Source organism: Pontibacter roseus DSM 17521, assembly GCF_000373265.1.
GTDB lineage: Bacteria > Bacteroidota > Bacteroidia > Cytophagales > Hymenobacteraceae > Pontibacter > Pontibacter roseus.
Map to the genome: position 1 here is coordinate 115,344 of NZ_KB890765.1, position 230,686 is coordinate 346,029.

Here is a 230,686-nt window from a genome sequence, read left to right on the forward strand (position 1 = left end):
TCCGATTGTACTGGAAAACGTTTTAGTAAACCAATTCATCTGTAATTGTTAGAAGGTTAAATAATGAATGCTTTTTAATGCTCAAAGGTACAAGCGGAGCCTGTATAAAACAATTAAATAGCATATTTTGAATCAATCTAAATTGCAATGCGTAGGACTGAAAACCATATATTGTTAACCCACTTTTCTTGCTTTTGTTGATAATAAAAAGGTAAAATATCAGTTTTCATTTTACCTTTGTTCAGCGCCAAATCTAACCCTACGCTTATGCCAAATAGTTTACGCTTGAGGTATTGCTTGCCTGGCTGCTTCGTGTTGTGGGTGTTGATATTGCTGTTGGGAAGTACGAACGAGGCACAGGCCACCCACATCAGGGCGGGTGATATCACCGCCCGACGCGATACGGGACCTAACGCAGACCCCCGGAAGTTCTTCTTCACCATGGTCATCTACACCAAAACCAGCTCTCCGGCTGAAGACCCCTTTGTGCTCATATCCATGGGGGATGGTAACACAGTGCGCGTGGACCGTGGGTCTGTGACGCCGGTGAAGCCGGATGTGGACCGGGAGGTGTTCCAATGGGAGTATACCTACGCCAATGCCGGCACCTACCGCGTAACATGGGTTGGCGAGAACCGCAACAACGGCATCCTAAACATGGCTGCCCCCACCGACCAGCTTTCCTTCTCCATCACGACCACCATCACCATCAATCCCCTTCGGGGCCTCAACAGCACACCTGTTCTGACAGTACCCCCTATTGACGAGGCTACGGCCGGTGAGCGCTGGGTACACAACCCCGGTGCCATTGATGATGACCGAGACAGCCTTTCCTATAAGCTGATACAGCCTCAGTACCGCAACCCGGCGGGTGTCATCACCAACGTGCCGGGTTATCGCGACCCCAACAACGTAGACAATTGCCGTAACTCGACCAACACCGGCGCCGCCACCTTCAACCTAGACCCCATCACGGGTCAGCTGACCTGGGATGCACCCTGCCGCCTGGGGGAATACAACGTGGCCTTTGTGGTAGAGGAGTGGCGTACTTCGGCAGGTGGAGGCGCTGTGCTGCTGAGCACCGTGGTGCGCGACATGCAGATTCTGGTGGTGGATGCCAAGAACAGGCCGCCGGTGCTCGTGCCCCGCGACACCTGTATTGTGGCAGGTACTACGCTGAGCACCACCATTACCGCTACGGACCCTGATGGGCACTTGATTAACCTGACGGTGCCAGGAACAGGAGGCATCATTCCACCCGCTACTTTCAATGTGACTACCAACGTGCCTGGCAGAGCAGCCGGTCGTCTGGTTTGGAACACGTCATGCACGGATGTGGCAGCACGGCCATACCAACTGATTTTCCGGGCTGAGGACAATCCGCCCGCGCCAAGCCGTCCGTTGGTTGACTTGCAGCCTTACCGCATCACCGTAGTAGGCCCGCCGCCCCAGAACCTGGTGGCAAGCGCCGAGGACCGGAACGTACGCCTGACCTGGGATTCTTACATCTGCCAAAACGCTTCGACTATACGCATTTACCGGCGCGAGGGGCCGTCTGGATTTGTGCCTGGGCCATGCGAGACAGGTGTGCCGTCTAGTTCGGGGTATGTGCTTATAGGAGAGGTAGGCAAAGAGAAGACTGAGTTCCTGGATGACAACGGAGGGCAGGGACTGGTCGCCGGCGCTGAGTACTGCTACATCATCTACGCGGAGTTCCCGCTGCCGGCAGGCGGCAAGAGCATCGCGTCGGTGGAGGCCTGCGTGGTGCTGGAGCGCGATATCCCTTACATCACCAACGTAACCGTGGACCGGACAGATGTGGCCAACGGGCAGATTACCGTGCGGTGGACTCAGCCCGGCTCCGGCGTAGAACGCCTGAACCCGCCATTTGAATATCGCCTGTACCGCAAAGATGGGCAGGGACCAGGAGGCACTTACCAGCGCGTGTTCACTTCCCGCAGACTGACCGACACCGTCTTTGTCAACTCCGGGCTGAATACAGAGGAACTGGCATACCGGTATAAGCTGGAATTCTATAGCACGCGCACCAGAGGAGGTGCAACGCCGGATGTGCTGCGCGACAGCGCCTCCGCCTCAAGTGTGCGCCTGGAGGCTATACCTACCAGCACCCAAAACGAGCTGGGCGTGACCCTGAACTGGACTTACAATGTGCCTTGGCGCAATGAGGTGCTGGAGCACCAGGTATACCGCGTGGAGGGAAACAACCTAGTGGAGATTGGGACTGTTACCGCAACTGCTACCGGCGGCACCTTCACCGACCAGGGAAGCGCTACGGCTCCGTTGGAGCGCGGGCAGACTTATTGTTATGTAGTCCGGACGCAGGGCTCTTACCAGATTGAGGGATTGCCGGAGCCGCTGCAGAACTTCAGCCAACGGGTATGCGTGGAGCTGCCGCGGATTGTATGCGCGCCAGAGCTCAGCATTGATCCACTCGACTGCGACGCCTTCGCCAGTAACCCGACGCAGCCGCCTTACCAGAATGTACTGACCTGGGTGCCGCAAATCACAGGGGACTGTACCGACGAGATAGACTTCTATACCGTGTACTTCAGAGGTCCGGGCGACACAGAGTACAGGGAGATTGCCAAAACGAAGGAGACCACCTATACCCACGGCGGACTGCAATCCTACGCGGGATGCTACCAGGTGACTGCCACCAGTCTGTCTGGCGAGGAGAGCCCGCGCAGCAACGAGGTATGCAAAGACAACTGCATCTTCTTTATGCTGCCAAACATCATTACACCGAACGGCGATGGCCTGAACGACGTATTCAGACCTGACAAGCGGACGGCTTTCATCAAATCGATGAAGTTCTCCGTATTCAACCGCTGGGGCGTGAAGGTATACGAGAGCAACAGCAGCGCAGGCGGAGACGCCCTGTACATCAACTGGCCCGGCGTAGACAAGGATGGCAACCGCCTGACGGACGGCATCTACTACTACGAGGCGGAAGTAGAGTTTTTCACCATAGACCCAAGCAAAGAGCGAGCGAAGTACAAAGGCTGGGTAGAGATAGTACGCTAATGACACAAGAGGAACTGGAACGGCTGCAGGGTTTGCCCATCGTATTCTATGATGGCACCTGCGGCTTTTGCCAAGCCAGTATACAAATAGCCCTGAAGCACAACAAGCAGCAGAACCTGCACTTCGCCGCGCTCCAGTCTGGCTTGGTGGAACAGTTGGTGCCGCAGGAGCAGCTGCCGCATCCGCTGCCTGATTCCATTCTTTTCTATGAAAACGGCCGGCTACACACGGAGTCCGAGGCCGCACTCCGCATCGCCCGTCACCTCAACTTTCCGTGGTCGGTGCTTTACTATTTCAGGTTTATTCCCTTATCTTTCCGCGATTTTGTGTACCGCTTCGTTGCGCGTCACCGCTACCGCATCGCTGGCCGCACCGAGGCCTGCATGCTGCCCAGCCCAGAGGAACGGGCGAGGTTTGTGGCGTATTAAATCAAAATGTTTGATTGTTAATTTTTTGAACCGGAAGGTTTGCCGGCTGATGGCGCTGTATACGTGCTAGGCCCTTTACTTTCTAGGTCTGGCAACCTCCAGGTATAGGTATGGCTTCGAATGACACATGCCCATGCGAATAGTGTTCAATTTGTGAACAGGAAGCAACAATCTAACAGTTAGACAATCGAAAATCAACAACACACATAGAGCATGAAGAAGGCATACGTTTTCCCGGGACAGGGGTCGCAGTTTGTAGGAATGGGCAAGGACCTGTATGAGCAGCACGAGGAGGCGAGACAGCTGTTTGACAAGGCGAACGAGATTCTGGGCTTCCACATCACCGAGATTATGTTCAACGGAACTGATGAGGAGCTAAAGCAGACTAAAGTAACGCAACCGGCTATTTTCTTGCATTCCGTGGCGCAGGCGGCCGTGGCAAAGGATTTCCAACCGGACATGGTGGCGGGTCACTCGCTGGGAGAGTTCTCAGCGCTGGTAGCCAGCAAGGTGCTGAGCTTTGAGGATGGGCTGCGCCTGGTGTCCAAACGGGCACTGGCCATGCAGGCCGCCTGTGAGGCTAATCCTTCCACGATGGCGGCCATATTGGGCCTCGACGATGCGAAGGTGGAAGAGGTATGCGCCTCCATTGAAGGTGAAGTGGTGGTGGCAGCCAATTACAATTGCCCAGGCCAGCTGGTAATTTCTGGCTCCAACCGAGGTATAGAGATTGCCTGTGAAAAGATGAAGGAGGCTGGTGCCAAGCGTGCGCTGCCGCTTCCGGTAGGGGGTGCTTTCCACTCGCCGCTGATGAAGCCAGCCGAAGAGGAACTGGCCAATGCCATACAGGAAACGAACTTCAGCCAAGGCATCTGCCCTATCTACCAGAACGTGGATGCTTTGCCACATACCAAGCCGGAGGAAATCAAAGATAACCTGATTAGCCAACTGACGGCCCCGGTGCGCTGGACGCAATCGGTGCAGCAAATGGTGGCCGACGGCGCGACACATTTTGTGGAATGCGGACCAGGTAAAGTGCTGCAGGGGCTGGTGAAGAAAATCGAGCGCACCGCCGAAGTGAGCTCCGTGGAGTAAGCAGTTACTGAAAATAATTTAAAAAGCAGCCCTTCTCAGGTATAGCACCTGAGGAGGGCTGCTTCGTTTTGGCAGGTATAGGTTTGGGTTATGCTCCCTGGCCCATGAGCTGCGACAGGCCGCCATCCATAAAATAGCTGGAACCGGTCACGTAATCGGAGTCGGAGGAGGCCAGGAAGACGGCCAGGCGGGCAATCTCCTCGGGCTTGCCGGCGCGTTTCATTGGGATGTTCTCCTCCTTCTCCTTTCGTACCTTATGGTCATCCACCGCCTCCTGGTTCATAGGCGTCAGGATCATACCCGGGCAGATGTTGTTGACGTTGATGCCATCCTCGGCCAGTTCCAGGGCCAGGGTGCGGGTGAGGTTGCGTATGGCCGCCTTGGAGGCACAGTACTCCGCCGTGCCCGCCGACACGATTTCTTCGTGCACGGAAGACACGTTGATGATTTTGCCCTTGCCGCCCTGCTGTTTCCGGTGCTGGATGAAGCGGCGGGAGCAGAAGAAGGTGCCGTAGAGGTTGGTGCGGATGGCCCGGTCAAACACCTCGGTTTCCATGTCGGCCACACGGGCGCCTGAGCCGTTGACGGCGGCGTTGTTCACCAGAATGTCCAGTGTACCGAACTCTTTCAGCGCCTTGTCGAAGAGTTGTGCCACCGCCTGCTCATCGCTCACATCCACCTGCAGTACCATGCCTTTGCGCTGGTGCTGCTCTACCTGGCGCAGCGTTTCCTCGGCTCCTTCTTTGTCTGTGTGGTAGGTGATGACCACATCCGCGCCCTCCTGGGCGAAGGCGATGGCCGTGGCCTGCCCTATACCTGAGTCAGAGCCCGTAATCAATGCTGTTTTTCCGTTCAGTTTCGACATACCTTTTGCTTTAAGTCATTAATGCTTTCCGAGACACTGCTATACTTGCGCATGTGGGTACAACAGCGTCCTATAGCATACTTGCGGCACGGTCTGTTTGTTCAGAGAATAGGTATAACTGGAGGGAACATGTCTGGTCAGGGGCAGGCAACTCTGGCGGCTGTTGTGGAGAAAGGAGCCGCGTCTTTGTCTTGGAGAACCCAGATGCCGTCCCGTTCCACCAGTTCTCCTGCCTTCATCTGGATGGCATCAGGCGTCAGTCTGAAAATCCTTTCTTCACGGGCTCGTGTCCCTTTAGCGGTGTAGGTATAGACGGCGATGATAGTACTGTCCTGCATCGTGCCGTCTAGGGTCCCGGTCATCCGGTCTTTCTCTGCCGGGAGCCAGTCCAACTCGCCTGTCACGTGGGAGCCGTTGATGGTGAGGTGGATGCGGAGCGAATCGATTACGCCCGGCAGGGTGTCAGGGCCGGAGAAGGTTGGTTTGCCTTTCGTGACCTGCAGGAAACACAGTTGCTGCACCGCATCAGTCGCTGACACTGTATGCTCACTCGTTCCTGAACCGCAGGCAGTCAGGAATCCGAACAGGAGCAAGGTATAGCCGGAAGGTACACGTAGGGACATAGGCGCAGGAAGTGGAGGTATACCTTATACTGCATTCATAATCAGGCGTTGCGGCAAACCAGTTCTAGCACCGGCTCAAATGGAACTCATCAGGTCGTTTATGTTTATCTCGAGTGGCTTGGCGCCCAGGCTCTTCAAATCATCGGAGAGTTTCATCAGCTCGTTCCGTAACAGTTCCTGGTCCTGCAGCTGCTCCTCGGTCAGGTATAGGAACCGGGACAGGTATAGGTTTTCCTGAAGCTTCAGCTCCTCCATCAGCCGGTCCGCCATGGTGGCATCGTGGCGGAAGTCAATCATAGGAGTCACGTCTACTCGTAAGTTTTGGCTCTTCGGGTTGTGGATCTCTACTTTGAAGTAGTAGTTGCCCATCTTGCCAATCAGGTAGGTGGAGATTTCCTTGATAATGGAGTTGATGCCTTCGAGGCCGCCGTAGAAGTCAAGCGCAGCAAAGGCCGGCATGTCGAAAAGGCGCTTTTTGTGGAGGAGCCGTTCGTAGTTGTTCAGGAGCGCCAATAGTATGAAGGCCGCAGCCACCAAAGCCGAATAGAGGAGAGAGTTGGGCAGCCGCTGCTGCACTACGTAGGCCGAGAAGCCCTCCCGAATGACGGCGGGCAAAAGCGTGAACGGAAGCACCAGCAGAAAAGCTACGAAAAAACCGCGCACGAGGCTTTTCCGCTCGGCGAGCATGAGGTTTAGCAATTCTTTCATGTGGTTCAGCGGGTGGCCAGCAGGCAAAGACACACCTTATCGTGTGCTCCGTGCGGAATTGGATGCTTCTTCTATATCAGGAATTTAAGTTAACATTAATTCTCTTTTTCTAATATATCCTGGTAAAATATTTCTCAGAAGCCTTCTGAAATGCTTTAATGAAAGACTCGTCGCCATTAATTAATTATTGCTGATTTTCAATATGGTGGCTATACCTACCCGGAAGCCCAGTTCCTGGAACTCACGGTCGTTGAAAGAGGCGGCGGCCTCGAGGCGCAGCACCCGAAACACGTTGTCAAGGGAGTAGCCCACCTCGTAGAAGTGCGGCGAATGCTGGGTCTTGAGGTAGTTGAAGAACACGTTCTCTTTCAGGCCGGTGAAGCGCACCTCGGGTATCTGGGTGAGCAGGAACTTGCGGAACTGGTAATGCGTGTGCCCCGAGAAATAACTGCCCTTGGTGCTGTACTGGTAGTAGTCGAGCAGGCGGAAGGAGCCGGCCGGCTTGAGGCTGCTCAGGATGGTGCGGTTGCCGTCGAAGTGGTGGTAGTCCATGAAGTACATTTGGCTGCTGTTGAGGAAGGTGCCGCCGCGCAGCTCAAACTCCAGCCTGCCGCGCACCCCGAAGGAGAAGCCATGGTTGATGCCCACCTGCACCTGGTCGAAGTCCACGTCGCTGCCCAGCACACCCGCTATACCTTTACGGTACAGCAGCAGGAGCTCCGGCGATTTCTCTGTCAGCGGGATTTTGCGGCCGTTGTAGAGGCGGTAGCGCTGCACGGGCCGGTAAATCACGTTCGCCTCCAGCACGAGCGCCTCATGCTCCGGAAAACCCGTGTCCTCGAGCTCGTGGTTGTTTGGAATGCTCGGCGTGAACACCCTGTCTTTGTCGGAGTAGAAGAAGCTGTAGCCGGTGGTGTTGAAGAGCTGCCTGCGCTGCGCCCACTCCAGGTTGCCGCTCGCCTTTAGCCAGACCGAGGGCTTGTACTCATACCCCACGTTCGCAAAGGTCTTCTCATAGATTTTCATGTAGTTGCGGCGGAAGAGCAGCGTGCTGAGCGTGTTGATGTGCGGGTGAATCGGGTTGTCGCTGTTGAACTGCTCCACGAAGTTGCCGCCCTCCAGGTATAGCAGGTTCGATTTTCCGGCTTTCTTCACGCTGTGCGACAGACGGCCTTTGGCATAGAAGTCCTCGCTCGAGAAACCATACCTGAGAGTGGGGGCGAACTCGAAGCTGCGGCGCAGGCTGTCGTACTGGTGGCGCAGCTTGCCGCTCAGGTTCACGTTCCAGCCTTCCACGGTGTTGAAATACACGTTGGCGAAGGTCGGGTCTATGCTCAGGCGTGTGCGGGGGGAAAGGCGGTAGCCGCCTCCGGTCACCACATCCAGCGGGTTGAATTTCTTCTTCTTGATGACGCCAGTAGAGTCCTTACCGGTCAGCTCGGCCGACTTCACCTGCGCCAGGGAGTCATCGCGTTGGTAGCCTCTGAGCTCCTTGTCGCTGAGCGGCACCGGGCGCACGGTATCCCAGTAGGCGGAGTCGCGCTTGGTGGCCAGCTTGTCCACAGTATACCTGCGCTCTGACACCACCTCCGGCTCTTTCCGCTCCTTCAGCGCCTCCTTTTCCTGCTCCAGAATCAGCTGCCGGAACTGCTTGCGCGTGAGTTTGTCCTGACTGGCCAGTGCTTCAAGTGTTTCATTTTTATTGTTGTGCTTGATGGTCGCAATGGCCTCTGGCACTTCCTCCACCTTCTCATCGATGATTTCCTTGGGCGCGACCAGCTTCTTGTTGAGCACCACTTGGTAATCGGAGCAGGAGGCCAGGTATTTGAACTCGCCGGCGAAGCCCATCACCTTGCCGGAGAAATTGTACTGGTGGGTGGTCGGCATCCAGACAGCGGGCGCCACCTGGGCATACGTCTGCTTCACTTTGATGGGGAAGCCCATCATGCTGGTTTTGAGGTCGAGGCTGTGGATAGCCCAATAGCCCTCAATGATGTAGATGTAGCCCTCAAACACGTTGTCGCCACGGGAGCGGGGTGTCACCTTGATTTTGTTCACGTCGATGTCGCCTTCCCGAAAGCTGCCCTCATACTGGAACTTGTAGTAGCCGAAAGCCGACTTCGAGAGCGGCGAGACCATCTCCACCACCTTGTCCTTGTAGAAGCTCTCGTTCACGAAACTCATGGGAGAGATGGAGCCTTTGTTGTCGCCGGAGGTGCGGATGGAAATCACCTTCTCCTCCAGCTTGTTGGGCTGGCTGAACTTTATCTCGCTCACCGACTCCAGGGTATAGGCCTCGTTCAGCTTCACACCTTCCTCCTTCAGCTTCTTTTTGAGGAAGAAGGGCGCGTTAGTCAGTTCCCCGGTGCCCTTCACGTATACCTTCATCTGGTAGCTGTCGTACTGCAGCAGGTGGTATTTCTTTTTGGCGATGGCCTTGCGCATGATGGTGTAGGCCGGGTCCTCGCCTCTGCCTTTCACCTGCACCTCCTTCAGGGCGAAAGACTGCTCGCCCAGGCTGAAGTCGCGCTGTACCCAGCTGTCTGTCACTTCCACCCGCACCTGCTGCGCCTCATACCCGATGTACTTCACCAGCACGGTGTGCGTACCCGCCGGCAGCTTGATTTCGTATTCGCCGTTGGCGTTGCTCGAGGAGCCGTTGTTGAGGTTGGTGATGTAGACCGAAGCAAAGGGCAAGGGCTCGCCGCTGCGGCTCTTGATGGTGCCTTTGATGCCCTGCGCCAGCAGCGGAAGCTGCAGCAGGAGGAATGCGAAAAGCAGAAGGAGCCTGAGCGGGGAAAGCTGCATGCGAACAAAGGTGAAAGGGATGGGATTGTGTGGGGTAGGGGATAGGGTTGCTTTACAAGGATGCAAAGGCGATTCTCGTGGCCTGTAGTCTGTTTCCATGGATAATTTAAACGCGCGTCAGAACAAATATAAGTATATCGCTTAAAACGTATATATCTAGGATGCACATTTCTAGGGAAAGGTTGCATGGCCCCAGCGAAAGTATGCAGGTATTGTTATGAAAGGACTGGTGAATTGCTAGAAAGCTATACCTAAACCGACGTAGGCCGTCTCCGGGAAGCCGGCGCCTACCCGGAAAAGAAAATGTCCTCCTGGTTTCTGGTAACGATAGCCAAGCGAACCGACTGCCCGGATGTCGGTGAACTCGGATTTGGCTGGTTTGGGGTCTGCGTAGTAGTCGCGCAGGTCCTTTTCGTCATCGTAGGCGCTCCTGTCGAACATACGGGCTGCTCCTGCATGGAACTCTACATGGCTGCTCTTCCTGCCGGTCAGCACGCCCACGGTAACCGACTGGTAAGGGCCACCGGATGTCCAGCTTGCCCAGCCACCGGCTCCCGCCCGAGCCCAAATGCCTTGTAGCACACCTTTGTCGAATTCAATTACATTCCTGTCGTAGCTGAAGGTATAGGCGCCCATGAGCCCAATGGTGCCTAGGGTGGCATGGACGGCATTTTTCTTGAGACCTGGTGCTTCGCTGGTGGCGTTGGTGTCCTGCCCGAAGGCCTGGCAGCAGTTGAGCACCAACAGGTAGAGCAGTGCGTATCGGTTGAACATCAGAGATGGGTTGATTAGGTATAGGTCGATTTACTTTGTCAACACAAAGCTTTTTACGTCTTCCGTGAATCGTTCAGGTTCTTCTATGTCAGGGAAGTGGGCGCTGTTCTCGTACAGCCGAATGGCGCTGTTCGGCAGCACCTGTTTCAGGGAAAGGCCGGTATGCAGGCCCCCGTTCTTGTCATGAGCACCGCTGATGAGGAGGGTCGGGGTTGGCAGCCCGGTTGCTTTTTGTATCAAATCCCCTTTGTTGTGCTGCAGGTATACCTTCGCCATCAGGCCGGTGTTTGTCAGCTTGCTCTCTTGCCACAGCGCTCTGTTCTTCCGGGCATGGTCGGGGTTGAGGAACAGGAACCGGTCTACCAAGTCAGAAGAGGCCAGGTTCCAAACGTGGTTGTATTTGTCGGCCAGAGCTGTTGTGTCACGGAGTATACCTTCAATTTTCGCCTTCGTGCTGCTGTCGCCGATGGCGTGGAAGCCCTGAATCTGGACGAGCATGTTGGAGTTGGACAGTTCGGCTGGGGAGGACAGAATCAGTTTCTCCACCCGGTTGGGGTGCTGCAGCGCATACCTGAGCGAAAGCTCCGCCCCGAAGGAATAGCCAAGTAGGTGCATTTTCTCCAGGCCAAGTGAGTCGCGCAGCACGTCCAAATCGCTGAGCAGGGTAGGTAGTTGATAGTCGGACTTGTTCAAGGGAGCCTCGCTTCTGCCGCTGCCTCTCTGCTCGTAGTAAATGACCGTCGAGAATTCCTCCAGCCTGGGGCCAGCCGTTCTTTCAAAGGTATAGTTATTCCCGCCAGGCCCCCCGTGCACCACCACAATGGGCGTGGTGCCGTGCTGGCTGCCTTTGATTTTGACCCAATGCCGCAAGCCGTTGACGGTATAGAACCGCTCCCCATCCTGAAGCCGGTCTGTGGTAACGGACTGCTGACTGCTTGCCGGCGGCCTGCCGCACGAGGCGACAAGCGCTAAAATCAAAACAATGTAGAGCGCTTTCATTATCGGGTATAACTTGTGTGCTATGGTGAAAATGTAGTCTACAGAATAACAGGTGGTTGAGGTATAGGAAGTTGAGAATGACTTGAAATCTAAGCGACTCTTCCCTGATTCACCGTATGGCTTCTTAGGGTCGCAAGTTTTCCTGCCAGATAGGCCATCGGGAAATAGGCCCCTACCAAATCGACGACGGTATACCAGGTCGGGGAAGGAAGCATGAAGATACTGGCGATTCCTCCTGCCAGGAAAAACATACCTATACCTAATGCGAATTTCATTTTATGGCTTGCGGCAACCAGCGCGGCCAGGTATGCACCAGCGAAGGTGCCAAGGGCATGCGCCAGAAACGGAAAGATGAAATGCTTGGGTTGGAACAGGTGCATAGAGGCCTGTAGGCCTTCGGTGGTGGTGACGTCTGCGCCATCTGGCGGAGGAATGATGGAGCCGCTGACCGTGATGATGCCCATGTTCACCACACTGCCGACGACGACGCCCGCTACGATGGCCAAAATGTTTCGAATGATTGGATTCATCTTCTTCTGTTTTTATTTAGGTCTATTCTGTCGTTTACTGTTTTTTCTAAGTGTCGCTTAACGGTGGAGCGGCTACTGCTTGGGTGCTGTCGCCTTTAGCAACGTCTCGAGGGTATAACTCAATATCTCGTCTTCCTCATCCAGCAAATGGTCCCTCACGGCATGGTCTGGTTTTACGCCTGACAGGGTTTCATCCCCGTTGGGCCGGACGATGTAGCCTTTGGGTACCTTCACCAGAATGCCCGTTTTGGGCAGCGGGAAAGAGAACTGTGACGCATACAAGGTAGGCACATCGCCTGTTTCTTCACCTACGATTTGGGCAAAGCCATAGTCCTGAATCAACGCTGCGCTAACGGCTGCCATGGAGTAGGTCTGTCGGTTTACCAACACGTAGACCTTACCTTTGAAGCGCTTCGACTCCGGTGCCGGGTGCTGGATGGGCTGGTCGTAGGCGAACACTTCTCCGTTTCGGTGGCTTAAAATAGCCTTTGTATAGTCATCTTCCTGCGGATTATTGCGCCTGGTCTGCTCTTTCAGCACTTCGCTAGTCTTGAGACGGAAACTTGAATACCACCTGAACGGCTTATCGGCAAAGTAAGAAATAAGATGGTCGCTGTAGGCGTTGTGGCCACCGGAATTGTTTCTCAGGTCAACCACCAGCGCTTTGCTTTTTCTGGTCTGGATGTCCGCGAAAACAGAGTCGATGTACGCCTTGAACCGCTCTTCTCCATTTGCTTCAGAAGAGCTGAAGGGGCCAGGGTTAAGATAGGCTATCGTTCCGAAATACTTAAAAGAAGGCGCAGTGCTCAGTATCTCACCGCCTCGCTTGGTTTCGTAGTCCATTACCGGAATGGCCTCCAGGCGGCGTGTTTCAGTTTTGCCGCTGGTCTTTTTCAGCTTTACTTCAAAGGACTTCTTTTCTCCGCACACGGACCAATACAGCCTGGGGAATGACCAGAATTCCAGTTTCGCGTCTTTGAAATAGAGGCGTTCAGCCGAAAGATAGGGGTGTATGGCTTCCTGGATGCTTTTGATAGATTTGCCATCGATGCTCAGCAATTGGTCTCCAACACCGATGGTTGAGTTGCCAGAGTGATTTTTGCGGACGTAGGCCGCTCCGTCTTCGAAGGCAAGCTCCAGGGGGAAAACGGAGCCTCCTTTCTGCGCAAAAGAGATGTAGGGCTGCACGGGGAAATCTACTTCGCTGTGGCCGACATTGCCGGTGGCCGCGAGCTTCTGAAAGAGCTTCGTCGTTTCCAACAGGCTGAGCGAGTCTGTTGAAATCGATTTGTTCAGGGCTTGGTATACCTTATCGTGCTCCCGATTGCTGACATAGGCATACAAGTTGTAATGCGCGCTCTCCAGTGTCTTGTACAGGTAGGCCAAATCCGCTTTCACATCAGCGGCTGAGAACTTCACTGTCTGTTCCTGGGCTAGTGTGCCTTTCGTTACAGCAAGCAGCAAAAGGAGTGTCAGCCAGTGGATTGCCTTCATAGTTTTTTGGTTTCAACCTAGCGAGTTGGTATAGCAGGGGTGCAGCGTCAGCAAGCCTTACTGCTATACATTGTTGTGGTATCGTTATTTTATTTTAGAAATTCTGTTTCACCTTTTAGCTCAGTGACATCCCAACGAATTGGCTTAGAAAGATTATCCGCTTCTAATTTATAAAGTTCGACTTCTTCTATCTTGTCGAACTTCATTCTAACCTTGAAAACCGCATTTGGAAAATAGTGATGGTTCGCCACGAAAGTTGCCTTATCCAACACCAAGTTCCGTACTTCTTCTGACGCCATTTCCACTTCAAACATTCTTGTGTCGGCTGGCGATGGTCTGAAGATTACTTTATAATTATCATTCTTTACCTGATAAAACTCTGCAAACACATTCTTTTCATATGTTTTGTCAGCATAACTTAACAATCCCACTATAGGTATCACTAGAGCAATTGTCAGACTTACTGCGGAATACTTTTTTTTCTCATTAGGGCTCCTGAGAAACAGGAACCTTACAGTTAAGTAGGATAATAGAATGCAAAAGGCTAGCGGCAGAAATATAACACCCCATAAAGCTGTGTTATTTGGTTCAAATGTTATAAACCACCCAAATCCTTCAGCTAACTGTAATATCCATAATAGTGAAGCGATGTAGATTATTACTACTCCTGTTTTCTTAGTGAAGAAGCTAATAATGAACCCAACAAGCGTCAACATAAATAAAGGCAGGAAAAGTAGTTCTTTTGTTGAGGTTGCCCAAGCAAGTGCTGTGGACGCAAGAGAAAATGCCACAGCTAAGAGTATACCTGTTAATACCTTTATCGCCTTTCTCATCTTTAATTTTAATGCACCACAACTACTGGATAAACGTGACGTTCATCCGCCTAATATGAGGAGGAGATGTATATTGTAGATACTTTATACAACCTTGCATATGGCTACCATTATCCCAACTGCTGGCTATTTGTATTTATGATACAATATATATAAAAACTAGATATAGCAAATGAAGACGTCGCTGAAGCAGAAAGATTTGCGGCTTATCTAGGTATGAGTAAGACTTAAGAAGCGTCAAAGGAGCCAGCCCCAAACTCCCGTACCTCTAGTTCATCGGGGCAATCTACTAACAAGGTGCTGATGCTCTTGCCTAATACCGGGTGCACCAGCTCAGGCGCGAGCTCGGCCAGGGGCAGCAGGGTGAAACGGCGCAGGTGCAGCTGGGGGTGGGGAATGGTCAGGCGCTGGGTCTGCAGCACCAGGTCGTCATAAAACAGGATGTCGATGTCAATCACGCGGGCTCCCCAATGCTCCAGTCGCACGCGGCCAAGCTCCTGCTCCAGCATGTTTATATCTTGCAGCACCTGCTCTGGCGAAAGCTCCGTCTGCACCTCCAGCACCTGGTTGAGGAAAGCAGGCTGTTCCGTGTTGCCCCAAGCGGCCGTCTCGTAGAGGCTGGAGCTCCGTTCAAGTATACCTATGCGTTTGGCTATACCTGCGCGGGCCTGTTGCAGGTATAGCACGCGGTCGCCCAGGTTGCCGCCCAGCAGCAGGTATAGCCTAGGCATTCTTCTTGAAAAACTCGATGCTCAGGTCGGCGGCGGCGCGGGCAGCTTCTGGAAGCTCGTCCTGCTCGTAAGGATGCTTGCCGCCGAAGGAATGGTCGGCACCCGGTAGCAGGTGCATCTCGGCGTCAGGCTTCCAGCTGTGCAGGTCGTGGGCCATTTTGACAGGCAGCGTCTCGTCCGCCTCGCCGTGCAGAATCAGGAGGGGCTGCCGCATTTTCTGGATGACCTTCGGTATGTCCAGCCGCTCCAGGTTGGCCAGGAAGTCTTCCACAATCTGATAGTAGAGGGGCATGCGAATGCCGGTGCGGGCGTTGGTCACCCACTGCACGCCTTCCTTCTCCCATTGCTGGCGCTCCAGCTCGTCCCAACGCTGGTCAAAGTTGTTCACGGCGGCCCAGGTGGCCACGCCTTTCACGCGGGTGTCTTCGGCGGCTTTGAGAATCACGGAGCCGCCCCCGCGGCTGTGGCCAATGAGGTAGATGCGGTCCAGGTCCAGTTCGTTCTGTGGCAGCGGCCCTTCCTCATCGTGCACCAAATCCAGGAGCGCTCTTAGGTCTTCGAGCTCAATGCTGAAGTTGTTGCGACCGAAGGCCTCCATGTCGTGCAGGTCGGTGTAGTTGTCCACGCTGGTGCCGTTGTGGGAGAAGTTGAACTTGATGAACACGAAGCCCCGCTCCCCGAAGTACTGGGCCAGCAGGTTGAAGTGCCCCCAGTCCTTGAAGCCCTTGAAACCATGGGTATAGAGGACGATTGGTTTTCGGTTGCCGTCCGGGGTATAGGTGGCGTCGGCGGTGAAGGGCCGCTCGTGCTCGGGGTATACTACAAAATCTACTTTCAGTGTGTCTGCCATAGCCCTGTGCGGTGTTTTGAGAAGGCAATATAAGGAATTTAGGCAATCGCCGAACCCAATGCGGGGGCTTCTGTTGTCTCCCTACCTGGGTGTATTTCGGAATTCATGTATTTAAACGCCTAATTGGTAGGCCGCGTTTGGAAACGACTGCGGCAGAACGTAATATTGCGGAATATCACATGAGCATCAGCCTAAAAGAAATACAAGCGCCCATAGCGCAGGAAATGGAGCTGTTCGAGAAAAAGTTCAGGACTTCGATGAAGTCCAAGGTGCTGCTTCTCGACAAAATCATGAGCTACATTGTGAAGCGCAAGGGCAAGCAGATGCGGCCGATGTTCGTGTTCTTCATGGCCAAGCTCTTCCGCGGTGACGCCATCGGTGACGCCACCTACCGCGGCGCCGCCCTCATTGAGCTGCTGCACACGGCCACCCTCGTACACGACGACGTGGTGGACGACGCCAACTACCGCCGCGGCTTCTTCTCCGTGAACGCCCTCTGGAAAAACAAGATTGCCGTGCTCGTAGGCGACTACCTGCTCTCCAAAGGCCTGCTGCTCTCGCTTCAGAACGATGACTACGAACTGCTCAAAATCGTGTCGAATGCCGTGAAGGAGATGAGCGAAGGGGAGCTGCTGCAGATAGAGAAAGCCCGCCGCCTCGATATTGACGAGGTCGTATATTTCGACATCATCCGCCAGAAAACCGCTTCTCTCATTGCGTCTTGCTGCGCCGTGGGTGCTGCTTCGGCAGGCGCCTCCGTGGAGGACATCGAGAAGGCCCGCCTGTTCGGGGAGAAGGTAGGTATAGCCTTCCAGATAAAAGACGATTTGTTTGATTACGGCACTGCCGAAATCGGCAAGCCGGTAGGGATAGACATCAAGGAGAAGAAGATGACCCTGCCGTTGATACACGCTCTCCGCGAAGCGGATTGGATGACGCGCCGCCGTGTGATTTACAACGTGAAGAACAACAACGGTGACAACAAGCGCGTGCAGCAGGTGATTGATTACGTGAAGTCCTCGGGAGGCATCCAGTATACGGTTGAGGCCATGAACAGCTACCATGCCGAAGCGCTGGCAATTCTCCATACCTTCCCGGCCTCTCCATCGCGCACCTCCCTGGAGCAACTCATCGCCTATACCATCGAGCGGGAGAAGTAGAATCGTTGATTATTTGATTGTCAGGCTGTTGGGGAATGCAGGCTCCAGCCTCAAATATTCCCATCTATGTCATTTCGACCGTAGGGAGAAATCTTATGCCACCAGTTACCACTGCGCTTAAACTAGCGGTATAGCCAAGGTATAGCCAGGTGCAGAAATATCTGTAACTCTCTTTCTTAAATCTGTAAAGCGAAGGCCGGAGAGCCGGATAATTTTGAGGCACGAAATAACCTATGAAAAATGAGCCTCAACACCAACACCTGGAACCGGCTGCGCTATACCTTATACCTGCCGGTTTACGACCTCATAGCCGACCGCGTATTCAGGAAGCACCGCAAGCGCTCGGTTGAGCTGCTGCAAGCCAATCCCTCTGATGCCATTCTCTTATTAGGAGCCGGCACTGGTCTGGACCTTCCTTACCTGCAAGGCTATACCCGCCTCACCGCCATCGACATTACCCCCGGCATGATAACCAAGCTGCAGCAACGAGCCGAAAGACTAGGTATACCGGTGGATGCGCGTGTGATGAACGGTCAGCAGCTAATTTTTACCGATAACAGTTTCGATGCGGTCATCCTGCACCTGATTATCGCCGTTATACCTGACCCGGTGGCCTGCATCCGTGAGGTGGAGCGGGTGCTCAGACCTGGCGGCACTGTGATGGTTTTTGATAAGTTCCTGCCCGATGGGCAGCGCCCCTCGCAGCTGCGTCGCCTCTTCAACCAGGTAGCCAGCACGCTCTTCTCCGACATCAACCGCAGCATCGGCGACATCGTCAGCCACACTACACTGCAGGTGGAACTGAATGAGCCGGCCGCTTTGGGCGGCACCTTCCGGATTGTGCGGTTGCGGAAGCCACTGTAAAAAAGCAAAGGCCGCTACTGCACCAGTAGCGGCCTTTGCTATACCTGCCGATTCCATAACCAGCCAAAAATAATCGTTTACTTCTCCGCTAGCAGCTCGTCCATCGTCTTGTTGAAATCCGCTACCCAGTCTTCGTAGTACTTGCCGGTGCCGGGGCCCGAGAAGCCGGTGTGTATTTTGCGCACTTTGCCCTGGCGGTCGATGAAGACGGTGGTGGGGAAGGAGAGGACGTGGTTGAGGGCAGGCAGCGCCTTCGCGGCGGCTTCTTTGTCAGCGGGGCCGGCGTAAAGTAGGTCATACCCAATGTCGAAGCGCTCCTGCATCTTCTTCAGGCGAGGCACGGCCTTCTCGTAGCCATCGGTTCGCTCAAAACCCAGTCCGATAATCTCCAGGCCGCGGTCTTTGTTCTTTGCGTAGTAAGGCGCCAGAAACTGTGTCTCGTCCATGCAGTTGGGACACCAGGAGCCCAGCAGTTGCACCAGTACCACCTTGCCTTTGTACTTCACATCTGACAGCGATACCTGTTTGCCGTTCACATCCGGGAACGTGAATTCCAGCGACTCGTAGCCGGGCTTGAGGAAAGTCAGTTCATTGGCATTGGCCAGTTGGGCGTTCTCGTTGCGGGTGGCGGTCCAGGTTTCATAGTCGTACAGACCTGCGAAGTACTCGCCTTTCAGCTTGCCTTCTCCGGCGGGTGTGGCCGTGAACAGGTAGTCGTGGTTGCCATCGAAGGTGGACAGCTTCAGCTGCTCGCCCTCCACTTGCCCCTCCAGGTAGCGGTAGTCGCCGGTCTCGGTGATGAAGGTGCCGGTCACGTAGTTATCCTTCTGCTCAAACACGCCAATGGCTGGGTAGGTTTTGCCGTCTTTCTTGGTGAACACCACTTCCCACTTGCCGGTATAGTCCTGCGTGGCCGGGGCCGGGTTCTCCGCAAAGCGGTTCGTCTTGCCATGCTCTGCCGTAAAAGGTACCGAGTAGCGCTTGGAGAGGTCGTTGCGTGTGAAGCGTCCGGCCATCTTGTCGTCGTCTACTTTGGCTATCAAATCGGCATCGAAGATGTGCAGCCGGATTTTGAGCGAGTCGCCCTCGGTCTGGATGTCATCCACCAGGATGCGCTCCTCAGCGTTAATCAGGTATAGCACGGTGCTGTCGTTCCGCTGCACAGCCTCCATCAGGAAGGGAATTTCCTGCCCCTGGGCCTGCAGCACGACGCGCCATGGGCCGGGCTTCAGTGTGTTGTCTGTCGATGTCATAGAATTACAAGAGGTTAGGAGCTGTGTCAGGGAGAGGGCCAACAACAAAATCAGCCGGATTGGGGTATTAAAATAGGTGTGTCTCATGCGGCAAAATTACAACAAGGATTTCTGAAAAGCGAAATACGCAGGCATAAGCTCTAAATGCCGCAGATTCGTTATATTCATGGAGGCTAATGTTGTGCAAAAACCTGCATATTTCGTACATTTGTAAACTTCACAAGGAAGCATTAAAATTCTAACAATAGCAAAACTATGGCATTTGATTTAGGAATGATCAAGGCAGTTTATGCCGGAATGGCCGAGCGCGTGAACGCTGCCCGTAACGCAGTGGGAAGACCGCTCACCCTGACAGAAAAAATCCTGTACGCTCACCTTTACGATGGAAACGCGACGCAGTCATTTGAGCGTGGCAAGACCTACGTGGATTTTGCGCCGGACAGGGTAGCCATGCAGGACGCTACGGCACAGATGGCCTTGCTTCAGTTCATGCAGGCTGGCAAGCCGCAGGTAGCCGTGCCTTCTACTGTGCATTGCGACCACTTGATTCAGGCCCGTGTGGGTGCTGATCAGGACTTGCAGGACGCCTACAGCGAAAACAAAGAGGTATACGATTTCCTGGCCTCTGTGTCGAACAAATATGGCATCGGCTTCTGGAAGCCAGGTGCAGGTATTATCCACCAGGTGGTACTGGAGAACTACGCCTTCCCAGGCGGTATGATGATTGGCACCGACTCCCACACGCCAAACGCGGGTGGTCTGGGTATGGTGGCCATTGGTGTTGGTGGCGCTGACGCCGTGGACGTAATGGCCGGCATGGCCTGGGAGCTTAAGTTCCCGAAAGTGATTGGTGTGAAATTGACCGGCAAAATGAACGGCTGGACATCACCAAAAGACGTTATCCTGAAAGTGGCCGGCATCCTGACCGTAAAAGGTGGAACAGGCGCTATCGTGGAGTACTTTGGCGACGGTGCTGAGTCCATGTCCTGTACGGGCAAAGGCACCATCTGTAACATGGGTGCTGAGATTGGCGCGACTACCTCCGTGTTCGCTTATGATGACAGCATGCGCGCTTACCTACGCGCCACTAACCGCGACGAAGTGGTGCAGATGGCCGATGACGTAGCGCAGTACCTGCGTGCCGATGACGAGGTATACGCTGACCCGGCTGCGTTCTACGACCAACTGATTGAGATTGATTTGTCTACACTGGAGCCACACGTGAACGGACCGTTCACACCGGACGCTGCCTGGCCTATCTCGCAGTTCGCCGCTGTTGTGAAAGAGCACAACTGGCCGTCTAGACTGGAAGTCGGTCTGATTGGTTCTTGCACCAACTCCTCTTACGAAGACCTTACGCGCGCCGCTTCTATTGCAGAGCAGGCAGTAAGCAAAAAACTGGTAGCCCAGGCGGAGTTCACTATCACTCCGGGTTCTGAAATGGTGCGCTATACCACGGCCCGCGACGGCTTGTTAGATACTTTCGCGCAGATGGGTGGTGTGGTGCTGGCAAATGCCTGCGGTCCTTGCATCGGACAATGGGCCCGTCATACGGACGACCCTTCCCGCAAGAACTCTATCATCACCTCCTTCAACCGTAACTTCGCCAAGCGTAACGACGGCAACCCGAACACACACGCGTTCGTGGCTTCGCCTGAAATCGTGACGGCGTTCGCCATTGCCGGTGACTTGACGTTTAACCCCCTGACTGACACCCTGACCAACGAAGACGGACAGCAGGTGATGCTGGACGAGCCAAGAGGCATTGAACTTCCTCCACAAGGCTTTGCCGTGGAAGACGCGGGTTACGTGGCCCCTGCCGAGGACGGAAGCACCGTGGAAGTGGTGGTAGACCCTAAGTCTGACCGTCTGCAACTGCTGGAAGGCTTCAAGCCATGGGAAGGCACTGACCTGAAAGGTCTGAAACTGCTCATCAAGGCGCAAGGCAAGTGCACGACCGACCACATCTCGATGGCTGGTCCGTGGTTGAAGTACCGTGGTCACCTGGACAACATCTCCAACAACATGCTGATTGGCGCGATTAACGCCTACAACGGTGAAGCCAACAAGGTATACAACGACATGACACGTGGTTACGACACCGTGCCTGCCACTGCCCGTACCTACAAAGCGGCCGGAATCGGCACAGTAGTAGTCGGTGACGAGAACTACGGTGAAGGCTCTTCCCGTGAGCACGCTGCCATGGAGCCGCGTTTCCTGGGAGTTCGGGCTGTTATCGTGAAGTCATTCGCGCGTATCCACGAAACCAACCTGAAGAAGCAAGGTATGCTGGCGCTTACTTTCGTCAACAAAGCCGACTACGACCTGGTAGAGGAAAGAGACACTATCGACATTTTGGGTCTGGAGAACTTCACGCCGGGTCAGCCACTGAAAGTGGTACTGACGCACAAAGACGGTTCTCAGGATGCCTTCATGGTAAACCATACCTACAACGAAGGACAGATTGAGTGGTTCAAGGCGGGCTCAGCCCTTAACTTGATTCGCTTGAACCAGAAGCAGTCTACCAAGGCTTAGTACTGACTGAATCCCATAAAAAGAATCCCCCTGCTCAGCTCCGAGCAGGGGGATTCTTTTTATATAAGAAATTCTATAACCAGGTATAGGCTAAGCTTCTCCAGACACTACTGCCTCATGACAATCACCCGGAGCGTGAGCGTAGTGTCTTTGTAAGTGACCTGCGTCAGGTATACGCCCTCTGCCATACCTGCCAGGTTGTAGACAGCTTCTTTGTCATTGGAGGAGCGGAGCGGCGGGTATACCACTTTGCCCACGATGTCGGTCATGCGTAGCTCCGGAAGCAGGTTGGGCTGAGGCAGTGCCACGCGCAGTTCTCCCCGGGTCGGGTTGGGGTATAGCTTGAGCGGTTGTTGCGCCACTACCTCTGGCTCTTTGACTTCCAGTACAGTAACCTTTTGTATCATGGAATCTGTGGAGCAGCCATACATGTCCTCCACCGTCAGCTTCACGTCATAGGTGCCCGGTAGCGAATAGATGTAGTCCGGGTCTTTGACAGTGGAAGTTTCACCGTTGCCGAAATCCCAAATCCAATTTCTGCCGTGCATGCTCTCATTCCGAAAACGAATGACGTTTCCTGCCAGCAGTTGCTCCGCTGTCTGCGCAATGCTGAACTTAGCCTGGGGAGCGACTGGCACCGTCAGGCGCATGGGCACCAGCGGGCTTTCAAAAAGAGAATCGGCGTTGCTCACATAAACTACGGTGCTTTGGCTAAGTAAGGGTATCTCTAGGTTGGCACCAGAGGAGAGCAGCGATACCCTGGCTTCATCTGCGTAGAAGTTGAACCGGCTTCCACCAGTGGGGTTGAGGGTAAGGGCAGTGCCGGCACAGAGGGTATCTTGATAAGCTAACGGAGCAGGCCCTGACTTCATGCGCTGGTACCGCTGCTGCGCAGCTTCGGCATGCTTTTTCAAATCCTCCAGGTCATCACCGGCTACTACCGCGAAAGCCACTATGCGCGTGGCACCCGGTGCCAGCTTCTGATGCGAAGTTCCTACTACATGGGATACGTCGTTGCCACTTCCCGCACCCTTTGCCCGCTTGCGCGCTACACCACCCGACAAAGCCCTATGTTTTTCCTGCGCGCTGAAGCCATCGGCAATAGAGAAAGTAGAAGAGCCGCCGGCCAAGTTGTCAATGGCATAATAAGCCGGGTCGGTGTGATTGAGTAGCTTAATACCGGCATAAGGCAGGGTATAGCTCAGGTTGTACACATAGCCCAGCCTGCTTTCCTCGTCCCAGTCTGCCACGTTGGTATAGGCGTCGCCGATGTTCCAATCGGAGAAGAGGCCGGTGTAGACGGATGCCAGCGTGTCTTCGGTGATGTTCTCTACCGTATATTCCAGGATGACATAGTCGGCGTCAGCTTCATTTGCCCACGCCATACCCCTATACCTGACCTGCACCCCCGCCTGGTCCGAATTAGGATATTTGTCCCGCATGACGCCTTTGATTTCCTGGTCGGCTAGTGCGGTGTTGTAGTGCATCCGGGTGGATTTTACGATGTCAAAGTCTTTGTCCGTTTGCCAACTGGCATTGCGCACATTATCCGACACACGGGTAGGAGACGTCGCTACTAATAACCCCCCTTCAAAAATCAAAGAGTTGCTTCCTTTGTAGCGCACCCCCATACCTTGGTTGAAGTTGAAGGCATTGTAGCCAATGTTACCTTGGCTGTTGAGCGTGATGTGCAGGTTGTTTGCGTTGAGTGTGATGTGGTCAGGGTTGACATGAAGGTTAAAATATTGGAAATCTTTAAAGTCCCCATCTTCAAAACCAAGCCTGAAGGCCACCAACTCATTGAGGGGAGCATCTGCCGAGACAACAAATTTAAATGGTTTGCTGGCGTTGCCGGTGGAGGCGAGCGTGGCCATACTCCCTACCGCGAAATCATCCTCCAGTATGCGGACATAGGGAGAATTACTGGTCAGCTTCAGCTGCAGGTCGCTGGTAGGGTCCAGGTAATTTGTGAGGCTGATGTATACGAGCATCGTGTCGCCCACCTGCGCCACTCTGCCATCTGCCAAGGTAAAAGAGGTGCAGCGAACGGCTTTCACATGGGTTTCTTTGATGGCACGCTTTACGTTCAGCCGGCCTTTTCCCAGCATTTCCAGATACGGTTCGTTGCCAGGCAGGTGGTAAATGTCATCGGCGGTGGAGCGTAGGCGCTCCATCACCTGCTGCGCATTCAGGTAAGGGTGCTTGGAACGAACTAAGGCAGCGGCCCCGGCTACCATAGGCGAGGCATAGGAGGTGCCGTAGCCTCCACCATAAGCAGCGTCATTATTCATAGTGGTCGTACGCACGTTTGAACTTGGTGCGCTGATGTCTATTTTGTAGCTCCAAGTCTGGCCACTGGTTTTTACATCTCTATTTATACCTCCGACGGATAGGACGTTATAATAAGCGGCAGGATAAATGTCAACGTTCGCATTTGTATTTCCACCGGCGGCCACAATCACTGCGTCTTTCTCAAGAACGGCATAGTTGATGATGTCCTGCTCATACTGCGAAGAGCCCTCCCCGCCCCACGACAGGTTGATGATGCTACAACCTTTATCGGCGGCGTGCACAATGGCCTCATAGCCCCCGAAACCGCCCGTCTGAGTGGAGGGGAAGACCTTAAGCAGAAGCATCTTAGAATTAAAACCAACACTGGCTATACCTATACCATTGTCTGAATCGCCTCCTGCAAGACCTGCTACTCCTACCCCATGACCCTTGTATGGAGAATCATCATCTGGGTTGTTGTCCTTGTCTGCAAAGTCCCAACCCTGAAAGTTGTCTATCAGTCCATCGCCGTCGTTGTCTATGCCATCTACGGGGTCATCGTAGTTATACTTGATTTGGTTTTTGATATCTTCGTGGGTCAGCCTGAAGCCGGTGTCCAACACGCCTATCACAATGTTGGTGTCTCCCTTTTCCTCGGCCCAGGCGCCGTAGGCCTGAATCAGTTTCAGGTAGCCCTGCGTGGTTTTGGTGGAGTCGGAGGCGGGGTCGTTGGGTTGGTAGAGCGGGACCCGCTGGTACAGCGGCTCCACGTAAGCCACCATACCGGTCGCCAAAAGAGAGCGCTGCACCTCTACAAAGCTTTGACCCGGCTTGTAAGTCATTTCGTAAATGAGGGAGAGGTCCACGCCGCTTTTGCGCGCATTTGGAGCCGGGGTTTTGTCAGGGAATTTCTGTTGCACGGCAGTAGCGCCCACTTGCTGCAGCGCGGACTGCAGCAGCGCCTGGTTGCCATGGGCAAGGCGCAACTGGCTGCTTTGGGGTGCCTTCAACTTATAGATTACCGTATGGGGCTTGGTGGTGGCACCCGACGCGTTGCTAGTCGGTTGGCCCTGTGCCGAGAAAGCGGGTACCGTGAGAAGGAGAATCAGAAAGCTTGTAATACAGTGTATGAGCACTGGCCAACGGGTAGTCATTGTATCATATTCAAAAATCGGTAAATGGGGAGACTCCTGTGGTGCGGCAGGAAGCCTAGGTATAGCACATAGAGTGTGGGGAATTTTCAAAGCCTTCCGCGCTTATCAAAAAAATACGTAACTTTCCAACAAATGATTCTAATATATGTGTTTAATTATATAAAAATAAATACTATGATATCAGATTTGAAAAATAAACACCTTTCCACCATAGAAACAGCCGTGAAGGCGCTGCACACGCGCGGTTTTTTCGCCCAGTACCCGGAGAACCCCATGCCCGACATCTACGGCGAAAATGCTGACAAAGAAGGGCGTGACAAGTATAAAGCCATGCTCAACAAAAACTTTGAGGAGTTGCAGCAGGAGAACCCGGAGGCTTGGGTAGGGCAGGAGGAAACGCCCTATGAGCAGCAGCCGCTGGGGGTTAAATATCCCTATTTCAGCGTGGAGACGCTGGTGTCACGTGCCGATGAGGCCTTCCACCAGTGGCGCAAAGTGAAGCCGGCGGAGCGTGCCGCCCTGCTGGTGGAGTCGCTGGAGCGCATGAAGGAACGCTTTTTTGAGATTGCCTACGCTACCATGCACACCACCGGGCAGGCGTACATGATGTCATTCCAGGCATCTGGTCCGCATGCCGCTGACCGTGCCTTGGAGGCCATCGCGGCTGGCTACGAAGAGCAGACCCGCTTTCCGGAGCACATGGAGTGGGAGAAGCCTATGGGCAAGTATACCCTCAAACTGAACAAGACCTGGCGTGCTGTTCCCAAAGGTATCGGTATCGTGATTGGCTGCTCCACTTTCCCAACTTGGAACACGGTGCCGGGTATGTATGCAAGCCTTGTTACGGGCAACCCGGTTATCATCAAACCACACCCGAAAGCAGTGCTGCCGATTGCCCTTGTGGTGGCGGAAGTACAGAAGGTGCTGGTGGAGAGCGGCCTGAGCCCCTACATCTGCCAACTGGCCGTGGACGCCGATGACCACCTGATTACGAAGGAGCTGGCCGAGCATCCGAAGGTGAAACTAATCGACTATACCGGTGGCAATGAGTTTGGTAACTACGTGGAGAGCCTGCCTGGTAAAATTACCTTCACTGAGAAAACCGGTGTGAACTCCATCATCATCGACTCAGTGCAGGACCTGGACAAGGTGGCGCAGAACCTGGCTTTCTCCCTGAGCCTGTACTCCGGGCAGATGTGTACGGCTCCGCAGAACATTTACGTGCCGGAAGGCGGCGTGAAGGTGGGCGACGAAGTGGTGCCTTTCGAGGAAGTGGCCAGGAAACTGGCTGATGCCGTGACTGGTCTGGTGAACAACCCGAAGGCGGGTCCACACATACTGGGTGCCATCCAGAACCCTGCCACGGCGGAACGCGTGAAAGAAGCGGCTTCCGTGAAAGGAAAGGAGTTACTGACAACCTGCGACTTCAGCAACCCGATGTTCGCCAACGCCCGCACCTGTACGCCTGTGCTATATGAGGTAGACGCAACGGAGAAGGAGAGCTTCAGCCGTGAACTGTTCGGCCCAATCGCACTCGTCATCAAGACAAAAAACACGGACCAGTCCATCGCAATAGCGAAGGAGATGGCCATGAACTATGGAGCGATTTCGTGCGGCGCTTATACCACTGACGAGGAAACGAAGGAGAAGATAATGGATGAGATGGGGCTGGCAGGTACGCCGGTGAGCTTCAACCTGACGGGCGGTATCTATGTGAACCAGAACGCGGCTTTCTCTGACTTCCACGTGACGGGCGGCAACCCGGCGGGCAATGCTTCCTTCACCAATCCGGAATTTGTCATCAAGCGCTTTACCTGGGTGGGCTTCCGCGAGCCGGTTGCCAGCTAAGGCAGGTATAGCGATAGCACAAAAAGCCCCGGCACCTGAAGGTGCCGGGGCTTTTTCTATTTGAACAGGTTCTCCATGTCGTTTTTGAGGTTGTCCAGGCCGTCTTTAAGGCCCTGCCATTTGCTTTGGCTGTCTTCCTGGTCACCGAACTTCTGGGCAATCAGTTCGCGCTTGGCCTCCAGTGCCGCGATGTGCTCGTGGTAGGTATGGTTGGAGTCCGAGGCGGTGGCGTTCACGCGCCCCTTCAGTATCTTGATTTTGCTGTCCAGTTCATCCAAGCTCTGCTGTATCTCCTCACGCGACAGATGCTTCGGGGCTCGCATGTTTTCAGGTTTCAGATTATATGTATCCATATCTTCTTGTTTTTAGCTGTGTCATCCTGTGTTGCCAGGTATGGCAATCTCCTCTAAATACTCCCAAACAGACAAAAAGGATGTACAGAGGCTGCTCTAGCGGACTTTTAAAACAGTTATTGGAACTATTTAGAAAAAATCTAAATAGTTGTTTGGCCTTATCGGTCTGGTCACTACTTTTGCAGCATAATTAGAATTAATCTAAATAAAAAATATATGCACCGCTTACTCACCATTTTCAGTGTACTCATGCTGCTGGCACACAGTACACTCGCTCAGGACATGGGCCGCATTGAAGGCCGCATTGTCTCGGAGCGCAACGAGCCCCTTTTAGGTATAAGTGTGGCCTTGGAGGGCACCAGCCTCGGAACTACCACCGACGAGGAAGGAAAATACGTCATCCGGACGGTGACGCCAGGAAGCTATACCTTGGTCGCTAACAGCCTGGGCTATGCCACCGTCAAGAAGGACGTGGAGGTGAAGCCGGGCTCTACGGCGACGGTATACCTGCTGCTGCCCTCTATAGCTACTGACCTGAATGAGGTTGTCATCAACGCCAGCCACAGCGGCGAGTTCGTGCAGCCCATCGGCTCCACCGCCACCAAGATGGAGGCGCCACTCAAGTCGGTGCCGCAGTCGGTGCAGATTATCTCGCGCCGCGCCCTGGACCAGATGCAGGTGATTCGCCTGGACGATGCCATGCGTAATGTAAGCGGCGTGACCATGGAGACGGGCTTTGGTGGCCGCACGGACATCTTCCAGATTCGTGGCTTCCGCACCAGCACTGAGAGCATTTTCAAAAACGGCTTCCGCAACAGCGTGCGCACTTTCCGGGAGACGGCCAACATCCAGCAGATTGAGGTGATGAAAGGCCCAGCCTCCGTGCTGTACGGCGTGAGCGACCCAGGCGGTATGGTGAATATCACTACCAAAAAACCAACCGCCTATACCTTCCAGGACATCCAGTTCACCGCCAACAGCTTCGGGCAAATTCGCCCGGCCATCGACCTGGGTGGCTCCTTCAACGAGAGCAAGACCTTCAAGTATAGGCTGAACGCGGTGTATGAAAAAGGCGATACTTACCGCGACTTTGTGAGCACGGAGCGTTTCTTCATCGCGCCAGCCCTGACCTACGATTTCTCTGACAGATCCTCCCTAACTGTCGAGGCGGAGTATCTGAATCATGACCAGGCATCAGACAGAGGTATAGTGGCCTTTAATGGCGTGATTGCCGATGTGCCGACAGACCGTTCTATCGGGGAGCCGGACAACAAGGGGAAACACCAGAACCGGCTGGTGCAGTACAACCTGCAGCACCGCTTCAACGATATCTTCAGCGTACGCCACGCTTCCAGCTTCACTTACTCTTCGGAGGCCCGCAAAGTGGTGGAGGCCGCCAGCCTGCTGCGCAACGACCCGACCAACTCCAAGGTAATCCGCCGCCTGCAGGACCAGTACAACTTTGAGCGCAACTTTGCTACGCAGAACGAGCTGTACGCCACCTTCAACACAGGTGCCAAGTTCGAGCACAAGACGGTGGTGGGTGTGGAACTGGCCAGGTCCATGTTCGACATCTGGTTCAACCGTGCCAGCTACGACACCCTCAATATTTTCAATCCCCAGTACAGCCGTCTGCCGAAGCCTACCGCCTTGAATTTTGGTGACAGCTACCGCGACAACACGAATCTGTATGGCGTATATGTGCAGGATTTCCTGTCCATCAACCAGCGCCTGAAGGTGCTGCTGGGTGCCCGCTACGACTTCTGGGACCTGGAGAAAGTGAGCGACAAGAAGAACAAGGACAACACCTTCTCTACCGTGACGACTACCCAGCGCCTCAAGTCCTTCAACCCAAGAGTAGGGGTGCTGTACGAGGTATATGGGCCGGTGTCAGTGTACGGCAACTGGTCCAAGGGCTTCCAGCCGGAGTTGGGCCTTGTGGCCGTGACCGATGGCAGCAACGGCGCGCCTATCGAAAGCGAGTCGCTGAAGCCGGTGACGTCTGATTTGCTGGAGGGTGGTTTCAAAGTGGGACTGCTAAACGATAAAATCAATGTGAAGGCTGCCTACTTCAACATCACGCGCAGCAATGTGCCGCTTCCTGACCGCCGAGGTGTGGCCGACCCAAGGTTCAGCGAGTTTTCAGAACAGGTGGGCGAGGTGCGCAGCGAAGGCATTGAGACTGACGTGACCGGTGAGTTGTTCCCGGGCCTGAACGTAATCGCCACCTACAGCTACACCGATGCCCGCATCACCGAAGACATCGACGAGAAAAAAGTAGGAATCGCCTTTCGGGGCGTGAGTAAGCACAGCGGCAGCCTGTGGGCGACCTATGAGCTGCAGGCCGGTCTGTTGAAGGGACTTGGCTTCGGCGGTGGCTTCACCAGCTTCGGCGACCGGCCAGTGGACGCCACTGACAGCTTCCGCCTGCCGGGCTATACCCGCTACGATGCCACGCTGTACTATGACGTGAAGCGTTTCCATGCGGCGGTCAACCTGCGCAACCTCGCGGATGTGAGATACTATGACGGCTCCCAATCGAGCACAGCGATAATGCCGGGCGCACCACGCTCCGTTCAGGGAACAGTGGGCGTACGGTTCTAAAGAAGAAAAATACATAAAAAGTAGCATCGGCGGCTCTGCATCACCTGCAGGGTCGCCGATTTTAGGTATAGGTATATGCGCAAATTCATCCTCCAAGTGCACCTGTGGATTGGCCTAACGGCGGGGGCTGTTCTGGCCTTTGTAGGCATCACGGGCTCGCTCTACGTGTTCCAGCCGGAGCTGACGGTGGCGCTATACCCGGAACTCTACCAAGCAAGCCAACCGGAGGCGGCGCTGGTGGATGTGCGCACGGTGGTGCGGAACGCCGAGCAGCAGTTCGGGAAAGAGGTGACAAACATCCACTTTCCGCTGCGGGAATTGGAAAACTATATCCTGAAAGTGAAGGGCAACAAGCAGTGGCTGTTCTTTGATGCCAGCACCGGGCTATACCTGGGGCAGATGGAAAAACGTCGCGGTCTGCTGGATGACATCCTGGATTTGCACCGTCACCTGACCATCGGCGATGCCGGTGCCTTTGTGACCGGTACCTGTTCTTTGCTGCTGGCTTTCGTGCTGGTTTCCTCGGGCCTGTTCCTGTGGCTGCCCAAGAAAAAGCGCAACCTCAAGGACGGCCTCCGACTCAAGCCCAATGCCTCTTTCAAACGCCGTAACTTTGATTTGCACAACGTGTTCGGGTTCTACTTCAGCATTCCGTTGTTTCTGGCTGCGGTTACGGGTGCCTACTTCACGTTCCAGGAAGAGACACAGCAGGTGGTGGATACCCTGACGCTGGCGCAGGAGCCTACTCCCTATGTCAAAGAATTGAAGTCCCGTTACCAGGCAAGCGTCCCTTCCCTCGACATCTACCAGGCCCTCGACCGGATGGACCAGCTATACCCTGGGTACCGGCCACGCACCGTGGTGCTCGCCCCTGACAGCCTGGCCACCGTGAACCTGACATACATGGCATCAGCTGAGTTGGAGGCAGGGCCTCAGAACAGGCCCATGGTATACCTGGACCAGTACACGGGCAGCAGGGTGTATGACTACAATCCAGAAACAGCTCCCATTGGTCGCAAAATAACCCGCAACTGGTTCGTGCCTATACACTTTGGCGAGGTGGGGGGCTGGCTGACCCGCATTCTGTGGTTTTTCCTGGGGTTGGTGCCGGCCATGCTGTGGGTGACCGGAATTATCATCTGGATGGGGAGGGGCAAAAAGAAGAAACGGAAGGGTTACGTGCTGACGGGAAAAGACGCCGTAGCCTGACCTAGAATGGCCGACTGCAGGCACAACCGACAGAATATTCCATTATGGAAATTGGCGTCTCTTCTAAAGCGCAATAAAATAATAACTTCATAATTTCAGTGCTAAATAGTAGATTTGCATCGTCAATTTCGATGTACGTCCAAGCAATTGGATGCGCAGTAGGTGGAGAGCCACATCCATGTATGCGCAGTCAAGTCGGCAAGGAATGAACATAATATTGAAATTATCTGTTATTGGGAAATCCTGAACTGCCGGGCCTACTGATTTCAGACTTTGAAAGGAGCAGCCGGCACGACAGCTAGTCCTGTTCCAGTTGTAAAAACCTCTAAAGAAAAATGCTACATTGTATGGGTGAAGTGTCCGAAATGCTTGATTTAGTGTTGTTGATTGATGATGACGATACCACGAATTACCTGAACAAACGCCTGCTGAACGATATGCAGGTAGCCCGGGAAATCATGGTGATGAACAACGGCAAGGAAGCGCTCGACTACCTGTCTAAGGCCTGCGGCGATTCCCGGGACGCATCCTACAAATGCCCCGACTTAATTTTCCTGGATATCAAGATGCCGGTGATGGATGGCTTCGAGTTTCTGGCCGAGTACCAGCAACTGGGCCTGGATTCAGGTGATTACGTCATCATCCTGATGCTGACTTCATCGGCTAGCTTCTATGACCTCGAGCGGCTCAAGAGCTTCAAAAAGGTGAAGAAGCACTACTCTAAGGCACTGACCGCGCATGATGTGAAGGAAATACTGCGTGATTACTTCAAGAACCGCGTAAAACCCAACTAAGAAACAGACCAAAGATTACAAAGCCTGCCTTCTGCGAAGAGAGCAGGCTTTTTTCATTGCTCTGCGTCCTTTTCCTGTACCAGTTCCTCAGCAGGCCAGGTGAAGACGAAGCGGGAACCACGTCCCACTGATTCCACCCATACCTGGCCGCCTTTCTCCTCCAATACCCGTTTCACGATGGCAAGGCCCAGCCCGGAACTGTCAGGCCTGGCGTAGCTTTGCCCCAGAGACTCATAGGCTATGAATATCTGCTGCTGGTCCTCGACTGATATACCCGGGCCGTCGTCTTGTACCGCAAACAGCAGGTGCTGCGGGTGATGCTCATAGAATACCTGTATGCGCGCCTCCTGTGGCCTGTCGTGGTACTTGACGGCGTTACCAATCAGGTTGCTGAAAATCTGGAACAGGTATATGTCCTGCGTGTACAGCATAGGCAGCTCGTCGGGCAACGACACCTCGAACCCTTGGGGTATAGAAAGAGACTCCAGCACCCTGTGCAGCGTGTCCCGCACGTCTACCAACTGCTTTCGGAGGTTATGGTGACCTGCCAGGGAGTAGGCCAGTATACCTGTAATGAGGCGGTCCATTTTATTTGCCTGCTCACGCAGCATGGGCAGGAGCGAGATGGCGTCCTCCTCGTCCTTCGCCTCCAGCCGTGCCTCAATGAGGTTGGCCAGGCCGTTGATGTTCTGCAGGGGCGCGCGCAGGTCATGGGACACGGTATGGGCGAAGGCATCCAAATCGGCGTTCACCTTCTGCAGCAACTGGTTCTTCCGCTCCCGCTCCTCCGACAGCGATTGTATCTCGGTGTTAGACTGCTGCAACTGCAGGTTCAGGCGCCTGATTTCCTGCAACTGCTGCTCCGCCTCCAGGTTGCGCAGGCGCAGTTGCTCCAGCAACTCCAGTTGCTTCATGTACTGCTTCTTTATCTCCTCGTAAGGCGATACGTCCTCCTCGTTGTTGAACTCCTGCATCCAGTGCTCCTGCACCGCCCGGGTGATGGTGGGGCTCTGGGCGGGTATACGTTTCCGAAGGATGACGGTGGTGCCTTTCTCGCTCTCGGTCTTTATCTCGAAAAAGTCGACCAGTTTGCGGGAGTTGATGATGCCGAGGCCCCTGCCTGGGATGTTGCTGGCGAAGCTGGCGCGGCTGTAGATATAATCTAGGTTGCCGATGCCCCGGCCCCGGTCCGTCACGTTTGCCTCCAGGTAGTTGTAGCCTTTCTCACTGATGATGCTGAACTGGATGCTGCCGTTGCCCACATGCTCCACCACGTTGCGGCAAATCTCGGAGACAGCCGTGGCAAACTTGGTCTGCCCGGCTGCGGCCAGACCCGTTTTCTCTGACAGCTGCATGGCCCTTTTGTAGGCAAGCACTACATCCAGTTCATTGGCGATGTTGATTTTGAGGATGCTACGTGACATGGGCTTAGAGTTTGGCTTTACAAACCAATACGAGGGTATCGTCGGTATGGCGGCTGTAGTCTTTGAATAAAACCGCTGCAATGGTGGTGGCCATGTGACGGTGCAGATTGGGGTATTTCGATAAGTCCCAGCGCGGCTTCAGCCCGTCAGAGTGCACGATGAGCAGGTTGTTACGGGTCCAGTCCATGGTCTGGTTGCTGAAGGAGCCCGGTACGTTGTGGCCCAGTATGCCGTTGTAGGAGATGATGTTCTTGTAAGGCGACCCGCCGGTGTAGTTGTCGTTGGTGTACATTTTGCCGGCTATGTTGCCGATGCCGCAATACGTGATTTTGTTGCGGCGGGTGTCGATGAACGCGACAAAGCCTACCGCACCACGCGAGCGCTTGATGGCGGCATGTATGGTGCGAAGGGCGCTGGCTGGGTCGCTTTCGGGTTGGTTGCAGAATGTGTCCACGGCCAGCTGCGCTGCCTCCTGCGCATGGGAGCCATGGCCCAGGCCATCGAGCGCGAGCAGGTATACGCCATGTTCTTGGTGTATCACGGCGTAGCCGTCACCACAGTCCACCTCCTTGGGCTTGGGTACCATGATGTTGCCGATTTCGTAATGCCGAGAGGAGGGAGGGGCAGTCGCTTTGCTGCCTTTGAAGACCTGCGACACAATGACGGTACCCACCTGAGGATGCGAGTACAGGTCAAATACGTCAGACTGCCGTTTGATGGCTCCCAGGCCTTCTCCGGCCGAGCCGAAGGTGGATACGCCATCCTCCAGCATACGGTCCGGGTCTTTCATGCCTGGGCCGTTGTCAAAGCATATGATTTCTATACCTCTGATGGGCTTGCCGATGGCTTTCACCAGCAGCTCGCCGCCCTGCGGAGAGTACTTGGCCAGGTTGGTGAGCAGCTCCGACACGATGATGTTGACTTTGCCCACCTCTGTGGTAGACAGGGCAAAACTCTCGGCCAACCGGGTAATGTCTTTCTTGGTCAGGCTGGCAAAGCTACGGTCAGGTATGGTGAAGCGGTGGTGCTGGTTAACGTCCATGTTTCCAGTGGATGACAGTGACAGTGGTGCCCTGGCCAGGCTGGCTCTTTAAGTCAAACTCGTTTACGAGCCTTTTGGCACCAGGCAAGCCTAGGCCCAGGCTCCTGCCAGTTGAGTAGCCGTCCTTCATGGCCAGTGACAGGTCTGGTATACCTGGACCCTGGTCTGCGAAGGTTAAACGTACGCCGGTTTTCGCGTTGTTGCTGATGATTTCCAGAATAACTTTGCCGCCGTTGGCATACTTGAGCATGTTGCGCACTAGTTCGCTGGCGGCCGTGATGAGCTTGGTCTGGTTCACTACACTCATCCCTATTTTGGTACTGAACTCCCGTACCCGGTTCCTGAAAGGGACTACGTCCTGCTCCCGCACGATTTCCATCGTGTCCTTAGTCATTACGATCATCCTGATCTTCCTCGTCTTCCTCCTGCTCCAGGTTAGTGTCCATTTTGCTGTTCAACAATTCCATCCCTTTCTCAACGTTCAGGGCCGTGTATACGCCCTGCAGGGTGAGGCCCAACTCTACCAGTGTGATGGCCACGGCAGGCTGCATGCCCACTACCACCGTCTCGGCGTCCATGATGCGGGACATGGAGGCGATGTTACCCAATATGCGGCCCATGAAAGAATCGACGATGCTTACTGCCGAGATGTCAATGAGAACACCCCGCGCACCCGTCTGGCTCACCATGCTGATGAGGTCATTCTCCAAAGTGAGGGCAAGCCTGTCGTAGAGGTCAACCTGTATTGTCACCAACAGGAAATGCCCCATTTTCAGAATCGGTATTCTATCCATACTTATCTTGTGCCTCTCAGTCCCACGTTTTTGTCTATTCTTCTTACTTCCACATTGGTCATGCTGAAGGCAAGCTGCAAGGCGCTGGCAAGGGTTGCCTTCGTCTTGATGTTAGACAGGTCTATACCTAGGTGAACGATGGTCTGCGCTATCTCGGCGCGTATGCCGCTGATGATACATTCGGCTCCCATGAGGCGGGTAGCGCTCACTGTTTTGATAAGGTGCTGGGCCACAAGCGAGTCAACGGCCGGTACGCCGGATATGTCCAGTATGGCGATGTTGCTTCCTGTGTTCACAATCTCCTGCAGCAGGTTTTCCATCACAACCTGGGTGCGGGCGCTATCAAGCGTTCCGATGATAGGCAATGCCAATATGCCGTTCCAAACGCGGATGACAGGGGTGGATATTTCGCTTATCTCATCGGTCTGGCGCAGGATAACCTCTTCGCGGCCCTTGATGAAGGTCTCAAACGTAACGATGCTCAGGTTGTCGAGCAGCGTGTTGATGGAGGTGCTTTCTTTGTAAAGTGTGATGTAATCGTCGGAGCGCTCCTGCTCCAGAACCTCTACCACGGCTTTCTTGAGGCTGAGGACATATTGGGCTGTCTCTCTTGGGCTGAATCCCTGGCGCGCACGCGTGATGGAGATATCGCGGAGGGTATCCGTGATTGTCTCATACTCGGTGGCATAGATGTCATCAAAGTTTCCTGTGGCGATGGCACGCAGCAGCGCGTCCAGCATTTCTTCTGACTGGCGAAGCAGTTCGTCATTCGTCATCAAATCATCACGCAATCCTGCATCTGATAGTTGGTTCTGCATCCACTTTTCCAGGATGTCTTTTCTTCTCTTTTGTAGTACTTGTGCCGTAGTGTTCATGGTAGAACCAAACGTAGCTCGTCAGTTGTTTGTTGTTGATGGATTATGGAATGTGACGCAAAATGTGGCAGGCTGCGGCCTCTTATACCTGAGCCCATCCGCTAAGTTACATAAACCATATTATATATGGCTGCTAATTTTGAAGGGACTGGTTTAGCGGAGGCGGTATACCCTCTTGGCGGGGTTGCGGGAGTGCACCGGCCGTTTGGAATCACGTATACCTTTGGCAACAGGTGCTTCGGATGGACCTGTTCTGAAACCAAACAAATTTGCGCATGACACACCTGTTTTTGAGATACGGCTGGCTGGTGCTGGTACTGCTGAACTTTGCCTGCAGCCCCAGCACAAAAATCACTTCTGAACCGGCGCCGGGCTTCAGCCTGGGCCGCTACCAGACCTTTGCCTTTATGGAGGTGGACGCCTCGGGCGATGGCTTGGGACAGAAATACCAGCCGCATGTGACGTACCTGCAGCAGGCAATTGCCGAGCAGTTGGAGCATCGGGGTCTGCAACAGTCGTCTGCCGATGATGCGGATGTGCTCATCAACCTGGGTATTGTGGTAGACGAGGAGGTGCAGACACGGCAGACAAACATCCAGACGGACCCGCCTTACTACGTAGGCCAGCGCCGCTATACCTGGAAATCCAAGGAGGTGGAAGTGGGGCGCTACAACGTGGGCACGGTGTCGGTGCACCTGGTAGAGCGCGCGCGAAACGAACTGGTATGGCAGGGTACGGCAGAGCGCATCATATCTGACAAACCCGAGAAGCTACAAGAACAGATAGCGAAAGGTATGGCAGAACTGGTGACGAGGATACCGCAGTAGGGGAGGTGCAATCAGTGTATTACAAACACAAGGGACTGAAGTCAGCTTCAGTCCCTTGTGTTTGTAAGCATATACTAGTCCATGCTATGGCAAGGTATGCCAGATGAAGAAGATTACTTTCTAGGAAACACGCCAGAAATGGTTAAGCCTATGGCGTTGGCTGCATAGGTATGGTTTGCTTGGTCTTTGTACTCCATCACAGTGTAGGTAAGGCCTGCTATACCATAAGCTACTTCGAAAATGGGACCACTAGCCCCTTTGAACGTGACATCCTGCCCAATGCCATCTGCCTTGAACTGGATATTCTGGTGAGAGACCAGGCCCGCGCCTAAACGTATTTTGTCGGTGGCCATCCAGTTGGCTGTCAAGTGCAGGGGCACACGGGTCAGCCGGATGTGAGCATTGTCGGCCTGTGTGGTGACATACTTATACCCCAGCGTAGCGCGGAGCAGCAGTCTTTCTGCCTTCGGAAATTGAAGCTGGCCGCCGAGAGCGAGTGAAACACCTTGCCCGGCCTTGACCGACTGTGCGTCTCCATTGGTGAAGTAGATTTCTGCCACCTCATCGCCGCCAAACTCAAAAGCGCCTCCGACCAGAAACTTGAGCGGTGACGGTTTCTTTTCTACCTCCTGCGCAACGGATGCATGGAAAGTAGCCAACCCTAGAATAGATAATAGTAGTAATCGTTTCATACACGATAAAGCATATAAGTTAGAAAGAGTTAAAAATCAGTATGGTAAGTGCTTGTAAAAAAAGGGGAGGTACTGAATTTCTTAAGTCTGTCTCTGTGCTTTATGCGTGGCAGCAGGCAATGGCACCAGTTGGAACTCCCCGCTTCTAAAGGGATTCTTAGCTTAGCACTTTTGGCGAACCAGGCACGTGTATGGTTGGGAAAGTGCCGAAATGTATATAGAATACTACTAATATCTATAGGAATCAGGAGGAATATTTTTTAAAAAAAATGTTTCCTGCGTCGAAAATAAAGGGCACGTGGCAAAGGCGATTTCCAATCCTTTGCCCTCTGTTATAAACCTGTTTTAACTTGTGGCTATACCTGACTCCCAAGCCAAAGCTATCGCATGACGCATTCAGATTGTCTGGAAACAACAAAGCCTTTCACAGTCTGTGAAAGGCTTTGTCGGAGTGGCGGGATTCGAACCCACGACCTCCAGCACCCCATGCTGGCGCGATACCAGGCTACGCTACACCCCGAAATTTTACGCAACATAGCAAAATCATAGCATTGCTGCAAGAGTAGCTCTCTAGCTATACCTTGAAAATTGGTGTACGTTTTCACTTGTTTAAAGTAACGTCCTCCTACTCATACACTTTGTGAAACAACAGCCGGAGCACGAACCCCACCAACAGCAAGCCTATACCTGATAAAATGACCAGCAGCGGCAACGATACGGACATGGCCAGGCAGCCTACAAGCCCCAGTACAGGTATAAGCCTGCCGTACAGCTGCTCCTGCCGGGGCTGCCGCAGCGCCGCCATGTTGGTGATGCTGTAGTAGAGCAGGATGGTGAAGGAAGCCGCCCGTACAATGAATTCAAACGAACCTGCCAATGTCAAGAGCAGGATGAGGATGCCTGTGACGACGATGCCCAGGTGTGGCACCCGGAACCGTTCGTGCACCCTCTCGAACACAGGTGGTAAGTCGTTTCTCCTGCCCATGGCCAGCATCATCCGGCTGATGCCCAGAATCTGACTCAGCAACACTCCCAGCATGGCCGTGGAAGCCCCCAGAGTGACAATTGTCCGTACCGCAGGCGTGTGCAGGGCATCCGCCACTACCTGCAAAGGCGATTTACTGTCAGCCATCTGCTCCGTCCCAATCACCCCGACGGCCACCACCGAAACGGCCGCATACAGCACAATGGCCGACACGATGGTGATGATGACGGCCCGCGGGATAGTGGTCTGGGGTTCCTTCACCTCCTCGGCCAGTGTAGCAATACGGGCATACCCGGTGAAGGCGAAGAACAGCAAGGCCGAAGCCTCCGCTATACCTGACACCCCGAACGGCGCGAATGGGCGATAATTCCGGGGGTCGATTTCAGGTATACCGCTGAACACCAGGTATAGGAGCGAGAGGAGCGTAAACGACACGATGACCAGATTCAGCACGCCAGCTTTTTTGATGCCGAAGTAGTTGGCGACCGTCAGGAGCACCACCGCCGCCAGCGAGAGGGCAAGGGGTGAGAGAACAGGAACCAACTGGTAGAAGTAACTGCCGAAACCAATGGCGACTACCCCCGCTGCCGAGAGTTTGCTTATCAGGAACATCCAGCCCGCCGAGAAGCCGAGTGTGGGGTTGAGTAGCCGGTAGCCATACTCATAAGTGCCGCCCGAATGTGGGTATACTGCCGCCAACTGCGCCGACGACAAACCATTGAAAGCAGCTACAGCACCAGCAAAGAGGAGCCCCATCAGAAAAGCAGGACCCGCCACACCGGCCGCCACTCCCGTCACCACAAACACACCGGCCCCAATAATGGCGCCCAACCCCACACCGACAGCGTCTTTGAGCGTGAGCACCCGCAGCAGCTCCTGCTGCTTCTTTTTATTTGTTTGTTCCATGGTTAAAGCCCTATTTGGTGGCTGCCCTGTTCGGGCTGCCCAAGGTATAAAAATTTAGACGTTACTACTTCTTGACAAGCACAGTTAGGTATAGCCAACGGTAGGTGCAATACTTGCTAAAGAAGTTTAAGCACGGAGTAAAATCTTGGCAGGTTTCGTGTCCAGGTTACCGTCCTTTTCCACTCGGTTTATCTTTTCAGCCGGAAAACAAGTATAGCACTTTTGACATCGTTGTCCTAAAGACCTATATGGAGATAATCGTCCTCATACTACTGACCCTGCTGAACGGCTTCTTCGCCCTCTCCGAGCTTTCTATCATCTCCGTCAACAAAAACAGGATAACCCAGCGGGCAAAGAAGGGAAGCACAGGCGCCGGGGCCGTGCTGGATTTGCTTGAGTCTCCTGAGAATTTCCTTTCCGCCATACAGGTCGGCATCACGTTGATTGCCATTATATCGGGAGCCTACGGTGGAGCGGCCCTTTCCGGCGATGTGGAGGCGTGGCTGTCGGGTGTTTCGTTTCTTGCCCCATATGCCGCTACGCTCTCCATCGTGTTGGTGGTGGGCCTGATTACGTACTTCTCTATTGTGGTGGGGGAACTTATACCAAAGACCATCGCCCTCGGCAACGCCGACAACATAGCCGTGGCTGTGGCGCCTACCATCAAAGTGTTCACCAAAGCCACCATGCCACTAGTGAAGTTGCTCTCCGGCTCCACTAACCTCGTCATCCGGGTGCTGGGCATCAAGGAGGCATCGGAGGAGAAGATGTCGGAGGAAGAGCTGCGGCAAATCATCAAGACGGCAGGCAAGCAGGGCATTCTGGCAAAGGAGGAAATCCAGCTGCACCAGAACATTTTCACCTACTCCGAACAGCGGGCCAAGAACCTGCGCACGCACCGCAAGGAGGTGGAGTTCGTGGACATCAACCAGCCCGTGGAGCAGCTAAAAGAGACGATTGAGCACAGCGCCCACTCCCGTTTCCCTGCTGTGATAGGTAGCTTCGACAATGTCATCGGCATCCTGACGGCCAAGCGGTTTTACGAGTACCTGGCCGGGAACAGAGCGGAGCCCATTCAGAGCGTACTGTATCCGCCCATCTTTATACCGGAGACCATGTTGGCGAATTCAGTACTCAACACCTTCAAGAAAGAGAAGCAGTACATGGGCATTGTGATAGACGAGTACGGCACCACCGAAGGCGTCATCACCGTGCACGACATTCTGGAGGCCATTGTAGGCGACATGCCGGACCTGGATGAGGTGGAAGAGCCCGAGATTCTGAAACGGGAGGATGGTTCGCTGTTAATCAGCGGCTCGATTGAAGTGCAGGAGCTGAACCGGGAACTGCGCGCAGAGGTCGTCCGCAGGGACTCCGACAACTACTCCACACTGGCTGGTTTCCTTTCCTATACCTTGGGCAGGCTTCCGGTTTCTGGCGATAAGGTTCTGTTGAACGGGTTTGAACTGGAGATAGTGGATATGGATGGGTTTCGGGTGGACAAAGTCATCCTGAAGCGGGTAGAGGCTCCCTTAGCCCCTTGATTGAGGCACCATTACTTTGATACTCCTTTGCACCCAGCCTTAAACAAACTCCAGTTGTTGATTAAAGAAGAACATCAAGTATACTTCTTGAGCATTTTCAGGGGTTACTCAATCCAACTTTCCAGGCATGTGAGCAGATAGGACACTTCTTATTTCATTGCCGAACGTACAAGCAAAGGCAACTTTGTCCTTTTTATAATCCGGGTTAGTCAAATTTATAGGTATGGAAATCTCTAAAATCAAAGCCTTCAATGCTACAATGGACAGCTTTATCGAGCAGCTGCTCCCCGAACTTGAAGAAATCTATAAAGACCTTCATCAAAATCCGGAGTTGTCCATGGAGGAGTTCCGTACGGCCAAAATCGCGGCGGACTATCTGACCCAATGCCAGTTCGAGGTTTCGACAGGTATAGGAATAACCGGTGTGGTAGGTGTTCTGAGAAATGGCAAGGGGCCTGTCGTGATGCTTCGGGCGGATATGGACGCACTTCCTGTTACCGAAAACACCGGACTGCCTTATGCCAGTACCAAAATAGCCCGGGATGAAGAAGGAGTGGAAGTGGGGGTGTCGCACGTATGTGGGCACGACCTGCACGTCACCTGGCTCATGGGAATAGCCAGGCTGTTTTCAGAACACAAAGAACTCTGGAAAGGGACACTGATGGCCGTTTTCCAACCTGGCGAAGAGGTGGGCCGGGGTGCGCAAAGCATGGTAGACGATGGCATGCTGGAGCGTTTCCCGAAGCCGGACATCATTCTGGGGCAGCATGTCATGGTAGGCGAGGCCGGTACCGTTGGGTATCGCAGTGGCGCCATCTTGGCTGCAGGAAACAGCCTGAAAGTAAAGCTGTTTGGCCGTGGCGGCCACGGCTCCCAACCACAGACAACCGTCGACCCCGTAGTGATGGCGGCCGCTACTACCCTGCGTTTGCAGACCATTGTTTCCCGTGAGGTAGCCCCCATTGAAAATGCCGTGCTGACTGTAGGCGCCCTGCAAGCCGGCACCAAAGAGAACATCATTCCCGAAGATGCCACACTCAAACTGAATATCCGCACCTTTGATGAGGGCGTGAAGAATCAAATCCTTTCTGCGGTAAAACGCATCTGCTGTGCGGAATGCGCTGCCTCCAATGCACCGAGAGAGCCGGAGTTCACGGAGTTGTCCAGTTATCCGCTCACAGAAAATGATGCCCTGGCTACGGCGAGAGTGGCTGGCGCATTTGAGGCACAGTTTGGCGACAAATCCTATGAAACCAAACCCGCCTCAGGCAGTGAGGACTTCAGTGTTTTTGGCAGGAACTGGCATGTGCCTTACGTTTTTTGGTTTGTAGGCGGAACTGACCCTGTGCTATACCTGGAAGCGAAAAAGAATAATCAGCTGAATGCTATACCTAGTAACCATTCACCTATGTTTGCTCCGGTAATACATCCTACCCTAAAAACCGGTTTGCAAGCAATGATGACGGCCGCTGCAGCCTGGCTCAACTAAACTGCTGGCCGTTCCATTCAAAGATGGACAAATTATATTGCCTTCATCATTTCATTGAATAGACAGGCATTTCCACATTCGCCACAAGCGGGGCCACGGCAGCCAGAAAGCACAACCTGGACTTGTTTTTGAATCTGTGCCCTTGCCTTCACCGTGGCCCGCAGCGGCCTAACCCATGACCTCTGATAGAGCACGCTGTAAAAACCTACGCTGTTACAGCGCCTGCTGCCGAATGGCTTCTACCTCGGCTATCGTTTTAGGCAGCGGCTCACCCAGTATGCGGCTGCCGGTTTCGGTTATAAGCAAGTCGTCTTCTATGCGTATGCCGCCAAAGTCTCGGTAACTCTCCAGTAACTCAAAGTTGATGAACTGCTGGGCTACTTTGTCGTTTCGTCGCATGTCAATCAGCTCGGGAATGATGTAGATGCCCGGCTCCACCGTCAGCACAAAGCCTGGCTCCAGCGCGCGGCCCAGGCGCAGCGACTTCAGACCGAATTCGGTGCTTTTGCGCAATTCCGAGGTATAGCCTACGTACTGCTCGCCCAGGTTTTCCATGTCGTGCACGTCCATCCCCATCATATGGCCCAGGCCGCACTGGAAGAACATGGTATGGGCGCCTGCCTGTACGGCTTCTTCGGTATCGCCACGCATCAGTCCCACCTGTTTCAGTCCTTCAGTCAGTTTGCGGCAGGCCAGCAGGTGCACGTCTCTGTACAGCATACCTGGCTTCAGAGCAGCCATGGCTGCTTCGTGTGCGTCCAGCACCACCTGGTAGAGTTCGCGCTGTCGCTCGGTAAAGGTTGGCCCAACCGGAAACGTACGGGTCATGTCGCCGGCGTAGCCTGCCGTGGTCTGGATGCCGGCGTCTAGCAGGAGCATATCGCCGGCCCCCAGGGTGTTGCCGCGGTAGTGATTGTGGAGAATCTGCCCCTGAGTAGTGCAAATCACAGGGAAGGAGAGGAGGTTGCCTGTCGCTTCCGCATAGCGAACCGCTTCGGAGGCCACTTCATGTTCTTTCATACCCTGACGGGCGAACTGCATCACGTTGCGGTGCATACGCGAGGTATAGGTAACAGCTCTTTCGATTTCCGCTACTTCAGCCTCGGATTTAATGGAACGCTGCGCCACCACGGCCTGTATCAAGGGTATACTGGGTTCCAGCACGGTCTTGCCGGTCAAGGCCTGTAGTTTCAACTGGTGCTCGGGACGGTAGGGCGGCAGGTAATGTAGTTTTTTTTCACCTGCTAAGTAATCGGCTATCTTTTCTGTGGGCAGTACCTTGTGCACGCCCACCTGTTCGGCCAGTGAGGCCAGGCTGGGAAGCGGTCCGGTCCATACCACATCATCTATACTTTGTTCCGGTCCGAAAATAATCACTTCATCGCGGTCGATGTCTAAGATGCCTGTCAAGTCAGCCAGGTCCAGCCCAAAATAGTAACGGAAGGTGCTGTCCTGGTAAAAGGGGTACCAGTTGTCTTTGTAGTTCATACCGGCTTCCTCATTGCCCAGGAGCAGAATCAGGCCCCCGCCGAGTTGTTGCTTCAATTGCTGGCGGCGCTGGGTATAGGTGTTCGCATCAAACATATAAATTGAATTGGTTTAAGGTTATACTTTAGTGAGTGTTGCCTGACGGCGGAATTCGCGCGGGGTGATGCCGATGGTTTTGATGAAGACGCGGTTGAAGTGCGACAGGTTGGCAAAGCCACAGGTGAAGGCGATGCTGGCGATGGTCTGGTCGGAGTGGAGTAGGGCCTGGCAGGCGTTGCTTAGGCGCAGCTCGTTCAGAAAAGTAACCAGGGTTTTGCGGGTGCGTTCTTTAAAAAAACGGCAAAAAGCTTCGCGACTCATGTTGGCTACCGAGGCCACTTCTTCTAGGGTGAGCGGCCGGTGGCTTTCTTCCACCAAAAACTGCAGCACCTGCTCCATGCGCTTGCCTTCGCGCTCACTCAGGTTGTGCATCTGGTCGGCTAGATTCAGGCGTTGCAGCGTTGACTTGTGCATGAGTGCATCCACCAGTTGCAGGGAGCTCACCACTTTTTCCAGTTTGTGCTTGTGTTGGAGTTGGCGTACCTGTTCCGTGAAGTTGTCTGGCTCTGCTGCGTTTACCCGGTAGCAACCATTCAATTGCTCAAAAAACTCTTTTACTTCCTGTAGTTCTTCAGCTGCCCAGAACGCCTCGCCAAACGCACGCAGGTCAAAAAACAGAATGATACTATGACTTTGTCTGGCTTTGTCGGGCTGATAATACACATCATCGCTTCGGAACACGTGGGGCACGTTCTGACCTAGTAGGAAAATATCGCCCGGCCCGTAGCGGCCAATATAATCGCCTACAAGCAGCTTGCCTTCTCCTTCCAGAATGCAGCTCAGCTGTATTTCGGGGTGTTGGTGCAGTTTATCGTAGAAGTAGGGCTGGAGGTCCACCTGGTAGCGGATTAGCTCTTTGCTCGGCTTCGGTATTTTAAACGGGATGACCTTCATGTTGGTACCATGTTAGCTAATATCTGCATCACTTGCAAAATAGAGGTCAATATTCTATTAGTTATTACTAATCCAGTACAGGATTTTGCCTATCTTATCCTGTACCTTTGAAATAGAACCAAAACCCTTCTTATCATGATTAACTGGAACGGCGTATTCCCTGCACTCACCACGAAATTCCATGCCGACGGCAGCCTTGACTTCGATACTTTCTTTAAGAACGTAGATGCACAGTTGGAAGCGGGTGTGGACGGCATCATCCTGGGCGGCACGTTGGGTGAAGCCAGCGTACTGCGGACCGATGAAAAACAGGAACTGACCCGCAAGGCCATAGCCTATGTGGCAGGCAAAGTACCCGTAATAATGAACATCGCCGAAGGGGCCACGCACGAAGCCGTGCAGCGCGCCCGCGAAGCCGAAGAGATGGGCGTAGATGGCCTGATGCTGCTCCCGCCCATGCGCTACTACTCCGACCACCGCGAAACGGTTGCCTTTTTCAAGGCTGTAGCCGAAAGCACATCGCTGCCCATCATGATTTACAACAACCCCGTAGACTACAAGCGGAGCATTACCCTGGAGATGTTTGACGAGTTGCTCGTGCACGAGAACATACAGGCCGTAAAAGAATCAACCCGCGACCTAACCAACGTCACGCGCATGCTCAACCGCTATGGTGACCGCATCAAGATTTTGTGTGGGGTAGATACCCTGGCTTTGGAAAGTCTGTTCATGGGAGCGCACGGTTGGGTGGCAGGCCTGGTGTGTGCTTTCCCAAAAGAAACAATGGCAGTATTCAAATTAGCCAAAGCCGGTAGAGCACAGGAGGCATTGGAGATATACCGTTGGTTTATGCCGCTGCTGGAACTGGATATCCACCCAAAACTGGTGCAGTACATTAAACTGGCCGAGCAAATGGAAGGCATCGGCAGCGAACATGTGCGTGCGCCGCGCCTGACGCTGATTGGGGAAGAGCGCGAAGCCGTTATGGCCACTATCCAAAAAGGAATTGACACGAGGCCACAGCTGCCTGATTTTAAAGAAGAAGCCTATGTCGTATAGCGAAGCTTTAACCAACGCCGAGCAGGCGTTTGAAACATACAAGAAAACCACCCCGGCACAGCGGGCACAGCTCCTGCGAGGTATAGCGGAGGCCATAGAGGCGCTGGGGGATGAACTGTTGGAAACAGCGAGCCGGGAGAGCAACCTCCCGCTGGCCCGCCTGACCGGCGAGCGCGGGCGTACCTGCAACCAGTTGCGCCTGTTTGCCGACTTGGTGGAAGAAGGCTCCTGGGTGGAGGCCACCATCGACACCGCCTTACCCGACCGCCAGCCATTGCCGCGTCCCGATTTGCGCCGCATGCTGGTGCCGCTCGGGCCTGTGGTGGTATTCGGTGCGAGCAACTTTCCGCTGGCCTTTTCCACCGCTGGCGGTGACACGGCTTCCGCACTGGCGGCGGGCTGTACCGTGGTCTACAAAGAGCATCCAGGCCACCCGAAAACATCCCGTCTGGTGCACAAAGCCATCGCCCAGGCACTGCAGACAATCGAGCTTCCGGAAGGCGTGTTTCAGCATGTAAGCGGCGGTATAGAAGTAGGGCAGGAGCTGGTGAAGCATCCCGCTACAAAGGCTGTGGCTTTTACCGGGTCTTATAAGGGCGGCAAAGCTATTTTTGACCTGGCCATGCAGCGCAAAGTGCCTATTCCGGTATACGCCGAGATGGGCAGCACCAACCCTGTGTTTATACTTCCGGAAAAACTAAAGGAGAATACGGAACAATTGGCGCGTCAGGCAGCGGCATCGGTGTTGTTGGGGGCGGGGCAGTTCTGTACCTGTCCGGGCTTGCTGTTTATACCTGACACGGAAGCCACGCCGCACTTTATGGCTGCTTTGGAAGAAGAGTTGAGCCAGGCCACACCCGCCAACATGCTGCACGACGGCATTGCCGGCAACTATTACAAGGGACTGGAAAAACTTCTGAAAGCGCAAGGGGTGCAGGCACTGGTGCAGCAGGAAGCCGATGTACTGGAAGGGCGCGCCGCCCTGGCAAGTACCAGCGCCGCGCAGTGGCTGCAGAATCCGGCCCTGCAGGAAGAAATTTTCGGCCCCTTCACCCTTGTGGTTAGGTATAGCAACGCAGAGGAATTGATTTCCGCAGCAAAAGCATTGCAGGGCCAACTGACCTGCACGCTTTGGGGCAGCGACCAGGAGCACGAATTACAGCAAGCACTTACTGATGTGCTGCGCGACAAATGCGGGCGCCTGTTGTTCTCCGGTGTTCCAACTGGGGTGGAGGTTAGCCATGCCATGACACACGGCGGTCCTTTCCCGGCCACGACCGACAGCCGCAGCACGTCTGTAGGCACCTACGCCATCAAACGCTTCGCTCGGCCTGTCACGTTTCAGTCGGCACCGCAGGCACTGTTGCCAGCAGAGTTGCAGGACGAAAACCGCAGCGGCCTTTGGCGCACCATTAACGGAAAACTTTCCCAAAGCAGCCTATAAGTATACGAATGGCCAGAAAAACATTCTTTTGCATCGACGCCCACACCTGCGGCAACCCGGTGCGCCTGGTGGCAAGCGGCGGCCCCGTGCTGCAGGGCCACAACATGAGCGACAAACGACTGCACTTTCTCCAGGAGTATGACTGGATTCGGAAAGGGCTGATGTTTGAGCCACGCGGCCACGACATGATGTCGGGCAGCATCCTATACCCGCCGCATGACCCGGAGAACGATGTGGCCGTGCTCTACATCGAGACCAGCGGCTGCCTACCCATGTGCGGGCACGGCACCATCGGTACGGTCACGATTGCGCTGGAAGAAGGCCTCATCACCCCCAAGATACCCGGCCAACTCCGCCTCGAAACACCGGCCGGCCTGGTGCGCGTGCAGTATACCCAGGAGGGCGACAAAGTGAAATCGGTGAAACTGACGAACGTGCCATCCTACCTGGACTCAGAAGACCTGGTGGTCGAATGTCCGGAGTTAGGGATGTTGAAAGTGGACGTGGCCTATGGTGGTAACTTTTACGCCATTGTGGACCCGCAGGAGAATTTCAAAGGTATAGAGGACTACACAGCCGACAAGCTCATCTCCTGGAGCCGGGTGCTGCGCCAGCGCCTGAACGAGCAGTATACCTTCGTGCATCCCGACAACCCAGCTATCAAAGGCCTCTCGCACATCCTCTGGACGGGCGAGCCGTTGGCGTCTACCTCCACGGCACGCAATGCGGTATTCTACGGCGATAAAGCCATTGACCGCTCGCCCTGTGGCACCGGCACTTCGGCACGCATGGCGCAGTGGTATGCCAAGGGCAAGTTAAAACCGGGGCAAAAGTTCATCCACGAAAGCATCATCGGCTCGGTGTTCACCGGCACCATTGAAGAGGAAACGATGGTAGCGGGCAAACCGGCCATTTATCCCGGCATCGAAGGCTGGGCCATCATCACCGGGCACAACACCATCTTTTTTGATGACGAAGACCCATACGTTCACGGTTTCCAGGTAATCTGATATGAGCAACGTAATTATCATCGGTGGGGGCATCGTGGGCCTGTTCACTGCCTACTACCTCTCAGAAGAAGGCTTCGAAGTCACCCTGCTCGACCAGGGAGGCATGCAGCAGGGCTGCTCTACAGGCAATGCCGGCATGATTGTGCCAAGTCACATAGTACCGCTAGCTTCGCCAGGTATGATTAGCAAAGGACTGAAGTGGATGTTCTCCGCGACCAGTCCTTTTTATATTCACCCCAGGCTCGACAGGCGACTGCTGCAATGGTGCCTGCACTTTTACCGCGCCTCTACTAAGAAACATGTAGAGCACAGCATCCCATACCTGAAAAACCTGAGCCTGCTGAGCAAGCGCCTATACCTGGATTTTGCGCTGCAGCACCCCGAATCCCAGATTGGATTGGAAGAGAAAGGCCTGCTGATGCTGTACAGAACGCCAGAAATGGAGCGGGAGGAAATTGAAATGGCGCACCTGGCCAACCAGCATGGGTTGGAAGCAAACGTGCTGTCGCGGGAGGAAGCGCAACAGCTCGAACCAAACGTGGAACTGGACGTGCGCGGGGCGGTGCATTTCACGGGCGATGCGCATCTGGACCCTGCCAGGCTGCACTGCTTCCTAAAAGATTACCTTATAGCCAAAGGCGTGAAGCTGGTGTCGCAGGCGCAGGTGCTTAAATTTGAGAATAGGGGCAACCGCATACATGCTGTAGTGACCAGCCAAGGCGACTTCAACTGCGACCAGCTGATTGTCTGTGCCGGGGCTTGGTCGGGCGGACTGGCTAGCAAATTGGGCATTTACCTGCCCATGCTATCCGGTAAAGGCTATAGTTTTATGCAGCAGAACCAGCCAGCTTTGCAGCTCCCTGCCATACTCTGCGAACGGAAAGTAGCCGTTACGCCCTTTGGTGAACAAGTGCGTTTTGGGGGCACCATGGAAATCACGGGAACCGACCACAGCATCAACCAACAGCGGGTGCGGGGTATTTTCGATGCGATTCCAAAATACTATACTAGTTTCCAGCCTACACTTCCGGAGCCGGAGAAAGTATGGAGCGGCCTGAGGCCGTGTTCACCGGATGGCCTGCCTTACATTGGCGCTACGCAGCGTTGGAGTAATGTGCTGTTTGGCACGGGCCATAGCATGATGGGCGTGAGTCTGGCACCGGCAACAGGCAAAGTGCTGGCCGAACAACTGCTGCAGAAAAAAGCGCAGCTGCTCACCGATGCCTTCTCGCCGGACAGGTATAACTAATCAGGTATAGAGAGGCGGCTCGACATATATTGTGCGGTTTCTCTTTGCTGCTCCAGGCATCCATGTCTGAAACCAAGCTTGCTACGCACTTACTACTCCGTGTAATCCGTTACACGGGGAATAGGAAATTTCCGGCAGTTGACTTGTGACTGAGATGCCCGAAAAGCAGGAGGGAGCAGAACATGGAAACTGTAGCAGCTGAGAAGTATAAAGCAAGGCTTCTTTTACAGGTATAGGCGATGTAAAATTGCAAAAACAAATCTTTTGAAGGCACTTGGCTTACTCAGTGCGCAATAATTCATAAATCGATTCAGGTATGCACAACTTTAAACTCCGGGTTCTCCTGCTGCAGCTGTGGCTGCTCGTCATCTTTGCCAACACCTCCCTTGCCCAGGGCAGCCAAAACCGCCAATGGCTGAAAGCCGGCAATGCCTATGTGATGGCTGAGCAGGGGCAGCTGGTAAAGTATACTTTGCCGAAGGAAACCTCCAGCGTTTTCCTGGAGAAGGCAGCGCTTATACCTGCCGGCAAAACCGAGCCCTTGAAAGTTCGGAGTTTTGCTTTAACGGCCGATGAACAGAAAGTCCTGATTTATACCAACACCCAAAAGGTATGGCGCTACGATACCCGAGGCGATTATTGGGTGTATGACCTGCAAACAAAGAAGCTGCGTCAGTTGGGAGCAGGCAGACCGGAATCATCCCTGATGTTTGCTAAATTCTCGCCGGATGGAGGGAAAGTGGCCTATGTAAGCGAGCACAATATTTTTGTAGAAGACCTTCAAAACGGTGAGCAAAAGCAGCTAACGAAAGACGGTACCCGAAAGCTCATCAATGGTACCTTCGACTGGGCCTACGAAGAAGAATTCTCCGCACGCGACGGTTTCCGTTGGAGTCCCGACAGCAAAAAGATTGCCTACTGGCAACTGGATGCGACACAGGTGAAAGATTACATCATGTTTAATATGACAGACGATGTGTACGCAAAAGTAATCCCGGTAGAGTACCCCGTGGCCGGAGAAGCGCCATCGCCTTACAAAATCGGAGTGGTAAACATCAACAATGCGGCTACCCGCTGGATGGAGATACCCGGAGACCCAAGTAACACTTACCTGCCCCGCATGGAGTGGGCTGCTTCTGCCGATGAACTCGTCGTGCAGCAACTGAACCGCAAGCAGAACGAAAGCACGCTATACCTCTGCCATGCTGAAAACGGCAAGGCCAGACAGATATATCAAGAGCAGGACGAAGCCTGGATTGACATTCTGCCCAGCTGGGACAATTCCTACAGTTACGGTGGCTGGGACTGGTTGAATGGTGGCAAAGAGTTTTTGTGGGCGAGCGAGAAAGACGGCTGGCGCCACCTCTACCGCATAAGCCGCGACGGCAAAAAAGAAAGCCTGGTCACCAAAGGCAACTATGATGTGATGGAGATTGCTGGCATAGACGAAAAGGAAGAGTACGTTTATTTTCTGGCCTCACCAGACAATGCCACCCAGCAGTACCTGTACCGCACGCGTCTCAATGGCAAAGGCAAAGCAGAGCGTATTACCCCGGCATCGCAGCCAGGCACGCATACCTATAGCTTGTCTCCAAATGCAAAGTATGCCCAGCATCGCTTTTCTAACTATTACACCAAGCCGGTGGGTGAGTGGGTCTCGTTGCCAAACCACAAGTCTACAGTAGGCGAAAGTGCCGTAGCTAAAGCATTGGCCACGGCCGATAAAGCTGCCAGCGGGGTAGAGTTCCTCAAAATTAAAACCGCGGATGGGGTAGAGATGGATGCCTGGATGGCCAAGCCTGCCAACTTCGATGCGAAGAAGAGGTACCCAATCGTTTTCTATGTATACACCGAGCCAGCAGGCCAAACCGTGAATGATGTGTATGGGGCAGGTCATAACAATCTGTACAAAGGCAACATGGCCGAGGACGGATACATCTATGTATCGGTAGACAACCGTGGTACGCCCGTGCCCAAAGGCAGGAACTGGCGCAAGAGCATCTACCGGAAAGTGGGCCAGCTGAACATATCAGACCAGGCTGCTGCAGCCAGAGAACTGCTCAAGTTACCCTTTGTAGATTCAGCCAGGGTCGCGGTTTGGGGCTGGAGTGGCGGCGGCTCCGCTACGCTCAACCTGCTCTTCCAGCACCCGGATATTTATAAGACAGGCATTTCGGTAGCTGCCGTAGCCAACCAACTCACCTACGACAACATTTACCAGGAGCGCTATATGGGGCTACCGCAGGAGAACCGCGAGGACTTTGTTAAAGGCTCACCCATGACCCATGCTAAAAACTTGAAGGGCAACCTGCTCTACATCCATGGAACTGGTGATGACAACGTGCACTATAACAATGCTGAGCAGTTGGTGAATGAGTTAATCAGGTATAACAAGCAGTTCCAGTTTATGCCTTACCCGAATCGCTCGCACAGCATTTCCGAAGGGGAGGGCACCGAGGAACACCTTTCTACTTTGTTTACCAACTTCCTGAAGCAGTACTGCCCGCCGGGCGGCAGATAGAATATTAAAAAGAGGGCAAAGCTTGTAAGAACACCTTTTACAAGCTTTGCCCTCTTTGCTATTGGCAGAATAGTATGAACTGGTATGCTGACGACTTCTGAGTACAGCCTGCTTAGACCTATTACTACACCGAAATAGGGTTGGTAAATTGTATACATCAGGTATACCGCAGCTCTAAAGTCTGAACAAACAAAAAGCGCCAGCCACTTCTAGAGTAGCTAGCGCTTGAAATTGTACCTGTGCACCCGAGAGGATTCGAACCCCTAACCCTCGGAGCCGAAATCCGATATTCTATCCAGTTGAACTACGGGTGCTTGTCGTGCTGCAAAAATAGGAACAATGCGCTAAAAAGGAAATTTTAAGTTTAAAATTTATCGGCGTACAATCTACTTACACCTGTCTGTTACAGCTTATGGCGGGTTAAGTGGCTAAGGGATAAAACAATAAGCAGGGTTTTCAAGTTTATAGATATTAGTTCTAGAACCAAAATAACATCACGAAGCTATGGAAAAAGTGTATACGGCAGAAGTGACTGCCACAGGCGGCCGACGGGGCCATATAAAATCATCGGACGGGATACTGGACATGCCGCTTGCTGTACCGGAAGGTATGGGGTCGAATGGAAAGACAAACCCGGAGCAGCTGTTCGCGGCAGGTTATGCCGCCTGCTTTCAGAGCGCTCTCCTGCTTGTATCAGGCAAGCACCATGAGCGGCTGAATCCGGAGTCGACGGTAACGGCGCACGTAGACCTGCTCAAGAACGACAACGGTGGCTACGGCCTCGGCGTGAAACTGGAGGTACACCTACCGGGTGTAGACAAGGAAAAGGCCCAGCAACTGGTGGACGAGGCACATCAGGTTTGCCCGTACTCCATCGGGACACGCGGCAATATCCAGGTAGATTTGGAGATAGTGTAGGGAATTGGAGAGCTATAGAGTATAGGAGTCATTCTCAACACCTTATTCACAAGGATAAAAACAGAAAGGGCTGCCAGTTACGGCAGCCCTTTCTGTTTTTATGTATGGTAGGACTAAGCCTGTGCCAGAACCTGCTCTACTCTCTCAGCGGCTTCTTTCAACGCCACAGCAGAGTATACTTTCAGGCCAGACTCGTCGATGATGCGAGCGCCTTCTTCAGCGTTCGTTCCTTGCAGACGAACAATGATTGGCACGTTGATGTCGCCGATGTTCTTGTAAGCCTCTACAACCCCGTTCGCCACACGGTCGCAGCGCACAATGCCGCCAAAGATATTGATGAGGATAGCCTTTACGTTCGGGTCTTTCAGGATGATGCGGAATCCAGCTTCAACCGTCTGTGCGTTTGCTCCACCCCCTACGTCCAGGAAGTTGGCAGGCTCGCCACCAGAAAGCTTGATAATGTCCATAGTCGCCATGGCAAGACCGGCACCGTTCACCATACAGCCTACGTTGCCATCCAGCTTCACGTAGTTCAGGTTAGACTGGCTAGCTTCCACCTCCAATGGGTCTTCTTCGGTAATGTCACGCAGCGCTGCTAGGTTCTTATGACGGAACAATGCGTTATCGTCCAGGTCAACTTTGGCGTCAACAGCCAAAATCTTGTTATCTGACGTCTTCAGCACAGGATTGATTTCGAACATGGCTGAGTCAGTCTCCACATAGGCTTTGTACAGGCTGGTGATGAACTTCACCATCTCTTTGAAAGCCTCGCCCTGCAGGCCGAACGCGAACGCGATTTTATTTGCCTGGAACGGACGCAGACCTACAGCCGGGTCAATCCATTCCTTTATGATTTTCTCAGGGGTCTTTTCAGCCACCTCTTCGATGTCCATACCACCTTCAGTAGATGCCATGATAACATTGCGACCTTTGGCACGGTCCAGCAGGATGCTCAGGTAGAACTCCTTCGGGTCAGACTCGCCTGGGTAGTAAACATCTTGCGCCACTAGCACTTTTTGTACCAGTTTGCCTTCAGGGCCGGTCTGGTGCGTCACCAGGGTCATGCCCAGTATGTCGCTGGCAATCTGCTTTACCTGGTCCAGGTTCTTGGCCAGCTTTACGCCACCACCTTTACCACGGCCACCCGCATGAATTTGCGCCTTGATTACGTGCCAGCCTGTTCCGGTTTCCTCGGTCAGTTTCATGGCAGCCTTTACCGCTTGGTCCGGCGTCTCTGCCACGATGCCTTCCTGGATGCGAACGCCGTAGCTTTTTAGAATCTCTTTAGCCTGATATTCGTGTATGTTCATGCTTTCAGTTTTAATAGACGCACGAAAGTAAGCCTTTATCGCTTTAAATTCAAGAAAACGGTTTTTAAAATATAAGGAGAAGCGCGTAGGGCTGGTTTTTGTAGGATAAGGTGCCATGCCTTGAAATGGCAGCTCCTGTTTTATGCTACTGCCTCATTTCAGCTATACCTTGCTACTTCATTGGTGTTTAGAATAAGCATTCCTGTGAGGAAGTGCCTAGCCAGGTATGACCTCCATTTGGAAGGCTGATTATCCCTAATCTACCCGCTTATGCACCAGTATAGTCGTTATAGGTGTAGGATTATGATGGCGGACAAGCTATACACCAAAGAGGTACTGGATGAGACACCCTGAAAACGGGCAGCCTGTGGGTAGGGTAAAGGTGAAGGAAAGGCTTTAGAAGTAACAAGGGCTGACGTCGATTCTGGCTGGGGAGTAATTGCTCAAAAATTACTGAGGGCCTGCCACTTTATACCTTTTGTTTTGTAGCTTTGGCAGACATTTTTTGTAGGTATTCACCAACATATTACTGCCAACCCGTGCTGCAAGTAGTCAACGTCCATAAAAAATACGGTTCATTAGAGGTGCTCAAAGGTATTGACCTGCTCATCAACGCAGGGGAGGTGGTCTCTATCGTGGGGGCCTCGGGCGCTGGCAAAAGCACACTGCTGCACATATTGGGCACCCTAGACTCTACCGATACCGGCGAAGTGCTGTTTGACGGGAAAAACATATCCCGGATGAATGCCACGGACCTTGCCCGGTTTCGCAACAAGCACATTGGCTTCATATTCCAGTTCCACAACCTGTTGCCGGAATTCACCGCCCTTGAGAATGCCAGCTTGCCCGGCTACCTGGCTGGTCGCCCCGAAAGAGAGGTGCGTGAGCAGGCGGCCAATCTGTTGGGTATGCTCAACCTCGCCCACCGCATGCACCACAAGCCCTCTGAACTGTCAGGCGGCGAGCAGCAGCGTACGGCTGTGGCACGCGCCCTCATCAACTCTCCCCGCATCATCTTTGCCGATGAACCCAGCGGCAACCTGGATTCGCACAACGCGCAGGAACTGCACGAAATCTTCTTCCGGCTGCGCAGCGAGTTCAACCAGACCTTCGTCATCGTGACGCACAACGAGCAACTGGCCACCATGGCCGACCGCACGCTGGTGATGAAGGACGGCCTCATCGTACAGGAAGCTGTAAAATAACCCTTGCTTCGTTAAAGCTAATCCATTCCTGGGCAGTCCTGCTCAGGCTGATTCTCCACTTGCTATACCTATCCATCCACTCTTTGTACTTTTTACGTATTGTATATCCCCCCACAGCCATTCAGGTCAAAAACCGAAGGTATGCGGCAGGGGCAAACATAGCGCAAAAAAATAGTTTATAACTCATTGGTTTTCAATGCGTTGCAGTGTATATTTTTTTGTATTTTTTGCACCATTTGAGGAGCAGGTATGTTTGATATATGTACTAAAACCATGAAAGCTAACTAGAAATGAGTCAAGTAAACAAAGAAACCAAAGTGGAGAAGCGGCCGAAGATTGAAAGCTATGATATAGCCAAATCGGACGAGACGCTTCACTTAGCCGTGGATTTGGCTAAGTTCATCAAAGAGAACCGATTGTTCCAGAACATACAAGGAAAAGAGTACGTGAACGTGGAAGGCTGGCAGTACGCTGGTTCCCGCCTTGGTATTCTGCCGGTGGTGGAGCATGTAGTGAACATCAGCACCGATGAGGAGATAAAGTACCAGGCTAAAGTGAACTTACTGGACCTGCGTAGCCAGCAAGTGGTGGGCGCAGGATTTGCCATCTGTTCTAATAAAGAGCAGGGCAAGAAGTACTACCAGGAGTTTGCGATAGCCTCTATGGCGCAGACACGTGCCATTGGTAAGGCATACCGTAACATTCTGGCCTGGATTATCCGTGCGGCTGGTTATGAGCCTACTCCGGTGGAGGAAATGGATTATGCAGGCAATGAGCAAACAGCCAAGCCAGCCGTACCTACAGAGAAGAAGGCAACGATGAAGGCCGCTCCTGCCACCGCTGCTGCTGAGGCCGCCGCTGCAGACGCGGAGCCAACGCCAGGCGTACGCTATGCATCGGCTAAGCAGAAGGAGGAAATCATTCGCCTGTTGAACAACCCGGTGATTACGCGCCAGGAGAAAACGAAGATGTTGCTCAACATCAACCGTTTTGACGAGGAGCGTGCCGCGCAGGCCATCGATAAGCTGAAGAAAGTAATCGAAGACCGTGAAGACGGACAGTCCGCTGCCGCTTAATTTGCCGAAATATCTACCAGTAGTAAAGCCCGCCTCTTTTGAGGCGGGCTTTTTTGTTGGGGTTGCTTGTAAGGTATAGCGATGCATTAGTTGCTGCTTTTGCTTTATGCTCTGTAGCATCGGCATTGCTGTTCGCACGCTGAGTTGTCTTATAGCTTCGCCTGTGCGGCGGGCACCTACTTTTTGTCTTGACACAAAAAGTAGGCAAAAAAGTCAAGACGCTCCAAACTCGCTGACCGCTCAGACAGTGGAGCGCCGTAAGGTGCACCTGGCTGGTGCTGCTGCCCTGTATCTGCTGTTGTAGGTATGTCTTGCTATACCTGCCAGTGTCCTGTGCTACAGCGCTTCAATGTCACGAACAGTAACGGCAGAAAGTCCCCCTTCGAAGGGGGCAGGAGTGGATATAGCATGGTGGCGTCACCAGCGGCCGCAGCCAAGGAGTGACCTACCCAGTCCTTGGGTGGAGCGCCTTGTAGTGTTGCGGTGCCGCGACAGCGGCAGCCCGCAGCGCAGCGAGGAGCAGCTTCAATACACCGCGCTCCGCCCAAGGACGATGCCCCCGCGGCTTGAGCGCTCAAACAGTAGCTATGAAAAGATAAGTATAAGGGCACTGGAGCGGCAGAGGCTACACCAGCAACAGGATTGCCAGCAAACCGCGACAGGTACCAGCAAGGACCTTGAAGGCGAAATGGATTTATATCCAAAAGAAGTTAACGCTGAAATAACAGGCATGAACGATGACTTCTGTCAGCTATAGTTTATCTTCGCTACACAAACCAGGCATCCTTGCACGATATCCACCACATACTAAAGACCTACTGGGGCTATGACCAATTCCGGCCATTGCAGGAGGATATTATCCAGTCTGTGCTGGCGGGGCAGGATACGCTCGCACTGCTGCCGACGGGTGGCGGAAAGTCTATCTGCTTTCAGGTGCCGGCCATGGTGCAGGAAGGCATTTGTCTGGTCATCACACCGCTGATTGCGCTGATGAAGGACCAGGCAGAACAGCTTAAAAAGCGAGGTATACCGGCCGTGGCCATTTACTCGGGCATGAACCGACGCGAGATTGACATTGCGCTGGATAACTGCGTGTATGGCAACATCAAGTTCCTATACCTGTCGCCGGAGCGTCTGCTCACCGACCTGTTTCAGGAGCGGGTAAAGCGGATGAAGGTTAACTTGTTGTCTGTGGATGAGGCACACTGTATCTCGCAGTGGGGCTATGATTTCCGGCCGCCCTACCTGCAGTTGGCCGAGCTGCGGGAAGTGCTGCCTCAGGTGCCGGTGCTGGCGCTGACGGCCACCGCCACCGAGCAGGTGCGGCAGGACATACAGGAGAAGCTGGCCTTCAAAAAGCAGAACGTATTCGTTAAGAGTTTTGCGCGCGCCAACCTCTCTTATTCCTGCCTCTATACCGAAGACAAAGTAGGACGCACTCTGGAGATACTGCAGCGCGTGCCAGGGCAGGCCATTGTGTATGTGCGGAGCCGCCGGCAAACAGTGGAACTGGCGAAGTTCCTGCAGAGCCGGCGCATTGCGGCGGCGGCCTACCATGCCGGGCTCAAATTTGAGGAGCGGAACAGAGTGCAGAATGCCTGGATACAGGACAAGGTGCGCGTGATAGTGGCCACTAACGCCTTCGGAATGGGTATAGACAAGCCGGACGTGCGGCTGGTGGTGCATCTGGACCTGCCCGAAAGTCTGGAAGCGTACTACCAGGAGGCCGGACGGGCCGGACGCGATGAGAAATATGCCTACGCCACCCTGCTCTATGGCCCCAGCGACACGAAAGATTTGATGCAGAAGGTAGCCGAGGCGCACCCGCCTCTGGAACTCATCCGCCGGGTATACCAATGCCTTGCCAACTACTACCAGATTGCGGTGGGGAGCGGTCTGATGAGCAGCTTCGATTTCGACCTGGCTGCTTTCTCCAAGAACTACAAGCTCAAGCCGCTGGAGGTGCACCACGTCATGAAAAGGCTGGAGGGGGAAGGGTATATCCAACTCAACGAGTCTTACTACATGCCCTCACGGCTCTTCCTGCTGCTCGACAACATGGCCCTGTATGAGTTTCAGGTGGCCAACGCGGAGCACGACGCGCTGCTGCGCCTGCTATTGCGGGTATATGGCGGAGAGGCCTTCACTACCTTTGTGAAGATATCGGAGCGGAAGCTGGCGGAGCTGTTGAAGAAACCGGAGCAGGAGGTGCGCCGCAAGCTAGAGTACCTGCACAAACTGCAAGTGCTGGTGTACGAGCCGCAGCACGACTCACCACAGGTGGTTTTCACCACCCCGCGCCTCGATGCCGCCAACCTGCCGCTCAACCACAAAAAGCTGGAGCAGTTGCGGGAGCGGGCACTGGAGCAGGTGAAAGAGATGGCACACTACGTGGAAACCTCTGACCGCTGCCGCACCCAACTGCTGCTGGAGTACTTCGGGGAGCTGAATGACAAGAGCTGCCGCATCTGCGACTATTGCCTGGCCCAGCGCAAGAAAGAACGGGAAGGGCAGGAGCAACAGCTGCTGCGGGACAAGCTACTGACATTGGTGCAGGAAAAGCCGCTGCTCCCAAGAGAGCTGGTGCAAAAGTTCGAACCCAAGCATTCCCAAACGGTGACCTCCCTCATCCGTGAACTGCTGGACCTGGGCAGGCTCCGGTGCGAAGACAGCGGCAAATTGCTGGTGACGGAGTAGAAAAGCGGAACGCTCCTTCGCTATACCTATACCTATACCTATACCTATACCTATACCTATACCTATACCTGGCTGCTGGTTCGGCCATGGCACAAAAGGTGTAACATAGAAGCATACCCGATGCCTTTCGTATAGAATTTCTATTTGACTTAATAAGCGTTTGGGAAACTTACATATCCGCTATCTGGTGCTGGATGTGCATATGAGGAGCTTGGTTTTCCCCCGAGGAAGTATGCTGGTTCGCCTTAAGTTAGACCGTTGTTGCAGCTGTGAGAGGTATAGCGCGTAACTACGCCCTCACAGGTTATACCTGGCCTTCACTTCGTAGAGCCGGTCGAGCACCTCGCTCAGTTTGGTGCCGGTCAGGAAGTCAAGTCCAATGCGCCGCCGTTCCCCGTTGGCCATTAGTACTTCAAACGCCTCTGGGCTTATCCGGAGCTCCTTCGCCCATGTCCAGAACACGGTGTTCTCTAGTGTGAGCTCTCCCCTCTGAAATGCGTACTGGCTCTGGTGCAGCGTAAACCTCTCCTCGTCAATGTATAGGTAGCTGTTGTCGAGCACCTTCAGGAAATCTTCTCCATTGGCCGCTTTCAGTACCCGGTAACTGGCGAAGGCGAACAGTAGGAACATCAGGCTGCTGAAGACGGTGAACTTAGAAAAGATGATGACCACCCCAATTAGGAACAGGATGGCCGCCATCACCTTGTAGAAGTTGGCTTTTTTCTCAAGCTCCATGGGTTGTGGCGGTATAGGCAAGTTTATCTTCAGGCTGTTCATAGTAATAGTATTCTTAGTTGAAGTATAAATATAAACCTAATGTGTTTTTTATGCAATTTTCCTGTTTAGCATTTTAGTGTATACCTCCTATGAACTGGTGAATGTGCTCCATGTGGTTTCCAATGACGGAAGCGGCTAAATCAAGTTCATCCCATGCTTTCTACTATGTCCAAACTCTACCATTTCATTGGCCACTTTAGACCCTCCCTATAAGTCATCTGCCAAAAAAAGCCCCAAAGTGGGTTTAATGTATAAGAAAAGCAGGTTTTAGTTGACCTTTTGTAGGCTTCGCCATGTTATGGCTTGGGGGTACATTTAATCTGCTTCGTGCTATCATAAAGTATAGTCACGCAACCTGTCGCCGGGTTGAGTAGTGCTGGTTCTATTCCGAATACGGGTTAATGCATGTTGTGCGGATTGAGAGATTTTAAGGTATAGACTGTGCCCAAAAACGAGATTTTGACCTATGATACGATTGCTGCCTTTGAGAGAATTGTAAATAAAGATGAAAGGCCCTACGACCCGGGCCTGATGGTGCTGCCAGGCACCTTGCAGGAAAGGCACAAGAAAGTAGACCCGAAGCTGGGGATTCCAGCCTTGAGGAGAGGCTTTCATCTGATTTACCTGCTGCTGGACGGTCCGCACGACATACGGCTGGATGAGAAGCACCAGTGGTTGAAACCCCATGACCTAGTGATTGTCCCTGAAAGCCTCGTGTACGCGTCTGGCCACATTTCGGAATGCAAGGGCTTCTGCCTGGAGTTCAATACCGATTTTCTGCAGCCCATCCTGAACGGCTCGCTCACCGACCAATTCCCATTCTTTGACATGGAGGCGGTGCATATCATCAGCCTTACCGCCAAGGAAAGCCACCTGATTCAACGCGTGTTCCTGGATTTGATTGAAGTCAACGAGTCCTCGTCCCGAGAGAAATCCCAGCTGCTGCGCGACTACGTGCACATTCTGCTGTTGCTCATCCGCGACTGCTACAAGGCCAGGTATACCGTGCACATACAGGACAAGGCCACCCGCGCCGTGCGCATCACCAACGACTTCAAGCACCTGGTGGAGAAGAACTTTAAAGAGATGCACGAGGTGCAGCAGTATGCCAATCTGCTCAACATCACGCCCAAGCATCTGTCAGATGTGGTGAGGAGTACCACTGGCAAGCCACCTCACGATATCATCAATAACATGCTGCTGCTGGAGGCGAAAGCCCTACTCACCAGCACCGACAAGCCCATCGCGGAGATTGCCTACCTGCTCAATTTCGACGACCAGTCGCACTTCAGCCACTTCATCAAGCGCAAAACGGGCCAGACTCCGCTCGCCATCCGCAAAGTCCGCTGATTGGTACAAAACATTCCGCTATTCCTACAATACTTTAGGTATGTAGTTGTGTAATTTTCAGCCAGTTACCAACTACTAATTACCTAATCATCATGGAAACACATGCAATTCTACCAAAAGAAATCAGTACCAGGAAAATAGCCGACTTCGTGAAGCACGTCATGGCTGACCTGCATGCTACTGAAAACACCAACCTAACCTACGTGGGAAGCAAGTTGGGTCTGTACAAAGCAATGGCTTACGCAGGCCCTCTGACTGCCCAGGATGTGGCGCTCCGCTCCGGAGCTCCTCTGAATACAATCGAAAAATGGCTCGAGAGCCAAGCCGAGAGGCATTATATTGAATACGACCCAATCATGAATACCTATACCTTACCCACCGAACACGCCATCGCAATGACGGACAGCAAGAGCCCCTTCTACATAGGAGGCCGCTTCCTGTCACCCAAGACCATACGACCTGAGAAACCCGAGAACAGCCTGGTTGCAACCATACACGCATCAAATTGCTCAGAAGAGCATGAAGGGCTGGAGGATACCTCGGCACGGTTCTTCAACAAAGAGTACATTACCGGCCTGTTTCAGGTATGGCTGCCCGGCATTGAGGGGCTGACAGCCAGACTAGAGGCAGGTATAGCGGTGGCCGATTTGGGTTGCGGACGACACGGCGCCACAACACTAATGCTGGCGGAGGCGTTTCCGGCTTCTGACTTCTACGGGTTCGACAACTACGAATCGTCTGTGGAGCGGGCCAGCCTGCTAGCCAAGGAAAAAAGAATCAGCAATGCCCACTTCGCGCTGGCCACTACCGAGCAGGTGCACGCACACCAATACGACCTAATCACTTTGATTGAATGCGTGCGTAACATAGGCGAGATGCCTGAACTGCTACGGGGCTGCTACGAGGTTCTGAAGCCAAACGGCATACTCGTGGTGGTAGAGGCCAAGCAGAAGGACAGGGTGGAAGAGGAGCGCTACCAGCGTTTGAGGTCAGCGCACGCCATGCCTGTGGGCTACCAGCACGAAGCGAACTTCATAGAAGTCGGCGGTGACCGCAGTGAAAGGGAACTAGAGGCGGTAGCCCGGGCTGCTGGCTTCACCTACTTCAACAGCGTGGCTGAGACCACACTGGACAACGTGTATGAGCTCAGACCCTGAGCGGCCTGGGTAACAATGAAGCGGGAAAGCAGGAGAGTGCCCCGGGAGAGGAGAAGCTGTCGGGGCACTTCTTTTCAGGCCTTCTCTAGAGTTTCACCTCCACCACTTCGGTCTCGGCCTCTGGCTGCAGGGTTTGCTGATGGGCGAAGGTGGTCTGGTAACCGTCTATGGAGACCACTTTGGAGATGCTCACCGTCACCTGCTCGTCCAGCCTGTTCACCTGGGGCAACCTTCGGGCGAACTGCAGGCTGGCAGCCTTGGAAGGCATGTCCCGGAAAGCCGCCCAGCTGATGGTCGTATCCAGCACCACGGTCTCCTTGTGCGGATTTTGGGCCAGTCGCCGGAGCTGGAGGTGCAGCCGCATGTTGGAGTTGTTCCAACGGGAGTCGCGGTAGTCGGCCTCGGTGAAGATGTGGAAAGTGATTTGTTTGTCGAAAGTGGTCGCCATGGGCTGCGGCGTCTCTTCGTCCTTGTCGCAGCCTGTGAGGGAAAGCAACAGGAGGGCCATGAGCGGCATCCTGAAAAATTTGGGAAACATAAGCGTAAACGTAAGGTATAGCCTGAGATTTAAGTTCGTGTGCGGAGATGCACCTACTGAACCGTACGGCTACCCGTGGCTTCTGTTAGCCCGAAATAAAAGAATATTTTAATGTTGTCTGCTGCCTGTGACGCAGGCAGTATGCGACAAGTGCCCTAGGTATAAATGCGTCTGGTATGGGTGTTATTCCTTTTTATGCTTCGTCTCCGGCAGCCGCAGCACCATGTGCTGCGTGGAGGGCGTGAACCCCAGCGACTCCCAGAAGCCGATGGCCTGCGGGTTGTTGACTGCCACCTGCAACTCGATATGGTCAGCCCCTTTGTCGAGCAGCCACTTGCTAGCGGCCTCAAAAAGCTCCTTGCCTATACCTGAACCCCGGTGCTCCTCTTTGATGACCGTCTCGGCGATATATCCTTTGTTAGCGAGCAGGAAACCGGCGGAGGCATTCCGGAGGCTGGCGAAAATCATCCCCACCCATTCGTCCTGCAACTGATACACAAAGACCTTGGTGTTTTTCTCCTTCAGGCGGGTGAGTAGTTCCGACTTCAGCACCTGTTCGCTGCCCGGCCTATATCGGAACACCGGGTGCAGGTGCTGGTGGTGGTCCAGCAGGATGCGCCAGAGGCCGTATACCTCGTCAATGTCTTCGGGTTGTGCTTCTACAATCACGGGAGTAGCTTTAGTAAAAAGCGTATACGCAGGTGTACCGGCTGGGTAAAGGAGACAGCGCTGCCGACCTCCCGCTAAAAAAGGGTGGTAAGGTCGGTGATGCGCTCCAGGCGGTGCTCGTACGCTTCCACATCGCGGTAGCCGTAGCTGGCGTAGAGGAAGGGCACACCGGCTTTGGCGGCGGCATCGGCATCGCCCTGCGTGTCGCCCACGTATACCGGCGACTCCAGTCTGTTTCGCTCTACGATAGCCTTCAGGTTCACGTCTTTAGGGTCACCGGTGCGGCCGGAGCACTCGTGGTCCTGGAAGTAGGGACGCAGGCCGTGGTGCTCCAGAAAGGCTTCGATGTAGCCGTTTTGGCAGTTGCTCACAATGAAGAGTTTGTACTTGGGCTGCAAGTAACGTAGCGTTTCCTCCAACCCGTCGTAGAGGCGGCCCCCCTGCTGTTTGATGTGCGCCATCTCCTCCTTGCCGCTTACCTCCATCAACTCCTGGCGCTGCTCCTGGCTCAGGTGCGGGAAAAGCATGTCGAAGATGAGGTTGTGCTGCGTGCCCGCTATGGAACGGACGGTGTCGGCGGAGATGTCCTGAATCTCGAAATCTACCTGTTGCTTGGCTGCCCGCCAGGCCTTGGCCACGGTTTCGGCTGCGTCCCAAAGGGTGCCGTCCAGGTCGAATATGATGCTGTCTATTCTATTCTTCATAAGTATTGTCTTGTAAAAAAGCCCCTACTGGTTGTGTGGTGGAATGAAGGTCACCTCCACAATCAGGCCGTCCTGCACGCGGTATACGGCAATGGCGTCGGTGCGGGGCTGGCCTTTCTGGCGCTGCACCTTCTCATGGTCTATCACCACATCACCGGCTATGATTCTGTTCACAATTTCGCAGTGGAGGTCGGGGGTGGCGGCGAACATAGCGCCATACCTGCTGTGCAGTTCATCCCGTCCTTGGTAAGTGAGCACGCCTGGCTGCCGGTATACCTTCACCGTGTCGCTGAACGCCTTGGCGAAGGCATCGATGTCGCGGTTGTTATACGCCTCGAGTTGCAGTTGCACGGGCTTGACAACGGCCGGTGTGTCGGGTTTGTTCTGGCTTTGTGCTGACATAGCGAAAAAAGAAAGCAGGAGCGTGAGCAGGTGCCGTTTTGGTTTCATGTGCAAAAGTAGTCATTTTTGCCGGGATACATCCCGCCGGGCGGGTATGCGTATACCTCAGGCTATGCTAGAAGAACTTATCATCCGCACTCTGTGCGACACCCTGCCCCTGAAGCCGCTGGACGGGCTCTTCCTATTCGGCCAGACCGAAGACAACCAAAGCGCCACTTTCGAATCGGCTCAGCGACTGTTCCAGGGAAACCGCATCAGCAAGGTGCTTTGCCTCGGCACCGGCCCCTTGAGCGGCTACCCTGGCTTCGAGGTATGGAAAAGGCAACTGGACCAACTGGGAATTGGGGAAGGTATACTGGAAGCGGTGCCGCCCGTCCCTGCCGATACCCAACTCTTGCATACCCGGATTGAGGCGGAGTCTATGGTGCAGCACGCCAAAAAGCGGGGATACAAAAGCCTGGTGGTGACGGCGGCCCCCTTTCAGCAGCCGCGGGCCTTCATGACGGCCGTCACGATGGCGCTGCAGGTATACCCGGAGCTATGCCTGTACAGCCTGCCCGGCAAGCCGCTGCCCTGGCAGGAGGAGGTGACGCACTCGCAGGGGGAGGTGCAGGATACCCGCGCCGGGCTGATAGCCGGGGAACTCGAACGCATCAAGACCTACCATGCCAAGGCTGACCTCGCCTCTGTGGACGAAGTGCTGGACTACCTCAACAGGCGGGACAAAGGGAAGCTCTAGCCAGGTATAACCGCAGGCTGGCTCGACCATGCCTCAGCAGGTATTGACGGAGGTTGTTCTTGGTCAGGTATGGCACGCGGCTATACCTGGTTTTCTGAACGGAAGCTACGGTTGATTAGGCGTCACTATTGAATCCCGCACCGTCAGCCTGTTCACTTTGAGGCTCTTCACGTCCAGCTCCTCAATCGAGAGTCTGCGTATGCGGGCATCCGCCATCACCATGCTGCGTATGGCCAGGTTGCCGACAGCCAGCGCACCAACTGCCAATGCTCCCACTGCCAGCGCGCCCACCGCGAACGCCCCGGTCGTCAAGGCACCCAGCGCCAAAGATTTCACCACGCCTCTTTCGGCCTTAAAGCTTCCTGCCTTTTGTGTCAATCGCTTCATCATCATCTCCTCTTGATTTTATAGTTAAACCAAATCCTACTATAACTAACGCGATGTAATGGCGTGGGTTTATCAACAGAAAAGCCAGCCAGGGAACAGGAGCTTGGGCTGGCTTTTCTAAAGAGAAGGTGAGGCTAGCCCTGGAAGCCTTCCACCGCAAACATGCGGGTGTTGGACGCGCTCTGGCGTAGGGCCTTGGCCGCAGCGTATTCCTCCGACGACCACCAAGCTTTGGCTTTTTCCATGGTCGGGAACTCGAGGACCACAATGCGCTGGGGCTGCTGCTCGCCTTCCAGCAGTTCCGTGGCCCCGCCGCGCACGATGAACTTGCCGTCGAAAGGCTGCAGGGAACCAGGCGTGAGCTTCTTGTACTCTTCGTAGGTGGCGGGGTCTGTCACCTCAATTTCCACTATGATGTAGGCTGGCATAGGTCTTTCTTTTGATTGGTTCAACACCTTGCATATTAGCCATAATCCGCACCGGGTGCAAGCCTTGGACGCAGGATGCGGCAGACGAGACAACCTTTTAGGATAGGTTAAGTTCTAGGAAAAGGCATACACCATAAAACACACCTACTATGAAAGCAATGGTACTCAGGGAGCCAGGTGCTCCCGATAATCTGCGACTGGAAGAGGTAGAGAAACCATCTCCCCAGAAGGGCGAGGTGCTGGTGAAAGTGCGCGCCATCAGCATTAATCCCGTCGATACGAAAACCCGTGAAGGCAAGGCCTTTTACAACCAATTGAATGAGACTCCTCCCGTCATCATCGGCTGGGATATTTCCGGAGAGGTGGTGGAAGTGGGGGAGGATGCTAAATTTTTCAAGCCAGGTGATGAGGTCTTTGGCATGGTGAATTTTCCAGGAAACGGCCGCGCCTATGCGGAGTATGTAGCCGCACCGGAGGCGCATCTGGCCCACAAGCCGGCCAACGTACCGCACCACGAAGCCGCCGCTGCCACGCTGGCCGCCCTCACAGCCTGGCAGGTGTTGGTGCACGAAGCGGGTATACAGCCGGGGCAGCGCGTGCTGGTGCATGCCGCAGCCGGTGGCGTAGGCCACTTTGCGGTACAGCTAGCCAAATACTTCAAAGCCACCGTGGTAGGCACCGCCTCCGCTGAGAACCATGACTTCCTGCGGAACATGGGGGCCGATGAGACGATAGACTACAACGAGTACAAGGTAGGGGATGTGGTGCGGGATGCGGATATCGTACTCGATTCGCTGGGGGAGGAGAACACACGGCGGTCGCTGCAGACGCTGAAAGACGGCGGCAAAATCATATCCATACTCGGTGGGGCGAAAGAAGCGGTGCAGCAGCTGGCCAAGGAACGGAATATCGAGGCGAAGAACTACCTGGTGCACTCCAGTGGCGAGGACCAAACTAAACTGGCAGAGCTTATGGCCCAAGGACTACTAACGGCTCACGTGTCGCATGTATATGATTTTGAGGACATGGCCAAAGCGCACCAGCAGGTGGAAACCCGCAAAACACGTGGCAAGGTGGTGGTGACCGTGGGCTAAAGACTCACACATTCCGGATTTGTAAACCATAACATACCCTATGACACAGACTAAAAACCTGGAAGTCTGGCTGCGCGGTCCGCTGCCCGACATGCCGTCCCTGTTGCAACCCGTGGCCCATGCGCTGCTGCAGGCGCGCGAAGAAGTGGAGAACTTTATGCAGGACTTCCCGGCAGAGCTGCTTTGGGAGCGGCCGGCAGGGGTGGCCTCGGTGGGCTACCACCTGCAGCACCTAGTAGGAGTACTCGAGAGGCTGTTTACGTACGCCCGCGGAGAGGCGCTGACGGAGGAGCAACTGGCCTTTCTGTATGCCGAGGGAAAGCCCGCGGGAGAAAATGCAAGGGCCGAGGCCCTGGTGCAGCAGTTCCATGAGCAGGTGGACAAGGCGCTGGAGCAGTTGCGACAGACGGATGAAAACACGCTGACCGAAACCCGCCGGGTAGGGCGGGCACAGGTGGAATCCACCGTGATGGGACTGCTCTTCCATGCCGCCGAGCACAGCATGCGGCACGTGGGCCAGCTGCTGGTTACGGCAAGGGTGCTGCGCGACAGAACCAATGAGTAGGTAGTAACACTACTGCTTGTTACTTTTTAGGCATCCGCTTGTGCTGGGGAACATTGCATCCCTATCACAAGCGGATGCCTGGCTTCAGGGGGATTTTTTCGGCATAAATTTATTCTGTGCTGTTCTGACACTATATAGGATTCTTGCCTATATTCCGGGCATGAAATCCAAGAAACAGATGCTCGCTTGTGGCATCGTATTCCTCAGCCTCTTTCTGAACGCCTGTAGTTGTGAAGACCTTCACCTGGGCAAAATAAACCTGGAGGGGAGCCTGAACAGCTTTACGCCAGTTGCAGGCAAGGGCGAAAACGTGGAAGTCCGATTTAGCAACAAGGTCGGTACTATGGCCTATGCCGTTGAACAGGACACGTTTCTGGTGAATGTGCCCGTGAGCAGTACCGGCAAGAGCAGCATGCACGGCAAAGGCGCCACCTACAAATGTGTAGAATATTACACGGCACAGAACAGAACGCTACATGGCTATTCGAACAATAATACGCTGCCTTTCTACCTCTCGTTGCTTCAAACGAAGAACTTCAACCCGAATGGGTATAGCGACATTGCCAGTCACGAGGAGGTAGAGGATGTGCTGCAAATCACGGTGGGATATCACAACAAGTTTCCGAACGTGGTGACGCGTGGCATGATGAACTACGAAGGATACTTGCCTACTAGGACCTTTGCCTTTTCTCTGCACCCGGACAAGCTGGTAAACAAGCCATACCCTATCGGGCAGGAGTATCATCCAACCATCACCCTGAATGGGGTACAACACGAGAAGGTATACCATCTGTACCTTTTATCGCCAGGATTCACAGCAGATGAAGTCTTCCTCAACAGCCATTACGAGCTCACTTACATCCAAGGCATTTACCTGAAAGAGGGCTTCGGCTTGGTGCAGGCCTATACATCAAAAGGCGAAACAATAGATTTCAGTCCGTTGTAGGAACGATGCTTCAATCTTTTGCTTAAGCGGAGGCATTCGCCTGCTTTACTGCGGTAAATTGGCACAATTGGGGCAGATGCTGGTGGTGCAAAATTCAGGGTATGGACTGATTTTATCGTGCATCCTTCCAGACCAATCTTTCATTCGTCCTCTTCTCAAAAAAGTCGTTGCATTTACCGTCCCCTCTTCCCGTAAAGCCTCCATCTGGGCTGCATATCAAATTGCAGTTGGAGTCGTAGAGTTGGCTTGGCACATCGCAGCAGTAAGGAGGAATGTAGTAGACGGTCTGCCCATCATATTCATACTGCCAAACAGCAGCTGGCGGGTTCCTGACATCCTTTGCTTTTAGCTCCCTGATTTTATCCTCCACACAGCTTGGTGTACCTGGCGGCAAGTCGAGCTTTTCACATGACACCACAGTTATGGCAGCAAGGCTAAGCAGTATAGGGTATAGACGACTTTTGTTCATGAGTGAAATTTCTGAAATCCGCCCCGATTATGTTCACTGTGTGAGGAGGTATACCTGGATGACCCTCAACAGGCTGCTAGGGTTGCATCTGGCCTGCACTAAGTATACCTGCTCGCTACCCCTGAAGCTCCACCATACCTAGTCGCTATACCTACAACTGCCTCACATCCTGCGGGTCGATTGTCAGGTATACCGTGCTGCCTTCCGGGAGCGGGTGCTTGCTGGTCCGGATAGTCAGTGCCACATCTGCCAGTTGCGCTTCCAGTTCGTAGTGGCTCCCGAAAAACGTCACTTTATTCATGCTGGCCGGTAAGGCGGTTTTGTCAGCAGTTAAGAGTAGGTTCTCCGGGCGGATGAGCAGGTCCTTTCCGTTTGGAGCTATACCTGGCAAAGAAGTGAAAGCCGCCGCCGCAGCAGATGCCGCCGGAATGTGGTTGTACTTCCCGAACAGCGAGGCCGTGTACACGCTGTTAGGTTGCCTGTAGAGTTGCTCGGGTGTGCCCTGCTGCACTATCTGTCCATTCTGCAGCACGATGATTTCGTCGGCCCAAGAGAGGGTGTCGTGCGGGTCGTGGGAGATGAGGATGCAGGTGATGGCGAGGCGCTCGGTAATGTCGTGTATGACAGATTTGAGGATGTTCTTGTGGCCCACATCCAGGTTGGAGTAAGGTTCATCGAGCAGCAGCAGGCTGGGCCAGGTGCTGAGCAACCGCGCCAGCGCGATGCGCTGCCTCTCCCCGCCCGATAGTTGGTTGGTCCGGCGCTTGGCCAGATGGCTGATGCGGCATACTTCGTACAGTGTTTCCGCTTCGTCGCCTCCCAGCGTGTTAGCATAGCGCAGCACCTGCTCCACCCGCAGGAACTGGGGTAGCTCGTACTGCTGCGACAGGTAAGCTATACCTGCATGCCCCGGCACCAGCTTGTCGTGCGGACTTCTCACGCGCTCTCCTTCAAAAGTCACCTGTCCTTTACTGGCATGCACCAGGCCCGCGATGGTCTGCAGCAAGGTGCTTTTGCCGGAGCCTGTCTCGCCGGCGATGGCTATTTTCTGGTACTCGCGCTGGCTGAAGCTGATGTTCCGCAGCACCTCATGTCCCTCTTCCTGCACGCTGACCCCGGTCACTTCTAAAAAACCCATAACGACTTATTTAGAGAGAGATGGATTTTGACTGAACCGCGCAGGCGGTTTCCGGTGCTGCGTGCCCTGCTCGTAGGAATAGGTATACTTAATCAACGTAGGTTCGTCGAACATGCGGCCCAGGAACTGCAGTCCCGCCGGCAGGTTATCGTAGGTATAGCCCATGGGTACCGTGAAGGCAGGCTGCCCGGTATGCGGGGCAATCACCTGGCTGTTGTCTCCCTTGTACCCTTTGAAGTCACCCACTTTGGCGGGCGGGTGGTTCCAGGTAGGATAGATGATGGCGCCCAACTGGTGGCGGTCCATGGCCTGCTCCACCGCCATCCGGAAAGAGACGCGCTTTGGGTCGGTGTAGGCATCGGAACAGGTATGGTTGGGGTCGTCCTGGTTGTCCTGGTGCTCCAGGAAATACTGCAGGTTCTCTTTGATGTAAGGCGAATACTTGCCCGAGGCCACTATTTCCTCCAGGCTCCTGACCGGCACTTTCTCTCCCTGTGATGCCAGGTATGCATTGATGTCCTCCAGGAAAACAGCGCACCACTGGTCTTGGCGCAGGCTGTCAAAGTCTATTATCTCCACGGAGTCCACCACCTCGGCACCCAGTTTCCTCAAATCAGCGATGGCCTGCTCAAACAGGGCCTGCACCTGCGGGTCGGGGTTGTTGTCGCTCAAGGTGCGCAGCACCCCGATGCGGGCTCCTTTCAGGCCGTCCTTATCCAGAAACTGGGTATAGCTCTGGTGTACTTTGCCCTGGCTATACCTAGTAAGCGGGTCGTTGGGGTCATATCCGGCAATCACTTCGAGAATTTTGGTGGCATCCTCCACGGTACGCGCCATGGGGCCGCCCACATCGTTGCGCAGGTATAGCGGCACAATGCCATGGCGGCTGGTGAGGCCCAGGGTGGAGCGGAAGCCCACCAACGCATTGTGCGAAGAGGGTCCACGTATGGAGTTGCCGGTATCGGTGCCGAGGCCGACGGTGCCCAGGTTGGCCGCCACCGCCGCTGCGGTTCCGCCACTGGAGCCGGCCGGCACGTGTTGCAGGTTGTAGGGGTTCAGGGTTTCGCCGGCGATGGAGCTGATGCTCACCATTGGACTAAAGGCCCACTCCGCCATGTTGGACTTGGCCAGCACGATGGCACCCGCCTCTTTCAGCACCCGCACCTGGTAGGCGTCCTCCTCGGGTATAAAGCCTTTCATGGCCAGCGAGCCAGCCGCCGTCTGCAGCCCGATGGTGTTGTAGTTGTCCTTGACGATGAGCGGGATGCAGTGCAGCTGGCGCAGGCGTTTCGTTTTGCCATACTCCTGATCCAGTGCCTTGGCAGCGGCAATCGCCTCCTGGTTCGTCACCACGATGGCGTTGAGCTTGGTTGGCTTGTCGTACTGCTCGATGCGCTGCAGGTACGTCGTCACCAGCTGTTCGCAGGTGCAACTGCCCTCCCGGAAAGCTTGGTGTATGTCGGCAATAGTGGCTTCCTCTACCTCAAACGGGATAACCTCTGTCGCGCTGCTCCGCTCGGCCACAGGGCTGCAGCGGGAGAGCAACAGGAGGCAGAGCGACAGGAAAACGAGAATGGTGCTTGGCTTCAGCATAGGCGCGGTTAGTCCTCTTCGTAAAACTCAATCAAGGCGCCGAAATAGGCCTCGTTCCAGCCTTCCACGATGTCCTCGTAGTCCTCATCCGGTATGTTGAGGTGGCGCAGTTCGGCGGAGGTGCCCTGCTTGTGCGGGTGCAGCTTGATGGTCACGATAGATTTGTCCTGCTGGTCGCCGAAGTACCACTCCTGTACCAACATTTTCCCTTCTTCAAACTCCAGGTTCTTGCCCACGATGTTGCCTTCGAACAATGAAAATTCAGAACCCGGCTCAGTAGACATCTCGGCAGGGTCACCTGTCCACAATTGAATGGTGTTGGGGTTGGTGAGGGCGGCGTATACCTCTTCAGGCGCAGCCGGTATGATGTAGTATTTCTTGTAGTCTTTCATATAAAATCTGTAGTGGGGGTTGGGTTACGCAAAAGTCCTGACATACAGTTCTTCCACTTTCTGCCTGGCCCAGGGGGTCTTGCGCAGGAACTTGAGGCTGGAGTTGATGCTCGGGTTGACGTTGAAGCTGTTGATGTTGATTTTATACCCCAGCTCTTCCCAGCCATAGTAGTCTACGAGCTGCACCAGGATGCGCTCCAGTGTTTTGCCGTGCAGGGGGTTGTTCTTCTGTTCTTCCATGATTTCTGAATAGCGTGCAATTATCCGTACATTATTCTGAATACGCAATCTATACCTGTACTTTCACTCAAGGCGCTCAGGTATGGCAGCAGGTATAGTCTGCACCTGGCCTTTTGCCGCATACGTCAAATGCCCAATTCTATCTGAAAGGCAGCCGACCAGTGGTAGTCATCGTTTACGGGCGAAAAGGCGTTGAGGGAGTGGTAGGCCAGGTTGCCCTGCAGCTTGACCCGGTGGCGGCGCAGGTACTTCGTGACGCCGGCTATGTAGGCTTCCTCTGTGTTCTCCACCGTCCGCACTTCCTGATTCGGGGTGATGCGCGAGTAGCGACCGGCCACTTCCAGGTTGTTCTGGAACAGGTAGCTCAACTGGTAGTTCTGGCCGTGTCCGGTCAGGATGTAGCGGGTATCGCCGGCAGGGTTGAAGGTGAACGGATTATCGGCTTCCCGGGCCATGTATTCTGCGTAGAGTGCCATACCCCTATACTTGAGTAGGCCGTCCAGAAAGTAGGTCTGCATGTCGGTCTCCTGGTAGAGGTCGCGGCCGGTCTGTCCTCCGGTGCGGCGGGCGTTCTCATTATGGTTCATGCCTCCCGCCAACGACAGCTTCGGGGTTGGTTCGCGCTCCAGGTCCCCCTCAAAATAGTCGCCGCCGTTGGTGAATTCTCCCAAAGGCAGCAGCTCTATCCGACCGGTATAAGAGAGGCCCCTGTCGGTGGTGAACACGTTACGCCCTTCGCCGGATATCACGGCTCCCTTTAAAAGGTAATGGAGGCCACCCAGGTTGTTGCTGTATACCGACTGGAAACCAAAGTCACGGTCAATGTTGAAGAGTCCGTTCACGATGGAGCGGTCAATGAACTGCTGCTCGCCGGAGGAGACGACGCGCTGGCGATTGCCAGGCAACTTGGTCTGCCCAAACGAAAACTGCCATCGGTCATTGGGACGGTAGTGGACAACGGCATCTCGCACCACGTTGGGGCTGGTGTTGATGTTGGATTGGTCCCGCATGCTCCAGTCCATATCGCCCCGGGAAAAGGAAAGCTGAACGCTATACGTCAGTTTGGGGGAGTACATGAACCCGTCGAAGCGCAGCCGCAGGCGACGCACCCGCAATTCGTATTCCGACACGCCAAAATCATCTTTAGAGATGGTGTTGTACACGGCCCGGCTCTGCATCCGGAAGCGCATGTTCACCGAAAAGGCAGTATCAGGCGCCACCACGCCTACGCCTCTCTTGAAACTGAACTGGGGAGCGCTGCTGCCTTCCTCGGATTGGGCCACTGCCGTAGCAGGACCCAGGAGCAGGAGCGCCAGAAACAAGGTATAGATTCTCATGTGTAGTCTTTGGCTAAGTGTAAGGTCTTCCAATTGACAGCGTCAGTGATACAGGAAGAGTAGGTTAAAGTGAAATGGGTTGTCGTAGGGTGAGGCTGGTTGTTATTCGTGAAAATCCCCTGCCACTTGGTAGCAGCAGGGGATTCATCAACTTTTTAATGTGACCTCACTCAGTATGTTACAGGTATAGCGGATGCCTTTAGTTGAAAAGCAAGCGCTTAGTAATCGTCGCGCTCGATGGCGGCCACACCCGGAAGCGTTTTGCCTTCCATGTACTCCAGCAGCGCACCGCCGCCTGTCGACACGTAGGACACGCGGTCTGCGTAGCCGAATTTGTTCACAGCGGCAGCAGAGTCGCCGCCGCCTATCAGAGAGTAAGCACCGCGGCGGGTCGCGTCTACCACGGCGTCCGCAATGGCCTCTGTTCCTACCGAGAAATTCGACATCTCGAAAACACCCATAGGTCCGTTCCAAAGGATGGTCTTGGAGTCTCGAATCACATCAGCGTACATTTCACGGGCGTTTGGTCCTATGTCGAGGCCCATCCACATCGGTTTGATGTGATGACTCAGGGAGGTGTCGACGTTGGCGTCGTTGCTGAACTCATCGGCGATGATGGAATCCACCGGAATCATCAGGTTTACGCCTTTCTCCTTGGCCATGGCAATCAGTCGGGCAGCCAGGTCCACTTTGTCGGCCTCCACCAGCGAAGAACCGATTTGGCCGCCATCTGCTTTCACAAAGGTATAGGACATGCCGCCGCCAATTAGCAGGTTGTCCACCCTGTCCATGAGCTTCTCTATGATTTGGATTTTGTCCGATATCTTGGCACCACCCATAATGGCGGTATAAGGGCGCTCCACGTTGTCGAGCACGCGGCGGGCGTTGTCCAGTTCGGCGTGCATCACGTAGCCCATCACTTTGTCGTTCGGGAAGTAGCGGGCAATCACGGCCGTGGAGGCGTGCTCGCGGTGCGCGGTGCCGAAGGCATCGTTCACGTACACATCACCCAGCTGTGCCAGCTCTCTGGCGAAATCCGGGTCGCCTTTTTCCTCCTCTTTGTGGAAGCGCAGGTTCTCCAGCAGCAGGATTTCGCCTGGCTGCAACTCCTGGGCCAGTTGCGCGGCCTCAGGGCCTATGCAGTCAGCGGCAAACTTCACGTTGGTGTTGAACTCTGAGGAAAGACGGTCCACCAGGTGCCGCAGCGAGTACTTTTCCTCCGGACCTGATTTTGGTCGACCCAGGTGCGACATCAGAATCACGGCTCCACCGTCGCTCAGTATTTTCTGGATAGTCGGCACCGCCGCCCGGATGCGGGTGTCATCGGTGATGCGGTAGTCAGCATCCAGGGGTACGTTGAAGTCCACCCGAACCAGTGCTTTTTTGCCGGCAAAGTTATACGTGTCTACTGTTCTCATGAAGTTTGTCGTTATATCGTTAGTCGTTACTCGTTTTTCGTGATTGCGGTTTTTTTGTTTCCGGAATTCCGAAATGACAAGACAAATATAGTGAAAAGGCTATGATTTGTTTTCAGGCTTATCTAGGGTGGGGCCACTGGCCCGCTGTGCAGGTATAGCTATACCTGGCTGGAGTAGATGCTGCTATCCTATACCTATACCTTTCTTGTTTCATAGCTTCGCCTGTGCGGCGGGCACCTACTTTTTTTCTTGACAAAAAAAGTAGGCAAAAAAGTCAAGACGCTTTTAAACTCGCTGACGCTCAAACACAAAATCGTCGATAAGTGCACCTGGCTGAAGCTATACCTTTGTAGCTGCCGTGCGGGTATGCCTTGCTATACCTGCCAACTATGATGAATACAGCTATACCTATTTGTGCGGAAATTCCCCTCCTCGGAGGGGTAGGGGTGGGTTAATCATTCGAGAAAACGAGTAGCAACAACGCCTAAACCTAACTAGCAGCAGTGGCCGACTCCCCTCCTTAGACAAGGAGGGGCCAGGGGTGGTTGGACCCGGCCATACCTATCCTATACCTATGCCCGCACACGCTCCAATCATGCCCACCCGTTCCTGTCATTCCGACGAAAGGAGGAATCTGGTACCTGTATGCCGTCAGTCCGAGCGCAGCGGGGACTGGCGGTGGAAAATGCGAGGGCGTTTTGCACTTGGTATCCTTCACACGTATGCCTCTGCTGTTGTCCATCTGAGCCCTTATAAAAAGCCGCATCGGCGCTGGCGCTGGATGTACGGCCCTAAGGGTAACAGATTTCTCCCTAAGGTCGAAATGACAAATCAAGTGCAGGAAATGTCTCCCTTCGAAGGGGGCAGGAGGGTGACAAACGTTCCCGATTCCACTCCACTGTGGGGAAGTTAAATTAATAGAAGGAAAGTCTAGATGAACAGCTCTTACAGTACCTATACCGGGCCAACGGCTGGAGCCAGACCGATGGTGCAACACCTGATTCCCCGATGGCTATACCTGATAACAGCATAAAACCGGATTTTGCTATGTATTTCCAAAAGCTTCCAGTAACTTTTGCCCCTCAAAATACACACGTATTTGTTACCTTTGCATACCATGAGAGTAGGAATAATTTTTGGCGGACCATCGCGTGAGCGGGAGATATCCTTTGCAGGTGGCCGCACGGTATACGATAACCTGGACAAGGCGCTTTTCGAGGCCGTTCCGGTGTTTGCTGACAGCCTGGGCAACTTCATTTTGCTGGACTGGCAGTACATCTACAAAGGCACCATCCGCGACTTCTACCCGCCGGTGGAGGTGTTGCCGGAAAGCGAGCACGGGCTGCAGATATACCTGGAATCCATGGGCGAGCTGAGCATCGAGGAGCAGGACCGCATCATTGCCAAAGCGGGCAATCGCCTGCTGCCGCACGAGTTCCGTAATCATTTCGACTTCGCTTTCCTGGCCCTGCATGGGCCTTACGGCGAAGATGGCAGCATTCAGGGCCTGCTGGAGTGGTACCATATACCTTACTCCGGCTCCGGTATTTTGCCATCGGCTATCGGCATCGACAAGGCGGCGCAGAAGGAGCTGCTCAAGCAGCACGGTTTCCCGACGCCGGATTACCGCAAGGTGCAGTACGCCGAGTGGAAGCAGCAGGAGAACCGCCAGCAGCTGTTTGAGTCGCTGGTAGCGGATTTGGGTCTGCCGCTTGTGCTCAAGGCCCCGCATCAAGGTTCCTCCATCGGAGTTTCCATTGTTAAAGAGCATGACTATACCTTGTTTGAGCAGGGCATGGACCGCAGCTTCTTTACCAAGAACATCTACAAAACAGCTTGGCTGGCGCTGGGTGAGGAGAAGCAGGTGGCCAGCATGAAGCAGCTCGTGGACATCCGCGAGGGCATCGGCATGCCGGTTGTGCTGGAGAATGGCACCATCCTGTACCACCCGGAGGAACTGCTGAACCACATCAACCATACCTTTGCGACCACCGCCACTGAAACTATCACGCTCACTAGCGTGGAGCATGAGCAGCAGGTGCTGGTAGAGGCCTTCATCAGAGGGCGCGAGTTCTCCTGCATCGTGGTGCAGGACGAAGCTGGTCAGCCTATTGCCTTGCCACCGACTGAGATTGTGAAAGGCAATGAGGTATTCGATTACCGTTCGAAATACCTGCCGGGGCTAGCCCGCAAAATAACACCGATAAACCTGCCTACGGAGCAGATACAGCAGATACGGCGCAACTGCAGCAAGCTGTTCGTGGACCTGGGCTTTAACGTATATGCTCGTCTGGATGGCTTCATCACCGAGGCCGGCGACATTTTCCTGAACGACCCGAACACAACGTCGGGTATGTTGCCGTCGTCGTTCTTCTTCCACCAGGCAGCCGAGATTGGTTTGAACCCGTCGCAGTTCCTGACCTACATCATCCGCACCTCGGTGGCCGAGCGACTGAAATCGGGCAAGGACACTGTAACGCTGACCAGGTTGCTACAGCAACTTGACATTGCCATACGCGAGGAGAACGCGCACCGCCACGACAAGATTCGTGTGGGCGTGATTATGGGCGGCTACTCTTCGGAGCGTCACATTTCGGTGGAGAGCGGCCGTAACATTTATGAGAAGCTTTCCTCTTCCACCAAATACGAGCCGCTGCCTATCTTCCTGACGGGCAGCAACGAGTCCCACCGTCTCTACAGCATCCCCATCAACATCATGCTGAAGGACAATGCCGATGACATCAGGGAGAAAATCCAGCATTTTGAGCAGGGCGGAAAGCCGCATCCGGTGTTGCAGGAAATCATACAGGAGGCGGAAGGTATCACCCGCAAGTACACGGGCCGCAGTCTGGAGGAGCCGCAGCGTATCAGCTATACGCAGCTCAAGAACCTGGTTGATGCGGTGTTTATTGCGCTGCACGGTCGTCCGGGTGAGGACGGTGCCCTGCAGCAGGAACTGGAGAAGCTGTATATCCCGTACAACGGTTCTGGCATCAGCTCCTCGCAGATAACCATCAACAAGTACGAAACCAACGAAATCCTTGCCAAGCACGGCGTTCCGGTAGCCAAGCACCGCATGGCCATGAAAGAAGACTGGCTAGCCGACAAAGAAGCCTTCTTCCAAGGTATAGAGGCGGAGTTTCCATATCCTTTCATCGCCAAGCCAGCCGACGATGGCTGCAGCTCAGCAGTGAAGAAGATAAAGAACCGTGCGGAGCTGGAGGCGTTCACAACCCTTATCTTTAGAGAGATGGAGGAACTGGACACGGAATGCGCTCGCACGCTTTCGTTGGGTTTCAAGGAGGAATTCCCGAACAAGGCAGGCTTCCTGGTGGAAACCCTCATCAGCCGCAACGGTGCGAAGCACTTCCTGGAGATAACCGGAGGTCTGCTCACCAGGTATAGCCCGGACGGCACCGTGGAATACGAGGTGTTTGAAGCGTCGGAGGCACTGGCAGAAGGAGAGGTGCTGTCCCTGGAAGAGAAGTTCCTGGCCGGAGAAGGCCAGAACATCACTCCGGCGCGCTATGCCGCTGACCCGGAGCGCCGCCAACGTATTTCGGACCAGGTGAAGGAAGACCTGAAGCGCGTGGCGCAGATTCTGCAGATAGAAGGCTACGCCCGCATCGACGCTTTTGTGCGCGTACTGGAGAACGACGAGGTGGAGACCATCATCATCGAGGTGAACTCCCTGCCGGGTATGACGCCGGCTACCTGCATCTTCCACCAGACGGCCATCAACGGGTACAAGCCATACGAGTTCATCGACCGCATCCTCACCTTTGGTATAGAGCGCACGAAGATGAAGGCGCTCATTTAGGTGTTACTATACTATTGTCATTCCGACGATAGGAGGAATCTTAGATAGCTACACTCTGTAACAGATTTCTCCTATCGTCGAAATGACAAAAAAGGATGAACGATAAAAGGGAAGCTAGTACCAATCATACATTCAAACAAGAGAAAGAAGCGTTACAGCGTTGTGTGGATTGAGAACCATTCAACTAGCTAACCCTCTAACAATTACCAATTAAAGTAGATGTTAAAATCGAATTCATTTGTAGGTGTGCTGATTCACCTGGCCATCATGGGTGTCATTGTGGCCCTGTTGATTTTTGGCTTCTTTTACCTATACCTGCCCAAGACCACCAACCATGGCGAAAGCATCTCTGTGCCTAAGATAACGGGCATGCAGCTGCCTGACGCGGAGAACTACCTGGAGGAGCAGAGCCTGCGCTATTTCGTGAACGACTCTACCTACCAATCCGACCGCAAGCCTTTCGAGATTCTGACGCAGGACCCGGCCCCGGGAGCCAAGGTGAAGGAAAACCGGAAAATCTACATCAGCATCAACATGAAGAATCCGCCGATGATCAAGATGCCGAAGCTGATTGACGGGTCGGTGAAGAACGCGGAGCTCATCCTGAAAAGCTACAACCTGCGCAAAGGCAAAATCACCAACGTACCCGATTTGCAGCATGGCGCGGTGCTCAAGCAGTTCGTAAACGGCAAAGAAGTGGAACCGGGCGACCTGGTACCGAAGGGCTCTCTGGTAGATTTGCATGTGGGAGATGGCCTGGGGAACACCGAATTTGAAATTCCAAGCGTAGTAGGTATGCCACTGGATGAGGCATCGGTGCTGCTGGTAGGGCAGGGGCTGCAGATTGGCAACATCATCTACGTACAGGGAAGTGGCGAGGCAGACGGCAACATCATCCGGCAGCGCCCCATCGCTGAGGTGGGAGCCAAAATCCGGATGGGAGAACTCGTAGACCTCTGGGTGGCAGGCGATGCGCCCGTACCAGGTATAGACTAACCAACAAACGCCTGCCCCTATACCGGGCGGGCGTTTTTACAACCATCAATGCTTATGAGAATGAAGCTGGCGCTTACCCTTGTCTTTCTCTGTTGCTGCGCGGGAGCCATGGCCCAAGTGGTCCTCACGCCCCTGCAGCACGACCAGCAGCGCCAGGCTCATACTCCCCATGCCAGACAAGCCACCCTGCGAACACAGGCCGCTGCGCTGGCATTGCCTTTTTTTGATGATTTCGCTGCATCCAACAACGCACCTGACCCTAGCCGCTGGGTGAACGGCGGCGTGTACGTCAACAACCGCTTCGCACTTCGCCCGGTCACACGCAATGTGGCCAGCTTCGATGGCCTGGATGAAAACGGGGAGGCCTATGGAGCCAACACCGCCGGCCCAAGCGACACCCTCACCTCACAACCTATTTTGTTAGGCGGACTGAGCCCTGCTGATTCGGTGTACCTGAGCTTTTACTGGCAGTCTGGTGGGCTGGGCAATGTGCCGGACCGCACCAGCAACAACAGCCGTTTTCTGCAACTGGAGTTCAAGGATGCCTCCGGGGTATGGCAGGCGGTATGGCAGCAGACGGGAGTGGGTACCGTGACGGATTTTGCACAGGCATTTGTGGCAGTTAGAGAGCAACGCTTCCTGCACAACGACTTCCAGTTTCGCTTCCGGAACGAAGGCGTGCGCAGCGGCATGCTCGACGTCTGGAACTTAGATTATGTGGAGTTGGACCGTAGCCGCCGCAAAGGGCAGAACACGACCCGCGACATCGGCATCAGCCGGGGCGTCTCGCCGCTGCTCAAAGGCTACACCGCCATGCCTGCCCGGCAGTTCCTGGCCAACCCGGCGCTATACCTGAGCGAGGAGGTGACGGCCACCGTGAACAACCTGGGCGATTTGCCGGGAGCCATCGGCTGGCGCGGTTTCATCCAAAAGGCAGGCACCGCCGCCGCTGACACTTTCCTGCGGGAGCAGGGGCTGCTGCCCGACCAAGCACGGCAGTATGAGGTGAAAGGAGCGCCCCTCATCACCAACCTGGCCCTGACCCAAGGCGACTTCACGCTGCAGCACGGCTTCCTCCTCGACACCAAAGAGCAGAACGCCCAGCAGCGTGCCAATGACAGCACCTACCGCAGTACCCAATTCAGTGACTACTTTGCCTACGATGACGGCACCGCCGAAGAAGGCTTCAGCTTCGTGTCCTCCAGCAGCGCCACCCAGGTGGCCCAGCGCTTCGACCTGAGCCTGCCGGACCAGGTGCGGGCATTCCGGGTACATTTCCCACGCGTGGGCAGCAACTTGGGCAATACTTCTATTACGTTCAAGATTTGGGCAGATGAAAACGGGGCTCCGGGCCTTGTGCTGCATGAGCAGGCGTTCCAGGTGCAGTATACCGAAGGGCTGAACACATTCTATGAGGTGGAACTGTCGGAGCCCGTGTCGGTGGAAGAGCGCTTCTACGCAGGCTGGAGCCAGTCAGGCACTTTGTTCCTCAATGTCGGTTTTGACCGCAACGGCGAGGCGGCAGGCGGCCGCTTCCTGTTCAGCACTCTGAACGGCTGGCTAAAGGACTCGACCCTAGCTGGCTCTGTGATGCTGCGCCCCGTCATGACTGGGCAGGCCCTGGGCCTGGAGGATGTGCCGGAAGCAGAGCGGGTGCAGGTATACCCCAATCCATCTTCGGGCCTGCTCCACATCAGTGGGGAGTACAGGCTGCTCACGTTGTATGACGTAACCGGGAGGGAGGCTTTCCAGTATAGGGCGTCAGCAGGAAACGGGCCGGTCCAGTTGCCGCAACTGGCTCCCGGGCTGTATACCCTCCGCATTGAAACAGACAAGCATACATTCACTTCCAAACTTATACTAACGAAACCATGATTACAGCAGACATAACAGCAGAAGAACTGAAAGAGCGTCTTGCCAAAGGGGAGACCCCGGTTATCATAGACGTGCGCGAAGACTGGGAGCACCAGGAAACGAGAATCTCCGGCGCCCAGAACATTCCCCTGGGCGCCCTGCCACAGCGCCTGGACGACCTCGAGGATTACAAAGAACAGGAAGTCATCGTGCATTGCAAATCCGGCATGCGATCCGCCTCCGCCAAAGCCTTCCTGCAGCAGCAGGGCTTCAGCAACGTCCGCAATTTGGTAGGTGGCATCACAGCGTATAACGGGTAGTTGGAAAACTTCCCTTGCCCTCTCCTAAGAACAGGGGAGGGCTTTTTTATGCCCTCCGATTCCGCAGGTTTGAGCGAAGCGGTAACTTGTGGTCACACTTGTGGACGGTTTGCAACTCGCGTAGCACCGGCTATTGCGGTTCACTCGCTGATTAGTTTCATAGCCTCGCCTGGCCGGCGGGGCCTTACTTTTTTCCTTGATGAAAATCGAGGGCCCCTACCCCCAAAGTAAGCAAAAGAATCAAGACGCTTTTAAACTCGCTGACCGCTCAGACAAAAAATCGTCGCTGGCGCACCTGGCTGATGTCGCTGCTCCGTAACGGCGGCGGTAAAGCATGTCTTGCTATACCAGCCGGCGGTCTATACCTACTCCCTGTCCTGTGCCTGGCATACCTGCTCACGCTCCCATATCATTCCATCTCCTACTGTCATTCCGACGAAAGGAGGAATCTGTTACCACAGCCACCTCCGGTGCGAGCGCAGCGGGAACCGGCGGTGAAAGATGCGAGCCGGTTCGCACCCAGCGTTCTCCTATATTCCCTTTCTAGCCGTCCCCAGAAAAGCCGCATCTGCGCTGGCGCTGGATTCGTAGCCAATAGGGCGTGAGATTCCTTCTTTCGTCGGAATGACAATAATGCTTAATGGGATTCGTACAAGTGATTCCCCCTTCGAAGGAGCATGGAAGTAGGCCCCAGTGCTGTCTACTCAATGATAAACGGGCGCGGGCTGAAGCAAATCAGGAAAATCACGAAGGCCAGTATACCCAACACTTTACGCCCTGGCGTCAGCGGTGCCTCATTCGGGCAGGAGGGATGGAAAATGCCCATGAGCCGCGAGAGCAGCAGACCGAACAACAGCCAGCCACTGTAGCCGTCCACATCCGGGAACACAATCGAAACCAGCACCTGCGTAGCAAGCACCACCAGCACCAGGTATAGGGTATAGCGCAGATTCGGGGTAGCAGGCTCTAGTACGAAGAACAGGTATAGCAGGTAAACCGGCCATACCCACATATAAGCCGCCCACTCCGGGAACGTCTCGGCCAGGCTGTACTGCAGCAACAGCATCGCCAGCGCCGCCATAAAGCCGGTGCGGTAGTTATGGAATATCCCCCGGAAGGCCCAGAACACAAAAGGCACATACACCACCAGCAGCTCATCGGCCCACAGCGGTTCGTTGTAAGGCGAAATCACACCTAGGCCCGCATACACGATGAACATACTGAAGAAGACAGGGGAGAGCTGGTTAAAACGTCTATACCCAATCAGGCCGTAGAGCACGTGTCCACCGTCTAGCTGGCCGATGGGCAGCAGGTTGAGTGCCGTGAAGAACAGGGCCAGGTAGCCGGCAAACAGGAAGGGGTAGTGGATGACCTCATAAGAATTCGGTACCAGCGCCGGGTCTGCCACAAAACGCTCAAAAAACAGAAACAGCATGTTCTTGCCCAACGCGAAGTTCCCCTCGCCCTGGTACACATGCTGCGCGTAGTCCAGCCCGAACCGCTGGTATTCCGGGTGGATGCTGAAGATATACTCCGGCTCCGGCAGGTGCGTGAAACCGTAAATCAGCAAAGGTATAGCAACCACAAAGCCAGCCAACGGCCCGGCTATACCTATATCGAAGAACTGCTGCCTTGAAAAGATGCGGCTCTTGATGCGGATGAAGGCCCCCATCGTGCCGATAGTGGAGGTGATGCCAAACCACAGCGGAATGTAATAGGGAAGTGTGACGTTGGTACGGTAGTGCTTGGCCGTAAAGTAGTGCCCGAACTCATGCACCGTCAACACGCCCAGGAAAGGCAGCGAGAAGTACAACCCGCCCACCAACTCCGCCCAGGTGAAGGTACCCGTACTGGCGAAGCCCTCGGGACCCAGGAAGAACAGCTTGCCATACCGCCACTCCGCCCCCGCTATGGTGGTGGTCAGGAGGGTGAGGCAAAAAAGAAGCAGGTGCAGGGTATAGCCGCGCTGCTGCTTAGACAACAGCATCTTTGAATACCTGGTTGATGGTCAATGGCGGTTTCAGAAACAGGGTCTGTAGGCCAACCTTGTTCGCGCTCTCGATGTGCTGGATGCTGTCGTCGATGAACAGCGTCTCCTCGCACTTCAGTCCGTTCTGCTCCAGTATCTGCTCAAACACGATGGCGTCTGGCTTGCGCTGCCCGATGAGGTGCGAGTAGTAAGTCTGTTCAAAGAGCGAGTCCAGGCTCGGTATGGTGAAGCTGTGCTCTACCATCTCGTTGAAGCGCTTCATATGGATGGCATTGGTGTTGCTCAGCAGGAAGATGCGATATTTCTTGCCCAACTCCCGCAGCAGCTCAATGCGCTCGGCCGGAATGTCGAGCAGCATGGCGTTCCAGGCAGCATCTATCTGCTCATCGGTGGCGTCCAGGTGGTAGGTCTGGCGCAGCTGTGCACGGAAGCCCTCGGGGCTGCTGTTGCCGGTCTCGAAGAGGTCAAACAGCTGGGACTGTGCCTTTTGGCTGTACTCAATGGTATGGCCATGCTGACAGTACTGCTCCAGCTCCCGTATGCTCTTGTCGTAATCGATGTTGATGATGACCCCGCCGAGGTCGAAGATGATGTTCTTTACAGCTTTCAGGTCCACGAAAATATTTTAGTCTGGTATTTGAAATTCTCAATACAAATATGTAGAATTGCACTCCCAAATCAAAGAAAGCTCTGTCAGAAGGGCATTTTTAAAGGGAACGGGCCTATAGCTCATTCGGTTAGAGCAACTGACTCATAATCAGTAGGTGCCTGGTTCGATTCCAGGTGGGCCCACAGAAAATCAAGCACTTATGTCGTACAGATGTAAGTGCTTTTTTGTTGGCAAAGGTTTAAAAGTTAATTGCCTACTCTGCAAAAGCAAAAGCGCCACTTCCTTTCGGAAACGGCGCTTTTGCTTTACTACTTAACTATTCCACTCTTCTTACTTATCCCACCAAACTTTGCCATACAGGCTGTTCTGCCCGCCGAACTGGCGTTGCAGGGCCTCGTTGTAGCTGGAGGTGTTGTTGAAAGCCTCGTTGTCGGGGTAGCTGTGTCGTGTTGGCACCTCTTTTCCGTCAGGGGCCACCAAGTTGTCAGGATAGCCCGTACGGCGCCACTCCGCCCAGGCCTCGTAGCCGTGCATGAAGAGGTGCACCCAGCGCTGCGTCGCAATCTGCTCCATGCCGGTGGTTGGGTCGTAGGCAATACCTTCTTGGCTGAGGAATGCAGTTGCGTTGGCGGCACTGCCCGTCCACTGCAGCAGCGATTGCTCGATGGCCTTATTGTAATTGGCTGCTGCTTCTTCGTCGCCACCGGCTATCCAGCCGCGCTTGGCTGCCTCTGCCTTGGCGAACAGCGCTTGCGCGTAAGTCACCAGGTATACCGGCGCATTCTGTGCCCAGATGGCTGGTCCCAGCAGCGAATAGTTGGTCACGTTTGGAAGACCTTGCACGGTACCGTAAGGAAGCCCGATGTACTCTTGTGTGGTTTTGGTCGGAGCACCATATACGGCAAGTCTTGGGTCATTTACCGGTTTCATCTCATCCACCAGCGTCTTGGTCAGCGCCCACCACTCACGGTTCTGGTTAGACACCTGCCCGAACCAGTAGTTCTGGTTATTGGCGTCCAGCAGGTGCTTGAACACAAGGTTATCGGCGTTGGAGGTCATGATGCCGGCAGCCAGCGCTTTGTTGAATTCCTCGGCCCCTTTGGTAGGGTTCACCTCCGACAGGCGCAGCGCCATCAGCATACGCACGGTGTTACCCAGGCGCTTCCACTTGTTGATGTCACCACCATAGATGATGTCATTCGTGATGTTGCCGGCCGTTATCTGGGCATTCGCCTCATCCAACAGTTGGAACAGGTTGTTGTAAATGGATTCCTGCGTGTCGTACTTCGGCGTGAAGTTGGTGGAGCCTTTCAGAGCATCGGTGTAGGGCACATCGCCCCAGCGGTCGGTCACATGCCAGAAGAAATAGGCCTTCAGGATTTTGGCCACCGCCAGCTGGTTCACCACAGGTCCCTCGGTGGCGCTCAGGGTCTCGGAGGTCAGTACCGTCTCGAGGTTCATGAGTGGGCCCTGGTATAGCCAGTAGAAGCTGGTGCCACCTTCGGGGTAGAGGGAAGCGCCGGGATACTGGGTCTCGGCCAGGTATTGCGCATGGAACTCGCCCTGCGGTGAGGAGCTCAGGCTGGGCAGGGAGAGGGCCGCATTTGCAATCAGCTGTGTGCCCGAGGCAGTGCTGGGCCTGTTAGGGTCCACGTTGATGTCTTCGTCAAACTTGTCGCAACTGGCCAGGAAGAGGCAGGACAGCGCCACGATATATAGTTTCTTTATCATAAGGCTAATTATAGGGTAATGTTGAGGTTGATTCCGTACGAGCGAACTGAATTGGCCTGACCAGACTCATACCAGCTGATGGCCTGGCTGCCGGTGGAGATTTCGGATGGGTCGATGCCTTCCGGGGCTTTCTGCCACAGTTGCGCCACGTTGCGGGAGATAAGCGCTATACCTACGCTCTGGAACGGCAGCTTTCCGATAACTGACTTGTCCAAAGTATAGCCCAGGCGCAGCTCACGCAGCTTGATATAAGAGGCATCGTACAGCCAATCCTCATAAATACGACGGCCCACAATGGTGTTGTAGTAGGATTGCGCATTCACGTAGTTGGATGCTGGCTGACCACTTACATCCACCCCGTTCACGATAGTGCCAGGAGCGTAGATGCCTTCCACCTTCACACCACCGCCATCGCCCACGGCGTCACGCACGTTCTTGCCACGGTCGTTCATCGCCACGGTCAGCGGGTCTTGTCCAGTACGCACAGCCAGCATTTTGGAGCGGCTGAAGAACTGGCCACCCATCTGGTAATCAATCATGGCGCTCAGGTCGAGCTTCCAGATGCGGAAGCTGTTCTGGAAACCGCCCGTAAAGTCAGGCAACACACTGCCAAAGTCGTGTGTCGCGTCGGTGTACAATGGCATACCGTTGGCACCAATCAGCTTCTGGCCCGTGGCTGGGTCGCGCTGGTACGCTGGCCCTATCAAGCTACCAAAAGCCTGCCCCACATAGGAGTTGAGGTAGGTGGTAACAGAGGAATAGGTGGTAGAGTAATGCGGATACACGTCTGTGCCTTCGTTCAGTTCCACCACTTCGCTTCTGTTGCGGCTCAGGTTGAAGATGGAGTTCCAGGTGAAGAAGTCAGACTGCACAGGCGTGGCAGTCAACACCAGTTCTATACCTTTGTTCTGAACCAGAGCGGCATTGATGGTGGTTGAGCCAAAGCCGCTGGTGCCGGAAACTGACAACGGCAGTATCTGGTTCCTGTTTTTCTGCAGGTAATAAGTGAAGTCCAAACCCAAGCGACCCTGCAGGAAGCGCAGGTCTATACCTGCCTCATAGGAGTGCGCAAAAGACGGCTTGATGTTCGGGTTGTTCAGGTTATCCGGAACAGAAAGCGTGTTGGCAGTCACTCGGCCCGGGTCAGCATACACAGTACCCACACTATAGGAGGTAATGGTTTCATATGGTTCCAAATCAGAACCTGCCTGTGCATAACTCGCCCGTACCTTGCCAAAAGACAGCGGATTCCAGTTCAGCAACTCGCTGAACACCATGCTACCCGACACAGAAGGGTACCAGTAGGAGTTGTTGTGTTCTGGCAGGGCAGAGGAAACGTCATTTCGGATAGAGGCATCGATGAAGTAGGTATCCTTGAAACCCAGGGAAGCCATACCGAAGCCGCTGCGGATTTGCTTGCGCTGCAGGTAGGAAGTAGTGGCAGGGCGGTCAATGGAAGCGGCGATGTTGTAGAAGCCCGGAGAGGACAGTCCACCCACAGAGGCCATATAGAGGTAGGTATACCTTCTGTCGTAGATGTTACCACCTGCGTTCACATTCAGCGAGAAATCACCGAAAGCTTTGTTGTACTGCGCCAGCAACTCGTAGTTCATCGCTCTGTCCTGGTACTTGCCAGTGGTATAGGCTGGTACTCTTCTTCCACCAAAGGCCGTTCTGGTCTCGATGTTCTGGGTATACATGTCGGAGCGCACAAAACCGCTCACCTTCAGCTCAGGCAACACCTGATAGGTCAGGCCCACATCGCCAAACACGCGGTCGCGGCTGTCGTTGCTGGTGTTTTCGTAGGCTTCAAAGTAAGGGTTGTTCCAGTACAGCGGGTTGAAATTGGTGATTTCGCCGTTGGCACCTGGCCTGCGCAGGTTCCAACTCAGGAACGTGCCATCGTCATACTTGTAGTCCTTCATGCGCTTCATGTCCACGTTGCGCTGGAACCACTGCACCATGTAGCGGGCACCGTACTCAGAGCCCTGTGACGGACGCTGGGCGTTGTTGCGGGCATAGTTGATGTTGGTAGAGACGTTCAGTTTGCTGGTGAGGTCAAGGCCAGCGCTTACGCCGACGTTGTTGCGCTTCAGCCAGGTGTTCGGTTCCACGCCTTCCACGCGGGTATCGTTCAGGCTCAGGCGAAAGGTGCTGTTCTCGTTGCCACCGGTAATGGTCACACCGTTGTTCAGGTTATACCCTGTCTCGTAGTAGTCTTTGATGTTGTCCGGGTGCGGCACGAAGGGAGTCAGTTTGCCGTACTCTGGGTCCTGCGGATAGAAACTGTATACCTGGCGCACGGGAGTGCCGTCCATCTTCGGTCCCCAGCTCTCATCCACGGACATGTCCACATACTTGTCGCCGTTAGGAAGCGTGCGCCAAGTCTGGCTTGAGCCGCCGCCATACATGTTCTGCATCGGCATAAAGTTCACGGCTTGCTCCACAGTGAAAGCGGAGTTCAGCTGTACACCCACTTGCTTCGGACCTTTTTTGCCCTTTTTGGTAGTAATCATAATCACACCATACTGTCCCCGGATACCATACAGGGCAGAAGCCGCCGGTCCTTTGAGCACGTTGATGGATTCTACGTCTTCCGGGTTCACGTCCTGGCCCAGGTTACCAAAGTCGGCCTGGTCAGCCCCGGCGAAGTTGGCGTTGGAGATAGGGGTGCCGTCCACCACAATCAGTGGCTGGTCGGTGCCCTTGAGGGAGTTCACCCCGCGTATCTTGATTTTCTGGGTACCGCCCATGCTGGCGCCGGAAGCCCCGGTCACCTGAACACCGGCTACCTTGCCGGATAGGGAGCCGAGTACGTTCTGCTCTTTGGTGAAGGTCAGGTTCTCGCCCTGCACTTCCTGCGTGGCATAGCCCAGGGAGCGCTCGCTCCGTTCTATACCCAATGCGGTCACCACCACTTCGCCCAGCTGCTTGGTGTCGGTGGCCAGGCTTACGTTCACAGTCGATTGGTTTCCTACGGCTACCTCCTTGGTCAGGTAACCCAAGTAACGGAAGACCAGCGTGGCATCCGTTCCAGGTATGCGGATTTGATAGCTGCCGTTCATGTCAGTGGCTACTCCGGTGTTGGAGCCTTTCACGGTGACACTTACCCCAGGTAATACGGCGCCACTCCCGGCGTCAGTTACCTGGCCACTCACGGCCTTTTCCTGCGAAAAGGCGCTTGTTGACCAGCAGACAAGCAGTGGTAAAATGAATAAGAATAGCTTTTTCCCCATAGATAAAGGTGCGTTAAGTTTATTGTTTCTGGAATATATAGCATTTTTCTACATTATGAAAGGTTTATATACAAGAATTTGCATATATGTGCCTGAATCTGCGGGAAATTGCGGGAGAGGGAGGGGGCTTAGTCTAGAAAAGCCGGCTTTGTGTCACAGGTTTTACTGAGATATGTGGCAATAAAAAAGCCCCACATCTGGCTTTCGCCAGGATGTGGGGCTTATAAAGTGGTCTTATGATTTTACAAAGAGTCTATCCAGCGCTTCAGGTCATGCTTGGCCTTGCCGGTTTTCTGCTGGAGTCTGCCCAGCCACTCGTCCTCTTTGCCTTCGTTGTAAGTCAGGTCATCGTCGGTGAGGTCGCCGTACTGTTGTTTCATCTTACCCTTCAGCTCATTCCAGTTGCCTCGGGCTCTATATTCGTTCTCGTGCATCGCTTTTTACGTGTTGGTTTATCTACTATATAACGGAGTAGGTATAGCTAAGTTGTTGGCGGACTTTTGGTTGGTTAATCAGGGTGCTTGCTTAGCCGGTACCCTATACCTACCAGTGCGTGGGCGGCCGCGTTGGTCACTTTTGCTTTGCCATCCGCGATTGGTACCTGCACATAAGAGAAAGTGGCCCTGCCTTCGCCCAGTACAAACCACCTTTCCGCAAAGTAATAGCGTTTGGCCACGGCCGCCTCGATTGTAGGTCCTGAGACGTAGTAGCCTTTGTTCAGGATGCCGTTGTTTTCGGGAAAAGCCCTGTTGCGAATGGTGGATTCCGGGTGCGTGATGACGATGCCACCGCCTGCTGACCACGTAAAACCTTTGAGGTGCCAGAGCCGGTTCAGGGTGAGCAAATTGAAGCCGTCGGTGATGGAGAAGCGCTGTATGTCTGGGGTGAGATTCTTTAGTATGAGCTTGTGGTGCGTGAGTTTGAGTTCCCAGCCCTTGGCCTCCCGCCAGCTGCTTACCCGGATGTCGTAGTATACCGGTGGGTTGAAGGGCTCGGTGCGGTAGCGGGCATCCAACTGGATATCTTCGAAATCATCCTGCTCGATGTGTAGCGGCGTTTTCACGTTGCGTACCGTGCCACCGGATACAGCCACTTCCCAGTGCCTGCTCTGCCCTTCGCATATAAGCGGCAACAGCAGCAGCCAGCACCGCAAACAAATAGAGCCTTTCATACCTTCTCCTCCTTTCCTACTTCCCCTAAGTTTTTTACGAGAATCTCCGAATCAAGAGACAGCGCGACTACCTGGCAGATTCAAATAAAAACGCCCCTCCGATTTGGGAGGGGCGTTCCATTAGGTAGGTAGTAGTGTGTCTTAATTCACGCCGTTGCCTTCGCCCTGCTTGGCGTCGTCGTTGCGGATGCTCTTCTTGCGCTTAGGCGGGCGCTGCTGCTCCAGCTTACCGAAGTTGTAGTTGAAGGTCACACGCACGCCGCGGTTAAAGTTGTTCATGCGCATGTGCTGCTCGTAGGCACTTGGGTTGGCCGGCGTCTTGGGAGCCACTACATCGTTCTTCATGCGCATGTTCTCGCGGAACGGATTGTCCAGGCCGAGGCTGATACCGCCTCTCTTGTCAAACAGCTCTTTCTTGATGGCAAGGCCATGGTAGGAGAAAGCTGCGAAACGGCCCAGCAGCTGAATGCGCTGTGAGTTGAAGCCACCGTTGAACTGCGCGCTGATGCCCTTGCCGAAGGTATAGGAAGAGTTCATGTTGATGTTATACATCCAGCCGCTGTTGTCGATGTATTCGCTGTTGAGGTCTACAAAGTAGATGTTTGAGCTGCCCCCGATGGTCCAGTTGTTCGTCGGCTTGGTGTTACCGAACAGAGAAACGCCGTAGGTCTTGTTTTTGGCGATGTTCTGGAAGGTCAGGAGTGTGGCCTGCCGCTCTGAGCCGTCTGCTTCTGTCACTTTGATAAGGGAGGCGATAGGCTCTATGGCGTTATCCGTCTGGCGCATGTAAGCCGTCACGTTCAGGGACGTCGTCTTGAAGAAGGTGCTATAGCCCAGTTCGAACAGGTCTGTCAGTTCAGCGTCCAGCTTCGGGTTACCCTCCACGAAGGTGTTGGAGGTCTGCTCCTGGCGGTAAGGGTTCAGGAAGAACATGGAAGGGCGCTGTATACGCTGCGTGAAGTTCGCCTTGAAGGTGTGCTTCTGCTTGTAGTTATAGGACAAGGCTACGCTCGGTATGAAGTTGTCGTAGCTGGTGGTGTAGTCCTGTAGGTCGCCTTTCAGGTCAGCGCTGATATCAGTGTATTCGTAGCGGCCGCCCAACTTCACATTCAGCAGCTTCTTCAGGGTGAAGCCATACGTCATGTAAGAGGCCATCACATCCTGCTGGTAGAAGAAATCATCCGTTCTGGTGGCATGAGGCCTGTCTAGGAAGATGTCGCGGTAGAAGGCATCGCTCAACACATCCCTGAAAATCGTTTTACCGCCAATCTCGAGCATGGTCTTGTTCTTGAACGGGTGCGTGTAATCCGCCTGGAAGGTAAGTTCCTTGTTGGCGCCGTCGTTGGTGTTGCGCTTCTGCTGGAAAGCCGGCTCTCCCTCGTTGTAGAAATCCTGGTTTATCCGGTTCTCAGTGTTGGTCACAGAATAAAGCGAGAGCAAAGCCAGTTCCTGACCTGGGTTCTTGAAGGTGTGGGTGAAGTCCAGGTTGTAGTCCGTGCCAATGCGTTGGTTGCGCATGAGGATGTCGTTGAGGAAGCTGGTTGTTTTGTAAGGCGTCTCAGAATATACCTCCTGGTCGTTCGTCACCCGGAACTGGCCCCCGTTTGTACGGATACCGCCTGACAGGCTGTTCTTCGGGTTGAAATCGTACTCAAAGCCCAGCTGGCCGTTCATGAAGGCTCCTCGCGGACGGGTCTCTCCGCGCTGAAAGTCGTAAGAGGTCTCATCCCAAGGTTTATTCTCATTTTTGGGGTCAAATACAGTGTCCGGATTGTCATAGCCGATGAACTCATTGGTCATGTTGCCCTTGTTGTAGAACATGTTGCCACCGAAGTTGCCGTTGATACCCAATTTGCCGCGGCGCACGTTCAGGCTGGCGTTGCCGTTGCTGCCACGTGTGCCCCCTGTCAGGCCAACCGAACCCGTCACGCCCTGCAGGCCTCCGTCTTTCTTGGTGATAATGTTGATGATACCCGCCGTACCTTCGGCATCATATTTAGCAGAGGGGCTCGTAATCACTTCAACGGATTTAATCTGGTCAGCCGGGATTTGCTTGAGCGCGTCGGCTACGCTGCCCGCCATGATGGCCGACGGCTTGTTGTTGATGAGCACCCGCACGTTGGAACTACCACGCAGCTGTACGTTTCCATCGTTGTCGAGCGATAGCGAAGGTACCTTCTGGAGCACGTCGGAGGCATTGCCACCGGCGTTGGTGATGTCCTTATCGGCATTGTACACGGTGCGGTCGATTTTCTCTTCTACCAAGGGTTTCTCGCCGGTGATGACTACCTCGCTCAGCTTCTTGGCATCAGAGGCGATGGACACGGCGCCTACGTTCACAGTCGCATTGTCGGCGCCAACCGTTACGTCTTCCACCAGTTTCTGCTGATAGCCCAGGAAGCTCACCTGCAGCTTGTACTTGCCGGCACCCACCTTGCTGATGGTGAAACGGCCTTTCTCATCGGCCATGGTGCCATCAATGGGCTTACCTGTGGCTGGGTTGATGAGCGCGATAGTGGCGAACTCCACCGGCTTCTTTGTCTCGGCGTCGAGCACGGTACCTGTGATGGTGGCGTTGCCGCGCGGCACCATGGCGCCTGAGGCGGCGGTTGCCTGCTGCTGTTGCGGGGCAGGCTGTTGTCCCTGGGCCAGCACCGGCACGGTGCTCAGGCCCAAGAGGATGGCGAGTAGACTCTTCTTCATAGTTTTTTCAAAGTGGCGTAAACGTATATTTTCCATATTATCCGGTCTTCTGTCTTTTCGATTGATACAAAGTAAAACCGCTTTTTCGAGCCCAGAAAACGGATTATACCAATGCACCGCATTTCTATATGAATAGCTACATATAGCCTATCAGTTCTTGGTCGGTGAAAAGCGGGGATTGATAGGATGGAAAGTATAGACAGAGGATTTTAGTGCAATTTGGGCGGAGGTAGCGAGGAGTGGAGGTTGCTCTGTTGGGATAAGCGGGGTGGGGCTAATTTGCTCAGGTATACCTCTGCTTTACCAGTTACATAATCGGGGCCAACTGCCACTCTCGAGAGGGGAGTCCTGCTCGGGAATTTTGATAGGTCAATTTTGTCATTCCGACGAAAGGAGGAATCTCACGCCCTATTGGCTACGAATCCAGCGCCAGCGCAGATGCGGCTTTTCTGCGAGCCACCTTCTGTAACAGCCTCTCAGCTTTCACCGCCCGTTCCCGCTGCGCTCGCACCGGCGGTGGCTGTGGCAACAGATTCCTCCTTTCGTCGGAATGACAGAATGGGGTGCAGGCAGGACGGGAGCGTGAGCAGGTATAGCAGGCGAAGGCCAGAGAGTAGGTATAGCCTTAACACCCCTCTGACTCCCCTCAAGGGGAGAGTTTCCACAGCAACCACAAAGCGGCGGCATCAGCCAGGTGCGCCTGTTGACGCTCCACTGTTCGAGCGGTCAGTGAGTGGGGGTAGGGGTCCCCGAGGAAGGGGCGTCTTAATTTTTTTGCCTGCTTTGGGGGTAGGGCCCCTCGATTTTCATCAAGGAAAAAAGTAGGTGCCCGCCGCACAGGCGAAGCGATGGAACTACCCAGCGGGCAAGCAGCAAAAAGCTCTCCCCGCTACACCAGCTCAAAGGAATGCGTAATCGTGGCCGTTTTGTAGAGGATAGCCGCGACGGAGCAGTACTTCTCCAGCGACAGCACAATCGCTTTCTCTACTTTATCTGAGTCCAATTCTCCGCCCAGCATGAAATGGATGTGGATGTTGCTGAAAAGGTTGAACTCCTCCACTTTCTGGCGCTCTGCGGTCACTTTAATGTCGAAACGCTCCAGGGGCTGGCGCTGCTTCTTGAGTATCATGATGATGTCGATGGCGCTGCAGCCTCCCAGGCCCATGAGCATGAGCTCCATAGGGCGGGCGCCCAGGTTGTGTCCGCCAATCTCGGGGTTGGCGTCCAGGTGGATGGCCACGTCAGCGGCTCCTCTGGCTTCGAAATGAAAGTCCTGGTCTACTCGGGTCAGGTGTATCTCCATGTTGGTTATGCTTCAAAAGTTGAGGAGCCGAAATTAGCAAAGTTCGGCTCCTCCTGCAAATAAGCGGTGTGTCTGACTAGGCTGCTAGTTGCGCCACATATTTCACCAGCGAGCGCTTCGCGATGGGGAGCAAAGCGTTCTCCAGCGGGCAGGGCACCTTGGCCACCACCACGAAGGTGGCAGGATTGGGCAGCTCCCGATTCTCTTTGGCGAGCTGTATCTTCAGGTTCTCATGTGTCTGGGCCAGGCCGCGCCGCACCGTCCGGACGTGTTGGGTGTTGATGCCGCGGTACTTCTCGTAGGTGTTCTCAAATACGGTGATGCGGTAGGCGTATACCTGCGTCTCCTTGCCGGGGAAGGCGTCCAGGAACAGGTAGCCCTCATTGAAATACATGGGCGTGATGCCCACAGGGTTTATCTCCAGGTGCTTTTCTATGAAATTGTAGAGTTCCTTGCCCTCATCCACGGCGTTCACGAAGAGGGGGGCGGCAAACTGGATGATTTCCTCTATCTGCTGCATGGTCTCATCATCGGCCACAATCTTTTCATACACCAGCTCCAGCTTCTCAAAGTCAGCGCGGGTGATGCGCTGCGGAAACGATTCATACACCAGTTTTTTGTGCTCCTTCACCTGCAGCAGGTTGCGGTAGTGCATGATGAGGTCGGAGAAAACCGGGTAGAGGCGCTGCTGTCCGAACTCAGATTTGACGGACTGCAGGTAGGCCAGGAGCAGGTATTTCTTATACTCGAAGTCGATGATGCCTTCGGTAAGCCAGTTAATGGGTAGCTTCTGCATAACGGTCCTATGTTAGCTGTTCCCTGTTAAGTATCCAGAAAATTGGGTTGAGGTGGCAGGTACGGCCATCAGGGGCTGATGTTATACCTGGCTGCTTAAAAAACGAAATATACCCTGATATGTTGCCGTTCGGATGCAGCGTGTGAGACACACCATGCCTTGCCCAGGTATAGCAGCGGGCAGCTTAACCTTCCGACTGACCTTGCGTTAAAACAGACAGATTGCAGGAGCGCGGACTGCCAGAAAAGGTGATTCGCAGATAAATCAACATTAAACCGATTAATACAAGATGAATTACACAGAGAATTTCGAGGGCATAAAAATAGATGTTCAGGCCGTGGACATCAATATTTCAGACGACATACAGCAGTATGTGCGCAACACCATTACCAAGCTGAAGCGCCACGCCAAGAAAATAGATTCAATAGACGTATACTTCAAGGAAGAGGCCAATCAGTCCACCAACTCCAAAAAGGTGAGCATGCGGGTAGGTATACCTGGCAACGATGTGTTCGCCGAGGACCAGGGAGAGAACTGGTACGAGCAACTCAAGAATGTGGAAGAAAAGCTGAAGCGCCAACTCGAGAAGCGCTAAACCTTTCAGACCAGTAAACCAAAACCCGCTGCCAGTCAGGTATACCTGCAGGCGCAGCGGGTTTTGCTGTTGCTATACCTGCCTGCCAGGTTCATGCTCAGTTCCTCTATCGGGTTTTGCTGTTGCTATACCTGCCTGCCAGGTTCATGCTCAGTTCCTCTATTAAGAATGCACAGGTATAGCCATCATCAATTTTCAATTCGGGAATCATGTCAGAAATCACTTACAAAGGCAAGGTGGTGCTCATCACCGGCGGGGCACAAGGCATCGGACTAGGTATGGCAGAGGCCTTTGCGAAGGCGGATGCCACGGTCCTCTTGGCTGACCAGGACGAGGAAGCGGGAAAGGAGGCACAGCAGCGGCTGCAGGCTACCTTCATTCCCTGCGATGTGGCCAAAGAGGAAGAGGTGCGTCAGATGATGAAGCAGATAGGGGAGGAGCACGGGAGACTGGATGTGCTCATCAACAACGCCGGCATCAGCGAGCCTTTCCATGGCACCCTCGACGAGCTGCAATTGACTGACTTTGACCGGGTACTGGCCGTGAACCTGCGGGGGCCGCTGCTGTGCGCCAAATACGCGCTGGCGCTGCTCCGGAAGTCAGACCACCCGGCCATCCTCAACATCACCTCCACCCGGGCCTTCATGTCCGAGCCCCATACCTTCGCCTACACGGCTTCCAAAGGCGGACTGGAGGCACTCACGCACGCGCTGGCGGTGAGCCTGGCTGAGGACCGGGTGCGGGTGAACGCCATCGCGCCAGGTTGGATTGAGGTGGGCGACTGGCAGAAGCAAAGCGGCCGCTATGCCACGCAACATACCCAGGAGGACAAGGAGCAGCACCCGGTGGGGCGGGTAGGTATACCCGAAGACATTGCCGAAGCGGCGCTGTTCCTCTGCTCCGATAAAGCCGGGTTTATCACAGGCCAGCACCTGATTATAGACGGTGGCATGACCGTGAAGATGATTTACAACTAAAAAAGAATATCCCCAACCATTCGCCGCATCGTGCGGTAAACAAGTAGCAAAGTGTTTTTTGCCTATGGTGCAGAGTCCTTACAACCCAGTGCTTCTTTACGTAACTGATCCCATGTGCGCGTGGTGCTACGGCTTTACACACGTCATCCGGCGGCTGCGGGCGCTCTGGCATGGACGCCTGACGGTGGAGGTGGTGGCCGGCGGCCTAAGCCCCTACGCCGAGACTCCCATCACGCAGGAGGAGAAAGAGCGCCTGGCCCTGAGTTGGCACCGCGTGCAGGAGCGCACCAGCCTGCCTTTCAACTACGGCCTCTTTCTGAACCGCAACTTCGTGTACGACACCGAGCCTGCCTGCCGCGCCTTGCACGTGGTGCGCCGCCTGCGCCCCGCGCTCACCCTGGAGGTTCTGCGGGCCATGCATTCGGCCTTCTACGCCGATGGGCTCAACCTGGCCGACCCGCAGGTGCTGGCCGCGGTCGTGCGCCCATTTGGAATCCATGAGAACCTCTTCTATACCTTGTTTGAGGCGGAGGAGGTGATTGACGCTACCGAAAAGGAGTTTGAATTTGCCCAGATGATTGGCGTTACCGACCTGCCCAGCGTGTACGTGGAAGGAGGCATGGGCCCCGAGCTGTTGGTGAAAGGTTTCTGCCAACTCGACGAGTTGGAAGAGCGCCTGCTCCGTCACCTGGAGATGGTGTAGCCGGTTGTCCATGCAAATTTTACCTATAGGAGAATGAGGCCTCTGCCGGTGTATACCTGTGTGCCTACCTTTTGCAACAAGTGGCTCATGCTGCGGTATAGTATAAAAGAGAATTGATTAGCAGTACTACATCAGAACTTCTCAGTTAGCAAGCGGAAACATGTAACACAAGCCTGCAAGCGTAGTGCTATGAGACAACTATATGTACTGATATATTATCCAAAACAAGAAATCACAATCAACCACACGGTATCGGTTGCAGCTGCAAGGCTAGGTATAGCCAGTGCCTTAAAATCAAAGGTATAGCAGTGGCGGGTATAGCCGCAGGTGACTTGTTTGAGCGTAGTCAAGGCTTATTCGGGGAGCCTCCGAAAGAAAGGAATATTTGACAAAATATTAAAAAATAAGTATATTTAGGTGCACAAGTTATAGCTCCGGCCAGCGGCCATGACATACACCTGTATGAGAAGCAAGATATCTACCAACCAAGTCGACGAGTACATCGACAAATTGTCTCCTGAGAAGCAGCAGCTGGCGCAGGCAGTGCGCCGCATCATCAACCAGACGGCGGCGCACCTGGAAGAATGCGTGCGCTGGGAAAATCCCTGCTATTTCTTTTACGGTCCTGTTTGCTATTTCTCCTCTTCCCGCAGTGGCATCCATTTCGGGTTCTTCCGCGGCAAAGAGCTCTCTGACCCAGCCAGGCGCCTGGTTAGCCGCAACGGCCAACTACCCCACATCAAACTGCGCACTCTCGAAGACATCGACGACGTTTACTTCAGCGATTTAGTGCGGGAGGCGGTGCACCTCAACCAGAACTAAACAGGTGGCGGGGTGCAGTCCTGCTGGCTGCATTCCTGTCCCGGCATTTCCAGCTCCACCGTCACGTGGTCAATCTGTTCGTTGTGCATGGCAGTGCGTATGCGCTGTTTCACGGCGTGGGCCTGCTCCAGATTCAGGTTCTCGTTCACCACGGCGTGCATGGTCAGTACATGGCTGGTGCCGTCCAGCGTCCAGAGGTGCAGGTCGTGTACGGACCTTACTTCAGGCACCTGCTCCAGGCGCTCCTGCAGTTGCCGCAGGCTGATGTTGGCCGGGGTGCCCTGCAGCAGAATCTGTAATCCCTGCCGCAGGTTGCGCACCACATTATAGAGCACATACCCCGTGATGAGCACAGACAGCAGTGGGTCAATAACAGGCAAATCGAAGAAGTAAAGCAGGATACCCCCCACCAGCACCGCCGCCCAACCCAGCACGTCTTCCAGCAGGTGCAGCATGGCCACCCGTTCATTCAGAGTATCCCCTTTTTGCAGGCGCAGGGCTGCATAGCCATTTACGGCAACCCCCAGCAGCGCGAAGCCAATCATACCGGGCGCATGTACTGGCTCCGGGTTGAACAGCCGCGGAATCGCCACCCAGAGCACCACGCCTGAACCCAGCAAAAGCACCACAGAGTTGATGACTGCCCCCAGCAGCGAAAAGCGCTTGTACCCATACGAGAAGTGCTGGTCGCTGCCCCGCTGGGAGAGGTGCTGGAAATACCAGGCCAGCCCCAGCGACAGGGAATCGCCCAAATCGTGGAGCGCATCGGATAGGATGGCCATGCTGTTAATCCAGAGCCCCCCGAAAATTTCGATGACGGTGAAGCCCAGATTCAGGAAGAAAGCTACCTTGATGTTATCCGTGGCGTTGTGGTGGTGATGGCCGTGGCCTCCTGCGTGGTGGTGATGCTCGTGTGCCATAGTCTGCTAAACGAACCGCAATGTAATTAGATACCGCTGCAAGCACAACCCGGCCAGGAACGGTATTTCGGAACAAATCGTAACTTGCGGACGAAACGGGAGCCAGCGTTCCTGTGAAGGTATAGCAAACCCAGGAGGGAGGAACGATGAAAATACTGCTTGTAGAAGATGAACCCAAAGTTGCCTCTTTCATCAAAAAAGGGCTTGAGGAGCAGTCTTATGAGGTGGACCAAGCCTATGACGGCAACTTTGGCCTGAAGCTGGCGCTGCAGAACGAATACGACCTGATTATTCTAGACATCATCCTGCCGCACCTCAACGGGCTGGAGGTATGCCGCGAAATCAGGAAGAGAAAGTCCTCTGTTTCAATTCTTATGTTAACTGCGTTGGGTGCTACCGACGATAAAATCACCGGTCTGGACGCCGGCGCCGATGACTACCTCACCAAGCCTTTCGAATTCAAGGAGCTGCTGGCCCGCATACGCGCCCTGGCCAGGCGGGTGGGTGAAAGCGGCGGGAGCGAGAAAATACAGCTTAGCGACCTGGAGATGGACCTTGGTAGCAAAACCGTGACGCGGAGCGGCAAACCCATCAACCTTACGGCGCGCGAGTTCTCTCTGCTGCACTACCTACTGCGCAACCGGGGCCGTGTGGTGTCGCGGGTCGATATCACGGAGAACGTCTGGGAAACCTCTTTCGATACCGGCAGCAATGTGATTGACGTGTACATCAACTTCCTCCGCAAAAAAATTGACAAAGGCTTCCCCACCAAGCTCATCCATACCTTGGTGGGCATGGGCTATGTGCTGAAAGAACAGGAGGACGCATGACGATACGCAACAAACTCACCCTGCAGTTCGCCGGCATCTTCGCCCTGATTATGGTGCTGTTCTCGCTGGTGGTCTACTACTTCACCTCGCTTTACCGGCAAGACGATTTCTATAAGCGCATTGAGCGGCGCGCCAACGACATAGCGGCTCACGTGCTGGAGGCGGATGAGGTGAACGAGCGTATCCGGCGCAGCAACCAAATCAGCTATTACCGGGTGCTGCCGCATGAGGTGGTGCGGGTATACAAGACGGACGGGACCCTGTACCACACTGGTGGCGGTGGCAGGCTCGACGTGGACCAAAACCTGCTGGACCGGGTAAAGCGGGAGAAACTGGTGCAGTATGAGCAGGATGTGCGGCAAGTGGTGGGACTTTATTATGAGGACAACGAAGGTGATTTCATCGTGCTCTCCTCCTCTGTGGATGCGTATAGCCTGCAGAAACTGCAGCACCTTAAGGTCATCCTGATTGTGGGTTTCCTGGGCTCCATGGTAGTAGTGCTGCTGGCCGGCTGGGCATTTGCCAAAGAAGCCCTGCGCCCCATTACCAAAGTGGTGGACGAGGTGGAAAAGATAAGCGCCTCTGACCTGCACCTGCGCCTGAGCGACGCCGACGGCAAAGACGAACTCTCGCACCTGGCCAATACTTTCAACAAGATGCTGGACCGCCTGGAGAAAGCCTTCGAGATGCAGAGCACCTTTGTGTCCAGCGCCTCGCATGAGCTGCGGACGCCGCTCACCGCCATGATAGGGGAGCTGGAGGTGGCTCTGATGAAGCCCCGCGAGCCCGAGGAATACCAGCGCGTGCTCAACTCCACCCTGGAGGATGCCCGCCTGCTTGCGGAACTCTCAAATGGTCTGCTGCAGATAGCGCAGGCCAGCATTGACTCCTCCAAAATAAAGCTGACACACCTGCGCTTCGATGAAATCCTTTGGATGGCCCACGACCAGGCCCTCAAGCGGCAACCTAATGCGCTATATAACATCGACTTCGACAACCTGCCCGACGACGAGGACCGCCTGATGGTGAAGGGCAACGAGGCGCTGCTGCTGATCGCGATTGTGAATGTGCTGGAGAACGCGGCTAAATTCTCGCAACCGGGGCAGTATGTCTCTATCCGGCTTTCGGCCAACATAAAAGAGGTGCTGCTGCAGGTGTCGGACCAGGGGCTAGGTATAGCACCGCATGACCTCCAGCATGTGTTCGTGCCTTTTTTCAGGGCGAATAACGTGCGCAACATCACCGGGCATGGCATCGGGCTCCCGCTTGCCGAGAGCATCATCAAACTGCACCGGGGTTCGATTACAGTGGTCTCCAAAGTGAGCGAAGGCACGGTTGTTACCCTCCAACTTCCGCAGGCTTACGGCCTTATTTCAGCCTGAAACGCATTTTAATTCCATTTTAATGTGGTTTTAATGCTGGCTTAATACCCCGCCCGTACTTTTGTAGATATAAGGTGAGTATGCTGACTCGTATACCTGTTGCTGGTTTTGAACTGGCGCAGGGATATGAGTCAGAGCCTTTCCACTCCTTGTCGCTACAATATGAAAAACGCTGTTTATAAGCCGGGCTATCTGGCCACACTTGGGAAGGACATTCCCGCAGGTCTTGTTGTGTTTCTGGTTGCCCTTCCGCTTTGTCTGGGTATATCGCTTGCCTCTGGCGCCCCGCTCTTGGCTGGTGTGGTCACAGGTATAGTGGGAGGTTTGGTGGTTTCCTGGCTCAGTGGCTCACACTTGAGTGTGAGTGGGCCCGCCGCTGGTCTGACGGTTATCGTGCTCAATGGCATAGAGACGTTGCAGACGTATGAGGCGTTTTTGCTGGCCGTAGTGCTGGCGGGTGTGCTGCAACTGGTGCTCGGTTTCCTGAAGGCAGGCGTGATTGGGCTGTACTTTCCCTCTTCCGTGATACGGGGTATGCTGGCAGCCATCGGCCTTATCCTGATTCTGAAGCAGATTCCGCACTTCATGGGGGCAGACGATGACTTCTTTGGGGAGATGAATTTCTTTCAGCCGGATGGCCGCAACACGTTCTCAGAGATTATCCATGCCTTTGGGGCAATCAATTTAGGAGCTCTTATCATCGGCGTGCTTTCCTTGGCTGTGCTATTGCTATGGGATACCCCAGCCATGAAGAAAATCAAGCTGTTTAAGCTGGTGCCGGGTGCCCTGGTTGTGGTCATCGGTTCCGTAGGTGTCAACTACCTGTTCCTCAACTTCATGCCCGAATTGGCCGTGACCAGCACGCACCTGGTGAGCCTGCCCCAGATTGGCAGCATGCAGGACCTGGGCAACGAATTGCGCTTCCCTGATTTGTCCCAGTTTGCCAACCCGTCGCTGTATGTGGTTGCCTTCACTATCGCCATCATCGCCAGCCTGGAGACCCTGCTGAGCGTGGAGGCCGTCGATAAGCTGGACCCACACAAGCGCCGCACCCCCAACAACCGCGAGCTGAAAGCGCAGGGTGTGGGTAACATTCTGGCAGGTATGCTGGGCGGTATACCTATGACGGCTGTGATTGTGCGGAGCTCTGCCAACATAGCGGCCGGTGGGCAGTCCAAGATGTCGGCCTTTGTGCACGGTGTTTTCCTGTTGCTGTCGGTGCTGTTTCTGGCGGGCTTCCTGAACCAGGTGCCGCTGTCGGCGCTGGCGGCCGTGCTACTGATGGTGGGCTACAAACTGACCAAACCGACGCTCTTCAAGAACCAGTTCAAATTGGGCCACGAGCAGTTCATCCCGTTTGTCGTGACGGTGCTGGCCATCCTATTCACCGATTTGCTGGTAGGTATATTGATTGGTTTAGCAGTGGGCGTGTTCTTCATCCTGAAGGCCAACTACAAGTCGCCATACTTCTACCACAAGGAGGAGCAGCGTGACAAGGACATCATCCGCATTAAGCTGAGCGAGCACGTGTCGTTCCTGAACAAGGCCAGTATTGTGCTGACGCTGGAGCACCTGCCAGGCAACAGCCATGTGATTATTGACGGTGAGAATTCAGAATACATTGACTACGATGTGCTGGAAGCGATTCAGGAGTTCAAAAAGACAGCCCATGAACGCAATATCTTTGTGGAGATACTCAACGTGAAAGAGGTGCCGGTGCTGGATATGCACTAAGCGGGCACCCGATAAGAAGTGACCAATAGCCACGCATAACTACTACCTGAATTTTTCCAATTGAATCAGAACAGACCCTGGCAATGCCGGGGTTTATTCTTGGTGGAAATCCAGTCTCTCCGAGTTGATAGATGGCAGGTATAGGCAATGAAAAACGCCCGCTCTTTATAAAGAACGGGCGTTTTTCATTGCCTATACCTGTGAGGTTAGCGGCTGTAGGAAAGCAGGTAGCTGGCCATTAGGCTAAAGGAAGAGTTGCGGCGTTCGGCTCTGACATAAGCGCCTTCATCGTCGATGTTCTTCAATCCACCGGTATAGCGCACCTCCAGGCCAATGCCGTTGCTGGCGCGGTAGCCAATGGAGCCCACGTAAGCAAAGTCAACTGTATAGGGATTATCCGTAATATCGGTCCTGCTGGTTACGGTCTTGTCGCCGGAGTTGGAATGTGCATCCACTACATACTTTGCGTTGGAGATGAATGATACCTGCGGACCCAGGTCCACGAACAGGCCGCCTGCTGATAGGTGGAGCAACACGGGCACGTCGATGTAGTTCAGCCTGACATTCTCCTCTACCAGGTTGCCAGCCACCACCGTTTCGCGCAGGGCACCTTTGGAGGTATAGAGCGCCTCTACCTGCACGCCCACCAGGCTGCCGATGTGCCGCTGCAGGAACAACCCGCCGGTATACCCGAGCCTATATTTGTAGTTATCTGTGTCACCTCCCTTGAAGGTGGAGTAGGTGGCGCCTCCTTTGATGCCCACTTGCTGGGCGAAGCCTGTGCCTGCCAACACGGTCAGGCAGAACAGTAAAAGTACGGTTCTCTTCATAGATGATTTTTGATTTGGTTAATTGTACTGGACGGCGTGAAATTACCCGAAAGATGCGCTTGGTGCAATGGAGTAAATATATAAGTTGTACTATTTTTCCCATACAAAAAGCCCGGCCATTTATGGCCGGGCTTTCCGGTTGTAAATACTGTGGTGCAGTCTACAGTAATCGGTCTGAGCCAACTGCCTTAGACAGGCTTACCACTCGTAGTCTCTGCGTGAAGAAGAGCCATAGGAGTACGGAGGACCACTGTAGGTGTTACCGTAGCTGGTGTGGCTTCTGTAGCTGCTGTTGTAGTCGCTGTCGTTGTCTCTACTGTCGCGCATCTCATCCATTCTTCTTCTGCGCTCAGCTTCTTCATCACCGAACCAGGACTTTACTTCGTCACCGGCGCGGTCAAAGAAGCCGCGGTCATGGTTGCTGCTTCTGTCCCAGTCAGAAGAACCGGAACCGTAGTTTGAGGAACCGTAATTGCTGCCTGAACCATAATTGGGCGAGCCATAGGTGCTTCCGGAGCCGTAGTTGGATGAACCATAGTTACCGCCGGAACCGTAGCTGCTTCCGCTGCCATAGCCAGAGCCATAGCTGGAAGTGCCGTAGCCCGAAGAACCATAACCGGTGCCATAGTTAGAGGAACCGCTGCCATAGCCGGAGCCACCGTAATTGGATGGGCTGCTGTAGTTAGACGAGCCGCTGTAGCCGCGATTGGAGGAATAGCTGTCGCTGCTGCGGTCGCGCATGTCATCCATTCTTCTTCTGCGTTCAGCATCGTCGTCGCCAAACCAGGACCTTACCTCGTCGGAGCCACGGTCCCAAGAATCACGGCCACCACTGTGGCGGTTAGAGGAATCCCAGTCGCTGTCGTAGCGTCTGTTGGAGCCTGATGAGCCATAATTGGAATTGCCGGCAGAACGTCCGTAGGTAGAGGTTGCTCCATAGCCAGATGATTCGTATGCGTCACGGCCTGATCCAAATCCACCGCTTCGGCTGCTGAAGGTACCGCTGCCATATGAACCACGGCCGTGGCCTGAAGTACCAAAATTATCAGAATAATAGTTGCGGGCAGAGCCTCTTGTCTCTGACCTGTAATTGTCGTTGTACGGGTTGTAACCCGAATTTTCATAGCTTCTCATAGCGTAAATGGTTTAGGTTTAAAATAGCACTAATGCCGTCATCCTTAACAGGGACAGCGGTTTTTTTTACGGTTCCGGGGGGTATAGGTTATTTTGATGCCGTGCAAGGGTATGATTTACAGGTATATCCCGCGTCGGAAGCTCAGGTAGTAAATGCTCTCATTATACTAATTGGACGACTTTCACCACGTATATTAGATAATCATATATAGTATATTGTGTTTATTTAATGATAATAAATATGCGAAGCTTGGCGTTTTTGAACTGATATCAATTTAATATGATGTTTTTCAGGCTTTTGTGAATCAAATTGAGTAAAGTTCTTTAAATACAACATCAAGTTTAATTGTACAATTTATTGGTGGCGGCTTTTGTAAATTGACACATATTAGTAAATTGCGACCTTCTTGTGCCAGAACTACGGCACTGTTTCTGTTGAAATGGTTAAGCGGGTTGGGGATACACAGGAGTAGTAATCAGCACTTGATAATATGAAACTAAAAACGATGCTAGCTTCCCTGGCAGCTGTCGCGATGCTGACAGCCTGTGAGGATGTATTTGAGGGAGGGGACCTGAAGCCAGACGGATCGAAGCCTAGTCTGACCATTGAAAACCCTAAAAACAATCAGGCCCTGACCAAAGAGGCGGGACTGGCCATTAGAGCCACTGCGGTGGACAAGGACCTAGTAAAAGAGTTGCAGGTAAGGGTGACAGGCGAGGGCGCCGAGAAGGACTTTTTGAATTTTACGACCTTTCCGAAGCAGAGGATTCTGGAGGTGGATACGCTGCTTACCTTGCCAAGCTTGAACCCGGGTAGTTACAAGCTGACAATTAACGTAGTAGACAAACGCACGAACGTTTCTTCGAAAGAAGTGAGCTTTACCGTGAAGTAAATCACAAGTAGCTTTAAGCAAAAAGCGGGGCGACACCCAATGCGGTGTCGCCCCGCTTTTGTTTTAATCAAACAGGTATACCACCTGCCAGTTCTCGTTCAGAGCCAAGGAGGCATCGAAGCTGTTGCCTGTTTTGGCGGAGGTGAACCCCTTTATCTTGGCTGTTTTGCGCTTGGTCAATAGCGTGCCTATCTGTTTCTCGGAGAGTTGCTTGCCACCCATCTCGAAAGGCACCACGAACTGGCATCCTTCCCGGAAGCGGCTACAGCCATAGGCTGTCTTGCCTTTGAGCATGCTGCCCTGCTGGCACTTCGGGCACTTGCCAAAAGGGTCTGACGCCGGCGTTTTTTCTATTTTCTCCACCCGCTCCAACACGGCTTGCTTCATAGTATCTAGCCTCAGGATAGCATCGAAAGCATTTCCCTGTTCATTTTTGAAGCCTCTGATAGTGGGAGTTTTACCTTTGCTTAGCAGCGCCATCACTTGCTTATCGGTTATCGTCTTGCCCTGTTGCTCAAAGGGTAGTAGAAAGCGGCAGCCTTCCTTGTAGCGGCTGCAACCGTAGGCTTTGGAGCCTTTCAAAATATGGCCTTCGCTGCAGGCTGGGCAGGTGCCAAGGCCTTTGGCTGGGACCGCATCTGGTGCAGCGGCTTTCGGTGCCTTCGCAGCCGCCTTCGATTTGGCAGTGGAGGCGGCAGCAGACTCAGGTTGGGCTTCCATAGTGACGGTAGCCTTGTCATACTTGACTTCCTGCACCAAGCTCACCACAAAGTCCTGCAGCTCCTGCAGAAACGCTTCAGGCTTAAAGTTCCCGCCCTCAATCTGGCGTAGTTTACGCTCCCACTGCCCCGTCATCTCCGCCGATTTCAGCGTCTGGTTCGGGATAACGCCAATCAAATCAATACCCATCTGGGTAGGGACAATCTTCTTTTTGTCTTTCCGGATGTACTGCCGCTTGTACAGTGTCTCGATAATGGCGGCGCGGGTGGAAGGGCGTCCGATGCCGTTCTCCTTCAGTGCCTCCTTCAGTTCTTCGTCGTCCATCTGTCGGCCAGCTGTTTCCATGGCGCGCAGCAGGGTGGCTTCGGTATATTCCTTGGGCGGGTTGGTCCATTTCTTGTCGAGTAGCGGGGCGTGAGGACCGTGCTCGCCTTTAATGAAGTTGGGCAGGATGCCGGCGGTTTCTTCCTCCTCTTTGTTTTCCTTACCGGTGCTCTCTAGCTTGATGTCCTCAGCACCATACAGCACGCGCCAGCCCGGCTCCAGAATCTGCTTGCCGCGCACCCGGAAGGTATAGCCAGCAGACTCGGCCATGACCATGGTGTTGCTTACAATACAATCCGGATAAAAGGCGGCCAGGAAGCGGCGCGTGATGATGTCGTACACATCCGCTTCGCGGCCGTATAGGCTGGCCTGCGCGCCGGTAGGGATGATGGCGTGGTGGTCGGTGACTTTGTTGTCGTTGAAGACCTTTTTGCTTTTGCGGATTTTGCTTTGCAGCAGCGGCGCCACCTCCTGCTGGTAGTTGCTCAGGCCCTGCAGGATGCCCGGTATTTTCGGGTAGATGTCGTCAGGTAGGAACACGGTGTCCACACGCGGGTAGGAGACCACTTTCTTCTCATACAGGCTCTGGATGGTTTTGAGCGTCTCATCAGCGGACATGCTGAGCTTGTTGTTGCATTCTATCTGCAGCGAGGTCAGGTCAAAGAGCTTGGGCGGGCTCTCAGTGCCTTTCTTGGTATCAATGTCGGTGATGGTGAGTTCGGCCTGCTGGATGGCCTCGAGTATCTGCTGTCCCTCTTCCTCTTTGTGGAAGCGGCCGTTGGTGCTGGCGAAGGTCGTGTCGCGGTATACCGTCTTGAGCTCCCAGTAAGGCTGCGGCACAAAGTTGGCGATTTCGTGGTGGCGGTTCACGAGCATAGCCAGGGTAGGGGTCTGCACCCGCCCGATGGAGAGCGTCTGCCGGCCCTGGGCGTACTTGAGCGTGAAGAGGCGTGTGGCATTCATGCCCAGCAGCCAGTCGCCGATGGCGCGGCTCTTACCCGCCTGATAGAGGGAGTCGAATTCAGAACCCTCCCGCAGCCGGGCAAAACCCTGCCGGATGGCGTCTTCGGTGAGGGAGGATATCCAGAGGCGCTTGAAAGGCCGGCGGTAATTGGCCTCTGTGAGTACCCAGCGCTGAATCACTTCCCCTTCCTGCCCGGCATCACCGCAGTTGATGACCTCCTCTGCATTTTCAAGTAGTTTCTTTATTATGTTAAACTGTTGCTTGACACCCTTGTCCTCTAATAGCTTGATGCCATACCTATCGGGAAGCATGGGCAGGTCGTACATACTCCAGCGCTTCCATTGTGGGTTGTAGTCGTCCGGCTCGCGCAACTGGCAGAAGTGCCCGAAGGTCCAGGTGACCTGGTAGCCATTGCCTTCGTAGTAGCCGTCCTTCTTGGTTCTAGCTCCAAGGACCATGGCTATCTCACGGGCGACACTCGGTTTCTCGGCTATGCAGACTTTCAAGGTATAGGTGGTTTTAAGAGTTAGGCTAACATTCAAAATTACGCTTTTTGGACCGGATTTCCGAACAAATAGCAGGAGGGATGCGGCGCAGTGGCCGTCTTGAAGACAGGTATATCCTTCAACTTGCGCCTGCCGTAGGTATAGCATTACCACCAGGCATTCCTATACCTAAGCAAATGCAGCCACTCGGGAAATACATTGTGATTATAGGCGTGGTCATCATCGTGATTGGCCTGATATTCTGGCTGGCCGGGGACAAACTGGGCTGGTTCGGCAATCTGCCCGGAGACATCCGGGTGGAGCGGAAAAACTTCCGATTCTACATGCCTATCACGAGCATGATTCTGGTGAGTATCCTGCTCTCGCTGCTGCTGTGGGTGTTCCGGCGTTTGTTCTAGGTATAGCTTTCCGCTTTGCCTGCGCTTTCTTAACTTGCGCCCCATAAACCAACAAGCCAATGCCCCGGAAACCCAGGCTGCACAAAGACGTCATCGCCATCCTGACCATGTGCCTTGTTTTCCTGCTGCTTTGGCTTTTCTTCTGATACAGCCTCATGTTTTTTGTGCTCTCCAAAGTGTTGCAATACCTCCTGATGCCCATCCTCTGGATTGTGGTGTTGCTACTGCTGGCTATCTTTCTCAAGTCCGCCCGAGTCAGGCGAGTATACCTGGTTTCAGCTACGGTCTTGCTGTTGCTGTTCTCCAATCCCTTTCTGGCTAACCTCACCATGCGTGCCTGGGAATACTCGCCTGTACCCGTGACGGAGGTGTCTGACTACGACGTGGCCATCATCCTGACCGGGGTGACGAGCTGGAACAGCCTGGCGCCCGATAGAATCCATACCCACAAGGGAGCAGACCGCTTTTTGCACCCGCTGCAGCTCTATCGCCTGGGCAAGGTGGAGAAGTTTCTGATAACGGGCGGAACAGGTACGATTGCGATGGACCGAAGGCCGGAGGCGGAAATGCTGAAGGAGATTCTGCTGCAGGCTGGCGTGCCGGAGGACGATATCATCACCGAGACCCGTAGCATGAACACGCGCGAAAACGCCATCTACACGGCGGAACTGCTGCAAAAATACCCGCAGTTCGAGCGCAGGCTGCTGGTGACCTCCGCCTTCCACATGCGCCGCGCCAAGGCCTGTTTCGACAAAGCGGGCGTCGATACCCATACCTTCCCGGCAGACTTCTACGGCAGTGAGGTCCGCTATACCCCCGATGAACTGTTTATTCCCAATGCCGATGCCTTCCGGCTCTGGCACCGCATCATCCATGAGATATTCGGGTATGTGGTGTACAAGGTGGTGGGGTATGCTTAGGGGTTACCCCACCCAGATGCTCTTCTGGTTGGTGAACTCCCGGATGCCGATGTAGGAGAGCTCCCGTCCGTAGCCTGACTTCTTGATGCCACCGAAAGGCATTTCGGGAGAGGAGGCTACCATGGCATTGACAAACACCGCCCCTGACTCCACCTGCCGTGCCACGCGCAGGCCGCGTTCCTTGTCCCGGGTCCAGACGGTGCCGGCGAGGCCATAGCGGTGGTCGTTGGCGATGCGGATGGCTTCCTGCTCGTCCTTCACCACAAACACGATAGCCACCGGACCAAAGAGTTCATCCTCGTAGGCGGGCATGCCAGGCTTCACGTTTTTGATAATCATGGGTTTGAAATAGGCGGAGTCCTTGCCCTCACGCCCGCCTTCCAGCACCACCTGCGCGCCTTTGTCTACCGATTCCTGCACCTGCTTTTCGAGCTCCTCGGCCAGGTCCTTGCGGGCCAGCGGGCCGTAGTCGCAGTCGTCCTGCAGGGGGTCTCCAATTTTGAGGGCCTGCATCTTCTCCTTCATCTTGTCCAGAAAGGCGTCGGCTATACCTTCCACCACGATGAAGCGCTTGGCCGCGATGCAACTTTGGCCTGTGTTCACCATGCGGGACTTCACGGCCGTCGTGGAAGCTTCTTCTATATCGGCATCTTCGAGTACGATGAAAGGGTCGCTGCCGCCTAGTTCCAGCACCGTCTTCTTGATTTCGCTACCGGCTTTCTCCGCCACCTTGGAGCCCGCTCCTTCGCTGCCGGTCAGCGTCACGGCCTTCACATAGTCGCTTTCAATGATGGCGTCCACCGCCTTCGACTCCACCAGCAGCGTTTGAAATATATTGTCAGGAAAGCCGGATTTGCGGATGATTTCTTCGATGGCCAGTGCGCATTGCGGCACGTTGGAGGCATGTTTCAATACGCCCACATTGCCCGCCATGAGGGCGGGGGCCAGGAAACGGAACACCTGCCAGAACGGGAAATTCCAGGGCATCACGGCCAGCACCACGCCCAGCGGCTGGTAGGCGATGAGGCTACGGCTCGCGCCCGATTCCACCTCCTCGTCCTTCAGGAAGTCAGCGGCATGCTCAGCGTAGTAGTGGCATACCTTGGCGCATTTCTTCACCTCAGTGATGGCGTCTTTCAGCGGCTTGCCCATCTCCAGCGTGATGATGCGGCCATACCTTTCGGCCTCCTGCTCCAGCAGTTCCGCGCAACGCGTCATGTGGCGCGCACGTTCCTCAAAGCCAGTGTTCTTCCAGGTATGGAAAGCGGTATCAGCGGTCTTCAGTTTCTGCTCCACTTCGGCTGTAGTATGGGACTCAAAGGTTTTGATGACTTCGTTGGTGGCAGGGTTTATCGTCTGTATCGGCATGTTCTTCTTTTGCTTGGGATATGGTGTAAATATACGCAAGGCGGGTGAATGGGTGCCGTTGCCACAATCCTTCTCGTGATTTGCGGGTGGCAGCAGGTATGGCAGGAGACGGCCCATACCTTGTTTGGCTGTTCCTTTGGCGGATTATGCCTAAATTGCCTCTGGAGCAAAACAGTCGGCAAGTCTGGGCTGTTACCTGTTCAATGGCGACCAATGACGTATACCTATAGAGCGTTCTGCCACAAACTCACTTGACAAGAATAAATCGTATGGAAACTACTTATTACAATCCCGCTGACCTGAAAAAATTCGGCAACATATCCGAGCTGCAGCCAGAGCTGGGCCGCAAGTTCTTCGATTACTATGGCGAAGTGTTCAAGGAAGGCGCTTTGACGGAGCGCGAGAAGGCGCTCATTGCCCTGGCCGTGTCCCACGCCGTACAGTGCCCGTATTGCATTGACGCTTATACCTCCGACTGCCTGGAAAAAGGGGCCGACGAGAACCAGATGATGGAAGCCGTACACGTGGCCGCGGCCATCAAAGGCGGCGCAGCACTCGTGCACGGGGTGCAGATGATGAACAAAATCAAAGAGCTGACGATGTAAGGATGGGTATACCTGTTAAATCACTGAAGGCGCAGCACCACCTGTTCGCGGACCCCACCTACCAGCTGGAGGTGCTTCGACATGCCGGGCTGGAGGAGGAGTTCCCGCCCTTCGCTGTCCGCCTGCAGGAGCATGGGCTATACCCGCTGCGACCCACCGGCACCACCATCCTGCAGATAAACCTGGGCAAGATGTGCAACCAGACCTGCCGCCATTGCCACGTGGATGCCGGACCCGACCGCAAGGAAATCATGACCCGCGACACCATGCAGTTGTGCCTGGACGCTCTGGCCAAAGCCCCTCACATCGCTACGGTGGATTTGACAGGCGGCGCGCCGGAGATGAACCCGGATTTTCGTTGGTTCGTGGAGCAGCTGTATCCTCTGGGAAGGCAGATTATCGTGCGCTGCAACCTCACCATCATCCTGGCGAACAAAAAATACCACGACCTGCCGCTTTTCTTCAAGGAGCACGGCGTGCAGGTGGTGTCGTCGCTGCCTTATTTTTCCGCTTCCCGCACCGATGCCCAGCGCGGCGGTGGGGTGTTCGAAAAATCCATCAAAGCCCTGCAGCTGCTCAACGAGGTGGGGTATGGCCAGGCAGGCAGCGGCCTGCAGCTGGACCTGGTCTACAACCCGTCCGGTGCTTTTCTGCCGGCAAGCCAGAAATCATTGGAGGCGGAGTTCAAGCGACGGTTGCTGAGCGGGTATGGCATCGTGTTCAACAACCTGTTCTGCATCACCAACCTGCCCGTGAGCCGCTACCTCGATTACCTGGTGGAGAGCGACAACTATGGCAGCTACATGGAAAAGCTGGTAAATGCCTTCAACCCGGTGGCGGCCGCTGGTGTGATGTGCCGCAACACGGTATCCGTGGGTTGGGATGGCCTCCTGTATGACTGTGACTTCAACCAGATGCTGGAGCTGAAGGTGGCACCCAGTGCCCCGCGGCACATCCGGGATTTTGACCTGCAGCGGCTCGACGAACGTGCCATCGTGCTCAACCAGCATTGTTACGGCTGCACGGCCGGCGCAGGCTCCAGCTGCGGCGGCGAAACGGCGGGGAAGTAAACTATACCTAAGACAAATGTGCCAGTCTGTACCCAGAAAGCTATACCTGAGCGGAGTTCTTTTTCTGTGCCTGTTGCTGCCGGCCTGCGGTCAGGTGACCGACCAAGCGTATGCGCTTCTGTTGAAAGGACTGTACAGCCACACCGTTCCGGTTATACCTGCAGCAAAGCTGAAGCCACTGCTGGAGAAGGAGACGCACCCTGTGCTGCTCGACACCCGTTCAGAGAAAGAATACCACGTCAGCCACCTGACAGGAGCCAAGCTCGTCAACTATGACAACTTTGACCTGGCGCAGCTGAAGGATGTACCGAAAGACACACCGATTGTGGTGTACTGCTCGGTGGGCTACCGCAGCGAGAAAATAGGGGAGAGGCTACAGCAGGCAGGCTATAGCCGGGTGCAAAACCTGTACGGCGGCCTGTTCGAGTGGGTGAACCAGGGTCACCCGGTATACAACCAACAAGGCAAAACAAACCAGGTACACGCCTACTCCAAAAGCTGGGGCGTGTGGCTGCGCAAAGGAGAAAAAGTGTATGACTGAGAAAAACCTGCTGATGCTGTTTGTCCGCAATCCGGAGCTGGGCAAGGTGAAGACACGCTTGGCGGCCAGCGTGGGACCCGAAACGGCCCTGGACATCTACCTGCACCTGCTGCAGCATACGCGCTCCGTCACGCAGGAGCTTCCCATGGACAAGGTGGTCTACTATTCGGAGCGGGTGGAGGAGCAGGACATGTGGCCAAGCCAGCAGTACCAGAAGCAAGTGCAACCCGCCGGTGATTTAGGGGAGCGGATGTCCGCCTCCTTTGCCGCTGCCTTTGCCGATGGCTATACCTCCGTCGTCATCATCGGGAGCGATTGCCTGCAGTTGACTTCTGACATCATCCTGAAAGCCTTTGAGAATCTCAAAACACACGAAGTAGTGGTAGGGCCGGCGCTGGACGGTGGCTATTACCTGCTGGGCATGAATGGCCTCCACCCCGAGTTGTTCCAGGACAAGCGCTGGAGCACCGAGCACGTCTTCCCCGACACCCTTTACGACATTGAGCGGCTGCACCTTTCGCACGCGCTGCTGCCTTATCTTTCCGATATCGACAACCTGGAAGATTTGGAAAATCTGGAGGCGAACTGGCCCGGCTGATAGCCCGCACTATTCCATTGTAACCTGTTTGGGTTGGTCGTACCCGTAGATGTCTTCCCGGAACTGCAGACCCAGGTGCGGGTCAGCCCAGGCAGTCATATACACGATGAGAATCGGCACCGGCTTCTTCAGGCGCACGAACTGTTCGTCCTTGTCAGTCGTCAGGAAGCGTTCAGCCCGTTTTTCCGTGAGGCCGGAGCGCTCCTGCATCAGGTACTGCGCCAACTCGTGCGGGTGCTGCAAACGGATGCAGCCGTGGCTGAACGCACGCCGGTCCAGGTCGAAAAGGTGCCTGTCATTGGTGTCGTGCAGGTATTGGTTGACGTTGCTATGGAACAGGAACTTGACTTTGCCCAGCTCATTCTGCTCTCCCGCTACCTGCACTACACGGAAATTGAAGCCAGAAGCGTCCACTTTACTCCAATTCACCTGCCAAGGGTCTATCTTGGTATAGCCGCCCAGCACGGCCGGCTTCAGCAGCTGCATGTCCCGCTTGGCCAGGTAGCCTGGGTTGCGCTTCAGTATGGGCAGAATCTCTTTGGAGGCAATGGAATTAGGAATGTACCAGTAGGGGTTGAAGACGATGGTATGTAAGTCGGTCTGGTTGACGAGGGTAGGCTGAGCAGGCTTGCCCACAATGGTGCGCATGTCCAGCAGGACAGCACTATGGTCTATCACGCGCAGTGAGTAATCGGGTATGTTCACGAGGATGTAGGGCTGGGATATGTCCTTGCTGAAGGCTTCCCAGCGGCTCAGGCTGTTCTGCAGTTGCAACAGGCGCTGGGCAGGCGGCCTATTGAGCGCCGCCACGGTCCGGGGACCCACTATGCCATCGGGTTTGAGCGCGTGCCGCGCCTGGAACCGAACGACTGCCGCAGCCAGCGCGGGTGTGTACTGATGTCGGTTTTCGGAGTCCTCCGCCACCCAATCGCCCAGTAGTTGCAGCGTTTCCTGCAGCGGAGGCACATAGCGGCTGGAGTCGCCGGGCCGGAGCAACAGGGTGCTGGGGAAGGTATGCCAGCTAGCTGAATCGGCCAATGCCTGGTACTGCTCCACAGCCTGTCGCAGGCGTTGTTTCTGGTCAGGCACCAGCAACCACAGCTCTTCCTCCTCCTGTGCCATACCTGGCAGCGAGCACAGGTATAGGAGCATGAAAATCAGCAGCCTTGGTGTAGGGAACCACATGTTTTCTGTACGGTATACCTGAAGGTATGGCCTTTAGGGCAGAAGAAAAAACCATACACGGAATTTGTTGTTGAGCAAATGGGTAAGGAGCGTAGCCTGCCGTAGGCCCAAGACGCTTAGCCGCGAAGGGTAGAGGTAACGGATTTTTATCGTAGTTTCGTAACCAAGAGAAAGAGCCGCCTATGCGAACCAACATGCTATATCTATGCCTGCTATTAGGAACCGTAGCAGGCGCCAGCTGCTCCCAGCAGAAGACGGGCCAGGAGACCAGTACTCCCCAGCAGGAACCCCACACGAAGATAGCCACCCACTTCAACCCTGACTGGGCTATGGACAAACTCTGGGAGGACGGCTTGGCAGAGGTGGCCATCTACGAGGTCGAGCGGGTCATCTATAAGAAGAAGCGGAATTTTGAGTACACGCTCATTACGGTGAAAGAAGACTTCAACCAGGAGCACAACGTGAAGACAGACGATTACACGCGCGCCGACCTGTTCCCGGTGATGAAAGTGAACGAGTTCTGCCGCATCCCCACCGAAGAGTACCCCTACCATTTCCTCACCTCGCTCTTCATCCGCCGGGAGAACCCGCTATACCTGCACAAGCTCACCACGTCGTCGCAGGAGTGGTGCGGCAACACGTTCAAGGCGCTGACCGACCAGGGAAACAGCTATAACCTGTACTACAACTCCTATTTCGATGGGGAAGGCGAGGGCAACCGCGAGTTGCCGAAAGAGCTGTTGCTGGAAGACCAGCTGCCCTATACCTTGCGCAGCCTGCGCTTCCGGGACGGACTCCGCTTTGAGGTGCCGGTGCTGGAGACGCAGCAGACAAACAAACTGGGTAAGCTGACAGTATACAAAGCCACTGTTTCAGTTGCCAAGGCCGCTATTGACGGGAATGAGGCATGGGAAGTACAGGTGCAACTGGCGGAAGGCAAGGAAAACCGCTACTGGTTTGCGAGTGTTTATCCCAACCAGCTGCTGCGCCAGCAGACCTGGGACGGCCGCAACCTGGAACTGAAGCAGCTCAGCCGCTACGCCTATTGGCAGACCGAATAACTTATACCTAACAAAAGAATTTATGGCAACCACCATAGAGAAGAGTACGCTTGCCTTTCTGGAGGAACTCACCCAGAACAACAACCGCGAGTGGTTTCAGCAGCACAAGGCCCGCTACGATGCGGCACGCAAAAACTACCTGGCTTTCCTGGATGAGATGCTGCAGGAGATGGAGCCTTTTGAACCGGCCGCGCACGGCCAGAAAGGCAAAGACCTCGTGTTCCGCATTTACCGCGATGTGCGCTTCTCCAGCGACAAGCGTCCTTACAAAGACCACTTCGGCGCCTACGTGGCCGAAGGCGGACGAAAATCCATACTCCCCGGTTACTACCTGCACCTGGCCGGCAACAACAACTCTTTTGTAGCCGGAGGGCTCTGGATGCCACCCGCCAACTACTTGAAAGCGGTGCGGCAGGAGATTGATTACAACCTGGATGAGCTGCAACGAATCGTTCAGGTTCCGGACTTCAAAAAGCGCTTCGGGAACATCACCGGCGAGCAGCTCAAAACCACGCCCAAAGGCTACGACAAAGACAACCCCGCCATTGAGTACCTGCGCTTCAAAAGCTGGAACGCCGTGATGCCTATACCTGACAACGTGGTGCTGGGCAAAGACTTCATGCAGGTGGTGGTAGAGGCCTTCCGGGCAGTCAAACCCTTCAACGATTTCCTGACGGCCCCGCTGCGCGATTTGGGGGAGCAGTAAACAACTCGGCAACAACCTTGCTTACCGGGCCGCTGCTCTGAACCAGCTTTCGAGTAGCGGCCTGTCTATGTCGCTCGTGGACTTAAGTTTGATGTGCCGCATGTCCTTGCCGGAGCCCTCCAGTAGGTTGTCCTTGTCCTCCAGCTTCTCAAAGTTGAAGAAGCCTAAAGTGACATAGGCTTTCGCAGTTTTTAGATAGGCGAAGTCTTTGGCCGCTCTGAAAACGGGTCGGCTCCACTTGAACTCTTCGCTCACGTCAGGTACACTGCTGTGGATGAGTTGCCTTACGGCCTCCATCATCTGTTTTTGCTCCGAAGGGGCGCACTTGATATACGCAGTTACCTGTTCATTCATGCTACTTTAGCTTCTCGTTGAAGAAATCGATGGTACGGTTCCAGGCTAATTCTGCGGCCTCCTTGTCGTAGCGCGGGGTGGTGTCGTTGTGGAAGCCGTGGTTTGCGTTGGGGTACATATGGGCGGTATAGTCCTTGCCGTGCTCCTGTAATGCCTTTTCGTAAGACGGCCAGCCTTCGTTCACGCGGGTGTCCAGCTCGGCATAGTGCAGCAGAAGAGGCGCCTTTATTTGGGGAACATCCTCCAGCGGCGGCTGACCACCATAGAAGGGAACGGCTGCCGCCAGGTCAGGTATGCGCACGGCCATCATGTTGGAAATCCAGCCACCGAAGCAGAAGCCTACCACGCCCACCCGGCCGTTGCAGTCTTTGTGGTTTTTCAGGTAGTCGTACGCCGCGATGAAATCCTCGAGCATCTCGTTGCGGTCGCGTTTGCTTTGCAGCGCACGGCCCTCGTCATCGGTGCCTGGGTAGCCGCCCAGTGGGGTCAGGGCATCAGGGGCAAGCGAGACGAAGCCTGCCAGTGCGGCCCTGCGGGCAACATCCTCGATGTGCGGATTCAGGCCCCGGTTCTCATGCACCACCACAATACCACCAAGCTTCTTTTTCGATTTCGAAGGCTTCGACAACAGGGCCTTCATCGTTACGCCGCCTTTGGGGGAGGGATAGGTGATGTAGTCTGATTTCAGACGCTTGTCGCCCGCTTGAATCTGGATGGCGTTCTGGTAGTCGGGCATGAGAAAGCTCATGAGGGAGCCCACCGTCAGTCCACCCACGGCGTAGATGGAGAGCTTCTGCAGAAAATCGCGGCGGCTGACCCGGTTGTGCGCATAGTCATCGTACAGGTCAAATACCTCTTGGCTGATGTCCTCTTTTTTGATTTCGTCCATGTTAGTCTGTGTGGTTTAGTGACAGGATTCGAGCTTTGTAATCATTTTTTGGCTTCATAAATGAGTTGCACCACCCCAGATTTGAATCTGTTCACCTCTATCAAATCAAGGTTTATCCGGTCTGTCAGGTTCTGGAACAGGGGCTTGCCTGCTCCTAATACGGTAGGGTGAACCGAAAGCCGGTAAATGTCAATCAGGCCGTGCTGTATGAAAGTCATGATAAGCTTTGCTCCGCCATACAACCAGATGTCCTTCCCGTCCTGTTGTTTGAGTGCAGCGACCTTTTCAGGTATGGCAGTGGTGATAAATGTAGCTTGGCTGTCCTGCCGCTCCCGGCTGGAGAAAACGACTTTCTGCTTGGAATGGACGGCGGCCCAAATGGCTTTCTCTGTCTCGCTGGCGCTTGCATCAGGTTGGAAATTCCCCCAAGCCTCATAGCTCACCCTGCCGTAGAGAATGGTGTCTATACCTGAAAGAAAGCTCTCGAAACCCATGTCATCGTCCAGGATGCACCAGTCCACTTCCCCGTTTGGCCCTTCTATGAATCCATCAAGTGTCACGGCTAAATCTAGGATTACTCTGCGCATGGGGTTGAGTTTGAGGTGCGTGCTATACTTTTTAATGATGGCTGACGCTACTCGTGCAGCCGAAGCCCAAAGCTTGGAGAGGGTTAAGGCTGAGTTTTGTTAGCTACTGTTTTACTTTTTTGCTTGTAGCATCTCCAGTTTCTTTCTGGTTTCAGCTATTTCCTGCAGCGTCAATGCTTTTTTGAATGCTTCGATGGCCTTCTTTTTATTGCCCCTCTCCACATAGTAGTCCCCCATAGAGTCATAGACATTGGGGCTGGAAGGGTAGTTATCAATGTTCATCTTGAAAAAGCCGTACGCTTTTTCAAATTGTTTATTACCCATGGAGATATACCCGAGCCAGTTAACCGTACCCTGCGAAGGCAGCACAGTATATTGCATCATGGCAGATACGCTGCGGTAATGGTCTTCAATATATGCCACCGTGATGGTAGTATCCTGTAAGTCCTTGCCTAGCTCATACTTTTTAAAGATGAATCGCAGGCCGTCATACTGAGAGGGAAGCGGCACCGAAGAGTGGTTTTCCTCTGGATAGAATTTCCAGGCCCAGTGCAGGTTCTTGCTTTTTCGGAGAACTCCCCTGAACTGGAAGTGGTTGCGTACGTTGCCGTTGGCATAGGCTGTGTCTTTGATAACCCTGACCGTGTCCATTCCTTTCTCCATGGTGTTGGACGTCGCATAGTAGAGGCTTTTGTGAACATAGTCCTTTTGGGTGAAGGCTTCCTGCGCTTGCTTTACGATGAGGTGGTTGTCCCACCAGACACTGGGGTCCATGGCCACGTAGGAGTTGAACAGGGCTGGGTGGTTGACTAGCGCATGAAGGACTGCTAGCCCTCCAAGGGAGTGGCCCACGTACATGCGATAAGGCTGCGTGTTATAGCGAGACTCAACATAAGGTATCAGCTCCTTCTGGAGAAAGGAGATGAATTTCTCCCCTCGACCTGAGTTCTTGAAATCCGGGTCTACCATCCCGTCGCGGCTAAATATGGACCGGGTAGGAGTGAAATCGGCTCCCCTGTCTTTGTTCATGATTCCTACCACTATCATTTTGGGCATCCTGCCAATAGAGCTTAGCTCACCCACCATCCCCGTTATGGAATGGAAAAAATCTTTGCCATCCAGCAGGTACATCACTGGATAACGCTCAGCTCCGGCAGAATTGGGCACGTAAACCCACACTTCTCTGTCTTCCTCTAAGATAGAGGAGTGAATGGTCAACCTCTTTCCAATAGTAATTTCATCTTCAGTATGATTAGAAGACTGTCCGAAGCAGAAGGCAGGAAAAAGTAGAAGGAAATATAGAAGTAATCTCATTGACTATTTGATTGTAAGTTATAGCTAACGGTTAGTACAGGATTTGTGAAGGCGTCAGCCGAACATATAGCCTATGCAGGGTTAGCACTTGTTATTTTTCGGCTTTTAATTCTTCGTGCACATCACGCAAGTCTTCTCTCGTTATCAACGGCTTCCAATCCTTATTTTTTTGAAAACCTTCTTCAGACACTTCTGGCTTATAGAAGTCCACCTGCTCTAATGAATCCTGATAAAAAACATAAAGCTGTCGTGCATAAACCAACTCACTAAGACTGTTGTAGCCTTTTTCTTTCATCCTTTCTTCCGATACTTCTTCATAGCAATAACCACATGTCGGGTCTCCTTTTTCAATAGCTTTATACCCACATACATGACATGTTTGGGGATAGCTGTTATTGGATGCAACGACAACCGTTGTAGTTAATGCACCTATAACCAATGCTAATGAAATTGCTCTTATGCTATTACTTCTATTTTTGGTAGTATAATAGATGCCATATCCAATTAAAGTAGCAAAGCCACCAAACATAGCTGCGTAAAGAAGCTTCATATTATCATTAGGTGCAATGGAATCAGCAAGGGCTTTTGCCCCAATTACAGGCAAAACACAAAATAGCCCAAGCCAAATTTGTTCTTTCTTATTCATTATGTTTATATGTGCTAACTACCTCAAAAGCGTGAACATACGCTTTTGCAGCTGACATATGTCGGCTAAACTTAATAGACTTTATGTTAAATATAGGAGATTCCAGTTATTTATCCGTACCAACCGCAAAACAATTTGGGTCACTTCGCCAGGTTGGCGTACTTTTTCTGCTGGCGGTACAGGTATAGTTCTGCCCACAGCCAAAGGAGCACCAAAGTGTACTCCAGCGCGACGAGCCAGAGGTTTTCGGTGTAGGTGCTGCTGCGGTAGGCGGCGTAGCTGAACACAGCCAAACCAGACCATACGGCGGCGTAGCGGAAGTGGCTCATGGCCGTGAGGGCGACCAATGTGGTGATGTACCAGGGATGCATGGTGGTGGAGAGGAACAGGTATACCGTCAGGGCCGCCGCCATGTAGCCCGCCAGCCGCTTCACGGAACCCAAATTCTTAACCGCTGCCATGGTCAAAATAGCACCCAGTGTGACCAGCGACAGCAGCGGCCCGATAACGGCTATCTGGTTGTAGCCCGTCAACTGAAAGCCCAGCCAGCGCAGCAGGTAGTACACACTGGCGTTAAACTCGAACCGGTGGAAATACAAATCGATGCTCTGGAAGAAATTACGCAGCACCTCCACCGAGAGCAGCGGCAGGAACAGGAGCAGCAACGCACCCAGCAGCACCGCCCCGAACCCCACAAAACGCCTCAGTCCCAGCTTGCGCCACACAATGGGCAGGAACATGAGCGGCAACAGCTTAGCTCCAATGGCCAGGGCAAAAGGCAGGGCCGCTATTAGGTAGCGCTGGTAGTGGAGTTGGTAGAGGAACAGGAGCAGGAAGAAAATCAGCAGCGCCTCAGGGTGCAGGTTGCCGGTCAGTTCCACTACCACCAAAGGGTTAAGGGCGTAGAGCAGCGTATAGCGGTCGGGCAGCCCCATGCGCCGCACCAGGCGGAGCAGCAGGAAAATGGAGCCCGCCTCTGCCAGCAGGATAACCACCCGCAACACCAGCACGCTTCCCAGCACGCTATCGGGCGAGAGGGCGGCCGACAGCCAGAAGATTCCCTGCAGCACCGGCGGGTATACTGAGTAGTAATCCGGGGAGTTGAGTTGCCGGAACAGCTCTGGAGTGATGCCAGGCAAGGCAGGTGTGTCACTCTCCAGGTAGTAGGAGGGCAGGTGCAGGTAAGGGTTCTGCCCGTGCAGCAGCAGCCGGCCGTCCCACACAAACCGGAAGTAGTCGTCGGAGAGGGCAGGCAGCGCAAACAGGAACAGCAACCGGAAAAACAAGGCAGCCGCTATACCATGCCATACCTTGATTTTCTGGGTCGTAACGTAGGTATAGGCGACAAAGGCCAGCAGCATGAGCAGGAGCAACTGCGTGAAGTCCTCGCGCGGCGTGACATAGCCCAGCGCCAGGTATACCAACGCCGAGACACCTAAAGCCAGATAAGGAACCACATGCTTCCGGTCCATACTTATGCGCGCCTGCTATGGGAAAGGGAATAGAAGAAAACTGAGCCGAAGCCCAAAGCCAACAGCACATGGAATGGCAGCAGCCCGAAGTCCTGCAGCCGGAACGCCAGCCAGATGCCATAACCGAAGTACAAAGCCAGCAGACCCTCCAGCAGCGTCACCGGATTTATACTGGCCACGCCGTACACATGTTGCCGCCAACTGTCGCGACGGTGCACCAGGTTGTGTTTGGGGGTGCGTATGAACGGGGTTTTCTTACCCGCATAGCCTTCCAGAACCGCCACGCTGTTGTGCAGCGAGAGCCCCATCGAGAGGGAGAGGAACAGAAAGAACTCCGGCAGGAAGCGGCGGGTGGTCTGCCACACGGACTTGGTTTGCTGGTAGCGCGCCGTCCAGTAGAAAGCCAACAGTGCCACCATGCTCCCTACCAGCAGCGCACCTAGTTTGAACAGCGGCGCGAGCTCCGGTTGCTGGTCTTTCAGGTATAGGATGGGTATGCTCAGCAGACCGGTGAGCAGCACGCATACAAACACCCCGCTGTTGAGCAGGTGGAAGACGGCGTGCAGCTTGGTAGGCAGCGATAGGCGGGAACTTAACACTTCAGGCAGGTGCTTGCGAGCGGTTTCGGCAGCTCCTTTGGTCCAGCGGAACTGCTGCGATTTGATGGCTCCCATGGCCGCTGGTAACTCGGCAGGCGCTTCCACCTGCTCCAGATACCGGAACTCCCAGCCCCGCAGCTGCGCCCGGTAGCTCAGGTCCAAGTCCTCGGTAAGGGTATCGTGTTTCCAGCCACCGGCGTCCACTATACAGCTCTTGCGCCATACCCCGGCTGTGCCGTTGAAGTTGATGAAGTGCCGACCGTTGTTGCGGCCGCTTTGCTCCACGGTGAAATGCGCATTCAGTCCGAAAGCCTGGAGCCGGGTCAGGAGGGAGTAATCTCGGTTCAGGTGTCCCCAGCGTGTTTGCACGACGCCTACCCGGTCATGCGCAAAGCCCGGAATGGTGCGCTTCAGGAAATCAGAGTTCGGCACGAAATCCGCATCGAAAATAGCGATGAAGTCACCAGTTGCCCGCTCCAGCCCAAACTGCAACGCCCCGGCTTTGTAGCCAATGCGCTCCGGCCGTTGGATATGTTCCAACCGAAGCCCGCTGCCGGCGTAGGAGGCTATCTTCTGCTGGATGATAGCCCTGGTATCGTCGGTGGAGTCATCTAAGAGCTGAATATGCAGGAGGTGCCGGGGGTAATCGAGCGCAGCGACGGAGTCTATCAGCCGCTCCACCACATAACGCTCGTTGTATACGGGCAGCTGCACTGTGACCGGCGGCCATACCTGCAGTTCGGGGAGCGGCGCATCAGGCTGTTTCCGGCGTGCCCAATAGAGAAAGGTAAGGTGCAGCTGCACCAGGCTGTAGCAGAAAATGAAAGCCAGACAGCTGCTATATACTATCAGAAGAAGGAGCTGGAGAATCGTCATGGCTGGCTACGGGTGTGCTGCTACAGGTACTTAAAGATAGTCAGAATAATTTTATAGCCCGCCATCACGGACCCTTTCACCGTGCCCGATACCTTTGATACGCCAATGCGCCTGCGGTAGCTGACCGGCACCTCCGCATACCTGATTTTCTGTTTGGCAGCTTTGGCCTGCATCTCCACCGTCCAACCGTAGTTGCGGTCCCGCATGCCCAGTTGCTGCAGCGTGCTGAAGCGGATGGCCCGGAAAGGTCCCAAATCGGTGAAAGAGGCGCCGTACAGCCAGCGGAGCAGGGTGGTGGCGAGCCAGTTCCCGAAAATCTGCTGCGGCATCATAGAACCACTCTCACGCTGCCCCAGTGCCCTTGACCCAATCACCATGTCTGCCTGGCCGGCCAGAATGGGCTGTAGCAGGTAGGGCATCTCCTCGGGAAAATCGGAAAAATCACCGTCCAGGAACACGATAATGTCGGGTCGGGTGGGAACGGGCTTGGCGGCTGCGTAGGCTATACCTGTGAGGCAGGCGTTGCCGTAGCCAGGTATAGGCGCATCCAGCACGGTGGCACCCGCCGCACTGGCCACAGCCGCCGTCTGGTCGCTGGAGTTGTTGTTGACCACAATCACCTCCTGCACCAGCCCGGCCGGTATGGCGGCTATGACGTGGGCTATGGATTTTTCTTCGTTGTAGGCAGGTATGATGACGTGGATGAGGGGCATGGCGCAAAATTGCTGAAAATAATTATCCGAAGCTATCTGCCTCAAAAATTGGCTTTTCTGGTAAATGGTGTATTACCTTTGCAGAATGAACCTTTCACTGAGTGAAAGGTTTTTATATGTAGAGGAGTATAATTTTTTATGAGCAGAGAAGTGGTTAAAATTGGAGATAAGGCCCCTGACTTTGAATTGCAGCGTTTGGATGGTGGCTTTTTCCGGCTTTACGAGTTGTTGAAGAAGAAAAATGTGGTGCTATACTTCTACCCGAAAGACCATGCACCGGATTGCACCAAACAGGCCTGTGAGTTCAGGGACCATTATGAACTTTTCAAAGAGCTGGATACGGAAGTCGTGTGCATCAGCTCGGACAAGGCTGAGTCGCATAAGCGCTTTGAGCGCATGTACCGCCTGCCTTTCACGCTGCTGAGCGACACCGACGCCCAGATACGCAACCTGTACGGTGTTCCGCGCAAGTTTGGCATCGTGCCTGGCAAAGCCATCTACGTGATTGACAAGACGGGCCAGGTGCAGTATGTGTTCAATTCCCTTTCCAAACCTGCCGAGCATGTGCAGAAGGTGCTGGATGTGCTTTTTGACCTGAACCATGAAGGCGTGGAACAGTTTGCCTAAGAGGCAGGTATAGCTAGTAATACAACGGGCCCGGCATCATCAAATGCCGGGCCCGTTGCGTTTTGCCAGCGCCTATTGGCTATTGTGCCAGTTGCAGCTTTTTGCCGTTGTAGTACTCCACGCTCAGGAAACCGAATTCCTTGTTGAACAGGATGCGCTTCAGGTTTGTGGTTTTAGAGCTGTCGGTACGCACTACTTCAAACACCTCGCTGTAGAGGTTGTTGTTCACGGTAGCCGTGGGGTAGGTGGGCTGTGTCTCGTTTATCTCATATTCGCCTACTTCCTCTACCAACAGCGCCATGTCAAAGGTGTTGGGTCGCTTCAGGAAGAAAGTGGCCAGCCTGGGGTATTCCTTATTGGTGTCCTCGATGATGCTCACTGCCTGTATGTCGTACTGCTCGATGCAATTGTCCGTTACATTGAATCCTTCGCCGGGAACCTGGTCTGCGCGCAGCACGCTGGTCGTAAAACGCACCGTCTCGTTGTTCTCGTTCACGAAGCGCACCGTGTCGCCACGGTCGTATACCAGCCATTTAGTATCATCTTCTGTCACCTGGGTTACGGTGGTGTCACAATCTTTGCAGGAGGTGAAAAGCAGGGTCGCCAGCAGGAACATACCGGCCAATTTAAAAGGGTTTGTCATGGGTGAAAGTGTAATGTAAGTGAAAATCTAAATCTGATACTGCCGAAAGGCACGTGCCAGCGGCTGTCGCTACCGGTAAGAGGCCTTTTGGGAACAGATGGTTGCAAGCCTGTGCAAAAATAGTCAATTTAGGTAATTGGAAAGCTATGGATTGGCTACCCGTTTCAAGGTCCGTCCTCTGAAGAACTCCACCTGCAGGAAGCCGAACTCCCGGTTGAACAGGATGCGCTTCACATCGCTGCCCGTGCTATCGGCGGCGGCCACGTCAAACACATTGGTGTAAGTGAAGCCATTCACCGGCAGGCTCGCGTGCTGGGGCGTATTTACATCAGGAATCAGCAGAGTGCCGCGTCCGGCCACTGCCAGGCTCACCTGTATATCATTCGGACGCCGCTGCGCAATCACGGTCAAGGCCGGGAACCGACGGGGAGTGTCTGCCTGCTGCATCACGCTTACGCGGCGTGTGTCGTACTGCTCAATGCAGGCGTCGGTCACGTCAAATCCTTCGCCGGGTACGGGCTCAGAACTTGTCCTGACGTTGACGAAGGTATAGACGGTGTCGTTTTCGGCCAGCATCTGCAGGGAGTCCTGCGCAGCGTACACCGTCCAAGTGCTATCGCCGTTCTCGAACTGGCTCACGCTGGTGCTGCAGTCGTTGCAGGCGCTGAAAAGCAGGAGGCAGGCAGCTGCCGTCAACCCGGAAACGGTGGCGCGTATTCTTCCCATAAAGGTATAACGTGATTTACTTTACAAATAAAGCACAATAGCCGGGAAAAGCCTATACCTGTAGCCGTTTTACTCGACCAGGTGCGAAGGTGTGTTAGCTAATCTCTGCTGCTTTGGTGCCGGCTCATGTAGTGCTCTACGCCTTTGCGGCCGCTCTCCAGGAGCGTCGCCTTCTCCTGCTCGCTCAGTTTGCGCACCCGCGCGCTGAAGCCCATTGTGCTCACGTAGATGGTGCGGTTGTAGTCCTGCTGCGTCAGGTTGTGCCGGTTTAGGTTCTCTTTCACAATGGTATAGAAGGCGTTCATGTAATCCCCGAACTTCTGGATGTCGTACGGCGCCAGGCCCGCCTGCTTCTCATCGTAGGCGATTTGCTCGTCGCGGTCCAGGCGCAGCCCCAGGGTCTGTGGGTTGTAGCACGTGCCGGAGCCATCCTGCATGTTTGTGGAATCCTGGCAGGCAACGTCCAGGTAGCGGGCGTGGTCAAAGACCTCAATGGGGAAGTTGGCCAGGATGCCGCCATCCACCAGCACATCCACCTGCTGGCCGGGCGCGGGTTTGGTCACGATGTTGCCTTGCTTGTCAAGCAGAACGGCGCGGTAATACAAAGGTATGGACATGGAGATGCGCACGGCGTGCTTCACCTGCATGTTGGGGAAGGTCTCGTGCGAGAACACCATCACCCGCTGTTCCGTCAGGTTGGTGCCCGTCACATACAGGTCCCGGAAACCTTTCTGGCCGGTGAGGGCGTGCAGTTGCGCGAAGGTGATGTCGGCGTTGCCCGTCTTTTGTTCCAGTTGCGCACCCAGCCACTCGGTGAACTTGTCGCCGCGGTACCAGCCGTATTGCTTGAAAAGGCGGTTGGTGCCGCCGAAGAAGATGAACTTGCCATCGTTGAACTGCTGCAAGGGTGTGCGGAACGTGATGTCGGTGATTTCATTGGGGGTATAGCCAACGGCGAGAAGCGCTGCCTGAATGGCGCCTGCCGAGGTGCCCGCTACCCGCTCTATACCCGGCAGGATGTTGCGCTGCTCCAGTTCCTGAAGGGCACCGCCATACGCAATGCCCCGTACGCCGCCTCCCTCCATCACCAGGTTCCGGAAAGTGGGCTCCTGCTGCGCCGTGGCAGCCTGAAAAACCGAGAGCAAAAAGAAAACCGCACTTAAGAACCTTTTCATACGCATGCTGCACAGGCAGTAGATTTATGCGAAGGTACTTAATTGCGGTTTATGAAAACAGGTGCAGGTATACCTTACCTCTCCCGTGACCTGACCAGTACTGGATCTGGCTTGAGCGATGGCCTGAACACAAGCCACAGCACGGTTCCGAAAATCGTTCCTGTCATGAAGGTAGGTATGACTACCACCCAGCCCATGATGCCTCTGCTTTCCGCGTCATGGTACACCCAGGTGAGGATGAAAACGACGAGCAGCGAATAGAGCGCAAACGTCAGGAAAAACAATATACTAGCTATACTTAAACTTTCCATGATAATCGAATTAAATGGCACAAAATGAATGGCTTATGTGTAGCCGCTCTCTTAGTTAAACCATTCAGAGCGATTTTAGTTTTTGACTATTCCAAGATACCCATAGGATTGTTCTTGAAATACAGGTATATATATTGCACTATCAGACAATTTTAAGGTATAGCTCCTGCCTTTTGGATTGCACCGAAGTGGTTAAGGCGCAAAACTGTCCTGGTATACGGTACTTACCAAATGTCCAAATCAGCTGCAGAACTTGGGTGTAATGTATCTGGAATGCAAGTTCTATGTGTGAGGAAGCGATGAGAGGTATAGCGCCGTAACTATACTTGAACAAGAAAAGCCACCCCCAGAAGGAAGTGGCTTTTGCTCGGGGTTTATAGTATCCTGTTATTTCCTGATAATGATTTTGTGCGTCGTGGTCGCCTGGCCGGTGCTGATGGTGAAGTAGTAGATGCCAGAGGCCATACCTTCCAACGACAGCGCCGTTTCGTTGTTCGCCTCCTCAGCCGACAGTTCCTGCTGCCGCACCTGCTGTCCTTGGGCGTTCGCCACCGTCACCACTACCTTGCCTTCAGCCTGCTTCGCCAGCTTCAGGGTAATGCGGTTCTGCGCCGGGTTCGGGTAGAGGATGTCCTGTGGCTGTGCCGCTACAGCGGTTGCTACGCTAGTTTGGGAGAGCGTGCCGGCTTTGAGCACCAGGGTCTCTGTAGTCGCGCTAGCATCGCCTCCAAAACGGGAAGTCACATGGGCTTTGCTCGTTACCGTGGTCGGGTTGGAGACAATGTCTACGTCATCCACATACCAGCCCGTGGCACCTGTGAGCACATCAGAACCCATACGGAAGCGGATGAGCACGCTCTGGCCTTTGTAGGAACTCAGGTCGGCTATGGTTTGAATGTAACCGTCGCTGTTGCCGGTGAAAGCCGAGCCCACAATGGTAGAGGCATTGGTCAGCGGGATATTGCCGTTATACCCGTTCTGTGTCATCTTGCTGCCCAGGTTGCTCCAGGTGAGGCCTCGGTTTGTGCTGATTTCTACCACGCCGCCGTCAAAGCCGGCTTCGGTGGCAAAGCTGTGCCAGAAGCGGAGCTGGGCGTTCTCGCCTACCGTGATGGGCTGCGCCGTGATGAGGTACTGGTCGCTGAAGGCATCCGGGTCCACAGCAAACCAGGAGGTGGTGCCGCTGTGAGGGTTCTTGGTGCTCAGCTGCCAGTCGCTCAGGCTCAGGCCGCGTGCCGTCTTCCATTTGGCGCCGCCATTCTCCATGTCATCGTGGAAATAGACGGTGGTGCCGGTGCCCTTGTTCACCCGCACTTTGAAGGAGCGCTCAATGGTCTCGTCCTGCGCCATCTTCACCGACTTGAAGGTCACCACGCCGTTGGATAGTTTTGGAGCATCTTTCGTCGTCTCCTGCACAAACACGGTACCCTCAGGCAACGGGTTTGTGATGGTCACACCACTTACGGCTCCTTTCGTATCGTTCGTCACCTTGATGTTATAGGTCAGCACGTCGCCATCTGCCACCGGGGCAGGAGTGGCCTGCAGCTTGATAGCCAGTTTTGGCTCGCAGGAAGGCGGCATGTCGAAGGCCTCTGTGCCATCGGTCAGGTCATCGTTGCTGCCTTGGGTGGCGCTGTAGCCGAGGCCTCGCTTGGCGAAGGCCCGCCAGATGTGGCACTGGTTGGCACCACCGTTGTTGATGCGGTCAGCGGCCAGAATGGCGTCACGTGCATCGATAAAGCCGGGACTGCAGGGCTGCAGTTTCAGGCCATCCATCACCAGTTGCAGGGCGATGTTGTTGCCGCCTTTGCCGCTGTAGATATTTGGGTCGTAGCCATACTCGTCAATCAGGTTCCAGGTCATGTCCCACAGCATAGTAGCCCAGATGAAGCCCACACCGTGCGGCACCGAGATTTCTGGGTTGGAGACCATGCCGTAGGTATAGGGGTTGATGCCCATATCGGTGCTGTAGGGAGCCGGACGTATACCGCCGCCGTCCGTACCTTCTGACATCACATAAGTGCCAATGCCGCGCCGCTGTGGGCCGGTGTCGCCGGCCTTCATCGTCATGTACAGGCCGAAGAAGTCGCTCCAGCCTTCGCCACCCTGCTCAGCTCCGGTCAGGCATTGCGTATTCGGTCCGCCGGTGAGGCGTGTGGAGATGCCGTGTCCGTACTCGTGTGCGATGATGCCGTTGTCCAGGTCGCCGTCGCGCAGCGGAGGGACACCACCTTCGTTCCGCAGCGCGCCTGTCAGGCCCTGGCCCAGTGCGGCCTTCAATTTGTCGCCATCGGCTTTGCTGATCATGATGGCCGGTATAAGTACGAGCGCACCGGTCTCATCGCCCCCCATCGACATGGCCGGACCATCCTCGTTATTCACCACGATTACGGCTGTGGCACCTGAAGCCTGCGCGTTCAAAGCTTTGGAGATAAAGGAGCAATCGCCACGGTCTACCAGGGCGATGTTGCCCAGTATCTCCAACTGGTTGTTGAAGGGCAGCGGCACGGAACCGGCCGGTAGTTCAGGTGCGGCGTTGCAACCATTGGCCGGGTCAGCCATCACAATCTTTCCAGAAACCCCTGTCGCGGTGATGTCGGGTCCGAAGGCTGCCTGTATACCTGTATAGGAGCCCGCCACGGACGATGGCGCCGTAATGTGCAGCAGTGGGGCCGCCACCGAGGAAGTCCAGAGGTACATCTGCATACGGCCAGGTATACCATCCTGCAAGGTCAGGAAGTTGGCATTGTTGGTGCCGCCGCCGTCCTGGGCCTCCGCCATCACGCCATCCAATCCTATACCTTCGCCGGAGAAGTTGGTCTGCTGAAAGTTACCGCTGGCCTCGTCAAAACCGAACTGGTAGAAGACGTCGTGCATCAGGTTGTTCCAGTAAAACAGGTTGGTGGTGGCGGCTTTCACATAGGTATCGGGCTCCTTGGTGAGGTCCAGGGGGAAGTCAAACACCAGGTTGGCGCCACCATCAGGGCTAGTGCCGGCGTTGGCTCCCAGGCGGTCTTCGTAGGCGTGCACGTTGTTGCCTTTGGTGATGGTGTAGGAGAGGAGGCCGTCGTTGTGCCAGCCCAGCGGGGAGGCAGTCAGGTTTTCCTTGCCTGTCACCAAGGTTCTGTCGCCGTGGCTAGGAGTCTCAAACGGCACGTCGTATACCCGGTAGGAACCACTGGCGGCCACTGACGCCGCGACTACGCTGCGTGGCGCGAAGGCCTGGGTATAGAAATCCCGCTGGGCTTTCAGGCGCTCCTCTTTGGAGGCAGTTTTGCCTTGCCTGTTCTGTCTAGCGAAGGTTTTCGCCTCGCCCGGGGCATCCGTCACCACAGGCGTTCCCCAGTTGTCGTGAATCACCAGGTCCTCTTTCTTCAGCACATCACCGGTGGCCGCATCAATGCGCGTCTTCCAGTAGTGCTGCGCGTCCAGGTTGTAGATGTCCACCTCCCAGGCCAGGCGCACGTCGCCGCTCGGCATGCGCTGGTATACCAGCTTGGCAGGTATAGGGGAGAGCGAAACGCCGCCATCGCTGAGCAAAACTGCCTTGGCTGCAGCGGGAAGCTTGGCGTTTGGCGACTTTCTCTCTTTGATTTTGATGGGTTGTTTCACCTGTAACTTGAGGTGGGAAGCGGCGGCATTCGCGGCTTGCTCAGGGGAGAGGGAGGCCGCGCTGCTCTTGATGGCACCCCGCAGGTTGGGGATGAAGCGGTTGCCCATGTTGATGACATTGCCTTCTGGGTCTATGTTGATGTTGATGTTGGCATCTGCCACCTCGATGCCCTGGAAGCGCTGCCGCAGGTAGATGTGCGTCACGCCGTTGTTTTTGCTCACATACTGGTCTGTGACCACGTAGTCGGAGAGGTCTGAGGCATTCAGCTTATAAGTTGTCTTGTTCTGGTCGATGTGGCGGAGCGCTACATCCAGTGCTGACTGGGCGTCTGCTGTGCCCGGAGCCAGCAACAGAAGCAACCCCAGCAGGAACAGCAAATTGTGCGATAATCTTTGGTTCATAGAAGGTGAGTTAGAATTAGAGATGTTACATATGGTATTATTTGTTGGGTGTTACAATCTTAAAACTGGTACTCTTCTTTGCACTATGCTGTGGATAGGGTGTCGCACAGCAGCAGGTCGGTACAGGTATGCCCTAAGGGATTGCACGGGGTATAACCTGACCATTAGCGCCTGAATGTGCTACCTTTACGGAGATGGATTTTGCCAAGATGTATGTGTTATGACATCGTTGCGCGCTGAATTGTATGGGATTTTGTACCTTATTAAGGTATAGGGTGCCGTTCATGAACCAGAGCATACTGTAGCAGAACGTATAGGAGGCAAAATGCCTGCTGAAGGAAATCTGCTTTATAAATTGCTGTCAGCTTAACAGGATATGACAGGCAAGCAAAAGGGTTCTTGGAAATTATTCGCGATATATTAGGATTATTTATATTACTATTTCTGTAGATAATAAATTTACAATTGTACCAAATTAATATTCTGTAAAGTAGGTATAGAAATAGGATAGGGTGATTATTGTACTAAAAGTGTCTGAAAAATTCGAAAACAATTTGCTCCTTCCGTTGTTAAGGCCAGCTTCAGCGTGCGTACTGTCGCAAATGTTGCAGTAAAACCTCGGTTAGGTAGCTTCCACTGTGCGGACCGTAGAAGTTCATGGCCCGTGTCTCGTATTTCTGGAGGGGGTAGTGCTCATCAGGTGTGATGTAACCGATATAGCCGCCGTTGAACCCGGTTACCAGCACCTCTCTGCCTTGCCGCTCCGCCTGCTGCTTCAAAGCGGGCAGCAACTCCCCAGAATAGTCAGCGGGAACGCCCAGCAGGATAATCTCCCCCAACTGCAAGCTGCTGACATGGGCCTGGTACCTGCCAAACAAGCCATGGAAGAGGAAAGGGGCGAAGCGGAAGGTCTTGTTCAGGCGCCACTGTGGTTCTGGCAGCTCCAATTCATGTCTCGAGTAGCCAAGGGTGGCCGTGCTGTCCATTTTCACATGAGGCAAGGCACGACGTATAACATGCGCCAATCGCTGCCCTACAGCTTCCGTGCTTTCATGGGTGTCGCCATGGGGTGTTACTACCTGGTGACTGGCCACTGCGCCGGCTGCGAAAGCCGCAAAGTCCACGGTTTGCTCCAACTCGTCCACCAGTTCCCCCGGGTAATCCCGCGAAAGTACCGGCTCCATGGACGGCAGGATGGTGGGATGCGCCGCAAAGGTGCTGAGTATGGCTGTTTTGCCAGCAATCTGCTCTATTTGTAAGAAGCGCACGGTCGTATCCAGCCGGGCTCTGGAGCCAGTGAGGCGATTGGCTACCAATCGTGGAGCCCCGGCTTCCCCGTACCCGATGCGCGCCGGAAGTTTGTTCGCCCGCGCCTCCACGATGCTCTGCACAATCCGCGCCGTTGTCTCATCCACCAGTTGTTGGCTATACCTGCCGGCCAGGAGCCAGCCAGCCAGTTTTTTACCCCATCCGCCAAAGCTGCTGTGCGTATGGGTGGCAGTCAGGTATACCTGACCCGGCTCCAGACCAAGGGCGGCATACTCCTCTTCCAGCGCGGCAGCAATGGTCATGGGCACAATCAGCATATCCAGCGTCACCAGTACCGCCTCAGTTTCTCCATTATCAAAAGCGAAGGTGCGCACCCATACCGAGTCGTGCACCTCCTGGTAGCGCAGGCCTCGGCGTTTGCCGTAGCCCGCCAGCGGAGTATTGGTTGGCGGCGTGATGTTCACCTTGGACCAGCCCACCAGCAGGGAATCGCCATTAGAAACGGTAGGCGGCTGCTCCTGCATGGCCTGCAAGGTATGGCGGTAGTAGTCAGTCTGCTGGTATGGCGTGTGGTCGATGCGCTGACAGGACTGCGTCAGGCAGAGGAGCAGGCAGCCCAACAGGACGAACAGCCAATTTTTAACATGTGTGAGATATTCCAATCAGGCAAAGGTATAGAAAATAATAAGGAGCCAGACCATCAGCTTTTTAGGTGCCGCTCCAATTTACCGGGACATGTTGCTTTCGGTTTCAGGCAATATCAGTTAAATTTGACGTTTTCAAAGCAGGCTATACCTGCCGGAGCAGGTGTGCGGGAGAAACTGCGGGGAGGCTGCTATACCTTGCCATCACAAACTCCATTTTGATTTCTGATTATCCTTTATTGCTATACATGGAATTGAATCTTGACCATTTGTTGAAAATTGCCACTGAGCTGTCCATCACCATCAAGCAGGTGGAGGCTACGGCAACCTTATTGGACGAAGGCGCCACCGTGCCCTTCATCTCCCGTTACCGAAAAGAGGCGACAGGCTCGCTGGACGAAGTTCAGGTAGCCGCCATACGTGACCGGCTGGAGCAGCTGCGTGAGCTGGACAAGCGCCGCGAAAGCATCCTGAAGTCCATCCGCGACCAGGAGAAGCTCACGCCGGAACTGGAAGCCCGCATCATGGCCGCCGAAACCATGGCCGTGCTGGAGGACATCTACCTGCCGTACAAGCCGAAACGCCGCACCCGCGCCACCATCGCCCGCGAAAAAGGGCTGGAGCCGCTGGCGCAACTGCTGTTCGAGCAGAACAATATGGACGTGGCCGCCGAGGCTGCCAACTTCATCTCCGAAGAGAAGGAAGTGAAAGACGCGGAGGAGGCCCTGGCCGGCGCGCGCGATATCATGGCCGAGTGGATGAACGAGAACGCGGAGGCACGCGCCACCATGCGCCAGATTTTCGAGAAGAAAGGCGTGTTCAAGAGCCGCGTGATGATGGGCAAGGAAGAAGCCGGTCAGAAATTCAAGGACTATTTCGAGTGGGAGGAGCCGATTGAGAAAGCCCCTTCGCACCGCATCTTGGCCATGCGCCGCGGCGAAACAGAGATGGTGCTCATGCTGAGCGCCCAGCCGGACGAAGAAGAAGCCATCTCCAAACTGGAGAGTATGTTCGTGAAAGGCAACAACGCCGCTTCGGAGCAGGTGCGCTTGGCGGCTAAAGATTGCTACAAGCGCATGCTCAAGCTGAGCATGGAAACAGAGGTGCGCCTCACCTCAAAGAAACGTGCCGATGAAGAAGCCATCCGGGTATTTGCTGATAACCTGCGCCAACTGCTGCTTTCCTCCCCGCTAGGTCAGAAAACCGTGCTGGCGCTGGACCCAGGTTTCCGGACAGGTGTGAAGTCTGTCGTGCTGGACAAGCAAGGCAAGCTGCTGCACAATGAAACCATATACCCGCACACCGGTCAGCATAAAGAAAGCGAAGCGGCACAGGCGGTACGCTACATGGTGACGCGCTTCGAGGTGGAAGCCATTGCCATTGGCAACGGCACCGCTAGCCGCGAGACAGAGGCCTTCGTAAAGAGCCTGAAACTGCCGTCTTCGGTACAGGTGGTGATGGTGAACGAGAGCGGCGCCTCTATTTATTCTGCTTCTGATGTGGCCCGTGAGGAGTTCCCGGATCAGGACGTGACCGTGCGTGGCGCCGTGTCCATCGGCCGTCGCCTCATGGACCCGCTGGCCGAACTGGTGAAGATAGACCCGAAATCCATTGGCGTAGGCCAGTACCAGCACGACGTAGACCAGTCGGCCCTCAAGCACTCGCTGGATGACGTAGTGATGAGCTGTGTAAACGCCGTTGGTGTGGAAGTGAACACTGCCAGCAAGCAATTGTTGACTTATGTGTCTGGCCTAGGGCCATCGCTTGCGCAGAACATCGTAGAGTACCGCAACCAGAACGGACCCTTCAGCAGCCGTGCTGAGCTGAAGAAAGTGCCTCGACTCGGCGACAAGGCCTTTGAGCAGGCGGCCGGCTTCCTCCGCATCCGCAGCGCCAAGAACCCTTTGGATGCCTCGGCTGTGCACCCGGAAAGCTACCCGATTGTGGAGCAGATGGCTAAAGACCTGGGCGTAACAGTGCAGGACCTAATGCAGAAAGAGGAACTCCGCAAGCAAATCAACCTGAAGAATTACGTGACTGATAAAGTGGGCTTGCCAACGCTGCAGGACATCCTGAGCGAACTGGCCAAACCGGGCCGCGACCCGCGCCATACGTTTGAGGCCTTCAGTTTCACAGAAGGCGTGAACGAGATGAAGGACCTGCGAGAAGGTATGAAGCTGCCGGGCCTCGTGACCAACATCACCGCCTTCGGCGCCTTCGTGGATATCGGGGTGCACCAGGACGGACTGGTACACGTGAGCCACCTGTCTGACCGTTTTGTGAGCAACCCGCATGACGTGGTGAAAGTAGGGCAGAAGGTTGAGGTGACGGTGCTGGAGGTGGACGTGCCACGCAAGCGCATCTCGCTGAGCATGAAAGGCGACCCGAACGCAGCCCGACCAGCAGGTGGTGGAGGCGGAGCCAAGAAGGGCAACGCAAAGAAGGAGGAAGAGCCGATGGATGATTTCCAGGCAAAGCTGGCCAAGCTGAAAGGCATGTTCAAGTAAGTCTCCTCAGGTAGAGACTTCATCACAACCAAAAGCGCCCCGCCAATTGACGGGGCGCTTTTTTATTGGTTCTTTAGCAGAAACTGCGGTTATTCAAGCTGCTGTGAATCGCTGCTTATTACAGCACCACCAGTCTTTGCGTTAGCCTGGCTCCGCGCATCTCCAACCTGACGTAATAGACTCCCTGCCCAAACGAGTTGAGGTCCAGTTCGAGGCTGCGAGAGGAGCCTGAGAGCGTCTGGTCAAGGATGGGCTGTCCCATGGCATCGTGCACCAGCAGGCGGAAGGTGAAGGGGAGCGGCGGGAAAGTAACCGTGAAGCGCCCGTCCGTGCTGGGGTTCGGGTATATCTTGATAGGACCTACATGTATGGTTTTGGCCACCGGCTTTTTCTTGTCGGTAACCTCTATGGTCTGTTGCTGCATAGCGGTCATACCGGATTCGCTGGAGGCCCGTAGCGTAACCGTGTAAGTACCTGGGCTGCTGTAGGTATGGGTGGGGGACTCCTCGTTGCTGCCACTGCCGTCGCCAAAGGTCCAGTAATAGAGTACGGCGTCTTCTGTGCTGTTACTGAAGTCTACGGTCAGATTGTTGATGGAACTGGTGAAACTGACAGCAGGGGGAGAACCTGTCACAGGAAGATTGACGATGTCTGCATCATATATTTGCTTCAAGGAGATGTCTTCGTAGAAGAAAGGATTCGCCCATAGCGTGGTTCTCTCAACCGTCAGCAGGCCCCAAGGGCGCAGGTTGTCAGGGGCTCCATTTGGATAATTCCAGTGCGCGCGCATAATACTATGGAATGCAAACTCACGAGTGGAATCTACTTCGTCAGGATGAGGCAGCCCGAATGCGTGGCCCAGTTCATGTGCCATGGTGCCGTGCGGTACACAAGGCCACATGATGCCATTCGGGTCAGTGGGGCACCTGTTAAAATAGTTGAACTCTGGAAAATTCTCAACTGCAGTTGTTGCGACGCCACAATAACCATCACATGCCTGCATTCCCTCGCCCAAACCGTCAGCTCGGCCAGATTTTATCCAAAGGCTTGCTACAATTCCAGGTTGCCAAATTGGATGTCCCTGGGCAGCCATTTCGTCAGTGATTTTAAAAAACCAGGAGTCTTGATAGTAGCTCGTGTTTTCTAAAGCTCTATACACCATCACCGTGTCCGGGAAAGCGAAGGTATAGGTGACTCCTCCTGTGTTTATCTGGAACCAGGCCTGTATATCGCGGGTGGCATTCCGGATGGCGTCGTATTCTGCCTGAACGTATTCCGCATCCTTAGGTACCACATAGTAAACAGCCACCTTATTTTCTGTCAGGGCAATTTGGGCCTGCCGCAAATTGTACTGCACGTTTGGCTGCATCTTAGGCTTGCAATCCAGTGATGGAGGAGTCCGCTGTGCTACAAGCGGAATAGCGGAAGTGCTGATGAAGAAAAGGAGTGTAAGTAAAAGATTTTTCATCGTGTCTTGGATTGAAATTGAAAGTCAACGCGAGGAAATCAGAAATGGCAATGCATTGCATTGAAAAGAAGAGACGGAGGAGGATTTCAATTCAGCCTAGATGCTGAGGGATATAATTTTTGTACGTAGTATTTATGAATTAAATAAGTTGACATATGAATTAATGGTTAAGGGACTGTTCGTGTAGCTGACCGGTATTCAAAAAGGGGCAGGCGGAAACTGCTATTTATCTGGCGGGTGTAGTTGGGGAACAAAAATCTGTATGAGTAACAATATAGGTTATGAACCACGTATCCTTTAAAAAACCACAAGCTATGGATACATACAACCCCAATTACTCAAAGCTGCTCCGCACGGAGCACATCTTTCCGCCAGCCAGCGGGTCGAGTCACATCAATGTCAGCGTACCTGAGCGGACGCTTTCAGCAGTAGGAGGCGCCGCGCTGGCCTTAGTAGGGCTAAGACAGTCGGGAGGTGCCGGGCTGGCCATGGCTCTGGCCGGAGGAGCGCTGTTGTTCAGGGGAATAAGCGGTTTCTGCTTTCTGAACAAGGCCATCGGCCGCGACACCGGTGATGGCAAAGACATCGCACTGGACATCATCCAGACGATAACGGTGGAGCGACCGCGCACCGAAGTATACCAGTTCTGGCGCATGCTCGAGAACCTGCCCCGCTTCATGGAGCACCTGGAAAGCGTACGGCAGGACGGTCCGCAGCGCTCACACTGGAAGGCTAAAATACCTGGAGGTATCGGTACCGTTTCCTGGGATGCCGACATCATCAGCGAAAGAGAGAATGAGCTCATCGTCTGGAAATCGCTGCCCAACTCTGACATCGACAATGCGGGCGAGGTACGGTTCGCCGACTCACCAGACGGTCATGGCACCATCGTGCAGGCTGTGATTTCCTACAGCCCTCCAGCAGGTTCGGTGGGTGGTCTGGCTGCCAAGATGCTGAACCCGATGCTCAAGAGTATGGTGGAGAAAGACCTGCGCTACTTCAAGCGTTTCATGGAGACAGGTCAGGACCGGCACAAGCACCACCAGCCACTCAACATGGAGTAGGTTTGTTTGTTAACTTACTGAGGCACTCAGAAGCGAAAGCCAGGTATAGCATTGCACTATACCTGGCTTTCGCTTTTAGCTACGGAAAGAGACTGATTTTCTGCATAAAATATAAGTAGGCTTGCAACATGAGAGCTTGGCTGGTGCGTTATTTGCTCGGAAGGGATAATATAAAGTTAAGACAGAATGATGCGGATAGGTATAGTTGGATTGCTGTTGGTGATGGCCCTGCTTGGTTACTCCTGCAAACAGGCACAGGACATAAAGGCATTCACGGAGGCACAGTACAGTCTGCAGGGAGTGTCGGATATCAAACTCAACGGCATTGACGTGGAGGAAAGGATACAGACGCGGCAAGGCTTCACACACGAGGAACGCGACAGCCTGCTGGCCACCATCACCAGCAATTCGCTGCAGGTGAGCTCCACGCTGGCGCTGCACGTCACCCTAAAGGATGCGGCGGAGGAAGAACGAAACCTGACCATTACCAAACTGAGATGGCTCCTGTTTGTGGATGGAGAAGAGGCGCTTGCCGGTACTATAGATGAGACCCTGGTGCTGCAGGAGGGACTGAACAAACTTCCTATCGAGACACCCGTGGGACTGGCAGAGGCCGACAGCCAACCCAGCTATACCGGTCTTTCGCGGCTCATCACATTGCTGGGTCAGCGCAGCGACATCCGGCAGCACGTCACCCTCAAAATCAAGCCTACCATCAAAACTCCGGTTGGCGACATTGAATCACCGGCCTTCATCACCGTAACCAAACCAGCCGCTGCCGTGGCATCTTTGTAAATGCTCAGGCAGGTATAGGTATACCTGCTATACCTGCGCATGATTGAGCGGGGCCAATTGCATGTTCAGCAAGTACACTACGCTCCATAGGTTATAGGCAGAGCAGACGTACTGGCCGCTGCTGTGCTCCGACTGAGGCGGCTATAACAACCAGAACCCAGGTGCTGTCAACCAATCCTGCAAGGCAGGTATAGAAAGTCTGATTCTGGCAAAGTAGTTGCTATCATACACATACCAGCGGCAGCCCAGTTTTCGTTTTGGATATGCTGTGGTCATCAACTTATGGAGAAGGGAAATAAAATGAATCAACTGAATAGGGCGGCTTTGGTATTAGGGCTGCTGCTGGCTCCGCTTTTCGCGTCGGTCGCCGGGGTGGCGCCTACCGCTGAGGCTGCCGAATATGTAGCCGCCAAAGCCGCACCCCGCGATATCATTGGGGAGATAATAGATGTGGTGGGCCTGAAGCCGCGGTTTGAGGTGCGCTCTGCCAACATCGAGAACGCAGCCGCTGTGATTTACAATGGCAAGCGCTACATTCTCTACAACGAGCGTTTTCTGGCGGCTATCAACAATGCCGTGCATACAGACTGGGCCGGTGTGAGCATACTGGCCCACGAGATAGGGCACCACCTCAATGGCCATACCTTGTCGCGCACGGGCAGCAACCACGCTGATGAATTGGAGGCTGATGAGTTCTCTGGTTTCGTGCTGCGCAAGATGGGCGCGAGTATAGAAGAGGCACAGGCCGCCATGAAAGTGCTTTCCGACGAGAGAAGCTCTGCTACACACCCGGGGCGCAGCTACCGGCTGGCCGCCATCAGCCGAGGCTGGAACAACGCCGACGCCCAACTGGTAGCCAGTGCCGGGGGGCAGCAACGCGAGCAACAGCCAATGGCGGGTTCGGCCCGCACGCAGCGGCCGGAGCGCGAGACAGTCAGAAGCCAACCTCAGACTCCTGTGACAACCGCCTCCCTAGACAGTAGGCTAGTATTGCGCAAGGTTGTCTTCAGCAGCGCTCCGCATGAGCAGTTCTTCCTGACCACGCGCCTGCAGTTGGTGCACATGACCGAAGAAGGTGCCCGGGTGGTAGGAAAGCTCGCCCGCACCAACAACCCAGATTTCCCTTTCTACTTTGAGAGCGAGTATCTGCAGGGGCTTTTTGTGACGGACGAGGGCGTGCTGGTGAATAAGAGAGGGCAGCGCGTGGGCTATTTCGGCTAGCCGATTTATTTAGCGGCATGCGCCATTTTAAGGGCCAACGATGCTGAGGAGTTATGTAGTGACTGTAGGAATTGTTAACTTGCAGCTTCGTTAAGCTACATAAAACTATGAAATCGTTCAAGTATTTTCTGCGTCTGGGACTGCTGACAGTTCTGGCTGCGCCCATGCTATCTTCCTGCGGAGACGAAGCCGACTGTGTGCGGGGAAGAGGCGATGTGGAGACCCGTGAGCTGAACCTGGATGCCCTGGATGGGGTGCGGGTGAACGGAAGCACCCGCGTATTCGTTAGACGTGGAGCTACCCAACACGTAGAGGTGAAAGGCCAGTCCAACGTACTGGATGCCCTCAGCACCGAGGTGCGGAACGGAACCTGGGACCTCAGCTTTGACCGTTGCCTTAGAAGCCACACAACAGTGGAAGTGTACATCACCGTGCCGGAGTTTACTGAGGCCGAGATGATTGGCTCCGGTAGGATTGAGTTGCAGGACCAGTTCGAGGCGAACGAGTTCAGAGCTGACCTCGATGGTTCCGGCTCCATCAAAGCGAACGTGGTGGCCAGCAAAGTGTCGAGCATACTCAGCGGCTCCGGCTCCATTGACCTGTTAGGCGAAGCCACTGTGCAGGAAGTGAATCTCTCCGGTTCCGGGAGTGTGAAGGCCTTCAGCCTGAGCACGCAGAACACCGGGGTGCAGCTGAGCGGCTCCGGAAGCGCCGAGGTCAACGCCTCTGATAACCTGACGGTGAGCATAAGCGGAAGTGGCAATGTGTATTACCGCGGTGACCCAACTATCCAAACAAACATAGCGGGCTCAGGCAAAGTGATAAAACGATGAGCCCCATTTATACCTTATGTCATACAAAACCAATTTTCTGAATATCCTTCTTCTGCTGGGCGTGCTGTTGTTCGCCCTCTCTTGTAGCACCAAAAATGACCTGGAGGCATTCAAGGAAGCCAAATACAGCCTGTCTGGAATCAATGAAGTAAAACTCAACGGCGTGAACGTGCTGGATAAGAAGCGGCCGGAGGACTTTTCTTTCGGCGAAGCCGCCCTGTTGTTCTCCGCTTTTTCTGACAACAGCCTGAATGCTTTTTCGAGCCTGGGGCTGAACGTAGAACTGGGTGAAGGCAGCCAGGAGCGCAGCATGACCGTGACCAAGCTGCAGTGGCAGCTGCTGTTGGACGGCAAGCCAACGCTCAGTGGCCTTGTAGATGAGCCGGTGGAACTTCGCCATGGATTGAACACCATCAATGTGCGCACGCCCATCCGCATCACTGAAGAGAATGGAAATCCCGGGTATAGCAACCTGTTGCGCCTGGTAACCCTGCTGACGAAAACAGATGGCACCAGCCGCCCCGAAGTACTGCTCCAAATAAAGCCAACTATTCAAACCGCGGTGGGACCAGTCGAGATGCCTAGTTTCATTGATGTGAAGAAGTAAGGTATAGCTCGAAAATAAAAAAAAGCAGTAAGGGCCAGCCAAACAGCTGGCCCTTACTGCTTTTTGATTCTAGAGGCAGCTGCTGAAATTTATGCCGAAAAAATTGTAACTATTATGCATGCTGAACGTATGCGGCACGCTCCTTGTTTGGACTATTGTAGAAACACGAATCAATTAGCCAAACGTAGTAAAAGGAGAAAAACGATGGAATTCGACGTGATAAAAGCAAAAGATTTACAGGCTTTGGTGAACTCTGTAGAAGCCTATGTTAGAAACGGATGGGTCCTGAAGGGCAGCGTATTTGAGCAGGGCGGAAGCTATACCCAAGAGGTGGAGCGCCAGAAGCCAGCCAAAAACACCAATAAGCCAACCAACCGCAGGAAAAGCTGGGTAGCCTGGCCTGTGAACAATGCGTAACAGCCGCTTTTTAGCCTGCTGTATTTATGCTAACTTGGGCAGGTAAACCTAGCCATACATGAACAGGACGCTTGCCCTCGTTATCGCATTCTCATCCACCTGCCTATTTACTGGGTATGCCCAGCGCCGGGTGCTCGATGCGCAGCAACTGCTGCGCGACGTAAAGGTGCTGTCTGCGGACTCTTTGGAAGGCAGGCTCAGCGGCAGCCAGGGCAACAGAATGGCCCAAGATTACATCACGAGCCGTTTCCAGGAGATAGGACTCAAGCCCTATCAAAACAACCTCAGGCATACCTTCCGTCTTGAAGGCAGAGGTATAACAGTGGAGGAGGCGGTGAACCTAATCGGCTATATTCCGGGCAAATCAGACAAAGCCATCGTTATCACAGCACATTACGACCATGTGGGCGTGCGTAAAGGAGAGATTTACAACGGTGCCGATGACAATGCCTCTGGCGTAGCGGCTCTTCTGGCCGCCGCCGCTCACTTCAAGAAGCACAAGCCTTACCATACCTTGGTTTTTGTGGCGCTGGATGGGGAGGAGTTGGGACTGCAGGGAGCTAATGCTTTCCTGGAGAACCCACCGGTACCGCTTCCGAACATCCTGCTCAACCTGAACATGGACATGCTCAGCATCAACCAGAAAGGCGAACTCTACGCCAGCGGCTCCTATCATTACCCGGCGCTCATCCCATACCTGGAGCAGGTAGCGGCGCGGCCCCAGGCGAAGCTTTTGCTGGGACACGACCGACCGGAGCAGGGCGAAAATGATTGGACAAGGCAGTCAGACCACTACCAGTTTCACAAGCGTAACATCCCCTTTATCTACTTCGGAGTGGAGGACCACCCGCATTACCACAAGCCCTCAGACGATTACGTTAACATCCATACCACCTTCTATCCGGATGCGGCGGCACTCGTCATCGATTTCCTTTCAATATTGGACAAAAAGCGGCCGGTAACGCTACAAAATACTAAGTAGCAGGAGCGGCATTAACCCCATGATTACCACCAGTATACCTTGAAACTTGCAGTTTTAGGCGGGTAAATGGGATAATTCGAGTTAGTTTATTACAATTCCTATATTGCAATGTATTTATACTAAATTCTTCATCCTTTCCTTTGCCCTTCCGTAGATAGAGAAAAAGCGCCATTGCTTTTGCCACTCTTTTAGACAGGAAAATTTAATCCTGTCGGCTAATTATCAGGCACCTAACATATTATGAAACTACCTGTCTGGAGCATGAACAGGAGACTCTACTTCTATCTACTTTTTTTAGCGATGGCTACTGTCTGTGCTACGTCCGTCTATGGGCAAGGCGACGCAATCAGGCGCATGGGCATCAGCAAAGTGCCGGAGCGTGGCCTGGTGATACAGGCCGGGGCAGGATTGGCCGCCGTCAAGAGCGACATCTGTGGCAGCTGGGGGTGCAATGACATAGGCCCTGCCATGGGCATTGGAGCACTTTTCAAGGCCACGCCATACCTGTCCTTTAGTGGGGAGGTGGAATACATCAAGCTAGGGGCCACCGAGAAAACCCCTGTCAACAACATCACCTTTGAATCCGAGGTAATTGAGGTGTCAGCCATGGTGGTGATGAACCTGCTCGACAGCTACAGCGGCTCAAACAACTACCGCTCCACCCGCAAGCGCTTCGTGGTGCCTTTTGTGAAGGCGGGCGCAGGCTTTGTGTATTATACCCCCACTTCTTACCCGACCAACAGACGCGAGAACACAGACGTAACATACGACCGCATACGCTCTTATCCGGCCATCGCGGGCGTGGTTCCATTTGGAGGCGGCATACGCTTCCGCTTCTCCGACCACTGGAGCGTCGCGCCTGAAATCGTGTACCACATGACCACAACCGACTACCTGGACAATGTGGGCCCGCCCATCGGGTTTGCCCACACCAAGGACCACTATGGTGTGTTCTCGGTGAAAGTGCTCTATACCCCTATCCTCAAAAACGAGGTGTTTACGAAGAAGAACCAGGGAATAAGCGGTTTCAAGAAAAAGAAATAAGCACTGTCAGTTCCTATACATTCCTAGTGACTCCAACTGAACCCCTTGCCTTGCCTGCCGTAGAGAAGTAGGTTGCTGAGAGCCTGTTTTGGCTGAGCAGCACAACCTGCAAAACCACATGCTATGGAAGCACAAAACAAGAAAAACCTCTGGTGGCTCGCCGCTGGTGCCGGGGCGCTGTTGGCAGCCCGGGCTATCAACAGGAAACTGAACGCTTACGATTTCAGAAACAAGGTGGTGCTCATCACGGGCGGAGCGCGCGGGCTTGGCCTGGTCATGGCGCGGCAGCTGGCTAAGGAGGGGGCACGCCTGGTGCTTTGCTCCCGCGACGAGATACAACTGGAGGATGCGCACATGGAGCTGGCCGGAAACGGAGCCGATGTCATGGTATGGCCCTGTGATGTGACCCAACAGGCACAGGTCAGGGAAATGATTGACCGCGTTCAAGGCAGCTTCGGGAACATTGACGTGCTCATCAACAACGCTGGCATTATTACTGCTGGACCGGTGGAGGAGATGGTGGAGAAGGATTTTGAAGAAGCCATGCAAGTACATTTCTGGGGACCGCTCTATACCACGTTGGCCGTGCTGCCCTCCATGAAGGCGCGTGGCGGAGGGCGCATCCTGAACATCGCCTCGATTGGGGGCAAGTTGGGGGTGCCGCACTTGGTGGCCTACAGCGCCAGTAAATTTGCCTTAGTAGGGCTCTCGGAAGGGCTTCGGGCCGAGCTGAAGCAACACAACATCATCGTGACCTGTGCTTCGCCGGGGTTGATGCAGACGGGCAGTCCACGAAACGCCAACGTCAAAGGACAACACGAGGAGGAGTACACGCTCTTCAAAATTCTGGACTCCAACCCCATGACGTCCATTACTGCCGAAGAGTCGGCGAAACAGATTTTAGATGCCTGTCGCCACGGCGATGCCGAAGTGGTGACGTCTATCCCTGCCAAAATAGGCGCCTTCATACATGGACTTTCCCCAGAAACCACCACGAACTTCTTTGCTGTGCTGAACCGGGTACTGCCGGGCGCAACAGGGGAACAGCGGACCAAGAAAGGCTACGAAAGCGAGACGCCCCTTTCTATGTCAGACCTGACCAGCAGGACTCAGAAGGCCGCCTACCGCAACAACGAATTATAACTAGAAATCAGATAAACCTATACCTCGAAAGCCAGGCTATACCTGGCTTTCACTACATTGCCCTTATGGAAATCAAAAGCAGAGAGAAGGCCTATGACGGCTATTTCAAGATATACAAGCTAAACGTGGAGCAGCACGGCCATTCATTCGTGCGTGAGCAGTTTGACCGGGGAACTGCCGTGGCAGCGCTGGTGTATGACACGGAACAGGAGTGCTACATTCTGACCCGGCAGTTCCGTGTAGGGTCGGAATCGGAGTTGGTGGAGGTAGTAGCCGGTATGGTAGACGAAGGGGAGAGTCCTGAAACCAGTGTTGTCCGTGAGATAGAGGAGGAGATTGGGTATGGTGTAGACAAGTTAGAGCATTTGCATACCTTCTACTCGTCTCCTGGCGGTACAACCGAGAAAGTGCATCTGTACTACGCCGAGGTGTCGCACCAGCACGCTAATGGTGGCGGCAAGAAGGATGAGCACGAGCACATCGAACTGGTGAAGTTCACACGAGAGGAACTGGCGCAGGAAAGTTTTGCTGACGCCAAGACGATTATCGCGCAGCAGTGGGTGTTGTTGCAGGGGGAAGGGTAGCAGGAATTATATTATTACTTCGTAGTTACTGTCCCGCCTTCTTCGCTCGCCGGGTTGTTTCATAGTCTCGCCTGGCCGGCGGGGCCTTACTTTTTGTCTTGACACAATCGAGGGCCCCTACCCCCAAAGTAAGCAAAAAAGGCAAGTCGATTTTGAACTCGCTGACCGCTCGAACAAAAAATCGTCATGGGTGCACCTGGCTCAGGCCGTTGCCTTGTGGTTACTGTTTTAAGTATGTTTTGCTATGCCTGCCACTCCATTCTCCTCTTTCTGTCATTCCGACGAAAGGAGGAATCTGTTACCACAGCCACCGCCGGTTCGAGCGCAGCGGGAACGGCGGTGAGATATGACGGGCGGTGTGCACTTGGGTTGTTGCTCTATTCTTCCCTTGTTGCCTTCAGAAAAGCCGCATCTGCGGCTCGTAGAGAAAAAGATTCCTCCTATTGTCGGAATGACAAGATTAATTGTGAAAATTCACGAGCAGGATTCCCCTCACGGGTGGGAGAGGCTCATCTTCAGCAAGTACTAATTCCCGGCATGCGGCTACAGCGTCTATACCTAGCCAGCAACAAAGGCAAAATCCTTTTTAGAGCAATTACCCTAAATAAGTTACAAGCAGGGATGGTTAAATCTGGCCTTGGGCTGACCCTATTCTCCTAAACCCTAACCCTGTGCCGCTGACTTCAGCTTCTCTTTGAACACCTTGCGGAACTTGTCTACTTTCGGGCGGATGACAAAGCTGCAGTAGGGCTCATGGCCGTGTGTGTTGAAATAGTTCTGGTGGTAATCCTCGGCGGGATAGAACTCCCCCAACGGCTCAATGGTCGTTACGATGGGGTTGCTGAACGCGCCGGCGGTTTCTAGTTCCTGTTTGTACTTCTCAGCCAGCTGCCTTTGTTCCTCGCTGTGGTACAGGACGATGGAGCGGTACTGGGGGCCAATGTCATTCCCTTGGCGATTCGGGGTCGTCGGGTCATGTGTCTTCCAGAATACCTCCAACAGCTCGTCGTAGCTTATTTTGTGTGGGTCGTAGGTGATTTGCAGCACCTCGGCATGGCCTGTCGTGCCAGTGGTTACCTGTTTGTACGTTGGGTTCTCTACCTGGCCGCCGGCATAACCCGACGCTACCTTTTCAACTCCCTCTAACTCCTGAAATACAGCTTCTGTGCACCAGAAACACCCATTCCCAAAGGTTGCTTTTTCCATTTTTATATAATGTATGCGTGAAGTCTTGGCCATGCGCAGCAGACCAAGGCTATACCTTCTCAAAGGTACGGCTATTGCAGATAAACCGTCTAATTAGAGAATTGTTGTGGGCAGATTATGAAAGCTTCCTCCAAAAGAAAGGAAATTGAGTGGACAGCTCTGAAGCTATACCTGCCCGTCTGGATGTCAATTCCGCATGTTCTGCATCAGGCTCTTGGCGTCAGCGGCACCCTCCAGGCTCAGGTACTCGGCTTGCAGCGCCCTTACCTTGAGCTTGTCGCTGTTTGACATCTCGCCTTCAATCTGGCGGCGGCGTTGGTTCAGCAGCCCGTATACGTGGTCCACATAGTCCCAGTCGTTCTGGGTCCAGTTCTGACGCTTGGCCCTGACCACGCCCATGAAGGTAAGGTATGCCTCACGCACGTTCTGCGGCGATATAGAGTCTACATCTTCAAACTCGCGTAACAGCTGCTCCTGCCACTGCTGCAGCTCCTGCACGTCAAGGGGAGTGTCCTGGCGGCGCTCCTGGCGGTTTTCCCATCGTTCGTAGCGCTGTTTGAGACGCGCATATTCCGCTTTGGACTCAACTGAAAGACTGTCCAGGTTTTGGTCTATCTCGGCGGTGCGGCGCCTGAAGTCGTCTTTCACATCGGGCCATTCGCGCTGTATGGAGCTGTCTCCCTGTTCGACCTTCTCATTCATCCAACCGCGCAGCGACTCCAGCCGATCATCCACGGTGCGGCCGGAGCGCACCACCTGGGCAGTATCCTGCTCTGTTGTGTCTACGGTGATTTCTTCGGTGTTCTCGGCTGTGCGGTTTCCCTCGCAACTCCAGAGGAGCGTTGCCAGGAAAAAGACCGTCACGTACTGTATGTGTTTTGGCATCATGTTTCTTATGCTGTATGGGTTCTGGGCCAGGTCTATACCTGCCTTTTGCTATTACTACGAAAAGGGGAGATGCAGGATACTATGGGCGCACAGCCAGCAGGGGTTTGTCCTTGCTGATGCCGTCGCCATAGCTATAATGACCGTTTACGGTGACGGGCAGTTTGCCACGAGCCGGTATTTTCCCGAACAATACCTTCGCAGCCGCTATCTGGGCGTGCGCATGCCGCTGATACGCCACCACCAACACACGGCTCTTGTGTATGTCCTTGAACTGGTCTAAGGTATAGGCGTTGTCGAAGAGCGTCATAACGGCTCTGTCAGACCTGGCCAGCTCATTTACAAACTCAGTCGCCTCTTTGGAGTAGCCTAGCCGGTTGCTCGGGCTGGCGCCGGGTCCATACAGCCCAACCAGCACGTAGTCATACCCACGCAGCTTCTGTTTCATCTTCTTGACTTCCTTGGCATCGGCCTTTCGTGAGATTACAAAGTTGGTGGTGCTGCGGGTGTATTTGTCTACCTCCCGCTGAAATAAAGTAGGCCGTATCGCCCCAAAGGATAGTGTGGCGATTTTATGTTTCTTTTTCTGGCGTATGGGCAGTAGGTTCTTTCGGTTGTTGAGCAGCGTCATGGCAGCCTCGGCCAGGGCATGGTTGGTACTATCGGCTATCTCCGGATTGAGGTCCTCATATAGGTTCTCCAGTTCGATGGGCCTATACTTGTCCAGCCCCACCCATTGCTTGGCAGCCAGCATCTTTTTGCAGCGCCTGTCAATCTCTTCTTGCGACAGCTCCCCCCTGATGATGGCTTCTTTTATAGCACGTATGGCCTTGGGCACGCTGTTGAGTCGCTCCAGTACATCGTTGCCGGCCATCAGGGCACGCGCCTCGGCCTCACCCGCCGGGAAATATTTGGTCACGCCCTTCATCACCATCGCATCGGTGAATACTAGGCCTTTGAACTCCATCTTTTTCTTGAGCAGGTTGGTCACGATAGGCTTGGAGAGCGTGGAGGGCAGGTTCATAGTCGTGTCAAGCTCGGGCATGTGCATGTGCGCCACCATGATGCCCCCGATGCCGTGCTTTATCAGTTCCCGGAAGGGGTAAAGCTCCAGCGAATCGAGGCGAGTGCGGTCATGGGGTATAACCGGCAAATCATAATGGGAGTCCACATCGGTGTCGCCGTGGCCAGGGAAGTGCTTGGCTACAGCGATGATGCCATTTTCCTGCATGCCGCGCATATAGGCCAAGCTCTTAGCCGTCACGTCCAGTTTATCCTCGCCAAAGGCGCGGTAACTGATGATGGGATTCGCGGGGTTGTTGTTGATGTCGGCCACAGGAGCAAAATTGACATGCATGCCCAAGCGCTTGAACTCCTGCGCCACTTCAGCCCCCATCTGGTATATCAATCCATTATCCTCAATGGCGCCCAGCATCATCTGGTAGGGATACTGCACCGTGCTGTCGAGGCGCATGCCAACGCCTGTCTCGGCATCCATAGAGATGAGGAGGGGTACTTTGGAGGCAGCCTGGTACCGGTTGTTGAGCTTTGCCTGGCGCACAGGGCCTCCTTGGAAGTAGATGATGCCCCCCACCTTATACCTGGTGATGAGGTTCATGACATCGGCTTCGTACTTGGGTCCTTTGTTGGAGAAGGCTTCGATAATAATCAGCTGTGCGATGCGCTCATCGGGCGTCAGCGTCCGGAACACGGAATCCACCCACGTAGAAGGATTCTCAATCGCCTCCATCAGCGAAGCAGGAGGCGTATAAGCGGTCTCGGATGGAAAAAACTCACGCTGATTCCCCTCTGTGTACTCATGTTTCTGAGCATCGGTGCCTTCGCAGGCGCATAACAGGAACACCAGGACCAGAAGCAGGAGGTGGTGCACCACGCCTGAAAGGGAGGCGCCAGAACGTTGCTTGGGTGCGTACATGGTATGTGCAAAAGAATGCCACATGTTAATACTTACATTTATCTGTTTGGTTCGCCGCATGCACGGAGAGCCAAACATGTGAAAGCCAACCAAACAGGGCGGCTGAAAAAGAGCAGATACGGTGAACAGCTATAAAGGTAAAGGCTGACTACGCTGTTTTTGTTCAATACCAGTATATTTAGGCAGGCTGCTGCACCCTTAAATGAAAGTATCTGGAGAATTGAGTGGCGTGTACAGCCTGATAAAAAGAAAACACGTTGTTGCCTGGTGAATGGGTCCAAAACGCCTCAGGAACCTGCTCGGCGATTTGCGTGGCTCGTTCCGTGAATACTATACCTATGGCTCCTCCTTCTATTGGACACCTCTTGCCCGACACTCAGGCAGAGAGCGAACGTTTTGCATACAGTTTCCTGCCAGGCACGCTTTTCGTTGCCCTCATTTGGCTCATTGCGCTGTTGGTATACCTGAGTGACGTGCAACTGACGTGGCTGGGCGTGCTGCCACGCAACTCGCTGGGCCTTGTGGGTATAGTCACGGGGCCTCTCATCCATTCCGGGTTGATACATTTGCTTTCCAACTCCTTTCCGCTGGTGCTGCTCTCGGGTTTCATCCTGTTCCTGCACCGGCGGGTGGCGTTGCGGGTGTTCATGTTCGTGTATGTGCTGAGTGGCCTGTTCACCTGGCTCATTGGCCGCGATGCCTACCATGTAGGGGCAAGCGGCGTGGTGTATGGGCTGGCGGGTTTTCTGTTGTTCAACGGGATGCTGCGCCGCGACAGGGCAGGGTTGGCGGTATCGCTGGCCATTCTGTTTCTGTACGGAGGTTTGTTTTATGGGCTGTTTCCGGCGGAAGAGCGTATTTCCTGGGAAGGGCATCTGGGAGGCTTGCTGGCAGGTATGGGAGCTGCTCTGCTGTACGGCGAAAGCGTGGAGAGAAGGGCAGAACCGGACGAGAGTGAGGCTGCGGCAACAGCGAGTCCAATAGCGTTACAGCAACGGCACCAGAGCAGCACACTGGGGAATAGCCCCTACGCGATGAGGTATACCGTAAGTACTGACAACGCTAAGGCCACTTACCTGCACCCCTGCCGACTCAACCCCAAATCAGGTATGGTAGAATTGGGGACAAGACATACAGTCATAAAATCAGATAAGCCGTAAATGCTTTACATGAACGAAACAAGGCAGCAGGAACAGGCCGAGGTAAAGCAAAGTAAGTGGCCCCTCATCATTACCGGCATTATATTGTTGGGGCTGGTCGCGGCCTACTTCAATTTTCCTGGCTTTCAGGAGAGCATGAAAGAAGGCTGGGAGGTGCTGACCAGCGGCGAGGAAGAGCGGATTTCAAAATGGGTGGAGCAGTTCGGCTTCTGGGGGCCCTTTTTCATTGTGTTGGCCATGGTACTGCAGATGTTCCTAATCGTTGTCAACGTGGTGGCGTTGATGCTGGTGGCCATATTGGCCTACGGACCTGTATGGGGGGCAGTGATTGCTATAGTGGCCGTGCTGGTAGCCTCTACCGTAGGCTACATGATTGGCAGAGGCCTGGGAGAGGCCGGTGTACGCCGCATCATAGGGCAGAAGGCGGAAGAAAAAGTGTGTAGCTTTGTGAATGAGTATGGGATTTGGGCCGTCATCATAGCTCGGATTTCACCCATCCTTTCTAATGACGCCGTGAGTTTCGTGGCTGGAATCACTAAAATGGCCTACCCCAAGTTCATCGGGGCTACTTTGGCAGGCATCACACCTCTTGCCATCCTGCTGGCATGGCTCGGCGAGAGCAACGACAGGCTCATCAACGGCCTTATCTGGGTGGGAGTAGGGAGTTTGGTTCTCTTCATCGGCTACGTGCTATACGACAAGTACTTCCGCAAGAAAGCATCCCATGAATAGAGCTGTTAACTGTCCTGTCATTTGTATTTTCAGGTATACCTCCTGTATAAATTACAGCGCCAAGTAACGAACTTTAAAAATTTATATTGTATAGGGTTATTCAGTATTTGCTATACCTGTTCTTTAGATTTTTTATGTAGGAATAAGCTAAATATTAATTTAAAAAATTGTATATAAAATCTAATATTCTACTAGTTGGAATGAACCGCTGTTTAGATAAATTTATATATAAAAATCGAAAATTTACATGACATAAATAATCTCAATAATCCGCCTTTACAGATAAATTAATCCATGTAAGAAAACCTATTCCGAAATGCCGCCGTTTAAGCGGTTTATTGTAGGAAATTGATGTTTCACGAAATGGATTACGTATGTTTAGGGTCAAATTACTAGCAGTTGTGATTTCCATTTTTGTTGCCTTCGCCGATGAAATGGCGCTCCTCAAGGCAGAATCTTCCGAACCTTCGGAAGAAAAAACAGAAGCCACTCACCGTCCTCCCACTTACATCCAAAAAGTACAATCACCTGACGAACTACCCGAGACTTATACCGTATCTGCCACCGTCTATTTCCCCGAAAGAAGCCAGACCGACAGCGACCCCCTCACGACGGCAGACGGCTCCAAAATCAACCCCAGAAACCCCAAGAAGCACCGTTGGATAGCTCTGTCCCGTGATATGCTGTCGCGCTGGGGAGGCGAAATCCAGTATGGAGACTCCATCTGGGTGCGCGGCATATCAGACGAACTGGATGGCATGTACATAGTGCGCGACACCATGAACCGCCGCTTCCGCAACCGCATCGACATACTCGTGGGCAGGAACGACAACATCATGGGGAGATGGGACAATGTAGAAATAGCACGTGCCGAGTTCCCGCAGGAGGAGGAGCTTGAACTTGACTTCAAGCCGAGCTACTACGGTTTGGCCATGTCGAAGTAAGGTATAGGCAGTGAGTAAACCTGCCCTCTTCTTAAAAAGGTATGCTGTGATTTCTGAGTAAGTCGGATTTTCCTAACTTAGGCAGTAAAAAAGAGCAGAACCATGACGAGAGAAGAGGCACTTGCCATACTAAAGGATATGACCACGAGCGAAAGCCTGCTGCGCCACGCGCGAACCGTGCAACTGGTGATGGAGGCCTACGCTGAGAAACTGGGGGAAGACAAAGAGGAGTGGTCCATTACTGGGCTGCTGCACGACGCCGACTACCAGGCCTACCCGGAGCAGCACCCCAACGTGATTGTGCAGCTGCTGCGCGAGAAAGGGCAGGAGAAGATAGCCCATGCCATTTCGGCCCACTATACCCACTGGGGAGTGCCCTACGAAACCACCCTGGACAAAGCACTGATTGCCTGCGACGAGATTACCGGCTTTATAGTGGCCTGCGCACAGGTACGGCCGCAGCGCCTGGAAGGACTGGAGGCGAAGTCTGTCCTGAAGAAACTCAACACGAAAGGCTTCGCCGCCTCTGTTGACCGGGACGAGGTGCGCAAGGGCGCTGAGCTCTTCGGGGTGGAGATGCAGGAGCACATCAACTTCATCATCTCGGTGCTGCAGCAGAACCAGCAGGAACTGCAGCTGGAGCCACAGCAAAGTACGAGCGCCTGATCAGGTATAGCTGCCGCTTCTGTTGCCAGGGGCGGCAGTTTACATTAAGCCAGGTAGTAAAGCAGCGCCTCCATGCCTTTGGCATTGTCATCCGCCTCCACCACTTCATCAATCACGGTCTGTATCTCCTGTTCGGACCAGCTTTCCTTTTCAGCGGCTTTCACAAATAGGTCCAACGCGGCATAGCGGTTCATGCTGGCGGGTATAGTGGCCTTTACTTTCTTTCTGATTTGCATGGGTATAATCCTTTTGGCAAGGATACACAGGCTTTGGCAAAAAGTCAATTTTGCCTTCAATTAGTGGGCGCTCGGAAAGCATTCTAGCAGCTTCTGGAGCAGCTTTATTAGGATGATGTTAATAAAAAATTGACCAACCCTTCTGTGAAGCCACCGTTTTATAGGTATACCTCAACCAAAAGAAGGAGCCTATGGAGAAAGAGGTTTTCACGCTTGAGAAGATTCAGGAACTGGACGATGCCACACTTCTGTATTTTGCTGCGCCCATCATCGTGGCATCCGTGGTGATAGAATGGCTGGTGGGTGTGTACAAGCAGCGTGACTACTATGACAAGCGCGATTTCATAGCGGCAGTGGCTATTGGTGCGGGTAGCATGGTGCTGGGGTCCTTGCTAAAGGTGACGATTTTCTATACCACTATCGTCATCTACAACGCGGTGCCTTGGGCGGTGCCGCGCTCGTGGTGGGGTTTCGTGCTCTGCTTCCTGCTGGTTGATTGGCTGCGGTACTGGGCGCACCGCATCTCGCATGAGCAGCGTTTCTGGTGGGCGACACATGTCACCCACCACTCTTCCCAGAAGATGAACTTCTCCGTCTCGTTCCGCACGGGTTGGACACAGCATATCAAGTTCATCTTTTTTCTGCCTGTCCCTTTCCTGGGCCTCGACCCGCTCACCTTCCTGATTTGCCACCAATTGGCCGTGTTCTATCAGTTTTGGGTGCATACGGAGCTCATCCGGAAACTGCCGGCACCACTGGAGTATATCTTTGTCACCCCTTCGCACCACCGGGTGCACCACGGTTCCAATGCCAAGTATATCGACAAGAATTACGGCTCCACACTCATCATTTGGGATAGGCTCTTCAATACCTTCCAGGCAGAGGAGGAGCGCCCAGTCTACGGCCTGACCAAACCAGTCACCTCTTATAACCCGCTATACCTGGTGTTCCATGAATGGGTGGACCTGTTCCGGGATTTGCTGCATGCCCGCTCGGCAAAGGAGGTATGGAAGCTGCTGTTCAAGCCACCGGGCGCTGTGGTGACGGCCTTTCAGCGGGAGCAGGAGGCACTGCGGGTGCAACTGAAGGAGAAGGAGGAGCCGGAATCTGTGCTGTCGGAGGATGGACTCGGTCAGTTAGTAGGAAGCGTAGGTATAGCTGAGGGCATAAACACGGACAAATAAAAAAGCATGGCGGCTGCCATGTTTCTGTATTAGTACTGTTCCTGATAGCCGCCTTGGCGGGAGGCAGGGTTGCTCTGTGCCTCACGTGGCACCCCCATCTTCTCTTCACGGCGCGACTGGTACTGCGCAAACTGCTGCTCTGTCAGGACATCCTTGATTTGGGAGAGGCGCGTCTGGCTGATGATGTCCATCTGTTGGGCCAGTTTGCGTGGGTCTGACTTCAGTTTGGTTCGGGCCTCCTCAGCGTGGCGCATGCTGGTTCGGTTGATTTCCTGAAGTTTCCGGGCCTGGTCTGGCTGCAGGCGCAGGTTCTTCACCATACCTGCTGTAATGTCGTCGGCCCGCTGCTCCACCGATTTTGGGGCGCTTTGTGCGGTTTTGGTTTGCTTTTGCTGGCTGGCAGGAGCCTGGGCAAAGGCAACGGTGGTGACTGTGGCAAAAAGTATGGCGGCGAGAGCTGCTTTCTTCATATGTGTCTGATTCTGTTTAAGAGCTTTCCTTACAAAAACTGTTCCGCAATCCGGCTCAGGACTTTCGTAACAATGCCTTTGTGGCTATAGTTTCGGTGCAGGGGGATAACGCTACGACTCCGAGTGGAAGTATACCTTGTAGAAGTGCATGCCCCGCTCCTGGTCGAAGCCTCGCTCCACATACTGCTCGCTCTGCTCCGGGTTATACCCACTGAACTTGATTTCTATCTGCGTGTCGAGTTTGATGAAGTTGCGGAATTTGCGTTTCATGTACTTCACTGTGTTCTTGTTGATGGCGAAGTCCGTGAAACCCTCGATATCTCGCTCCTCGGCAAAGGCCTGGGTATAGTTCTTGAATTTCTCGGCCGTCTCCGGCTGGTCAATCACGCTGCTAGTGAACTCCTCCAGGTCAAAGGTCTCGCTCTTGGAGAAATAGTCTACGGAGCGGCTAATAAAATCCACCTGTGCCTTCTTGCTGTCCGTCTGGGCGAACACTTCTTCTGAAAAGTCCTTGCACAGGTTTAGGGCTGCCTTGGTATTGAAGTTAGTATCCTTCAGCTCGGCCACGTGCAGGAAGTCCTCTTTCCAGAACACGGCATCGGTGCTGTTGGCGTCCACCATTTTCACCCGGAACCCGTCCTCGGCCTGGGTGTTGAAGATGAGGCAGCCTTTATCCACGCTCTTGATGTTCACCCCAAAGTGGTAATTCATGCTCAGGTCACCGTCCTCCTCCTGGAAGGTCAGAAACGTGTCTTTGTTCTCTGATTTGAAGATACCGATGGCGTCCACGATACCGTCCTCCATCAAACAGCCCGACAGGTGCACCACGTAAAGCTCCCCGCTTTTCACCTTAGGGTGGTCCGACTGCTCATAGAGGTGGTTGAGCACGTGCACCGAGTACTCCAGGAAGTTGTGCGGCTCCGCGAACATGAGCGCCGAATAGGCAAACATCTCGTTCAGGGCGATGTCGGAGGTATGGGTGAAGCGGAAAAACTCCTCCTGCTTGAAAGGCGCTATGAAATAATTGGTCAGCAGGCTGCTCAGCTGTTCATCGCGCAGGTCCACCAACTCTTTAGATATGATGACGCCCTCATCCTTTGCCTTGTTGCCTACCCGATGTACCGCCAGCCTGTTCAGGCGCACCTGTGTTTTGTCGCTCATTTCTTATGGATTAAACCTGGCCTATGTCCTGGCCTGTGGGGCTGCAAATGTAAGGCGAAGTATACCCTCCGCCCAAATAAGATTTTAGTAAATACGGTCCCTGTTTTGCCATATCTATACCTCTTTAAAAATATTTTAAGCAATCAATTAGTTGATAGCTAATTATTTATACCTAAGTGTGAACTTTTTTGCTATCACCTGCATCAGTTTTGGCACGGTTCTTTCATCTGTCCAATCAAGCAGCGCAGCTTGATTTCCTGATTATTCAAATCTTAAGTACAGGTGTTATGAAAAAGATATTTTTACTACTAGCCGTAGTTCTGGGAATGGCGGCTACCCAAGCAAATGCGCAGCAAAATACAGGCGTCCGATTCGGCATAAAGGCAGGCGTCAACCTGTCGGAGTGGCAAGGCGAGACCATAAACAGCGCCCAGGACCTGATGGATATGACCAATGGCTCCCTGACCCGAAAAATGAGAGAGGGCTTCCATGTGGGCGGCGTCGTGACTATACCTGTGGCGCCTGGTTTCGAGATTGAGCCGGGCCTGCTGTACTCCCAGAAGGGTATGCGCCTGGTAGGCAAAGTGCCGCTGGAGCAGTTCGATTTCCTGAACGCCCGGGTGACGGTGACCAACAAAGCCGAGTACATTGACCTGCCGTTACTGGCCAAGCTATACGTAGGGGAGGGCTTTCACATCTTTGCGGGTCCGCAGGTCTCTTACCTGCTCTCTAACAAAGTACACGTAGAGGCGGGAGCACTGGGCTTCAATGCACTTAACCAGGAATGGGATATGAAAAACGGCTTCCGTGAGTTTGATGTGGCGGCCACCGGAGGTATAGGCTATCGCTTCGCAAGCGGCCTGAACCTGAGTGCCGGCTACGACTACGGCTTGAGCCCTGTGGACAGCAACGGAAATTTCGAGACGTTCAACCGCGTTGTAAAAGCCTCAGTAGGTTTCACCTTTTAGGTATAGCAGAAAGCAAAAGATAGATTGGAATTGGTAACGTGTTTTGGTGAGTTGAACCGGCCTCTGTAATCGACAGAGGCCGGTTTGTTTTTATACCTAATCGGTGTAGAGGCAACTAGAGCATCACGCCGTTGTGCACGCACAGCCGGTAGCCCTGACCGTGTATGTTGATGATTTCCACAGAGGGGTCCTCGCGCAGGTACTTGCGCAGTTTGGCGATGTAAACGTCCATGCTGCGTGCCGTGAAGTAGCTGTCTTCTTGCCAGATGCGCAGCAGGGCCTCCTCGCGCGGCATCACATCGTTCAGGCGCTGGCAGAGCAGGCGCAACAGCTCTGATTCCTTCGGCGACAGCTTGTGCGTCTCTCCGTTGAGGTGCAGCAGCCGGAGCTTGTACTGGAACCGGTATTGCCCGATGCTATATTCTGTCACCTCGGGCTTTTCTGCTACCTGCGCTCCCGACTTGCGATGCATAATCGCTTTTATTTTGTAGAGCAGCACCTCCGAGTCAAACGGTTTGGTGATGTAGTCATCCGCTCCAATCCGGAACCCCTCTAGCATATCCTCCTTCATACTTTTGGCTGTGAGGAAGATAAGGGGCGTTTCTGTGTCCAGTTTCTTGATTTCTCGGGCTAATGTAAAGCCGTCCTTGCCCGGCATCATCACATCCAGGATACAAAGGTCAAACTTCCCTTTCCTAAAGGCCGTGATGGCCTGGCAGCCGTCCTGACTCAGCGTCACATGGTAATCGTGCAGCTCCAGGTAATCCTTGAGGACGATGCCAAAGTTGGGGTCGTCTTCGGCCAGCAGTATGTTCAGTCCGTTCTCAGCCATAGTATGGTTCGCTTTGCGGTGGATGATATGCTAAAGATGCCAGCACAGCGCGAAAGGCTGCACTTGCCAGGAAAAAAATTATGTGTTAAAGGGCAGGAAAACTTCGAATCGGCTGCCTCTGCCGAGTTCGCTCTGCAGACGTACCTGTCCATGGTGTGCTTTCACGATGGCCTTGACATAGCTAAGACCCAACCCAAAGCCTTTCACGTTGTGCAGGTTGCCCGTAGGAACCCGGTAGAATTTTTCAAACACACGCATCTGGGTGTCACGCGTCATGCCCATACCTTTGTCCTCCACTGCCAGCAGAATGCCGCCCTCCACGTTCTGGGTCACCAGCCGTATGTCCGGGCTATTGGGAGAGTACTTATTGGCATTGTCGAGCAGGTTGCAGATGACGTTGTAGGCGTGCACCTCGTCCAGTTTCAGCTCGTGTTCCAGGGCATTCAATTGGGCTGTAACCTGGCCCAGGCGCTCTTCCACCTGCAGGCGAATGCTCTCTACTGCTTTCACGACCAGCGCATGCAGGTCCACAGGCTGCAGGTTCATCTTGAACTCGTTCTTCTCGAGTTGCGCGATTTGCAGCACGTTCTCCACCTGCACGTTCATGCGCTTGTTCTCCTGGCGGATGATGTTGGTGTAGTACTGTATCTTGTCGGGGTTGCTGTATACCCTGGGGTTGGCGATGGAATCCGTGGCAAGCGAGATGGTGGCAATCGGCGTCTTGAACTCGTGCGTCATGTTGTTGATGAAGTCGTTCTTCATCTCCGAAAGCTTCTTCTGCTTGAAGATGATGTGGATGGTGGTGCCAAAGGTGGCCACTATCACCAGCGTGAAGACCGCTGAGAACAGCAGCATCACCCAAAGCGACTGCAAGGCATAGGTCTGGCTATCAGGAAAGTATACAGCCAGGTAGTCGGGCTTATCCCAGATGTCGTTTGGGAAGAGATTGGCTTTGTAGGTAGCAAAGTCATCTGATTTGGCGGCGGCAATATGCGCGGCAGCCACCGTGTCCTGTTGGCCGGAAAGCACCCAATACCCGAAGTCCAGGCAGATACCTTTGTTGTTAAGTTCGGACTTCAGCATGGGTTGCAGGTTAGCCAGGTTGAGGCGCTCCTGCAGTGGCACATCCTTAGACACGTATTCCACCACCATCTTCTCCACCACGTTGTTCAGTTTCTCTTTTTTGGCTTCCACCTTCAGGGGGTCAGGTATAGCAGGTGGCTCCGGTGTAGGGGGAGTCGGTTTGGGGGTTTCCTTGGCGGCAGCACGTCCTCTGGCAGGTTTCTCCTGCAGGGCCTGGGCCTCCTGGAGTGGGGTAACAGGTCTGTACAACACCCTGCCTGGAATGGCAGACAGGCTGGCCAACTGCTGCTCCTGCAGCCTTGTTGCCGCCCTCTGTACCACAAACACACTGTCCCGAATCACGTTGATGGCGGCTATCTCCTCTTGTTTGAGGCGCACATGAGGCACACGCTGGCGCAGGAGGCTATCCAGGTGCAGGGCAATGTACTGAAGTGTGTCTACAGATATCCGTATGGGGGTGTTGTTGAGCTGACGGCGGTAGGTGATGGTACCTTCGGTCAGGTGGTCGAAATGGATGGAGCCATTGCCTCTCGCTTTGGCCAGCCGGATTGAATCACCGACAAGGCTACGGACTGCGACCACTTGCTCCAGCTGTTTCTGAGAGAGGCGTATACCTTGTGGAACCTGCTGGAGGTACCGCTCCAGGTACGCCGAATCAGGGATTGCGTAGCTGAACTGCAAGTAGTTGTTGCCTTTGCCCTGTTGGGTATTGGGTTGCTCAGCATAGGTCCAGACGGTTCCGGATTGTAGAGGATTCTCCTCCTGGGTGGCTGCTTCAGAGCGGGCGGCTTCCTGATGCCTTTTTTTATTTTCTCGAGGACCTGACTTCGCTGCTTTTTCCTCAGGAGCCGTTTGCTCCGGAAGAGGGGGAGTTGCAGGTATAGCAGCCGGCACCTGGGGAGCGTGCTGCAGCGTAGCCATGCCGTTGGCCACAGCCGATACAGCCTCACGCGTCTCCAGCTTTTCCACCACGCGTGTGAGCGCCTCATGCACGCTGCGGTCAAACTGCTCCTGCTTCACCCGGATAGCATCCGAAATCCAGTACAGCTGCAAGCCCACCACACCAAGCAGCGAAATGCTCATCAGCACGATTACCCCAATGATAGTTGACTTGCTCATATAACAAATTTACGTTTTTAGAAGAGTTTGTCCAGATATTTAACTTTTCTTTAACGCTAGCAGGAAAAATTTGCAGCCGAAGCCAAGCTGTTGATAGTGAACGACAAGCAAATCAGGGGGAGCAGCGACGGCAACTTTGACCTCCATTTTCATGGAAAGGGTCATCTTCTTTTTATTTAACTTTTTCTTAACAGATTTTAACCTCTTGTTAACGCTAGCGCGCTCGCACTCTGCGTAAATTTGGGAAACGATGTACAAGTCCTAATCCCCAATACTATGAACCTAGCCACCATTCTCCAATTCTTGCTGAAGCTGTTCCTCCTGCTCCTGACAGCGCTGCTGCCCCTGCACCAGGTGCTGGCTCAGGACGCAAAGACCGATGAAAAGAAAGTGCGCGTTAAGATAATCCGCACCATGAACGGGAAGATGGAAATGGTGGATACCACCATCACGGCACCTGACCAGGTGACACTGCTGCAGGGCATCAAAGGAATCAGGCTGGACACGGCCGCCCTGCGCGGACTGGAAGGTAGGATGAAGACCCTGCTGGTAGATGTGGACCATCCTGACTTGCATGAAATGGCCAAAACCCTGCGCGCGGATACAGCTCAACTGCGCAGGTTGCGGGAGGTGCGGGTGCAGATGATAGGGGCTGACTCGTTGATGCGTGTGATGGAAAAGCGTTTCGAAATCATCAAAATTGATAGCCTGTCCGGCACCGGCCAGGTGGTGCCGCGCATTTACTTCAGAAACGATACGGCAGGCGCTATGCGGCTGAAGGAGGGAGAGGCAATAAGCGCAATCAACCCGAATAAGATAGACCGCATTGTGGTGGACCGCATAAAAGGCCGGCACAAAACAGACTCGCTGCTGCTGAAGGAAGGCAAATCCTATGTCAGAATCAACACCGACGACAAAACAGGCGACCACAAGGTATACCGCATTGATGCCGATGGCAATGAGATGGAGGTGAAAGCAGAAGACGTGGGGGTGAGCTTTGCCGGTCGAGGCAGGGTCATCTACTTTGTCAGGGCGCAGGTAGAGGACGCCACAGCCGAGGAGAAGAAGCAGCTGAAGGAAGCCGGAGCCCCTGTCGAGATGAAGGCTAAAGAGGAGCTGAAGGTGGAAGAGATAAACTACTACCCCAACCCGAACAATGGCCGGTTCAAGCTCAGCTTCACGCTCAAAAACAAAGGAACCACTGTGGTCCGCATCATGGACAGCAAAGGCGATGAAGTGTTTGTAGATACGGTGGAGAAGCTCTCAGGCGAGTATAGCCGCGAGATTGATATCTCTCCCTTCGGACCTGGCATCTATTACCTGCAGGTGGCGCAAAATGACCGGTACCATACCAAAAAACTGTTGGTGCAATAAAAATAGAGAGTGAAATAGAGTGGTTTCGTCTGAAAGCCCGGTGCTGTCTAGCGCCGGGCTTTCTGCGTTCTGAACCCTTAGCATGCGCTGGCAGTAAAAGAAGTGAGCCTATACCTATCCTGCCATGAAAATCAAAATCCGAAGTCTTGTGACGCTGCTCCTGCTGTTAGCGGCCTTTAGCCAACTGCAGGCGCAGCAAAAGCAGGCCATTTACAACGCCACCCTGGACGACTACGCTTATCGTTACCCTGTCAGTCACTTTGAAGTGGAGCAGGAAGGGGAGAAGCACCGGATGGCCTACATGGATGTGGCGCCCTCCCTGAAGGTGCAGAACCCGCAGACAGTGGTCCTGCTGCATGGCAAGAACTTCATGGGCGCCTATTGGCAGGAGACTATCCGGTTTCTGGCGACCAACGGCTACCGGGTGGTGGTGCCAGACCAGTTGGGTTTCGGTAAGTCAGACAAAGCGAACGTGCACTACAGTTTCCATCAACTTGCCCAGCACACCCGTGATTTGCTGGAGAGCCTGAAGATACAAAACGCCGTGGTCGTAGGCCACTCCATGGGCGGGATGCTAGCCACCCGGTTCGCGCTCCTATACCCGGATATGACGCATAAACTCGTTCTCGAGAACCCAATCGGACTGGAAGACTACCGGATGATGGTACCCTACAAAAATCTGGACGAGCTATACCAGGAGGAACTCCGGCGGACGGAACAGGGCATACGCAACTACCACAAAACCTATTATACCTCCTGGAAGCCCGCCTTTGATGAATGGGTGCGTGTGCCGGCGGGGCAACTGCGCGGTGCCGACTATCCGATGGTGGCGCGGGTGGCTGCCATGACCTATGCCATGATATACGAACAACCTGTCGTGCATGAGTTCAGCCAGTTGCAAGTACCGGCCCTGCTTATCATCGGGCAGGAGGACCGCACGGTGGTGGGGAAAGCGTACATTCAGGAGGAAGAGAAGCGGAAGCAGTATGGGCAGTATCCCTTGCTGGGCAAGCAGGCGGCTGAAGCCATACCTAACGCAAAACTGGTGGAGCTGAACGGAGTAGGACACATCCCGCACCTGGAGGCGACGGAACAATTCCATAAGTCACTTCTGGAGTTTCTGAAGCAGTGATAAGTGGAGAATCAATGGTGGTGGTGATGGTCTTGGTCGCTGGGTTTGCTGTTCAGATTGGCCAAGGTGCCTGCCCCGAAGAAAACAAACCAGCACAGGTATAGCGCGCTGAAACTCTCGATGCTCTTGCCAATCAGCAGCAGTATCAGGTTCGCCACAATCGTCATCACCAGGCCTGTCGCCGCTACAAACTGGTAGGAGTTCATCTCCCGGGGGTCGTAAATTTTGGAAAGTTTCATGTTCCTTGCTGCTAATGTTACAGGTGTAACGCTTTTGAGGCAACAGTGGTGCCACTGCATTGAATTATCTCTGCAAAGATAGCATATAACGCTAGAATCTATAACAGGTATAGCCCTCGTGGGCAGCACCTGCAAATACAATGGGCTCAGCTGTAGCCAAGTGAGTTACAGGCACAAAAGCGAGGGATTGTTCTGACAGGTATAGGCTGCCCGTTCTAACTGAACCACACCGGGAGCGTATACACAAAGGAAACTAAACGTTTAGCGACATGTCAATCAGAGAAGAAGATCAGCAAAATACGCCCAATAAACCCAAAAACGTAAACGAAGAGCACCGCAAAGGCCAGACTATGGGCAACAAACCCGACCCGTCGGCCAAGCGCAACGTAGGCTATGGTGGAGCCCTGGAGCGGGCCGACCAGAAAGACAGTCTGGAGAACCTGCACATTGGAGGCGACGAAACCACGGGCTACGGCGCCAACAACCCGAACAGCACAGAGGAATTCGCGCAGGGCCCTGGCTTTGAGTTCGAAGGTAGCGACACTGCTATGGACGACGAGGTAAACGGCATCAGAAGCAGGCCACAGGAGCTGGGAGACAAGGATACGAAGCCAAGCGACAGCGAACAGAACAGAATCTAGAACCCCCAATTGCAGCAGCAGCCGGTGCAGACGCAGCGGCTGCTGCTGTTTTGTATTGGTTGTAAAAAAGAGACCCCCGCTATACAGGTATAGCGGGGGTCTCTTTTTTATCTGGCTTCTGCTTACCCGTTTCTGTGGGTAGACGGTCTGCTCTGGCCATTGCTGGCTTTGGAGTTCTTGTTGCGCCAGGAGCCACTTCGTCCACCGCCGCTCGTGCGGCTGTTGGCAGCGCTGCTGCTGGCAGGACGGTTGCCGCCTGTGCTGTTGTTGCCACCACCATTGCGGTTGCCGCCTCCACGGTTGCCGCTAGGGCCTTTCGGAGCCTTTACATTATCCAGGTTAAGGGCTAGGTGAGAAGGCAGCGCGAACGGATGGTCGGCGTCCACTCGCAGTTGCTTCTGTATCAGCTTCTGGATGTCACGCAGGTAAGCGCGTTCCTCAGTGTCGCAGAAGGAGAGGGCGATGCCGTTGTTACCAGCACGGCCCGTGCGGCCAATGCGGTGCACGTAGGTCTCTGGCTCGTTCGGGAGCTCAAAGTTAATCACGTGCGACAGTTCTTCCACATCAATACCACGGGCAGCGATGTCGGTGGCCACCAGCACGCGGGTAGTGCCTGCCTTGAAGTTACCCAACGCGCGCTGGCGTGCGTTCTGTGACTTGTTGCCGTGGATGGCTTCGGCCTGTATGTTGGCGTTGTTCAGGTCCTTCACCACGCGGTCAGCACCGTGCTTGGTGCGGGTGAACACCAGCACACGCTCAATCTCGGTGTCAGCGAGCAGGTGGCGCAGCAGGTGGCGCTTGTCGTTCTTCTCCACCAGGTATACCGCCTGCTCCACCTTCTCGGCGGTTGACGATACAGGCGTAACCTCTACCTTCACCGGGTTCACCAAGATAGTATCGGCCAGTTTCTGGATAACGGGTGGCATGGTAGCCGAGAAGAACAGCGACTGGCGCTGCTGTGGCAACAGTGGAATGATGCGCTTGATGTCATGGATAAAGCCCATGTCGAGCATGCGGTCGGCCTCATCCAGCACAAAGAACTCCACCTTCTTCAGGTTGATGAATCCTTGTCCAATCAAATCGAGCAGACGGCCCGGTGTGGCGATGAGCACGTCAACGCCGCGCTTGAGTGTCTGCACCTGGGCATGCTGCGACACGCCACCGAAGATGACGGTATGCCGGATGTCGGTGTTTTTGCCATAGGCGGCAAAGCTCTCGTTTATCTGAATAGCCAGCTCACGGGTTGGGGTGAGGATGAGGGTCTTGATGGAGTTGGAGGCGCGGTCTTTCTGCTTGTGCAGCAGCTGCAATATAGGTATAGCAAAGGCTGCCGTCTTGCCTGTTCCCGTCTGGGCACAGCCAAGCAAGTCTCTGCCTGCTAAAAGGTGCGGTATGGCCTGTTCCTGTATAGGCGTAGGCTGTGTGTAGCCTTCCGCCTGAAGCGCCTTCAGGATAGGTTCAATTAAATCTAATTCGCTAAATGTCATGTATGATTGGTTATGCAAGCAGCAAAGGTAACTTTATAATTTGGCTTGCCTGTATTTATTATTTCCGGCACCTATTGCCGGAAGGATGTATGTAGTCTATACATCAGTCAAGGGTACAACAGGGGGAGGGTGGCAATAATTCAACTATAGCCTAAATAGATAGTGCGGGAACAGGAACACCTTATTTGGATAGGCTATACCTGTACAAGATGCGCATCAGGTATAGGTGCCCTGTAGCAAAATTCGCTAGATTTGTGCAGCTGCAACCGCCTGACAACTAATCTGACCGCAGGTGTGTTGTAATAGGAGTATACCTAGCGCATGAGGTATACCTGTATCATCTTTACCAACGAACAAAGCGATGCCTGACAACCCGATACTCCATATCCGCAACATGGTCTGCCCGCGCTGCCTCAAAGTAGTCACGGAGGAGCTGGAGAAACTGAACCTGACGCCCATAGACGTACAGCTTGGACAAGTGGAACTGGCTGCCGAACCCAGCCCGGAGCAGCTGGTGCAACTGAGGCAAGCGCTATTAGAGAACGGGTTTGAGCTGCTGGAGGATAAAAAAGCCGAATTGGTGGAGCGGGTGAAACTCGCCATCATAGACCTCATTCGGTCTGGGGAGGTGGAGAACCTCAACACCAATATATCTGATTACCTGGCCGAGGCCGTAGGCCGCGATTACCACTACCTGAGTAGCATTTTCCCGGCTGAGGAAGGCGTGACGATAGCGCGTTATGTGGTGCTGCAGAAGATAGAGCGGGCAAAGGAGCTGCTCGATTACAATGAGTTGAGCCTGAGCCAAATCAGCTACCAGTTAGGGTATAGTAGCGTAGCGCATCTGTCGGGGCAGTTCAAGCAGGTGACAGGCATGTCACCGAGTGAGTACAAGAAAAGCAAGGCGCAGCCGCGCAAGCCTCTGGACCAGGTTCTGTAACCAGGAAGGCGATACGGGCTTTCTCAGTGATTGCAGCTACGGCATAAACCAAAAGCATAGTCCCCATTTGAGGTTAGCTGTAAAAGCGCTTCAAATGGGGACTATGCTTTTGGGCCCAACCTGTGCAAGACAGGCTGTGCCGGTACTGTATCAGACTCTCAGAAGGAACTCTTCTTTGATGAAGTCCAGAATCTCTGGAGACAGGGGTTTCGAAAAAAACTCCTTCACCTCTTCGTGGCTACGGGCGCACATAATGTCTTTGCGGTCCACTGCCGATGATAGCATGAACAGGTTGCACCTCTGCGTCACGTGTTCCGGCAGGCTGCGGTATTCTTCAATAAAGTTCCAGCCGTCCATCCCGGGCATGTTGATGTCCAGGAAAATAAGGTCAGGAAAATTTTCTCCGTCTTGGCTCACCGAGGATTTCAGGAAAGAGAGCGCCTCCTCCGCGCTTTGGAAGCTAAGTACCTCCTCCGCGAAATTTTCATTCCGGATGATGCTCTCGCACACGAAGTTATTCACTTCATCATCATCAATCAAAACTACTCTTTTCAAGGTATTCATTACTACACGTTGTATCTAAAGTATATGTTGAAAGTAGAGCCGACATTCACCTGGCTGTCTACCTCTACTTTGCCTCCAAGCAGCTCTGCCTGCGTCTTGACCAGGTGCAGGCCGAGTCCTCTGCCCTCTGTGTGGGTATGGAAGCGTTTGTACAGACCAAAGACTTTTCCCTTCTCCTTGCTCAGGTTTATGCCTAGTCCATTGTCTGTTACGCTGAGACAAATATAATTAGGAATAATGTAAGTTTTAAGCTGCAACTTCAATTTTCTGTCAGGAGATTTATATTTGAGGGCGTTTGTCACCAGGTTGAGCATGATGCTGTGAACATAGCTGCGAACAGCCACCACAGTGGGGGCCTCCTCAAAATCATATGCTATCTCTGCATACTCCTCCTCCAGTTCATTGGAGAGACTCTCCTGTATCTCTTCAAAAACCTTGCTGAATTTCACTTCCTCGCGCACTTTATTTAGTTCGCTCCGGATGGTGAGGATGTCGTTGAGGTCACGTATGGTTGTGTCCAATAACCGCGCCGACTTGAAAAGATTGTCGATGATGCGCGGGTTCATCGGCGACTCGGGTTTGTGCTTGTCGTATATAGTGGTAAGACCCAGTATGTTAGCGATAGGCGCGCGCAGGTTGTGCGACACAATGTAGGCGAACTGCTGCAGGTTCTGGTTCTGCTTCAGGAGCTGGTCAGTAAGCTCGTTCCGCTTGACTTCCGCCTCCTTGTATTGCGTCATGTCCGACGCAGAGCCATCCATACGGTATACCTCGCCTTGCTCGTTCACCATTGGCGATATGCGCAGCATGAGCCACTTCTGCTGGTTGTCGCGGGTACGCATGCGTATCTCGCAATGCTGCCGCTCGCCAGCCAGCACCTTGGGTATGACCTGTTCCGTGAGAAGCTCCCGGTCTTCCTCAGGCAGGAAGCAGACCCATCGGTCAGGTATAGACAGCAGCTCCTCTTCCGTCCAGCCGGTCAGCTCGCGGCACTGCGGGCTCACATACACCAGGCTCAAATCCGTGTTGGCCGAGAAGATGACCTCCGGGATGTTCTCGAGCGTGGACTGCAGGAGATTCTTGGCACGCAGCACTTCCTGTTCCGTGTTCTTTCGTTCTGTGATGTCCTGCACTGAGCCATGAAAGCGGATGAGCCTGCCATCGGCGTCGTACTCGGGTTCCACAATCTCATGCACCATGCGGGTGCTGCCGTTCTCCAGCACAATGCGGTGCTCCACCGAGGCAATGCGGTTGTGCCTGGCTGACTCGTCAAACGCCTGGCGCACCAGGTCGCGCTCTTCCTCTGGTATGAACAGCGTAGAGTTGTGTGGGGTAGGCCGGAAGGTATGCCGGCTCACGTCGTAAATTTCGTACACACTGTCTGACCAGGTAATCGTCTCCTGCACCAGGTCCAGTTCCCAGTTACCCAACTGTGCCAGGTGCTGGGCGCGTGCCAGCTGCTCCTCGTTGCGGCGTATGGTCTCCAGAGCCAGCTTGCGTTCCGATATGTTCAAGATGCTCAGCGACACAGCCAGCACGCTGTCGTCCGGTCCAAGGACCGGGCGTAGCGCAATCTCGTGCCAATACTCGCCGCTGCCCTCTTCGTAGATGATGGTCTCGCCCTGTAGCGTCTTTAGGTGATTCTCTACTAGCCTATTGGCCATGTCCTTGTCCACGAATTCGAGAATGCTCTGGCCTGTCTGGATGTCCTTCAGGAGCAGGTTCAATACATCCTGTTTCGCCACTGCGTTGTAGAGCATGATGTTCAATGCCTCATCGAGTAGGTAAATGGCCTGGGGTGAGCTGTCGAGCAGGGCGCGCAGATTGGCCTCGCTAGTGATGAGCTGCTCCCGGGCGTATTCCTGCTCTGTGATGTCAATCATGGTGCCATTCCACAGCACATACCCATTGGACTTCAGTGTAGGGAGGCCATGCGCCTTCACCCATTTCCAGCGCCTGGTTTGCGGCTGCATAATCCGGAACTCGACCACCAGGGGTGAGAGGCTGTTGTAGGAAGCGTAAATAGCCTGCTGCACTCTCAGGGCATCGTGCCGGTGAATGTGGCGGTAGAGCGAAGACGGCTTGTCGTATACCTCAGACGGGGTGATGTGGAACAGGTCCCGAATGCCTTCGCTGATGAAGGTGAAGGTATAGGCGCCGTCGGCTCCCATTTGTATCTGGAACACGGCACCAGGTATGCTGGAGCTGATTTCGAGCAGCTGTTTCTCGCTGCGTTGCAGCTGCTGCAGGGCCTGCTGGCGCTCGTGCACGTTCACGGCCACCACCAGGCGCGGGTGACTTTCCCCGAAGCCTGGGAGCACATCTGACTTCACCTCCACCTCAAAAACGCTCCCATCCTTGCGCTTGTGGCGTATCCGGGTGGCACGCGTCTGCATCTGGTCATGGGAATTGATGCTCCTGGTCAGCGCGTGCAGGTCTTCTTCAGGATGTATGTCCAATATGGACAGTTGCAGAAACTCCTCTTTGGTATAGCCATACTCCCGGAAAGCGGCCTCGTTCACCTCCAGGAAGAGCAGCGTGTCTTGATCATACACCCACATGGGGAGCGGGTTGTGCTCAAACAGCATCTTGTACTGTGTCTGGCTTTCGAAGAGGGCCTTCTGGAGCTGCTGGCGCTCCTCTATCTCGGCGTTCAGCATCAGGTTGTCCTGCCGCAGACGCCGGATGATGTTGCGGACCAGCAAAACGGTCATGGCCGCCACGATGAACGTGATGATGAGCAGGAGCGTGTGGTTGCGCACAAAGCGCGAGACGGCATCAACGGATTCGTCGCCATTCTCGCGGGCGGAGCTCCTTATACCTTCGCTCAAAGCCTTCAGCTGGCCCCGGTGCATCTGGTATTCGGGTGTGATTACCAATCTGTTGAATTCCAGGGCTTCCTCAACCCGGCTCTCACTGCTGAGTTCGAGCAGGTGCGTGATGAGCGTGTCATGGGCGGCGCTCTCTGACTCGAAGCGGTCCAGAATCTGGAGCCGGCTGGAATCGGTGACCATCTGTCGCAGCTGCTGCATCAGCCGGCTGCTTTGGCGTTGGGTGGCGCTTATCTCATGCTCGTATTCGGTCTTCTCTTGCGGGCTGGACGAAGTGAGGTGCAGCAGGATGGCCCTATGAATGGAGCCCTCGTTGTCGTGGAGGGCATCAATCAAGTCCAGTTTGCGGAGGGCATCTGATACATAGGCCTGGTGGTTGACCTGGATTTTGCGTGCCTCAAAAAAAGTAAGGGAGATAATGGTCACCAGCGTGACCAGCAGGCCCGAAAAGGCCAGCAACACGTACTTTATCGTCCTGGAATTATGGGTTGGGAGGCTAAATTTATTCTTTTTCAACATCTGGAAAAAGGTGGGTTTCTAGGGCGAAAATATTGATCTGTGCGTTTGTCTATCTGGTTATGGATGGCTAGGAGCCATATGTACACAATTGTGGTTTACACAATCATCGCTACACTGACTAGTATAGCAATTTCACCACCTGTTTAGTTCCAATCAATTTCTTGCGATAATCCTACGGTCGACATACGATTAGAGGCAGGTATAGCAAAGTGGCCTCAGGCATTGAAAATCTGTAAACCTTCGCCATAATCCTGTAAAGTTTCCGGGTATTGCGGTTCGTATCTTTGTAGTGTAAGATTCTCAACCAAGATGAGCAATTAGACTATGGAGACTGTACTGGAACAAAAGAAAGATAAACATACTAAAAAAGCCACCTTCCCGGTAGAGGGGATGACGTGCGCTTCGTGCGCCTCCAGCATCGAGAGCATGCTGCGCACGGTGGAGGGCGTGCAGGAGGCTAACGTGAACTTCGCCGGCAAGACTGTGCAGGTGGATTTCAAGCCGGAACAGGTAAAGCCGGAGCAACTGCGGGACACCCTGCATGAGATTGGCTTTGAGCTGCTGATAGACCAGCACACGGAGGCGGAACTGGAGGAGCGGCAGGCGGCTGCACTGGCCAAATTAAAGACTAAAACCATTGCGGCGGCGGTGCTGGCCTTCCCGGTCTTTGTGCTGGGCATGTTCTTCCACAATGCTTTCAGTTGGGGAAACTGGGCCATGCTGGCTTTCACAACGCCTGTCCTGTTTTGGGCCGGGCGCCACTTTTTCGTGAATGCCTGGGGCCAGGCCAAATACATGCGGGCGAATATGGATACGCTGGTGGCGCTGAGCACAGGTATAGCCTTCCTTTTCAGTGTGTTCAACACAGTGTACCCGGAGTTCTTTTTGAGCAGGGGGCTGGAGCCACACGTGTATTATGAGGCAGTGGCCGTCATCATCGCCTTTATTCTGCTGGGGAAATACCTGGAGGAGGGGGCCAAGAGCCGAAGCTCGGCCGCCATTAAGAAGCTCATGGGCCTCCAGCCCAAGACAGTGCGGGTGCTGCGTGGTGGCACTGAAGCCGAAATAAGGATTGAGGAGGTCCAGGTAGGCGACCGGGTGCTCATGCTTCCGGGTGACCGCGTGCCTGTAGATGGCGAGGTGGTGGCCGGTGCCTCGTATGTGGACGAGAGCATGCTGAGCGGAGAGCCGCTGCCGGTCCAGAAGCAGGCAGGTGACATGCTGTATGCGGGCACCATCAACCAGAAAGGCAGCCTGCAGCTCATCGCCCGCAAAACCGGTGGGGAAACCATGCTGGCACACATCATCAAAATGGTGCAGGAGGCGCAGGGTAGCAAGGCGCCTGTGCAGAAGTTGGTAGATAAAATAGCTGGTATTTTCGTACCTGTGGTGTTGGGTATCGCGGTGCTGACGTTTGTGGCCTGGCTGGTGCTGGGCGGGGAGGCCTACCTGTCGCAGGCGCTGGTGTCCATGATTTCGGTACTGGTGATTGCCTGCCCTTGTGCTTTGGGACTGGCCACACCGACCGCCATTATGGTGGGCGTGGGTCGGGGCGCTGAGAATGGAATCTTGATAAAGGATGCTGAGAGCCTGGAACATGCCTACAAAGCCAACGCCATCCTACTGGACAAAACCGGCACCATCACAGTCGGCAAGCCCTCCGTGACCGATGTGGTATGGGCGGAAGGTATAGCAAACCAACAGGAGCTGGAGCGACTGTTCTTCTCCATGGAAGCCAAATCGGAGCACCCCATTGCGCAGGCCATCTATACCTATTATAAAGAGCAGGGCATGACGGTTCAGGAGCCGGCGTACTTCAACAGTCTCACCGGACTAGGTATAGAGGCGGACTTTGAAGGTGAAAAGTACCTCGCAGGTAACGAGAAGCTCCTGCGCAAGGAGGGCGTAGGTATAGCTGAGCCACTGCTAGAGGCGGCCCGTCAACTGCAGCAAAACGCCAAGACCGCCATCTTCTTCGCCAGCAAGAGCCAGGCCCTGGCAGTGTTCGCCGTAAGCGACCCCATCAAACCAGCGGCAGCCGAAGGCATAGCGCGTATGAAGGAGGCAGGTCTGGAGGTATACATGCTCACTGGTGACAACGCACAAACGGCCGCCGCCGTGGCGCGCCAGGTAGGTATAACGCATTACGAGGCAGAACTGCTGCCCAACGACAAAGCTGACTTTGTGAAGAAGCTGCAGGCAGAAGGCAAAGTGGTGGCCATGGTAGGGGACGGCATCAACGATGCGCAGGCACTGGCTACGGCTGATGTCAGCATAGCCATGGGTCATGGCACAGATGTGGCCATGGACGTGGCCGGTATCACCCTGATGCGTTCTGACCTGGTGCAGGTGGCAGCGGCGGTCAATTTGTCGCGGGCCACAGTGCAGACCATCCGGCAGAACCTGTTCTGGGCGTTCATCTACAACGTAGTGTGTATACCTGTGGCAGCCGGCCTGCTGTACCCCTTCACAGGCTTCCTGCTCAACCCGATGGTGGCCGGAGCGGCCATGGCCCTGAGCTCTGTGTCGGTGGTGAGCAACAGTCTGCGCCTAAGGGGAAAGAAGATTTAAGTAAAATAAGTGTTTAGTATAAATTATGTTAAGTATGAAGACCTATAAGTTTAAGACAACGATTAACTGTGGTAGCTGTGTAAGAGCCGTAACGCCTCACCTGAACAAACTGGAGGGAGTGCAGGAGTGGAAAGTAGACACAGACAACCCAGACAAAGTGCTGGAAGTGACCTCTGATACCTTGGATGCCCAGACGATACAAAGCACTGTAGAGAAGGCTGGGTTTAAAGCCGAGCAGGTATAATCTGAGTAAAGTCGATTAGCAAAAGGCCAACTGGATTTCCAGCTGGCCTTTTTTATTCTAGCAGGCTACAGGGGCTTTACCCGCAAAGAGCTTCTGTCTAGGAGCAGGTATGCCAGCATCGCCAGGCTGCAAAGGGCCAGACCCAAAGACTCACGCGCCTCTTCAATGTTACGGATGTCGCCTCCGCCAATGGCTATACCTTCCCACCGCTCAGGCCAGAAGTACACAGCCCCAATGGCGTAGGCTATGCAAGCGATTAATAGGAGCACTCTACCAACTCTAGCAAACACAACCAAAAAGCTGATTACGGCTGCTGCGAGGTAGGTGGCAATCCATAGGGCAGGGTCTGGGTCGTTGTACTGCAAGGAGGCAAAGACGATGAAGCAAATTCCACCTAGTACAGCCAAATATTGTTTTGCATGCATTGTAACACGATGAGCTTATGTGTCTATACTTCAAGAATTTGTAAAAGTTGAGCCTGTGATAGCAATCAATGTATTAGCGAGTCGGGCTGCAGCGGGAGCAGGAAGAATTAATAGCTCTAGCAAATGCCTCCAAACAGCCTTATTAATGCCTTAAAATAACAGCAGCTGTATAAGTGCATTAAATCAGTGTGCCAGTATAGAGTATCTCAGAAGTGTCTAGTTCTGCTCGGTGGCGGCCGTCTTTCTGCAGTGCAATTATCGAAGTACATCCTGGTCGGAAGTAAGTCAACTTTAAAATGCTATAGTACGCCATGACCGTGTGTCATGTAACTTATGCTGCATGTCGAATTGCCGTAGGTCAGTAGAGAGAATAAGGTTTGTGGTGCTGGACAAATCCGAGAAAGCGGGCAGGAAGATTTCATCCTTTCCTATTAAGCTAGTCTTTTTAATAATATAGTTTTGACGCTATACCTAGTGTTGCGGATATGAATGGGACAGGCAACTTATTGTACTGTCAGGAGGAGGTAGAGGGGTAATAGATTAATGACCAATATGCTCTATTATAATGGTTAATGGTACTATATTGGTGAATATATTGCATTATGTTTATAATGAGGCATGTTGATAAAGTTCTATTCCTAATACCAACCTTGACCAATCTGTATACCTGCCACTGCAGGCCTGGCTCGCTAGCAACTGGTGTGGTTATAACAATTCCATCTCTCAATCAGAAATTCCATAGAGCCTTCACAAAATCCCTTTTCCTTTAAGAACATTCGTAGGAGTAGCCCGTATTGTGCAATTGCCTGTTACAGACGTTGAGTCTAATCAATTGTAAATTATTAATTCAACACCAGGTTGTCAGGCAAAAAGTGACTACAGTTGCTTAGAGGGTTTAGCTGGATGAAAGGATAGAAGGAGAGAGTGAGTAACTGCGTGAGCAAAGTAAATAGAAGAAAGAGCCTAGAATATAACTGCTCCGGATGTTAATCTGAAAGAGGCATTGTCTGTACAAGCCCTGCCGCACACATATCCTGCTCTACTCTATACTACCGCAATTCCAGTCAAATCAGTTCAGCTAGAACCAGTCTTGGTCTGGTACCAGTAAGTAGTTGATACTATGTGTTGATTACTAATGGCTTAGTTTCGTGTTTTCTCTGGTTTTAGAAAACAACTACTCGTTTAAGAGGCGCAGATGAAGTCTGATGTATTTAAAAAATTACATTTTACCGCTAAGATGTTAGAATTAAGATATAAGGTATTTAAAAATATGAATATTGCGATATAGGAGGTCTGATTTTTATTGCAGAATTGATGATAAATTAACAAACCTTAATATTGAATAAGTCGTAATTCAATCTAACTTCTGACTGGTGGCAGTTCCTACAGGTACCCACAATAGCAAAAGGAAGAAATATAAATATTCAGGCTTTAATATACTTATCGCCTGACGCTGAATAAAGCAAACAATACAAAGACATGACGAACGAAAGTGATAGAATTGACGTGAGAGGTAGAAGAGGGTAGAAGAGACAGGTCAATTAGTAAAAAGGAAATATGATTAAATAAGTACAATTACCGAGCTATGCACAAATATAGACACTATAATAGTTTTAATAGAATACTCTTATTAATACTAGACATCACCTTAATAGCCTTCGCCTTCAAGCTATCCAATCTCTTCAGGTATGGCGAATTGGAGCTCACCCATCAATACAGCATCTTCTTCGTGCTCTTCGCACTGGTGTGGTGGATTGTGTCGGGATTCAAGAACTTTGTGTTCCGTGTAGACGGCTTCTTTCCGGTAGACAAGCGGATTGGCAACCTGCTGAATGCCTTCGTGCTGCACGCCATCATCCTAGCCAGCTGTATCGTAATATTCAACCTCGAGCAGCTGTCCCGTTTGTTGCTGTTGTACACGTACCTCTCCACGCTGCTCCTGATAGGCATCAGCCGCATGCTGTTGTTCCTGGCGCAACGCTACTTCTCCAACTCCGACATGGCTTACTCCCGCTTCGTGATCGTAGGTATGGGGCCAGCGGCCATATCGCTGCACCAGACCTTCAACAGCGACGAGGCACCCGGGCGCAAGTTCATGGGCTTCTTCACCGACAAGGCTGATGAACTGAGCAAGTACAGCAGCATGGTGAAAGGCAACGTGTCTGACCTGAAGGAGTACTGCCTGCAGAACAACATAGATGAAGTGTACTATACCTTGCCGCTCAACGACAAGGAGCAGATTGACGAGCTGACGGAGTTCGCTGATGACAATTTCATCTACTTCCGCATTGTGCCTGATTTCAGCGCCATCGTGCAGCGGGAGGTGAACATGTACTTCTACCAGAACATCCCGATGATCAGCATCCGTAAGGAGCCGCTGGAGCAGGTGACTAACCGTGTCATCAAACGCGCCTTCGACATCGCCTTCTCTTTGAGTGTGATTCTGCTGCTGTTCCCTATTGTGATGCCAATCATCGCACTGTGCATCAAGCTGAGCTCTCCGGGGCCAATCTTCTTCAAGCAGTTACGCCCTGGTAAAAAGAACAGATTGTTCGTGTGCTACAAGTTCAGAACCATGCGTGTGAACAACCAGACGGAGTTGCAGGCCACCAAGAACGACCCACGTGTGACCCGAATAGGTGCCTTCCTGAGAAAGACGAATATGGACGAATTGCCACAGTTCTTCAACGTGCTGCTGGGCGACATGTCAGTAGTAGGGCCGCGTCCGAACCTGGTATCACAGCTAGATCACTACTCTAAGGTCATCAACAAGTACAAGATGAGACACTTCGTGACACCAGGTATAACAGGCTACGCACAGGTGAGCGGCTACCGTGGAGAGACCCAGGAGCTGAGCCTGATGGAGAAGCGCGTGGAGTACGACGTGAAGTACATGGAAAACTGGAGCTTCATGATGGACATGAAAATAATCTTCCTGACTGTCTGGAACATGGTAAAAGGCGAAAAAAATGCATACTAATATAGTTGACACCCCCACTCGCGTCGCTCCGGCACCACCCTTGCAGGAGAAGCGCAGATTGCTTAGGTCCTTTATCACGACGGGTAGCTTTGATGAATTTGTGGAGCAGGTCTTCTGGCTCACCGATAACAAGGAGTCCTCTTATGTATGCTTCGCCAACGTGCACATGCTGGTGGAGGCCTATAAGGACAGGGGCTTCAACCACCTGCTTAACCAAGCCGATATCGCATCGCCTGACGGAGGGCCGCTCTCCAAGCTGATGAAACTGCGATACGGGCAGCAGCAGGACCGCGTACCGGGTATGGACTTGATGCCGCGCCTGATTGAGGAGGCCGCCGCCAGAGGCAAATCAGTATACTTCTACGGTTCTACAGATGATGTGCTGCAGGCCGTTGTGGCAACCGCTAAGGCCAAGCACCCTGATTTGAAAGTGGCAGGATATTATTCACCTCCTTTTCGAAAACTGTCGGAGGACGAGGACCAAGCCATCGTAGACCAGATAAATGCCTCCGGTGCTGATTTGGTGTTCGTGGCCTTGGGTTGCCCGAAACAGGAGCGCTGGATGGCCGACCACAAAGGCCGCGTGAAGGCCTGTATGCTGGGTGTGGGACAGGCCTATATGACCTATGCCGGCCTAGAGAAGCGCCTACCTAAATGGGCGCGTGACCTGTCGCTAGAGTGGACCTACCGGCTGTACCAGGAGCCCAAACGCCTGTGGAAGCGCTACCTGGTCACCAATAGCCTGTTCGTGTTCCTCACGCTCAAGGATATGCTCCGAAAAGGCGACACGAAACGATACACCGTCAGCGCAGGAGACTAAGGGATGGTGCTCTGTGTGAACATACAACGAACGAAGTTCACAGGGCACTACTACCGCTACAGCCTGCGCTACAGCCAACACCGCTACTGCATACAGAAACACTATACCAAGCCGCGGTTCACGGGCAAGCGTACGCCTGGGAGCTGCAATGCCAGGCAGCTGAGCAAAGGCTTCAGAACTTATTTTATTTCTTTGCATACCCGTCCCCCATGTTGATGGAAGAGCAATTTTGTTAAGAAAATTGCACGAAAACAAAATTGCCAACATCAAAATATAGCGATTATCGTATGATTAGGTGACCAACAGAAAAGCCCTCGTGTGGAGGGATGCGTCACGACAAGAATTTTCACCCAAACCCTTATTTGAATGAAAGCTGTAATACTAGCAGGTGGTTTCGGAACCCGCATCAGTGAAGAAAGCGGTGTGCGTCCGAAGCCTATGGTAGAAATTGGTGGCAAGCCAATCCTCTGGCACATCATGAAGATATACTCTTCGCATGGCATCAACGACTTTGTGATTTGCTGCGGCTACAAAGGCCACATGATTAAAGAATATTTCGCCAACTACTTCCTCTACAACTCGGATGTGACCTTCGACATGAGCAACAACTCCATGAAGGTGCACCAGAACAACACTGAGTCGTGGAAGGTGACGCTCATTGATACCGGCGAAGGCACCATGACAGGAGGACGTCTAAAGCGTGTTCGGGAGTACCTCGGCGGCGAGACCTTCTGCATGACCTACGGCGATGGCGTGAGTGATGTCAACATCTCAGAATCCATCCGTTTCCATAAAGAGCAGGGAACACTGGCCACACTGACCGCTGTGCAGCAGCCGGGCCGTTTTGGCGCCTTCACGCTGGCAGGGGAGGCGACACACATTGACCATTTCCAGGAAAAGCCAAACGGAGGCGAGATGCCTTGGATAAACGGAGGTTTTTTTGTGTTGGAGCCCGCTGTGATTGATTACATCGAAGGCGACCAGACCACCTGGGAGCGCGAGCCGATGGAAAGACTGGCCAAGGCAGGTGAATTGTCGGCATACCGCCATACCGGTTTCTGGCAGCCAATGGACACCCTGCGCGATAAAAACGTGCTGGAGGAGTTGCTGCAGAGCGGCAAGGCGCCCTGGTATAACATGATTCGTGAGCGACAGGCGAAAGCCCAGGAGGCACGGGAGCAGGTAAACCTGGTATAGCCAAGGCAAGGCGCACGAGGTATCGTGAATAGCCAACCTGAAGCGAAACACGTTAACATAACATACCCTATACCTGACCTGTTTTTATAATAGCACAGCGAATGAAGAAAGATTTCCTGCAGCATACCTACAAAGGCAAAAAAGTCTTCCTGACCGGCCATACCGGCTTCAAAGGCTCCTGGATGCTGCAAATGCTCCATGCTTTGGGAGCAGAAGTGATGGGCTACGCACTGGCCCCTGAAACACAAGAGGACCTGTACCACCTCATGGACGGCGACAGCCTCTGTGAGTCCGTTATCAGCGATATCCGGGACAGAGAGACCCTGGAGGAAGCGGTGCTGCGTTTTCAGCCTGACTTTATTTTCCACCTGGCGGCACAGCCCCTTGTGCGCCTCTCGTATGAGTTTCCTTCTGATACCTTTGCCGTAAACGCCATCGGCACGGCCTACGTGCTGGATGCCGTCCGGAAACTGGAGAAGCCCTGTGTGGTGGTGCTCATCACGACCGACAAGGTATACGAGAACAAGGAGTGGGTGTACCCGTACCGCGAAACAGACCAACTAGGCGGCTACGACCCATACAGCGCCAGCAAGGCCTGTGCGGAATTGGTCATCTCCTCCTATAGCCGTTCTTTCTTCCATCCGGACAGGTATACGCAGCACCAGAAAGCCATTGCCAGCGCCCGCGCCGGCAACGTGATTGGCGGCGGCGACTGGGCCAAGGACCGCATCATCCCGGATATTGTGCGGGCGCTGCGGGTAGGGGAGCCGGTGACGGTGCGAAACCCGAATGCGGTCCGTCCGTGGCAGCATGTGCTGGAGCCATTGGGTGGCTACCTGTTGCTGGGCGCCAAATTGGCCAAAGATTCAGTAGCGTATAGCGGAGCCTGGAACTTCGGTCCGCAGGCGGGGGACAACAGCCCGGTGGAGGAACTGGTGCAGAAAGCCCTGCAGGTATGGGGCACCGGAAGCTATGACAAGCCGGAGTTGACGAACCAGCCGCACGAGGCAGGGCTGCTCAAACTGGACATCAGCAAAGCGCTGGTGGAGCTTGGCTGGACACCGAAGTACAACTCAGCGCAAGCCATTGAACGCACCATCGGCTGGTACAAAACCTACCATGAGCAGGTGACCGACATCAAGGAGTTCACCGTAAGCCAGATTGAGGAGTACCTGGAAGATGCGCTGCCGGTATACCTGGAGCAATAACCCGAAGAGAAAGCAGCACCTGCCAAGCAAGCCTTGGCAGGTGCTTTTCAAATAACCCAAACCATGATTTTTACAGAGACAAAACTGAAGGGAGCCTACATCCTGGACATCAAGCGCCTGGAGGACGAGCGCGGCTTCTTTGGCCGTGCCTACTGCCAGAAAGAATTTGAGGAGCATGGACTCAACACCAACCTGGTGCAGGCCAACGTCAGCTTCAACCACAAGAAAGGCACGCTGCGCGGCATGCACATGCAGCTCGCGCCGCACGCCGAGACGAAGCTCGTGCGCTGCACCCGTGGCGCCATCTACGATGTGATTGTCGACCTGCGACCGGAATCAGAGACCTATACCCAATGGATAGGCGTGGAGCTGACCGCTGACAATTACCGCATGCTGTACGTGCCGGAAGGTTTCGCGCACGGTTACCTCACACTGGAGGATAACTCCGACGTGATGTACCAGGTGACGGCTTTCTATGCCGCTGGCGCGGAGCGCGGACATCGCTGGAACGACCCGGCTTTCAATATCGCCTGGCCACTGGAGCCGCAAATCATATCAGAAAAAGACCAGCAGCACCCGTTGTTGGCGGATATACCTACCAAGGCCTCGGTCTGAGCAGGTATAGGCGTAATAACTTTAGATAAGAATGTATGATTATTATTGATACGGCATTAGCCAAACGCGAAGCAGAAGGTAGACCGGTGCGCGTGGGCATGGTGGGCGCAGGCTTCATGGCCAAGGGCGTGGCCCTGCAGATAGCGCACCACGTGCCCGGAATGGAACTGGTGGCCATCTCCAACCGAACCATTGAGCGGGCCAAGGAAGCTTACACTGAGGCAGGTATAGCCGAGGTGGAGGAAGTTGCCTCCGTTACAGCGCTGGAGGAGAACATCCGGAATGGCAGGTATAGCATCACCGAGGATGCCTCGCTGCTGTGCCAGGCCGAAGGGATTGACGCCATATTGGAAGTGACAGGAGCCGTGGAATTTGGTACCCGCATCGCTTTGGACGCGATAAACCACGGGAAGCACATCATCATGATGGATGCAGAAGTGGACGGCACCGTGGGACCTATCCTGAAGGTATACGCTGATAAGGCGGGCGTCGTGTTCACGAACGTGGATGGCGACCAGCCGGGTGTCATCATGAACCTGTACCGCTACGTGAAGTCCATTGGCATGAAGCCGGTGCTCTGTGGCAACATCAAAGGCCTGCACGACCCGTACCGCAACCCGACCACGCAGGAAGGTTTCGCGAAGCGCTGGGGCCAGAACCCAGCCATGGTGACCTCCTTCGCCGATGGCACCAAAATCTCCTTTGAGCAGGCCATCGTGGCCAACGGAACCGGAATGCGCGTGGCCAAACGTGGCATGATGGGACCTTACGCACCGCAGGGGGCCAACATCCGGGAGTCGGTGAACCTGTTCCCATTGGAGGAACTCACCGAGGGGCCTGGCATAGTGGATTACGTGGTAGGTATAGCCGAGCCGGCGGGCGGTGTGTTCGTGTTGGCCACCCAGGACAATGCCAGGCAGCAGCACTACCTCAACTATTACAAGATGGGAGAGGGGCCACTATACTGTTTTTATACCCCATACCACCTGTGCCACCTGGAAGTGCCGCTGACCATCGCTAGAGCCGTACTGTTCAACGATGCCGCCCTGACGCCACTGGACAGACCTTATGTAGACGTGGTGACGGCTGCTAAAATCGATTTAAAAGCTGGCCAGAGTATTGACGGCATCGGCCACTACATGACCTACGGCCTGTGTGAGAACGCCGATGTGACCGAGCGCGAGAACCTGCTGCCCATTGGCGTGGCCGAGGGCTGCGTGCTGAAGCGGGACGTGCCCAAAGACCAGGTGCTGACCTACGACGACGTGGTACTGCCCGAAGGAAGAATCGTCGACCAACTGCGCGAGGAGCAGCGGCGCTATTTTGCCTCAGATTTGGCTGCAGCAGCCCAGAAATCCAGGAAAGAGACAATCGTCTGAACGGCTGTTTGTAAAGAAATATAGTGAAGTCCCGCTCTGGTCCGGTATGGCCCGAGCGGGATTTTCCTTGTAAACCCACGTTGCACGAGAAACCATGGAAATCGTAGGCCTTATACCTGCCGCCGGAAAGGCAACCCGCCTCTCGCCGTTGCCCTGCAGCAAGGAGCTGCTGCCCACTGGGTTTGAGCCGCATCCGAACACAGGCGAGCCGCACCCCAAGCCCGTGTCAAAGTACCTGCTGGAGCTCATGCGGGAAGCCGGAGCGCGACAGGTATACCTGGTCCTCCGGAAAGGCAAGTGGGACATACCACAGTACTATGGCGACGGCAGCCAACTAGGCCTGCACCTGGCGTACCTCATCATGCACAGGCCCTACGTCACTCCTTTCTCCGCCGACCAGGCCTATACCTTCATCCAAGGCAAGCAAGTCGTGTTTGGTTTCCCCGACATCCTCCTCTCACCTCCTGACGCATTGAAAAGGATGCTGGAAAGACTGCAGCAACACCAGGCGGACGTGGTGCTGGGCGTTTTTCCGGTAGAGCAGCCGCACAAATGGGACATGGTGGAGCTAGGCGAAGACGGTACTGTAGAGCATATAGTCGCGAAGCCAGCAGTTTCTAATCTCAGGTATGGCTGGGCGCTGGCCTGTTGGGGGCCTGCCTTCACAGAATTCATGCACGAGCACCTACAAAAGGGGGAAGAGCAAATCATAACAACAGGCAGAACCATCGAGTTGAGCATGGGAGCCGTGATGCAGGCCGCCATCGACAACGGGCTGCGGGTGCAATCCGTATGCTTTGACGACGGAAGCGCCTTGGACACCGGCACTCCCGAAGACCTGCGAAAAGCCATCAGAAGCTACAGTTAGCACCTTTACATGCGTATACTCATCCTTCATAACCATTACAAACAGACCGGCGGCGAAGACACCGTTTTCCATGCCGAGGCCGCCCTGTTGGAGCAACACGGACATCAGGTAGAGAAGCTGGCTTTTGACAACAGCCAGGTGAACTCGCTCACCGAAAAACTGGAAGCAGCATTAGGCGTGGTGTACAATCCCAAAAGCGCAAAGCAGGTGGAGGAGAAGATACGGACGTTCCGGCCAGATGTCATCCACGTCCATAATTTCTTTCCGCTGCTCTCCCCGGCTATATTCTATGTGGCCAACAAGATGCATGTGCCCATCGCGATGACGCTGCACAATTATCGCCTCATCTGCCCCAGCGCCTTGCTTTATTACAAGGACCAGGTACAGACCGAGAACATCCACAAGACATTTCCGCTTGCGGCCATACGCCAGAAGGTATACCGAGACTCGGCTATGCAGACGGCCTCCGTGGTACTGGCCACCGGTATGCACAAGCTGCTGGGCACCTGGCAACACAAAGTGGACCGCTTTATCGCGCTCACTCAGGGGGCAGCCAACCTTTTCCAGAATTCCTCCTTGAAACTGAGGCCAGAGCAACTGGTGGTGAAGCCCAATTTTGCGGAGGATTTAGGTATGGCAGAAACCACGCGGAAGGATTATTTCCTGTACGTAGGGCGGCTCACCCGCGAAAAAGGCATCGAGACGCTGCTGAGAGCACACGCCCTGAAGCCGTTTCCGCTGAAGATAGTGGGAGATGGCCCATTGCGGGAGCGGGTGGAGGCGCACGTGGCGCAGCATCCACTAGCGGAATACGTGGGCTTCCAGAACCGGCAGGGCGTGCTGGAACTGCTGAAAAGAGCCAGAGGACTCATCTTTTCTTCGGAGTGGCTGGAGACCTTTGGCATGACTATCATCGAAGCCTTCTCGACAGGTACGCCAGTGGTCGCCGCCAAGATTGGAGGGGCGGAGCAACTGGTGGAGGATGGCGTGAACGGACTGCACTACACGCCGGGCGACGCAGCCGGACTGGCGCAGAAGGTACAAGTGCTGGCCCAGAATCCTCAACTGGTGACTAAGCTTGGCCTGGCAGCTCGCCAAAGCTATGAGGCGAACTATACTCCAGAGGCCAATTACCGCATGCTGTTGTCCATCTACGAGGGGATGCTGGGCAGGGGCAATAAAAAACCAGCCCCTGATACAGTCGTAACAAAGGCTGGCCTTTCATAAGGTATAGCTTTCTATACCGTTTCTATCTTCTTCTTTTCTGAGCTCTTGCGCATCTTGTCCAGAATCGCCACTACCCGGTCGGTCTCTACCACCAGGTGTTGGCGCTGGCCTTCGCGGGCGTCTTTTACTTTCTTGTCCCCTTTGCAGATGATGTAGTCATAGTCCAAGTCTATTTTGGTGGCGATATCGAAGAAAGGCTCAATCACGAACCCCTCGTTGAAAATCTCGATTACCTTGGTGCCTGGCTTGCAGAAGAACATGCTGATGAGTCCTGCTCCCGTAGCGGAAAGCACCACACGCGCCTGCGAGAACATACGGACCTTCTCTAGTATGGAATATTTACTGGAGACGATGGAGGTGAAGTTGTAGGCCTTCAGTTCTTCCAGCAGATCCTGTTCGTTGAGTACATTGCGTATGGCGGAATCGCTGCGGCTGATGTACAGATAGGGCGATTCTGCTTTCTGGCCTATTGGCTCCTCGTTTTCGACCAGTGGCAGGAAAGAATCCCGGATGTATTGGCACAACCACTTGGGCACCAATGTGTGGCTGCCACGTGGTGCGGTGGACGCGATGAGGCGGTCAGCCACCAGGTGCGGATACTCCATACCTGTGATGATTTTGTTGGCAGGTATACCCAGCAGTTCCAGCGTTTCGGTTTGGTAGCTGTAGCGCGTGCTGGGTACCAGGAACCAATCCACCTCATCATAAAGGCCGCTTTCGCGGAGCAGGTGCAGGCGGGGCAGCACGTCCAGGAACCAGTGCCCAATGTTGTTCAGCCCGGCTCCACCAGTCAGCAGCGTAAACACAGTGCCCTTGAATCGGGTAGGGGCGGTAAAGTAGCGCTGCTCGAAAATATTGTTGAGGTCGGGTTCCGTCACTTTGCCATCTTTCAGGCTCAGCGACACGTTCTCAATCACACGGTTGTACTGCGAGACGATGGCCACGCTGCTCTCATTGTCGGTATAGATGCGGCCGTTGGGCACATCCACCACCATGTAATTGGTTTCCACGCTCCGCTCCGGCTTCCAGTAGTCAGAGATAGAGTCATAAAGCTGGTCTGAGATATCCAGCGTAGTAACAGCGTGGGGATAGATGCTGTGTACCTGCAACTCGCGCTCATTGCAGCTGGAGAGGTCATCGAGGTTGATGCGGCAGACGCCGGCGGGCTTGTAGCGGGTGTTATAGGGGACTACGCGCCCCATTATTTTCTTCAGGCGTTTGCTTGCTTTGTCGTAAAAGACCTTTGGTTTCATGTTCAGTGTATAAGGTTAACTATACAATCGTTTCGTAAAAAGGGTTTACCGGCTGTTATTCCTGGTTCTTGACCAATTGCCGGGCGTCCCTGGTATGTTCCGAGTCGTCGTGCTGCAAGTACTGGGCCAGTATGCCGGCAGCGGCCTCCACGGCTTTTTCGTTCCAGTGCGCATCGTCTACGGGGTATAACGGGATATTCTCATTGTGGTATAGGTTTTCGAACGTGCTTTGGGTATCGACCACGTCTACCTGGCGCTGTTTCAGCTCGGCCATGAGCCGGGGCAGGAAGTCGGGCTTCTTGCGGGAAGGCAGCAATTGGTGGTAAATATTCTCTTTATTAGGTATCGGCATGAATACAAACCGGATGCCCCGGCTCTCCAGCGCATGCTTGTAACCCTCCAGCACATCGGCTATGCGCTTTAACTCTTCTTCACTGAAATCACGGTTCGCAGGCTCACCTTCTAAGAAGAACTCATTCTGGTAGGCGATGTACTCCTTTTTGCCAAAAGTGCGGTCAATCTGCGCCAGCGTACGTCTGTATAGGGCCAGTTTGGAGATGCGGTCTGCGGTCACGGCCAGCCAGGTCAGCACTTTGGACGAATTGATGGCGGTGCCCGTCATGTCGCGGAGTTTGGCCCCCATACCTGTGGCGCCCACCGCAGGGAGCTCAGCTATACGCCGCTCTATGCTCGACACCACGACGACCTCCGGTGGATTCTCCTCGAAGCGCCGCGTGCCCAAAAACCGGTTGACGGTCGCAGGGGCAAACGAGTAAACGTCCTTGCCCAACTGGCGCTCCAGTACCTCGGCCAGGGTTTCTTCCTGCGATAGCTTGGCGCCTGTTATGTTGGAGTCGCCAATCAGCAGCACATCCGTTTTTGTGTCGCGGTTGCGGTAGCCATAGGGGTCAGTATACCATTCCACCACCCGTTTCTCAGCGAAAGGGGTATGGGGTGCCAGTTCGCCTTCCTCTTCCATCTTCACATACATGTTCGGGTAGAAAGGCCCTGACATCACGCGCATGGAGTTCACGGAAAGCGTTTCCCATACCCGAAAGGTGAACAGGTTGCCCGGCAGCACCGCCGCCTCCAGTACAGGCCACAGCAGGAAGGGGAGCGCCAGCAAGGTCAGTTTCAGTAGCAGCTTTTTTACACCTTTGTCTTCCATCATCCCCACGCCTTAGAATTGAAAGTAGATAAACTCCTGGTGCCCGAACTGCCCAAACAGCAGCACCGCAATGATGGCGGCGTAGTATACGCCCCACCGCACCCACACCGGCCGGCGACTGATGAGCTGCGATACGCTTCCTTTCCGCTGAATCAAGTGTACCGTTTCCATGATTAGGATGGAGATTACCGACACGGCAAAGACCTTGAAGCCCTGGTCCATGAACAGCATGTGGTTCAAATCTGCTGCCGAGAACAACTGACGTACGTTGCCCAGTCCAGCGAAGCTGCTTTGGATAATGTATACTGCATCGCCGATGGTATTGGCCCGGAAGAACACCCAGGAGAAGCAGACCAGCACAAACACACTCAGCACCTGTACCCACTTGTAGAGGGTCGGGTGGCTGGTGAGCCCCAGCATACCTGCCAAGGCATTCCGTTGCTTGGCCGTCACGATGGCGAATACCAGGTAAAAGCCATGCAGCGCGCCCCAAACCACAAAAGTCCAGTTGGCACCGTGCCACAGGCCGCTCACCAGAAACGTAATGAACAGGTTATAGTACCAGCGCCACTTGATGACACGGTTGCCACCCAGCGGGATGTACAGGTAATCGCGAAACCAGGAGGAAAGCGAAATATGCCAGCGGCTCCAGAACTCCGAAATGCTTTTGGAAAAGTAGGGCCTGCGGAAGTTCTCCATCAGACGGAAGCCCATCACCTGCGCCGCCCCAATGGCGATGTCCGAATAGCCGGAGAAGTCGCAGTATATCTGGAAGGCAAAGAAGATGGTGGCGAGAATTAGTGTAATGCCCTCGTAGTCAGTAGGGTTGTTGTATACCTGGTTCACCATCAGGGCCAGGTTATCAGCAATCATGATTTTCTTGAAGAAGCCCCAGCCCATGCGCCGCAGGCCGGCCACTACGCGCTCATACCTGAAGTCGTGGTCTGTTTTAAGTTGCCCTAGCAGGTTGCCCGCCCGTTCAATGGGGCCTGCCACCAGCTGCGGGAAAAAGGTGACGAACAGCGCAAAAATGCCCAGGTGCCGCTCCGGCTTGATGCGCCCTTGATACACATCAATGGAATAACTCATCGTCTGGAAGGTATAGAAGGAGATGCCCATGGGCAGCAGCAGCTCAAAAGCCGGCATGGCGTAAGCCATATCCAAGGTATGGGCGATGTCGCGGGCGCTGTCGTTGAAGAAGTTGTAGTACTTGAACAAGCCCAAGATGCCTAAATTCGACGCCAGGCTCAGGTATAGGAAAGGCTTCCGTTTGTTTTTTTCGTCATCGGTATACCTGCCCATGGCGCGGCCGCAGAAATAGTCTATCAACGTGGAGATGACCAGAATCAAGGTATAGGCGGGCTTCCAGGAGGCGTAAAAATAATAGCTGGCTAACAGCAGGATGAGCCACCTGCGGTTGTAGGGAGTCAAAAAGTAGAGCGTAACTACTACCGGGAAGAATATGAAAAATTCAGTAGAGTTAAACAGCATATGTACTTGTTCTTAAGGGCATAAGAGAAGCAGTTTCCCAGCCTGGCTTTTCCATCGGTCACCCGAGCGCAGCAGGACTATTCAGGATTTCCTATAGTATATTAGATGTGGCGCCAAAAGGTTTGGGATTTTGTATATATTTTTCAAGATATGTAGGGCGCTTGCAGTATAATATGGGTTTCTATACGTGTAGGCGCGGAAAACAGCTGTTGTTGGTTGGATGATTCACATACAGCAGCGCATCTCATTTGCGCACCCGAACGCTCAGCATGGTTTGCACTGCCAGCCGCATACGGCTCTCTGTCAACTCGCTTGCGTGTATCCACCCGACCTTTTGAACGGAACAAGCCTGGAGGGCAAAGGCACATTGGGGCTGTGTTTATACCTGTGGTTGAACTATTATAATTACCTGTTTAAAGGGGAAATAATGAACCCGAATAGTGCATTCGTCCCATAGGATAGAATTCTTTAACCCACTAAGTAAGCTGTGTTATGGGAAATATGAGAGAAGGCTGCTATGGCAGCTCCTAGTTGCATATTATCGTAGCCGAAGAACCCAGCATGAAATAGGTATAGTCCCGGCTGTATATCCAGATTGTACAAGTTGATTTTGTGGCAGCAGTTAGCGCAAAACAGATAGCAGGGAGTTTGAAATGCAATCTCATAATATGACTATTGTACTAAAATCCATGGTTATTGCTTTGGGTAAAATTCCCTTCGTTCCATCAGGCCGCAGAATGATGCTTTTTTAGCCAAACCGCCCCAGATTGCTAAACCTCTCGGCTGATATGGCGTAATATTATTGGATTCTTATACAACAGGAATCTAATACTCCACGTACAGTACTGCGCAAAAGGACGTTGGGAAGGGCAATATGCGACAGTCCTGCTTCAAATCGAAACTCTTGAAAATACCATTTTTAGATAAAAGCAGCCCACAGCCAAAATAGGCTGCTTTTCCAGAAGTATCCATATGACGGAACACTACCACGACCTGCCATGCTTCAACCGGTACATAGGCAGCCATCTTCTACATAAGCGCTTCTTTCACTCTGATTCTATGATTTTATACGTTAGAGCTGCAGGCAGTACGTCTGCCAAACTGCTCTATACCTTACTTCTCTTCTTGGTAGCTGCAACTGTGACTATGGCGGGAGGTATTGGTGCCCACGCTCAGCGAAGCGCCCGTGCCGCAGCCGAACTGAGCTGTTTGCCCGGACTTGTGCACTATTTCGGCTTCGACGAGAAGGAGGCGGGCAACTACACAGATTATGTGACTAATGCTCAAGCTACCTGTACCGGATGCCCGGCCCCTGCCAGCAGCCTCTTTGCCGGTGGCCAGCGCTTCAACGGCTCCAGCACTGGCCTGGATTTTTCAACGGTAGACAACTTTCAGTGGGGACCGAACAGCAGCTTCACCATTGAGTTGTGGGTGCAGGCATCTGGCAGTTCCAACAACCAGGTACTCATTGGCCGTGCGCCCAAAGATGCTGACATGGCCTGGTGGCTGGGTATGGATAAAGATGGCTACGCCACCTTCGCGATGCGCGACAACCTGAGCCAAAGTGAAATCATAAAGGATGAGCGGGAACGGATAAAGCTGAACGATGGGAAGTGGCACCATGTAGCCCTTGTACGCGATGGCCGCCTCTCCAGAAGCAAGCTTTATGTCGATGGCTTCACCGTAGCTGATTTTGAAATAGCCTACAAGGGCAGCTTTGAATCCTCCAGCCCCATTACTATAGGTTATCTGAATCAGGAGGGCATGTACCGCTTCAACGGCACCCTGGATGAACTGCTGGTATATAACCGTGACCTGACGGAGCAGGAGATGCGCTCCCGCTACAACAGCGGCGCCGGAAACTACTGCGGCCCGGAGGCTGTGAAGCCCACCATCACCTCAAGCGCCGTCACCTACGGCGTGGCGGGGCAGGATTACCTATACCCTGTAAAAGCCACAGGCAAGCCAAAGCCGACTTTCTCACTGGTGTCGGGGCCGCAGGGTATGACCATTGATGGTGCGACAGGTGTATTGCGCTGGCCATCCGCCGCAGTTGGAAACCAAGCTGTGAGGGTTAAGGCCGCCAACAGCCAAGGAGAGGATGAGCAGAGCTTCACCATCAACGTCAAAAGTGCTACGGAAGAGAAAGCTGGTATGCGGCACCATTGGATGCTGCAGGAATCCTCCGGCTCTAATTTCCGGGATGTCTATACGCCATTTGATGCGGTGGCAGATGTGAAGAAGCGTCCGAACGCCGTGCAGGGAGTGGTGGGCAGCGGGCAGCGCTTCAATGGCAAAGACACCGGACTGGACATAAAAGAAAGCCCCAACTTCAACTGGGCTGCCAACGAAACCTTTTCCATAGAATTGTGGGTGCGCACAGAGGCCAGCACAGCAGGCAACAAAGTATTCATCGGCCGTTTTGCTAAAGACTCTCCCTCGCAATGGTGGGTAGGGGCATTCGATGACGGAACAGCGGCCTTCGTGATGCGCGATATCGGGTTTGAGGGCGTGGACATCCTCAACCAGGGGCCAAAACTCAATGATGGGGCATGGCACCAGGTGGTGGCCGTGCGGGACGGCGCCTCCGGTATGAGCAGGCTGTTTGTCGATGGCCAGAAAGTAGGGGAAGGCAGGCATGTTTTCCAGAATGACTTCTCCAGCCGTTCGCCTGTCAACATCGGGTATCTGAATGCCAGCATCTCCAACAGTTACTCTTTTGATGGCGATTTGGATGAGGTGAAGCTGTTTGGCCGCGCCTTAAGCGAAGAAGAAATCCAGCAGCGTTATTTCGAGGTATACAACAGCCTGACCGATTTTCTTCGTTTTGAAGGGCGCTATGATGGTGAAGTGGTACTGCTGGATTGGGAGACCCAGAACGAGATAGAAACAGTTGATTTCGAGGTGCAGCGGTCAGAGGATGAGGAGACGTTCACGACAGTAGGGACGGTGAAGGCATCGGGTACCACCTCGGCAGCAGTGAAATATACCTTCACGGATACGACGCCTCTGGAAGAGAGGGCATTCTACAGACTCAAGCTGAACAGGGCGAATGGTACCTATACCTATTCCAAAACCATCCTGGTAGAAAACAGGTCGCCTATTGGCTCCTCCTTCAGGGTATACCCGAACCCGGCAGCGGGAGGGGAGCAGGTGAACATACAGGTGTCTAACCTGAAGGAGGCGGAGCAGGTCACTTTCCTGGTGACGGACGTATCCGGGCAGCGCATCTTCCAGGAGCAGATGCAAACAGACGCTTTCGGAGAGTTGGCCTTTACATTGCCTGTCGGCACGGCCATGCGACCCGGTATATACAACCTTACCATCATCGGCAGCAACAAAACGCTCAGCCGCAAACTGGTGGTAGCCAGGTAAGGCATCTTACATGCTTGGCAGACACAGAAACAGAGAGGCCCCTTGCATACCTGCAAGGGGCCTCTCTGTTTACTATGCACTATGGGTTTCTATTCTTTCAGAAGCTTGATGGTGTTGCTCTTTCCAGTAGTATCAGTATACTTCAGGAAGTACAGGCCTGGATTTAGTCCAGCTCCGGAAAGGTCCATCACCAGCTTGTTGCTGCTGAGTTTCAGGTTGCTTTCCTCGTAAACCACTGTACCAGCCTGATTGAGGATAACAACTTCCTGCAGCTTCACTTCTTCTTTAGCCAGGTCAAGCGTTACCACGTCTTTGAAAGGATTCGGATAGGCCGTCACTTTCTCGAACTGCAGGTTAGTGTCTTCTGACGTCAGCGCGGAAGTGGTTGAAACACTCAGGCCTTCGATTTCCATTGGAGACAGTCTGTTGCCGGCGATAGGTCTCTCCAGGGTGCCGTCGGGCAGCTGCCAGCCCACGGCCAGGTTGTCGCCGCCGCCCTCTTCCTTCATCAGGGCCTCGATGTAGTAGCGCTTGCCGGCCTCCAGGGTCACCTTGCCCGACTGCTGGGAGGGGTACTTGGCCCACTCGCGCGGGTTGGTCCAGCCCGAGTACATGGAGGCGATTTTCTGCTTCCTGGCCGGGTCCTCGGAGNTGCTCAGGTACAGCTCGATGTCGTTGTCGCCGGCAATCCAGAAGGTGTACTGGCCGCTCACCGGCGCCGTCACGTAACCCGTCACACGCTGGCCGTAGTTGTCGCCTACGTTGCTGGGTGCTTCGAACGAAGTCAATTCTGTTACAGCGGATGGCTTGGCAGTCACAGGTATAGCGCCTACAGTGTTACCGGGAACGTTTGCCCAGAACTCACGCTTCAAGGTGCCTGTGCCGGCTGTCGTACCGCTGCTAGGCTGCTGTGGCAGCAAAGTGGCCGTGGCAGAAGTCACGCTGATAGCTACAGCGGCAGATGTAGTAGTAGCGCCTTTGTCGTCTGTAGCCTTAGCCGTTAGGTTATAAGAACCTGCAGCAGCACCAGACCAGTTGAAAGTGAACGGAGCCTTGAGCGCTTCACCAATCTTGGTAGAACCCTGGAAGAACTCCACTTTCGTTACAGAGCCGTCTGCGTCAGCTGCGTTGGCAGCGATAGAAACCAGTGAACCAAGTGCAATAGAGACATTGGCCAAAGGAGCAGTCAAAGACACGGTTGGTGCCTGGTTGGCCACTGGCGAAGCACCGCCTTTAGGACCTAGCACGATGCCGTTCTGCTGCAGTTTCTGCGTCCAGCGGTTCATCTCGTCTGATTCTACGTTAGTAGCAATGGCGCCACCTGGCAGGAAGGTGTTGTTTGTGAACGCAGCATTCTGCGCTACAGAGATGTCGTTACGGTTGTTGTTGTAGCCCCAGGCCGTAATACCCACTGTGTTGTTGTCCACGGAGTTAGAGAAAGTCGTGTTCTTGTTGTAATAGTCCTTGCTCCACAGACCAGAGGTATAGAAAGCAAAGCGAGAGCCATCCTTGTGCAGTGCTGAGTTCACAGCGCGGTTGTTGGTGTAGCGCACGTTGTTGCCACCGGCTATACCCATGGAGTAGTTGCCCAGGTTCACCAGCTGGTTGTCGCTGGCTGTGATGTAGGCCGGGCATACGTTGATGTCGCCGTCGCCGTCCGTGATGATGCCGCCACCAGTGTAACGGGTGTTGTTATGCGGAATCGGATAGGCACCTTGGATGTAGTTGTTGTGGATACGAATTGGGGAAGAAGCCGTGCCGCGTGAGTTGTAGATGTTGATGTTGTCCTCTACGGCTGAGTTTCCGGCTTCGTTGATAACCTCGTTCCAGGCTACTTCTACGTGCGGTGCACCCACTTTGAAGTTGAATTGTACGAACTGTACCAGCGCCTTACCGCCTCCGTACACGCGTCCGTCAATGTTTTTCGCCTTGTTATAGCGGATTTTGATGGTGTTGGCAGTTGAGCCGTTGCCTTCGTATTTCTGGCCTACATAGATACCGGCAGTGCCTTCCATGTAGCAGTTCTCCACCACGATGTTGCGGAATACGTCCACTGCGAGGAAGCGGCGTGGCTTCATGTAGTCTCTCCAGGGAGTGGGGGTGAGGCCGTAGCCATTGGTGTGGCGAATGGTGATATCAGCAGAGTTTCCAAGTGAGCGAACCAAGGGACCCGCGCCGCGGATATTGGAATTGACGATGACGACTGGTTCGTTTGTTCGGATTTCGATAGCGGCTACTTCTGAGTCGCGTGATTCCCAGTTTCCCGTGTACGTTCCTCCCTTGGTGATGACCAAAGGACCGCTATAGGTCTGAGCTGCAGCTAATGTTGGAAGCAAAATCCAAACTAAGAGGGTGAGAATCAGGGTAGAAAAAGTTCTTCCTTGCCCCTTATTCTCATAAGTGGTAACTGTATTCATCTTTTTGGCTAAAAGTTGAAAATTTAAAAAAACTAATATTCCTTACTGGCTTCTATCGGTTGGCTCTGGAGTGCTCCACTACCGGTAATTTGATGAGGCCTTTTTATGAAAGTTTTTAGCTGGTGTGCACATCACTAATAGCTTCATATATAAGTTGTTGCAAATATAACAAGGAATATTTTAGAAAAACCAATCTTTTTTTAGAAAATCTTGATAAAATGATAAGCACTTTGTAAAGTTATATGATTTATAACCCTTAAAAGTGCCTTGTAATTAAAATAAAGGGGATTGGGTCAGAATATGCGCCAGCAAAAAAGTTACAAAAAAGTTTAAAATACAATATATTATATATTAACATATTTACTTTTAATTGAACTATGTTTCTAATAATTGCAAAAACATGTTATTTCAGAAGGACGGAAAGGGAGGAAAATGAAAAGAAGTTATTCAACTTTAGTAAATATATAAAATGTAATATATTTTATATGATGACGAAGGTGGAATGGTAAATGCCGCCTGCTCGAATCAGTTTTTGTAGCCTAAGGATGACACAGTTTAACCGGACTTTGTTCTTAAAAGAGGGGAGGATAATTGAATATTAGGAGGATGCGAAGAGGGGGAAGCTTTGTACTTGCTCTCACCAAGACCTAGCTAGTCCGAAGGATGAATTGATTCACAGCTGCGCTGACTCAGACGCAGGCCCCAATGTCAGGTTGTTTTTTCGCAGCTTCTCGTGCCACAGCAACAGCTCCTCTTGCTCGCGAGCTAACGTCACTTCTCCTGGCAGTACTTTGTTGTCGGAGAGCTGGGCGGCCGCTTCCATACCTTGCATGACCTCATTGCGCCAACTGCCGTTCTGCCCGACCACACCAAGCATGTTGCCTCTGAAGCTATTGTTGTAGGTATGGCCGGTGTTATAAAAGTCTTTGGCCCAGATGCCGCTCGTCCAGCATTTGAATGGTGTTTGCTCGTCTATCATACCTGACACGATAGCCCGGTTGTTGTATACCTCCACATGGTTGCCTCCTGCAATCCCAATGCAGTAGTTGCCCAACCCTACCAAGTGGTTGTCATAGATGCGCACATGCGCCGTAACGTTGGAGGAGTCAGGGTCAGGGGAATCAGTCAGTATACCGCCGCCGGTGTATTGGGCACTTGTGGCGGGCAGTGGATAGGCTCCCTGGAGGTAGTTGTTGTGAACCAAGATAGGCGATGCCGCCGTGCCGCGTGAATTGTAGATGTTAATATTGTCCTCGACAGCCGACTTGTCCGGCTCGTTGATGATTTCGTTCCATGCGATTTCTGCGTGGGGCACCTCGTTCCGGAAGTTGAACTGCACAAACTGCGCGGTGGCTTGGCCACCGAAAATGCGACCGTCGATGTTCCTGGCTTTGTTGTAGCGGATTTTGATGGTCTGCTCCGGGCTGCCGTTCCCGTCGTAGCGCTTGCCCAGGTAAATGCCGGCGGTGCTCTCCATGTAGCAGTTCTCCACCACGATGTTCCGGAACACGTCCACACCCAGAAAGCGTCGGGGCTTCTCATAATCCTGCCAGGCGGTAGGCGTGATGCCGTAGCCACTGGTATGCCGCACCGTGATGTCAGCGGCGAGGCCGGTGCTGCGTATGAGCGGGCCTGCGCCCCGTATCCTGGAGTGTGTGATGATGACAGGCTGACTGGTGCGAATTTCCACAGCCGGCACTTCAGAGTTGCGGGACTCCCAGTTGCCGGTATACGTGCCTCCTTTTGTGATGACGATGGGGCCGCTATACCCTTCAGAGATCATCCGGGGCGCAGTAGGCAGCATGTTCGAAACCATATATACCGACAGGGCCAAGAGCGCCGCCGCTAAAAGCACAAACCACCCACGGCTGAACCAAACAAATGCGTTTGGTCTGGGCAATGGGTGGTTTGTGTAGGTATGGGTATGCGTCATTATTTCACAATGTACCCCAGAATGCGGCGCGCATAGCCGTTCACGAGGTAGTAGGGCACATAAGGGGGTGGGCAATTCTTCAGAGTGAAGCGAGTGAAGTCGCGCAGGTTGCCGCCTCCTTTGATGCTGAACAAATGGTTGTAAAACTTTTTGAGACTTTTGGCCTGGCGGTTCTGGCGCTCGCCGCTCTCTTCGGGGTAGGTATAGAGTTTCGCGTCGTAGTTGCAGTACAGCTCGAAGCCGTGGCGCAGGGCCGTATGCGTAAAGTCATAGTCCGCCACATAGTGCGGGAAGCGCTCCTGGTCGAACAGCCCGATTTTCTCGAACACAGCGCGAGGTATAAGCAAGCCACGACCCGGCAGTTGCGAAACCGCATGCAGCCCATGCTGCTGCTCTTTCGGTAGTTCGTGTAGCACATGGCGCACCTGGTTCAGTTTGAAGTCGATGATTTCGCCTCCGTAGATAGGCTCACGTGTAGCGGCATCCATCTCCAAAGCACCAATCACAGCGTTTGGTTTTTCATTTGCCCAGCGCATCGTCTGCTCTAGCATGTCGGGGGCTGTTTCTACGTCGTTGTTGAGCGTCATCACGTACTCAGCGCCGTGCTGCAAAGCGTGCTTGATGCCCATGTTCACGCTGGCGGTCCAAAACAGGTTGCCGTCCCCGAAGAGGATGTCCACTTCCGGGAACTCCTCGCGGAGCATGTCAGCGGTGCCGTCGGTCGAGCCATCGTCTACCACAATCACTTTATAGTTCTGGTAGGTCTGCTTCTGCAGGGAAATGAGACACTCTTTGGTGAAGTGCTTTCTATTGAAAACGGGGATAACTATATAAATCATATGAGGTTCTAACTTAGTGTTCTATTACTTCTGCCTGAGGCCGACTAAACTTACTGTAGAAGTCAGCGATATGTTTTGTTTTGAGTGGCCAGGTCTGGGTGCGGGCGAAGGTATAGCCGGCGCGGCCCATGGCCTCCCGTTTTTCAGGGTGGTCATATAAATCTTCCACGGCCGCTGCCAATGCCTGCACGGTTTGCTCCGGTGTGGTTGCGGGCACTTTTATACCTGCGTTGTCTGGCACGAGGTTCTTTCCGCCGTGCAAGTCCAGTGTGACCACCGGCAGCCCGTAAGCCATGGCCTCCAGGAACTGGGCGGCGGAGGAGTCGCGGAGGCTGCAGAACATGAACAGGTCACTTTCGGTATAGCCTCGCTTCACTTCCTCCCATGGCACCTGGCCTTTCCAATCCACCTTGCCCTGCAAGCCATACTCCGCAATCAGGCCCGGCACCATGTCGTGCATGTGCCCATCGCCAAGAATGGTCAGTCTAAAAGGGACATCCTTTCTCACCTTGCTCAATGCCTCCAGCACCAACGGAAGGCCTTTTCGGGCGAACAGACGACCCACCCACAGGATTTGCAGCTCCTGCTTCGGCGTACGCTCCGGGTATGCCTGTGGAAAAAAGCTTTCGGGCAGACTCGTGTCCAGGAACATTTTCGCGTTCAGGGCGCCGTTGTCGCGGGCCATGTTGTAGGTGTCTTCGTTGGTGGTGAGCACGAGCGAGGCGTGGCGCATGGTTTTGCGCACATCCGGGTTCACCTGCAGGAGCAGTTTGCTGATACCGGAACGAATCACCTCCGTCTTCCACCAGCCGTAGAAGTATTTTTTGAAGGCTTTGGGCGCTTCCTGTCCGCCGCCGGCCGGACCGAAAATGAGGGGCTTGTTCAGTCGCCATAGGGCCGTGCCCAACTGCAGACTGCCAATAGTGACGTGGTGCACTAGGTCAAAGTCTATCTGCTTGTCGAGTTCCTTTGCCTTCTTGTACGCCTGTTGTTGCCAGTAGAGGTAGTGCGGGTAAAAGCCGATGTGGTACTCGAACAGCTTGTCGATGTACTTGGGCACCTCCACGAACACGATGTGCAGGTTGGGTAGGCTCAGCTTCTTTACCTCGGCCTCAATGTTGGCTCTGCCCTCCACGGTAGTCAGACACCATACCTCGTGGCCGAGCTTGGCCGTGTTCAAGGCCCAGTTCCAGCCATTGCCCAACTCAGTGCCGCGGTTCGGCTCGCATGCGTATGCTGATAAGAGTAATTTCATGGCGGGGTGTTAGAGGCTGAAGCTGAAAATGCTTTTCAGCTTGGCGCTCACCTTGTTTTTCATGAAGTAGTTGAAGTTCCTTTTGTCGGACTCGATGTCGCGGAGCACGAAGCGCGGATGGCGCAGCGGGAAAGCGATTTCCTGCTCCTTCACAAACGCGTTCTTGTCGTGCAGGTTGAAGGTATGGGTGGCGTCCTCCCCGAACCCTATGTTACGGACCAGGTTGACTTCCGGAATAATGCATAGGCCGGAGTTGCTGTATACCGTGAATTCCCACTGGTAGTCCCACACGTCGCCTTTCTCGATGTTGGTGAAGGTCTTTTCCAGCTGCCCCAGGCGGTACTTCTCTTCCAGTTTGTTCAGGAAGATGCCATTGAGGTAGCCTTTCTGCTTCAGTTCCTTGTAGGTGGGGATGTTGTAATCGAACAGCTGCCAGGCGCGGCGCCAGGTGGCCCAGCCCCAGGCGTTCACCTTGTCCGAGAAGTAGTAGGAGTAGTCGCTGTCGCGTTTCCAGCCGTTGAGGTAGTTGTTGCCGCTCACGTGCATCACGCGGGTATCGTGCTTATACCGCTCCAGCACCTCCTGGCAGAACCAGAAAAAGCTCTTGGACGGTACGCAATCGTCTTCCAGAATGATGCCCGTCTCCTCGTTCTCAAAGAGCCAGGAAATAGCCGTGGCCGGAGCTACGCCGCAACGCAGGTTCTGCTCCTGGAACAGGGTCTTCACCTCACAATCCCAGTCCACCTGCTCCACAATCTTGCGGGTTTCGGCGCAGCGGGCGGCATCGGTGGGCACATGCGCGCGCGGTCCGTCGGCGGCCACGTAGAGGCGCTTCGGCTTCACTTCCCTGATTCGGTCAAAAACTTGCTGGGTGGTATGGGGTCGGTTGAATATGATGAGCAGCACGGGTGTGTGCAGCGTGTCGGTGGTAGAAGGATGCATATAGGCAATCAGAAATATCTCAATATGGTTGTACTGCTATTCCGAAAAGAAGTTACTTTATTTAGTGAGGTTGCAGCCTGCCCCGCAGCGCCTGCAGTCGCTCCCTGCGGCGGCGGGCAAAATCCGGCAAAAAGCTCTCGTTGCCCTGGGCTTTGTTTTCCATGTAGGCAATGCCCATACCTAGCACAGCGTAGAAGAAATAAGGCAACACATAGGAGAAGCCATACACAATGCCACTGCTGAGAAACGAAAGCAGCAGAATCTGGTTCTCATCCAGCGCCCTGGCGCCAAAGCCTTTCTTCATCATGTAAAAGTGCATCATCAGGTATAGCAACATGCCCACGGCACCCAGGTAAAACAGCACCTCCACATAGAAGCTGTGGAAGAAGTGGCCCATGCCGTCCTCAAACACCGGGGCGTTCAGGTCGTCGCGGTAAAACTGGATGGGCAGCTCAAATCCTTCAAAGCGCATCCCGAACACGAAGTTCTCCTGAATGAACGGCACGTAGGACATGATTTGCTGGTAGCGCCAGCCGCCGGTGCCCTGCTTGTCATAGTTCTCAATGTCAGAGAAGTTCTCCGCAAACTTGTCGATTATCTCGGGATAGATAGAGAACACGAAGGCGCTGGCCACAATGCCCAGAATCGTCATCACGACCGCTACCGGAATCAGCTTGCCCAGGTTAACCGACATGTTGCCCTTAAACTTGACGAGAAAAGCATAGACAGCCAGAATGATGATGGAGCAAACCCACACCGTGCGGTGCTGGAAGAAGATGATGGCGAAGAGCACCACAAAGGTCATGACGAGGAAGAACAAACCTCCCTTTATCAGGTAGCGCCCCATGAAGTACAGAAACGGAATCACCAGCAGGTACATGGTAGAGGCGTTTACCCCCCGCTCGTGGTTTGTGAACGCCGAGATGCTGAGGGCATGGGAGTTGATGAGGCCGATGTTCAGGACAAATGCGATGACGACCAGGTATACCACGTGCTTCAACTCGAAGTAATGATGCTTCTTGTAGAAGGTGTACATGAAGAAGGTATAGTAGAAAATCAACAGCTTCTGGAACACGTGCGGGTATACCATGGGCGTGCCATACTTGTAATAGGACTCAAAAACCAGCGCGAACAGGTATAGCGTCACCAGCACGAAGACCACTCGCATAAAGGGCTGCATGCGCTGTATGCGCAGGGCGCTGTACAGAAAGGCGATGGCCGTGGTGCCTTTCACCAGCATGTTCTGGAGGGCACCCTGCAGGTCTTCCCGGTGCGGCGCTATCAGCTCCAGGCAGATGGGGTCCATCAACACGATGAGCACCAGGGGAAGGGCAAATATGAAGGTATAGTTTAATTTCATGGTATGGGAACGCTAAAACCTGAGTCAGGCGGCCTCTGTTTTGACGGAGTCCGAGGACTTGCTGAATCGCTTGTGCCGGTCGTATACCTGTTTCATCAGTTCCAGGTGTCTTTGTACTACGGCCTCCTCCGAAAAGTTGTCATGAGCAAACGCCCGTGCCTTCTGCGCCAGCTCATCTGCGAACACAGGGTCAGCCAGCAGCTTCGCCACGCTGTCTGCCATGGCGTCAGGGGATTGTACGTCGCAGAGCAGGCCGGCCTCGCCTTGGTTGAGCAGGTGCGGTATGAAGCCACTGTGGCAGCCTCCCACTACGGGCGTGCCCACCACCATGGCCTCCAGCGGGGCCATGCCAAACGATTCCTCCACCGATGGGTGCAGCATTACTCTCGCCTCGGCCACGTGCTGTATCAGGTCGTCAATCGGGAGCGGCCCCAGGAACCGCACGCCTGCTTCCAGTCCGTGCTGGCGAGCATACTGCTGCGCCGGACCTTCGGGCTCCATCTCGGCGCCTATCAGGTGGTACTCCAAATCGGGGAACTGCTGGCGGAGCCTGGCGAAGGCGTGCAGCGCGCGGGGTACTCCCTTGCGAGCGGTAAAGCCCATGGTCACGGTCACGATGCTGTTGCGTTTGATGATGGGATGTTTCAGGGCCTGCTCCAGTTCAGGGGAGTAGAAGTTGTTGATAATCGTCGTTTTCTGCTGCGTGCGCTTGGAGAGCTGCTGGTAGGTATAGGCGGAGTTGGCCGCCAGGTATTTCGCCGTCCAGATGGTTTTGAGGTTCATGCCCCAGCGCACCAGCCGGAACATGTCGAACTGCGTGCGCAGGATACGTCCGGCCACGTCGTGTATGCCAACAATGGTCGGCAAACCGGATTTCAATGCTGCCAGCGCAAATTCATAGGTCCAGAAGGCATGCACCACATCGGCCGGGTATGACCGCATGAGCTGGCTGAGTCCGTTTATCTCGTGGTCAAAGAACCTCCTGCCTGGCTTGGGGCGGGTGGTGCCTACGCAGATAGTGATTTGCTCGCGCTCCAACACAAAAGGAGCCTCAGCGGTGCCGGAGGTGGTGTACACGATGACCTTGTGGCCTCGGCGCAGCAGGGCGTTCACCAGGTGGGTTGGGAGCGGGAAAGTATGCGTGTCCGGAAGCTTTACGTCACCAAAGTCATACGCCAATTTGTGAATATCGACCGGACCAGTTATACCTATTGTCATCTTCTAAATCTCTCTTTACGATACGCTTTCTGTCTCTTTCACCAATGTCTTTCTATACTTCAGAAGCATTTTGCCATAGTAGGAAGTCGGGTTGTCCTGCACCCCTACCTTGGATAGGATGAGGTGCAGCTGCTCTTTGAGCACACTGTGCGGGAACAGCAGTACCATCACCAGGAAAACCACGCCTCCAGTCGCCATCTGCGCCACCAGGATGGCCAGGTGCGGCAACTCCAGGTTACGCAGCAGCGTGCTTATCAGGTATACTACAATAGCCACCACGGCACCATTCATAAGCCCCGGTAGGTAAATGCGCAACTGCTTCCAGTAGGAGAGGTGCAGAATCTTCTTCATCAGGGTCTGGTACATGCCAATGCGCACAAACTCGCTTATCAGCAGCGCGAACCCAAACCCAATCAGGCCATATTGCCTCAACAGGAAGAAGAGCGCGCTGATGACCACAATCAGGGTGACCGTTATCACGATTTTCCAGTTCAACACGGCTTTGGCGTCACACACGATGCCGGCGAACATAGTGATGAAGCTCAGTGGTATGGCCAGGCTCAACACCTGCAGCACAGGTATGGACTCGAGCCACTGGTCGCCCAGCACCACATACACAATCTCTGGGGCAGCCACCATGATGCCCAGGCAGACCGGAATGATGAGGGCCGCCAGCAGCGTGGTGCTGGACAGGTATACCTTGGCCAGCTTCTCTGTCTCGGACTGCAACTGGCTGAAGGACGGGAACACCACACGCGACACAGTGCGGGTGAGGTTGTACATGGGCAGGTTCACCAGCATGAAGGCCCGGTTGTAAATACCCAGCCGGTAGGCGCCCAACACCCGGCCAATCAGGAGCGTAGCCAAATCGCTGTAAATGAACTCCAAAAAGCTTATCAGGGACATCTTGCTACCGTAGGCGAACAAGGGTTTGTAGGAAGACCAGCTGAGGACGGGCAGCACACTGTGTCGGGCCATGGCATAGGCGCCTATTGCCACCAGCGCGGACTGCGCCAATGAGGCATACACCAAACTCCATACGCCGAAGTCAAGGTAGGCCAGCAGCACGCCAACCCCCAGGTATGCCACCACATACGAGAGTGTCTCCACAATGCTGAGCTCCTTGAAGCGCATGTTGCGTTGCAGCAGGCTGGTAGCCGTGGCCGACAGACCCCCTAACAGAAAGACAAGTGTCATCACCCGCACAATCGGCACTACGTCGGGCATGTCGAAAATCATGATAGCGAACGGCGCCAGCAGCCAGGTGAGGATGGTGAAGGCGAGTCCCAGCAAGGCCGAGGAGGTGAAGGCAGCCCGGATGTTATCGGTCGTCAGCTCCTCCTTCTGCACAATAGCCTGGTTGAGGCCCAGGTTGGCGAAGTAGTAGCCAAAGCGAAGCAATACGCCTGCCAGTGCCACCAGACCGAAAGCCTCCGGCGCTAGCAGTCGAGCCATCACGGAGGTATAGCCAATCTGCATGACAGCATTGGCTATGGTGCCGGCCGAACTCCACTTAAGTCCACTGACTGCTTTCGAGGCTAGATTCTTACTCATTACTATGGGCGGGTATTACGCGTTAAAAAGGTGCTGTGGGGTTAGCTTTTCGCCCACAGCACCTTTTTTATTTATTCTTTGTATCAGGTACGTACTCGGCTAACCTACACATAGTAGTAGCTGGCTTTTTTCTTGTAGCCGTACTCATACGTGTTGTTGTAGTCCAGGTCGTTGATGACCATGTAGATATTCTTCAGCTTTTTGGCCGCATACAGCTCGTTTACCTGCGTGAGCATGTCCTTGCTGGTATACTTGTGCTTCACTACGTACAGGTTGGTGTCCATGTGTTTCATCAAGATGAAGTACTCTGCCACAAACCCGATTGGAGGCGTGTCAATCACCACGTAGTCGTACTGCTGCTTCAACGTGTTAATCAGCTCCGACATCTTTTTCTGCTCCAGCAGCTTGATGGCGTTTTCCGGAATCGGACCGCACGAAATCACGTCCAGGTTCTCGATGTCCGTTTTTTGGATGACCTCCTCTAGCGGCAGCCCCTGGCCTAGGTAGGAGGAGAGGCCCGCCGCATTGTGTACATTGAAGTACTTGCCGAAAGTAGGCTTGCGCATGTCCGACTCAATCAGAATCGTGCGTTTGCCCGACATAGCCAGCTCGCTGCTCAGGTTCACAGAGGTGAAGGTCTTTCCCTCCCCCGAAACTGAGGACGTCACCCCAATCACTTTGAAATCAGATTCGGCCGTCAGGTACTGCAAGTTGATGCGGATAGACCGGAACGACTCAGCGATGGCAGAACGCGGGTTGTTTTTCACGGCCAGTTTGTCTGCCTTTGTGCCATGCGCAATCACGCCCAGGAACGGGATGTTGGTCACGTTGTTGAGGTCGTTCTTGCCTTGTATGGTGTTGTCCACGTTGTCCAGCACCACGATGAGCGCGGCCGGTACAATCAGACCGATAATCAGAGCCAACATGAAAATCATGTTCGGCTTCACGTTCACCGGTCCGGCACCCCACAGGGCAGCCTTGTCCACTATCTTTTTATCAGTAGTGTTGGTTGCCAGGGAGATAGCCGCCTCAGCGCGTTTCTCCATCAGGAAGTCATACTTCTTGCTAACGAAGTCGGCCTGATTCTGGAGGTCCATCATGCGGCGTTCGTTCTCCGGTACTTTCGCGATAGACCCTTCCAACTGTCCGACTCTTTTGTCGATGTTGGCGATAGAGATGTCGGTGGAGCGCACCAGGTTCTTGATGTTGGCGATGATGGCGTTGCGCGTGCTCTTTATCTCACTGTCAATCACCTTGATACGCGGGTTATCAGCAGTAGCGCTCACACTATACGACGCTTTCTGTTGGTTCAGGCGCGACAACTCGCCAAACAGGTTGGCCAGGTTCGGGTTCTGTATACCTGCCACTGCCGGCGAAACGGCCTGCGTGAAACTTTCGTCATCCTCAATTTGGTCGAGTACCGTCACATAGTACTGCTTCTCCGTGGCCAGCTTCGACTTTTCCATTTCCAACTGCGCCAGCTTCTCATAGCTGATGTTGGACTGCACATCTAGGTTGGCAATGCGGTTGGCGGACCGGAAACTGGAGAGCGCCTGCTTGCTCTGGCGGAGCGAGTCAGTCAGACTCGCAATCTGGTTGTCAATGAATTCCAGCGTCTTCTGTCCGTTCTGGTTTTTCTCTTCCAAGTCGCGGGCCACGTAGGTGTCCATGAGCGTGTTCAGGAACAGAATCTGCTTTTCAGGTATAGCGCCCTTGGTACTGAGCTCCAGCACGCGCGATTCGCGTTCAATCGGCTCGATGTGCAGGCTGCCCAGGTGTTGCCCTACCTGGCTGTCCATGCTGTTGAGCACAAAATAATGCTTTTTGGCGTCTACCTTCTCTTCCGGGTTGATGCGGTTTACGGTCAGGCTGATGTACTTGTCCTGGTACGGCTTCCCGAACTCCAGCACCTTGGTGTATTCCACGCCAGACACATACTGCTTGGTGGTGTGGGTATGGAAATCATAGAGGACGCCATTCTCCGCCTTCACCTTCAGTTCATATTGCTTATTGTTGAGGACTTTCACCTCCAGCGGCACATCCACCAACTGGAGCGAGGAGGTATCCAGCTTCACCTGGAAGGGAGCGTTGTCATACTGCTCCTCCTTTATCATGTCAAAGGCTTTGTTGAGCCAGTGGTTGGGCACCTTGTAATAGGATACCGAAAAATCAAGTCGCTTGAGGGTGTTGCGCACCATGTCGGCCGAGGTCAGTATACCTATCTCATCCTCCACCTTGATGCCCTTGTTCTGCACATCGAGCAGGTTCAGGAGTTCCTGCGTTTTCTTGGAGCCCGTGTGCTGGTCTCCCAGCAGCAGGGTAGAGCGGAAGGCGTAAATCTTGGTGGAGCTCTTGACCATTACGTAGGCAGCAGCCAGGGAGATGAGCGTGAAAGCCAGGAACAGATACCATCTGGACCTGAACTTGAACAGCCAGCTTCTGAGGTCTATTTCGTGCTCTTTATTCTTTCTTTTCATTTTCTTACTTAAAATAATTCAGCAGTAATACGGCAGTAGAGATAACGGACAAGGCTACTGTCGCCACGTTCAGCGATACCAGGTTGTCGCGTTTCACCAATTCCTTTGTTGGCTCCACATACAGCACGTCGTTGGGCATCACATAGTAGTACCTGGACTGCGTCAGGTTCGGGTCTTTGAGGTCTAACAGGACCACCTCTGAGCCGGTAGGCGTCTGTCGGATAAGCTTCACGTTCTCCCGGCTCGCTCCTCGGGTCAGGTCTCCGGCCATGCTCAGGGCCTCCAACAAGGTGGCCCGCTCATTGTAAATGAAGTACTGGCCAGGGCGCGTCACTTCGCCCAGTATATTTACCCGGAAGCTGATGAGCTTTACGACCACCGTAGCATTGTTGATGTAGCGCTCGATGTTGCGCTGTATCAAATCCTGAGTCTGGGTGACAGTCAGTCCTGACACTTTCAATTTGCCTACGTTCGGCAGGTTCACGTTTCCTTCTTCGTCTACGGTATAGCCGCTCAGGAACATGGTGCCGGGGTCAGCAAAGCCAAAGGCGCTGGAAGGTGGAATGATGTTGTAGATGTTCGATATCTCAGGCTCCAAGCTTTGTACCTTGATAGACAGCACATCGTTCGACTGAAGTTGGTAGGGCTTGTAAGTAGAGGGTATGGGGGTAGGTACTGTTTCCTTTAGGTTGCTGTTTTGCATGTATACCAGCTCTTTCTTGCTTAAGCAGGAAGAAGCACTCACTAGCAGGAGTAGGAAGTATACGATTCTTCTCATGTTTCTCGGTTAAGGATGTAGTGTCTTTTGTGACTGATAGTTAGGGATGTAGGGCACCTGTCGGCTCTTTGTTGGTTCACAACGGAAACTGCCAGGTTGTAAATACCCAAAAAAATTGTATCAGCCATATATACTACCGAAGGCAGAAAAAGATTCTGATTTGTTTAAATATTATGTTGTTTTAATATGTAAAAAGATGAAAATTTGTATTAAGTGCTTGTTTGTTAGGCACTTGAGTTTTTTATACTTTGATGCAAAATGCGGAGTAATGTTGTAGTGTGTAATAATCAGATAGGTGTAGCTGTGAATTTTTGTATTTAAATAGTACAAAATATATCGAGTGAGCAGAATACACTATGAAAGGGAGGGGACGGGGTGAGGAAGCATTGTTCCCAGCGGCCCAAAACGAAGCCACCTCCCCAACTGCTATGCAGCTGAAGGAGGTGGCTTGCCTTTGGCTAAAAGAAAATATTGTATGTGTTTGCTACTCAATCCATTTGGTCCTGCGCTGCTTACTCACAACCGGCTCCTGTTTATTTTTCTTCAACCTATCCATGGGTTTGCGCACTAATTGCTGCGAAAAGCCATTGTGGTGCTCAATAATTCCCCCTTTCAGCTTCCAGCCTTGTGGGAATAGAACGGCAACCTCTGTTGCCAGTGTCTCTAGGTTCGGTGCTACTATAATATTGTATTCCATCTTTAATAAACTAACGATAGAACCAATTTAGAAATTTATAACATAGGTTGTATATGTGCGCTACGAAAAAGTTTAAACAAAGGTTATTTTCAGATAAAAATTTAGGGTATTATAAAAATAATGCAGCCTAATGATAGGATTACTGTTGTTTATGTGAGTAATGTGCTATTCTGTGTCTTCAATAACCGTCGCATGCAGGTATACGGCTGATTCACAGTAAAATAAATAAGTTGGCTGCCTTGCCTGCGCTATCCAGGTTAAATAGACGTTAAGAGGTAACCGCCTCTACCTAAACAAGATAGAAAATAAAGTGTATCCCTGTGGGTTTGTCTCCAACGAGAATGAGAAGCCGTGGCTCAGCAGAATCTCCCGAATCATGGTCAGGCCGATGCCCTGCCCAGTCTCCTTGGTGCTAAAGAACGGCGTGAATAGTTGCGGACGCACATGCTCCGGAATACCCTCTCCATCATCTGTTATGGAAAGGCGAGGAGGCTGCTGCTGAAGCTCCACCCAAATGTGACCATCCGATTTCACCGCCTCCATGGCGTTCTTCAGGATGTTGAGCAGCGCCTGCTCCATTTGCTGTTCATCCATGGGTACATGCATGGGCTCAACTGGAGTTTTGAGGCAGAGGGTAATGTGCCGCTTCTCCAACTGTGGCTGCATGAGGCGTTCCAGACGCTGCAGCAGTTCCTGCATCGGTATGGGCTTCTTGACCGGCGCCGGGAGCCGCACCACATCCGCAAAGTTGGCCATGAACCGGCTCAGGTTCGTGTTGCGGTCGATGGCCACCTGCAACGCATAGGTGAAGTCCTCGCGGTGGTCCTCCTCAATCTGGGGCGTGTAATACTGAACCGAATCTAGGATGGAGTTGATGGCTCCGGTGGAGTTGTTCACCTCGTGCGACATCATCCGGATGACCTTCTCGTAGGCCTGGCGTTCGTTTTTGATGATGGCTTCGGTGAGTTCCTCTATCAATACAAAGGAGCGCTGGAAGCCGCGGTCGATGAAGTGGGCGCGGTGGGCGCGGTAGGTGCGGATGCCGCTCATCCGGAAGGTATGCGGCTGTCCTGCCTGCACCTGCGCCAGTTGCTGCGCCCAAGTTTCTGGCAGTTCTGCCAGCGGCTTGCCTAGGAGTTCCTGCGTCGGGAGGTTGAGGTAGCGCTCCGCAGCCGGGTTGATGCTCTCGATGTGGTTGTCGAAGTCGAGCAGGATGATGCCGGCAGGGGAGGCCTGTATGATTTTTTCGAGCAGGTAGTGCTTTTCGGCCTGCGCCACGCGCTCCTGCCGCAGCTGGTCTATCATGCGGTTGTACACATCCACCAGCTCATCGAGCTCCGGCTGTCCCACTTGCACGAATTTGGTGGAGAAGTCCTTGTCGCGGATAGATTCTATACCTGCCCGGATGAGGTTGAGTGGTTTGAAAAAAGCACCATAAAGCTGTACCGTAATTACGATGGATGCCACTACCAGCGCCTCCATACCCAGGAACAGCAGCTTGTTCTCCTGCAGCAGGAACCAGGCCATGGCAGCCAACAGCCCGTGCACCACTACCGCAAAGAGGATGAACTTAGTCCTGAGGTTCATACGGGATGCCGAACTTTTCGAGGCGACGGTATAGGGCGGCGCGGCTCACGCCCAGTGCCCGGGCCACTTTGCTGATGTTGTTGTGGTAGTAGGCCATCGATTTCTTTATCATGGAGGCCTCGAGTTCGTCCAGCGTCATGGCGCCTACGGCGGGTAGCGATTTGTCACTGGCTTTCACAGGTCCCTGTTGCGACTGCGCCTGGAAATCCTTGGGCGTGAGCACTTCGTCCTCCGCCACCAGCACGGTACGCTCCACCAGGTTCTTCAGCTCCCGTATGTTCCCCGGAAAGGGTAGCTCCTTCAGCCACTGCAGGGCTTTTGGGCTAATCTCCAGTTCCGGGCGGTGATAGGTCTTCTTGAGGTTCTCCACAAAGAACTGCACGAGCAGCGGAATGTCCTCGGGCCGCTCGCGCAGGGCGGGTAGCCGCACCTTGATGAGGTTGATGCGGTAGAACAGGTCCTCGCGGAATTTCCCCTCCTCCACCAGCTGCTCCAGGTTCTTGTTGGTGGCGCACACCACGCGTATGTCCAGCTTGCGGGAGCGGCTGTCGCCGAGCACCTCGTAGGTGCGGTCCTGGAGCACACGCAGCAGCTTCACCTGGCTGTTCATGTCCAGTTCGCCTATCTCATCCAAAAAGATGGTGCCTTTGTTGGCTAGCTCAAAGCGACCCACGCGGTCGGCTTTGGCATCGGTGAAGGCGCCACGCTTATGGCCGAACATCTCGCTCTCGAACAGGCTGGCCGCTATACCGCCCAGGTTCACCTTCACGAAGGGCTGCGATTTGCGGAGGCTGTTGCGGTGGACGGCCTCCGCAATCAGTTCCTTGCCTGTGCCGCTTTCTCCCTCAATGAGCACGGAGGCATCGGTAGGGGCTATCTGGCCGATGCGCTTGAGTATCTGTAGCAGCTGTGGGTCCTGGCCTACGATGTGGCGGAAATCGAATTGCTGGTCCAGCTTTTTGCGTGTCAGCGCCTCGTCTTTGCCAGGTGGATGTTGCGACAGGCTCAGCGCCGTTCGTACCGCCTGCAGCAGGTAGTCGTTGCTCCAGGGCTTGGTGATGAAATCGGCGGCACCCAAGCGCATGCCTTCCACGGCGAGGCTGATGGAACCCCAACCGGTGATGAGGATGACGGGTACCTGCGGCAGCCGCTGTTTGAAGGCTGCCAGCAGCTGCAGCCCGTCGTGCCCGGTTGTCTCGATAGAGAAGTTCATGTCCATGATGACCAGCTGCAGGGCATGCTGCTGCGCCAGTTCCAGCGCCTCCTTGGGAGAGGCGGCCTCTCTCGTTTTGAAGCCATGCTGCTTCAGCAGGATGCTGAGCGAGGCGCGTACGGCTAGGTCATCGTCGATTATGAGAATCATGGAATCTGGCTGCTGAATCAGGTATAAAGATAAAGTTTTTCGGTATAAGTTGCTATTACTCCTCGTGGAGCGCCATGGCCGGATGGATGGCAGCTGCCTGACGACTTGGGTAGAAGGCGCATCCCACCACCAGCAAGTAGATGGTAGCCACCGCTATACCTAAGGCGATGAAGTAGACGCCCGACTCGACCTGGAACACCTGTAAGAGCGGGAACTGCACCGCAAAGGCCACACCGAGCAGCAGGCCGAAGGTAGCCAGCACCAGCACCTCGCCAATGAACTGGCGGTATACCTGACCGGAGGAGGCCCCGAGCGCCCGGCGCAGGCCAATCTCGCTGTTGCGACGGCTGATGTTGTACCAGAGCACTCCGAACAGGCCCAGCGCGACGTTGAATATCAGGAAGCCGCAGATGATGCCCAGGGCAATCAACGGGACTTTGGCCATTTTAGCCTTGTTCTGGCGCATCTTCTCCAGCGTGGCTACTTCCATGGCCCAGCCTTTCGCTGTACCTGCGAATTCCTTCACCATCTTCTCTTCAAACGCCACGCCCATACCTGGTTTCACCCGTATCAGGACCTCGTTCCAGAAGGCATTAGGGTCCTCCTGCAGGTTGATGCGGCTAAAGAAACTAGGTTGTTCCGCTTCGAACTCACTGCCTGCTCGGAAGTAATCCGTTACGCCCACCACCTGGTAATTCGTGGAGTCATTCAAAGGTATAAGTTTGCCCACTGCCTCCTCTTCTCCAAACAGTTGCTGTTTGAGCGCCTGGTTAATCACAATGGGGTCGTGGTGCGAGGCATTGTCGGCAGGACCGAACCAACGGCCCTTGCTCACCTTTACCCGCATTACCATGTCAAAATCGTCCTGTACCTCATATTGATTGGCTTCTACCTTTTTCTGCCCGTACGTAATGTTGTTCGACATCTGGCTGAAGGCGAACGGTGCGTTGCTGCTGGTCAGGGCAACGCTTTCTATCTCCTGAAAACCTTTGGCGCGTTGCAGTATCTGCTCCAGGGTTTGGCGGTTGAGGGAGGTTGAGTCGGTGTCGGGGCGCATGGTCAGCAGCCAGACATGCTCATGCTCAAAGCCAAGCGGTTTGTTGTAGTTGCGCACGTTGTATACCACCAGGCTCAGGACGGCGAACAGCACCAGGAAGCAGAAGAAGATTTCGGTCATGAGCAGGAAGTTGCTTCTCTTCCTGTTCCAAATCAGTTTAAACAGATGACGTATCATTTGGAGCCTCCTTTCAGTGCCTCTACGGCTTTTAAGCGTGACATTTTATAAGCGGGGTATACCCCGGAAATCAAACCGAAAATCAGGCTGAGTAGCAGTCCCCAGGCAAACACGCGCAGGTTGAGACCCAGGTCAGCGTACACAATCACGCCGCTATCGTTGATGAGTTTGAGAACCGCCGCCGACAGCCCAAAGCCAAGCAGACCACCCAGCAGCGTCAGGAAAACGTTCTCAACGATGAACTGCCCGATGATGGTGGAGGAGGAGGCCCCGAAGGCTTTGCGCACCCCAATCTCGGAGGAGCGCTCCATGATGCGGCTGATGTTGATGCTGACCAGGTTGATGGTGGGCAGCAGCATGAACAGAAACGCCAGACCAGCGAGTATACCGTAGAATATGCCCAGGCCGGACTCTCTTCCATTTCCTAAGAAGGTGCGGGCAAAGGCCTCCAGAATCGTGTCAGGGAAAGAGGAAAGTTTGGTGCCCTTCTCCGGGTGCTGGCGCTCCACTTCTTGCAGCATGGCTGCATATTCCTCCTTTATCTCGGGTATATCCGCCGGGTTGTTCGCCTTGATGGTAGCGAAGTATGTTCCCCGCAGTCCTGGTTTATTGAAATCCTGGCTCTTGAGCGTGATGGGTACCCAAATGTCGGCATAGGAGTTGATGCGCAGGACGGGCACGTCTTTCACCACACCCACCACTTTGTACTTAACCTGGTCCACTTCTATGGTCTTTCCCACGGCCTCACCTGCGCCAAAGTACTGGTTCCGGGTGCTCTCATTGATGACGGCTACTCGACTGGCACCGGCTACTTCCTGCTGCCCGAAGGCGCCTCCTTCCAGAAACTCAAACTCCAGGATGTCCCAGAACTCACGGTCGGTATACTTGATGTCGAGGGCCAGTTTGCGGTTGTCGACGTAGCTGTTCACCTGGAAGAACATCGAGTTGATGGACACCAGTTCGGGTGTCTGCAGGGTGCGCACGTTGCGGTCCAGGAAATGGTAACTTGCCGGGCCGCTGCTCGAGTAACCTTTTTCGTGCTCTTCGCGCATCACGTTGACGAACAGTAGGTTGTCCATATCGCGCTCCGGCATCTGCGGTCCGAAGGTATGGTCGAAGAGGGAGGTGGCTACCATGAGCACCATCAGGGTGAAGCTGATGCCGAAGAGGCTGATGAAGGTGAAGAACTTGCGGCGCAAGAGCACCTTCCAGGCTATTTTGATGTAATTCTTCAGCATGGCTATACCTTCTGGAATTCGTAGGCGTTAGTCTTGGCATCGGATACCTGCTGCCCGTCAAAGAAGCGGATGAGGCGTTCGGTCTTGTGGGCCATGTTCTCGTCGTGCGTCACCATCACAATGGTGGTGCCGTCCGTTTTGTTCAGCTGCAGCAGGATGTTCATAATCTCTTCGCCCATCACCGAATCCAGGTTACCGGTCGGTTCGTCGGCTAGTATAATTTCCGGCTGCCCGATGAGGGCACGGGCAATGGCCACGCGCTGGCGCTGTCCGCCGGAGAGTTGGCTGGGATAGTGCTTTGTGCGGGCGCTCAGGCCTACCTTTTCCAGAGCGGTGAGGGCAAGGCGCCTGGTCTCGGCGGCCGACACGCCATTGCGGTAGAGGAGGGGCAGCTCCACGTTGTCGAGCACGCTCAGGTCATTGATGAGGTGGTAGCTCTGGAACACAAACCCGATTTTCTGGTTGCGCAGCTGCGCCAGTTCCTTGTCCTTATACCTGCCAATGGGCGTGCCGGCTATCTCCACCAGCCCATCCGTGGGCTCATCCAGCAGCCCCATGATGTTGAGCAGCGTACTTTTGCCGCAGCCGGAGGGACCCATGATGGACACAAACTCCCCCTGGGGGATGTGTAGGTTGACGTTGTGCAGCGCCACCGTCTCGATGGTCTTCGTCTGGTAGACTTTCTCGATGTTCTTTAACGTAATCATAGTCTTATTGCCTTGGTTCTAAATATCTTGAATTTGTTTATGCTATATTTGACATTGCTCCTTATTGTCATTCCGACTACTCGTGTTATCATTTCAGCCCTCATTTTGTCATTTCGACGAAAGGAGAAATCTTATACTCTACAGGCTGCAAATCTAGCGTCAGCGCAGATGCGGCTATACCTGTATTCTTACCACCCGTTCCCGCTGCACCCGAACTGGTGGCAGCTGTGGTAACAGATTCCTCCTTTCGTCGGAATGACAGAGAAGGTATGGAATCACCATTGTTGGATGGTCCTTCATCTAATATCCTGTGTCTCTAATAATATCGCCTGCTGCTGCTCAAAATCATAGAGCGTGAGCTGGCGCAAGGTATAGTGGGCGGTCCAGAAGGCGCTGAGTGAGGCGATGTGCGCGCGCCGCGCCTGGTCCTTCTCCGCTAGTGCTATGTTCAAATCGGTGATGCTGATGCGGCCAATCACAAAAGTGTTTTTGGTGATTTCGTAGCGCTCTTGTGCGATGGCATCGGCTTCGGCGGTGGTGCTGAGGCGGGCCTTCAGGGTATTGTACTGATTCACCTGCGTGAGCACGGCCTGCTCGAAGTTCGCCTCCTCCTGGTCCACAGTGTACTGCACCAACTGCCGGTTCAGCTCCGCCACCTTGTGGATAGAGCGCTGCCGTCCCCAGTCCATGATAGGCATGTTGAAGCCGATGCGCGCGCGCTGCTGGTTTTCGGGCCGGTCGTATATGTCGGTGAAGGTGGCGCCGCGGTTGGTGAGGCCGAAGGTGGCGAAGAGACTAGCATTCAGGCCATTGTCGCCTTTGGCTTTGGCGACCAGGCTCTCCGCCTCCAGCAGCCTTCTGCTGAAGTTAAGGTTTTCCTTGCGGTTCTTCTTCGCCTCGGCAAGCGCCAGGTCCGCCTGCACGGTGCCGGCAGGTATACCTTCCGGCGTCAGCAGCTGCAGTGCGTCCGTGTCTTTCATACCGATATAGGTTTTTAGGGCGAGGGCAGCCGTCTGCTGGTCGAGTGCGGCCTGCGCCATACCTAGCTCCGCGTTCAGCACAGCCAGGCGCAGCTGCAGCAGGTCATTTTTGGAGAGGCGTCCCAGCTTGTACTTCTCGTTGGCAATCTGGTAGAGCGTGTCGTTGCTCGATTGGTTTTGGCTGGCGATGCTGTGGTTGGTCTGGGCCAGCAGCAGGTCAAAGTAGAGTTTGGTGGCGGTTACGGCTACCTGCTCGCGCTCCTCCAGGTACTGGCGCTGCGACTCCTGATAGCGGAGCGGCTCAATCTTTTTGGCCCAGGCCAGGTTGTTGTAGGCGAAAAGTGGCTGCTCTATACCTACAATGGCCGGATTGCCGTTGTAGCGGGTCTGGTCGCGGTCAAAGTCATCGAAGCGCTGCATGAGTGAGGTTACGAACACACGTCCACCCGTGGGGCCCACCACCTGGCTCAGGCTCAGGCCCAGTTCTGCGTTGTTGATGGAGACGGGCTTGAATTCTGTGGTGCCGTCAGGCTGTGTTACGGGGTTGATGGTGCGGCTGAAATCGGGCAGGATTCCCTGCAGGCTGAGCTGTGGTTTGTAGTCAGACTTGAAGCTGCGCCACTGCCAGTAGCTGTTCTCGCGGCTGGTCTCCGCCTGCCGTGCCGCCGCCGACTGCTCCTGCGCCAGGGCAATCACCTCCTGCAGCCCCAAAGTGCGGGTAACAGGCTGTGCCATACCCTGCACGCGAGGCAGAAGCAGCATCACAAACAACAAACAAATAAGGTATAGCTTTTCCATGGTTTCATATGGGTTATGTCAATTCAGACACTTTCAGTCATTCTTTCACTTCTGTCTTTTCTTTCACTCTAGTCCTTTCTGTCATTTCGACAATAGGAGAAATCCCATACTCCTCTTGCCGCAAGTTGAGCGGGAGCGCAAACGCGGCTTTCTACGGGCACCTGCTGCAGCCGACTCTCATTTTTCACCACCCGTTCCCGCTGCGCTCGAACAGGCGGTAGGCAGCGTAACAGATTTCTCCTATTGTCGAAATGACAGAAGCGAGGATGCTGGTGAGAGTCCTCCTCGAAGGGGGCAGAGAGATGACAAACCTCCCATTCTCATTTCACCTTTATCTTCTCGACGTGCTGGTACTCAGTCATATCCGATATCACGACTTCCTCGCCGGGCTGCACGCCACTCTCTAACTCCACAAAATCCACGTTGCTCACACCGATTTTCGCTGCGCGCCGCACCAGTTCCCCGTTCTGCAGCACGAAAACCTGCGGCTTGCTGGTGTTCCGGAAGTAGGGGCCGTTCTTCACGCGCAGGGTGTTATGGCTGGCAGCGGTGCTCACGTACACATCCACGCGCAGACTGGGGCGGAGCAGCTGGTGGGCTTTCTCGTCCAGCGCCACGAAGAAGGTAACGGTACCGTTCTCGACCGTCGGTTTGATGGAGGCGATGGTGCCCTTCAGGTCGGTGTCGTTGATGCGGATGGTGGCGCTGCCGCCGGGGCTGAGCTGCTCGGCAAAGGCATCCGAAATGGTGGCCTGTACCTTGTAGCTGCTTAGGTCGGCGAGGCGGGCGATGATGTCGCCGGTGTTCACGATGCTGCCAATCTCGTTTTTCACCCACGTGATGACGCCGGGCTGCGTGGCGCGTACTTCGGCTTGTTGCATTTTGCGTTCCAACTCTTCAATGGAGCGGCTCTGCATGGCCAGGGTATAGCGAAGCTCCTGTTCATCGGCTTTCAGCAGCTGGCGTTCAGTCACCATGTCGCGCTCTATCTGGGCCAGTTCCTGCTGCGCGATTTTCAGGTTGAGCTCGGCCTGCTTCACGCTCTCCTGCGTGCCTCCTCCGATGCGGAGCAGGTACTGCTCGTCTTCGAGCTGCGCCTGCAGGCTTTTGACGCGCATGCGCTTTATCTCCAGCTGCGAGGCCAGCGAGTTGAGTTTCTTTTCGAGGTTCAGGTTGAGCTGCACCGTCTTGTGGCGGCTCTGTTCCTGCTCGTCCTTCAGTTTGTCGTAGGCCAGTTGCGTGTACGCTTTGTCGAGGAGCAGAATCTGGTCACCGGGCTGCACCTGCTCGCCAGTGTTGTGCACCACCTGCTCGATGCGCGCCTGGATAGGGGAGGTGATGACTAACTCGTGCTCCGGCACCACCGTTCCCGATGCCGTGATGGTGGCCACGACAGGCCCTTCCTCTACCAGAGCGGTACGGAGTGTCGCTCTTTCAATGGTGGGGGTAATCAGGCTTCGGAAGCCAAAGACAGCGGCGGCCACCAGGGCTACCGCTATACCTATCTGCCAGATGCGTTTCCGCTTCTGGGCTTGCCTGGCGCTGGCTGATAATTCACGGTCCATCGTTTCTAAATTGGTTTATGCTCGGGAGGGTATATCCAATTTAGATGCCAATATTGTATATTATTGATTTGTAGATAGTTGCCTTGTGGTATTTAGAAATTCAGGCTTTTGTGGGTGTTCAATAGTGAACAGTTTGTGCGGTTTTGGGAGGGGGAGGTTCACGAGGTATTTAATTTTAATATATTATATTGTTTCTATATATTATATTCTTTAATTTGGCTCCGTTTAGCCGCCATATTAGGCGGCTAAACGGAGTAGGTACTCCTACCAGCAGGTAGTCAGTTGCTAAATTTAAATTATCACATTTTCAAAAACTTAAACTAACAGAATAAAGAACGGATTTAACTACAATGAATAGTCTGAGAAACACATTAGACTTCGATTTAACTTTATACATAAGTACTATGATTAAGTCTAATGTTTTTGATAACGTTCAAATTCTTGAAGCAGGAGCATTTGTTGGCACCCATTATACTTTCTTGCTTGAAAAGAAAATTTTAGGAGTTACGAAACAGGTCGAGGAAAATATAATTATGTATATATGTAAGTTTTACTCCTAATTTCTTACTAATAGTATAGGTAGCACAGAATATGCTATCATAAGGAAAAGGTATTACGAGCTCCTTAACGATGAACCAGAAAAAGTAGCAATGCTTTTGCAAAAGTTAGTTAATCTTAACTTGGCCAAATAATGTTATATCAGGCTATTATTGATTTATGCTAACACGTCTATTGTATATCTGCCTTTATAAGAATCTTTAGCATTTAGAAGAATTTTAACAGCTAACGCATCACCCGCTGCCTGTACAAGACCGTTATGAGTAAGTTTAAACATAAATAAAATGAACCCCTTCTTTTACTGTAACTCAACTTGATTGTCATTTCAAGCTGACACAAAAATTTATTATAAACAAAGTGTAGTCCAGTAAACACAAGAAAAAACGGGGCTCAATCCGAAATGCCAAATGAGTAGGGAATTTTAACACAATCATGAAATATAACTTTTACATCCTAATTATTCTTGCCATTTTTTCTCTATCATCCTGTTATACAACTCGTTATAGTTATTCAGGTAATGTCCATCAGCAAACAATAGGAAAATCTAAAAACGAAATATTAAGAAACTTAGGTGTGCCTGATAGAACTGAAGATGACGGTGCTGGTGGCTCAATATTAGTTTATGAGAAATTTACTCAAACCACTATTGCAAGTGCAAATTCCGCTAGCTATGCTAGAGCCTCAACAAGTGGAGCTGCCATATATGGGAACGGTGGAATACTTGCAGCAAGTGACACTCGAGCAGGACAAGTATCTGCAATGAATGGAATTAGTCAAACCTCAACAAGTAAGACATTCTTATATGTTTTTGTGAACAGGAATAACATGGTCTACGATTTTAAAAGTAACTATGGTGCCCTCTACGACACATCTCGCTGCTTCAATAAAACATTAACATGGGTTGGTGTAGCAGGAAGTGCCCTATTTGTTTATCCTTTAGTAGTTACTGTTCCACTTGCAATAATAAAACAAAGCAAAGCGAAACGGAATGGAGAAATATGTCAATAACAAATTTTCCTTTACACAGGAACATTTCATGGTTTCAAAAAGACATATCTAATAATTGAAAATACGAGCTCATAACAAAAGCTAAACGTCAGCAGGTAGTTATACTATACAAGGCAGTTACTTTCTAATACTGCTTAGTTGTATGATTCAGCAGTCATGTATTACTTCAAGCTGTCGTTTAGCCGAGCCGTTGAATGCAATTGCTCCTAATTCATCCTGCCATAACTCAATCATTACATAGCTCCCTAGCTGCTAAGCGAAAATTCCTTTTACCTTCCCCACTTCGGTTCCGTAAATCCTGAAATGAAAACTGCGCTGCTAGTCTTTTGTTTCAGTTACCTCATCAGCCAGGCCACGGCGCAGAACCTGGTCAAGAATCCAAGTCTGGAGACACTAAAAAACGGTGTGGTTGGGTTCAGAGGCGTGAGTGGAACGCCTGATATCGCCTCCCGTGAGAACCAGGTCATGCAGTACCCGCCTTACTACAACCCCTACCTCTCGGCTATACCTGGTCGGAGCGTCTCTACCATACAATTCGGGGAGATTTGCTTTTGCCTGTGGTTCAGTTCCGGCACCAGCGAACTCATGCAGGCGGAATTGCGCAAACCACTCAAAAAGAACAGGGAGTACCTCGTGTCGCTCTATACCATCCGGACATCCGCAGCAGAGCCTCCTATTCGCGATGTAACCGTGCATTTCACCAAACGTCCGTTGCCGGCCACCCGGGAGGTATACGGGCAGGAGCAGCATACTCTGACCGGTGCGGCTATACCTTATCTGTCGCTCAAGGCTGCCTCAGCGCAGGCTATCACCTCCCAAAGCTCCTGGACGATAGTGAGCGGCGTGTACAAAGCGAAAGGAGGGGAGCGCTACCTCACCATTGGCAATTTCATCGGGGCGAACAAAGCCATACTGGACGAGCTGAACCCAGCCGAATCAGACACCATCAAGGGCTACAAAACCAAAGGCACCTACTACTGCTACGACAACCTGAGCGTGGTTCCGCTAGCCGAAGCCAGAGAGGCAACCTCTATACCTGATTCACCCCTTACAGATTCGGCGACAACAGTCAACACCTCTTTCGCCATCGGCAACACCCTCACGCTCGGTGATGTGCATTTCTCCTCCGGCGAATCCCAGATTCTCGAAACTGCCTTTCCCATGCTCGATTCCCTGGCAGCTTTTCTGCGGGCGAAGCCGGAGGCTGTGGTGGAGGTGCAGGGGCATACCGACGATGTGGGCTCGGAGGAGGACAACCAGCGGCTGTCGGAGCAGCGGGCGCAGGCCGTGCAGCTATACCTGCTGCAGCAGGGGATTGAACCGGAGAGAATCACCTTCCAAGGCCATGGCGAGAAAAGGCCGAAAATGGAAAATGACTCCGAGGAAAGCAGGGCGCGTAACAGAAGGGTGGAAATCGATATCAGGCAACGATAAGGACCGTATACCTTATCCGTACTCTTAAACTATTCTGACAATGAAAATACTATTAGTAGGCGGTACCGGCACCATCGGGAAACGGATTTACTGGAGGCTCAAAGACAAGCATGAACTGATGACCGCAGGCTCCAAAAGCGGCGACTTCCAGGTGGACATGACCAGTGTAGATTCTATCAAAAGCCTGTTCCAGCAGGTGGGCCAGGTGGATGCCCTGGTCGTGGCGGCCGGCGGGGGACCGATGGCACCGCTGGAGCAGCTCACCGAAGAGCAGTTCTACGAAGGCATCCGTAACAAGATGATGGGCCAAATCAACCTGGCGCTCATCGCGCAGAAGCACATCAACTCCGGCGGCAGCATTACGCTCACCTCCGGCATTCTGTCCGAGGACCCGATTGCAATGGGGACGGTGCTGAGCACGGTAAACGGCGCCGTCAACGGTTTTGTGGTAGGGGCGGCCGGTGAGCTGTTCCGGCAAGGTATACGCATCAACGCCGTGAGCCCAGGCATTGTGGAGGCTTCCATGGACAACATCGGCAGTTACTTTCCGGGCCACAATCCGGTGCCCATGGACCGGGTGGTGAACGCCTACGTGAAGAGCATAGAAGGCATACGCACCGGCGAAATTATCCGGGTCTTCTAAGCGCGTCAGCGCGCATTTCTCCCCATCTTTCTTTAATTTGCCTCTTTCACCAAGAGACAGAGCAAATGACCTATAAAGAACGATTAGCAGCCATCCGTCAGCAGATGCAGGAGCAGGGCGTGAGCGCCTACATCATCCCTTCGGCCGACCCGCACATCAGTGAGTACCTGCCCGAGCGCTACAAATGCATCTACTTCGCCTCCGGCTTTACCGGCTCGGCCGGCACGCTGGTGATTACCCAGGATTTCGCTGGCCTCTGGACCGACGCCCGCTATTTTGTTCAGGCCAACGAGCAGCTGGCCGGCAGCGGCTTTGAGCTAGTGAAACTGCAGGTGCAGCACAATCCAGAATATATCGGCTGGCTGGCCGGGCGCTTGAGCCAGGGCGATGTGGTGGCCTATGACGCGAAGCTGATTTCGGTGGGGCTGGCGCAGTTGCTGGAGCAGCAGTTGGCGCCGCTAGGTATAGCCATGGTCTCCGACCGCGATTTCCTCGACCCGATTTGGGAGAACCGGCCTGACCTGCCTACGGCGCCCGCCTTCCTGCTGGGAGAGGAGACAACCGGCAAACTGACCACCCAAAAGCTGGCAAATTTGCGTGCCGCCTTGCAGAAAGCGAGAGCCGATTACCACCTGATTTCCTCGCTCGACGATTTGGCTTGGCTCTTCAACCTACGCGGCTCCGACGTGAAGTGCAACCCGGTGGTGCTGAGCTTCGCCCTCATCAGCCAGGAGGTGGCCATGCTCTTCATCGACGAGAACAAGCTGAGCGAGTACGACCGACAGGAGTTGTTCCAGGCGGGCGTGAAGCTGAAGCCCTATGATGAAGTGGAGCAGGTGCTGACAGAGCTGCCGGTGCATTCCTCTATCTTCATCGACCCGAAACGCAATTGCTACGCCCTCTTCAAGCAGCTGCCGGCCGAGGTGCGCGTGATTCAGGACACCAACCCGACTACTTTCTTCAAGGCCATCAAAAACGAGGTGGAGGTGGCGCACACCCGCCAGACCATGGTGAAGGACGGCGTGGCCCTGACGCGCTTCTTCAAATGGCTGGAAGAAAACCTGGGCAAAACGACCATTACGGAGCTTTCGGTGGCTGACAAAGTGCGCGAGTTCCGGGCGGAGCAGGAGGGCTTCGTGGGCGAAAGCTTTGATACCATTGCCGGTTACAAGGCGCACGGTGCCCTGCCACATTACAAGGCCACACCGGAAAGTGATGTGGAACTGAAAGCCGACGGCCTGTTCCTGCTCGATTCCGGTGGGCAGTATACCACCGGCACCACCGACATCACCCGCGTGGTGTCATTGGGTAACCTAACCGAGGAGGAGAAAACCGACTATACCCTGGTGCTGAAAGGCATGATAGACGGCGCCACAGCCCGCTTTCCCAAAGGCACGCGCGGCTACCAGATTGACGCCATCACCCGCAAACCCCTCTGGGACCACGCCCGCAACTACGGCCACGGCACTGGGCACGGCGTGGGCTTCTTCCTGAACGTGCACGAAGGTCCGCACACGTTCAACCCGAGCCCTATACCTGTGGATATAGAACTGGGCATGATTACGTCCGTGGAGCCTGGCCTATACCGTCCCGAGCAGTACGGCATCCGCATTGAGAACCTCGTGCTGACCGTGCCGGACGAGACCAACGACTTCGGCGAGTTCTATACCTTCGAGCACCTCACCCTCGCCCTGATAGACACGGCCCCCGTGAAAAAGGAACTGCTGGAAGAGCGCCAAATCCAATGGCTGAACGACTACAACCAACTGGTGGTAGACAAACTCAGTCCGCATCTGAACGAGGAGGATTTGAACTGGCTCAGGGAGAAGGCAAAGGCGATTTAGTTATCGATTGCTTATTGATGAACCGGCTATACCTGACTCGTCAGGTATAGCCGGTTTTTTTTTGAGTTCCAGGAGCGGTTGGGTGATTAGGATTTCAGCAGTTCTTGGTCCAACCACTCCTGTCCCCTCCGAAAGGGTGACTCTCCTGCATGAATACAGCCAGATTAGTCAACCAAACTGTCATTCCGACGAAAGGAGGAATCTGTTATAATAGTCACCGCCGGTGCGCGCGCAGCGGGAACCGGCGGTGAAACGTGTTAGCCAATCTGCACCTGGCGTTTCCTCTGTTCCCTTGTTGCCCTCACAAAAGCCGCATTTGCGCTGGCGCTGGATGTACGGCAGGCAGGGCGTGAGATTTCTCCTTTCGTCGGAATGCCAGAGAGGGGCAGAGGCGGTGCCGTAGCTGTTGAGGGTTATATCCTCGATAGATTGACACACCCCTGCCCCTCTCAAGAGGGGAACCGGGAACGATTGAACATCCCCCTGCCCCCTTCGAAGGGGAAACTTTTCTGCATTACTTCTCAGAAGGTATAAACTCTGTAGTACACGAACACTGGCAGGTATAGCCTTGACACCCCTCTTACTCCCCTCAAGGGGAGAGCTTCCATTGTAGCTACGAAGCAGCGGCATCAGCCAGGTGCGCGGATGACGATTTTTTGTTCGAGCGGTCAGCGAGTTCAAAAGCGTCTTGACTTTTTTGCTTACTTTTTGTGTCAAGACAAAAAGTGAGGCCCCGCCGGCCAGGCGAAGCTATACAACAATAAAAGGTTGAAAGCAGAAAAAGCTGTAGCTACAAGGCAAAAAGTAATCTTTATCTTTCACCCTAATCCTAGTATACTTGCACCAAAATCCCATTCCGATGAAACAGACTACCAGCGCCATCCTGATGATAGAGCCGACGGGCTTTGGCTACAACCCCGAGGCGGCCGCCACCAACTCATTTCAGAAAGAGCTGCGTGACTTCACGCCCGGCCAAGTGCAGGACATCGCCTTGCTGGAGTTCAGGAATGCGGTGGCCGAGCTGCGAAGCCTGGGAGTGGAGGTGATTACTATACAAGACCCTGAGCACGCAGGAACACCCGACTCTGTTTTTCCGAACAACTGGTTTTCCACGCACGCAGAGGGGCATCTGGTAACCTACCCCATGGCATCACCCAGCCGGCGTAATGAACGGCGGCTGGAGGTAATCACTCAAATCAAGCAGGCCTGCGGGTGTGGAGAGCATGTGCCGCTGGAGTTTTTCGAGGAACAGGACACGCCGGTTTTTCTGGAGGGAACGGGCAGCCTCGTGCTCGACCGGATGAATAAAATAGCCTATGCCGCCATGTCGCCGCGCAACAGCCTGGTGGCACTGCAGCATTTCTGCGATAAACTGGGGTATAGGGCCCTTACGTTTGAGGCCTATGGCCCTGCCGGTGAGCTGATATATCATACTAACGTGATGCTATGCGTTGGGGATACTTATGCCATTGTAGCACTAGGCGTAGTGGCAGAAAAAGACCGTGCAAAACTCATCGACAGCCTGAGCGGAAGTGGAAAAGAGATTATTGAAATTAGCAGAGAGCAGACCTACAGGCACTTCGCCGGCAACATGCTGCAGGTCGAGAACCAGCAGGGCGAACGCATCCTGGTGATGTCGAAGGCCGCCCACGAAAGCCTTAGCCCGGAGCAGTTGGAAAGGATGCAGGCGCACAATGAGCACATTCTGTACCTGCCCATTCACATGATAGAAAAAGCGGGCGGCGGAAGCATCCGGTGCATGATAGCCGAACTGTTCAAGAAGGTATAGGTATAGCCTTCTTCTTTTCAAAGCCCGATTCGGGAGGGGGAGATACTTCCGAATCGGAGCCTTTGAAGTACCTGGTGCACATCGTCACTTCTTCTCCAGACCTTACCCGATTATCCTATACTTAGCTTTACAGCTTACCTTAACCCCTGCGCTTCGTATCACCTGCATGAGTAGTATCATCCTGCTTTTCCTTTGCCTGATAATTGGGGTGCTGCTGCGCCGCGTGCCTGCTTTCCCTGCCAATTCACCTGTCGTTCTCAACCAGTTCATCATCTACATCTCGCTGCCGGCGCTGGCGCTTTACGCTATACCTGAGGTGGAACTGGACCGAACGGTGCTGCTGCCTGTCGGCGTGGCCTGGGTTTGCTTTGCGGGTGCGGCGGCCTTCTTCTATACCCTGGGCCGAATCTACGGCTGGTCCAAAAAGCTGGTGGGTTGCCTCATCCTCACCGCCGGACTTGGCAATACCTCCTTCGTCGGTTTCCCCATCATTGAGGCGCTTTATGGCCGTGAGGGATTGCAGACGGCGATACTGGTGGACTTGCCGGGAACCTTCGTGGTCGTGTCGACGCTTGGGATTGCCTTGGCAGCGTACTTCTCCAAAGGACAGCCTGATTTCAAGGCCATCACCCAGAAAATCCTGACCTTTCCTCCCTTCGTGGTCTTTGTGGTGGCCTTTGCTTTAAATGTGGCCGATTTGCACTTCCCCGATGAAGTGAAGGAAGTGTTCAACCGGCTGGGCGGCACCGTGACGCCACTAGCACTGGTGAGCGTGGGCATGCAGCTGCGCATCGAGCGGCGCAGCAAGCACTGGCGTTTCCTGCTACTGGGGCTGTTGTATCAGCTGATACTGGCACCGGCCCTCATCTATGCGCTGTACGTGCTGGTGCTGGGGGAGCGGGGGCGAACCGTGCAAATCAGCATATTGGAGGCAGGTATGGCGCCCATGATTACGGCCTCCATCGTGGCAATCTCCTATGGCCTAAAGCCCCGCCTGGCCTCCATGATGGTTGGTTTCGGCATACCGCTCTCCTTCATCACGCTCGCCATCTGGTACCTGCTGGTGCGCGGGCTGTAGCTGGTGCGCCTTTTTCAGAGTCATAGCTCACATAAGGTATAGCCTGCGTTTCAGCACTCCGAGCGTTAGGCCTCAGGTCATACTTCATAAGGCGGGGGAAGGAGGAAAATAGCTATTCCTGAAGTTTTGTCGTTATTTTGTAGGTATAACTTTTAACCGGCAGAGGTTTTGCGCCGGAAATCCAATTTATGGCACAGCACACATCCGACGGAATCCGCTTAAATAAATTCATCAGTGACGCAGGCATCTGCTCCCGCCGGGAAGCCGACAAACTGATAGAGCAGGGGAGGGTGCTGGTGAATAGCAAGCTACCGGATGTTGGGGCACGGGTGACGGGCAAGGACAAAATCCAGGTGGATGGAAAGACGCTGCAATGGAACCAGGTGGAGCCGGTATACCTGGCGCTGAACAAACCAGTAGGTATAGAGACCACCACTGACCTCTCGCAGCGCGACAATATCATCCGCTTCGTCAACTATCCCGAGCGCATCTTCCCAATCGGCCGCCTCGATAAGGATTCGGAAGGGCTGATTTTCCTGACCAACAATGGCGATATCGTCAACAAAATCCTGCGGGCTGGCAATAAGCACGAGAAAGAGTACATCGTGACCGTAGATAAGCCCATCACCCCGGATTTTATTGAGAGGATGGGCAACGGCGTTTCCATACTGGGCGTGAACACCCGTAAGTGCTTCGTGGAGCAGGAGGGCCCGACCAAGTTCCGCATCATCCTGACCCAGGGCATGAACCGCCAAATCAGGCGCATGTGCGAGGCGTTGGGCTACGAGGTGCAGACGCTGCAGCGCATCCGCATCATGAACATCACGCTGGCAAAGCTGCCCTTAGGCCAATGGCGGGCCCTGACCGAAACCGAAATCGCCACGCTCCACAGCATGGTAGCCGACTCTGTGATGACGGAAGAAGGTTCGGTGACGAAGAAAAAACCAGCCACAAACCACACAAAGAGTAGTTCTTCCGCCCGTAAAAATGCCACATCCGGCGGCAGACCCCCGAGGAAAGAAACTGGCGCCAGCGATTCCAAAGGGGGCAGGGGGCAGCGCGGCGCCTCCAAAGGGCCGGGTGCTAAAAAGTCGGGAAGCAAGAGCAGCGCGGGTTCCAGAGGGGCCAGCCGCAACGCACCTGCCGCCAAGGGCGGCGGTCGCAAAAGGCGCTAAACGCAAAGGCCGGTGCAGGGATTCCTCCTCCCGCACCGGCCTTGCTATACCTGTTGGGTCAGCTATACCTCTTCTGACTCGGAGTCTTCCTCAGGGTATACGTTCAGCTTGATTTTCTCTATCTGCAGGTAGTTCTTGAACTGGTGGATGAGCCTGTCCATCTCCTTTTCCTTCTGCTGCAAAGCATCCACTTCTTCGTCTGACGTGGCCAGCACCGGGCGCAGGCGGTTCAGGCTGTCCCGCATCTGCTCCACGGCATCCTCGGTATGCGCAATCACTTCCGGGTTGCGCTCCGCAGCCATGGCCAGTTGCAACTGCCCGATGTACATCTCCAGAAACTCCACCATGTCCCAAGGGTTGTTCGGTCGGTTCCAGGTGAAGCCGGTGTTGCAGCGGCGGCACTTGTAGGTGTTGCATTTCCAGCCGTGCTCGTTGGTCGTGGACCCGGTGCGCTTCAGCATATCGGCTTTGTTGCACTTGGGGCACTGGGCATTGTCCTCGATGACGTTGAGCAGGCGCTCCCGCTTGTCCATGATGGCGGTACGATTGGTGGCATGGTCTAACAACTTCGTCTCCAGGTTTTCGCAGGCGGCGGTCAGTTGCGAATGCTCCGCGCTGAGTTCGCCTTCCTCCATCAGTCTTGCGGCACGCTTGCTGAAAAAGCGTATCAGTTTTATCAGTTCCCTCTCGTTTGGCTTCAGTGCGGCTTGTTTCATGTAATGTCTATTTGCTCAAAGGTACAAAATCGGATGGAAAGCGCGAAGCGGCAGAGCCTCAGCGCTGTTGCCCCGATTCACGCAATCGCTTGTAGATGCGGATGGCCAACATGAGGAGCGCCGAGAAGAGCAGCAGCCCTACGATGCCCCACACCATGCTGAGCGCGTTCTTGAGCACCACCAGGAACACAATCGCGATGAGGAAAACCGTGGCCACCTCGTTCCAGATGCGCAGCTGCGTGGAGGTATAGCGGAGGATGCCCTGCTGTTGCTGTTGGAAGATGCGGTGGCAGAGGAAATGGTACACGTACAGCCCCACCACAAAGGCCAGTTTCCAGACCAGCCAGCCCGGAACGCCGCCGTACAGGTATAGCATGGTAAGCCCGAAGATGAGCGTGAGCACCGCCGATGGCCAGGTGATGCCATACCACAGTCGCTTCTGCATGATGTGGAACTGCTGCTGCAGGATGCTGCGCTCCGGCTCCGGCTTCTCCTGCGCCTCGGCAAAATAAATGAAGAGGCGCACGATGTAGAAAAGTCCGGCAAACCAGGTGACCACAAAAATGATGTGCAGGGCTTTGACGTAGAAGAAGCTCATGGGCTATCAGGTGCTGTTTCTGCAAAGGTAACGGTAAATGTTCAAAAGGGGTAGTGGCTGTAGGTTGTTTGGGATGAGAGGAAAAACGTGTAGCATGTATGCTTCTGCTTTACCAGGTCCAAGCACCCCTGCCCCTCTGAGAAGGGGAACCCTCTGCACAAATCCGAATTGGTATAAATACACATGCTGTCATTCCGACGAGAGGAGGAATCTCATACCATACCTGCCGCACATCCAACGCCAGCGCAGATGCGGCTTTTCTGAGGACATCGAGGGAGGAAACAGAGGAGATAATGCCAGGTGCAGACTGGGTCGCTTCTTTAACCGCCGATTCCCGCTTTGCTCGAACCGGCGGGGGTAGGGTAACAGATTCCTCCTTTCGTCGGAATGACAATAGATGTATAGGTATAGCCTTAACACCCCTCTGACTCCCCTCAAGGGGAGAGTTTCCACATCAGCTACAAAGCAAAGACAACTGCCAAGTGTACATTTTGGCGATCCACTGTTCGAGCGGTCAGCGAGTGGGGTAGGGACCCTCGATTTGTGTCAAGACAAAAAGTGAGGCCCGCCTGGCCAGGCTATGAAACAACTCAGCGAGCGAACTGTAAAACCAGCAACTACGAAGGCAAATGCAGAGAAACAGACACAACAGAGAAGCCAGACTAAGTACTATACAAAGCAAAAGTCCGGAGAACCTGCGCTCTCCGGACCCTGCCACGGGATTGTAGATTCAACCCCATTCCTCACTCACCTTATACTGACTTACTGAACACAGGCTCAGTTGGCTGGCTGGCCCAGAGGCGGGCGTCTAGGCACATGGCGATGTTGCGCACGAAAGGCTTGCCGGCTGGCAGCACCTGTATGTCGTGGTTGCTGTATTCCACCAGTCCGTCCTCAGCCAAGGGCTGCAGGCGCACGAGGGCATCCACGAAGTAAGGCAAATCGTCCTCGCTCCAGCTGGTGTAGTCGCGGCACATCAGGTTCTGGATGTGCTTGCGCAGCAGCATGTCCTCACCGGTCAGTTCGTGGCCCTTCAGGATAGGCAGATGCCCCTCTAGCACGGCGGCTTCATAAGGCTCCACTTCCTTCACGTTCTGCATGAAGGCGGTGCCGGTATCAGAGATGCTGGAGGCGCCCAGGCCAATCAAGAGTTCGGTATGGCGGGCGGTATAGCCCATGAAATTGCGGTGCAGTTTGCCGTTGGCAGACGCGATACACAGCTCATCCTCTGGCAGCGCGAAGTGGTCCATACCTGTCTCGATGTAACCGGCCTCTTCCAACATGGCTCTTCCCAGTTCATACAGACCGCGTTTCACTTCCGGTGACGGCAGGTCGGCCTCTGAATAGCGGCGCTGGCCTTTGCTCTTCCAGGGCACGTGGGCGTAGCTGTAGAAGGCGATGCGTTCCGGGCGCAGCTCTTTCACTTTCTCGATGGTGTTGTGCACGCTGGCGGCAGTCTGGTGCGGAAGGCCGTAGATGATGTCGCCGTTGATGGAGGTATAGCCAATGGCACGGGCTATGTCGAATATCTCTTTTGTCTTCTCAAACGTCTGGATGCGGTTGATGACGAGCTGCACATACGGGTCGAAGTCCTGTATGCCGACGCTCAGTCTGCGGAAGCCCAGGTCGTAGAGCACCTGCAGCTGCTCGGCGTTGGTCGCGTTCGGGTGAACCTCGATGCTGAATGCCGCATCGGGCGTAATCTCGGTTTTCTCCAGCAGTTTCTCCAGCATCATTTTGAGGTTTTGGGCGCTGAAGAAGGTAGGGGTGCCACCACCCAAGTGCAGCTCCGTGATGCGTGGTTTCTCGTCAAACAGCGCCAGGTACTGCTCCCACTCCTGCAGCAGGGCCACCATATAAGGCTCCTCCACCGCATGGTTTTTGGTGATGCGCTTGTTGCAGCCGCAGTAAGTACACAGTTTCTCGCAGAAGGGCAGGTGCAGGTATAGGCTGATGCCTTCTTTTTTGTTTGTCTTGCGGAAAGCCTGCTGCACATGCAGCTTCCAGCGCTCCTCGGTCAGCGGCTTCTCGTCCCAGAACGGAACAGTAGGGTAACTGGTATAGCGGGGTGATGGCACATCGTACTTGGCCAATAGTTCGGCAGGAGTAGCGGGAGTGACAGCAGTTTTCATAAGCAATAGGGTTGATAAGAATACCGAAGCAGAAACCTGCTCCATTACGTTGACAAAGGTCGGGCACCCGTTGCGGTTAA

General features: G+C 54.0%; 196 protein-coding genes and 3 tRNA genes (1 of these 199 running past the window's edge). 89 read left to right on the plus strand and 110 right to left on the minus strand.

Translation table 11 applies throughout. The features are described from left to right. Positions 1–39, minus strand: the 5' end (the start) of a protein-coding gene (locus tag B051_RS0111970; RefSeq protein ID WP_051080662.1) for a succinate dehydrogenase cytochrome b subunit. It extends 642 nt beyond the left edge of the window; only the first 39 of its 681 coding nucleotides appear in the window; its start codon is at positions 37–39; its stop codon lies off the left edge, out of view. Between the two features lie 297 nt (positions 40–336). Between B051_RS0111970 and B051_RS0111980 the strand changes: the two genes are divergently transcribed. The 3 genes from B051_RS0111980 (at position 337) to fabD (ending at position 4,568) form a co-directional block, all read left to right on the plus strand. Continuing rightward, positions 337–3,045 carry a T9SS type B sorting domain-containing protein gene (locus B051_RS0111980; RefSeq protein ID WP_245539619.1) on the plus strand — a complete coding sequence of 903 codons (2,709 nt, stop codon included), beginning with the start codon at positions 337–339 and terminating at the stop codon, positions 3,043–3,045. Further along, complete coding sequence (locus B051_RS0111985; protein ID WP_018478443.1) at positions 3,045–3,473, plus strand: thiol-disulfide oxidoreductase DCC family protein; 429 nt, start codon at positions 3,045–3,047, stop codon at positions 3,471–3,473. The genes B051_RS0111980 and B051_RS0111985 overlap by 1 nt, the downstream gene beginning before the upstream one ends. Positions 3,474–3,686: 213 nt before the next feature. Continuing rightward, entirely contained in the window at positions 3,687–4,568 is an 882-nt protein-coding gene (fabD, locus tag B051_RS0111990; protein ID WP_018478444.1) for an ACP S-malonyltransferase, read from the plus strand. Between the two features lie 88 nt (positions 4,569–4,656). On the opposite strand, the gene B051_RS0111995 is transcribed toward fabD, so the two are convergent. From B051_RS0111995 to B051_RS0112045, 11 genes are all read right to left on the minus strand, one after another. Beyond that, positions 4,657–5,433, minus strand: coding sequence for an SDR family NAD(P)-dependent oxidoreductase (locus B051_RS0111995; protein WP_018478445.1), 777 nt, complete (start codon positions 5,431–5,433; stop codon positions 4,657–4,659). Between the two features lie 137 nt (positions 5,434–5,570). Continuing rightward, complete coding sequence (locus B051_RS0112000) at positions 5,571–6,056, minus strand: hypothetical protein (RefSeq protein ID WP_018478446.1); 486 nt, start codon at positions 6,054–6,056, stop codon at positions 5,571–5,573. Between the two features lie 75 nt (positions 6,057–6,131). Then, positions 6,132–6,764 (minus strand): hypothetical protein, encoded by a 633-nt coding sequence (locus B051_RS0112005; RefSeq protein WP_018478447.1) that lies wholly within the window; start codon positions 6,762–6,764, stop codon positions 6,132–6,134. A 180-nt stretch (positions 6,765–6,944) separates the two neighbouring features. Next, positions 6,945–9,572, minus strand: coding sequence for a DUF5686 and carboxypeptidase regulatory-like domain-containing protein (locus B051_RS0112010; RefSeq protein WP_018478448.1), 2,628 nt, complete (start codon positions 9,570–9,572; stop codon positions 6,945–6,947). Between the two features lie 237 nt (positions 9,573–9,809). After that, complete coding sequence (locus tag B051_RS0112015; protein ID WP_018478449.1) at positions 9,810–10,346, minus strand: hypothetical protein; 537 nt, start codon at positions 10,344–10,346, stop codon at positions 9,810–9,812. A gap of 30 nt (positions 10,347–10,376) precedes the next feature. Then, positions 10,377–11,345: an alpha/beta fold hydrolase gene (locus B051_RS0112020; protein ID WP_018478450.1), complete on the minus strand. Its 969-nt coding sequence runs from the start codon at positions 11,343–11,345 to the stop codon at positions 10,377–10,379. A gap of 89 nt (positions 11,346–11,434) precedes the next feature. Then, positions 11,435–11,875: a hypothetical protein gene (locus B051_RS0112025; RefSeq protein WP_018478451.1), complete on the minus strand. Its 441-nt coding sequence runs from the start codon at positions 11,873–11,875 to the stop codon at positions 11,435–11,437. Between the two features lie 72 nt (positions 11,876–11,947). After that, positions 11,948–13,369 (minus strand): S41 family peptidase, encoded by a 1,422-nt coding sequence (locus tag B051_RS0112030; protein ID WP_018478452.1) that lies wholly within the window; start codon positions 13,367–13,369, stop codon positions 11,948–11,950. An 89-nt stretch (positions 13,370–13,458) separates the two neighbouring features. After that, entirely contained in the window at positions 13,459–14,202 is a 744-nt protein-coding gene (locus B051_RS0112035; protein ID WP_018478453.1) for a hypothetical protein, read from the minus strand. A gap of 227 nt (positions 14,203–14,429) precedes the next feature. Beyond that, positions 14,430–14,933: a 2-amino-4-hydroxy-6-hydroxymethyldihydropteridine diphosphokinase gene (folK, locus tag B051_RS0112040; RefSeq protein ID WP_018478454.1), complete on the minus strand. Its 504-nt coding sequence runs from the start codon at positions 14,931–14,933 to the stop codon at positions 14,430–14,432. Then, complete coding sequence (locus B051_RS0112045; protein ID WP_018478455.1) at positions 14,926–15,783, minus strand: alpha/beta hydrolase family protein; 858 nt, start codon at positions 15,781–15,783, stop codon at positions 14,926–14,928. The genes folK and B051_RS0112045 overlap by 8 nt, the downstream gene beginning before the upstream one ends. Before the next feature lie 179 nt (positions 15,784–15,962). On the opposite strand from B051_RS0112045, the gene B051_RS0112050 reads away from it, so the two are divergent. Beyond that, a complete protein-coding gene (locus tag B051_RS0112050; RefSeq protein ID WP_018478456.1) occupies positions 15,963–16,943 on the plus strand; it encodes a polyprenyl synthetase family protein in 981 nt (326 codons plus the stop codon). Between the two features lie 240 nt (positions 16,944–17,183). Then, positions 17,184–17,807 carry a class I SAM-dependent methyltransferase gene (locus tag B051_RS0112055; RefSeq protein WP_018478457.1) on the plus strand — a complete coding sequence of 208 codons (624 nt, stop codon included), beginning with the start codon at positions 17,184–17,186 and terminating at the stop codon, positions 17,805–17,807. A 77-nt stretch (positions 17,808–17,884) separates the two neighbouring features. On the opposite strand, the gene B051_RS0112060 is transcribed toward B051_RS0112055, so the two are convergent. Then, complete coding sequence (locus B051_RS0112060; protein WP_018478458.1) at positions 17,885–19,060, minus strand: peroxiredoxin family protein; 1,176 nt, start codon at positions 19,058–19,060, stop codon at positions 17,885–17,887. A 255-nt stretch (positions 19,061–19,315) separates the two neighbouring features. Here B051_RS0112060 and B051_RS0112065 point away from each other — a divergent pair, with 255 nt between their 5' ends. After that, positions 19,316–21,595: an aconitate hydratase gene (locus B051_RS0112065; protein ID WP_026236364.1), complete on the plus strand. Its 2,280-nt coding sequence runs from the start codon at positions 19,316–19,318 to the stop codon at positions 21,593–21,595. 107 nt (positions 21,596–21,702) lie between these two features. Here B051_RS0112065 and B051_RS22940 read toward each other — a convergent pair whose 3' ends face one another. Then, positions 21,703–25,002, minus strand: a complete 3,300-nt coding sequence (locus B051_RS22940; protein WP_281163471.1) for a S8 family serine peptidase — start codon at positions 25,000–25,002, stop codon at positions 21,703–21,705. Positions 25,003–25,194: 192 nt separating this feature from the next. Between B051_RS22940 and paaN the strand changes: the two genes are divergently transcribed. Next, positions 25,195–26,868 carry a phenylacetic acid degradation protein PaaN gene (paaN, locus tag B051_RS0112075; protein ID WP_018478461.1) on the plus strand — a complete coding sequence of 558 codons (1,674 nt, stop codon included), beginning with the start codon at positions 25,195–25,197 and terminating at the stop codon, positions 26,866–26,868. A 56-nt stretch (positions 26,869–26,924) separates the two neighbouring features. Here the strand turns inward: paaN and B051_RS0112080 are convergent, their stop codons facing one another. Next, on the minus strand, positions 26,925–27,221 hold the full coding sequence (locus B051_RS0112080; protein ID WP_018478462.1) for a sll1863 family stress response protein: 297 nt from the start codon (positions 27,219–27,221) through the stop codon (positions 26,925–26,927). Positions 27,222–27,437: 216 nt separating this feature from the next. On the opposite strand from B051_RS0112080, the gene B051_RS0112085 reads away from it, so the two are divergent. The 3 genes from B051_RS0112085 (at position 27,438) to B051_RS0112095 (ending at position 31,828) form a co-directional block, all read left to right on the plus strand. Continuing rightward, positions 27,438–29,825 carry a TonB-dependent receptor gene (locus B051_RS0112085; protein WP_018478463.1) on the plus strand — a complete coding sequence of 796 codons (2,388 nt, stop codon included), beginning with the start codon at positions 27,438–27,440 and terminating at the stop codon, positions 29,823–29,825. Between the two features lie 75 nt (positions 29,826–29,900). Beyond that, positions 29,901–31,034 (plus strand): PepSY-associated TM helix domain-containing protein, encoded by a 1,134-nt coding sequence (locus B051_RS0112090; RefSeq protein WP_018478464.1) that lies wholly within the window; start codon positions 29,901–29,903, stop codon positions 31,032–31,034. Between the two features lie 347 nt (positions 31,035–31,381). Then, entirely contained in the window at positions 31,382–31,828 is a 447-nt protein-coding gene (locus B051_RS0112095; protein ID WP_018478465.1) for a response regulator, read from the plus strand. A 53-nt stretch (positions 31,829–31,881) separates the two neighbouring features. Here B051_RS0112095 and B051_RS0112100 read toward each other — a convergent pair whose 3' ends face one another. The 5 genes from B051_RS0112100 to B051_RS0112120 are packed head-to-tail and all read right to left on the minus strand — an operon-like array spanning position 31,882 to position 35,963. Next, a complete protein-coding gene (locus B051_RS0112100) occupies positions 31,882–33,252 on the minus strand; it encodes an ATP-binding protein (protein WP_018478466.1) in 1,371 nt (456 codons plus the stop codon). Positions 33,253–33,256: 4 nt separating this feature from the next. Further along, positions 33,257–34,294, minus strand: coding sequence for a SpoIIE family protein phosphatase (locus tag B051_RS0112105; protein ID WP_018478467.1), 1,038 nt, complete (start codon positions 34,292–34,294; stop codon positions 33,257–33,259). Continuing rightward, positions 34,284–34,688, minus strand: a complete 405-nt coding sequence (locus B051_RS0112110) for an anti-sigma regulatory factor (protein ID WP_018478468.1) — start codon at positions 34,686–34,688, stop codon at positions 34,284–34,286. Before B051_RS0112110 ends, B051_RS0112105 begins: the two co-directional genes overlap by 11 nt. Further along, on the minus strand, positions 34,681–35,088 hold the full coding sequence (locus tag B051_RS0112115; protein WP_026236365.1) for an STAS domain-containing protein: 408 nt from the start codon (positions 35,086–35,088) through the stop codon (positions 34,681–34,683). Before B051_RS0112115 ends, B051_RS0112110 begins: the two co-directional genes overlap by 8 nt. Positions 35,089–35,090: 2 nt before the next feature. Continuing rightward, positions 35,091–35,963 (minus strand): STAS domain-containing protein, encoded by an 873-nt coding sequence (locus tag B051_RS0112120; RefSeq protein ID WP_018478470.1) that lies wholly within the window; start codon positions 35,961–35,963, stop codon positions 35,091–35,093. 275 nt (positions 35,964–36,238) lie between these two features. Here B051_RS0112120 and B051_RS0112125 point away from each other — a divergent pair, with 275 nt between their 5' ends. Next, a complete protein-coding gene (locus B051_RS0112125) occupies positions 36,239–36,790 on the plus strand; it encodes a DUF4136 domain-containing protein (RefSeq protein WP_018478471.1) in 552 nt (183 codons plus the stop codon). Between the two features lie 113 nt (positions 36,791–36,903). On the opposite strand, the gene B051_RS0112130 is transcribed toward B051_RS0112125, so the two are convergent. The 3 genes from B051_RS0112130 to B051_RS0112140 all read right to left on the minus strand — a co-directional run bounded on the left by B051_RS0112130 (position 36,904) and on the right by B051_RS0112140 (position 39,373). Continuing rightward, a complete protein-coding gene (locus B051_RS0112130; protein WP_071594884.1) occupies positions 36,904–37,482 on the minus strand; it encodes a hypothetical protein in 579 nt (192 codons plus the stop codon). 446 nt (positions 37,483–37,928) lie between these two features. After that, a tRNA-Pro gene (locus B051_RS0112135) sits at positions 37,929–38,002 on the minus strand. Between the two features lie 105 nt (positions 38,003–38,107). After that, entirely contained in the window at positions 38,108–39,373 is a 1,266-nt protein-coding gene (locus tag B051_RS0112140; RefSeq protein WP_018478473.1) for an APC family permease, read from the minus strand. Positions 39,374–39,621: 248 nt separating this feature from the next. Here B051_RS0112140 and B051_RS0112145 point away from each other — a divergent pair, with 248 nt between their 5' ends. Continuing rightward, complete coding sequence (locus tag B051_RS0112145; protein WP_018478474.1) at positions 39,622–40,917, plus strand: hemolysin family protein; 1,296 nt, start codon at positions 39,622–39,624, stop codon at positions 40,915–40,917. 223 nt (positions 40,918–41,140) lie between these two features. Beyond that, positions 41,141–42,406 (plus strand): M20 family metallopeptidase, encoded by a 1,266-nt coding sequence (locus B051_RS0112150; RefSeq protein WP_018478475.1) that lies wholly within the window; start codon positions 41,141–41,143, stop codon positions 42,404–42,406. Positions 42,407–42,619: 213 nt separating this feature from the next. Here B051_RS0112150 and B051_RS0112155 read toward each other — a convergent pair whose 3' ends face one another. Both B051_RS0112155 and B051_RS0112160 read right to left on the minus strand, forming a co-directional pair. Beyond that, positions 42,620–43,990 carry an aminopeptidase P family protein gene (locus B051_RS0112155; RefSeq protein WP_018478476.1) on the minus strand — a complete coding sequence of 457 codons (1,371 nt, stop codon included), beginning with the start codon at positions 43,988–43,990 and terminating at the stop codon, positions 42,620–42,622. Between the two features lie 21 nt (positions 43,991–44,011). Then, positions 44,012–44,887 carry an AraC family transcriptional regulator gene (locus B051_RS0112160; RefSeq protein WP_018478477.1) on the minus strand — a complete coding sequence of 292 codons (876 nt, stop codon included), beginning with the start codon at positions 44,885–44,887 and terminating at the stop codon, positions 44,012–44,014. A 138-nt stretch (positions 44,888–45,025) separates the two neighbouring features. On the opposite strand from B051_RS0112160, the gene B051_RS0112165 reads away from it, so the two are divergent. The 5 genes from B051_RS0112165 (at position 45,026) to B051_RS0112185 (ending at position 52,170) form a co-directional block, all read left to right on the plus strand. Continuing rightward, positions 45,026–45,946: a dihydrodipicolinate synthase family protein gene (locus B051_RS0112165; protein WP_033316888.1), complete on the plus strand. Its 921-nt coding sequence runs from the start codon at positions 45,026–45,028 to the stop codon at positions 45,944–45,946. Further along, positions 45,936–47,390, plus strand: coding sequence for an aldehyde dehydrogenase (NADP(+)) (locus tag B051_RS0112170; RefSeq protein WP_018478479.1), 1,455 nt, complete (start codon positions 45,936–45,938; stop codon positions 47,388–47,390). Before B051_RS0112165 ends, B051_RS0112170 begins: the two co-directional genes overlap by 11 nt. 8 nt (positions 47,391–47,398) lie before the next feature. Then, complete coding sequence (locus B051_RS0112175; RefSeq protein WP_018478480.1) at positions 47,399–48,400, plus strand: 4-hydroxyproline epimerase; 1,002 nt, start codon at positions 47,399–47,401, stop codon at positions 48,398–48,400. A gap of 1 nt (position 48,401) precedes the next feature. After that, positions 48,402–49,649 (plus strand): NAD(P)/FAD-dependent oxidoreductase, encoded by a 1,248-nt coding sequence (locus tag B051_RS0112180; protein ID WP_018478481.1) that lies wholly within the window; start codon positions 48,402–48,404, stop codon positions 49,647–49,649. A 316-nt stretch (positions 49,650–49,965) separates the two neighbouring features. Continuing rightward, positions 49,966–52,170 (plus strand): S9 family peptidase, encoded by a 2,205-nt coding sequence (locus B051_RS0112185; protein WP_018478482.1) that lies wholly within the window; start codon positions 49,966–49,968, stop codon positions 52,168–52,170. 240 nt (positions 52,171–52,410) lie between these two features. On the opposite strand, the gene B051_RS0112190 is transcribed toward B051_RS0112185, so the two are convergent. Continuing rightward, positions 52,411–52,484 (minus strand) — tRNA-Arg (locus tag B051_RS0112190). 190 nt (positions 52,485–52,674) lie between these two features. Between B051_RS0112190 and B051_RS0112195 the strand changes: the two genes are divergently transcribed. Next, positions 52,675–53,088 (plus strand): organic hydroperoxide resistance protein, encoded by a 414-nt coding sequence (locus B051_RS0112195; protein WP_018478483.1) that lies wholly within the window; start codon positions 52,675–52,677, stop codon positions 53,086–53,088. 113 nt (positions 53,089–53,201) lie between these two features. On the opposite strand, the gene sucC is transcribed toward B051_RS0112195, so the two are convergent. Next, the gene (sucC, locus tag B051_RS0112200; protein ID WP_018478484.1) at positions 53,202–54,398 is read right to left on the minus strand and encodes an ADP-forming succinate--CoA ligase subunit beta; all 1,197 of its coding nucleotides are present in this window, start codon (positions 54,396–54,398) and stop codon (positions 53,202–53,204) included. Between the two features lie 539 nt (positions 54,399–54,937). On the opposite strand from sucC, the gene B051_RS0112205 reads away from it, so the two are divergent. The 3 genes from B051_RS0112205 to B051_RS0112220 all read left to right on the plus strand — a co-directional run bounded on the left by B051_RS0112205 (position 54,938) and on the right by B051_RS0112220 (position 59,376). Beyond that, positions 54,938–55,603, plus strand: a complete 666-nt coding sequence (locus tag B051_RS0112205; protein WP_026236368.1) for an ABC transporter ATP-binding protein — start codon at positions 54,938–54,940, stop codon at positions 55,601–55,603. Positions 55,604–55,893: 290 nt separating this feature from the next. Beyond that, on the plus strand, positions 55,894–56,679 hold the full coding sequence (locus B051_RS0112210; RefSeq protein WP_018478486.1) for a hypothetical protein: 786 nt from the start codon (positions 55,894–55,896) through the stop codon (positions 56,677–56,679). A gap of 786 nt (positions 56,680–57,465) precedes the next feature. Further along, positions 57,466–59,376, plus strand: coding sequence for a RecQ family ATP-dependent DNA helicase (locus B051_RS0112220; RefSeq protein ID WP_018478488.1), 1,911 nt, complete (start codon positions 57,466–57,468; stop codon positions 59,374–59,376). Positions 59,377–59,673: 297 nt separating this feature from the next. Here the strand turns inward: B051_RS0112220 and B051_RS0112225 are convergent, their stop codons facing one another. Beyond that, entirely contained in the window at positions 59,674–60,153 is a 480-nt protein-coding gene (locus tag B051_RS0112225; RefSeq protein ID WP_033316864.1) for a hypothetical protein, read from the minus strand. A gap of 441 nt (positions 60,154–60,594) precedes the next feature. On the opposite strand from B051_RS0112225, the gene B051_RS0112230 reads away from it, so the two are divergent. Next, positions 60,595–61,503, plus strand: a complete 909-nt coding sequence (locus B051_RS0112230; protein ID WP_018478490.1) for a helix-turn-helix domain-containing protein — start codon at positions 60,595–60,597, stop codon at positions 61,501–61,503. Positions 61,504–61,595: 92 nt separating this feature from the next. Next, on the plus strand, positions 61,596–62,660 hold the full coding sequence (locus B051_RS0112235; protein ID WP_018478491.1) for a class I SAM-dependent methyltransferase: 1,065 nt from the start codon (positions 61,596–61,598) through the stop codon (positions 62,658–62,660). Between the two features lie 85 nt (positions 62,661–62,745). Here the strand turns inward: B051_RS0112235 and B051_RS0112240 are convergent, their stop codons facing one another. The 4 genes from B051_RS0112240 to B051_RS0112255 all read right to left on the minus strand — a co-directional run bounded on the left by B051_RS0112240 (position 62,746) and on the right by B051_RS0112255 (position 65,021). Then, a complete protein-coding gene (locus B051_RS0112240; protein WP_018478492.1) occupies positions 62,746–63,198 on the minus strand; it encodes a hypothetical protein in 453 nt (150 codons plus the stop codon). A 183-nt stretch (positions 63,199–63,381) separates the two neighbouring features. Beyond that, positions 63,382–63,867 (minus strand): GNAT family N-acetyltransferase, encoded by a 486-nt coding sequence (locus B051_RS0112245; RefSeq protein WP_018478493.1) that lies wholly within the window; start codon positions 63,865–63,867, stop codon positions 63,382–63,384. A gap of 74 nt (positions 63,868–63,941) precedes the next feature. Beyond that, on the minus strand, positions 63,942–64,571 hold the full coding sequence (locus tag B051_RS0112250; protein ID WP_018478494.1) for an HAD family hydrolase: 630 nt from the start codon (positions 64,569–64,571) through the stop codon (positions 63,942–63,944). A gap of 24 nt (positions 64,572–64,595) precedes the next feature. Next, on the minus strand, positions 64,596–65,021 hold the full coding sequence (locus B051_RS0112255; protein WP_018478495.1) for a nuclear transport factor 2 family protein: 426 nt from the start codon (positions 65,019–65,021) through the stop codon (positions 64,596–64,598). A 64-nt stretch (positions 65,022–65,085) separates the two neighbouring features. On the opposite strand from B051_RS0112255, the gene B051_RS0112260 reads away from it, so the two are divergent. Further along, positions 65,086–65,712: a hypothetical protein gene (locus B051_RS0112260; protein WP_018478496.1), complete on the plus strand. Its 627-nt coding sequence runs from the start codon at positions 65,086–65,088 to the stop codon at positions 65,710–65,712. 105 nt (positions 65,713–65,817) lie between these two features. Here the strand turns inward: B051_RS0112260 and B051_RS21245 are convergent, their stop codons facing one another. Together B051_RS21245 and B051_RS0112270 are read right to left on the minus strand one after the other, a co-directional pair. Next, complete coding sequence (locus B051_RS21245) at positions 65,818–66,105, minus strand: hypothetical protein (protein WP_018478497.1); 288 nt, start codon at positions 66,103–66,105, stop codon at positions 65,818–65,820. Between the two features lie 128 nt (positions 66,106–66,233). Then, positions 66,234–66,527: a DUF1330 domain-containing protein gene (locus B051_RS0112270; RefSeq protein WP_018478498.1), complete on the minus strand. Its 294-nt coding sequence runs from the start codon at positions 66,525–66,527 to the stop codon at positions 66,234–66,236. 149 nt (positions 66,528–66,676) lie between these two features. On the opposite strand from B051_RS0112270, the gene B051_RS0112275 reads away from it, so the two are divergent. The 3 genes from B051_RS0112275 to B051_RS0112285 all read left to right on the plus strand — a co-directional run bounded on the left by B051_RS0112275 (position 66,677) and on the right by B051_RS0112285 (position 69,132). Next, entirely contained in the window at positions 66,677–67,621 is a 945-nt protein-coding gene (locus tag B051_RS0112275; RefSeq protein ID WP_018478499.1) for an NADP-dependent oxidoreductase, read from the plus strand. 40 nt (positions 67,622–67,661) lie between these two features. Then, on the plus strand, positions 67,662–68,186 hold the full coding sequence (locus B051_RS0112280) for a DinB family protein (RefSeq protein ID WP_018478500.1): 525 nt from the start codon (positions 67,662–67,664) through the stop codon (positions 68,184–68,186). Between the two features lie 160 nt (positions 68,187–68,346). Beyond that, positions 68,347–69,132, plus strand: coding sequence for a hypothetical protein (locus B051_RS0112285; RefSeq protein WP_018478501.1), 786 nt, complete (start codon positions 68,347–68,349; stop codon positions 69,130–69,132). A 112-nt stretch (positions 69,133–69,244) separates the two neighbouring features. On the opposite strand, the gene B051_RS0112290 is transcribed toward B051_RS0112285, so the two are convergent. The 7 genes from B051_RS0112290 to B051_RS0112320 form a co-directional block, all read right to left on the minus strand. Then, positions 69,245–69,502 carry a DUF6970 domain-containing protein gene (locus B051_RS0112290; RefSeq protein ID WP_018478502.1) on the minus strand — a complete coding sequence of 86 codons (258 nt, stop codon included), beginning with the start codon at positions 69,500–69,502 and terminating at the stop codon, positions 69,245–69,247. Positions 69,503–69,752: 250 nt separating this feature from the next. Further along, positions 69,753–70,739 carry an ABC transporter ATP-binding protein gene (locus tag B051_RS0112295; RefSeq protein WP_018478503.1) on the minus strand — a complete coding sequence of 329 codons (987 nt, stop codon included), beginning with the start codon at positions 70,737–70,739 and terminating at the stop codon, positions 69,753–69,755. A gap of 6 nt (positions 70,740–70,745) precedes the next feature. After that, entirely contained in the window at positions 70,746–72,332 is a 1,587-nt protein-coding gene (locus B051_RS0112300; protein WP_018478504.1) for an amidase family protein, read from the minus strand. Between the two features lie 8 nt (positions 72,333–72,340). After that, the gene (locus B051_RS0112305; protein WP_018478505.1) at positions 72,341–72,724 is read right to left on the minus strand and encodes an SRPBCC domain-containing protein; all 384 of its coding nucleotides are present in this window, start codon (positions 72,722–72,724) and stop codon (positions 72,341–72,343) included. Between the two features lie 24 nt (positions 72,725–72,748). Beyond that, complete coding sequence (locus B051_RS0112310; RefSeq protein ID WP_033316865.1) at positions 72,749–72,964, minus strand: VF530 family protein; 216 nt, start codon at positions 72,962–72,964, stop codon at positions 72,749–72,751. A gap of 125 nt (positions 72,965–73,089) precedes the next feature. After that, positions 73,090–74,301, minus strand: coding sequence for a porin (locus B051_RS0112315; RefSeq protein WP_026236370.1), 1,212 nt, complete (start codon positions 74,299–74,301; stop codon positions 73,090–73,092). A 218-nt stretch (positions 74,302–74,519) separates the two neighbouring features. Beyond that, entirely contained in the window at positions 74,520–75,719 is a 1,200-nt protein-coding gene (locus B051_RS0112320) for a phosphoglycerate kinase (RefSeq protein WP_018478508.1), read from the minus strand. A gap of 1,117 nt (positions 75,720–76,836) precedes the next feature. Here B051_RS0112320 and B051_RS0112325 point away from each other — a divergent pair. The 4 genes from B051_RS0112325 (at position 76,837) to B051_RS0112340 (ending at position 82,709) form a co-directional block, all read left to right on the plus strand. Continuing rightward, positions 76,837–79,539 carry a D-alanine--D-alanine ligase family protein gene (locus B051_RS0112325; protein ID WP_018478509.1) on the plus strand — a complete coding sequence of 901 codons (2,703 nt, stop codon included), beginning with the start codon at positions 76,837–76,839 and terminating at the stop codon, positions 79,537–79,539. Between the two features lie 219 nt (positions 79,540–79,758). Then, positions 79,759–80,535, plus strand: coding sequence for a PASTA domain-containing protein (locus B051_RS0112330; protein ID WP_018478510.1), 777 nt, complete (start codon positions 79,759–79,761; stop codon positions 80,533–80,535). Positions 80,536–80,589: 54 nt separating this feature from the next. Continuing rightward, positions 80,590–82,410 (plus strand): T9SS type A sorting domain-containing protein, encoded by a 1,821-nt coding sequence (locus tag B051_RS0112335; RefSeq protein WP_169336212.1) that lies wholly within the window; start codon positions 80,590–80,592, stop codon positions 82,408–82,410. Next, complete coding sequence (locus tag B051_RS0112340; protein WP_018478512.1) at positions 82,407–82,709, plus strand: rhodanese-like domain-containing protein; 303 nt, start codon at positions 82,407–82,409, stop codon at positions 82,707–82,709. The genes B051_RS0112335 and B051_RS0112340 overlap by 4 nt, the downstream gene beginning before the upstream one ends. 700 nt (positions 82,710–83,409) lie before the next feature. On the opposite strand, the gene B051_RS0112350 is transcribed toward B051_RS0112340, so the two are convergent. Then, positions 83,410–84,696: a site-2 protease family protein gene (locus B051_RS0112350; protein ID WP_018478514.1), complete on the minus strand. Its 1,287-nt coding sequence runs from the start codon at positions 84,694–84,696 to the stop codon at positions 83,410–83,412. Continuing rightward, a complete protein-coding gene (locus B051_RS0112355) occupies positions 84,683–85,315 on the minus strand; it encodes an HAD family hydrolase (RefSeq protein WP_018478515.1) in 633 nt (210 codons plus the stop codon). Before B051_RS0112355 ends, B051_RS0112350 begins: the two co-directional genes overlap by 14 nt. Before the next feature lie 102 nt (positions 85,316–85,417). Here B051_RS0112355 and B051_RS0112360 point away from each other — a divergent pair. After that, positions 85,418–85,491: transfer RNA gene (locus B051_RS0112360), tRNA-Ile, on the plus strand. Positions 85,492–85,639: 148 nt separating this feature from the next. Here B051_RS0112360 and B051_RS0112365 read toward each other — a convergent pair. The 8 genes from B051_RS0112365 to B051_RS0112400 all read right to left on the minus strand — a co-directional run bounded on the left by B051_RS0112365 (position 85,640) and on the right by B051_RS0112400 (position 96,249). Next, positions 85,640–87,040 (minus strand): SusD/RagB family nutrient-binding outer membrane lipoprotein, encoded by a 1,401-nt coding sequence (locus tag B051_RS0112365; RefSeq protein WP_018478516.1) that lies wholly within the window; start codon positions 87,038–87,040, stop codon positions 85,640–85,642. 8 nt (positions 87,041–87,048) lie between these two features. Then, positions 87,049–90,276 (minus strand): SusC/RagA family TonB-linked outer membrane protein, encoded by a 3,228-nt coding sequence (locus tag B051_RS0112370; RefSeq protein ID WP_018478517.1) that lies wholly within the window; start codon positions 90,274–90,276, stop codon positions 87,049–87,051. 242 nt (positions 90,277–90,518) lie between these two features. Then, on the minus strand, positions 90,519–90,710 hold the full coding sequence (locus B051_RS0112375; RefSeq protein ID WP_018478518.1) for a CsbD family protein: 192 nt from the start codon (positions 90,708–90,710) through the stop codon (positions 90,519–90,521). A gap of 74 nt (positions 90,711–90,784) precedes the next feature. Further along, positions 90,785–91,447 (minus strand): hypothetical protein, encoded by a 663-nt coding sequence (locus B051_RS0112380; protein ID WP_018478519.1) that lies wholly within the window; start codon positions 91,445–91,447, stop codon positions 90,785–90,787. 141 nt (positions 91,448–91,588) lie between these two features. Further along, a complete protein-coding gene (locus B051_RS0112385) occupies positions 91,589–94,150 on the minus strand; it encodes an outer membrane beta-barrel family protein (protein WP_018478520.1) in 2,562 nt (853 codons plus the stop codon). A 476-nt stretch (positions 94,151–94,626) separates the two neighbouring features. Next, the gene (locus B051_RS22725) at positions 94,627–94,800 is read right to left on the minus strand and encodes a hypothetical protein (RefSeq protein ID WP_211214336.1); all 174 of its coding nucleotides are present in this window, start codon (positions 94,798–94,800) and stop codon (positions 94,627–94,629) included. Positions 94,801–95,039: 239 nt separating this feature from the next. Further along, positions 95,040–95,453 (minus strand): OsmC family protein, encoded by a 414-nt coding sequence (locus tag B051_RS0112395; RefSeq protein ID WP_018478522.1) that lies wholly within the window; start codon positions 95,451–95,453, stop codon positions 95,040–95,042. A 76-nt stretch (positions 95,454–95,529) separates the two neighbouring features. Beyond that, positions 95,530–96,249, minus strand: coding sequence for a hypothetical protein (locus tag B051_RS0112400; RefSeq protein ID WP_018478523.1), 720 nt, complete (start codon positions 96,247–96,249; stop codon positions 95,530–95,532). Between the two features lie 289 nt (positions 96,250–96,538). Here B051_RS0112400 and hpf point away from each other — a divergent pair, with 289 nt between their 5' ends. From hpf to B051_RS0112420, 3 genes are all read left to right on the plus strand, one after another. After that, positions 96,539–96,844 (plus strand): ribosome hibernation-promoting factor, HPF/YfiA family, encoded by a 306-nt coding sequence (gene hpf / locus B051_RS0112405; protein WP_018478524.1) that lies wholly within the window; start codon positions 96,539–96,541, stop codon positions 96,842–96,844. 209 nt (positions 96,845–97,053) lie between these two features. After that, positions 97,054–97,821 (plus strand): SDR family NAD(P)-dependent oxidoreductase, encoded by a 768-nt coding sequence (locus B051_RS0112415; protein WP_018478526.1) that lies wholly within the window; start codon positions 97,054–97,056, stop codon positions 97,819–97,821. A 112-nt stretch (positions 97,822–97,933) separates the two neighbouring features. Beyond that, on the plus strand, positions 97,934–98,524 hold the full coding sequence (locus B051_RS0112420) for a DsbA family protein (protein WP_245539621.1): 591 nt from the start codon (positions 97,934–97,936) through the stop codon (positions 98,522–98,524). 215 nt (positions 98,525–98,739) lie between these two features. Here B051_RS0112420 and B051_RS22945 read toward each other — a convergent pair whose 3' ends face one another. Further along, positions 98,740–98,874 carry a hypothetical protein gene (locus tag B051_RS22945; RefSeq protein ID WP_281163472.1) on the minus strand — a complete coding sequence of 45 codons (135 nt, stop codon included), beginning with the start codon at positions 98,872–98,874 and terminating at the stop codon, positions 98,740–98,742. A gap of 112 nt (positions 98,875–98,986) precedes the next feature. Between B051_RS22945 and B051_RS0112425 the strand changes: the two genes are divergently transcribed. Beyond that, positions 98,987–99,346 (plus strand): DUF1801 domain-containing protein, encoded by a 360-nt coding sequence (locus B051_RS0112425; RefSeq protein WP_018478528.1) that lies wholly within the window; start codon positions 98,987–98,989, stop codon positions 99,344–99,346. Here B051_RS0112425 and B051_RS0112430 read toward each other — a convergent pair. Next, entirely contained in the window at positions 99,343–100,266 is a 924-nt protein-coding gene (locus B051_RS0112430; RefSeq protein ID WP_018478529.1) for a cation diffusion facilitator family transporter, read from the minus strand. The two genes, B051_RS0112425 and B051_RS0112430, sit on opposite strands and share 4 nt — an antisense overlap. 146 nt (positions 100,267–100,412) lie before the next feature. Between B051_RS0112430 and B051_RS0112435 the strand changes: the two genes are divergently transcribed. From B051_RS0112435 to B051_RS0112445, 3 genes are all read left to right on the plus strand, one after another. Continuing rightward, the gene (locus B051_RS0112435) at positions 100,413–101,096 is read left to right on the plus strand and encodes a response regulator transcription factor (RefSeq protein ID WP_018478530.1); all 684 of its coding nucleotides are present in this window, start codon (positions 100,413–100,415) and stop codon (positions 101,094–101,096) included. Further along, positions 101,093–102,478 carry a HAMP domain-containing sensor histidine kinase gene (locus B051_RS0112440; protein ID WP_018478531.1) on the plus strand — a complete coding sequence of 462 codons (1,386 nt, stop codon included), beginning with the start codon at positions 101,093–101,095 and terminating at the stop codon, positions 102,476–102,478. Before B051_RS0112435 ends, B051_RS0112440 begins: the two co-directional genes overlap by 4 nt. Positions 102,479–102,640: 162 nt before the next feature. Continuing rightward, the gene (locus tag B051_RS0112445) at positions 102,641–104,212 is read left to right on the plus strand and encodes a SulP family inorganic anion transporter (RefSeq protein ID WP_026236374.1); all 1,572 of its coding nucleotides are present in this window, start codon (positions 102,641–102,643) and stop codon (positions 104,210–104,212) included. Between the two features lie 206 nt (positions 104,213–104,418). Here the strand turns inward: B051_RS0112445 and B051_RS0112450 are convergent, their stop codons facing one another. Together B051_RS0112450 and B051_RS0112455 are read right to left on the minus strand one after the other, a co-directional pair. Next, positions 104,419–105,042 carry a porin family protein gene (locus B051_RS0112450; protein WP_018478533.1) on the minus strand — a complete coding sequence of 208 codons (624 nt, stop codon included), beginning with the start codon at positions 105,040–105,042 and terminating at the stop codon, positions 104,419–104,421. 198 nt (positions 105,043–105,240) lie between these two features. Then, positions 105,241–106,176, minus strand: coding sequence for an SWFGD domain-containing protein (locus tag B051_RS0112455; RefSeq protein ID WP_018478534.1), 936 nt, complete (start codon positions 106,174–106,176; stop codon positions 105,241–105,243). Between the two features lie 491 nt (positions 106,177–106,667). Between B051_RS0112455 and B051_RS0112460 the strand changes: the two genes are divergently transcribed. Next, positions 106,668–107,069 (plus strand): Ig-like domain-containing protein, encoded by a 402-nt coding sequence (locus B051_RS0112460; protein ID WP_157578841.1) that lies wholly within the window; start codon positions 106,668–106,670, stop codon positions 107,067–107,069. 63 nt (positions 107,070–107,132) lie between these two features. Here the strand turns inward: B051_RS0112460 and B051_RS0112465 are convergent, their stop codons facing one another. Beyond that, positions 107,133–109,583, minus strand: a complete 2,451-nt coding sequence (locus tag B051_RS0112465; protein ID WP_018478536.1) for a type IA DNA topoisomerase — start codon at positions 109,581–109,583, stop codon at positions 107,133–107,135. 47 nt (positions 109,584–109,630) lie between these two features. Here B051_RS0112465 and B051_RS22835 point away from each other — a divergent pair, with 47 nt between their 5' ends. Then, positions 109,631–109,981: a DUF2905 domain-containing protein gene (locus B051_RS22835; protein WP_245539622.1), complete on the plus strand. Its 351-nt coding sequence runs from the start codon at positions 109,631–109,633 to the stop codon at positions 109,979–109,981. A 155-nt stretch (positions 109,982–110,136) separates the two neighbouring features. Beyond that, positions 110,137–110,901 (plus strand): YdcF family protein, encoded by a 765-nt coding sequence (locus B051_RS0112480; RefSeq protein WP_018478538.1) that lies wholly within the window; start codon positions 110,137–110,139, stop codon positions 110,899–110,901. Between the two features lie 3 nt (positions 110,902–110,904). Here the strand turns inward: B051_RS0112480 and B051_RS0112485 are convergent, their stop codons facing one another. Further along, positions 110,905–112,386, minus strand: a complete 1,482-nt coding sequence (locus tag B051_RS0112485; RefSeq protein ID WP_018478539.1) for an NAD-dependent succinate-semialdehyde dehydrogenase — start codon at positions 112,384–112,386, stop codon at positions 110,905–110,907. A gap of 152 nt (positions 112,387–112,538) precedes the next feature. Between B051_RS0112485 and B051_RS0112490 the strand changes: the two genes are divergently transcribed. The 4 genes from B051_RS0112490 to B051_RS0112505 are packed head-to-tail and all read left to right on the plus strand — an operon-like array spanning position 112,539 to position 115,083. Continuing rightward, complete coding sequence (locus B051_RS0112490; RefSeq protein WP_018478540.1) at positions 112,539–112,874, plus strand: arsenosugar biosynthesis-associated peroxidase-like protein; 336 nt, start codon at positions 112,539–112,541, stop codon at positions 112,872–112,874. Positions 112,875–112,876: 2 nt separating this feature from the next. Continuing rightward, positions 112,877–113,944 carry an arsenosugar biosynthesis radical SAM (seleno)protein ArsS gene (gene arsS, locus B051_RS0112495; protein WP_018478541.1) on the plus strand — a complete coding sequence of 356 codons (1,068 nt, stop codon included), beginning with the start codon at positions 112,877–112,879 and terminating at the stop codon, positions 113,942–113,944. Between the two features lie 16 nt (positions 113,945–113,960). Next, complete coding sequence (locus B051_RS0112500) at positions 113,961–114,485, plus strand: rhodanese-like domain-containing protein (RefSeq protein WP_018478542.1); 525 nt, start codon at positions 113,961–113,963, stop codon at positions 114,483–114,485. Next, positions 114,478–115,083 carry a TIGR04282 family arsenosugar biosynthesis glycosyltransferase gene (locus B051_RS0112505; RefSeq protein ID WP_018478543.1) on the plus strand — a complete coding sequence of 202 codons (606 nt, stop codon included), beginning with the start codon at positions 114,478–114,480 and terminating at the stop codon, positions 115,081–115,083. Before B051_RS0112500 ends, B051_RS0112505 begins: the two co-directional genes overlap by 8 nt. Before the next feature lie 9 nt (positions 115,084–115,092). Here B051_RS0112505 and B051_RS21250 read toward each other — a convergent pair whose 3' ends face one another. After that, the gene (locus tag B051_RS21250; RefSeq protein WP_018478544.1) at positions 115,093–116,268 is read right to left on the minus strand and encodes a L,D-transpeptidase family protein; all 1,176 of its coding nucleotides are present in this window, start codon (positions 116,266–116,268) and stop codon (positions 115,093–115,095) included. Between the two features lie 182 nt (positions 116,269–116,450). Here B051_RS21250 and B051_RS0112515 point away from each other — a divergent pair, with 182 nt between their 5' ends. Together B051_RS0112515 and B051_RS0112520 are read left to right on the plus strand one after the other, a co-directional pair. Further along, entirely contained in the window at positions 116,451–117,329 is an 879-nt protein-coding gene (locus tag B051_RS0112515; protein WP_018478545.1) for a hypothetical protein, read from the plus strand. Positions 117,330–117,351: 22 nt separating this feature from the next. Beyond that, positions 117,352–118,035 (plus strand): DUF2461 domain-containing protein, encoded by a 684-nt coding sequence (locus B051_RS0112520; protein ID WP_018478546.1) that lies wholly within the window; start codon positions 117,352–117,354, stop codon positions 118,033–118,035. A gap of 21 nt (positions 118,036–118,056) precedes the next feature. On the opposite strand, the gene B051_RS0112525 is transcribed toward B051_RS0112520, so the two are convergent. The 8 genes from B051_RS0112525 to B051_RS0112560 form a co-directional block, all read right to left on the minus strand. Next, entirely contained in the window at positions 118,057–118,389 is a 333-nt protein-coding gene (locus B051_RS0112525) for a DUF1801 domain-containing protein (protein ID WP_018478547.1), read from the minus strand. A 1-nt stretch (position 118,390) separates the two neighbouring features. Then, the gene (locus tag B051_RS0112530; RefSeq protein WP_018478548.1) at positions 118,391–119,278 is read right to left on the minus strand and encodes a dienelactone hydrolase family protein; all 888 of its coding nucleotides are present in this window, start codon (positions 119,276–119,278) and stop codon (positions 118,391–118,393) included. A gap of 41 nt (positions 119,279–119,319) precedes the next feature. Then, complete coding sequence (locus B051_RS0112535; protein ID WP_018478549.1) at positions 119,320–119,865, minus strand: dihydrofolate reductase family protein; 546 nt, start codon at positions 119,863–119,865, stop codon at positions 119,320–119,322. A gap of 111 nt (positions 119,866–119,976) precedes the next feature. After that, the gene (locus B051_RS0112540) at positions 119,977–121,083 is read right to left on the minus strand and encodes an alpha/beta hydrolase-fold protein (RefSeq protein ID WP_018478550.1); all 1,107 of its coding nucleotides are present in this window, start codon (positions 121,081–121,083) and stop codon (positions 119,977–119,979) included. Between the two features lie 187 nt (positions 121,084–121,270). Beyond that, on the minus strand, positions 121,271–121,825 hold the full coding sequence (locus tag B051_RS0112545; protein WP_018478551.1) for a hypothetical protein: 555 nt from the start codon (positions 121,823–121,825) through the stop codon (positions 121,271–121,273). A gap of 140 nt (positions 121,826–121,965) precedes the next feature. Beyond that, complete coding sequence (locus B051_RS0112550) at positions 121,966–123,297, minus strand: hypothetical protein (RefSeq protein WP_018478552.1); 1,332 nt, start codon at positions 123,295–123,297, stop codon at positions 121,966–121,968. Positions 123,298–123,299: 2 nt separating this feature from the next. Continuing rightward, complete coding sequence (locus B051_RS0112555) at positions 123,300–124,772, minus strand: cellulose synthase family protein (protein ID WP_018478553.1); 1,473 nt, start codon at positions 124,770–124,772, stop codon at positions 123,300–123,302. Positions 124,773–124,792: 20 nt separating this feature from the next. Beyond that, the gene (locus tag B051_RS0112560; protein WP_018478554.1) at positions 124,793–125,485 is read right to left on the minus strand and encodes a glycosyltransferase family 2 protein; all 693 of its coding nucleotides are present in this window, start codon (positions 125,483–125,485) and stop codon (positions 124,793–124,795) included. 138 nt (positions 125,486–125,623) lie between these two features. On the opposite strand from B051_RS0112560, the gene B051_RS0112565 reads away from it, so the two are divergent. After that, a complete protein-coding gene (locus B051_RS0112565) occupies positions 125,624–126,112 on the plus strand; it encodes a peroxiredoxin (RefSeq protein WP_018478555.1) in 489 nt (162 codons plus the stop codon). A gap of 79 nt (positions 126,113–126,191) precedes the next feature. Here B051_RS0112565 and B051_RS0112570 read toward each other — a convergent pair whose 3' ends face one another. From B051_RS0112570 to B051_RS0112595, 6 genes are all read right to left on the minus strand, one after another. Continuing rightward, on the minus strand, positions 126,192–126,755 hold the full coding sequence (locus tag B051_RS0112570; RefSeq protein WP_018478556.1) for a hypothetical protein: 564 nt from the start codon (positions 126,753–126,755) through the stop codon (positions 126,192–126,194). Positions 126,756–126,899: 144 nt separating this feature from the next. Next, positions 126,900–127,481, minus strand: a complete 582-nt coding sequence (locus B051_RS0112575; RefSeq protein WP_157578845.1) for a hypothetical protein — start codon at positions 127,479–127,481, stop codon at positions 126,900–126,902. 98 nt (positions 127,482–127,579) lie between these two features. After that, positions 127,580–128,656 carry a patatin-like phospholipase family protein gene (locus B051_RS0112580; RefSeq protein WP_018478558.1) on the minus strand — a complete coding sequence of 359 codons (1,077 nt, stop codon included), beginning with the start codon at positions 128,654–128,656 and terminating at the stop codon, positions 127,580–127,582. 74 nt (positions 128,657–128,730) lie between these two features. After that, complete coding sequence (locus tag B051_RS0112585) at positions 128,731–128,967, minus strand: hypothetical protein (RefSeq protein WP_033316867.1); 237 nt, start codon at positions 128,965–128,967, stop codon at positions 128,731–128,733. A 387-nt stretch (positions 128,968–129,354) separates the two neighbouring features. After that, positions 129,355–132,981, minus strand: a complete 3,627-nt coding sequence (locus B051_RS0112590; RefSeq protein ID WP_018478560.1) for a T9SS-dependent M36 family metallopeptidase — start codon at positions 132,979–132,981, stop codon at positions 129,355–129,357. A gap of 581 nt (positions 132,982–133,562) precedes the next feature. Next, entirely contained in the window at positions 133,563–134,912 is a 1,350-nt protein-coding gene (locus tag B051_RS0112595; RefSeq protein WP_018478561.1) for a neutral/alkaline non-lysosomal ceramidase N-terminal domain-containing protein, read from the minus strand. Positions 134,913–135,142: 230 nt separating this feature from the next. Here B051_RS0112595 and B051_RS0112600 point away from each other — a divergent pair, with 230 nt between their 5' ends. Further along, on the plus strand, positions 135,143–137,401 hold the full coding sequence (locus tag B051_RS0112600; protein WP_245539623.1) for a Tex family protein: 2,259 nt from the start codon (positions 135,143–135,145) through the stop codon (positions 137,399–137,401). A gap of 118 nt (positions 137,402–137,519) precedes the next feature. Here the strand turns inward: B051_RS0112600 and B051_RS0112605 are convergent, their stop codons facing one another. Further along, entirely contained in the window at positions 137,520–138,869 is a 1,350-nt protein-coding gene (locus tag B051_RS0112605; RefSeq protein WP_033316868.1) for a PKD domain-containing protein, read from the minus strand. A 314-nt stretch (positions 138,870–139,183) separates the two neighbouring features. Here B051_RS0112605 and B051_RS0112610 point away from each other — a divergent pair, with 314 nt between their 5' ends. The 10 genes from B051_RS0112610 (at position 139,184) to B051_RS0112655 (ending at position 147,559) form a co-directional block, all read left to right on the plus strand. Beyond that, on the plus strand, positions 139,184–139,933 hold the full coding sequence (locus tag B051_RS0112610) for an SRPBCC family protein (RefSeq protein ID WP_018478564.1): 750 nt from the start codon (positions 139,184–139,186) through the stop codon (positions 139,931–139,933). 186 nt (positions 139,934–140,119) lie between these two features. After that, positions 140,120–140,728, plus strand: coding sequence for a hypothetical protein (locus tag B051_RS0112615; RefSeq protein ID WP_018478565.1), 609 nt, complete (start codon positions 140,120–140,122; stop codon positions 140,726–140,728). A gap of 300 nt (positions 140,729–141,028) precedes the next feature. After that, positions 141,029–141,949, plus strand: a complete 921-nt coding sequence (locus tag B051_RS0112620; protein ID WP_071594895.1) for a M48 family metalloprotease — start codon at positions 141,029–141,031, stop codon at positions 141,947–141,949. Between the two features lie 107 nt (positions 141,950–142,056). After that, positions 142,057–142,782, plus strand: coding sequence for a head GIN domain-containing protein (locus B051_RS0112625; protein WP_018478567.1), 726 nt, complete (start codon positions 142,057–142,059; stop codon positions 142,780–142,782). Between the two features lie 16 nt (positions 142,783–142,798). Further along, positions 142,799–143,389, plus strand: coding sequence for a hypothetical protein (locus tag B051_RS0112630; protein ID WP_018478568.1), 591 nt, complete (start codon positions 142,799–142,801; stop codon positions 143,387–143,389). A 204-nt stretch (positions 143,390–143,593) separates the two neighbouring features. Next, positions 143,594–143,806 (plus strand): DUF1737 domain-containing protein, encoded by a 213-nt coding sequence (locus B051_RS0112635; RefSeq protein WP_018478569.1) that lies wholly within the window; start codon positions 143,594–143,596, stop codon positions 143,804–143,806. Between the two features lie 58 nt (positions 143,807–143,864). Then, positions 143,865–144,788: a M20/M25/M40 family metallo-hydrolase gene (locus tag B051_RS0112640; protein ID WP_018478570.1), complete on the plus strand. Its 924-nt coding sequence runs from the start codon at positions 143,865–143,867 to the stop codon at positions 144,786–144,788. A gap of 240 nt (positions 144,789–145,028) precedes the next feature. After that, the gene (locus B051_RS0112645; RefSeq protein ID WP_245539624.1) at positions 145,029–145,832 is read left to right on the plus strand and encodes an outer membrane beta-barrel protein; all 804 of its coding nucleotides are present in this window, start codon (positions 145,029–145,031) and stop codon (positions 145,830–145,832) included. 123 nt (positions 145,833–145,955) lie between these two features. After that, positions 145,956–146,975 carry an SDR family NAD(P)-dependent oxidoreductase gene (locus B051_RS0112650; protein ID WP_018478572.1) on the plus strand — a complete coding sequence of 340 codons (1,020 nt, stop codon included), beginning with the start codon at positions 145,956–145,958 and terminating at the stop codon, positions 146,973–146,975. 65 nt (positions 146,976–147,040) lie between these two features. Continuing rightward, positions 147,041–147,559 (plus strand): NUDIX domain-containing protein, encoded by a 519-nt coding sequence (locus tag B051_RS0112655; protein WP_018478573.1) that lies wholly within the window; start codon positions 147,041–147,043, stop codon positions 147,557–147,559. 663 nt (positions 147,560–148,222) lie between these two features. On the opposite strand, the gene msrA is transcribed toward B051_RS0112655, so the two are convergent. The 3 genes from msrA to B051_RS0112670 form a co-directional block, all read right to left on the minus strand. Continuing rightward, positions 148,223–148,765 (minus strand): peptide-methionine (S)-S-oxide reductase MsrA, encoded by a 543-nt coding sequence (msrA, locus tag B051_RS0112660; protein ID WP_157578847.1) that lies wholly within the window; start codon positions 148,763–148,765, stop codon positions 148,223–148,225. A gap of 186 nt (positions 148,766–148,951) precedes the next feature. Next, positions 148,952–149,653 carry a hypothetical protein gene (locus B051_RS0112665; protein WP_018478575.1) on the minus strand — a complete coding sequence of 234 codons (702 nt, stop codon included), beginning with the start codon at positions 149,651–149,653 and terminating at the stop codon, positions 148,952–148,954. Between the two features lie 79 nt (positions 149,654–149,732). Further along, entirely contained in the window at positions 149,733–151,586 is a 1,854-nt protein-coding gene (locus B051_RS0112670; RefSeq protein ID WP_018478576.1) for a glycoside hydrolase family 3 protein, read from the minus strand. Between the two features lie 338 nt (positions 151,587–151,924). On the opposite strand from B051_RS0112670, the gene B051_RS21255 reads away from it, so the two are divergent. The 4 genes from B051_RS21255 to B051_RS0112690 all read left to right on the plus strand — a co-directional run bounded on the left by B051_RS21255 (position 151,925) and on the right by B051_RS0112690 (position 155,088). Next, positions 151,925–152,746 (plus strand): rhomboid family intramembrane serine protease, encoded by an 822-nt coding sequence (locus B051_RS21255; protein WP_018478577.1) that lies wholly within the window; start codon positions 151,925–151,927, stop codon positions 152,744–152,746. A gap of 9 nt (positions 152,747–152,755) precedes the next feature. After that, positions 152,756–153,478 (plus strand): TVP38/TMEM64 family protein, encoded by a 723-nt coding sequence (locus B051_RS0112680; RefSeq protein WP_245539625.1) that lies wholly within the window; start codon positions 152,756–152,758, stop codon positions 153,476–153,478. Positions 153,479–153,879: 401 nt separating this feature from the next. After that, on the plus strand, positions 153,880–154,422 hold the full coding sequence (locus B051_RS0112685) for an RlpA-like double-psi beta-barrel domain-containing protein (protein ID WP_018478579.1): 543 nt from the start codon (positions 153,880–153,882) through the stop codon (positions 154,420–154,422). 102 nt (positions 154,423–154,524) lie between these two features. Continuing rightward, positions 154,525–155,088 (plus strand): HD domain-containing protein, encoded by a 564-nt coding sequence (locus B051_RS0112690; protein WP_018478580.1) that lies wholly within the window; start codon positions 154,525–154,527, stop codon positions 155,086–155,088. A 44-nt stretch (positions 155,089–155,132) separates the two neighbouring features. Here B051_RS0112690 and B051_RS0112695 read toward each other — a convergent pair whose 3' ends face one another. Further along, entirely contained in the window at positions 155,133–155,324 is a 192-nt protein-coding gene (locus B051_RS0112695; protein ID WP_018478581.1) for a hypothetical protein, read from the minus strand. 191 nt (positions 155,325–155,515) lie between these two features. Here B051_RS0112695 and B051_RS0112700 point away from each other — a divergent pair, with 191 nt between their 5' ends. Further along, positions 155,516–156,508, plus strand: a complete 993-nt coding sequence (locus tag B051_RS0112700; protein WP_018478582.1) for a sterol desaturase family protein — start codon at positions 155,516–155,518, stop codon at positions 156,506–156,508. A 29-nt stretch (positions 156,509–156,537) separates the two neighbouring features. Here the strand turns inward: B051_RS0112700 and B051_RS0112705 are convergent, their stop codons facing one another. Further along, a complete protein-coding gene (locus tag B051_RS0112705; protein WP_018478583.1) occupies positions 156,538–156,978 on the minus strand; it encodes a hypothetical protein in 441 nt (146 codons plus the stop codon). A gap of 111 nt (positions 156,979–157,089) precedes the next feature. After that, a complete protein-coding gene (locus tag B051_RS0112710; protein ID WP_018478584.1) occupies positions 157,090–158,139 on the minus strand; it encodes a nucleoid-associated protein in 1,050 nt (349 codons plus the stop codon). Positions 158,140–158,426: 287 nt separating this feature from the next. On the opposite strand from B051_RS0112710, the gene B051_RS0112715 reads away from it, so the two are divergent. Next, a complete protein-coding gene (locus B051_RS0112715; protein ID WP_071594885.1) occupies positions 158,427–159,107 on the plus strand; it encodes a porin family protein in 681 nt (226 codons plus the stop codon). Positions 159,108–159,222: 115 nt separating this feature from the next. Here the strand turns inward: B051_RS0112715 and B051_RS0112720 are convergent, their stop codons facing one another. After that, positions 159,223–159,939 (minus strand): response regulator transcription factor, encoded by a 717-nt coding sequence (locus B051_RS0112720; RefSeq protein ID WP_018478586.1) that lies wholly within the window; start codon positions 159,937–159,939, stop codon positions 159,223–159,225. Positions 159,940–160,017: 78 nt separating this feature from the next. Continuing rightward, positions 160,018–162,141, minus strand: a complete 2,124-nt coding sequence (locus B051_RS0112725) for a sensor histidine kinase (RefSeq protein ID WP_018478587.1) — start codon at positions 162,139–162,141, stop codon at positions 160,018–160,020. 276 nt (positions 162,142–162,417) lie between these two features. On the opposite strand from B051_RS0112725, the gene B051_RS0112735 reads away from it, so the two are divergent. Together B051_RS0112735 and B051_RS0112740 are read left to right on the plus strand one after the other, a co-directional pair. Then, entirely contained in the window at positions 162,418–163,515 is a 1,098-nt protein-coding gene (locus tag B051_RS0112735; RefSeq protein WP_018478589.1) for a T9SS type A sorting domain-containing protein, read from the plus strand. 124 nt (positions 163,516–163,639) lie between these two features. Next, on the plus strand, positions 163,640–164,647 hold the full coding sequence (locus tag B051_RS0112740) for an alpha/beta fold hydrolase (RefSeq protein WP_018478590.1): 1,008 nt from the start codon (positions 163,640–163,642) through the stop codon (positions 164,645–164,647). 11 nt (positions 164,648–164,658) lie between these two features. Here the strand turns inward: B051_RS0112740 and B051_RS0112745 are convergent, their stop codons facing one another. Next, positions 164,659–164,886: a hypothetical protein gene (locus tag B051_RS0112745; RefSeq protein WP_018478591.1), complete on the minus strand. Its 228-nt coding sequence runs from the start codon at positions 164,884–164,886 to the stop codon at positions 164,659–164,661. Between the two features lie 269 nt (positions 164,887–165,155). Between B051_RS0112745 and B051_RS0112750 the strand changes: the two genes are divergently transcribed. Further along, entirely contained in the window at positions 165,156–165,527 is a 372-nt protein-coding gene (locus B051_RS0112750) for a hypothetical protein (RefSeq protein WP_018478592.1), read from the plus strand. Positions 165,528–165,649: 122 nt separating this feature from the next. Here the strand turns inward: B051_RS0112750 and B051_RS0112755 are convergent, their stop codons facing one another. Further along, the gene (locus tag B051_RS0112755) at positions 165,650–167,014 is read right to left on the minus strand and encodes a DEAD/DEAH box helicase (RefSeq protein ID WP_018478593.1); all 1,365 of its coding nucleotides are present in this window, start codon (positions 167,012–167,014) and stop codon (positions 165,650–165,652) included. A gap of 361 nt (positions 167,015–167,375) precedes the next feature. Between B051_RS0112755 and B051_RS0112760 the strand changes: the two genes are divergently transcribed. Continuing rightward, positions 167,376–167,954: a helix-turn-helix domain-containing protein gene (locus B051_RS0112760; RefSeq protein WP_018478594.1), complete on the plus strand. Its 579-nt coding sequence runs from the start codon at positions 167,376–167,378 to the stop codon at positions 167,952–167,954. 150 nt (positions 167,955–168,104) lie between these two features. Here the strand turns inward: B051_RS0112760 and B051_RS0112765 are convergent, their stop codons facing one another. Both B051_RS0112765 and B051_RS0112770 read right to left on the minus strand, forming a co-directional pair. Continuing rightward, entirely contained in the window at positions 168,105–168,518 is a 414-nt protein-coding gene (locus B051_RS0112765) for a response regulator (protein WP_018478595.1), read from the minus strand. A gap of 2 nt (positions 168,519–168,520) precedes the next feature. Then, on the minus strand, positions 168,521–171,868 hold the full coding sequence (locus tag B051_RS0112770; RefSeq protein WP_083919450.1) for a PAS domain S-box protein: 3,348 nt from the start codon (positions 171,866–171,868) through the stop codon (positions 168,521–168,523). A gap of 324 nt (positions 171,869–172,192) precedes the next feature. On the opposite strand from B051_RS0112770, the gene B051_RS0112775 reads away from it, so the two are divergent. Together B051_RS0112775 and B051_RS0112780 are read left to right on the plus strand one after the other, a co-directional pair. Then, entirely contained in the window at positions 172,193–174,439 is a 2,247-nt protein-coding gene (locus B051_RS0112775; protein ID WP_018478597.1) for a heavy metal translocating P-type ATPase, read from the plus strand. A 34-nt stretch (positions 174,440–174,473) separates the two neighbouring features. After that, complete coding sequence (locus B051_RS0112780; protein ID WP_018478598.1) at positions 174,474–174,683, plus strand: heavy-metal-associated domain-containing protein; 210 nt, start codon at positions 174,474–174,476, stop codon at positions 174,681–174,683. 65 nt (positions 174,684–174,748) lie between these two features. On the opposite strand, the gene B051_RS0112785 is transcribed toward B051_RS0112780, so the two are convergent. Further along, on the minus strand, positions 174,749–175,090 hold the full coding sequence (locus B051_RS0112785; RefSeq protein WP_245539627.1) for a transmembrane 220 family protein: 342 nt from the start codon (positions 175,088–175,090) through the stop codon (positions 174,749–174,751). 1,603 nt (positions 175,091–176,693) lie between these two features. On the opposite strand from B051_RS0112785, the gene B051_RS0112790 reads away from it, so the two are divergent. From B051_RS0112790 to B051_RS0112830, 8 genes are all read left to right on the plus strand, one after another. Further along, complete coding sequence (locus B051_RS0112790) at positions 176,694–178,088, plus strand: undecaprenyl-phosphate glucose phosphotransferase (RefSeq protein ID WP_026236380.1); 1,395 nt, start codon at positions 176,694–176,696, stop codon at positions 178,086–178,088. After that, positions 178,078–178,908, plus strand: coding sequence for a WecB/TagA/CpsF family glycosyltransferase (locus B051_RS21260; protein ID WP_051080663.1), 831 nt, complete (start codon positions 178,078–178,080; stop codon positions 178,906–178,908). Before B051_RS0112790 ends, B051_RS21260 begins: the two co-directional genes overlap by 11 nt. Positions 178,909–179,274: 366 nt before the next feature. Then, on the plus strand, positions 179,275–180,105 hold the full coding sequence (gene rfbF / locus B051_RS0112805; RefSeq protein ID WP_018478603.1) for a glucose-1-phosphate cytidylyltransferase: 831 nt from the start codon (positions 179,275–179,277) through the stop codon (positions 180,103–180,105). A 101-nt stretch (positions 180,106–180,206) separates the two neighbouring features. Next, positions 180,207–181,313 carry a CDP-glucose 4,6-dehydratase gene (gene rfbG / locus B051_RS0112810; protein WP_018478604.1) on the plus strand — a complete coding sequence of 369 codons (1,107 nt, stop codon included), beginning with the start codon at positions 180,207–180,209 and terminating at the stop codon, positions 181,311–181,313. Between the two features lie 63 nt (positions 181,314–181,376). Continuing rightward, positions 181,377–181,928: a dTDP-4-dehydrorhamnose 3,5-epimerase gene (gene rfbC, locus B051_RS0112815; RefSeq protein WP_018478605.1), complete on the plus strand. Its 552-nt coding sequence runs from the start codon at positions 181,377–181,379 to the stop codon at positions 181,926–181,928. A 35-nt stretch (positions 181,929–181,963) separates the two neighbouring features. Further along, positions 181,964–183,307, plus strand: coding sequence for an NAD(P)H-dependent oxidoreductase (locus tag B051_RS0112820; protein ID WP_018478606.1), 1,344 nt, complete (start codon positions 181,964–181,966; stop codon positions 183,305–183,307). A 94-nt stretch (positions 183,308–183,401) separates the two neighbouring features. Next, a complete protein-coding gene (locus B051_RS0112825) occupies positions 183,402–184,175 on the plus strand; it encodes a sugar phosphate nucleotidyltransferase (protein WP_018478607.1) in 774 nt (257 codons plus the stop codon). 9 nt (positions 184,176–184,184) lie between these two features. Next, positions 184,185–185,402: a glycosyltransferase family 4 protein gene (locus B051_RS0112830; RefSeq protein ID WP_018478608.1), complete on the plus strand. Its 1,218-nt coding sequence runs from the start codon at positions 184,185–184,187 to the stop codon at positions 185,400–185,402. An 11-nt stretch (positions 185,403–185,413) separates the two neighbouring features. Here B051_RS0112830 and B051_RS21265 read toward each other — a convergent pair whose 3' ends face one another. The 3 genes from B051_RS21265 to B051_RS0112845 are packed head-to-tail and all read right to left on the minus strand — an operon-like array spanning position 185,414 to position 189,314. Next, entirely contained in the window at positions 185,414–186,655 is a 1,242-nt protein-coding gene (locus tag B051_RS21265) for a glycosyltransferase family 61 protein (RefSeq protein ID WP_018478609.1), read from the minus strand. 55 nt (positions 186,656–186,710) lie between these two features. Beyond that, positions 186,711–187,826 carry an alginate O-acetyltransferase AlgX-related protein gene (locus B051_RS0112840; protein WP_018478610.1) on the minus strand — a complete coding sequence of 372 codons (1,116 nt, stop codon included), beginning with the start codon at positions 187,824–187,826 and terminating at the stop codon, positions 186,711–186,713. Between the two features lie 9 nt (positions 187,827–187,835). Then, the gene (locus B051_RS0112845) at positions 187,836–189,314 is read right to left on the minus strand and encodes an MBOAT family O-acyltransferase (protein ID WP_018478611.1); all 1,479 of its coding nucleotides are present in this window, start codon (positions 189,312–189,314) and stop codon (positions 187,836–187,838) included. A gap of 1,059 nt (positions 189,315–190,373) precedes the next feature. Between B051_RS0112845 and B051_RS0112850 the strand changes: the two genes are divergently transcribed. Then, positions 190,374–192,689 carry a LamG-like jellyroll fold domain-containing protein gene (locus tag B051_RS0112850; protein ID WP_245539628.1) on the plus strand — a complete coding sequence of 772 codons (2,316 nt, stop codon included), beginning with the start codon at positions 190,374–190,376 and terminating at the stop codon, positions 192,687–192,689. A gap of 89 nt (positions 192,690–192,778) precedes the next feature. Here the strand turns inward: B051_RS0112850 and B051_RS22195 are convergent, their stop codons facing one another. From B051_RS22195 to B051_RS0112940, 18 genes are all read right to left on the minus strand, one after another. Beyond that, positions 192,779–195,106, minus strand: coding sequence for an Ig-like domain-containing protein (locus B051_RS22195; protein ID WP_083919451.1), 2,328 nt, complete (start codon positions 195,104–195,106; stop codon positions 192,779–192,781). A gap of 673 nt (positions 195,107–195,779) precedes the next feature. Further along, positions 195,780–196,910, minus strand: a complete 1,131-nt coding sequence (locus tag B051_RS0112860; RefSeq protein WP_157578849.1) for a glycosyl hydrolase — start codon at positions 196,908–196,910, stop codon at positions 195,780–195,782. A 128-nt stretch (positions 196,911–197,038) separates the two neighbouring features. After that, positions 197,039–197,878, minus strand: a complete 840-nt coding sequence (locus B051_RS0112865; RefSeq protein ID WP_018478615.1) for a glycosyltransferase family 2 protein — start codon at positions 197,876–197,878, stop codon at positions 197,039–197,041. Between the two features lie 13 nt (positions 197,879–197,891). Beyond that, positions 197,892–199,133 (minus strand): glycosyltransferase family 4 protein, encoded by a 1,242-nt coding sequence (locus tag B051_RS0112870; protein WP_018478616.1) that lies wholly within the window; start codon positions 199,131–199,133, stop codon positions 197,892–197,894. 9 nt (positions 199,134–199,142) lie between these two features. Next, positions 199,143–200,075: a hypothetical protein gene (locus B051_RS0112875; RefSeq protein ID WP_018478617.1), complete on the minus strand. Its 933-nt coding sequence runs from the start codon at positions 200,073–200,075 to the stop codon at positions 199,143–199,145. A 61-nt stretch (positions 200,076–200,136) separates the two neighbouring features. After that, positions 200,137–201,435 carry an O-antigen ligase family protein gene (locus B051_RS0112880; RefSeq protein WP_018478618.1) on the minus strand — a complete coding sequence of 433 codons (1,299 nt, stop codon included), beginning with the start codon at positions 201,433–201,435 and terminating at the stop codon, positions 200,137–200,139. A gap of 24 nt (positions 201,436–201,459) precedes the next feature. Beyond that, a complete protein-coding gene (locus B051_RS0112885; RefSeq protein WP_157578851.1) occupies positions 201,460–202,653 on the minus strand; it encodes a glycosyltransferase family 4 protein in 1,194 nt (397 codons plus the stop codon). 15 nt (positions 202,654–202,668) lie between these two features. Then, positions 202,669–204,207, minus strand: coding sequence for a lipopolysaccharide biosynthesis protein (locus B051_RS22005; RefSeq protein ID WP_071594886.1), 1,539 nt, complete (start codon positions 204,205–204,207; stop codon positions 202,669–202,671). 104 nt (positions 204,208–204,311) lie between these two features. Beyond that, a complete protein-coding gene (locus tag B051_RS0112895) occupies positions 204,312–206,684 on the minus strand; it encodes a GumC family protein (RefSeq protein ID WP_018478621.1) in 2,373 nt (790 codons plus the stop codon). A 4-nt stretch (positions 206,685–206,688) separates the two neighbouring features. Then, positions 206,689–207,462 carry a polysaccharide biosynthesis/export family protein gene (locus B051_RS0112900; protein ID WP_018478622.1) on the minus strand — a complete coding sequence of 258 codons (774 nt, stop codon included), beginning with the start codon at positions 207,460–207,462 and terminating at the stop codon, positions 206,689–206,691. A 484-nt stretch (positions 207,463–207,946) separates the two neighbouring features. Beyond that, positions 207,947–208,159 (minus strand): hypothetical protein, encoded by a 213-nt coding sequence (locus B051_RS0112905; protein WP_018478623.1) that lies wholly within the window; start codon positions 208,157–208,159, stop codon positions 207,947–207,949. 285 nt (positions 208,160–208,444) lie between these two features. Continuing rightward, positions 208,445–209,746, minus strand: coding sequence for a sensor histidine kinase (locus B051_RS0112910; RefSeq protein WP_018478624.1), 1,302 nt, complete (start codon positions 209,744–209,746; stop codon positions 208,445–208,447). After that, positions 209,730–211,109 (minus strand): sigma-54-dependent transcriptional regulator, encoded by a 1,380-nt coding sequence (locus tag B051_RS0112915; RefSeq protein ID WP_018478625.1) that lies wholly within the window; start codon positions 211,107–211,109, stop codon positions 209,730–209,732. The genes B051_RS0112910 and B051_RS0112915 overlap by 17 nt, the downstream gene beginning before the upstream one ends. 55 nt (positions 211,110–211,164) lie before the next feature. Continuing rightward, positions 211,165–212,343 carry an ABC transporter permease gene (locus B051_RS0112920; protein ID WP_018478626.1) on the minus strand — a complete coding sequence of 393 codons (1,179 nt, stop codon included), beginning with the start codon at positions 212,341–212,343 and terminating at the stop codon, positions 211,165–211,167. Continuing rightward, a complete protein-coding gene (locus B051_RS0112925; RefSeq protein ID WP_018478627.1) occupies positions 212,340–213,581 on the minus strand; it encodes an ABC transporter permease in 1,242 nt (413 codons plus the stop codon). Before B051_RS0112925 ends, B051_RS0112920 begins: the two co-directional genes overlap by 4 nt. Before the next feature lie 2 nt (positions 213,582–213,583). Then, positions 213,584–214,288 carry an ABC transporter ATP-binding protein gene (locus tag B051_RS0112930; protein WP_018478628.1) on the minus strand — a complete coding sequence of 235 codons (705 nt, stop codon included), beginning with the start codon at positions 214,286–214,288 and terminating at the stop codon, positions 213,584–213,586. A 296-nt stretch (positions 214,289–214,584) separates the two neighbouring features. Then, a complete protein-coding gene (locus B051_RS0112935) occupies positions 214,585–216,066 on the minus strand; it encodes a TolC family protein (RefSeq protein WP_033316870.1) in 1,482 nt (493 codons plus the stop codon). 320 nt (positions 216,067–216,386) lie between these two features. Then, positions 216,387–217,631 (minus strand): efflux RND transporter periplasmic adaptor subunit, encoded by a 1,245-nt coding sequence (locus B051_RS0112940; protein WP_018478630.1) that lies wholly within the window; start codon positions 217,629–217,631, stop codon positions 216,387–216,389. 990 nt (positions 217,632–218,621) lie between these two features. On the opposite strand from B051_RS0112940, the gene B051_RS22475 reads away from it, so the two are divergent. From B051_RS22475 to rluF, 7 genes are all read left to right on the plus strand, one after another. Then, positions 218,622–219,197 carry a hypothetical protein gene (locus B051_RS22475; protein WP_157578853.1) on the plus strand — a complete coding sequence of 192 codons (576 nt, stop codon included), beginning with the start codon at positions 218,622–218,624 and terminating at the stop codon, positions 219,195–219,197. A 303-nt stretch (positions 219,198–219,500) separates the two neighbouring features. Continuing rightward, positions 219,501–220,631, plus strand: a complete 1,131-nt coding sequence (locus B051_RS0112955; RefSeq protein ID WP_018478633.1) for an OmpA family protein — start codon at positions 219,501–219,503, stop codon at positions 220,629–220,631. A gap of 40 nt (positions 220,632–220,671) precedes the next feature. After that, positions 220,672–221,274 (plus strand): short chain dehydrogenase, encoded by a 603-nt coding sequence (locus B051_RS0112960; RefSeq protein WP_018478634.1) that lies wholly within the window; start codon positions 220,672–220,674, stop codon positions 221,272–221,274. Positions 221,275–221,339: 65 nt separating this feature from the next. After that, positions 221,340–223,118, plus strand: coding sequence for an aminopeptidase P family protein (locus B051_RS0112965; RefSeq protein WP_026236382.1), 1,779 nt, complete (start codon positions 221,340–221,342; stop codon positions 223,116–223,118). Between the two features lie 859 nt (positions 223,119–223,977). Beyond that, positions 223,978–224,907: a citrulline utilization hydrolase CtlX gene (gene ctlX / locus B051_RS0112970; RefSeq protein ID WP_018478637.1), complete on the plus strand. Its 930-nt coding sequence runs from the start codon at positions 223,978–223,980 to the stop codon at positions 224,905–224,907. Between the two features lie 166 nt (positions 224,908–225,073). After that, positions 225,074–225,985: an AEC family transporter gene (locus tag B051_RS0112975; protein WP_018478638.1), complete on the plus strand. Its 912-nt coding sequence runs from the start codon at positions 225,074–225,076 to the stop codon at positions 225,983–225,985. Between the two features lie 188 nt (positions 225,986–226,173). Further along, complete coding sequence (rluF, locus tag B051_RS0112980) at positions 226,174–227,160, plus strand: 23S rRNA pseudouridine(2604) synthase RluF (RefSeq protein ID WP_018478639.1); 987 nt, start codon at positions 226,174–226,176, stop codon at positions 227,158–227,160. Between the two features lie 62 nt (positions 227,161–227,222). On the opposite strand, the gene B051_RS0112985 is transcribed toward rluF, so the two are convergent. The 3 genes from B051_RS0112985 to hemN form a co-directional block, all read right to left on the minus strand. Next, the gene (locus B051_RS0112985) at positions 227,223–227,876 is read right to left on the minus strand and encodes a hypothetical protein (protein WP_018478640.1); all 654 of its coding nucleotides are present in this window, start codon (positions 227,874–227,876) and stop codon (positions 227,223–227,225) included. 58 nt (positions 227,877–227,934) lie between these two features. After that, a complete protein-coding gene (locus B051_RS0112990; protein WP_018478641.1) occupies positions 227,935–228,474 on the minus strand; it encodes a CopD family protein in 540 nt (179 codons plus the stop codon). 752 nt (positions 228,475–229,226) lie between these two features. Then, positions 229,227–230,606, minus strand: coding sequence for an oxygen-independent coproporphyrinogen III oxidase (gene hemN / locus B051_RS0112995; RefSeq protein ID WP_051080667.1), 1,380 nt, complete (start codon positions 230,604–230,606; stop codon positions 229,227–229,229). Positions 230,607–230,686: the final 80 nt, after the last annotated feature.

What these genes read in the sequence shown, in the direction of transcription:
- B051_RS0112255 (WP_018478495.1), bottom strand. Translation starts at nt 65,021, where the DNA reads ATGAAACCAAAACGGCACCTGCTCACGCTCCTGCTTTCTTTTTTCGCT.
- B051_RS0112610 (WP_018478564.1), top strand. Translation starts at nt 139,184, where the DNA reads ATGGATACATACAACCCCAATTACTCAAAGCTGCTCCGCACGGAGCAC.
- B051_RS0112585 (WP_033316867.1), bottom strand. Translation starts at nt 128,967, where the DNA reads ATGGAAAGTTTAAGTATAGCTAGTATATTGTTTTTCCTGACGTTTGCG.
- B051_RS0112085 (WP_018478463.1), top strand. Translation starts at nt 27,438, where the DNA reads ATGCACCGCTTACTCACCATTTTCAGTGTACTCATGCTGCTGGCACAC.
- ctlX (WP_018478637.1), top strand. Translation starts at nt 223,978, where the DNA reads ATGAAACAGACTACCAGCGCCATCCTGATGATAGAGCCGACGGGCTTT.
- rfbG (WP_018478604.1), top strand. Translation starts at nt 180,207, where the DNA reads ATGAAGAAAGATTTCCTGCAGCATACCTACAAAGGCAAAAAAGTCTTC.
- B051_RS0112885 (WP_157578851.1), bottom strand. Translation starts at nt 202,653, where the DNA reads ATGACAATAGGTATAACTGGTCCGGTCGATATTCACAAATTGGCGTAT.
- B051_RS0112365 (WP_018478516.1), bottom strand. Translation starts at nt 87,040, where the DNA reads ATGATAAAGAAACTATATATCGTGGCGCTGTCCTGCCTCTTCCTGGCC.
- B051_RS0112555 (WP_018478553.1), bottom strand. Translation starts at nt 124,772, where the DNA reads ATGACGATTCTCCAGCTCCTTCTTCTGATAGTATATAGCAGCTGTCTG.
- B051_RS0112850 (WP_245539628.1), top strand. Translation starts at nt 190,374, where the DNA reads ATGATTTTATACGTTAGAGCTGCAGGCAGTACGTCTGCCAAACTGCTC.
- B051_RS0112975 (WP_018478638.1), top strand. Translation starts at nt 225,074, where the DNA reads ATGAGTAGTATCATCCTGCTTTTCCTTTGCCTGATAATTGGGGTGCTG.
- B051_RS0112725 (WP_018478587.1), bottom strand. Translation starts at nt 162,141, where the DNA reads ATGAGCAAGTCAACTATCATTGGGGTAATCGTGCTGATGAGCATTTCG.
- B051_RS0112010 (WP_018478448.1), bottom strand. Translation starts at nt 9,572, where the DNA reads ATGCAGCTTTCCCCGCTCAGGCTCCTTCTGCTTTTCGCATTCCTCCTG.
- B051_RS0112630 (WP_018478568.1), top strand. Translation starts at nt 142,799, where the DNA reads ATGTCATACAAAACCAATTTTCTGAATATCCTTCTTCTGCTGGGCGTG.
- B051_RS0112515 (WP_018478545.1), top strand. Translation starts at nt 116,451, where the DNA reads ATGCGAACCAACATGCTATATCTATGCCTGCTATTAGGAACCGTAGCA.
- B051_RS0112060 (WP_018478458.1), bottom strand. Translation starts at nt 19,060, where the DNA reads ATGACATCGACAGACAACACACTGAAGCCCGGCCCATGGCGCGTCGTG.
- B051_RS0112790 (WP_026236380.1), top strand. Translation starts at nt 176,694, where the DNA reads ATGCACAAATATAGACACTATAATAGTTTTAATAGAATACTCTTATTA.
- B051_RS22005 (WP_071594886.1), bottom strand. Translation starts at nt 204,207, where the DNA reads ATGAGTAAGAATCTAGCCTCGAAAGCAGTCAGTGGACTTAAGTGGAGT.
- B051_RS0112325 (WP_018478509.1), top strand. Translation starts at nt 76,837, where the DNA reads ATGAGAGTAGGAATAATTTTTGGCGGACCATCGCGTGAGCGGGAGATA.
- B051_RS0112170 (WP_018478479.1), top strand. Translation starts at nt 45,936, where the DNA reads ATGTCGTATAGCGAAGCTTTAACCAACGCCGAGCAGGCGTTTGAAACA.
- B051_RS0112445 (WP_026236374.1), top strand. Translation starts at nt 102,641, where the DNA reads ATGAAAAACGCTGTTTATAAGCCGGGCTATCTGGCCACACTTGGGAAG.
- B051_RS0112990 (WP_018478641.1), bottom strand. Translation starts at nt 228,474, where the DNA reads ATGAGCTTCTTCTACGTCAAAGCCCTGCACATCATTTTTGTGGTCACC.
- B051_RS0112270 (WP_018478498.1), bottom strand. Translation starts at nt 66,527, where the DNA reads ATGCCAGCCTACATCATAGTGGAAATTGAGGTGACAGACCCCGCCACC.
- B051_RS0112745 (WP_018478591.1), bottom strand. Translation starts at nt 164,886, where the DNA reads ATGAAACTTTCCAAAATTTACGACCCCCGGGAGATGAACTCCTACCAG.
- B051_RS0112865 (WP_018478615.1), bottom strand. Translation starts at nt 197,878, where the DNA reads ATGATTTATATAGTTATCCCCGTTTTCAATAGAAAGCACTTCACCAAA.
- B051_RS0112845 (WP_018478611.1), bottom strand. Translation starts at nt 189,314, where the DNA reads ATGCTGTTTAACTCTACTGAATTTTTCATATTCTTCCCGGTAGTAGTT.
- B051_RS0112150 (WP_018478475.1), top strand. Translation starts at nt 41,141, where the DNA reads ATGGAAATCTCTAAAATCAAAGCCTTCAATGCTACAATGGACAGCTTT.
- B051_RS0112295 (WP_018478503.1), bottom strand. Translation starts at nt 70,739, where the DNA reads ATGGGTTTTTTAGAAGTGACCGGGGTCAGCGTGCAGGAAGAGGGACAT.
- B051_RS0112875 (WP_018478617.1), bottom strand. Translation starts at nt 200,075, where the DNA reads ATGCATCCTTCTACCACCGACACGCTGCACACACCCGTGCTGCTCATC.
- hpf (WP_018478524.1), top strand. Translation starts at nt 96,539, where the DNA reads ATGAATTACACAGAGAATTTCGAGGGCATAAAAATAGATGTTCAGGCC.
- B051_RS0112415 (WP_018478526.1), top strand. Translation starts at nt 97,054, where the DNA reads ATGTCAGAAATCACTTACAAAGGCAAGGTGGTGCTCATCACCGGCGGG.
- B051_RS0112300 (WP_018478504.1), bottom strand. Translation starts at nt 72,332, where the DNA reads ATGCTGAAGCCAAGCACCATTCTCGTTTTCCTGTCGCTCTGCCTCCTG.
- B051_RS0112640 (WP_018478570.1), top strand. Translation starts at nt 143,865, where the DNA reads ATGAACAGGACGCTTGCCCTCGTTATCGCATTCTCATCCACCTGCCTA.
- B051_RS0112930 (WP_018478628.1), bottom strand. Translation starts at nt 214,288, where the DNA reads ATGATTACGTTAAAGAACATCGAGAAAGTCTACCAGACGAAGACCATC.
- B051_RS0112095 (WP_018478465.1), top strand. Translation starts at nt 31,382, where the DNA reads ATGGGTGAAGTGTCCGAAATGCTTGATTTAGTGTTGTTGATTGATGAT.
- B051_RS0112285 (WP_018478501.1), top strand. Translation starts at nt 68,347, where the DNA reads ATGAAATCCAAGAAACAGATGCTCGCTTGTGGCATCGTATTCCTCAGC.
- B051_RS0112420 (WP_245539621.1), top strand. Translation starts at nt 97,934, where the DNA reads ATGTGCGCGTGGTGCTACGGCTTTACACACGTCATCCGGCGGCTGCGG.
- folK (WP_018478454.1), bottom strand. Translation starts at nt 14,933, where the DNA reads ATGCCTAGGCTATACCTGCTGCTGGGCGGCAACCTGGGCGACCGCGTG.
- B051_RS0112895 (WP_018478621.1), bottom strand. Translation starts at nt 206,684, where the DNA reads ATGAAAAGAAAGAATAAAGAGCACGAAATAGACCTCAGAAGCTGGCTG.
- B051_RS0112125 (WP_018478471.1), top strand. Translation starts at nt 36,239, where the DNA reads ATGACACACCTGTTTTTGAGATACGGCTGGCTGGTGCTGGTACTGCTG.
- B051_RS0112460 (WP_157578841.1), top strand. Translation starts at nt 106,668, where the DNA reads ATGAAACTAAAAACGATGCTAGCTTCCCTGGCAGCTGTCGCGATGCTG.
- B051_RS0112670 (WP_018478576.1), bottom strand. Translation starts at nt 151,586, where the DNA reads ATGTACGCACCCAAGCAACGTTCTGGCGCCTCCCTTTCAGGCGTGGTG.
- B051_RS0112915 (WP_018478625.1), bottom strand. Translation starts at nt 211,109, where the DNA reads ATGATTCTCATAATCGACGATGACCTAGCCGTACGCGCCTCGCTCAGC.
- B051_RS0112955 (WP_018478633.1), top strand. Translation starts at nt 219,501, where the DNA reads ATGAAAACTGCGCTGCTAGTCTTTTGTTTCAGTTACCTCATCAGCCAG.
- B051_RS0112310 (WP_033316865.1), bottom strand. Translation starts at nt 72,964, where the DNA reads ATGGAAGAACAGAAGAACAACCCCCTGCACGGCAAAACACTGGAGCGC.
- B051_RS0112580 (WP_018478558.1), bottom strand. Translation starts at nt 128,656, where the DNA reads ATGAAAAGGTTCTTAAGTGCGGTTTTCTTTTTGCTCTCGGTTTTTCAG.
- B051_RS0112545 (WP_018478551.1), bottom strand. Translation starts at nt 121,825, where the DNA reads ATGAATAAGAAAGAACAAATTTGGCTTGGGCTATTTTGTGTTTTGCCT.
- B051_RS0112715 (WP_071594885.1), top strand. Translation starts at nt 158,427, where the DNA reads ATGAAAAAGATATTTTTACTACTAGCCGTAGTTCTGGGAATGGCGGCT.
- B051_RS0112030 (WP_018478452.1), bottom strand. Translation starts at nt 13,369, where the DNA reads ATGAAGGCAATCCACTGGCTGACACTCCTTTTGCTGCTTGCTGTAACG.
- B051_RS0112490 (WP_018478540.1), top strand. Translation starts at nt 112,539, where the DNA reads ATGGAAACTACTTATTACAATCCCGCTGACCTGAAAAAATTCGGCAAC.
- B051_RS0112320 (WP_018478508.1), bottom strand. Translation starts at nt 75,719, where the DNA reads ATGAGAACAGTAGACACGTATAACTTTGCCGGCAAAAAAGCACTGGTT.
- B051_RS0112035 (WP_018478453.1), bottom strand. Translation starts at nt 14,202, where the DNA reads ATGAGAAAGGCGATAAAGGTATTAACAGGTATACTCTTAGCTGTGGCA.
- B051_RS0112260 (WP_018478496.1), top strand. Translation starts at nt 65,086, where the DNA reads ATGCTAGAAGAACTTATCATCCGCACTCTGTGCGACACCCTGCCCCTG.
- paaN (WP_018478461.1), top strand. Translation starts at nt 25,195, where the DNA reads ATGATATCAGATTTGAAAAATAAACACCTTTCCACCATAGAAACAGCC.
- B051_RS0112385 (WP_018478520.1), bottom strand. Translation starts at nt 94,150, where the DNA reads ATGAAGAAGAGTCTACTCGCCATCCTCTTGGGCCTGAGCACCGTGCCG.
- msrA (WP_157578847.1), bottom strand. Translation starts at nt 148,765, where the DNA reads ATGGAAAAAGCAACCTTTGGGAATGGGTGTTTCTGGTGCACAGAAGCT.
- B051_RS0112455 (WP_018478534.1), bottom strand. Translation starts at nt 106,176, where the DNA reads ATGAGAAGCTATGAAAATTCGGGTTACAACCCGTACAACGACAATTAC.
- B051_RS0112430 (WP_018478529.1), bottom strand. Translation starts at nt 100,266, where the DNA reads ATGGCACACGAGCATCACCACCACGCAGGAGGCCACGGCCATCACCAC.
- B051_RS0112155 (WP_018478476.1), bottom strand. Translation starts at nt 43,990, where the DNA reads ATGTTTGATGCGAACACCTATACCCAGCGCCGCCAGCAATTGAAGCAA.
- B051_RS0112825 (WP_018478607.1), top strand. Translation starts at nt 183,402, where the DNA reads ATGGAAATCGTAGGCCTTATACCTGCCGCCGGAAAGGCAACCCGCCTC.
- B051_RS21260 (WP_051080663.1), top strand. Translation starts at nt 178,078, where the DNA reads ATGCATACTAATATAGTTGACACCCCCACTCGCGTCGCTCCGGCACCA.
- B051_RS0112695 (WP_018478581.1), bottom strand. Translation starts at nt 155,324, where the DNA reads ATGCAAATCAGAAAGAAAGTAAAGGCCACTATACCCGCCAGCATGAAC.
- B051_RS0112045 (WP_018478455.1), bottom strand. Translation starts at nt 15,783, where the DNA reads ATGGCAGACACACTGAAAGTAGATTTTGTAGTATACCCCGAGCACGAG.
- B051_RS0112180 (WP_018478481.1), top strand. Translation starts at nt 48,402, where the DNA reads ATGAGCAACGTAATTATCATCGGTGGGGGCATCGTGGGCCTGTTCACT.
- B051_RS0112275 (WP_018478499.1), top strand. Translation starts at nt 66,677, where the DNA reads ATGAAAGCAATGGTACTCAGGGAGCCAGGTGCTCCCGATAATCTGCGA.
- B051_RS0112665 (WP_018478575.1), bottom strand. Translation starts at nt 149,653, where the DNA reads ATGATGCCAAAACACATACAGTACGTGACGGTCTTTTTCCTGGCAACG.
- B051_RS0112105 (WP_018478467.1), bottom strand. Translation starts at nt 34,294, where the DNA reads ATGGACGTTAACCAGCACCACCGCTTCACCATACCTGACCGTAGCTTT.
- B051_RS0112115 (WP_026236365.1), bottom strand. Translation starts at nt 35,088, where the DNA reads ATGGATAGAATACCGATTCTGAAAATGGGGCATTTCCTGTTGGTGACA.
- B051_RS0112235 (WP_018478491.1), top strand. Translation starts at nt 61,596, where the DNA reads ATGGAAACACATGCAATTCTACCAAAAGAAATCAGTACCAGGAAAATA.
- B051_RS0112870 (WP_018478616.1), bottom strand. Translation starts at nt 199,133, where the DNA reads ATGAAATTACTCTTATCAGCATACGCATGCGAGCCGAACCGCGGCACT.
- B051_RS0112605 (WP_033316868.1), bottom strand. Translation starts at nt 138,869, where the DNA reads ATGAAAAATCTTTTACTTACACTCCTTTTCTTCATCAGCACTTCCGCT.
- B051_RS0112985 (WP_018478640.1), bottom strand. Translation starts at nt 227,876, where the DNA reads ATGAAACAAGCCGCACTGAAGCCAAACGAGAGGGAACTGATAAAACTG.
- B051_RS0112195 (WP_018478483.1), top strand. Translation starts at nt 52,675, where the DNA reads ATGGAAAAAGTGTATACGGCAGAAGTGACTGCCACAGGCGGCCGACGG.
- B051_RS0112615 (WP_018478565.1), top strand. Translation starts at nt 140,120, where the DNA reads ATGATGCGGATAGGTATAGTTGGATTGCTGTTGGTGATGGCCCTGCTT.
- B051_RS0112080 (WP_018478462.1), bottom strand. Translation starts at nt 27,221, where the DNA reads ATGGATACATATAATCTGAAACCTGAAAACATGCGAGCCCCGAAGCAT.
- fabD (WP_018478444.1), top strand. Translation starts at nt 3,687, where the DNA reads ATGAAGAAGGCATACGTTTTCCCGGGACAGGGGTCGCAGTTTGTAGGA.
- B051_RS0112840 (WP_018478610.1), bottom strand. Translation starts at nt 187,826, where the DNA reads ATGATGGAAGACAAAGGTGTAAAAAAGCTGCTACTGAAACTGACCTTG.
- B051_RS0112225 (WP_033316864.1), bottom strand. Translation starts at nt 60,153, where the DNA reads ATGAACAGCCTGAAGATAAACTTGCCTATACCGCCACAACCCATGGAG.
- B051_RS0112020 (WP_018478450.1), bottom strand. Translation starts at nt 11,345, where the DNA reads ATGAAAGCGCTCTACATTGTTTTGATTTTAGCGCTTGTCGCCTCGTGC.
- B051_RS0112520 (WP_018478546.1), top strand. Translation starts at nt 117,352, where the DNA reads ATGGCAACCACCATAGAGAAGAGTACGCTTGCCTTTCTGGAGGAACTC.
- B051_RS0112240 (WP_018478492.1), bottom strand. Translation starts at nt 63,198, where the DNA reads ATGTTTCCCAAATTTTTCAGGATGCCGCTCATGGCCCTCCTGTTGCTT.
- B051_RS0112750 (WP_018478592.1), top strand. Translation starts at nt 165,156, where the DNA reads ATGTCAATCAGAGAAGAAGATCAGCAAAATACGCCCAATAAACCCAAA.
- B051_RS0112570 (WP_018478556.1), bottom strand. Translation starts at nt 126,755, where the DNA reads ATGACAAACCCTTTTAAATTGGCCGGTATGTTCCTGCTGGCGACCCTG.
- rluF (WP_018478639.1), top strand. Translation starts at nt 226,174, where the DNA reads ATGGCACAGCACACATCCGACGGAATCCGCTTAAATAAATTCATCAGT.
- B051_RS0112780 (WP_018478598.1), top strand. Translation starts at nt 174,474, where the DNA reads ATGAAGACCTATAAGTTTAAGACAACGATTAACTGTGGTAGCTGTGTA.
- B051_RS0112335 (WP_169336212.1), top strand. Translation starts at nt 80,590, where the DNA reads ATGAGAATGAAGCTGGCGCTTACCCTTGTCTTTCTCTGTTGCTGCGCG.
- B051_RS0112305 (WP_018478505.1), bottom strand. Translation starts at nt 72,724, where the DNA reads ATGAAAGACTACAAGAAATACTACATCATACCGGCTGCGCCTGAAGAG.
- B051_RS0112500 (WP_018478542.1), top strand. Translation starts at nt 113,961, where the DNA reads ATGTGCCAGTCTGTACCCAGAAAGCTATACCTGAGCGGAGTTCTTTTT.
- B051_RS0112710 (WP_018478584.1), bottom strand. Translation starts at nt 158,139, where the DNA reads ATGAGCGACAAAACACAGGTGCGCCTGAACAGGCTGGCGGTACATCGG.
- B051_RS0112370 (WP_018478517.1), bottom strand. Translation starts at nt 90,276, where the DNA reads ATGGGGAAAAAGCTATTCTTATTCATTTTACCACTGCTTGTCTGCTGG.
- B051_RS0112565 (WP_018478555.1), top strand. Translation starts at nt 125,624, where the DNA reads ATGAGCAGAGAAGTGGTTAAAATTGGAGATAAGGCCCCTGACTTTGAA.
- B051_RS0112380 (WP_018478519.1), bottom strand. Translation starts at nt 91,447, where the DNA reads ATGAAAGGCTCTATTTGTTTGCGGTGCTGGCTGCTGCTGTTGCCGCTT.
- B051_RS0112110 (WP_018478468.1), bottom strand. Translation starts at nt 34,688, where the DNA reads ATGACTAAGGACACGATGGAAATCGTGCGGGAGCAGGACGTAGTCCCT.
- B051_RS0112480 (WP_018478538.1), top strand. Translation starts at nt 110,137, where the DNA reads ATGTTTTTTGTGCTCTCCAAAGTGTTGCAATACCTCCTGATGCCCATC.
- B051_RS0112120 (WP_018478470.1), bottom strand. Translation starts at nt 35,963, where the DNA reads ATGAACACTACGGCACAAGTACTACAAAAGAGAAGAAAAGACATCCTG.
- B051_RS0111995 (WP_018478445.1), bottom strand. Translation starts at nt 5,433, where the DNA reads ATGTCGAAACTGAACGGAAAAACAGCATTGATTACGGGCTCTGACTCA.
- B051_RS0112485 (WP_018478539.1), bottom strand. Translation starts at nt 112,386, where the DNA reads ATGGGCCGTCTCCTGCCATACCTGCTGCCACCCGCAAATCACGAGAAG.
- rfbC (WP_018478605.1), top strand. Translation starts at nt 181,377, where the DNA reads ATGATTTTTACAGAGACAAAACTGAAGGGAGCCTACATCCTGGACATC.
- B051_RS0112090 (WP_018478464.1), top strand. Translation starts at nt 29,901, where the DNA reads ATGCGCAAATTCATCCTCCAAGTGCACCTGTGGATTGGCCTAACGGCG.
- B051_RS0112925 (WP_018478627.1), bottom strand. Translation starts at nt 213,581, where the DNA reads ATGCTGAAGAATTACATCAAAATAGCCTGGAAGGTGCTCTTGCGCCGC.
- B051_RS0112210 (WP_018478486.1), top strand. Translation starts at nt 55,894, where the DNA reads ATGAGTCAAGTAAACAAAGAAACCAAAGTGGAGAAGCGGCCGAAGATT.
- B051_RS0112175 (WP_018478480.1), top strand. Translation starts at nt 47,399, where the DNA reads ATGGCCAGAAAAACATTCTTTTGCATCGACGCCCACACCTGCGGCAAC.
- B051_RS0112910 (WP_018478624.1), bottom strand. Translation starts at nt 209,746, where the DNA reads ATGAACCTCAGGACTAAGTTCATCCTCTTTGCGGTAGTGGTGCACGGG.
- B051_RS0112145 (WP_018478474.1), top strand. Translation starts at nt 39,622, where the DNA reads ATGGAGATAATCGTCCTCATACTACTGACCCTGCTGAACGGCTTCTTC.
- B051_RS0112400 (WP_018478523.1), bottom strand. Translation starts at nt 96,249, where the DNA reads ATGCAGAAGCTACCCATTAACTGGCTTACCGAAGGCATCATCGACTTC.
- B051_RS0112775 (WP_018478597.1), top strand. Translation starts at nt 172,193, where the DNA reads ATGGAGACTGTACTGGAACAAAAGAAAGATAAACATACTAAAAAAGCC.
- B051_RS0112770 (WP_083919450.1), bottom strand. Translation starts at nt 171,868, where the DNA reads ATGTTGAAAAAGAATAAATTTAGCCTCCCAACCCATAATTCCAGGACG.
- B051_RS0112645 (WP_245539624.1), top strand. Translation starts at nt 145,029, where the DNA reads ATGAAACTACCTGTCTGGAGCATGAACAGGAGACTCTACTTCTATCTA.
- B051_RS0112005 (WP_018478447.1), bottom strand. Translation starts at nt 6,764, where the DNA reads ATGAAAGAATTGCTAAACCTCATGCTCGCCGAGCGGAAAAGCCTCGTG.
- B051_RS0112690 (WP_018478580.1), top strand. Translation starts at nt 154,525, where the DNA reads ATGACGAGAGAAGAGGCACTTGCCATACTAAAGGATATGACCACGAGC.
- B051_RS0112635 (WP_018478569.1), top strand. Translation starts at nt 143,594, where the DNA reads ATGGAATTCGACGTGATAAAAGCAAAAGATTTACAGGCTTTGGTGAAC.
- B051_RS0112960 (WP_018478634.1), top strand. Translation starts at nt 220,672, where the DNA reads ATGAAAATACTATTAGTAGGCGGTACCGGCACCATCGGGAAACGGATT.
- B051_RS0112055 (WP_018478457.1), top strand. Translation starts at nt 17,184, where the DNA reads ATGAGCCTCAACACCAACACCTGGAACCGGCTGCGCTATACCTTATAC.
- B051_RS0112650 (WP_018478572.1), top strand. Translation starts at nt 145,956, where the DNA reads ATGGAAGCACAAAACAAGAAAAACCTCTGGTGGCTCGCCGCTGGTGCC.
- B051_RS0112050 (WP_018478456.1), top strand. Translation starts at nt 15,963, where the DNA reads ATGAGCATCAGCCTAAAAGAAATACAAGCGCCCATAGCGCAGGAAATG.
- hemN (WP_051080667.1), bottom strand. Translation starts at nt 230,606, where the DNA reads ATGAAAACTGCTGTCACTCCCGCTACTCCTGCCGAACTATTGGCCAAG.
- B051_RS21245 (WP_018478497.1), bottom strand. Translation starts at nt 66,105, where the DNA reads ATGATGATGAAGCGATTGACACAAAAGGCAGGAAGCTTTAAGGCCGAA.
- B051_RS21250 (WP_018478544.1), bottom strand. Translation starts at nt 116,268, where the DNA reads ATGTGGTTCCCTACACCAAGGCTGCTGATTTTCATGCTCCTATACCTG.
- arsS (WP_018478541.1), top strand. Translation starts at nt 112,877, where the DNA reads ATGGGTATACCTGTTAAATCACTGAAGGCGCAGCACCACCTGTTCGCG.
- B051_RS0112280 (WP_018478500.1), top strand. Translation starts at nt 67,662, where the DNA reads ATGACACAGACTAAAAACCTGGAAGTCTGGCTGCGCGGTCCGCTGCCC.
- B051_RS0112435 (WP_018478530.1), top strand. Translation starts at nt 100,413, where the DNA reads ATGAAAATACTGCTTGTAGAAGATGAACCCAAAGTTGCCTCTTTCATC.
- B051_RS0112015 (WP_018478449.1), bottom strand. Translation starts at nt 10,346, where the DNA reads ATGTTCAACCGATACGCACTGCTCTACCTGTTGGTGCTCAACTGCTGC.
- B051_RS0111985 (WP_018478443.1), top strand. Translation starts at nt 3,045, where the DNA reads ATGACACAAGAGGAACTGGAACGGCTGCAGGGTTTGCCCATCGTATTC.
- B051_RS0112350 (WP_018478514.1), bottom strand. Translation starts at nt 84,696, where the DNA reads ATGCTGTTGTCTAAGCAGCAGCGCGGCTATACCCTGCACCTGCTTCTT.
- B051_RS22475 (WP_157578853.1), top strand. Translation starts at nt 218,622, where the DNA reads ATGAAATATAACTTTTACATCCTAATTATTCTTGCCATTTTTTCTCTA.
- B051_RS0112590 (WP_018478560.1), bottom strand. Translation starts at nt 132,981, where the DNA reads ATGAACCAAAGATTATCGCACAATTTGCTGTTCCTGCTGGGGTTGCTT.
- B051_RS0112765 (WP_018478595.1), bottom strand. Translation starts at nt 168,518, where the DNA reads ATGAATACCTTGAAAAGAGTAGTTTTGATTGATGATGATGAAGTGAAT.
- B051_RS21255 (WP_018478577.1), top strand. Translation starts at nt 151,925, where the DNA reads ATGGCTCCTCCTTCTATTGGACACCTCTTGCCCGACACTCAGGCAGAG.
- B051_RS0112395 (WP_018478522.1), bottom strand. Translation starts at nt 95,453, where the DNA reads ATGGAGATACACCTGACCCGAGTAGACCAGGACTTTCATTTCGAAGCC.
- B051_RS0112700 (WP_018478582.1), top strand. Translation starts at nt 155,516, where the DNA reads ATGGAGAAAGAGGTTTTCACGCTTGAGAAGATTCAGGAACTGGACGAT.
- B051_RS0112620 (WP_071594895.1), top strand. Translation starts at nt 141,029, where the DNA reads ATGAATCAACTGAATAGGGCGGCTTTGGTATTAGGGCTGCTGCTGGCT.
- B051_RS0112740 (WP_018478590.1), top strand. Translation starts at nt 163,640, where the DNA reads ATGAAAATCAAAATCCGAAGTCTTGTGACGCTGCTCCTGCTGTTAGCG.
- B051_RS0112160 (WP_018478477.1), bottom strand. Translation starts at nt 44,887, where the DNA reads ATGAAGGTCATCCCGTTTAAAATACCGAAGCCGAGCAAAGAGCTAATC.
- B051_RS0112560 (WP_018478554.1), bottom strand. Translation starts at nt 125,485, where the DNA reads ATGCCCCTCATCCACGTCATCATACCTGCCTACAACGAAGAAAAATCC.
- B051_RS0112440 (WP_018478531.1), top strand. Translation starts at nt 101,093, where the DNA reads ATGACGATACGCAACAAACTCACCCTGCAGTTCGCCGGCATCTTCGCC.
- B051_RS0112340 (WP_018478512.1), top strand. Translation starts at nt 82,407, where the DNA reads ATGATTACAGCAGACATAACAGCAGAAGAACTGAAAGAGCGTCTTGCC.
- B051_RS0112000 (WP_018478446.1), bottom strand. Translation starts at nt 6,056, where the DNA reads ATGTCCCTACGTGTACCTTCCGGCTATACCTTGCTCCTGTTCGGATTC.
- B051_RS0112705 (WP_018478583.1), bottom strand. Translation starts at nt 156,978, where the DNA reads ATGAAGAAAGCAGCTCTCGCCGCCATACTTTTTGCCACAGTCACCACC.
- B051_RS0112525 (WP_018478547.1), bottom strand. Translation starts at nt 118,389, where the DNA reads ATGAATGAACAGGTAACTGCGTATATCAAGTGCGCCCCTTCGGAGCAA.
- B051_RS0112530 (WP_018478548.1), bottom strand. Translation starts at nt 119,278, where the DNA reads ATGGACGAAATCAAAAAAGAGGACATCAGCCAAGAGGTATTTGACCTG.
- B051_RS0112820 (WP_018478606.1), top strand. Translation starts at nt 181,964, where the DNA reads ATGATTATTATTGATACGGCATTAGCCAAACGCGAAGCAGAAGGTAGA.
- B051_RS0112920 (WP_018478626.1), bottom strand. Translation starts at nt 212,343, where the DNA reads ATGATACGTCATCTGTTTAAACTGATTTGGAACAGGAAGAGAAGCAAC.
- B051_RS0112550 (WP_018478552.1), bottom strand. Translation starts at nt 123,297, where the DNA reads ATGGACCGGAAGCATGTGGTTCCTTATCTGGCTTTAGGTGTCTCGGCG.
- B051_RS0112600 (WP_245539623.1), top strand. Translation starts at nt 135,143, where the DNA reads ATGGAATTGAATCTTGACCATTTGTTGAAAATTGCCACTGAGCTGTCC.
- B051_RS0112130 (WP_071594884.1), bottom strand. Translation starts at nt 37,482, where the DNA reads ATGAAACGATTACTACTATTATCTATTCTAGGGTTGGCTACTTTCCAT.
- B051_RS0112935 (WP_033316870.1), bottom strand. Translation starts at nt 216,066, where the DNA reads ATGGAAAAGCTATACCTTATTTGTTTGTTGTTTGTGATGCTGCTTCTG.
- B051_RS0112965 (WP_026236382.1), top strand. Translation starts at nt 221,340, where the DNA reads ATGACCTATAAAGAACGATTAGCAGCCATCCGTCAGCAGATGCAGGAG.
- B051_RS0112655 (WP_018478573.1), top strand. Translation starts at nt 147,041, where the DNA reads ATGGAAATCAAAAGCAGAGAGAAGGCCTATGACGGCTATTTCAAGATA.
- B051_RS0112065 (WP_026236364.1), top strand. Translation starts at nt 19,316, where the DNA reads ATGGCATTTGATTTAGGAATGATCAAGGCAGTTTATGCCGGAATGGCC.
- B051_RS0112535 (WP_018478549.1), bottom strand. Translation starts at nt 119,865, where the DNA reads ATGCGCAGAGTAATCCTAGATTTAGCCGTGACACTTGATGGATTCATA.
- B051_RS0112025 (WP_018478451.1), bottom strand. Translation starts at nt 11,875, where the DNA reads ATGAATCCAATCATTCGAAACATTTTGGCCATCGTAGCGGGCGTCGTC.
- B051_RS0112575 (WP_157578845.1), bottom strand. Translation starts at nt 127,481, where the DNA reads ATGGGAAGAATACGCGCCACCGTTTCCGGGTTGACGGCAGCTGCCTGC.
- B051_RS0112680 (WP_245539625.1), top strand. Translation starts at nt 152,756, where the DNA reads ATGAACGAAACAAGGCAGCAGGAACAGGCCGAGGTAAAGCAAAGTAAG.
- B051_RS0112505 (WP_018478543.1), top strand. Translation starts at nt 114,478, where the DNA reads ATGACTGAGAAAAACCTGCTGATGCTGTTTGTCCGCAATCCGGAGCTG.
- B051_RS0112100 (WP_018478466.1), bottom strand. Translation starts at nt 33,252, where the DNA reads ATGTCACGTAGCATCCTCAAAATCAACATCGCCAATGAACTGGATGTA.
- B051_RS0112755 (WP_018478593.1), bottom strand. Translation starts at nt 167,014, where the DNA reads ATGACATTTAGCGAATTAGATTTAATTGAACCTATCCTGAAGGCGCTT.
- B051_RS0112140 (WP_018478473.1), bottom strand. Translation starts at nt 39,373, where the DNA reads ATGGAACAAACAAATAAAAAGAAGCAGCAGGAGCTGCTGCGGGTGCTC.
- B051_RS0112900 (WP_018478622.1), bottom strand. Translation starts at nt 207,462, where the DNA reads ATGAGAAGAATCGTATACTTCCTACTCCTGCTAGTGAGTGCTTCTTCC.
- B051_RS0112185 (WP_018478482.1), top strand. Translation starts at nt 49,966, where the DNA reads ATGCACAACTTTAAACTCCGGGTTCTCCTGCTGCAGCTGTGGCTGCTC.
- B051_RS0112905 (WP_018478623.1), bottom strand. Translation starts at nt 208,159, where the DNA reads ATGGAATACAATATTATAGTAGCACCGAACCTAGAGACACTGGCAACA.
- B051_RS0112720 (WP_018478586.1), bottom strand. Translation starts at nt 159,939, where the DNA reads ATGGCTGAGAACGGACTGAACATACTGCTGGCCGAAGACGACCCCAAC.
- B051_RS0112315 (WP_026236370.1), bottom strand. Translation starts at nt 74,301, where the DNA reads ATGAGAATCTATACCTTGTTTCTGGCGCTCCTGCTCCTGGGTCCTGCT.
- B051_RS0112425 (WP_018478528.1), top strand. Translation starts at nt 98,987, where the DNA reads ATGAGAAGCAAGATATCTACCAACCAAGTCGACGAGTACATCGACAAA.
- B051_RS0112860 (WP_157578849.1), bottom strand. Translation starts at nt 196,910, where the DNA reads ATGCTGCCTACTGCGCCCCGGATGATCTCTGAAGGGTATAGCGGCCCC.
- B051_RS0112450 (WP_018478533.1), bottom strand. Translation starts at nt 105,042, where the DNA reads ATGAAGAGAACCGTACTTTTACTGTTCTGCCTGACCGTGTTGGCAGGC.
- B051_RS0112760 (WP_018478594.1), top strand. Translation starts at nt 167,376, where the DNA reads ATGCCTGACAACCCGATACTCCATATCCGCAACATGGTCTGCCCGCGC.
- B051_RS0112625 (WP_018478567.1), top strand. Translation starts at nt 142,057, where the DNA reads ATGAAATCGTTCAAGTATTTTCTGCGTCTGGGACTGCTGACAGTTCTG.
- B051_RS0112880 (WP_018478618.1), bottom strand. Translation starts at nt 201,435, where the DNA reads ATGAAATTAAACTATACCTTCATATTTGCCCTTCCCCTGGTGCTCATC.
- B051_RS0112375 (WP_018478518.1), bottom strand. Translation starts at nt 90,710, where the DNA reads ATGCACGAGAACGAATATAGAGCCCGAGGCAACTGGAATGAGCTGAAG.
- B051_RS0112830 (WP_018478608.1), top strand. Translation starts at nt 184,185, where the DNA reads ATGCGTATACTCATCCTTCATAACCATTACAAACAGACCGGCGGCGAA.
- B051_RS0112250 (WP_018478494.1), bottom strand. Translation starts at nt 64,571, where the DNA reads ATGAAGAATAGAATAGACAGCATCATATTCGACCTGGACGGCACCCTT.
- B051_RS0112735 (WP_018478589.1), top strand. Translation starts at nt 162,418, where the DNA reads ATGAACCTAGCCACCATTCTCCAATTCTTGCTGAAGCTGTTCCTCCTG.
- B051_RS0112940 (WP_018478630.1), bottom strand. Translation starts at nt 217,631, where the DNA reads ATGGACCGTGAATTATCAGCCAGCGCCAGGCAAGCCCAGAAGCGGAAA.
- B051_RS0112330 (WP_018478510.1), top strand. Translation starts at nt 79,759, where the DNA reads ATGTTAAAATCGAATTCATTTGTAGGTGTGCTGATTCACCTGGCCATC.
- sucC (WP_018478484.1), bottom strand. Translation starts at nt 54,398, where the DNA reads ATGAACATACACGAATATCAGGCTAAAGAGATTCTAAAAAGCTACGGC.
- rfbF (WP_018478603.1), top strand. Translation starts at nt 179,275, where the DNA reads ATGAAAGCTGTAATACTAGCAGGTGGTTTCGGAACCCGCATCAGTGAA.
- B051_RS21265 (WP_018478609.1), bottom strand. Translation starts at nt 186,655, where the DNA reads ATGAAACCAAAGGTCTTTTACGACAAAGCAAGCAAACGCCTGAAGAAA.